At 45.4% G+C, this 229,506-nt stretch carries 237 protein-coding genes, 18 tRNA genes, 7 rRNA genes, 1 pseudogene and 1 riboswitch (1 of these 264 running past the window's edge); of the genes and pseudogenes, 112 read left to right on the top strand and 151 right to left on the bottom strand.

Features of this window, described 5'->3' with window-relative positions; translation table 11 throughout:
* The 5 genes from mscS to tkt form a co-directional block, all read right to left on the bottom strand.
* Window positions 1-286 carry the beginning of a small-conductance mechanosensitive channel MscS gene (gene mscS, locus OCV20_RS02345; protein WP_048605830.1) on the bottom strand. Its footprint begins 581 nt before the window's first position, so only the first 286 of its 867 coding nucleotides appear in the window; its start codon is at window positions 284-286; its stop codon lies off the left edge, out of view.
* Between the two features lie 377 nt (window positions 287-663).
* A complete protein-coding gene (fbaA, locus tag OCV20_RS02340) occupies window positions 664-1,740 on the bottom strand; it encodes a class II fructose-bisphosphate aldolase (RefSeq protein WP_010435694.1) in 1,077 nt (358 codons plus the stop codon).
* A gap of 155 nt (window positions 1,741-1,895) precedes the next feature.
* Window positions 1,896-3,059, bottom strand: a complete 1,164-nt coding sequence (locus OCV20_RS02335) for a phosphoglycerate kinase (RefSeq protein ID WP_017059064.1) — start codon at window positions 3,057-3,059, stop codon at window positions 1,896-1,898.
* 166 nt (window positions 3,060-3,225) lie between these two features.
* On the bottom strand, window positions 3,226-4,275 hold the full coding sequence (gene epd, locus OCV20_RS02330; protein ID WP_048611458.1) for an erythrose-4-phosphate dehydrogenase: 1,050 nt from the start codon (window positions 4,273-4,275) through the stop codon (window positions 3,226-3,228).
* Between the two features lie 214 nt (window positions 4,276-4,489).
* Entirely contained in the window at window positions 4,490-6,484 is a 1,995-nt protein-coding gene (tkt, locus tag OCV20_RS02325) for a transketolase (protein ID WP_086774743.1), read from the bottom strand.
* Window positions 6,485-6,841: 357 nt separating this feature from the next.
* Between tkt and metK the strand changes: the two genes are divergently transcribed.
* From metK to OCV20_RS02280, 9 genes are all read left to right on the top strand, one after another.
* On the top strand, window positions 6,842-7,996 hold the full coding sequence (gene metK, locus OCV20_RS02320) for a methionine adenosyltransferase (protein ID WP_017062234.1): 1,155 nt from the start codon (window positions 6,842-6,844) through the stop codon (window positions 7,994-7,996).
* A gap of 368 nt (window positions 7,997-8,364) precedes the next feature.
* A complete protein-coding gene (locus OCV20_RS02315) occupies window positions 8,365-9,162 on the top strand; it encodes a DUF2189 domain-containing protein (RefSeq protein WP_017069586.1) in 798 nt (265 codons plus the stop codon).
* A gap of 80 nt (window positions 9,163-9,242) precedes the next feature.
* Window positions 9,243-9,743: a SprT family zinc-dependent metalloprotease gene (locus OCV20_RS02310; RefSeq protein ID WP_086774742.1), complete on the top strand. Its 501-nt coding sequence runs from the start codon at window positions 9,243-9,245 to the stop codon at window positions 9,741-9,743.
* A gap of 96 nt (window positions 9,744-9,839) precedes the next feature.
* Complete coding sequence (locus OCV20_RS02305) at window positions 9,840-10,571, top strand: endonuclease (protein WP_017062237.1); 732 nt, start codon at window positions 9,840-9,842, stop codon at window positions 10,569-10,571.
* A gap of 153 nt (window positions 10,572-10,724) precedes the next feature.
* Window positions 10,725-11,456 (top strand): 16S rRNA (uracil(1498)-N(3))-methyltransferase, encoded by a 732-nt coding sequence (gene rsmE, locus OCV20_RS02300; protein WP_048615674.1) that lies wholly within the window; start codon window positions 10,725-10,727, stop codon window positions 11,454-11,456.
* 9 nt (window positions 11,457-11,465) lie between these two features.
* On the top strand, window positions 11,466-12,416 hold the full coding sequence (gene gshB, locus OCV20_RS02295; RefSeq protein ID WP_019822368.1) for a glutathione synthase: 951 nt from the start codon (window positions 11,466-11,468) through the stop codon (window positions 12,414-12,416).
* A 104-nt stretch (window positions 12,417-12,520) separates the two neighbouring features.
* Window positions 12,521-13,084, top strand: coding sequence for a YqgE/AlgH family protein (locus OCV20_RS02290; RefSeq protein ID WP_048611435.1), 564 nt, complete (start codon window positions 12,521-12,523; stop codon window positions 13,082-13,084).
* Window positions 13,085-13,143: 59 nt separating this feature from the next.
* Entirely contained in the window at window positions 13,144-13,566 is a 423-nt protein-coding gene (gene ruvX / locus OCV20_RS02285; RefSeq protein WP_081230758.1) for a Holliday junction resolvase RuvX, read from the top strand.
* Between the two features lie 100 nt (window positions 13,567-13,666).
* The gene (locus OCV20_RS02280; protein ID WP_202910134.1) at window positions 13,667-13,804 is read left to right on the top strand and encodes a hypothetical protein; all 138 of its coding nucleotides are present in this window, start codon (window positions 13,667-13,669) and stop codon (window positions 13,802-13,804) included.
* 74 nt (window positions 13,805-13,878) lie between these two features.
* Here OCV20_RS02280 and OCV20_RS02275 read toward each other — a convergent pair whose 3' ends face one another.
* Both OCV20_RS02275 and OCV20_RS02270 read right to left on the bottom strand, forming a co-directional pair.
* The gene (locus tag OCV20_RS02275) at window positions 13,879-14,988 is read right to left on the bottom strand and encodes a PilT/PilU family type 4a pilus ATPase (protein WP_017062241.1); all 1,110 of its coding nucleotides are present in this window, start codon (window positions 14,986-14,988) and stop codon (window positions 13,879-13,881) included.
* A gap of 14 nt (window positions 14,989-15,002) precedes the next feature.
* A complete protein-coding gene (locus OCV20_RS02270) occupies window positions 15,003-16,040 on the bottom strand; it encodes a type IV pilus twitching motility protein PilT (protein ID WP_086774741.1) in 1,038 nt (345 codons plus the stop codon).
* A gap of 26 nt (window positions 16,041-16,066) precedes the next feature.
* Here OCV20_RS02270 and OCV20_RS02265 point away from each other — a divergent pair, with 26 nt between their 5' ends.
* From OCV20_RS02265 to yggU, 4 genes are all read left to right on the top strand, one after another.
* Complete coding sequence (locus OCV20_RS02265) at window positions 16,067-16,771, top strand: YggS family pyridoxal phosphate-dependent enzyme (RefSeq protein ID WP_086774740.1); 705 nt, start codon at window positions 16,067-16,069, stop codon at window positions 16,769-16,771.
* A gap of 78 nt (window positions 16,772-16,849) precedes the next feature.
* The gene (gene proC, locus OCV20_RS02260; protein ID WP_086774739.1) at window positions 16,850-17,668 is read left to right on the top strand and encodes a pyrroline-5-carboxylate reductase; all 819 of its coding nucleotides are present in this window, start codon (window positions 16,850-16,852) and stop codon (window positions 17,666-17,668) included.
* Between the two features lie 76 nt (window positions 17,669-17,744).
* Entirely contained in the window at window positions 17,745-18,302 is a 558-nt protein-coding gene (locus tag OCV20_RS02255; RefSeq protein ID WP_017067798.1) for a YggT family protein, read from the top strand.
* A 29-nt stretch (window positions 18,303-18,331) separates the two neighbouring features.
* Window positions 18,332-18,622 carry a DUF167 family protein YggU gene (yggU, locus tag OCV20_RS02250; protein ID WP_009847703.1) on the top strand — a complete coding sequence of 97 codons (291 nt, stop codon included), beginning with the start codon at window positions 18,332-18,334 and terminating at the stop codon, window positions 18,620-18,622.
* Window positions 18,623-19,124: 502 nt separating this feature from the next.
* Here the strand turns inward: yggU and OCV20_RS02245 are convergent.
* The 22 genes from OCV20_RS02245 to OCV20_RS02140 all read right to left on the bottom strand — a co-directional run bounded on the left by OCV20_RS02245 (window position 19,125) and on the right by OCV20_RS02140 (window position 30,472).
* Window positions 19,125-19,832: an SDR family NAD(P)-dependent oxidoreductase gene (locus OCV20_RS02245; RefSeq protein ID WP_086774738.1), complete on the bottom strand. Its 708-nt coding sequence runs from the start codon at window positions 19,830-19,832 to the stop codon at window positions 19,125-19,127.
* 308 nt (window positions 19,833-20,140) lie between these two features.
* Window positions 20,141-20,299, bottom strand: coding sequence for a hypothetical protein (locus OCV20_RS02240; protein WP_261881421.1), 159 nt, complete (start codon window positions 20,297-20,299; stop codon window positions 20,141-20,143).
* 3 nt (window positions 20,300-20,302) lie between these two features.
* Window positions 20,303-20,713 carry a hypothetical protein gene (locus tag OCV20_RS02235; protein ID WP_086774737.1) on the bottom strand — a complete coding sequence of 137 codons (411 nt, stop codon included), beginning with the start codon at window positions 20,711-20,713 and terminating at the stop codon, window positions 20,303-20,305.
* On the bottom strand, window positions 20,710-21,138 hold the full coding sequence (locus OCV20_RS02230; protein ID WP_086774747.1) for a M15 family metallopeptidase: 429 nt from the start codon (window positions 21,136-21,138) through the stop codon (window positions 20,710-20,712). Before OCV20_RS02230 ends, OCV20_RS02235 begins: the two co-directional genes overlap by 4 nt.
* 73 nt (window positions 21,139-21,211) lie before the next feature.
* On the bottom strand, window positions 21,212-21,895 hold the full coding sequence (locus tag OCV20_RS02225; protein WP_086774736.1) for a hypothetical protein: 684 nt from the start codon (window positions 21,893-21,895) through the stop codon (window positions 21,212-21,214).
* Window positions 21,895-22,545, bottom strand: coding sequence for a hypothetical protein (locus OCV20_RS02220; protein ID WP_086774735.1), 651 nt, complete (start codon window positions 22,543-22,545; stop codon window positions 21,895-21,897). The genes OCV20_RS02225 and OCV20_RS02220 overlap by 1 nt, the downstream gene beginning before the upstream one ends.
* Window positions 22,542-23,465: a hypothetical protein gene (locus tag OCV20_RS02215; protein WP_086774734.1), complete on the bottom strand. Its 924-nt coding sequence runs from the start codon at window positions 23,463-23,465 to the stop codon at window positions 22,542-22,544. The genes OCV20_RS02220 and OCV20_RS02215 overlap by 4 nt, the downstream gene beginning before the upstream one ends.
* Window positions 23,446-23,652 carry a hypothetical protein gene (locus tag OCV20_RS02210; protein WP_004735824.1) on the bottom strand — a complete coding sequence of 69 codons (207 nt, stop codon included), beginning with the start codon at window positions 23,650-23,652 and terminating at the stop codon, window positions 23,446-23,448. Before OCV20_RS02210 ends, OCV20_RS02215 begins: the two co-directional genes overlap by 20 nt.
* Window positions 23,652-23,798: a hypothetical protein gene (locus tag OCV20_RS02205; protein WP_170960258.1), complete on the bottom strand. Its 147-nt coding sequence runs from the start codon at window positions 23,796-23,798 to the stop codon at window positions 23,652-23,654. The genes OCV20_RS02210 and OCV20_RS02205 overlap by 1 nt, the downstream gene beginning before the upstream one ends.
* A 2-nt stretch (window positions 23,799-23,800) precedes the next feature.
* Window positions 23,801-24,073 (bottom strand): hypothetical protein, encoded by a 273-nt coding sequence (locus OCV20_RS02200; RefSeq protein ID WP_004735826.1) that lies wholly within the window; start codon window positions 24,071-24,073, stop codon window positions 23,801-23,803.
* A 9-nt stretch (window positions 24,074-24,082) separates the two neighbouring features.
* On the bottom strand, window positions 24,083-24,898 hold the full coding sequence (locus OCV20_RS02195) for a major capsid protein P2 (RefSeq protein ID WP_086774733.1): 816 nt from the start codon (window positions 24,896-24,898) through the stop codon (window positions 24,083-24,085).
* A gap of 12 nt (window positions 24,899-24,910) precedes the next feature.
* A complete protein-coding gene (locus tag OCV20_RS02190; protein ID WP_004735828.1) occupies window positions 24,911-25,039 on the bottom strand; it encodes a hypothetical protein in 129 nt (42 codons plus the stop codon).
* A 307-nt stretch (window positions 25,040-25,346) separates the two neighbouring features.
* Window positions 25,347-26,162: a hypothetical protein gene (locus OCV20_RS02185; protein ID WP_414503111.1), complete on the bottom strand. Its 816-nt coding sequence runs from the start codon at window positions 26,160-26,162 to the stop codon at window positions 25,347-25,349.
* Window positions 26,071-26,538 (bottom strand): hypothetical protein, encoded by a 468-nt coding sequence (locus tag OCV20_RS02180; RefSeq protein ID WP_086774731.1) that lies wholly within the window; start codon window positions 26,536-26,538, stop codon window positions 26,071-26,073. Before OCV20_RS02180 ends, OCV20_RS02185 begins: the two co-directional genes overlap by 92 nt.
* Window positions 26,525-27,064 (bottom strand): hypothetical protein, encoded by a 540-nt coding sequence (locus OCV20_RS02175; RefSeq protein ID WP_086774730.1) that lies wholly within the window; start codon window positions 27,062-27,064, stop codon window positions 26,525-26,527. The genes OCV20_RS02180 and OCV20_RS02175 overlap by 14 nt, the downstream gene beginning before the upstream one ends.
* Window positions 27,057-27,374 (bottom strand): hypothetical protein, encoded by a 318-nt coding sequence (locus OCV20_RS02170; RefSeq protein ID WP_086774729.1) that lies wholly within the window; start codon window positions 27,372-27,374, stop codon window positions 27,057-27,059. Before OCV20_RS02170 ends, OCV20_RS02175 begins: the two co-directional genes overlap by 8 nt.
* Before the next feature lie 65 nt (window positions 27,375-27,439).
* Window positions 27,440-29,326, bottom strand: coding sequence for a replication endonuclease (locus OCV20_RS02165; protein WP_086774728.1), 1,887 nt, complete (start codon window positions 29,324-29,326; stop codon window positions 27,440-27,442).
* 18 nt (window positions 29,327-29,344) lie between these two features.
* Window positions 29,345-29,536, bottom strand: a complete 192-nt coding sequence (locus OCV20_RS02160; protein WP_086774746.1) for an antitoxin MazE-like protein — start codon at window positions 29,534-29,536, stop codon at window positions 29,345-29,347.
* Window positions 29,536-29,805 carry a hypothetical protein gene (locus tag OCV20_RS02155; protein ID WP_086774745.1) on the bottom strand — a complete coding sequence of 90 codons (270 nt, stop codon included), beginning with the start codon at window positions 29,803-29,805 and terminating at the stop codon, window positions 29,536-29,538. Before OCV20_RS02155 ends, OCV20_RS02160 begins: the two co-directional genes overlap by 1 nt.
* A 5-nt stretch (window positions 29,806-29,810) precedes the next feature.
* Window positions 29,811-30,059 (bottom strand): hypothetical protein, encoded by a 249-nt coding sequence (locus tag OCV20_RS02150; protein WP_086774727.1) that lies wholly within the window; start codon window positions 30,057-30,059, stop codon window positions 29,811-29,813.
* A complete protein-coding gene (locus tag OCV20_RS02145; protein WP_157896349.1) occupies window positions 30,059-30,232 on the bottom strand; it encodes a hypothetical protein in 174 nt (57 codons plus the stop codon). The genes OCV20_RS02150 and OCV20_RS02145 overlap by 1 nt, the downstream gene beginning before the upstream one ends.
* Before the next feature lie 9 nt (window positions 30,233-30,241).
* The gene (locus OCV20_RS02140) at window positions 30,242-30,472 is read right to left on the bottom strand and encodes a helix-turn-helix domain-containing protein (protein ID WP_086774726.1); all 231 of its coding nucleotides are present in this window, start codon (window positions 30,470-30,472) and stop codon (window positions 30,242-30,244) included.
* A gap of 159 nt (window positions 30,473-30,631) precedes the next feature.
* Between OCV20_RS02140 and OCV20_RS02135 the strand changes: the two genes are divergently transcribed.
* The 5 genes from OCV20_RS02135 (at window position 30,632) to hemW (ending at window position 34,665) form a co-directional block, all read left to right on the top strand.
* Window positions 30,632-31,291 (top strand): XRE family transcriptional regulator, encoded by a 660-nt coding sequence (locus OCV20_RS02135; protein WP_086774725.1) that lies wholly within the window; start codon window positions 30,632-30,634, stop codon window positions 31,289-31,291.
* Window positions 31,288-32,262 carry a phage integrase gene (locus OCV20_RS02130; RefSeq protein WP_108721726.1) on the top strand — a complete coding sequence of 325 codons (975 nt, stop codon included), beginning with the start codon at window positions 31,288-31,290 and terminating at the stop codon, window positions 32,260-32,262. Before OCV20_RS02135 ends, OCV20_RS02130 begins: the two co-directional genes overlap by 4 nt.
* Window positions 32,263-32,398: 136 nt before the next feature.
* The gene (locus tag OCV20_RS02125; protein WP_048605845.1) at window positions 32,399-32,830 is read left to right on the top strand and encodes a DUF4426 domain-containing protein; all 432 of its coding nucleotides are present in this window, start codon (window positions 32,399-32,401) and stop codon (window positions 32,828-32,830) included.
* Between the two features lie 48 nt (window positions 32,831-32,878).
* Window positions 32,879-33,478 carry an XTP/dITP diphosphatase gene (locus OCV20_RS02120; RefSeq protein WP_050621016.1) on the top strand — a complete coding sequence of 200 codons (600 nt, stop codon included), beginning with the start codon at window positions 32,879-32,881 and terminating at the stop codon, window positions 33,476-33,478.
* The gene (gene hemW / locus OCV20_RS02115) at window positions 33,478-34,665 is read left to right on the top strand and encodes a radical SAM family heme chaperone HemW (RefSeq protein WP_086774724.1); all 1,188 of its coding nucleotides are present in this window, start codon (window positions 33,478-33,480) and stop codon (window positions 34,663-34,665) included. The genes OCV20_RS02120 and hemW overlap by 1 nt, the downstream gene beginning before the upstream one ends.
* Window positions 34,666-34,784: 119 nt before the next feature.
* Here the strand turns inward: hemW and glsB are convergent, their stop codons facing one another.
* Both glsB and trmB read right to left on the bottom strand, forming a co-directional pair.
* Window positions 34,785-35,705: a glutaminase B gene (gene glsB, locus OCV20_RS02110; protein WP_048611451.1), complete on the bottom strand. Its 921-nt coding sequence runs from the start codon at window positions 35,703-35,705 to the stop codon at window positions 34,785-34,787.
* Window positions 35,706-36,054: 349 nt separating this feature from the next.
* Window positions 36,055-36,774, bottom strand: coding sequence for a tRNA (guanosine(46)-N7)-methyltransferase TrmB (gene trmB, locus OCV20_RS02105; RefSeq protein WP_050651842.1), 720 nt, complete (start codon window positions 36,772-36,774; stop codon window positions 36,055-36,057).
* A gap of 165 nt (window positions 36,775-36,939) precedes the next feature.
* Here trmB and mutY point away from each other — a divergent pair, with 165 nt between their 5' ends.
* From mutY to OCV20_RS02025, 16 genes are all read left to right on the top strand, one after another.
* Window positions 36,940-38,001 carry an A/G-specific adenine glycosylase gene (gene mutY, locus OCV20_RS02100; protein ID WP_086774723.1) on the top strand — a complete coding sequence of 354 codons (1,062 nt, stop codon included), beginning with the start codon at window positions 36,940-36,942 and terminating at the stop codon, window positions 37,999-38,001.
* A 28-nt stretch (window positions 38,002-38,029) separates the two neighbouring features.
* The gene (locus OCV20_RS02095; protein ID WP_010435637.1) at window positions 38,030-38,302 is read left to right on the top strand and encodes an oxidative damage protection protein; all 273 of its coding nucleotides are present in this window, start codon (window positions 38,030-38,032) and stop codon (window positions 38,300-38,302) included.
* A 69-nt stretch (window positions 38,303-38,371) separates the two neighbouring features.
* On the top strand, window positions 38,372-39,505 hold the full coding sequence (gene mltC, locus OCV20_RS02090; RefSeq protein WP_086774722.1) for a membrane-bound lytic murein transglycosylase MltC: 1,134 nt from the start codon (window positions 38,372-38,374) through the stop codon (window positions 39,503-39,505).
* 103 nt (window positions 39,506-39,608) lie between these two features.
* Window positions 39,609-39,684: transfer RNA gene (locus tag OCV20_RS02085), tRNA-Phe, on the top strand.
* A gap of 74 nt (window positions 39,685-39,758) precedes the next feature.
* Window positions 39,759-39,834 (top strand) — tRNA-Thr (locus OCV20_RS02080).
* 7 nt (window positions 39,835-39,841) lie between these two features.
* Window positions 39,842-39,917, top strand: a tRNA-Phe gene (locus OCV20_RS02075).
* A gap of 56 nt (window positions 39,918-39,973) precedes the next feature.
* Window positions 39,974-40,049: transfer RNA gene (locus OCV20_RS02070), tRNA-Asn, on the top strand.
* Between the two features lie 71 nt (window positions 40,050-40,120).
* Window positions 40,121-40,196 (top strand) — tRNA-Thr (locus tag OCV20_RS02065).
* Between the two features lie 7 nt (window positions 40,197-40,203).
* Window positions 40,204-40,279: transfer RNA gene (locus tag OCV20_RS02060), tRNA-Phe, on the top strand.
* Between the two features lie 56 nt (window positions 40,280-40,335).
* Window positions 40,336-40,411, top strand: a tRNA-Asn gene (locus OCV20_RS02055).
* 375 nt (window positions 40,412-40,786) lie between these two features.
* Entirely contained in the window at window positions 40,787-42,412 is a 1,626-nt protein-coding gene (locus OCV20_RS02050) for a methyl-accepting chemotaxis protein (protein ID WP_086774721.1), read from the top strand.
* Window positions 42,413-42,646: 234 nt separating this feature from the next.
* A tRNA-Phe gene (locus OCV20_RS02045) sits at window positions 42,647-42,722 on the top strand.
* A gap of 56 nt (window positions 42,723-42,778) precedes the next feature.
* Window positions 42,779-42,854: transfer RNA gene (locus OCV20_RS02040), tRNA-Thr, on the top strand.
* 24 nt (window positions 42,855-42,878) lie between these two features.
* Window positions 42,879-42,954: transfer RNA gene (locus OCV20_RS02035), tRNA-Asn, on the top strand.
* Between the two features lie 36 nt (window positions 42,955-42,990).
* A tRNA-Thr gene (locus OCV20_RS02030) sits at window positions 42,991-43,066 on the top strand.
* A 29-nt stretch (window positions 43,067-43,095) separates the two neighbouring features.
* Window positions 43,096-43,171 (top strand) — tRNA-Asn (locus OCV20_RS02025).
* A gap of 344 nt (window positions 43,172-43,515) precedes the next feature.
* On the opposite strand, the gene OCV20_RS02020 is transcribed toward OCV20_RS02025, so the two are convergent.
* The 16 genes from OCV20_RS02020 to OCV20_RS01945 form a co-directional block, all read right to left on the bottom strand.
* The gene (locus OCV20_RS02020) at window positions 43,516-43,911 is read right to left on the bottom strand and encodes a DUF2391 family protein (protein ID WP_050645433.1); all 396 of its coding nucleotides are present in this window, start codon (window positions 43,909-43,911) and stop codon (window positions 43,516-43,518) included.
* Between the two features lie 1,117 nt (window positions 43,912-45,028).
* Window positions 45,029-45,105, bottom strand: a tRNA-Asp gene (locus OCV20_RS02015).
* Between the two features lie 30 nt (window positions 45,106-45,135).
* A 5S ribosomal RNA gene (gene rrf, locus OCV20_RS02010) occupies window positions 45,136-45,251 on the bottom strand.
* A gap of 42 nt (window positions 45,252-45,293) precedes the next feature.
* Window positions 45,294-45,370, bottom strand: a tRNA-Thr gene (locus OCV20_RS02005).
* A 39-nt stretch (window positions 45,371-45,409) separates the two neighbouring features.
* Window positions 45,410-45,525, bottom strand: a 5S ribosomal RNA gene (rrf, locus tag OCV20_RS02000).
* Between the two features lie 96 nt (window positions 45,526-45,621).
* Window positions 45,622-48,515: ribosomal RNA gene (locus OCV20_RS01995) — 23S ribosomal RNA — on the bottom strand.
* Window positions 48,516-48,815: 300 nt separating this feature from the next.
* Window positions 48,816-48,891 (bottom strand) — tRNA-Ala (locus OCV20_RS01990).
* 14 nt (window positions 48,892-48,905) lie between these two features.
* A tRNA-Ile gene (locus OCV20_RS01985) sits at window positions 48,906-48,982 on the bottom strand.
* 67 nt (window positions 48,983-49,049) lie between these two features.
* Window positions 49,050-50,604, bottom strand: a 16S ribosomal RNA gene (locus OCV20_RS01980).
* Window positions 50,605-51,000: 396 nt separating this feature from the next.
* Window positions 51,001-51,116, bottom strand: a 5S ribosomal RNA gene (rrf, locus tag OCV20_RS01975).
* Window positions 51,117-51,253: 137 nt separating this feature from the next.
* Window positions 51,254-54,147, bottom strand: a 23S ribosomal RNA gene (locus OCV20_RS01970).
* A gap of 315 nt (window positions 54,148-54,462) precedes the next feature.
* Window positions 54,463-54,538: transfer RNA gene (locus OCV20_RS01965), tRNA-Glu, on the bottom strand.
* 65 nt (window positions 54,539-54,603) lie between these two features.
* A 16S ribosomal RNA gene (locus OCV20_RS01960) occupies window positions 54,604-56,158 on the bottom strand.
* The 16S, 23S and 5S rRNA genes sit together here with 5 tRNA genes alongside, the layout of an rRNA operon.
* A gap of 604 nt (window positions 56,159-56,762) precedes the next feature.
* Window positions 56,763-58,016 (bottom strand): cyclic di-GMP phosphodiesterase, encoded by a 1,254-nt coding sequence (locus OCV20_RS01955; protein ID WP_086775217.1) that lies wholly within the window; start codon window positions 58,014-58,016, stop codon window positions 56,763-56,765.
* Window positions 58,017-58,099: 83 nt separating this feature from the next.
* Window positions 58,100-58,507 (bottom strand): VOC family protein, encoded by a 408-nt coding sequence (locus OCV20_RS01950; protein WP_048612616.1) that lies wholly within the window; start codon window positions 58,505-58,507, stop codon window positions 58,100-58,102.
* A gap of 249 nt (window positions 58,508-58,756) precedes the next feature.
* Window positions 58,757-58,841: transfer RNA gene (locus OCV20_RS01945), tRNA-Leu, on the bottom strand.
* 194 nt (window positions 58,842-59,035) lie between these two features.
* Here OCV20_RS01945 and OCV20_RS01940 point away from each other — a divergent pair.
* Window positions 59,036-59,512 carry an RDD family protein gene (locus tag OCV20_RS01940; RefSeq protein ID WP_086775218.1) on the top strand — a complete coding sequence of 159 codons (477 nt, stop codon included), beginning with the start codon at window positions 59,036-59,038 and terminating at the stop codon, window positions 59,510-59,512.
* 64 nt (window positions 59,513-59,576) lie between these two features.
* Here OCV20_RS01940 and lptG read toward each other — a convergent pair whose 3' ends face one another.
* Window positions 59,577-60,647 (bottom strand): LPS export ABC transporter permease LptG, encoded by a 1,071-nt coding sequence (gene lptG, locus OCV20_RS01935; protein WP_017058938.1) that lies wholly within the window; start codon window positions 60,645-60,647, stop codon window positions 59,577-59,579.
* A 3-nt stretch (window positions 60,648-60,650) separates the two neighbouring features.
* Entirely contained in the window at window positions 60,651-61,751 is a 1,101-nt protein-coding gene (gene lptF / locus OCV20_RS01930) for an LPS export ABC transporter permease LptF (RefSeq protein WP_086775219.1), read from the bottom strand.
* Window positions 61,752-61,943: 192 nt separating this feature from the next.
* Here lptF and pepA point away from each other — a divergent pair, with 192 nt between their 5' ends.
* From pepA to OCV20_RS01905, 5 genes are all read left to right on the top strand, one after another.
* Window positions 61,944-63,464, top strand: coding sequence for a leucyl aminopeptidase (pepA, locus tag OCV20_RS01925; protein WP_017058936.1), 1,521 nt, complete (start codon window positions 61,944-61,946; stop codon window positions 63,462-63,464).
* 99 nt (window positions 63,465-63,563) lie between these two features.
* A complete protein-coding gene (locus tag OCV20_RS01920; RefSeq protein ID WP_017071288.1) occupies window positions 63,564-64,013 on the top strand; it encodes a DNA polymerase III subunit chi in 450 nt (149 codons plus the stop codon).
* Window positions 64,014-64,115: 102 nt separating this feature from the next.
* A complete protein-coding gene (locus OCV20_RS01915; RefSeq protein WP_086775220.1) occupies window positions 64,116-66,989 on the top strand; it encodes a valine--tRNA ligase in 2,874 nt (957 codons plus the stop codon).
* A 219-nt stretch (window positions 66,990-67,208) separates the two neighbouring features.
* Window positions 67,209-67,613 (top strand): DUF2061 domain-containing protein, encoded by a 405-nt coding sequence (locus tag OCV20_RS01910; RefSeq protein ID WP_050652143.1) that lies wholly within the window; start codon window positions 67,209-67,211, stop codon window positions 67,611-67,613.
* A 133-nt stretch (window positions 67,614-67,746) separates the two neighbouring features.
* Window positions 67,747-68,652, top strand: a complete 906-nt coding sequence (locus tag OCV20_RS01905; RefSeq protein WP_086775221.1) for a bifunctional helix-turn-helix transcriptional regulator/GNAT family N-acetyltransferase — start codon at window positions 67,747-67,749, stop codon at window positions 68,650-68,652.
* Between the two features lie 49 nt (window positions 68,653-68,701).
* Here OCV20_RS01905 and OCV20_RS01900 read toward each other — a convergent pair whose 3' ends face one another.
* Both OCV20_RS01900 and rraB read right to left on the bottom strand, forming a co-directional pair.
* On the bottom strand, window positions 68,702-69,496 hold the full coding sequence (locus tag OCV20_RS01900; RefSeq protein WP_086775222.1) for a glycosyl hydrolase 2 galactose-binding domain-containing protein: 795 nt from the start codon (window positions 69,494-69,496) through the stop codon (window positions 68,702-68,704).
* A 125-nt stretch (window positions 69,497-69,621) separates the two neighbouring features.
* Entirely contained in the window at window positions 69,622-70,038 is a 417-nt protein-coding gene (rraB, locus tag OCV20_RS01895; protein ID WP_017058930.1) for a ribonuclease E inhibitor RraB, read from the bottom strand.
* A gap of 576 nt (window positions 70,039-70,614) precedes the next feature.
* Between rraB and arcA the strand changes: the two genes are divergently transcribed.
* From arcA to OCV20_RS01870, 5 genes are all read left to right on the top strand, one after another.
* A complete protein-coding gene (arcA, locus tag OCV20_RS01890) occupies window positions 70,615-71,835 on the top strand; it encodes an arginine deiminase (protein ID WP_019821481.1) in 1,221 nt (406 codons plus the stop codon).
* 157 nt (window positions 71,836-71,992) lie between these two features.
* On the top strand, window positions 71,993-72,997 hold the full coding sequence (locus tag OCV20_RS01885) for an ornithine carbamoyltransferase (protein ID WP_050647041.1): 1,005 nt from the start codon (window positions 71,993-71,995) through the stop codon (window positions 72,995-72,997).
* Between the two features lie 266 nt (window positions 72,998-73,263).
* Window positions 73,264-74,193: an aspartate carbamoyltransferase gene (gene pyrB, locus OCV20_RS01880; RefSeq protein WP_012604860.1), complete on the top strand. Its 930-nt coding sequence runs from the start codon at window positions 73,264-73,266 to the stop codon at window positions 74,191-74,193.
* Between the two features lie 12 nt (window positions 74,194-74,205).
* A complete protein-coding gene (gene pyrI, locus OCV20_RS01875; RefSeq protein WP_017058927.1) occupies window positions 74,206-74,667 on the top strand; it encodes an aspartate carbamoyltransferase regulatory subunit in 462 nt (153 codons plus the stop codon).
* A gap of 136 nt (window positions 74,668-74,803) precedes the next feature.
* On the top strand, window positions 74,804-75,193 hold the full coding sequence (locus OCV20_RS01870) for a RidA family protein (RefSeq protein ID WP_004735319.1): 390 nt from the start codon (window positions 74,804-74,806) through the stop codon (window positions 75,191-75,193).
* A gap of 124 nt (window positions 75,194-75,317) precedes the next feature.
* Here OCV20_RS01870 and OCV20_RS01865 read toward each other — a convergent pair whose 3' ends face one another.
* From OCV20_RS01865 to mlaF, 8 genes are all read right to left on the bottom strand, one after another.
* The gene (locus OCV20_RS01865) at window positions 75,318-76,043 is read right to left on the bottom strand and encodes a 1-acylglycerol-3-phosphate O-acyltransferase (protein WP_017058926.1); all 726 of its coding nucleotides are present in this window, start codon (window positions 76,041-76,043) and stop codon (window positions 75,318-75,320) included.
* A 152-nt stretch (window positions 76,044-76,195) separates the two neighbouring features.
* Window positions 76,196-77,461, bottom strand: coding sequence for a UDP-N-acetylglucosamine 1-carboxyvinyltransferase (gene murA, locus OCV20_RS01860; protein WP_048605883.1), 1,266 nt, complete (start codon window positions 77,459-77,461; stop codon window positions 76,196-76,198).
* 8 nt (window positions 77,462-77,469) lie between these two features.
* On the bottom strand, window positions 77,470-77,724 hold the full coding sequence (gene ibaG / locus OCV20_RS01855) for a BolA family iron metabolism protein IbaG (protein WP_017058924.1): 255 nt from the start codon (window positions 77,722-77,724) through the stop codon (window positions 77,470-77,472).
* Window positions 77,725-77,737: 13 nt separating this feature from the next.
* The gene (locus OCV20_RS01850; RefSeq protein WP_019821470.1) at window positions 77,738-78,046 is read right to left on the bottom strand and encodes an STAS domain-containing protein; all 309 of its coding nucleotides are present in this window, start codon (window positions 78,044-78,046) and stop codon (window positions 77,738-77,740) included.
* Window positions 78,046-78,675, bottom strand: coding sequence for an MlaC/ttg2D family ABC transporter substrate-binding protein (locus OCV20_RS01845; protein WP_108721731.1), 630 nt, complete (start codon window positions 78,673-78,675; stop codon window positions 78,046-78,048). The genes OCV20_RS01850 and OCV20_RS01845 overlap by 1 nt, the downstream gene beginning before the upstream one ends.
* Before the next feature lie 53 nt (window positions 78,676-78,728).
* A complete protein-coding gene (gene mlaD, locus OCV20_RS01840; RefSeq protein ID WP_017058921.1) occupies window positions 78,729-79,220 on the bottom strand; it encodes an outer membrane lipid asymmetry maintenance protein MlaD in 492 nt (163 codons plus the stop codon).
* 2 nt (window positions 79,221-79,222) lie between these two features.
* The gene (mlaE, locus tag OCV20_RS01835; RefSeq protein WP_046224440.1) at window positions 79,223-80,002 is read right to left on the bottom strand and encodes a lipid asymmetry maintenance ABC transporter permease subunit MlaE; all 780 of its coding nucleotides are present in this window, start codon (window positions 80,000-80,002) and stop codon (window positions 79,223-79,225) included.
* Window position 80,003: 1 nt separating this feature from the next.
* Complete coding sequence (mlaF, locus tag OCV20_RS01830; protein ID WP_086775223.1) at window positions 80,004-80,798, bottom strand: phospholipid ABC transporter ATP-binding protein MlaF; 795 nt, start codon at window positions 80,796-80,798, stop codon at window positions 80,004-80,006.
* 266 nt (window positions 80,799-81,064) lie between these two features.
* Between mlaF and OCV20_RS01825 the strand changes: the two genes are divergently transcribed.
* The 12 genes from OCV20_RS01825 to mgtE all read left to right on the top strand — a co-directional run bounded on the left by OCV20_RS01825 (window position 81,065) and on the right by mgtE (window position 90,337).
* The gene (locus OCV20_RS01825; RefSeq protein ID WP_050622165.1) at window positions 81,065-82,030 is read left to right on the top strand and encodes a calcium/sodium antiporter; all 966 of its coding nucleotides are present in this window, start codon (window positions 81,065-81,067) and stop codon (window positions 82,028-82,030) included.
* Window positions 82,031-82,064: 34 nt separating this feature from the next.
* Window positions 82,065-83,036 (top strand): arabinose-5-phosphate isomerase KdsD, encoded by a 972-nt coding sequence (kdsD, locus tag OCV20_RS01820; protein ID WP_017632284.1) that lies wholly within the window; start codon window positions 82,065-82,067, stop codon window positions 83,034-83,036.
* Window positions 83,036-83,593, top strand: a complete 558-nt coding sequence (gene kdsC, locus OCV20_RS01815; protein ID WP_086775224.1) for a 3-deoxy-manno-octulosonate-8-phosphatase KdsC — start codon at window positions 83,036-83,038, stop codon at window positions 83,591-83,593. Before kdsD ends, kdsC begins: the two co-directional genes overlap by 1 nt.
* Window positions 83,590-84,153 carry an LPS export ABC transporter periplasmic protein LptC gene (gene lptC / locus OCV20_RS01810; protein ID WP_019821456.1) on the top strand — a complete coding sequence of 188 codons (564 nt, stop codon included), beginning with the start codon at window positions 83,590-83,592 and terminating at the stop codon, window positions 84,151-84,153. The genes kdsC and lptC overlap by 4 nt, the downstream gene beginning before the upstream one ends.
* On the top strand, window positions 84,134-84,628 hold the full coding sequence (lptA, locus tag OCV20_RS01805) for a lipopolysaccharide transport periplasmic protein LptA (RefSeq protein ID WP_048605896.1): 495 nt from the start codon (window positions 84,134-84,136) through the stop codon (window positions 84,626-84,628). Before lptC ends, lptA begins: the two co-directional genes overlap by 20 nt.
* 2 nt (window positions 84,629-84,630) lie before the next feature.
* Window positions 84,631-85,356, top strand: coding sequence for an LPS export ABC transporter ATP-binding protein (gene lptB, locus OCV20_RS01800; protein ID WP_004735304.1), 726 nt, complete (start codon window positions 84,631-84,633; stop codon window positions 85,354-85,356).
* 54 nt (window positions 85,357-85,410) lie between these two features.
* On the top strand, window positions 85,411-86,871 hold the full coding sequence (locus OCV20_RS01795; RefSeq protein ID WP_086775225.1) for an RNA polymerase factor sigma-54: 1,461 nt from the start codon (window positions 85,411-85,413) through the stop codon (window positions 86,869-86,871).
* A 62-nt stretch (window positions 86,872-86,933) separates the two neighbouring features.
* Window positions 86,934-87,221, top strand: coding sequence for a ribosome hibernation promoting factor (gene hpf, locus OCV20_RS01790; protein WP_009847742.1), 288 nt, complete (start codon window positions 86,934-86,936; stop codon window positions 87,219-87,221).
* A 1-nt stretch (window position 87,222) separates the two neighbouring features.
* Window positions 87,223-87,681 (top strand): PTS IIA-like nitrogen regulatory protein PtsN, encoded by a 459-nt coding sequence (ptsN, locus tag OCV20_RS01785; RefSeq protein ID WP_048605899.1) that lies wholly within the window; start codon window positions 87,223-87,225, stop codon window positions 87,679-87,681.
* A gap of 4 nt (window positions 87,682-87,685) precedes the next feature.
* Entirely contained in the window at window positions 87,686-88,555 is an 870-nt protein-coding gene (gene rapZ / locus OCV20_RS01780) for an RNase adapter RapZ (RefSeq protein WP_048612605.1), read from the top strand.
* Window positions 88,556-88,557: 2 nt separating this feature from the next.
* On the top strand, window positions 88,558-88,833 hold the full coding sequence (locus OCV20_RS01775; protein WP_017066670.1) for an HPr family phosphocarrier protein: 276 nt from the start codon (window positions 88,558-88,560) through the stop codon (window positions 88,831-88,833).
* 148 nt (window positions 88,834-88,981) lie between these two features.
* The gene (mgtE, locus tag OCV20_RS01770) at window positions 88,982-90,337 is read left to right on the top strand and encodes a magnesium transporter (protein WP_048605905.1); all 1,356 of its coding nucleotides are present in this window, start codon (window positions 88,982-88,984) and stop codon (window positions 90,335-90,337) included.
* Between the two features lie 78 nt (window positions 90,338-90,415).
* On the opposite strand, the gene pmbA is transcribed toward mgtE, so the two are convergent.
* Entirely contained in the window at window positions 90,416-91,759 is a 1,344-nt protein-coding gene (gene pmbA / locus OCV20_RS01765; RefSeq protein WP_017058910.1) for a metalloprotease PmbA, read from the bottom strand.
* Between the two features lie 118 nt (window positions 91,760-91,877).
* On the opposite strand from pmbA, the gene yjgA reads away from it, so the two are divergent.
* Complete coding sequence (yjgA, locus tag OCV20_RS01760) at window positions 91,878-92,402, top strand: ribosome biogenesis factor YjgA (RefSeq protein WP_017058909.1); 525 nt, start codon at window positions 91,878-91,880, stop codon at window positions 92,400-92,402.
* A 108-nt stretch (window positions 92,403-92,510) separates the two neighbouring features.
* Here the strand turns inward: yjgA and thiQ are convergent, their stop codons facing one another.
* From thiQ to mpl, 5 genes are all read right to left on the bottom strand, one after another.
* Window positions 92,511-93,215 carry a thiamine ABC transporter ATP-binding protein gene (thiQ, locus tag OCV20_RS01755; protein WP_048618652.1) on the bottom strand — a complete coding sequence of 235 codons (705 nt, stop codon included), beginning with the start codon at window positions 93,213-93,215 and terminating at the stop codon, window positions 92,511-92,513.
* The gene (gene thiP, locus OCV20_RS01750; RefSeq protein WP_162290818.1) at window positions 93,215-94,828 is read right to left on the bottom strand and encodes a thiamine/thiamine pyrophosphate ABC transporter permease ThiP; all 1,614 of its coding nucleotides are present in this window, start codon (window positions 94,826-94,828) and stop codon (window positions 93,215-93,217) included. Before thiP ends, thiQ begins: the two co-directional genes overlap by 1 nt.
* 92 nt (window positions 94,829-94,920) lie before the next feature.
* Window positions 94,921-95,913, bottom strand: coding sequence for a thiamine ABC transporter substrate binding subunit (gene thiB, locus OCV20_RS01745; RefSeq protein WP_086775226.1), 993 nt, complete (start codon window positions 95,911-95,913; stop codon window positions 94,921-94,923).
* Between the two features lie 53 nt (window positions 95,914-95,966).
* A riboswitch (TPP riboswitch) is annotated at window positions 95,967-96,086 on the bottom strand.
* A gap of 43 nt (window positions 96,087-96,129) precedes the next feature.
* Complete coding sequence (locus tag OCV20_RS01740) at window positions 96,130-96,753, bottom strand: flavin prenyltransferase UbiX (protein ID WP_016787846.1); 624 nt, start codon at window positions 96,751-96,753, stop codon at window positions 96,130-96,132.
* A gap of 38 nt (window positions 96,754-96,791) precedes the next feature.
* Window positions 96,792-98,150, bottom strand: coding sequence for a UDP-N-acetylmuramate:L-alanyl-gamma-D-glutamyl-meso-diaminopimelate ligase (mpl, locus tag OCV20_RS01735; RefSeq protein ID WP_048618646.1), 1,359 nt, complete (start codon window positions 98,148-98,150; stop codon window positions 96,792-96,794).
* Between the two features lie 270 nt (window positions 98,151-98,420).
* On the opposite strand from mpl, the gene fbp reads away from it, so the two are divergent.
* The 3 genes from fbp (at window position 98,421) to OCV20_RS01720 (ending at window position 100,873) form a co-directional block, all read left to right on the top strand.
* On the top strand, window positions 98,421-99,431 hold the full coding sequence (gene fbp / locus OCV20_RS01730; protein ID WP_017097551.1) for a class 1 fructose-bisphosphatase: 1,011 nt from the start codon (window positions 98,421-98,423) through the stop codon (window positions 99,429-99,431).
* A 93-nt stretch (window positions 99,432-99,524) separates the two neighbouring features.
* The gene (locus OCV20_RS01725; protein ID WP_086774936.1) at window positions 99,525-100,034 is read left to right on the top strand and encodes a helix-turn-helix domain-containing protein; all 510 of its coding nucleotides are present in this window, start codon (window positions 99,525-99,527) and stop codon (window positions 100,032-100,034) included.
* Window positions 100,031-100,873, top strand: coding sequence for an IS3 family transposase (locus tag OCV20_RS01720; protein WP_108721729.1), 843 nt, complete (start codon window positions 100,031-100,033; stop codon window positions 100,871-100,873). Before OCV20_RS01725 ends, OCV20_RS01720 begins: the two co-directional genes overlap by 4 nt.
* A 76-nt stretch (window positions 100,874-100,949) precedes the next feature.
* On the opposite strand, the gene OCV20_RS01715 is transcribed toward OCV20_RS01720, so the two are convergent.
* The 3 genes from OCV20_RS01715 to tamA all read right to left on the bottom strand — a co-directional run bounded on the left by OCV20_RS01715 (window position 100,950) and on the right by tamA (window position 106,844).
* Window positions 100,950-101,303 carry a gamma-glutamylcyclotransferase family protein gene (locus tag OCV20_RS01715; RefSeq protein ID WP_086775419.1) on the bottom strand — a complete coding sequence of 118 codons (354 nt, stop codon included), beginning with the start codon at window positions 101,301-101,303 and terminating at the stop codon, window positions 100,950-100,952.
* Window positions 101,304-101,376: 73 nt separating this feature from the next.
* Complete coding sequence (gene tamB / locus OCV20_RS01710; protein ID WP_048618641.1) at window positions 101,377-105,135, bottom strand: autotransporter assembly complex protein TamB; 3,759 nt, start codon at window positions 105,133-105,135, stop codon at window positions 101,377-101,379.
* On the bottom strand, window positions 105,132-106,844 hold the full coding sequence (gene tamA / locus OCV20_RS01705; RefSeq protein ID WP_048618639.1) for an autotransporter assembly complex protein TamA: 1,713 nt from the start codon (window positions 106,842-106,844) through the stop codon (window positions 105,132-105,134). Before tamA ends, tamB begins: the two co-directional genes overlap by 4 nt.
* A gap of 195 nt (window positions 106,845-107,039) precedes the next feature.
* Here tamA and msrA point away from each other — a divergent pair, with 195 nt between their 5' ends.
* On the top strand, window positions 107,040-107,669 hold the full coding sequence (gene msrA, locus OCV20_RS01700; protein WP_019821425.1) for a peptide-methionine (S)-S-oxide reductase MsrA: 630 nt from the start codon (window positions 107,040-107,042) through the stop codon (window positions 107,667-107,669).
* A 110-nt stretch (window positions 107,670-107,779) separates the two neighbouring features.
* Here the strand turns inward: msrA and OCV20_RS01695 are convergent, their stop codons facing one another.
* Complete coding sequence (locus OCV20_RS01695; RefSeq protein ID WP_086775418.1) at window positions 107,780-107,980, bottom strand: DUF1107 family protein; 201 nt, start codon at window positions 107,978-107,980, stop codon at window positions 107,780-107,782.
* 253 nt (window positions 107,981-108,233) lie between these two features.
* Between OCV20_RS01695 and OCV20_RS01690 the strand changes: the two genes are divergently transcribed.
* The 7 genes from OCV20_RS01690 (at window position 108,234) to OCV20_RS01660 (ending at window position 114,011) form a co-directional block, all read left to right on the top strand.
* Window positions 108,234-108,785: a YtfJ family protein gene (locus tag OCV20_RS01690; protein ID WP_086775417.1), complete on the top strand. Its 552-nt coding sequence runs from the start codon at window positions 108,234-108,236 to the stop codon at window positions 108,783-108,785.
* 90 nt (window positions 108,786-108,875) lie between these two features.
* Complete coding sequence (locus OCV20_RS01685) at window positions 108,876-109,166, top strand: DUF2607 family protein (protein ID WP_017063722.1); 291 nt, start codon at window positions 108,876-108,878, stop codon at window positions 109,164-109,166.
* Window positions 109,167-109,207: 41 nt separating this feature from the next.
* Window positions 109,208-109,945: a zinc uptake protein ZrgA gene (zrgA, locus tag OCV20_RS01680; RefSeq protein ID WP_086775416.1), complete on the top strand. Its 738-nt coding sequence runs from the start codon at window positions 109,208-109,210 to the stop codon at window positions 109,943-109,945.
* A gap of 140 nt (window positions 109,946-110,085) precedes the next feature.
* Window positions 110,086-110,802 carry an ABC transporter ATP-binding protein gene (locus tag OCV20_RS01675; protein ID WP_086775415.1) on the top strand — a complete coding sequence of 239 codons (717 nt, stop codon included), beginning with the start codon at window positions 110,086-110,088 and terminating at the stop codon, window positions 110,800-110,802.
* Window positions 110,799-112,058 (top strand): ABC transporter permease, encoded by a 1,260-nt coding sequence (locus OCV20_RS01670; protein WP_048605937.1) that lies wholly within the window; start codon window positions 110,799-110,801, stop codon window positions 112,056-112,058. The genes OCV20_RS01675 and OCV20_RS01670 overlap by 4 nt, the downstream gene beginning before the upstream one ends.
* 14 nt (window positions 112,059-112,072) lie before the next feature.
* Entirely contained in the window at window positions 112,073-112,588 is a 516-nt protein-coding gene (locus tag OCV20_RS01665; protein WP_086775414.1) for a DUF3299 domain-containing protein, read from the top strand.
* Between the two features lie 514 nt (window positions 112,589-113,102).
* Window positions 113,103-114,011, top strand: coding sequence for a TIGR03899 family protein (locus OCV20_RS01660; RefSeq protein ID WP_086775413.1), 909 nt, complete (start codon window positions 113,103-113,105; stop codon window positions 114,009-114,011).
* Window positions 114,012-114,165: 154 nt separating this feature from the next.
* On the opposite strand, the gene cysC is transcribed toward OCV20_RS01660, so the two are convergent.
* The 4 genes from cysC to cysD form a co-directional block, all read right to left on the bottom strand.
* The gene (gene cysC / locus OCV20_RS01655) at window positions 114,166-114,786 is read right to left on the bottom strand and encodes an adenylyl-sulfate kinase (protein WP_017067555.1); all 621 of its coding nucleotides are present in this window, start codon (window positions 114,784-114,786) and stop codon (window positions 114,166-114,168) included.
* Between the two features lie 24 nt (window positions 114,787-114,810).
* A complete protein-coding gene (locus OCV20_RS01650) occupies window positions 114,811-116,535 on the bottom strand; it encodes an SLC13 family permease (RefSeq protein WP_086775412.1) in 1,725 nt (574 codons plus the stop codon).
* Between the two features lie 65 nt (window positions 116,536-116,600).
* Window positions 116,601-118,031, bottom strand: a complete 1,431-nt coding sequence (gene cysN, locus OCV20_RS01645) for a sulfate adenylyltransferase subunit CysN (protein ID WP_086775411.1) — start codon at window positions 118,029-118,031, stop codon at window positions 116,601-116,603.
* 18 nt (window positions 118,032-118,049) lie between these two features.
* Window positions 118,050-118,958, bottom strand: a complete 909-nt coding sequence (cysD, locus tag OCV20_RS01640) for a sulfate adenylyltransferase subunit CysD (protein ID WP_012604891.1) — start codon at window positions 118,956-118,958, stop codon at window positions 118,050-118,052.
* Window positions 118,959-119,408: 450 nt separating this feature from the next.
* On the opposite strand from cysD, the gene OCV20_RS01635 reads away from it, so the two are divergent.
* The 11 genes from OCV20_RS01635 to OCV20_RS01585 all read left to right on the top strand — a co-directional run bounded on the left by OCV20_RS01635 (window position 119,409) and on the right by OCV20_RS01585 (window position 129,368).
* Window positions 119,409-121,385, top strand: a complete 1,977-nt coding sequence (locus OCV20_RS01635) for a bifunctional 2',3'-cyclic-nucleotide 2'-phosphodiesterase/3'-nucleotidase (protein WP_048618628.1) — start codon at window positions 119,409-119,411, stop codon at window positions 121,383-121,385.
* A 284-nt stretch (window positions 121,386-121,669) separates the two neighbouring features.
* Window positions 121,670-122,257: a DedA family protein gene (locus OCV20_RS01630; protein ID WP_086775410.1), complete on the top strand. Its 588-nt coding sequence runs from the start codon at window positions 121,670-121,672 to the stop codon at window positions 122,255-122,257.
* Complete coding sequence (locus OCV20_RS01625) at window positions 122,254-123,387, top strand: ATP-grasp domain-containing protein (protein ID WP_086775409.1); 1,134 nt, start codon at window positions 122,254-122,256, stop codon at window positions 123,385-123,387. The genes OCV20_RS01630 and OCV20_RS01625 overlap by 4 nt, the downstream gene beginning before the upstream one ends.
* Before the next feature lie 19 nt (window positions 123,388-123,406).
* The gene (locus OCV20_RS01620) at window positions 123,407-123,949 is read left to right on the top strand and encodes a DinB family protein (protein ID WP_050647059.1); all 543 of its coding nucleotides are present in this window, start codon (window positions 123,407-123,409) and stop codon (window positions 123,947-123,949) included.
* Window positions 123,950-123,951: 2 nt separating this feature from the next.
* Window positions 123,952-124,701 carry an NRDE family protein gene (locus OCV20_RS01615; RefSeq protein WP_050647060.1) on the top strand — a complete coding sequence of 250 codons (750 nt, stop codon included), beginning with the start codon at window positions 123,952-123,954 and terminating at the stop codon, window positions 124,699-124,701.
* 12 nt (window positions 124,702-124,713) lie between these two features.
* Window positions 124,714-125,151: a YHS domain-containing (seleno)protein gene (locus tag OCV20_RS01610; protein WP_050622148.1), complete on the top strand. Its 438-nt coding sequence runs from the start codon at window positions 124,714-124,716 to the stop codon at window positions 125,149-125,151.
* A 10-nt stretch (window positions 125,152-125,161) separates the two neighbouring features.
* Window positions 125,162-125,605 (top strand): hypothetical protein, encoded by a 444-nt coding sequence (locus tag OCV20_RS01605; RefSeq protein ID WP_050647061.1) that lies wholly within the window; start codon window positions 125,162-125,164, stop codon window positions 125,603-125,605.
* Between the two features lie 12 nt (window positions 125,606-125,617).
* Complete coding sequence (locus OCV20_RS01600) at window positions 125,618-127,372, top strand: lysophospholipid acyltransferase family protein (protein ID WP_086775408.1); 1,755 nt, start codon at window positions 125,618-125,620, stop codon at window positions 127,370-127,372.
* A 71-nt stretch (window positions 127,373-127,443) separates the two neighbouring features.
* Entirely contained in the window at window positions 127,444-128,010 is a 567-nt protein-coding gene (locus OCV20_RS01595; RefSeq protein WP_004735262.1) for a Crp/Fnr family transcriptional regulator, read from the top strand.
* 57 nt (window positions 128,011-128,067) lie between these two features.
* Window positions 128,068-128,520 carry a GNAT family N-acetyltransferase gene (locus OCV20_RS01590; protein WP_086775407.1) on the top strand — a complete coding sequence of 151 codons (453 nt, stop codon included), beginning with the start codon at window positions 128,068-128,070 and terminating at the stop codon, window positions 128,518-128,520.
* Window positions 128,520-129,368: a DMT family transporter gene (locus OCV20_RS01585; protein WP_086775406.1), complete on the top strand. Its 849-nt coding sequence runs from the start codon at window positions 128,520-128,522 to the stop codon at window positions 129,366-129,368. Before OCV20_RS01590 ends, OCV20_RS01585 begins: the two co-directional genes overlap by 1 nt.
* A 59-nt stretch (window positions 129,369-129,427) precedes the next feature.
* Here the strand turns inward: OCV20_RS01585 and OCV20_RS01580 are convergent, their stop codons facing one another.
* A complete protein-coding gene (locus tag OCV20_RS01580; RefSeq protein WP_086775405.1) occupies window positions 129,428-130,012 on the bottom strand; it encodes a LysM-like peptidoglycan-binding domain-containing protein in 585 nt (194 codons plus the stop codon).
* Between the two features lie 213 nt (window positions 130,013-130,225).
* Here OCV20_RS01580 and OCV20_RS01575 point away from each other — a divergent pair, with 213 nt between their 5' ends.
* Entirely contained in the window at window positions 130,226-130,846 is a 621-nt protein-coding gene (locus OCV20_RS01575) for a BamJ family beta-barrel-assembly machinery protein (protein WP_008220519.1), read from the top strand.
* Window positions 130,847-130,980: 134 nt separating this feature from the next.
* On the top strand, window positions 130,981-131,475 hold the full coding sequence (locus tag OCV20_RS01570) for a DUF2780 domain-containing protein (protein WP_086775404.1): 495 nt from the start codon (window positions 130,981-130,983) through the stop codon (window positions 131,473-131,475).
* Window positions 131,476-131,887: 412 nt separating this feature from the next.
* On the opposite strand, the gene rplQ is transcribed toward OCV20_RS01570, so the two are convergent.
* The 39 genes from rplQ to fkpA form a co-directional block, all read right to left on the bottom strand.
* Window positions 131,888-132,268 carry a 50S ribosomal protein L17 gene (rplQ, locus tag OCV20_RS01565; RefSeq protein WP_004729812.1) on the bottom strand — a complete coding sequence of 127 codons (381 nt, stop codon included), beginning with the start codon at window positions 132,266-132,268 and terminating at the stop codon, window positions 131,888-131,890.
* 24 nt (window positions 132,269-132,292) lie between these two features.
* A complete protein-coding gene (locus OCV20_RS01560; protein ID WP_004729813.1) occupies window positions 132,293-133,285 on the bottom strand; it encodes a DNA-directed RNA polymerase subunit alpha in 993 nt (330 codons plus the stop codon).
* 22 nt (window positions 133,286-133,307) lie between these two features.
* Window positions 133,308-133,928, bottom strand: coding sequence for a 30S ribosomal protein S4 (rpsD, locus tag OCV20_RS01555; RefSeq protein WP_004738777.1), 621 nt, complete (start codon window positions 133,926-133,928; stop codon window positions 133,308-133,310).
* Between the two features lie 31 nt (window positions 133,929-133,959).
* Window positions 133,960-134,349, bottom strand: coding sequence for a 30S ribosomal protein S11 (gene rpsK, locus OCV20_RS01550; protein WP_004738778.1), 390 nt, complete (start codon window positions 134,347-134,349; stop codon window positions 133,960-133,962).
* A gap of 19 nt (window positions 134,350-134,368) precedes the next feature.
* Window positions 134,369-134,725 (bottom strand): 30S ribosomal protein S13, encoded by a 357-nt coding sequence (gene rpsM / locus OCV20_RS01545; RefSeq protein WP_004738779.1) that lies wholly within the window; start codon window positions 134,723-134,725, stop codon window positions 134,369-134,371.
* Between the two features lie 148 nt (window positions 134,726-134,873).
* The gene (gene rpmJ / locus OCV20_RS01540) at window positions 134,874-134,987 is read right to left on the bottom strand and encodes a 50S ribosomal protein L36 (RefSeq protein ID WP_000868186.1); all 114 of its coding nucleotides are present in this window, start codon (window positions 134,985-134,987) and stop codon (window positions 134,874-134,876) included.
* A 41-nt stretch (window positions 134,988-135,028) separates the two neighbouring features.
* On the bottom strand, window positions 135,029-136,363 hold the full coding sequence (secY, locus tag OCV20_RS01535) for a preprotein translocase subunit SecY (protein ID WP_004738781.1): 1,335 nt from the start codon (window positions 136,361-136,363) through the stop codon (window positions 135,029-135,031).
* A 20-nt stretch (window positions 136,364-136,383) separates the two neighbouring features.
* The gene (gene rplO, locus OCV20_RS01530; protein ID WP_004736758.1) at window positions 136,384-136,818 is read right to left on the bottom strand and encodes a 50S ribosomal protein L15; all 435 of its coding nucleotides are present in this window, start codon (window positions 136,816-136,818) and stop codon (window positions 136,384-136,386) included.
* Window positions 136,819-136,823: 5 nt separating this feature from the next.
* Window positions 136,824-137,000, bottom strand: a complete 177-nt coding sequence (rpmD, locus tag OCV20_RS01525; RefSeq protein ID WP_004736756.1) for a 50S ribosomal protein L30 — start codon at window positions 136,998-137,000, stop codon at window positions 136,824-136,826.
* A gap of 7 nt (window positions 137,001-137,007) precedes the next feature.
* Window positions 137,008-137,508 carry a 30S ribosomal protein S5 gene (gene rpsE, locus OCV20_RS01520; protein WP_004736754.1) on the bottom strand — a complete coding sequence of 167 codons (501 nt, stop codon included), beginning with the start codon at window positions 137,506-137,508 and terminating at the stop codon, window positions 137,008-137,010.
* 14 nt (window positions 137,509-137,522) lie between these two features.
* Window positions 137,523-137,876, bottom strand: a complete 354-nt coding sequence (rplR, locus tag OCV20_RS01515) for a 50S ribosomal protein L18 (RefSeq protein WP_048605977.1) — start codon at window positions 137,874-137,876, stop codon at window positions 137,523-137,525.
* Window positions 137,877-137,885: 9 nt separating this feature from the next.
* Window positions 137,886-138,419 carry a 50S ribosomal protein L6 gene (rplF, locus tag OCV20_RS01510; RefSeq protein WP_017063712.1) on the bottom strand — a complete coding sequence of 178 codons (534 nt, stop codon included), beginning with the start codon at window positions 138,417-138,419 and terminating at the stop codon, window positions 137,886-137,888.
* A gap of 10 nt (window positions 138,420-138,429) precedes the next feature.
* Entirely contained in the window at window positions 138,430-138,822 is a 393-nt protein-coding gene (rpsH, locus tag OCV20_RS01505) for a 30S ribosomal protein S8 (RefSeq protein WP_017061309.1), read from the bottom strand.
* Window positions 138,823-138,851: 29 nt separating this feature from the next.
* The gene (gene rpsN / locus OCV20_RS01500; RefSeq protein WP_004738789.1) at window positions 138,852-139,157 is read right to left on the bottom strand and encodes a 30S ribosomal protein S14; all 306 of its coding nucleotides are present in this window, start codon (window positions 139,155-139,157) and stop codon (window positions 138,852-138,854) included.
* Window positions 139,158-139,173: 16 nt separating this feature from the next.
* The gene (rplE, locus tag OCV20_RS01495) at window positions 139,174-139,713 is read right to left on the bottom strand and encodes a 50S ribosomal protein L5 (protein ID WP_004738790.1); all 540 of its coding nucleotides are present in this window, start codon (window positions 139,711-139,713) and stop codon (window positions 139,174-139,176) included.
* Window positions 139,714-139,737: 24 nt separating this feature from the next.
* On the bottom strand, window positions 139,738-140,055 hold the full coding sequence (rplX, locus tag OCV20_RS01490; protein ID WP_004738792.1) for a 50S ribosomal protein L24: 318 nt from the start codon (window positions 140,053-140,055) through the stop codon (window positions 139,738-139,740).
* 11 nt (window positions 140,056-140,066) lie between these two features.
* Window positions 140,067-140,438 carry a 50S ribosomal protein L14 gene (gene rplN / locus OCV20_RS01485; protein ID WP_004736740.1) on the bottom strand — a complete coding sequence of 124 codons (372 nt, stop codon included), beginning with the start codon at window positions 140,436-140,438 and terminating at the stop codon, window positions 140,067-140,069.
* A gap of 162 nt (window positions 140,439-140,600) precedes the next feature.
* Window positions 140,601-140,855: a 30S ribosomal protein S17 gene (gene rpsQ / locus OCV20_RS01480; protein WP_004736739.1), complete on the bottom strand. Its 255-nt coding sequence runs from the start codon at window positions 140,853-140,855 to the stop codon at window positions 140,601-140,603.
* Window positions 140,855-141,046 (bottom strand): 50S ribosomal protein L29, encoded by a 192-nt coding sequence (rpmC, locus tag OCV20_RS01475; RefSeq protein ID WP_004736737.1) that lies wholly within the window; start codon window positions 141,044-141,046, stop codon window positions 140,855-140,857. Before rpmC ends, rpsQ begins: the two co-directional genes overlap by 1 nt.
* Window positions 141,046-141,456, bottom strand: coding sequence for a 50S ribosomal protein L16 (rplP, locus tag OCV20_RS01470; RefSeq protein WP_004736736.1), 411 nt, complete (start codon window positions 141,454-141,456; stop codon window positions 141,046-141,048). Before rplP ends, rpmC begins: the two co-directional genes overlap by 1 nt.
* Window positions 141,457-141,467: 11 nt before the next feature.
* The gene (gene rpsC / locus OCV20_RS01465; RefSeq protein WP_004736734.1) at window positions 141,468-142,166 is read right to left on the bottom strand and encodes a 30S ribosomal protein S3; all 699 of its coding nucleotides are present in this window, start codon (window positions 142,164-142,166) and stop codon (window positions 141,468-141,470) included.
* A gap of 18 nt (window positions 142,167-142,184) precedes the next feature.
* The gene (gene rplV / locus OCV20_RS01460) at window positions 142,185-142,517 is read right to left on the bottom strand and encodes a 50S ribosomal protein L22 (protein ID WP_004736732.1); all 333 of its coding nucleotides are present in this window, start codon (window positions 142,515-142,517) and stop codon (window positions 142,185-142,187) included.
* Window positions 142,518-142,527: 10 nt separating this feature from the next.
* Window positions 142,528-142,806, bottom strand: coding sequence for a 30S ribosomal protein S19 (gene rpsS, locus OCV20_RS01455; RefSeq protein WP_004736729.1), 279 nt, complete (start codon window positions 142,804-142,806; stop codon window positions 142,528-142,530).
* Between the two features lie 19 nt (window positions 142,807-142,825).
* The gene (gene rplB, locus OCV20_RS01450) at window positions 142,826-143,650 is read right to left on the bottom strand and encodes a 50S ribosomal protein L2 (protein WP_017076297.1); all 825 of its coding nucleotides are present in this window, start codon (window positions 143,648-143,650) and stop codon (window positions 142,826-142,828) included.
* Window positions 143,651-143,664: 14 nt separating this feature from the next.
* A complete protein-coding gene (gene rplW, locus OCV20_RS01445; RefSeq protein ID WP_004736765.1) occupies window positions 143,665-143,967 on the bottom strand; it encodes a 50S ribosomal protein L23 in 303 nt (100 codons plus the stop codon).
* Window positions 143,964-144,566: a 50S ribosomal protein L4 gene (gene rplD / locus OCV20_RS01440; protein WP_004738803.1), complete on the bottom strand. Its 603-nt coding sequence runs from the start codon at window positions 144,564-144,566 to the stop codon at window positions 143,964-143,966. Before rplD ends, rplW begins: the two co-directional genes overlap by 4 nt.
* Before the next feature lie 16 nt (window positions 144,567-144,582).
* Window positions 144,583-145,212: a 50S ribosomal protein L3 gene (gene rplC, locus OCV20_RS01435; RefSeq protein ID WP_004736763.1), complete on the bottom strand. Its 630-nt coding sequence runs from the start codon at window positions 145,210-145,212 to the stop codon at window positions 144,583-144,585.
* Between the two features lie 14 nt (window positions 145,213-145,226).
* Window positions 145,227-145,538, bottom strand: a complete 312-nt coding sequence (rpsJ, locus tag OCV20_RS01430; RefSeq protein WP_004736761.1) for a 30S ribosomal protein S10 — start codon at window positions 145,536-145,538, stop codon at window positions 145,227-145,229.
* A 425-nt stretch (window positions 145,539-145,963) separates the two neighbouring features.
* Window positions 145,964-146,446, bottom strand: coding sequence for a bacterioferritin (gene bfr / locus OCV20_RS01425; RefSeq protein ID WP_048605981.1), 483 nt, complete (start codon window positions 146,444-146,446; stop codon window positions 145,964-145,966).
* An 81-nt stretch (window positions 146,447-146,527) separates the two neighbouring features.
* On the bottom strand, window positions 146,528-146,716 hold the full coding sequence (locus OCV20_RS01420) for a (2Fe-2S)-binding protein (RefSeq protein WP_017629804.1): 189 nt from the start codon (window positions 146,714-146,716) through the stop codon (window positions 146,528-146,530).
* A gap of 314 nt (window positions 146,717-147,030) precedes the next feature.
* Complete coding sequence (tuf, locus tag OCV20_RS01415; protein WP_010435158.1) at window positions 147,031-148,215, bottom strand: elongation factor Tu; 1,185 nt, start codon at window positions 148,213-148,215, stop codon at window positions 147,031-147,033.
* A gap of 147 nt (window positions 148,216-148,362) precedes the next feature.
* Window positions 148,363-150,459 (bottom strand): elongation factor G, encoded by a 2,097-nt coding sequence (fusA, locus tag OCV20_RS01410; protein ID WP_017061101.1) that lies wholly within the window; start codon window positions 150,457-150,459, stop codon window positions 148,363-148,365.
* A gap of 166 nt (window positions 150,460-150,625) precedes the next feature.
* Window positions 150,626-151,096 carry a 30S ribosomal protein S7 gene (rpsG, locus tag OCV20_RS01405; protein WP_010435163.1) on the bottom strand — a complete coding sequence of 157 codons (471 nt, stop codon included), beginning with the start codon at window positions 151,094-151,096 and terminating at the stop codon, window positions 150,626-150,628.
* A gap of 107 nt (window positions 151,097-151,203) precedes the next feature.
* A complete protein-coding gene (gene rpsL / locus OCV20_RS01400; protein WP_004737194.1) occupies window positions 151,204-151,578 on the bottom strand; it encodes a 30S ribosomal protein S12 in 375 nt (124 codons plus the stop codon).
* A gap of 182 nt (window positions 151,579-151,760) precedes the next feature.
* Entirely contained in the window at window positions 151,761-152,036 is a 276-nt protein-coding gene (gene tusB, locus OCV20_RS01395; protein WP_086774517.1) for a sulfurtransferase complex subunit TusB, read from the bottom strand.
* A gap of 8 nt (window positions 152,037-152,044) precedes the next feature.
* The gene (tusC, locus tag OCV20_RS01390) at window positions 152,045-152,401 is read right to left on the bottom strand and encodes a sulfurtransferase complex subunit TusC (protein WP_017063710.1); all 357 of its coding nucleotides are present in this window, start codon (window positions 152,399-152,401) and stop codon (window positions 152,045-152,047) included.
* Window positions 152,398-152,787: a sulfurtransferase complex subunit TusD gene (gene tusD, locus OCV20_RS01385; protein WP_017063709.1), complete on the bottom strand. Its 390-nt coding sequence runs from the start codon at window positions 152,785-152,787 to the stop codon at window positions 152,398-152,400. Before tusD ends, tusC begins: the two co-directional genes overlap by 4 nt.
* Window positions 152,781-153,506, bottom strand: a complete 726-nt coding sequence (locus OCV20_RS01380) for a helix-turn-helix transcriptional regulator (protein ID WP_004729851.1) — start codon at window positions 153,504-153,506, stop codon at window positions 152,781-152,783. Before OCV20_RS01380 ends, tusD begins: the two co-directional genes overlap by 7 nt.
* A gap of 205 nt (window positions 153,507-153,711) precedes the next feature.
* Entirely contained in the window at window positions 153,712-154,488 is a 777-nt protein-coding gene (gene fkpA, locus OCV20_RS01375) for an FKBP-type peptidyl-prolyl cis-trans isomerase (protein ID WP_017061105.1), read from the bottom strand.
* 131 nt (window positions 154,489-154,619) lie between these two features.
* On the opposite strand from fkpA, the gene OCV20_RS01370 reads away from it, so the two are divergent.
* Entirely contained in the window at window positions 154,620-155,597 is a 978-nt protein-coding gene (locus OCV20_RS01370; protein WP_017063707.1) for a WD40 repeat domain-containing protein, read from the top strand.
* Window positions 155,598-155,602: 5 nt separating this feature from the next.
* Window positions 155,603-155,830: a SlyX family protein gene (locus OCV20_RS01365; protein WP_009848930.1), complete on the top strand. Its 228-nt coding sequence runs from the start codon at window positions 155,603-155,605 to the stop codon at window positions 155,828-155,830.
* A 180-nt stretch (window positions 155,831-156,010) separates the two neighbouring features.
* Here the strand turns inward: OCV20_RS01365 and OCV20_RS01360 are convergent, their stop codons facing one another.
* The 5 genes from OCV20_RS01360 to kefG all read right to left on the bottom strand — a co-directional run bounded on the left by OCV20_RS01360 (window position 156,011) and on the right by kefG (window position 160,603).
* Window positions 156,011-156,976, bottom strand: a complete 966-nt coding sequence (locus tag OCV20_RS01360; RefSeq protein ID WP_050052680.1) for an isoaspartyl peptidase/L-asparaginase family protein — start codon at window positions 156,974-156,976, stop codon at window positions 156,011-156,013.
* A 217-nt stretch (window positions 156,977-157,193) separates the two neighbouring features.
* Window positions 157,194-157,784, bottom strand: coding sequence for a peptidylprolyl isomerase (gene slyD / locus OCV20_RS01355; protein ID WP_017061108.1), 591 nt, complete (start codon window positions 157,782-157,784; stop codon window positions 157,194-157,196).
* Window positions 157,785-157,878: 94 nt separating this feature from the next.
* Window positions 157,879-158,079: a YheV family putative zinc ribbon protein gene (locus tag OCV20_RS01350; RefSeq protein ID WP_004737184.1), complete on the bottom strand. Its 201-nt coding sequence runs from the start codon at window positions 158,077-158,079 to the stop codon at window positions 157,879-157,881.
* Between the two features lie 156 nt (window positions 158,080-158,235).
* A complete protein-coding gene (kefB, locus tag OCV20_RS01345) occupies window positions 158,236-160,032 on the bottom strand; it encodes a glutathione-regulated potassium-efflux system protein KefB (protein WP_048605367.1) in 1,797 nt (598 codons plus the stop codon).
* A complete protein-coding gene (gene kefG, locus OCV20_RS01340; protein WP_017061111.1) occupies window positions 160,019-160,603 on the bottom strand; it encodes a glutathione-regulated potassium-efflux system ancillary protein KefG in 585 nt (194 codons plus the stop codon). The genes kefB and kefG overlap by 14 nt, the downstream gene beginning before the upstream one ends.
* Before the next feature lie 174 nt (window positions 160,604-160,777).
* On the opposite strand from kefG, the gene OCV20_RS01335 reads away from it, so the two are divergent.
* The 6 genes from OCV20_RS01335 (at window position 160,778) to crp (ending at window position 166,493) form a co-directional block, all read left to right on the top strand.
* The gene (locus OCV20_RS01335; RefSeq protein ID WP_017061112.1) at window positions 160,778-162,700 is read left to right on the top strand and encodes an ABC transporter ATP-binding protein; all 1,923 of its coding nucleotides are present in this window, start codon (window positions 160,778-160,780) and stop codon (window positions 162,698-162,700) included.
* Window positions 162,697-163,167 carry a TIGR02444 family protein gene (locus OCV20_RS01330; protein WP_048605369.1) on the top strand — a complete coding sequence of 157 codons (471 nt, stop codon included), beginning with the start codon at window positions 162,697-162,699 and terminating at the stop codon, window positions 163,165-163,167. The genes OCV20_RS01335 and OCV20_RS01330 overlap by 4 nt, the downstream gene beginning before the upstream one ends.
* 206 nt (window positions 163,168-163,373) lie before the next feature.
* Entirely contained in the window at window positions 163,374-164,366 is a 993-nt protein-coding gene (locus OCV20_RS01325; RefSeq protein WP_086774518.1) for a hydrolase, read from the top strand.
* Window positions 164,367-164,461: 95 nt separating this feature from the next.
* Window positions 164,462-164,674, top strand: coding sequence for a YheU family protein (locus OCV20_RS01320; RefSeq protein ID WP_010435208.1), 213 nt, complete (start codon window positions 164,462-164,464; stop codon window positions 164,672-164,674).
* Window positions 164,675-164,751: 77 nt separating this feature from the next.
* Complete coding sequence (locus OCV20_RS01315) at window positions 164,752-165,621, top strand: phosphoribulokinase (RefSeq protein WP_010435210.1); 870 nt, start codon at window positions 164,752-164,754, stop codon at window positions 165,619-165,621.
* Between the two features lie 239 nt (window positions 165,622-165,860).
* Window positions 165,861-166,493, top strand: coding sequence for a cAMP-activated global transcriptional regulator CRP (gene crp, locus OCV20_RS01310; protein ID WP_004729651.1), 633 nt, complete (start codon window positions 165,861-165,863; stop codon window positions 166,491-166,493).
* 176 nt (window positions 166,494-166,669) lie between these two features.
* On the opposite strand, the gene OCV20_RS01305 is transcribed toward crp, so the two are convergent.
* The 18 genes from OCV20_RS01305 to pilM form a co-directional block, all read right to left on the bottom strand.
* A complete protein-coding gene (locus OCV20_RS01305) occupies window positions 166,670-167,461 on the bottom strand; it encodes a DUF1338 domain-containing protein (RefSeq protein WP_086774519.1) in 792 nt (263 codons plus the stop codon).
* A gap of 213 nt (window positions 167,462-167,674) precedes the next feature.
* Window positions 167,675-169,132, bottom strand: a complete 1,458-nt coding sequence (gene astD, locus OCV20_RS01300; protein WP_050619816.1) for a succinylglutamate-semialdehyde dehydrogenase — start codon at window positions 169,130-169,132, stop codon at window positions 167,675-167,677.
* Window positions 169,133-169,171: 39 nt separating this feature from the next.
* The gene (astA, locus tag OCV20_RS01295; RefSeq protein WP_048612355.1) at window positions 169,172-170,191 is read right to left on the bottom strand and encodes an arginine N-succinyltransferase; all 1,020 of its coding nucleotides are present in this window, start codon (window positions 170,189-170,191) and stop codon (window positions 169,172-169,174) included.
* 107 nt (window positions 170,192-170,298) lie between these two features.
* On the bottom strand, window positions 170,299-171,510 hold the full coding sequence (locus OCV20_RS01290) for an aspartate aminotransferase family protein (protein WP_048612356.1): 1,212 nt from the start codon (window positions 171,508-171,510) through the stop codon (window positions 170,299-170,301).
* Window positions 171,511-171,974: 464 nt separating this feature from the next.
* On the bottom strand, window positions 171,975-172,553 hold the full coding sequence (locus OCV20_RS01285) for an aminodeoxychorismate/anthranilate synthase component II (protein WP_076675415.1): 579 nt from the start codon (window positions 172,551-172,553) through the stop codon (window positions 171,975-171,977).
* Between the two features lie 185 nt (window positions 172,554-172,738).
* Complete coding sequence (locus tag OCV20_RS01280; protein ID WP_086774520.1) at window positions 172,739-175,333, bottom strand: ExeM/NucH family extracellular endonuclease; 2,595 nt, start codon at window positions 175,331-175,333, stop codon at window positions 172,739-172,741.
* 385 nt (window positions 175,334-175,718) lie between these two features.
* Complete coding sequence (trpS, locus tag OCV20_RS01275; RefSeq protein WP_016796005.1) at window positions 175,719-176,735, bottom strand: tryptophan--tRNA ligase; 1,017 nt, start codon at window positions 176,733-176,735, stop codon at window positions 175,719-175,721.
* A gap of 150 nt (window positions 176,736-176,885) precedes the next feature.
* Window positions 176,886-177,572, bottom strand: a complete 687-nt coding sequence (locus tag OCV20_RS01270) for a phosphoglycolate phosphatase (RefSeq protein WP_017061120.1) — start codon at window positions 177,570-177,572, stop codon at window positions 176,886-176,888.
* Between the two features lie 102 nt (window positions 177,573-177,674).
* Window positions 177,675-178,349 (bottom strand): ribulose-phosphate 3-epimerase, encoded by a 675-nt coding sequence (rpe, locus tag OCV20_RS01265; protein ID WP_010435263.1) that lies wholly within the window; start codon window positions 178,347-178,349, stop codon window positions 177,675-177,677.
* A 201-nt stretch (window positions 178,350-178,550) separates the two neighbouring features.
* Window positions 178,551-179,399 carry a Dam family site-specific DNA-(adenine-N6)-methyltransferase gene (locus tag OCV20_RS01260; protein ID WP_048605377.1) on the bottom strand — a complete coding sequence of 283 codons (849 nt, stop codon included), beginning with the start codon at window positions 179,397-179,399 and terminating at the stop codon, window positions 178,551-178,553.
* 69 nt (window positions 179,400-179,468) lie between these two features.
* Window positions 179,469-180,986 carry an SPOR domain-containing protein gene (locus tag OCV20_RS01255; RefSeq protein ID WP_086774521.1) on the bottom strand — a complete coding sequence of 506 codons (1,518 nt, stop codon included), beginning with the start codon at window positions 180,984-180,986 and terminating at the stop codon, window positions 179,469-179,471.
* A 79-nt stretch (window positions 180,987-181,065) separates the two neighbouring features.
* Window positions 181,066-182,154, bottom strand: a complete 1,089-nt coding sequence (aroB, locus tag OCV20_RS01250; RefSeq protein WP_017061124.1) for a 3-dehydroquinate synthase — start codon at window positions 182,152-182,154, stop codon at window positions 181,066-181,068.
* Between the two features lie 25 nt (window positions 182,155-182,179).
* On the bottom strand, window positions 182,180-182,698 hold the full coding sequence (gene aroK, locus OCV20_RS01245; protein ID WP_017061125.1) for a shikimate kinase AroK: 519 nt from the start codon (window positions 182,696-182,698) through the stop codon (window positions 182,180-182,182).
* Between the two features lie 176 nt (window positions 182,699-182,874).
* A complete protein-coding gene (locus OCV20_RS01240) occupies window positions 182,875-184,593 on the bottom strand; it encodes a type IV pilus secretin PilQ (protein ID WP_086774522.1) in 1,719 nt (572 codons plus the stop codon).
* A gap of 35 nt (window positions 184,594-184,628) precedes the next feature.
* Complete coding sequence (locus OCV20_RS01235; RefSeq protein WP_086774523.1) at window positions 184,629-185,147, bottom strand: pilus assembly protein PilP; 519 nt, start codon at window positions 185,145-185,147, stop codon at window positions 184,629-184,631.
* Window positions 185,134-185,745 (bottom strand): type IV pilus inner membrane component PilO, encoded by a 612-nt coding sequence (locus OCV20_RS01230; RefSeq protein ID WP_086774524.1) that lies wholly within the window; start codon window positions 185,743-185,745, stop codon window positions 185,134-185,136. The genes OCV20_RS01235 and OCV20_RS01230 overlap by 14 nt, the downstream gene beginning before the upstream one ends.
* Entirely contained in the window at window positions 185,738-186,337 is a 600-nt protein-coding gene (locus tag OCV20_RS01225) for a PilN domain-containing protein (RefSeq protein WP_086774525.1), read from the bottom strand. Before OCV20_RS01225 ends, OCV20_RS01230 begins: the two co-directional genes overlap by 8 nt.
* Entirely contained in the window at window positions 186,321-187,346 is a 1,026-nt protein-coding gene (pilM, locus tag OCV20_RS01220; RefSeq protein ID WP_086774526.1) for a type IV pilus assembly protein PilM, read from the bottom strand. Before pilM ends, OCV20_RS01225 begins: the two co-directional genes overlap by 17 nt.
* 151 nt (window positions 187,347-187,497) lie before the next feature.
* On the opposite strand from pilM, the gene OCV20_RS01215 reads away from it, so the two are divergent.
* Window positions 187,498-190,059: a penicillin-binding protein 1A gene (locus tag OCV20_RS01215; protein WP_202910129.1), complete on the top strand. Its 2,562-nt coding sequence runs from the start codon at window positions 187,498-187,500 to the stop codon at window positions 190,057-190,059.
* A gap of 111 nt (window positions 190,060-190,170) precedes the next feature.
* Here OCV20_RS01215 and oxyR read toward each other — a convergent pair whose 3' ends face one another.
* Window positions 190,171-191,064 carry a DNA-binding transcriptional regulator OxyR gene (gene oxyR / locus OCV20_RS01210; protein WP_017061132.1) on the bottom strand — a complete coding sequence of 298 codons (894 nt, stop codon included), beginning with the start codon at window positions 191,062-191,064 and terminating at the stop codon, window positions 190,171-190,173.
* Between oxyR and OCV20_RS25865 the strand changes: the two are divergent.
* The 3 genes and pseudogenes from OCV20_RS25865 (at window position 191,063) to OCV20_RS01200 (ending at window position 193,761) form a co-directional block, all read left to right on the top strand.
* A pseudogene (locus OCV20_RS25865) lies at window positions 191,063-191,258 on the top strand (hypothetical protein). The gene oxyR and the pseudogene OCV20_RS25865 sit on opposite strands and share 2 nt — an antisense overlap.
* A 34-nt stretch (window positions 191,259-191,292) precedes the next feature.
* On the top strand, window positions 191,293-192,021 hold the full coding sequence (locus tag OCV20_RS01205) for a glutathione peroxidase (protein ID WP_017061133.1): 729 nt from the start codon (window positions 191,293-191,295) through the stop codon (window positions 192,019-192,021).
* Between the two features lie 273 nt (window positions 192,022-192,294).
* Entirely contained in the window at window positions 192,295-193,761 is a 1,467-nt protein-coding gene (locus OCV20_RS01200; protein WP_048612368.1) for a dihydrolipoyl dehydrogenase, read from the top strand.
* A 436-nt stretch (window positions 193,762-194,197) separates the two neighbouring features.
* Here the strand turns inward: OCV20_RS01200 and OCV20_RS01195 are convergent, their stop codons facing one another.
* On the bottom strand, window positions 194,198-194,545 hold the full coding sequence (locus tag OCV20_RS01195) for a RidA family protein (protein ID WP_004729674.1): 348 nt from the start codon (window positions 194,543-194,545) through the stop codon (window positions 194,198-194,200).
* An 87-nt stretch (window positions 194,546-194,632) separates the two neighbouring features.
* Here OCV20_RS01195 and OCV20_RS01190 point away from each other — a divergent pair, with 87 nt between their 5' ends.
* Complete coding sequence (locus OCV20_RS01190; protein WP_052880317.1) at window positions 194,633-194,881, top strand: DUF3624 domain-containing protein; 249 nt, start codon at window positions 194,633-194,635, stop codon at window positions 194,879-194,881.
* Window positions 194,882-195,175: 294 nt separating this feature from the next.
* Window positions 195,176-196,380, top strand: a protein-coding gene (locus tag OCV20_RS01185; RefSeq protein ID WP_157372747.1) for an IS3 family transposase whose coding sequence is annotated in 2 segments (ribosomal slippage) — window positions 195,176-195,563 and window positions 195,563-196,380 — 1,206 coding nt in all. Because the reading frame shifts where the segments join, the coding sequence is not laid out codon by codon here.
* 51 nt (window positions 196,381-196,431) lie between these two features.
* Here OCV20_RS01185 and argH read toward each other — a convergent pair.
* The 4 genes from argH to argC all read right to left on the bottom strand — a co-directional run bounded on the left by argH (window position 196,432) and on the right by argC (window position 201,784).
* Entirely contained in the window at window positions 196,432-198,306 is a 1,875-nt protein-coding gene (gene argH / locus OCV20_RS01180) for an argininosuccinate lyase (protein WP_017061136.1), read from the bottom strand.
* A 347-nt stretch (window positions 198,307-198,653) separates the two neighbouring features.
* The gene (locus OCV20_RS01175; RefSeq protein WP_017061137.1) at window positions 198,654-199,865 is read right to left on the bottom strand and encodes an argininosuccinate synthase; all 1,212 of its coding nucleotides are present in this window, start codon (window positions 199,863-199,865) and stop codon (window positions 198,654-198,656) included.
* Between the two features lie 113 nt (window positions 199,866-199,978).
* The gene (gene argB / locus OCV20_RS01170; RefSeq protein ID WP_017063686.1) at window positions 199,979-200,767 is read right to left on the bottom strand and encodes an acetylglutamate kinase; all 789 of its coding nucleotides are present in this window, start codon (window positions 200,765-200,767) and stop codon (window positions 199,979-199,981) included.
* Window positions 200,768-200,779: 12 nt separating this feature from the next.
* Entirely contained in the window at window positions 200,780-201,784 is a 1,005-nt protein-coding gene (gene argC / locus OCV20_RS01165; protein ID WP_017063685.1) for an N-acetyl-gamma-glutamyl-phosphate reductase, read from the bottom strand.
* Window positions 201,785-201,937: 153 nt separating this feature from the next.
* Here argC and argE point away from each other — a divergent pair, with 153 nt between their 5' ends.
* The 3 genes from argE to OCV20_RS01150 all read left to right on the top strand — a co-directional run bounded on the left by argE (window position 201,938) and on the right by OCV20_RS01150 (window position 206,852).
* Complete coding sequence (argE, locus tag OCV20_RS01160; protein ID WP_004729680.1) at window positions 201,938-203,074, top strand: acetylornithine deacetylase; 1,137 nt, start codon at window positions 201,938-201,940, stop codon at window positions 203,072-203,074.
* Between the two features lie 252 nt (window positions 203,075-203,326).
* Entirely contained in the window at window positions 203,327-205,963 is a 2,637-nt protein-coding gene (ppc, locus tag OCV20_RS01155) for a phosphoenolpyruvate carboxylase (protein ID WP_017063683.1), read from the top strand.
* 349 nt (window positions 205,964-206,312) lie between these two features.
* On the top strand, window positions 206,313-206,852 hold the full coding sequence (locus OCV20_RS01150) for a PadR family transcriptional regulator (RefSeq protein ID WP_010435321.1): 540 nt from the start codon (window positions 206,313-206,315) through the stop codon (window positions 206,850-206,852).
* 208 nt (window positions 206,853-207,060) lie between these two features.
* On the opposite strand, the gene metF is transcribed toward OCV20_RS01150, so the two are convergent.
* The 3 genes from metF to OCV20_RS01135 form a co-directional block, all read right to left on the bottom strand.
* Window positions 207,061-207,960, bottom strand: a complete 900-nt coding sequence (gene metF / locus OCV20_RS01145; RefSeq protein ID WP_004729683.1) for a methylenetetrahydrofolate reductase — start codon at window positions 207,958-207,960, stop codon at window positions 207,061-207,063.
* Between the two features lie 296 nt (window positions 207,961-208,256).
* Window positions 208,257-210,668, bottom strand: coding sequence for a bifunctional aspartate kinase/homoserine dehydrogenase II (locus OCV20_RS01140; protein WP_086775575.1), 2,412 nt, complete (start codon window positions 210,666-210,668; stop codon window positions 208,257-208,259).
* A gap of 2 nt (window positions 210,669-210,670) precedes the next feature.
* A complete protein-coding gene (locus tag OCV20_RS01135; protein ID WP_017061143.1) occupies window positions 210,671-211,852 on the bottom strand; it encodes an O-succinylhomoserine (thiol)-lyase in 1,182 nt (393 codons plus the stop codon).
* Window positions 211,853-212,060: 208 nt separating this feature from the next.
* Here OCV20_RS01135 and metJ point away from each other — a divergent pair, with 208 nt between their 5' ends.
* Window positions 212,061-212,381, top strand: coding sequence for a met regulon transcriptional regulator MetJ (metJ, locus tag OCV20_RS01130; RefSeq protein ID WP_004415993.1), 321 nt, complete (start codon window positions 212,061-212,063; stop codon window positions 212,379-212,381).
* Window positions 212,382-212,546: 165 nt separating this feature from the next.
* Here the strand turns inward: metJ and OCV20_RS01125 are convergent, their stop codons facing one another.
* Window positions 212,547-213,836 carry a malic enzyme-like NAD(P)-binding protein gene (locus OCV20_RS01125; protein WP_017061144.1) on the bottom strand — a complete coding sequence of 430 codons (1,290 nt, stop codon included), beginning with the start codon at window positions 213,834-213,836 and terminating at the stop codon, window positions 212,547-212,549.
* A gap of 333 nt (window positions 213,837-214,169) precedes the next feature.
* A complete protein-coding gene (rpmE, locus tag OCV20_RS01120; RefSeq protein WP_004737142.1) occupies window positions 214,170-214,388 on the bottom strand; it encodes a 50S ribosomal protein L31 in 219 nt (72 codons plus the stop codon).
* 332 nt (window positions 214,389-214,720) lie between these two features.
* Here rpmE and priA point away from each other — a divergent pair, with 332 nt between their 5' ends.
* The 7 genes from priA (at window position 214,721) to rraA (ending at window position 222,667) form a co-directional block, all read left to right on the top strand.
* Window positions 214,721-216,922 (top strand): primosomal protein N', encoded by a 2,202-nt coding sequence (gene priA, locus OCV20_RS01115; protein WP_086775576.1) that lies wholly within the window; start codon window positions 214,721-214,723, stop codon window positions 216,920-216,922.
* A 240-nt stretch (window positions 216,923-217,162) separates the two neighbouring features.
* Window positions 217,163-218,167 (top strand): DNA-binding transcriptional regulator CytR, encoded by a 1,005-nt coding sequence (gene cytR / locus OCV20_RS01110; RefSeq protein ID WP_017103629.1) that lies wholly within the window; start codon window positions 217,163-217,165, stop codon window positions 218,165-218,167.
* Between the two features lie 122 nt (window positions 218,168-218,289).
* The gene (locus OCV20_RS01105) at window positions 218,290-218,829 is read left to right on the top strand and encodes an SPOR domain-containing protein (protein ID WP_086775577.1); all 540 of its coding nucleotides are present in this window, start codon (window positions 218,290-218,292) and stop codon (window positions 218,827-218,829) included.
* A gap of 225 nt (window positions 218,830-219,054) precedes the next feature.
* On the top strand, window positions 219,055-219,603 hold the full coding sequence (gene hslV / locus OCV20_RS01100; protein WP_004729692.1) for an ATP-dependent protease subunit HslV: 549 nt from the start codon (window positions 219,055-219,057) through the stop codon (window positions 219,601-219,603).
* A gap of 58 nt (window positions 219,604-219,661) precedes the next feature.
* Complete coding sequence (gene hslU, locus OCV20_RS01095; RefSeq protein WP_086775578.1) at window positions 219,662-221,002, top strand: HslU--HslV peptidase ATPase subunit; 1,341 nt, start codon at window positions 219,662-219,664, stop codon at window positions 221,000-221,002.
* Between the two features lie 155 nt (window positions 221,003-221,157).
* Window positions 221,158-222,075, top strand: a complete 918-nt coding sequence (locus OCV20_RS01090; protein ID WP_050619834.1) for a 1,4-dihydroxy-2-naphthoate polyprenyltransferase — start codon at window positions 221,158-221,160, stop codon at window positions 222,073-222,075.
* 73 nt (window positions 222,076-222,148) lie between these two features.
* A complete protein-coding gene (rraA, locus tag OCV20_RS01085) occupies window positions 222,149-222,667 on the top strand; it encodes a ribonuclease E activity regulator RraA (RefSeq protein WP_017071322.1) in 519 nt (172 codons plus the stop codon).
* A gap of 110 nt (window positions 222,668-222,777) precedes the next feature.
* Here rraA and zapB read toward each other — a convergent pair whose 3' ends face one another.
* Complete coding sequence (gene zapB, locus OCV20_RS01080; protein ID WP_008219652.1) at window positions 222,778-223,020, bottom strand: cell division protein ZapB; 243 nt, start codon at window positions 223,018-223,020, stop codon at window positions 222,778-222,780.
* A 324-nt stretch (window positions 223,021-223,344) separates the two neighbouring features.
* Here zapB and glpX point away from each other — a divergent pair, with 324 nt between their 5' ends.
* From glpX to OCV20_RS01065, 3 genes are all read left to right on the top strand, one after another.
* Entirely contained in the window at window positions 223,345-224,352 is a 1,008-nt protein-coding gene (glpX, locus tag OCV20_RS01075; protein ID WP_048605418.1) for a class II fructose-bisphosphatase, read from the top strand.
* A gap of 198 nt (window positions 224,353-224,550) precedes the next feature.
* Window positions 224,551-225,171, top strand: coding sequence for a helix-turn-helix transcriptional regulator (locus OCV20_RS01070; protein WP_048614957.1), 621 nt, complete (start codon window positions 224,551-224,553; stop codon window positions 225,169-225,171).
* Window positions 225,172-225,293: 122 nt separating this feature from the next.
* Complete coding sequence (locus OCV20_RS01065; RefSeq protein ID WP_048614960.1) at window positions 225,294-225,641, top strand: DUF3135 domain-containing protein; 348 nt, start codon at window positions 225,294-225,296, stop codon at window positions 225,639-225,641.
* Window positions 225,642-225,702: 61 nt separating this feature from the next.
* Here the strand turns inward: OCV20_RS01065 and OCV20_RS01060 are convergent, their stop codons facing one another.
* On the bottom strand, window positions 225,703-226,131 hold the full coding sequence (locus tag OCV20_RS01060) for a DUF805 domain-containing protein (RefSeq protein WP_086775579.1): 429 nt from the start codon (window positions 226,129-226,131) through the stop codon (window positions 225,703-225,705).
* Window positions 226,132-226,176: 45 nt separating this feature from the next.
* Complete coding sequence (locus OCV20_RS01055) at window positions 226,177-226,524, bottom strand: 5-carboxymethyl-2-hydroxymuconate Delta-isomerase (protein WP_050632402.1); 348 nt, start codon at window positions 226,522-226,524, stop codon at window positions 226,177-226,179.
* 249 nt (window positions 226,525-226,773) lie between these two features.
* Between OCV20_RS01055 and tpiA the strand changes: the two genes are divergently transcribed.
* Both tpiA and OCV20_RS01045 read left to right on the top strand, forming a co-directional pair.
* A complete protein-coding gene (gene tpiA, locus OCV20_RS01050; RefSeq protein ID WP_017061158.1) occupies window positions 226,774-227,544 on the top strand; it encodes a triose-phosphate isomerase in 771 nt (256 codons plus the stop codon).
* Between the two features lie 142 nt (window positions 227,545-227,686).
* Complete coding sequence (locus OCV20_RS01045; RefSeq protein ID WP_086775580.1) at window positions 227,687-228,040, top strand: endonuclease domain-containing protein; 354 nt, start codon at window positions 227,687-227,689, stop codon at window positions 228,038-228,040.
* Between the two features lie 370 nt (window positions 228,041-228,410).
* Here the strand turns inward: OCV20_RS01045 and pfkA are convergent, their stop codons facing one another.
* Window positions 228,411-229,373 carry a 6-phosphofructokinase gene (gene pfkA / locus OCV20_RS01040; protein ID WP_017061160.1) on the bottom strand — a complete coding sequence of 321 codons (963 nt, stop codon included), beginning with the start codon at window positions 229,371-229,373 and terminating at the stop codon, window positions 228,411-228,413.
* Window positions 229,374-229,506 lie beyond the last annotated feature (133 nt).

Genomic DNA, 229,506 nt, shown 5'->3' with positions numbered 1-229,506 from the left:
CTAAACGACCAAGTGCAGCAATTAAAACAATAACAAACAATAGGTAGCGAACTAAGCCGTGAATAAATTCCACAACAGCTCGGTCCATTTTCTTCTTCTGAAGAACCTTAGACACGCTATTCGCTACTGCTTTAACAATAAGGTTACCAATAAATAGAATTATCAGTGCTGAAATGATATTTACGCCATATTGGATAAATAAATCTGAATTATTTGTTAACCACTGCTCTGCTTGAGACAAACCATCCACAAGTGGAGTCTCAATCGCTGTCGAACTATCAGCCATAATGTGCATCCTCTATATAATATGCTATGGGCTAAACTGCCTTAAGCCTAATTTACTCTGCAATATAATAAACAGTTTAATTACCGTTAAGTCATTGTGTTAAAAGTAAATTAAAGCCAAGTCCTTTTTATAAACTGAACCAAGTTCAGTTTTTCGGCACGATATCCTATCTTTGACAGATTGCAAAGTCATATTTATGTAAGCTTTTGAATTATTAAAACTTACCGATAAACACAAATACCGATAACTAAAAGACTACGAAATTTATTCACCGTAGGCTAGGTTTTTCACATATTTAATACAAGTTTTTATCAGACATAAAAAAACCCGCTCGATGAGCGGGTTTTTAAAACTTAAAGAGTACTTAATTCAAAGAATTATAGTACGTCTACAGCGTTAAGGTCAGCAAATGCTTTCTCTAGACGAGCAACCATTGAAGCTTGACCAGCACGTAGCCATACGCGTGGATCGTAGTACTTCTTGTTTGGAGCAGCTTCGCCAGTTGGGTTGCCGATTTGACCTTGTAGGAAATCGAAGTTGTCAGCAGAGTACTGACGGATACCGTCCCAAGTTGCCCACTGTGTATCAGTATCGATGTTCATTTTGATAACACCGTAGCCGATAGACTCTTGGATTTCTGCTTCAGAAGAACCAGAACCACCGTGGAATACGAAGTTTAGAGCGTTAGGTGCGATACCGAACTTCTCTGCACAGTATGCTTGAGAATCACGCAGGATAGTTGGAGTAAGTACAACGTTACCAGCTTGGTAAACACCGTGTACGTTACCGAAAGATGCAGCGATAGTGAAACGTGGGCTAACAGCCATTAGTTTCTCGTAAGCGTATGCTACGTCTTCTGGAGAAGTGTAAAGCTCAGATGCGTCCATATCAGAGTTATCAACGCCGTCTTCTTCACCACCAGTACAACCAAGTTCGATCTCGATTGTCATGTTCATTTTAGCCATGCGCTCTAGGTACTTAGCACATGTTTCGATGTTCTCTTCTAGAGACTCTTCAGAAAGGTCTAGCATGTGAGAAGAGAATAGAGGCTTACCAGTTTGTGCGAAGAACTCTTCACCAGCGTCTAGTAGACCGTCGATCCATGGAAGAAGTTTCTTAGCAGCGTGGTCAGTGTGCAGGATAACTGGAACACCGTAAGCTTCAGCTACAGCGTGTACGTATTTTGCACCAGCTACAGCGCCAAGAACTTGTGCGCCTTGACCTTCAAGTTTAACGCCTTTACCTGCGAAGAATGCAGCGCCGCCGTTAGAGAACTGAACAACTACTGGAGCTTTAACTTTAGCAGCTGCTTCTAGTACTGCGTTTACAGAGTCAGTACCAACAACGTTTACAGCAGGAAGAGCAAATTTGTTTTCTTTTGCTACTTCAAATACTTTCTGTACGTCATCGCCAGAAATCACACCAGGTTTTACAAAATCGAAGATCTTAGACATGGAAATAGTCCTATTTATTCTATCGTTTTAAGATTAAAAAACTTAAGTTTAAAAACTTGCAATCGTTTGCTCACAACTTATGCCATTCTAGCAAAAAAGTGTGATATGCAGCAAACGTTAAAAGGCGAGATTCACATCTCGCCTTTCTAAATCAATTATGCTTTAGCACGCTCTTCAAGCATTGCTACTGCAGGAAGTACTTTACCTTCAACGAATTCAAGGAAAGCGCCACCGCCAGTAGAGATGTAAGAAACGTCAGCTTTGATACCGAACTTGTCGATAGCTGCTAGCGTGTCACCACCACCTGCTACAGAGAAACCTGCAGACTCAGCGATTGCTTTAGAGATACCCGCTGTACCCGCTTCGAAGTTCTTGAATTCGAATACGCCTACAGGGCCGTTCCAAAGGATTGTTTTAGCGTTGCCGATGATTTCAGCTAGTGCCGCAGTTGAATCTGGACCAAGGTCGAAGATCATGTCGTCGTCTTGAACTTCAGAAACGTGCTTGATTTCAGCTTCTGCGTTTTCGTCGAATGCTTTAGCACATGCAACGTCAGTTGCTACTGGGATAGCACACTCTTTCATTAGCTTTTGAGCCGTTTCAACTAGGTCAGCTTCGTATAGAGACTTACCTACGTTGTGGCCTTCAGCAGCGATGAATGTGTTCGCGATACCACCACCAACAACAAGCTGGTCAGCAATTTTAGAAAGAGATTCTAGAACGGTTAGTTTAGTAGAAACTTTAGAACCACCAACGATAGCCACTAGTGGGCGAGCTGGGTTGTCCATTGCTTTACCAAGCGCTTCAAGCTCAGCAGCTAGAAGAGGGCCAGCACATGCTACAGGAGCGTAAGTACCAACGCCGTGTGTAGAAGCTTGAGCACGGTGAGCTGTACCGAATGCATCCATTACGAAGATGTCACATAGTGCAGCGTATTGCTTAGAAAGTGCTTCTTCGTTCTTCTTCTCGCCTTTGTTAAAGCGAACGTTTTCAAGAACAACTAGTTCACCAGCGTTTAGCTCTAGGCCGTTTACGTAATCTTTAGCTAGTTTAACTTCGCAGTCTAGTGCGTCGTTTAGGTAGTTAACTACAGGAGCTAGAGAGAACTCTTCGTTGTATTCGCCTTCAGTAGGACGACCAAGGTGAGAAGTAACCATTACCTTTGCGCCAGCTTCTAGGCAAAGTTTGATAGTTGGTAGAGATGCAAGGATACGTGCATCTGAAGTTACTTTACCGTCTTTTACTGGTACGTTTAGGTCAGCACGGATAAATACGCGTTTACCTGCAAGTTCCAGGTCAGTCATCTTGATCACAGACATGATTTGTCCTCTCAAATTTAAATAAATATAAAGTTTTGGAAACTCAGCAACCCTGCTAAGCCTATAAATTATTCAACTGGTAATTCTTTCACTACTAATAATATGTGGACTCTTAGTATTTATTTCAAGCTAAAAAATAAATAATCCGCACATTTGCTTCTAGGTCTTACTTCTTGCCTTCAGAAGCTTGCATTGCAAGAACCGTATCCAGCATTCGGTTCGCAAAGCCCCATTCATTATCACACCACACTAGCATTTTAACTAAGTGGCCGTTGCTCACTCGCGTTTGTGAACCATCAACGATTGCGCTATGGGGATCGTGATTAAAGTCGATGGAAACGAGCGGCGCTTCAGTATAGTCAACTATATTGTGTAATGTACACTGGGATGCATTAACAATGGTTTGATTTACGTCATTAACTTTCACATTTGCATTAATTGTGACACTTAAATCCATAGCTGTTACGTTTACCGTCGGCACACGCACAGATATAGCTTCAAATTTGTTGGAAAATTTCGGGAAGATTCTTTCAATACCTTTATGCAACTTGGTATCGACAGGAATGATCGATTGGCTTGCTGCTCGAGTACGACGTAAATCGCTGTGATACGCATCGATAACTTGTTGATCATTCATTGAAGAGTGAATAGTCGTAATCGTACCGGATTCAATGCCAAAGGCGTCATCAAGAACCTTAATGATAGGGACAATACAGTTGGTGGTGCATGAACCATTGGAAACGATTCGGTGGTCCGCTTCGATGGTATCGTGATTCACACCATAGATAATGGTGTTATCGAGGTCATTGGCACCTGGGTGAGAAAACAGTACCTTTTTTGCCCCTGCAGCGATGTGCGCGAGGCCGTCATCTCGGCAACCATAAACACCGGTACAGTCGAGAACAATATCCACCTCAAGGTCACGCCAAGGCAACAGATCAATATCAGCAAGATGTAAGATACGAATGGTATCAAACTCGCCCTTGTCTTCAGCACCAATGCCATGATGGACATAGATGTGCTCTTGATCGTTAGAGATTTTCTTACCGAAGCGGCCGTGACTGGTGTCGTACTGCAATAGGTGAGCCATAGCGTCAGGCTGAGCAAGCTCATTGACCGCTACTACTTTGATTTGTTGGCTTTTGCCACTTTCATAGACAGCGCGCAATACATTGCGCCCTATTCGTCCAAATCCATTTATCGCGACTTTTAGCATAGTTCCGTACATCTAACCAAAATTTCGTGCAACAGATGATAACTGAATCCTACCCAAAAGGCATTACTTGAATAACTCAGCTTGTTCATGACAGATTGATCTGTTGCTTATAGAGATGAGTCTAGGAGAAAACAAATCCCAGAGACAAAAAACCGAGCTCAGCGCTCGGTTTTTTTATTCATTTCATTGTTAGCACTAAGCTAGCAATCAATGATTAAGCAAGAAGCTCTTTCGCGGTGTTTACTACGTTTTCAGTAGTGAAACCGAACATCTTGAATAGCTCGCCTGCTGGTGCAGATTCGCCGAACGTTGTCATACCAATGATTTTGCCACCAAAACCAACGTACTTGTACCAGAAGTCAGCGATGCCAGCTTCTACTGCGATACGAGCAGTAACGTCAGATGGAAGTACAGACTCACGGTACTGCGCATCTTGCTTGTCGAACGCGTCAGTTGCAGGCATAGATACTACGCGTACTGCTTTGCCTTCAGCGGTTAGTTGTGCAGCTGCTTCAACAGCAAGCTCAACTTCAGAACCTGTTGCAATGATGATTAGTTCTGGCTTACCAGCACAATCTTTCAGGATGTAACCACCCTTAGCGATATTAGCTACTTGCTCAGCGTTACGATCTTGTTGTGCAAGGTTTTGACGAGAGAAGATTAAAGATGAAGGACCATCTTTACGCTCAATAGCCAGTTTCCAAGCAACTGCTGATTCAACTTGGTCACATGGACGCCATGTGCTCATGTTTGGAGTCAGACGTAGAGATGCGATCTGCTCAACCGGTTGGTGAGTAGGACCATCTTCGCCTAAGCCGATAGAGTCGTGCGTGTAAACTTGGATGTTCTGAACTTTCATCAGAGCAGCCATACGCATTGCGTTACGAGCGTATTCCATGAACATTAGGAACGTTGCGCCGTATGGTACGAAACCACCGTGCAGAGCGATACCGTTCATGATAGCCGTCATACCGAATTCACGTACACCGTAGTGGATGTAGTTACCAGAGAAGTCAGTTGCTTCAAGAGACTTAGAACCAGACCACATAGTTAGGTTAGAAGGCGCAAGGTCAGCAGAGCCACCCATGAATTCTGGAAGCATTTGACCAAACGCTTCTAGTGCGTTTTGAGATGCTTTACGTGAAGCGATGTTTGCTGGGTTAGCTTGAAGATCAGCAATGATTGCGTTTGCTTTCTCTTCCCACTCAGCTGGAAGTTCGCCGTTAGTACGACGTTTGAATTCTGCTGCTAGCTCAGGGTAAGCCGCTGCGTATGCGTCAAACTTTGCATTCCACGCTGCTTCTTTCGCTGCGCCTGCTTCTTTTGCATTCCACTCAGCTGCAATATCCGCTGGGATTTCGAAAGGACCGTGTTCCCAACCCAGTGCCGCTTTAGTTGCTGTGATTTCATCAGCGCCTAGTGGAGCACCGTGACAGTCGTGCGTACCTGCTTTGTTTGGAGAACCAAAACCGATGATAGTTTTAGTACAGATAAGTGTAGGGCGAGGGTCCGCTTTAGCCGCTTCAATTGCTGCGTTTATAGCGTCAGAGTCGTGACCATCCACCGCTGGGATTACATGCCAGCCGTAAGCTTCAAAACGCTTAGGTGTATCGTCAGAGAACCAACCTTCAACTTCACCATCGATAGAGATACCGTTGTCATCCCAGAAAGCAACCAGCTTACCAAGACCAAGCGTACCTGCTAGCGAACATGCTTCGTGAGAGATACCTTCCATCAGACAGCCATCACCCATGAATGCATAAGTGTAGTGGTCTACAATGTCGTGGCCTTCTTTGTTGAACTGAGCAGCAAGCGCTTTCTCTGCCATTGCCATACCAACAGCGTTCGTGATGCCTTGACCTAGAGGACCAGTCGTTGTCTCGATACCAGGAGCGTAACCGTACTCTGGGTGACCTGGAGTCTTAGAGTGCAGTTGACGGAAGTTTTTCAGGTCTTCAATTGAAAGCTCGTAACCTGCAAGGTGAAGCAGAGAGTAAATCAACATTGAACCATGGCCGTTAGACAAGATAAAACGGTCGCGGTCAGCCCACTCTGGGTTTGCTGGGTTGTGGTTCAAGTGGCCACGCCAAAGAACTTCAGCGATGTCAGCCATACCCATAGGTGCGCCTGGGTGGCCTGAATTTGCTTGTTGAACACCGTCCATGCTAAGTGCGCGGATTGCATTGGCTAGATCTTTACGAGAAGGCATGTCTGCTCCTGAGTACATAAGCGATTTAAAAAAGAGATAATTGCTAAAATTTTCATTTTTATTAGCGCGGGTATTCTCTCAAACGACTATTGCGACTGCAAACGTTTTACTGGCATTTTAACGGTCATTTTTCGCAATTTTCGAACATTTACATCACTTGGCCGTGGCTTATATCAATAGATACGCAAACGATTAGTTATGACATATCATAAAAAAGAGCTTGTAATTCGACCGCTGGAATTTAGAATAGCCGTCTAGATGTAGAAACACCTACAAAATATACTGTATTTAATGGCGGCGCTTCCTAGCTTGCGACGCCATAAACTATTTACACCAAAAACTAAAAGTGGAGCTCTCATGGCTAAGCACCTATTCACTTCTGAATCTGTTTCAGAAGGCCATCCAGATAAAATTGCAGACCAAATCTCTGATGCTGTTCTTGATGCCATCTTGGAACAAGATCCAAAAGCACGTGTTGCTTGTGAGACTTACGTTAAAACCGGCATGGTTATGGTTGGCGGTGAAGTAACAACGTCTGCATGGGTTGATATCGAAGAAATCACTCGTGAAACAGTACGTGAAATTGGTTACGTTCATTCTGATATGGGCTTTGACGCTGACTCTTGTGCTGTTCTAAACACAATTGGTAAGCAGTCTCCAGACATCAACCAAGGTGTTGATAAAGAAGACCCTAAAGAGCAAGGCGCAGGCGACCAAGGCATCATGTTTGGTTACGCGACTAACGAAACTCCTATCCTAATGCCAGCTCCAATTACTTACTCTCACCTTCTTGTTAAGAAGCAAGCTGAAGTACGTAAGAGCGGTAAACTTGACTTCCTTCGCCCAGATGCGAAATCTCAAGTTACGTTCCAATACGACCAAGGTAAGATCGTTGGTATCGACGCTGTTGTTCTTTCGACTCAACACTGCGATTCAGTAACAACACCTGACCTACGTGAAGCAGTAATGGAAGAGATCATCAAGCCAGTACTTCCTGCTGAGTGGATCAACAAAGACACTAACTTCTTCATCAACCCAACAGGCCGTTTCGTAATCGGTGGCCCAATGGGTGACTGTGGTCTAACAGGTCGTAAGATCATCGTTGATACCTACGGCGGCGCAGCTCGTCACGGTGGCGGCGCATTCTCAGGTAAAGATCCATCAAAAGTTGACCGTTCTGCAGCTTACGCGGCTCGTTACGTTGCGAAAAACATCGTTGCTGCTGGCATGGCTGACCGTTGTGAGATTCAACTGTCTTACGCTATCGGTGTTGCTGATCCAACATCTATCATGGTTGAAACGTTTGGTACTGAAAAAGTAGCTCACGAAATCATCATCGAAGCAGTTCGTCAAAACTTCGACCTACGTCCATACGGTCTTCAAGAGATGCTGAACCTTCTTCAGCCAATCTACAAGCAGACTGCTGCATACGGCCACTTCGGTCGTGAAGAGTTCCCTTGGGAAGCTACTGACAAAGCAGCAATCCTTGCGGACTTCGCTGGCCTAAAATAATTTAGCCACTGCGATTTGTTTCTTTAAAGCCCTTACTTCTTAGTAAGGGCTTTATTTTTATGTACTTACCGAACTTTCACTCGCCATTCTCTTATCTAACGCCCTTCTTTACCGTTAACCACTTAGTATAAAAAAACGCTGATAATTTGTGTTTTCTAACACTACTGACAATAGTTAAGGTAACTCCTAAGCGATCAAGCTCACATTTAACTTAAATTAATTCAGTCTGATAACGCTCGTTAAATGCACGCTAGAACAAAAACTGGGATGACAAAGAGCAATTTAGCTCAACACCATAACTCTCACACAAGCCACATCGATGAGCCTTATGGAATTATAACTAGGACGTTATTTAACTAGGGGGATCTATGCCTCGTACCGCGCACCCATCCGAACTGAACGATAAAAAACACAAGGTCAGCGATAAGGATTACGCTCGCACCATTCCTTGCAACCAAATCAGTATTTCCGCACCCTTTCATTGGTTATCGCTTGCTCTGCATGACTTAGTAAGAATGCCATTAATCAGCGCATTCTACGGTTTGTGCTTTATGGGAGCGGCAATCGCCATTGTTCAACTTGTCCAATGGCAAGGAACACACTTGGTCGTAATGCCTAGCCTGATCGTGTACATGCTGATAGGGCCGTTTCTTGCTCTGGGTTTGTATGACGCAGCTTGGGAAAGAGAAAAAGGCCACAACGCCAGCCTACTGCACTCGATGAAAGCCATTACTCGCAACTCCACCCACCAATGGGCCTTTGCGATTGTATTGATGGTTGCGATGATATTCTGGATGCGTATCGCTGCGTTATTGCACGCGCTCTACCCTTCAGTGCAAGGCGCACCGTTAGCTGAGTTCGCTCCCTTCTTAATCACAGGCTCTGTGATTGGTTTTGTTATCGCAAGCCTCATATTTAGCATCTCAGCATTTTCAATTCCACTGATGATGGAGAGACGCGTTGATGTGATGAGTGCGATTTTCACTAGCTTTAATGCCGTGAAATCGAACATCCCTGCGATGGTGGTATGGGCGAGTATTATTTGTGCTGGTATTCTGGTGGGGTTTGCTACCTACGGCATCGGAATGATCGTCACTATGCCGCTACTTGGTTATGGTACATGGCATGCTTATCACGAGATCATCAAGAAGAATCACCATCTATAAATAATCGCCATATTAACGAGCAATGTTATGATGAGGCCTTAGCTTAAACGCTGAGGCCTTTTATTTGGAGTTAACAACGTTTGTCTTACACCCCGCAACAACATCGAGCAAATAAGAAATTGGCCGAGTGCCTAGCTATCGCAAATCAACATTTCTCTCGTGAATTCCCTCACCCAATTATCACCTTCAAGTTAAGAGGCAAAGCGGCGGGAAAGGCCTACCTTCAGCTCAACGAAATTAAGCTCAATCACGTACTATTCGCTGAAAATGAAGACGCCTTCATCAACGAGGTTGTGCCGCATGAACTCGCGCACCTGATCACGCATCAGGTTTTCGGACGTGTTAGGCCTCACGGAAACGAGTGGAAATACGTGATGGAAAAAGTATTCAACGTGCCAGCCAGAACAACTCACGGCTTTGAAATCGCTTCAGTTCAAGGGAAAACCTTTGAATATCGATGTGAGTGCACCACCTACCCATTATCAATCAGACGACACAACAAAGTACTTCGAAATCAATCGACCTACCGCTGCCAATTGTGCCAGCAAACCTTAGCTTTTACGGGAACTCAGCTAAGCTAGTGACAGGTTGATTTACTCGATAGAATAAATCTAATAGAGAGATCTAACATTTGAGTGCTAGACTGATGTTTATCATACTTTTATCAGTCTTTTTCTATGCAAAAACTCACCTTCAAAGCATTTGGCCTACCTGTGTCTTTTTACTTAACAATAGTATTTGGCCTACTGGTAACCCAAAGCGTTCTCGCCGCACCACCGAGCTCATTTTCCAAAGCAAAAAGAGAAGCGGTGAAGATTTATCTCGACCATCCGACTTCATTTTATTGCGGCTGTGACATTACATGGAAGGACAAAAAGAAAGGCATTCCCGACCTTGATGGCTGTGGTTATCAAGTCCGAAAACAACAAAAGCGAGCGAGTCGAATTGAGTGGGAACATGTGGTTCCAGCTTGGCAATTTGGCCACCAGCGTCAGTGCTGGCAAGATGGTGGGCGCAAGAACTGCACTCGCAATGACAAAGTGTTCAAATCCATGGAAGCCGATCTTCATAACCTAACTCCGGCCATTGGCGAGGTTAACGGTGATCGCTCCAACTACAATTTCAGTCAATGGAATGGCATGGATGGTGTGAGCTATGGTCAGTGTGAAATGCAGGTCAACTTCAAGCAGCGTAAAGTTATGCCGCCAGACAGAGCAAAAGGCTCTATCGCGCGTACTTACCTTTACATGAGCCAAGAGTATGGTTTCAAGCTATCTAAGCAACAAACCAACCTGATGATGGCATGGAACAAGCAATTTCCTGTCGACAAGTGGGAATGTACTCGTGATGAGCGAATCTATGCCATCCAAGGTAATCACAACCCATTTGTTTACCCTGCTTGTAAATAACGTCGCTCGTACAATCAACATTCCTAACTATCTCAAACAAGAGTTTCAGAATTGCCCCTGAAACTCTTGCTCTACCCTTGTTTTTTCAACTAAAAGCATCCATGTTAGGCAGAGACAAAATACCCAAATGAACATATTTATAGGTTTACCAGCATGAGAATCCCTCGTATCCATCACCCAGAACGCATTCATCAGTTAGGTTCACTCGCTTTAGGCGAAGATGCCGCGGGTCATGTTGGTCGTGTCCTTCGCATGAAAGAAGGCCAAGATGTCCTTCTATTTGATGGCAGTGGCGCTGAATTCCCTGCGACGATAGCTGAAGTCTCAAAGAAAAATGTCACCGTTAATGTTTCTGAACGCATCGAGCGCAGCAGCGAATCTCCGTTAGACTTACATTTAGGCCAAGTGATTTCACGTGGCGACAAAATGGAGTTCACGATTCAGAAATCGGTTGAGCTTGGTGTGAACACCATTACCCCTCTGATTTCAGAGCGCTGTGGCGTTAAGCTTGATACAAAACGCTTCGAGAAAAAACTCGCACAGTGGCAAAAGATTGCTATCGCGGCGTGTGAACAGTGTGGCCGCAATACGGTTCCAGTCATTCGCCCAATTATGCAGCTTGAAGAGTGGTGCAGCGAACCAAGCGAAGCACTAAAGCTAAACCTACACCCTCGTGCAAAGTACTCAATTAACACCCTTCCAGAACCTATCAGCAAGGTGCGCCTATTGATTGGTCCTGAAGGTGGCTTGTCAGCTGAAGAAATCGGCATGACAGAACAATACAAATTTGAAGAGACGCTACTCGGCCCACGTGTACTTCGTACTGAGACAGCTGCTCTAACCGCAATTACTGCCTTACAAGTCCGTTTTGGCGATCTAGGCTAGGAGAAAAAAATGATCAAACTTGGCATCGTAATGGATCCAATTTCATCCATTAACATCAAAAAAGACTCTAGCTTTGCCATGATGCTTGAAGCTCAACGTCGTGGTTACGAAATCCATTACATGGAAATGGATGATCTACACTTAGATCAAGGCGTAGCCATTGCTGACACTAAGGTTGTAGAATTAAAAGAAGATCCAAACGGTTGGTACGAATTCAAGTCAGAACAGACAATCGCGCTATCTGATTTAGATGCAGTATTAATGCGTAAAGATCCTCCATTTGATACTGAGTACATTTACGCGACTTACATTCTTGAGCGTGCTGAAGAGAACGGCGCACTGATCGTAAACAAACCACAAAGCCTTCGCGACTGTAACGAGAAGTTGTTCACGGCTTGGTTCCCTGAACTAACCCCGACCACCATCGTGACTCGTAAAGCGGAAAAGATTAAAGAGTTCCGCGAGAAGCACGGTGATGTGATCCTTAAACCACTTGATGGTATGGGTGGTGCATCTATCTTCCGCGTGAAGGAAGGCGATCCAAACGTATCGGTGATCATTGAAACGCTGACTAACCACGGTCAGAACTACGCAATGGCACAGACTTTTGTTCCTGACATCAGCAATGGTGATAAACGTATTCTTGTGGTTGACGGTGAGCCAATGCCTTACTGCCTAGCGCGTATTCCGGCTAAAGGGGAAACACGCGGTAACCTAGCAGCCGGCGGTACGGGTGAAGCTCGTCCGTTAAGTGAAACAGATTGGGCTATCGCGCGAGCAGTGGCTCCTTCACTAAAAGAAAAAGGCTTAATCTTCGTGGGTCTTGACGTTATCGGTGACAAGCTGACAGAAATTAACGTAACTAGCCCTACTTGTATCCGTGAAATTGAAGCTGCTTTTGATATTTCGGTAACAGGTAAATTAATGGACGCAATCGAGCGTCGCGTTAACGCTAAATAGCCTAAACTAAAGAAAGCCTTAGCTACTCGCAAACGGCACAGAATCAATGAGCGGCTTCACGCCGCTCTTTTTCCTTTACTGGGAACACACTGGCAGGAGGCTCTATGAATTTAACGAACCACTTTCTGGTTGCTATGCCCGGAATGAAAGACCCCTACTTTCAAAATTCGGTAATTTACCTTTGTGAGCACAACGACGAAGGCGCGATGGGCTTAATGATCAACGCCCCTATCGATGTCACTGTCGGCAGCATGCTTAAACAAGTTGAGGTTGATTCTGAGCAGCCGAAATCCAACCAAGCAAGTCTTGATAAGCCAGTATTGAACGGTGGACCGGTCGCAGAAGACCGTGGGTTTATTTTGCACAAACCTAAAGGCAGCTATCAATCCAGCATCAACATGACAGATCAAATCTCGGTGACAACCTCAAAAGATATCTTGATGGTGTTGGGCACAGAGGATGAGCCGATGAATTATTTAGTCGCACTTGGATATGCAGGATGGGAACCAGGACAACTGGAGACCGAACTGACCGAGAACTCATGGTTAACCGTTGAAGCCGACCCGAAGGTCATCTTCGATACACCGATTTCTGACCGCTGGAAAGTCGCCGTGCAGATGTTAGGCATTAATGCAGCTCAGCTTTCAGCAGACGCTGGTCACGCCTAGCTCAAATCAGCTAAATAAAATAACAGACACTCTCAAACACAGATAAATTTGGAAACCCCATGTCACGAACAATTATGGCATTTGACTACGGTACAAAAAGTATCGGCAGTGCGATAGGACAAGAAATCACGGGCACCGCAAGCCCTCTAAAAGCTTTTAAAGCCAAAGATGGCATCCCAAATTGGGACGATATCGAAAAGCAAATTAAGGAGTGGCAGCCGAACCTAATTGTAGTCGGCCTTCCTACCGACCTTCATGGTAAAGACTTAGCAACCATCACACCTAGAGCAAAGAAGTTCGCTAACCGTCTTAAAGGACGTTTTGGTGTCGATGTTGAACTACATGATGAAAGACTATCGACCACAGAAGCAAGAGCCGACCTTTTTGAAATGGGTGGCTATAAAGCATTAAGCAAGGGCAATGTCGATAACCAGTCTGCAGTCGTCATTTTAGAGAGCTGGTTTGAAGCGCAATATTGTTAATAAAAAATTAATCACTAAATACTGAAAGTATTTTTTGAACCTATACTAATTATACGACGTAATGTCTAACACATTAATAATTAGATAAGTGAGAATGATTATGAAAATTTTTCTAGTAATCTTCGTAGCTCTAGCAATATCAGCATGTAGTTCGACAAGCTCCAATAATGCAGGTTATATGAATCATACCTCGACTGACGTAGGCGTAATCATTGAGCCTAAGAACAAGAAGCGTTGATAATACAGACGCAGTCGAACGATGAATCTGATGAACGCCTGATTTTAACCTAGAATCATATCAGGCGTTTTTTATCACCCCATATCAATCTTAACGCCAGCCAACGCACCAGTTCCGTAGTCATCATCACCACGTCTAGTTTTGAGCATTAAACGCAAGTCATTAGCAGAATCGGCACTGTGGAACGCGTCCTCTTCGCTGATCTTGCCTGCTATCACTAAATCATACAAAGCTTGGTCAAAAGTCTGCATACCTATCTCTTTCGATTTAGCCATGGTCGCTTTCAGTTCGTGTAGTTCACCACGACGTATCAAGTCAGACACACGAGGGCTATTCAGCAGAATCTCGAATACACCATGACGCCCGCTGCCATTCTTATCGCGAATGAGCTGCTGAGCGACAACACCGCGCAGGTTCATCGACAGATCGAACAGGAACTGCTCTTTCTGTTCTTTCGGCACCAAATGAAGAATACGCTCTAGCGCTTGGTTAGCGTTATTGGCGTGCAAGGTTGCCATACACAAGTGACCCGTTTCAGCAAAAGTCATCGCGTATTCCATGGTTTCACGACTACGAATTTCACCAATCAAAATCATATCTGGAGCTTGGCGTAGCGAGTTCTTAAGCGCGACTTCATAGCTCTCGGTGTCGAGCCCGACCTCACGTTGCGTCACGATGCACTTTTTATGTTCGTGCACAAATTCAATAGGGTCTTCAACCGTCAAGATATGTCCCGAGCGATTGGTGTTGCGATAGCCTGTCATTGCAGCCATTGAGGTCGATTTACCAGAGCCAGTCGCACCAACCACCAGCACAAGTCCGCGCTTAGCAATTGATAGGTCCTGTAGTACATCAGGAAGCTTTAGTTGCTCAAAGGTTGGAATATTAGTCTCGATTCGTCGAATGACCGCTCCAGGTAGCTCTCGCTGAAAGAATGCACTGACACGAAAACGACCAAAGTCTCGCACGATTGCAAAATTAGCCTCACGCGTTTGCTGATATTCATCACGTCGATCTTGTTCCATCATCGCATCAAGTAATTGAGCAACCTGAGCCGCATTCAGCTTCTCTCCTTGGGGGCGTAATTCACCATCCACACGAAACAGGATTGGCGCATCGACCGTGATATAAAGATCCGACGCCTTTTGTGAAAGCATCCCCTCAAGAATTTGATTCAATTCCATTTTGTTCACCTTGGTTAAAACATTGAGGTTTCAATTTCGATCTTTTTCTCGACCTCTTCCGAATCAACCATGCCCTGCGCCATCAGTTGTTTCGCGTTTTGCTCCATGGTCTGCATACCATGCGCTGCGCCCGTTTGAATGATCGAGTACATCTGCGCAACCTTATCTTCACGAATCAAGTTTCTGATCGCAGGTGTTGCCATCATGATTTCATGACACGCCACACGACCACCACCAACACGCTTTAGCAGCTTCTGGGCTATCACCGAGCGCAGTGATTCAGACAACATCGAACGAACCATATCTTTATCGCTACCAGGGAACACATCGATAATACGGTCGATCGTTTTAGCCGCAGAACTAGTATGCAAAGTACCAAACACTAAATGACCGGTCTCTGCTGCGGTTAGCGCTAAACTGATCGTCTCTTGGTCACGAAGCTCACCAACCAGAATCACGTCTGGATCTTCACGTAACGCACTGCGCAACGCCGCTTTAAAGCTATGAGTATCACGGTGAACTTCACGCTGGTTGACTAGGCATTTATTGTTGGTGTGAACGAACTCAATCGGGTCTTCAATCGTCAGAATATGCTTATTGTGGTTGCGATTTACGTAATCAACCATAGCCGCAAGAGTTGTTGATTTACCTGAGCCAGTTGGACCAGTAACGAGCACTAAGCCTTTTTCGTAGTTAGCAATCCTTTCGAAGATCTCAGGTGCACCTAACTGATCTAAAGTCGGGATTTCGACAGGAATAGTTCGAAAGACAGCAGAGCAGCCACGAGCTTGGTTAAACGCATTAACACGGAAGCGACCAACATTGGGTAATTCAAAAGAGAAGTCGACTTCCAATTTTTCTTCAAACTCGCCGCGCTGTGAATCGCTCATGATCTCAAAAACCAAACGATGAACATCAGCATGACTCAAAGCTGGGATTCCAAGCTTCCTTACTTCACCATCTATACGTACCATTGGAGATACACCCGCAGAAAGATGTAGATCTGACGCGTTATGCTTTACACTAAAATCTAGTAACTCAGTGATATCCATTTATTTTCCCTTAAGTAAAGTCAGCTATGAGTAGTATTCAACAAAATATCGAACAAATCACCTCACAGATTCGTAGTGCTGAGCAAAAGTGCGGACGAGCTCCAGAGTCCGTGCAACTTTTAGCCGTCAGCAAAACTAAACCTATTGATGCGATTCTAGAAGCCGCACTCGGAGGCCAAGTTGCCTTTGGTGAAAACTATGTTCAAGAAGGTGTAGATAAAGTAAAACACTTTTCAGAACAACATTCTAACCTAAATTTAGAGTGGCATTTTATTGGTCCAATTCAATCCAATAAAACCCGCCCAATCGCAGAAAGCTTCCAATGGGTGCATTCAGTCGATCGCGATAAGATCGCGCAAAGGCTTAATGACCAACGACCAAGCGAACTTCCACCTTTGCAAGTGTTGATTCAGGTAAACACCAGTGGTGAAGAGTCCAAATCTGGAACCTCAGAAGAGACAGTTTTTGCACTGGCGGAGTTGATTTCATCGCTCCCCAACCTCACCTTAAGAGGATTGATGTCGATTCCTGCAAACGTATCTGACTATCAATCTCAGCTTAATGCATTCTCTCAACTGGCAGAGCTTAAAGACAAGCTAGCCGCGAAGTATTCAGACATTGATACCCTTTCGATGGGGATGAGTGGTGATATGGGTGCAGCAGTTGAGGCTGGTAGCACAATGGTTCGTATTGGAACGGCTATTTTCGGCGCTCGTGATTACGCGAAATAGCCGTAGTAAGTAACGACAAGTACAAGTATTGATACCGCTTCGCCTTATCCGCGCAGCGACACGCTCAGGATTTTATATATGGAACATAAGAACATCGCCTTTATCGGGGCGGGAAACATGGTTCGCTCAATTGTAGCGGGCTTAGTTGCGAGTGGTTACCCAGCGCAAAAGATTACTGCGACAGCACCTTCAGAGACCAGAAGGCTGCCGTTAGAACAAGAATACGGCATCAATACCACCAGCGATAATATTGCAGCAGCAGAGCAAGCAGACGTTGTTGTGTTATCCGTGAAGCCACAAATGATGGCTGATGTATGTAAACCCTTACAAGATATCGACTTCAGCAACAAACTGGTTATCTCAATTGCCGCGGGTATTAATGCGAATCGACTCAATGAGATGTTAAACTGCCAACTGAACCTTGTTCGTGTGATGCCAAATACGCCATCACTGCTTGGTAAAGGGATGAGTGGTCTTTATGCCGATGCAACTGTCAGCCAAGATGATAAAGACTTTGCTTCTCAGCTGATGCAAGCTGTTGGTGAAGTAAGCTGGGTTGAACAAGAGTCTGGAATCAACAACATCATTGCGGCGGCGGGTAGTGCTCCGGCTTACTTCTTCCTGTTTATGGAAGCGATGCAAGCTGAAGCAATCAACCAAGGTTTTGACCAAGAAACCGCTCGTAAGCTAGTGCAGCAGTCTGCATTAGGCGCGGCAGAGATGGTGGTAGCAAACCAAGATACTGAATTATCAACACTGCGTGAACAAGTGACATCAAAAGGCGGCACGACCGCAGAAGCACTACGCACGTTTAACGAACATCATTTATCAGACATCGTAGCAAAAGCCATGCAAGCGGCAGTTGCTCGAGCTGAAGAGATGGAAAAACTGTTTTAGTACCAATCAAGGTAAACAAGCATTTTGCCGCTCAGGTTATATCTAAGCGGCAAGTAAATCCGAAAAAGGAAACAATATGAACTCGATGAGCTTTCTGATCTCGACCGTTTTTGATCTTTACATCATGGTTGTGATCTTGCGTATCTGGCTACAAGCATCACGTGCAGATTTCTACAATCCATTCTCACAATTCATCGTAAAAGCGACACAACCAGTTGTTGCACCGCTACGCCGAGTTATCCCATCAATCGGCAGCCTTGATCTGGCGACGGTTGTTTTTGCTTACGTGCTGTGTGTACTTAAGTTCGTTGCTCTAAACCTGATTATTTCTGGCGGCGCTGCCGTTTTCGATATTAGCTTCCTAATCTTTGGTGCACTGTCTCTGCTCAAAGCGGCTGGTGGTTTGATCTTCTGGGTTCTACTTATCCGTGCAATCCTAAGCTGGGTAAGCCAAGGTCGTAGCCCAATAGAGTACGTGTTCCATCAACTGACTGAACCAATGCTAGTACCTATCCGCCGTATCCTTCCGGACATGGGGGGTTTCGACCTAAGCGTACTGGTTCTGTTCATTGTTCTGCAATTTGCGAACTTCCTAATGGGCGACATGATTGGTCCTATTTGGTATCAGCTATAATTCAAGTACAAACATCAGGTACTTTGACGATGCCAAAAGCGGTTTGGGCCGAGGAAGACGATATTCTTCTCAGGCTCTATATCCAACCCAAAGCAAGCCGAGACAAAATTGTCGGCTTGCACGGTGAGGAACTGAAAATTGCCATTACTGCACCACCGGTTGATGGCAAAGCCAATGCCCATTTAGCGAAATACCTTGCGAAACAGTTTAAGGTCGCAAAAGGGCAAATTAAGATAGAAAAGGGAGAACTCGGTAGGCACAAGCAAGTTCGAATATGCTCGCCAAGCCAAATCCCAACTGAAGTCAAAGCCATCCTATGATGGCTTTTTTACCAACTCAAATCATTGATTTTACTTAACTTTTAACAGAGCCTGACCATAAAAAGACCACAACTTGATAAGTGATGGATTCCAAGTCAGCATGTTGGGAATTCGAATCTCTCCGCCCTTACCATATATCTGCATTTTTTATCTATGTGTTTTACCAAGGCGGTATCTTGGTTTCAAGAAACCACGTAACAATAAAGTTTGAAACCTTTCAGTAGTTGCATATCTCAACCGATTTTTGTTCTGGCGAGTTTTGCCCCTTTATTCGTTAGACCAAATAATCTACACAATTCAGGGGGCGTGGTGTGTTTGCCCGACTAAAAGTTATCCGAACTCAGCAATCCTCCAATTTATGCCACATAGAACAATCTAACCTATTAGCTTTTTCATTAACTTATTGATTTCATAATGAGGCCTCAAAAGAAATACCACATTATCTATCCATGAAATAGGCTAATCACCCGTATAAAAAGCGTTATACCTATCTCTGATAGGTCTACTCTAAGTCTATAATTCGACACCTTATGGATAGTGTGCTTACAGCAGCCCCTGGAGATAGACTTCGAATAAATCTAAGTGCTTTTGCTAGGTCTTGTGTTTCAATTTTAAATTTATTATCAATACGCCCATCATTAGTCATATCGGTATCTACAACGCTAGGGCATAAACAGCAAACCTTTACCCCAAAAGGGAGCAGTTCGTGATAAAGCGATTGGCTATAACTAACAATTGCAGCTTTTGTCGCTGAATATGCTGCAATCTTAGGGACTGGCGCCAAACCAGCAGTAGAGCCAAGGTTATATATTTCCCCGTAGCCTTGCTGTTTCATTTTCTCCGCAACTAAATTACAAGCAGTGATTGTAGATAATAGATTTACGTTTACCAACTCAGAAAGTTTAGCTAAGGAAAGGTTAGTATTGCCTGCTGCCAAAACGCCAGCACTATTAACCATAGTATCAATATTTTCATGCTGTTTAATGATTGATGTAATAGCAGTTTCAACTTCAGATGGGTTATTGAAATCGACTGACATTGTCTCAGCTAGACATGAGGAATAGCATGACTTGAGCTCTGCTTTAGTCCGCTCTAGGTTTTCATTATTTAAGGAAAGTAACACCAAAGTGTATCCTTCCTGAGCAAAGTAATGAGAAATAGCTTTACCAATACCGCGACTAGCGCCTGTGATTATGGCAACTTTAGACATAGTGTATCCCTAAACTGTGTAATAAGTGCGTTGTTAGGTTAATGTACTAAATAGTTTCCAAAATTAGAACTGGTCTTTGCACCGTAAGCACACTAAGGTTTCAAGATATTTTTTCTAACCTGACCGAAACGGTTTATAGCCGTGGCCGCAAATCGTTTTTGTCCAAAAATAAGTTTCAGACGTTAATACACATCGACAGTTAATTACGCTTTTTGCGCTTGGTTGTCGTGTTCTTAGCTTTCACCACTTTCCCACCCCTTGCAAAGCGGTAGCCTTTCTTTAGTGTGCCGTTTGCTTTTAACCCTGCTTTAGCCATTGTCATTCTTCCATTCTAATTTTGATATACGCTTATCGTGCTCTTGCTGTGTTCGTGTCACTTTGAGCAACAAGTAAATTGTCCAAGCGGTTAAGGCTGGATTTATCTCACCTGTTAGACCTGCCAATGCATTTATGATTGCGCCGTCCAATGCTTATTTCCCCTTAAATTTATGCGAGAAAAACTCAAGCAGATAGCGCAACATTGACCGCATTCCTAACGTATCAATCACCACTGCAAAGACGACGTACCAGTAATAATCAGGTATCACTTCGAGTGAACTAAACCCCTGCGCTACGTAACTTGCATAATCAGGGATAAAGGCCAGCATCAACGGGATAAAAACAACCAACAAGATAAACTCATCTTTCCAACCACGCTGTTTAATACTGAGTTCATCAAGGTTAGCGGATTGCTCATCGCCTGATTGCAATCGCTTCACCTTTGCTGTGTGCCTTTCTTGCTCCATCTCATCTTGTCGTTTGAGCTTATTGGCCTTATTGATACCGTGTTGCTTATACGCATCAATACCGCCTGTAATGAGGTTTGCTAGTGCGCTTATCATGCGTACACCCGTTTATCGAGTTCGATATGAGGACCATCTTTAAAGCTGACCCAATCACCGCCCCATACAATCGGAATACCTAACTCATCCGCTGCCTGTTTGAATGCCCAACTCACTTGTTCGTAATAACTAAAGCCCCACGTCACTTTGCCGTTTTCGTCGTACACCACGAAATCAACCGCGCAGCCTGATTGGTGACGGCTTTTTTTGCTGTATCCGTCTAACTGGCTTGCGCCTTGTTTGAATAGAGCGTTCTGTTCCTCTGCGGTGCGCTTACCTGACGTAATGCCAAAATCAAACGGGGTTAGCTCAATAGCGCGGCGAACGACTCGCTTTAAATCACCGCGCACACCCACCATGCGCATCTCACTTTTAGCTGATAAAGCAAAGCCACTCACTATTTTGATTATCTTGTCTTTTTTCATTAGGTACCCCCCAAACAGGATCAGGAAAAGCAGTACTAGCCAATACTTAATATTCATTATCACTAAACCCTTGTTAATCAGGCACCGGATAAACGACTTCCTCAGCAATCCACGCCTTTTTGATATGAATAAGCCCAAACAAGTTTTCTAACGTTGCAGGTGCCTCTTCCAAGTAAACCATCACATCATTAGTCATATCTTCCACATCGAAAGAAATTTGAAGTTCTGATTCTGCAATACTGGCTACATCGCCCGGTTGAACATTAAGAACAACATCAGACGAGCCATCGAATACCAATGACGAATCACTCGAAGAGTACGCAGCCGTCACACTGCAATACGTGCCTCTATATGATGGGGCGGCTTGAGTCTTAATTCCGATTACGCAAGAAATAGGAGTATCTAACGCGCTCACCTTCGCAGCCGTTGACGCATCAAGATTTATCTTCCCTTTGAGCGTGACCGACATCATTAACGATACAGAATCATAAGGCTCCGCTTTCGTTATCAAATCGACTGCTGACTTTAATTGCATTCTCCGACCCCACTCACCATTTATGCTTTCATTTCGATGATACAGAGCCGCGTTATGACCACGCTTAGGATTGTCATAAAGGTTATTTAAGATGGTCACGAAACCGGACGCACTCCCGCCATCTTGAGCACCTACAGGAATACTGGCCAAAGCATTAGCCCCGACTTCCTCAACTGAGCCCGAACTCGAAGAGGCTTGGGGCGGATTTGAAAGTTGAAACATTAGATGAACTCCCCTACTTTGACGCTATCGCCTATAGCACCTTGCAGTGTCACAATGGCATCCGTTTGAATTAATGTATGACCGCCAGCGGTAAGATCAATTAAACCTTGCACCAACACGGGACTGGCATTGTTGGTAGAAGCCTGAATAAAGAGCCCTTTACGTCCAGCTTTCCCATCAATAATTTGCTCATCGCTTGTTAAACCCAACAACCCACTGCCGACCTTTTGCAAGGTGTATAAATCAGCAAGCTTTTCCACCTTGAGGACGTCATTTTGAATGCGTGTTTTTACCTCGGTTTGGACTTCGCCCACCTTTATGGGGGAGAGAACTTTATCAACGGTAATTGGCGTTAAAATCTCGCTAATCGCTACCGAATTACTGATATCAATTTTTTGCGCTTTGGTGATGATTGGAACATCTGCGATTTGATATTCAATCGTCACGGCATCCGCTTTGTGATTAAAAAGTTCAAGCTCGTCAAAACGAGTGATATCAACCGTGTCACCGCGTTCAATCTCTACAGGTCGCAGAGCATCACCGCGCAGCATGACGGTATTACTCGCCTCACGCATGATGAGATACTTACCAGCCTGACCCGCGTTAAATTTGATGGCTTCGCCAGTATTTAAAGTATGCAGTTGCTTCATTGTTTACGCCCCGCGAACATATAAGCCATCGTTAGTACCGAGACGAGAATCCCGACCATAAGAGACACATTTTTCAGTAGCTCGTTATTGCTTTCGTTCTCACCCGTTTGCTCTCGCGCTTTTGCTGCCCCTGCTATGGCAAGAGCTGCTTTGGTCGTTTCCGTTTGTTGGCCTGCCATGGATTTAATGGAATCTATCGCGTGCTCGCTAAGATTTGCATTTGCATCCAATGCGCTCTCACCAAAACTGAACGCTCCGTCTAACGCTTTCTCACCAAAGCCCAAAGAGGCATCAACGGTGTCTGCTGAAAAATCTAATGCGTCAGTTCCGAATTTAAACGCTTCTTCTGCCGTTCGACCTGCAACCGCCATTGCGCCATGGTCAGTCATGCTTAAATTAATGTCAGAGTTTTCTATCCCTGACAGCGCAAAGCCATTGTTATCGCCACCGATACCTTGGCTATTGCTTTTGTTTGTGGTTGTAGTGACGGTTTTCGCATCACTCTTTGAGCTACTTTTCCCGCCCATATCATCAAACCTTATCTGTAATACATGCTCATTCTTGTGAGTTTCAATCTCTCGAACAGGCAATCGTAATTTACGCTGAATATAGCGATGGGCTCCGCGTTTGCTAAAGTGGGCGCGAATGGAGTCAAACCCATTCGCTTTACCGTGATTAATGGCACTGAGCGTACCCGCGGCCATATCACCCGCTAACGCAACAACCACCAACTCCTTGGAGCCTGATTGTGATTGCTCACCGCGCAGTAACATGTAGGTATCTTCCACTCGATAAAGGGACTCTCGCCCCTCTTGAACTTCAATTTCTGCTTGTTTGAGGTAATCACCAAGGGCTTTACATAGCCTCGGCTTGGCATTGCCCCAAGTTTCAGGAATTAAGTTACTTTCGAGTGAGAACATACAGCGCAATCAGAGCAACAAGCGCAATTCCCCACCACGGTATGCCGTTGTTGCTGCCAAAATTCATTGCGCCAGCAGTAAAGCCACTGTTATTTGTGGTGTTAGATGTGTTACCTGATTTTGCTGGACCCGAAGACCCGCCCGTCAAGCCACCGCCACCCGTTAAAGACGTTAATGAACCTAGCATTAGCGAAACACTCCCGATTTGTAGGCAAGGTATAACAAGGCAATCAACGCGGTAGCAGTCAGAGCCTTATTGATGCCCTGACTCACACCAAACCCAAGCGCAGACCCAAGACCAAGACCACCTAAACCAATGAAAAGTAATGGCATAACTATTTACCTTTCAGCATGACAACAAGCAGAACCAGCACTAACAGCGCAGCAATACCACCACCGATGTAAAGCAGGGTGTTATCTTTCGCTACAAGTGAGCCTTGAGGGGTTGTAACAGCGTTGCCGTTATTATCAACAACGGGTGCGTTAGGTTGCTGGGTCGTGTTCGGGTTCGATGAATTGTCATCATCACCAAACAGCCAATCGGCATTTTCACCCACGCTATCGAGCGCACCGCCCCCAAACTCTAAGAGGTCATCAAAAAAGCTCATATAAGCTCCTTAGCTTCGACCCGCGAGCATTTCAGGGCGAACCACTTTCACCGATTCAACCAAAATAGGGATTGAGCCAGCTACGTCACTCGTTGTTACTGAGAACTTCAAGTTAGAGCTGTGCTGTGTTGGAAATAGCTCATCGATAGAGAAACCACGCACAATAGGATCAAAGTGAAAGTAACCCGCTTGAGGTGTACGTTCATTACGCTTGGCGTTCGCTTCATTGATAAACTTGTTGGCTTCGTACTCTTTGACAAAGTCGCGCTCAACTTCGAGTTTAGTGATACCCGTGTGCATGAAGTGCGCACGACGTAAACTAATCAACGGGCTTGATACTAGGCTTGTGAATTCGTTCACCCCTGCCGCGTTTGCTGGCATGGTTTCACGCTTGACCATTGGCACGATGATTCGTGCAGGTTGTGCATTCGTCACCCACGCATGGACTTGAATCGATAGCGGGTCACCACTGGCTTTCGCTTTAAACTGGACATCTAAGTGAATGTTGTCACCCGCTTCCGTCACCAGCCCCGTGTAGCGAACACCATTTTTAGTACGTGCGGAAATATCACTAAATGGGATCACATAGTGGCCTGTTGTATGAGCACGTTGTTTGTAACGCTCAAGCATCAAAATCTCACTGCCCGTTAAGACATAGATTTCTTCTGCATTAAGCGTGATAGACAAACGCTCGATATCGGCGGCTTCGGCATTGGTCTCTAGTACCAGCTCTTGATAAGTAGGACCTACTGGGATAGGTAGCGTACCTTTTTGCCCCCAAGCAGCACCGACCATTGAATTAAGTTTGATTGGTTTTACTGACATGTTTAACTCTCCTTAAAACCAGCCACGCTTGCCGTTAATGAGTTCTTTGACTGCTTCTAGCGTTGATACGTTATTGATGATGGCAATCACCAGTAAGGTCAGTACTACAGCAATCAACATGTTTTTATGTTGAGCTTTCATGAGTTCCCCTGTCTCTCGACGTTGGATTGTGAATAATCAAATTGAGCGTTTATCAAATAGGAGTGAGGATAAAAAAGGAAGGGAAAGTAACCTATAGGTTGAACGGGTAACCTATAGGTTGAAATACGATGCAGGCATTAACGTAGAAAAGTAATAATTAATGCTAATCAACCAAACAAAAAAGGGTGATACCGTCTGATGGGTTCATACAGGCGTATTGGTATATGACGCCTGTTAAAACTTGATACCTACTCCATGCCTTATTTTTAGGCAACTCCCTCAACCAGCCCTGCGAGAGGGAGTTTTTTTACTTATAGTTCAATGCTAACTTGGTGCCCTCTCTACAATTTAAAGCTTTGTGTTCGATATTGCCGATACCATCACCAATCAATAAGTATTCGGCTATCGGTTTACCAATGCGTTCTTTATTGACCTTGGCAGATTTCAGCCCCGCTACGATATTCACATCCAACCCGCGTTTATCCGCTATCCAGTGCGCATCACTCATTGAGTTAACCGCGCCCACCCACCAAACGCTTGATTGTTCAGTCACGGTTTTTGGTACTTCTTGCCCTCGTTGAAACACCGTATGCACCACCAGACCGTATTGACGACCTCCGCGCAAAAGCTCACCCGCACGACCTCGAAGCTTGCCCGAGGTTTCAACACATGACGCCAATTCTTCGATAACGGTGTAAAGCTGACTAGCTCGACCGTTACCCACCGACCACACCACCGACGCAAAGAACTCTAATTCGTCGCCCGTTGCCCCGTTTGCTGGAATATAGGCCAGCTTAAACGAGCCACCACGACGACGCGCCATAATGAGCGTTTTGACAAAGGTTAAACGTGATGAAGTGCCGTGACACATTTGACCTTGGAACTTGCTCCCTGCGTAGTTGGTGTAAGGGTCAAAAAAAACCGCTTGAGCCGTTTTAGGGACTAGCCCCAAATGCTTAACGGCTGAGGTTTTACCCCCTCCTGTTCCCGCCACATAAATGGTGTGCTCGGCATCATGTGACGGGTTCGAGTTAACGGGGTTCGGTAGGGCTAGGGGCTTCGGTTTTTTCACCGTCCACCTCCTTTGATTGTTGCAGCATGACCAATTGCTTTTTAGAGGCATAAATCAAACCAAGAACCGCAAGCAATAAGGTTGCCTCTTCAATATAATCCCCAAACACGCCCATAAGCGTACTACCGTGTTTTGCAAAGACAGGCTCAGCCGCATCCATCACCGCTTGCTTACCTTTACCGTCAAACTCAAATTCAACTCCCGAAATGATGGAGGTCGCTTGCTCGGTTAAGGCAAACAAGATATTCAGTAAGCCCGCCATTGCTTCCGTTTTATCTTCGGTTACCGTCTCGGTTGGCTCGGTTAAGCCAACTAAATCGCTGTCGGTTTTCTCTTGTTCTTCTAGCTGATGAATAACGGAGCCAAAATCCCCCCAATCATCCAGTTCAACTTGTTCACCTGGTAAGGTTTCGTTAGCTTGCTCCATGTTCGCCCCCTTGCGGTTGTTCGGTTGGGGGTTTCGGTAGCAGTTGAGACACCGCCCAAATGACAAAGATAATCGACGCTAACCCCGTGATTACTCGTTTAAAGGGGAATTTACTTGGGGTCTTTTCTGTTTTTTCATCATCGACCGTTTCGGTTATCTCTCGGTTGGAAACCGCGTCTTTACTGACTTCATCCATTTGCACCAATTCAGTTAACTCAATTGCATCGATAGGGTTAGGCTCGGTTATCAAATCCGACTCAATAACCGAACCTTTCTCGGTTAGGTTCGGTTTAAGTTCGGTTAACTCAGCAACGGAATTAGCTTTGATGAACTCCGTAACCTTTTTGCTATTCGAACTGTTACCGCACTCAGGGCAACGGTAATACATCAATCCAATGTTACGGCTGTTTTTTGGTGGCTCACCAGACGCGATCAATTGCCCCTCACCCACTTGGTGAGTGGTGGCGGCAGACTGGCAAACAGGACAAGCAATATACCCACGAACAGGGTTTTCATATTTAGCCATGTTTCACCTCGACGCTTTCCACATCACCAAGTTGCTCTTGGTTGGCCACAACGACAGCGCGGTACTTATTGCGCGCCACTCCATTGAGTTTTTCGAGTTGCTCTAATTGCTCAAATAGATTGACTGGAAGCCCTAACGCCTCCAGTGATAAGTTGCCACCCATCAACATCCCCATGGCTTTTTTCATGAGCTTGCTGGTATCCATTTCTTTAAAGCGGTCAATCTCCACTTTCATGTTGCTGGTTAGTTTGTCAGCCGCGTCCAAAGCAGCTAAATCTCGCTGGCACTCTTCAAGCGATAGTATTTTCATTTCAATCCTCTGTCTCACGACGTTGTTTAGTGTTTAGCCCCTGATTCACATCGTTGGCCATTGGTTTAAGTCACTCTAAGCTGTCTATTTCGAATGCTTAGAGTCGTGAATTTATCAATAGGTATTTTTGCCCCCATGGATAAAGGTTTGAGTAAGCATTGAACCCCTTTAACGCTCCATCCGGTCACGTCCATCAATGCATTCTCTAGCGGTGTAACCTCATCCTTTGGAGGCGGGTTACACTTATTTTCAGTGCTCCAAGACGAAGCTCCGCTTCTTTGGGTTAATTCGCTTCGCTCATCTTTCCACGCATCCACATCGCACTTCGCCACAATAGAAAAACGCTCGCTGCACGTATCGATCACATGACCTAACCACTTAAGGCCAATCACCCGCTTGGTTGTTTCACCGTACTGATTAAATTGCTCTTCATGAGCAAGACGCAAATCCCCAATGTTTTGAGCAAACTCTTTCCAACGTGAACTGTCTGCATGGTCATACAGATTCATTAACTCTTCATCAATGGCCACGTCCGATTTATTGGCACGTCTTAATTGTCGCCATAGACCAACAGCAGGTGCGCCCGATTGTGAAAACTGCTTTAAGCCCCACGCACTCGCCCACGCTCGAACGGATACGGCTATCTCGCTCGCTTCGCCCTCTGGCATGTGCGCCCCGTTAATGTTCTTTGATATGTATTTGATGATGTAACCCGTTGCGCTCCCTTTGTTGGGGTCGCAAGGTTTAGCATGGAAACGCGCTTTACGTTGTTTTTTGGTATGAAGCTCGTCACCGTCTTCACTACGGGCAATCGTGGCGCAAATGCGCATTAGGTCGGCTTTGTGCTCTTTGGCGCAATACACAAACGCATGGAGGTGTGGAGTGCCGTCTTTGTGGGGTTCGGCCACCCGTAGGCCAAACCAAGGTAAATCAATCTTGGCAAAGTGAGCGCGGGCAAGTTTCCACTGCTCCATTAGGTTTTGGTGCGCCTCTTTGACGGTACAACCGTTCCATTTGTACGAATTACGATGATATTTAGACGGGAGTGTCCATGTGATAAATACGCCCTCAAAACCCATATCAATCGCACGCTCTTCATCACCTCGGCTACGAACAACCAGTTCAACGCGTCGGTTCTCTAGGTTGGCGGTCGTACGTGAAGCGACTTCCGCAAGGTTGAACTCCTGCATGGTGTCGTGGCTAATCACCACCATGTTTTGCATGAACTCTTCGGACTCACGCATCTTCTGTTTAAAGTTGGATAGCGTTAGACGTGATACGTAGTGCGTTTGACCTTGCTTCTTACCGACATTGCCTAGGGTTACTTGAGCGTGCTCAATGTATTGCTTGCGTAGGCGTTTAAGTTTGCGCGTTAAATATTTCGGGTCGATACAACGACGAATAGCGCACTCTAAAATGGTTTCAGCGTCTTGAATGGTGAGCTTCTTACCTATATCACTGGTATCAGCGCTAGGCGGCTCAATGAATGCTTTTAACATCACGTCACGGATTTGTTCAAAGCCGTAATGTAATGCCTCGTAGTAATCCAGAGAGCTATCAGGAATACCATCAATGCGTTTTTCAGTTTCGACAATAGCGATATCGTTAATGATATCGGCAAAGGCCACCGTAAGCTTGACGGCAAAGTCTTTGATTAGGTCGTCACTCATGAGAATGTCATGAGTCAGCTCTAAAGGATTAGGCTCATAGCAGACATAACCAAAAGGGAATTTATTTGTGAAGTGATGAGCGACTTCATCAACAAAGTTCACTCGCTCTTTAGCGAATGCGGATAGATTACGGTCAGTAGGATTGTCGCGATTCTTACGTATCCCAATCTTGAGGTCGATATCTTGGCGCAGCATCACGGGTAAGTGTGCTGTAATGTTCGAGACGAACTGACCAACAGACTGGTTTACATTAGGTTGATAAAATCGCTTGTAGGTACTCATGGTGTCACCAGTGACGGGTTATAAACGCTCTAAAGAAATGTACTTACCGGATTGGGTATCTCGCAGAGTATTAAAGGTTAAATGACGAAACTCACAACATGCTTTCGCCAACATGTAAAACTCGCTTTCTCTATCATCTGGAACCCATAGCGTGACCTTTTTAAGTCCTTGCGCTTTCTTAGCTGCCTCATACTTGCTATTGCGGCTCATCATTGACCTTCTTTTTCATTGTTAACCGAACCCCATGACTCAATACACCCATGCTCAGTACAGGTGTAAGTCAGTGGCTTTGGCTCTGATTGAACACGCTTTCTAATACCGTGCTTTTCTTGAAGCCTCGATATTAGGAAACGCGCTCTCTCGGTCTTCTTTGGATCAAAGTTTTCAAGCGCTGCCATATCAGGGCAAGGCTTGTGTATTGGGTCGGTAATAGGCAGATCAACACTTGAAACTGCCTCCTTGTAAATTACGTCGCCCATGATGGTCATTTCGGCAGCTCAGGCCATGGAGAACCTGAGTTCATGATGTTATAGATGGATACTTCATTCTCTTTTTCGTCAAGAGAGTCTGCATAAAAACCCCAATAGCGTTTCACCCTTTCAGCTTTACCATCCAAACCAGTATCAAGGCACTGAACGAAAGCAAATCCACGACCGTGAGTTCGGGCGAAATGGAGTTGGCATTTAGGATGTGAACTATCAAAAAGAAGGTTATTTTTAGTTTTCGCTCTCATTATTCACCTTCCACTTCTTTCAATAGGTTCATGGCTTCAAGTGATTGATTACGGACGTGTAACCAAAAGCTAGAATTGGTTTTACTAGCCTTTCTGGTTGCATAATCAAAAAGCTCTTTAGCTTCTGTGTAGGTGTTAACGTTGATATTGATTGAATGAATTGGTGTTTTCATAAAGCCCCCTTAAAACGTTCTAAAAAAACTATCTTTCGCGTTCTCATCAGCATCAACTTGAGCGTGCTCCCAAAGCACAAGCATGTTGATATAAACCTTTTTCTCTCCACGCTTTTTCTTCTTAGCGGGCAACTTTCCTTCATGGATCATATTGCGAACAGCTTGTGGCGTAATTCCCCACCGACGAGCGAACTCATCAACTGGCAGATAAGGCATATCTAGTTGAACTCGTATGTTCATGTTATATTTCCCTATTACATTCGGATGCACTCAAACACTTTCATCCTTATGAGTTTCAATAAAAACAAAAAATCAACCCAAATGAATAACATCTTAATTCATTTGGATAAAACAATACTTACCCACTCCGGATAACTCAGTCAATAGAGGGTTTATTACATGGATGAGAAGCTAATTAGTTTTTCTAATCAGTTAAAGGAACTTAAAGGCACAAAGTCAGTTAGGGCATTCGCAGAGCTATGCGGAGTTCCTCAACCTTCAATGCAAAATTACATTCATGGCATGCGCGCCCCATCACTAGAAAATTTAATTAAAATTTCTCATGCGAATAATGTAAGTATCGACTGGCTAGCAGGCACATCTAATGTGTCTTTAGAGAATGCCAAGATAGTGACAGAGAGCGATTACACATCTATTCCTATCTATTCGGCTGAAGCCAGTGCAGGGAATGGTTGTTTTACTGACACGGACAAAGTCATAGGTAAGCACTTAGTTTTCACTGATGATTTACAACGTCTAGGCCTTAAAAAAGAAAAAACCTGCGCTATCAAAGCCAGCGGGGACTCTATGGTGCCTACATTGATGAATGGTGATTTATTAGTAATCGACACGCGAAAGCAGGAAGGCGTACTTGATGGTGTGTATGCAATAACCCTTGATGACAGTCTTCTTGTTAAAAGGCTGCGTTACGATTTAGCATCACAGGGCTATCATATTATTAGCGATAACGAAGACCACGATAACTTTCTTTTACCTAAAGGTGAGTTAGAGAGGCTACATGTTAATGGTCGTGTTCGTCAGGTCGTTAAGAACTTATGAGCATCAAAAAACAAGGCTCTCAGTACCTTGTTGATGCTCGCCCACAAGGTCGAGAAGGAAAGCGTTACCGCCGTAAATTTGAAACGAAATACGAAGCGCAGCAATACGAAAAGCATCTGCTCGCAACCGCACATAATAAAGATTGGTTAGAAAAGCCAACCGATAGGCGCAGCTTAAGTGAGCTCATCGATTTGTGGTGGAAGTACGAAGGACAAGCAAAAAAAACGGCTACTACCTATCTACGAATATTAAAGCAAATCGACAGGGAACTAGGTAAGCCTAAAGCCCACCAGCTCACCCACAAATTGCTAGCTGAATACCGAGCTTTCCATTTAGAAAAGAATCTTGCTTTAACTACATTCAACAGAAAAATAATGAGCCTAAGTAACGTTTTCACCGTACTTATCGAAGCTCAAGAGTACCATAGTCAACACCCAACTCATGGTTTTAAGCTCTCTCGTCCAAGAGCAAAAGAAATGCATTTCTTATCTAACGATGAGATAAATATATTACTTCTCAAACTAGATGGTGATGCGCTCAAAGTAGCAAAGGTATGCTTGGCTACAGGAGCAAGATGGAGCGAAGCGGAAAGCCTAAAGGGAAGTAATCTGATTCATGGTCGAGTAACCTTTGTTGATACAAAAAATGGGAAAAACCGAACGGTTCCGATTAGTGAAGAGCTGGAGAAAGAGATCAAACAAGATGGAAATGGCCGCTTGTTTGGCGAATGCTACACTAGCTTTTATCAATGCTTAAAAAACTGCGATTTTGGTTTACCAAAGGGACAAGCCTCCCACGTTCTTCGACACTCATTTGCAAGTCACTTTATGATGAATGGTGGTAACATACTCGCATTACAAAAAATACTTGGTCACGCTACAATTCAGCAGACAATGACGTATGCTCATTTTGCTCCTGATTATTTGTTGGATGCCGTTAGATTTAACCCTTTAACAAGATCCACAAAATGACCACATTAACTATACACACCCCATCATATGTAAATAAAAACAGTATCACTAAGCCTTTATTTTACTGGGATTCGTTAATTTAAAAGAGTTATAGAACCCATCCTATGATGGCTTTTTGCTATTTATTGGAGTCATTATGCGTTTATGGATAACAGCACTACTCACCGCTCTTGTTGCCTTACCGAGCTCTGCAGGGCAATTTAAGAACATTAAGGATGTCGAGGTTCATTACTCGGCTTTTAATTCCACGTTCTTAACTGCGCAAGTCGCTAAACAATACAAACTTAAGCGAAATGGATACTCAGCAATCCTCAACATCAGCGTGTTAGACAAGGCTTCTCTAGGCAAGCCTGCGACAACGGCTAAAATTACGGGAACAGCGAAGAACCTCGTTGGAAACACCCGAACTTTGAAGTTTCGAGAAATCAAAGAAGGCGATGCGATTTATTACCTTGCTGAGTTCCCCGTAACTCACGAAGAAAACATCACCTTCGACATCGATGTTAACGCAGGCCTAAAAGGCACGGGTCCACTGCGTTTCACACAGAAATTTTATATAGAAGAGTAAGCTCAAACCTTACTTTTCATTTATTAACTTATTTAGAGCTACATTCCCATGAGTAAGATTGTTTTAGCAACAGGCAACCAAGGTAAAGTTCGCGAGATGGCAGATATTCTGTCTGAGTTTGGTTTTGACGTTGTCGCACAAAGTGAATTTAACGTTTCAGAAGTCGCTGAAACAGGAACGACTTTCATTGAAAATGCCATCATCAAAGCTCGCCACGCAGCGAAAGAAACAGGGCTGCCAGCCATTGCTGACGACTCAGGTTTAGAGGTTGATTACTTAAATGGTGCTCCGGGCATCTACTCAGCGCGTTACTCAGGTGAAGGGGCAACCGATAAACAGAACATCGAAAAATTGCTAAACGCGATGCAAGGTGTCGAAACTGAAAAGCGTACTGCGCGTTTCCACTGTGTGTTGGTGCTAATGCGTCACGAAAACGATCCAACACCATTGGTGTGTCATGGTAAATGGGAAGGTCGCATCCTTACTGAAGAACATGGCGAGAATGGCTTTGGCTACGATCCTGTATTCTTTGTTCCAGAAGATAACTGTGCATCTGCTGAACTCGAATCTACACGTAAAAAACAGCTTTCACACCGCGGTAAAGCCCTTGCTGCACTATTCGAAGCAATCAAAGAGCAAGCTCTGTAATGCACAATGCAGCACTAGTTCCACCAGCTCTTAGCCTTTATGTACACATCCCATGGTGTGTACAAAAGTGTCCGTATTGTGACTTTAACTCTCACGCTCTGAAAGCTGAGATCCCTGAAAAAGAGTACATCGATGCACTGCTTGAGGATCTCGATACTGATATCGAAAAATATCAGCTCAATGGTATGCCTCGCCCATTGCACTCAATCTTTATTGGTGGTGGCACTCCGAGCCTATTCTCTCCAGAAGGAATTGGCCGATTGCTACAAGGCATTGAACAACGAATCCCGTTCAAACCTGAAATAGAAATCACCATGGAAGCTAACCCGGGAACTATCGAGGCTGAGCGTTTTGCGGGTTACCAAAAGGCAGGGGTGAGTCGAATCTCGGTGGGTGTGCAAAGTTTTGAGCAAGAGAAACTGGAAAGACTTGGGCGTATTCATGGTCAAGATGAAGCGGTCAACGCAGCTCATTTAGCACATAAGATTGGATTGAATAGTTTCAACTTAGACTTAATGCACGGCTTACCCGATCAGAGTATTGAACAAGCGTTGGCTGATTTGGATAAAGCGATCGAACTCGACCCTCCGCACTTATCTTGGTATCAGCTAACAATAGAACCTAACACCATGTTCTATTACAAAACACCAAAGCTGCCTGATGATGATGACCTTTGGGATATCTTCGATCTAGGCCATAAAAAGCTCGCGGACGCAGGGTATGTACAGTACGAAATTTCAGGCTACAGCAAGCCGGGATATCAGTGCCAACATAACCTCAACTACTGGTGCTTTGGTGACTATCTAGGTATTGGCTGTGGCTCTCATGGCAAGCTAAGCTTTACAGATGGACGCATTGTTCGCACCACTAAGGTTAAACACCCTAGAGGCTATTTAGCGGCTTACCAGAACATGGTGAAACCGTACCTATCCGATGAATTTGAAGTGCCGAATGAAGACCGACCTTTTGAGTTCTTTATGAACCGCTTTAGGTTAATGGAAGCATGTCCAAAGCAAGATTTCATTGATACGACAGGGCTTGGTTTTGACTCGATTCAAGAAACGATTGAATGGGCAAAAGAGCTAGGCTACTTGAACGAAACCGACACTCACTGGCAGATCACTGAAAAAGGGAAGCTATTCCTAAATGATTTGCTGGAAGCCTTCATGGCAGAAGAAGACGAATAGATTCGAGAAGCATTGGTGTAAGGGTTGGCTTTAGGGTCAACCCTTTTTGTTTTATAGCCCCCTCTCGGAGCGAAGCGTTCTATAGGACAAAGTCCGTACTCGAATCTCGCATCTTTCTCTTAGAAAATAGAACGACCAATTCGCTCTGAAAGCAACTCTAGAGCTTTAGTACCTGCGAGCGAGTTGCCAGAAGGATCTAACTCTGGGGACCATACAGCGATTGTCATCTCACCCGGAACGATGGCAATAATACCGCCACCAACGCCCGATTTTCCTGGCATACCAACACGGTAGGCAAACTCCCCCGCACCATCGTACAAACCACATGTGGCAAGCAAAGCATTCAACTGCTTGGTTTGAACTGGCGTGATGATCTCCTTCTTGGTTTGAACCGACACGCCTTTGTTTGCCAAGTAGCTAAAGGTTTTTGCCAAATCAACACACGTCATTTTAAGCGCACAGGCATGAAAATAGTTATTCAGAACAGGGATAACATCATTTTCAAAGTTACCAAATGAGCGCATCAAGTACGCGATAGCCGCATTACGATCGCTGTGCATCATTTCTGACGCCGCTACTATCTTGTCATACACGATATGAGTGTCGCCCGACAACTGGCGCACAAACTCTAACAAGCGATGTCTCGGTGCTGACAGGCGGCTTTGTAAGAGGTCTGCTACGACAATAGCACCCGCATTGATAAACGGGTTGCGGGGAATCCCCTGCTCCATCTCAAGCTGAATCATCGAGTTAAAGGCTTGACCAGAAGGCTCTTTGCCTACTCTTTGCCAAATCTCTTCAGGCTTATATAGCACCATAGCTAGCGTCAGGCTCAAGGCCTTAGAAATAGATTGCACAGAAAATGCTTCTTCAGCATCGCCTGCTTTAATCACCTCACCTTCATTGGTGTATACCGCGATCGCCAGTTTCTGGTTCGATACGCGAGCCAGTGCAGGGATATAATCAGCGACCTTTCCCTGTCCAATTAAAGGACGAACTTCGTCTAAGATCTCGGCCAAAATAGCTTGAGTTGGTTTCATGTGCGCTTACTTCTATATTGTTATTTTTGTAGGGGTGTAACATATACCAATCGTAGTAAATAACTGCTCACTCTAGCTTGTTAAAATGCTCGATAACTACGTTAGAATTTTTGATTGTAGAGTAACTGCTTATCGAAAAATGCTGCCTTGTTCTCAAGCCTTTTTCCTACGCTATTTCTGATCACTTACTTACTGTGATTGGTATTACTTTCTGTCGTTAAGCCTTTACTGAAATAAAAGCCTAAGGACAAAAAAGCCAACATTACAATAATGTTGGCTTTAATCAATCCCATAAAGTGTAGGGGTTAAATCCTAAGTCGGATTACCCTTCACTTAATTTGATTCGAAGTTACTTAGTACGTTTGAACTTAATGTCCCAAACACCATGACCTAGACGATGGCCACGAGCTTCAAACTTAGTTAGCGGGCGCTCATCCGGACGAGGGATGTAATCACCATCTTCAGCGATATTTTCGAAGCCTGGAGCTACGTTCATCACTTCAATCATATGTTCTGCGTAGTTTTCCCAGTCTGTTGCCATGTGGAAAATACCAGAATCAAGTTGAAGCTTGCCGCGAACCATCTCTGCAAACTCAGCCTTAACGATACGACGTTTATGGTGACGAGCTTTGTGCCACGGGTCAGGGAAGAACAGTTGCAGAGTATGCAGGCTGCTATCTGGAATCATGTGTTCAAATACTTCTACAGCATCGTGACACATTACACGTAGGTTAGTTACGCCAGCATCGCGAGCTGTACCTAAACACGCACCAACACCCGGGCTATGAACTTCAATACCTAAGAAGTTTTTCTCAGGTGCGTTCTTTGCCATTTCAACCAGTGATGCACCCATACCGAAGCCAATCTCTAGTACAACCGGGTTATCGTTGCCAAATACTTCTTTCCAGTTAAGAAGCTCTGGGTTGTAGTCGATACCCATTGTTGGCCAACATTCATTCATCGCGTTCTCTTGGCCTTTTGTTAAGCGGCCTTCGCGGCGAACAAAACTACGGATCTTACGAACCAGTTTGCCGTCTTCAGTATATTCGTTAGTGGTCACTTCACTCATTGATTTTTGCCTGCACATTGATTAATCAAAGCGGGGATTATCCAAAGAATTGCCTCCGGTGCAAGTCTTTCCGTGGATAAATTCCCACACAATTTGTCTGTTTTACATCCAACGTTAAGTGTGGTGCAATTTCGCTTCTAATAATAGCAAAGCATAGAGCATGTCGTGACTCCTTTCGCAACCGCCATATTAAAGTGGTATGACGCCTACGGGCGTAAAGAATTACCTTGGCAACAAAACAAAACCGCCTACACCGTTTGGCTATCTGAAATCATGCTTCAGCAGACTCAGGTTGCTACGGTGATTCCATACTACCAGCGCTTCTTGGAACGCTTTCCTACGGTTATCGACCTAGCGAACGCCGAACAAGATGAGGTACTCCACTTATGGACAGGGCTTGGTTATTACGCACGAGCTCGTAATCTACACAAAGCAGCCAAGATCGTTGCTGAGCAATATGGTGGTGAATTTCCGCTTTCTATCGAAGAGATGAACGCGCTACCGGGCATCGGTCGCTCGACTGCAGCTGCAGTGCTGTCTTCGGTTCATAAGCTTCCTCATGCGATTCTTGATGGCAATGTAAAACGAACGCTTGCGAGAAGCTTTGCCGTTGAAGGGTGGCCGGGGCAAAAGAAAGTCGAGAATCAGCTTTGGGAACACGCCGAAGCACATACTCCGAACAAAGATGTCGATAAGTACAACCAAGCAATGATGGACATGGGTGCGATGGTTTGTACTCGTAGCAAGCCTAAGTGCACCTTGTGCCCGATTGAAAGCATGTGTGAGGCCAAAAAGCTCGATAGACAGCTCGACTTCCCAGGCAAAAAGCCTAAAAAAGAAAAGCCAGTAAAAGAAACATGGTTTGTGATTCTGTATCACGATAACCAAGTGTGGCTCGAACAGCGCCCTCAATCCGGTATCTGGGGCGGATTGTTTTGTTTCCCTCAAAATGAAAACGCAGAGATCGAACATCAACTAGATCTTCGCTCGATCAAAGACACTCAAACCAATTCAATCAAGACCATGATTGCGTTTAGACATACTTTCAGCCACTACCACTTAGATATCACGCCAGTATTGGTGAAATTAGATAAACAACCAGATTTGATAATGGAAGGGACTAAAGGTCTCTGGTATAACTTATCAAAACCGGAAGAAATTGGCCTAGCCGCTCCTGTAAAGCAGCTTATTGAGAGCCTACCCTTTGAACTGAACGACGACGTTTGAATCAACGAACGCGATAAGAGGAACCACTATGAGCCGCACTGTATTTTGTGCTCGCCTTCAAAAAGATGCTGAAGGCCTAGATTTTCAACTTTACCCAGGTGACTTAGGTAAGCGTATCTTTGACAACGTGTCTAAAGAAGCTTGGGGACAATGGCAAAGCAAGCAAACTATGCTTATCAATGAAAAGAAGCTAAACATGATGGATCCTGAGCATCGTAAACTTCTTGAAACTGAGATGGTTAACTTCCTTTTCGAAGGTAAAGATGTCGTAATTGATGGCTATACTCCACCAAGCGAATAAGACATTTATTTAAGCAAATTTTAATGACATCATGGTTAACGCTGCGATGTCATTTTTGTATGAGGAACTATGAAAAAGCTAAGTTACTTCCTAACAGCCATGTTATTAACGGGCTGCAGCCGTGAATTTGTCGAAAGCATTTATGATGTTAATTACGAACCGACCAACCGATTCGTAAGCAACTTGGCAGAGCTACCTGGTCAGTTTGAAAAAGACACCGGAGCACTAGATGCTTTGATTAATAGCTTTTCTGGCAATATTCAAAAACGCTGGGGCAGTAGGGAAGTAAAAATGGCAGGTAAGAGTAACTATGTGAAATACATAGATAATTACCTGAGCCGTTCAGAAGTAAACTTTAGCGAAGGCCTCATAACGGTAGAAACGGTCTCCTCGACTGAACCTAAAAAACACCTCAAAAACGCAATCATGACAACGCTTTTGACGCCAGATGATCCAGCGCATGTCGACCTATTCTCTTCCAAAAGCATCAAATTAGAAGGCAGGCCTTTCCTCTACAACCAAGTTGTAGACCAAGAAAAAAAGCCTATCCAATGGTCTTGGCGCGCTAACCAGTTCGCTGATTACCTGATCGCTAATAACCTAAAAACCAAAGAAGTCGACTTTAAAAAAGCCTATTACGTTGAGATCCCAATGGTGGCCGATCACGCCAGTCAGCGTAGTTATCAATACGCCGATATCGTTCGACGAGCATCTCAGCGTTACGACATTCCTGAAGACTTGATCTACGCGATTATCAAAACAGAGAGTAGTTTCAACCCCTACGCGGTGAGTTGGGCGAATGCATACGGTCTTATGCAGGTGGTGCCTAAAACCGCAGGTCGAGATGTGTTTAAGCTAGTAAAGAACAAGCCTGGAGAGCCAAGTCCTGAGTATTTATTCAATCCAGAAAACAACATTGATGCTGGCACCGCATACTTTTACATACTCAAAAATCGTTATTTGAAAGATGTAAAACACCCGACAACGCTCGAGTACAGCATGATTTCAGCATACAACGGCGGCACGGGTGGCGTACTCAATACCTTCAGCAAGGACAGAAAACGAGCAATGCGAGACCTAAACTCGCTGCAACCTAGCCAAGCATACTGGGCACTTACTAAAAAGCACCCAAACAAAGAGTCGCGCCGATACTTAGAAAAAGTAACAAAATTCAAGAAAGATTTTAACCAAGGTAAAACGTAAGCCTCACTTTTGAATAAAAAAACAACTAACGAACGTTTTTTTTAATTATTTTCAAAAAAGGTGTTGACGGTTATGAAGAAAATCCGTTTAATAGCGCTCCGTTGCCCGGATAGCTCAGTCGGTAGAGCAGAGGATTGAAAATCCTCGTGTCGGTGGTTCGATTCCGCCTCCGGGCACCACAATTTGATTTGTTGGTGTCAACACTCTTTAACAGGGAGTAGCAACACGAACAAAAGCATAAAGAATTTAGTGTGCCGACTTAGCTCAGTAGGTAGAGCAACTGACTTGTAATCAGTAGGTCACCAGTTCGACTCCGGTAGTCGGCACCATTCTTTTGCCTCGATAGCTCAGTCGGTAGAGCAGCGGATTGAAAATCCGCGTGTCGGTGGTTCGATTCCGCCTCGAGGCACCATTATTTGGTACTTAACAAATAATGGTCTTTATAGACCTGATGTTGAGACAAGTAATTCCCCTTTAGTTCAGTTGGTAGAACGGCGGACTGTTAATCCGTATGTCGCAAGTTCAAGTCTTGCAAGGGGAGCCATTTTTAAAGGACTTCATTTTTTATGAGGTTTTAATTGAAGAGTTTAACTCTTTAAGCAAAGAATTTAGTGTGCCGACTTAGCTCAGTAGGTAGAGCAACTGACTTGTAATCAGTAGGTCACCAGTTCGACTCCGGTAGTCGGCACCATTCTTTTGCCTCGATAGCTCAGTCGGTAGAGCAGCGGATTGAAAATCCGCGTGTCGGTGGTTCGATTCCGCCTCGAGGCACCATTATTTGGTGCTTAACAAATAATGGTCTTTATAGACCTGATGTTGACACAAATAATTCCCCTTTAGTTCAGTTGGTAGAACGGCGGACTGTTAATCCGTATGTCGCAAGTTCAAGTCTTGCAAGGGGAGCCACATTCAAGAAAGCCAAGTCGAAAGACTTGGCTTTTTTTCGTTTGAACAAAAGCAAACTCTATTCAATATACTCATCAGCTCTACTCTTAATCAGTCTCGATAAATTGAGTTATCTCCTTCTAGTACTCTTACTACAGCAGCAGATTCTAAGTTCTATAAAGCATATCCATTCCAACAGAACCAACTCCTTCCAAAGTTCATGACCCGCTAATATTCACATTAAAACAAACAGAATTCAGTTCCGTTACTTTTTTTCTTCGAAAATTTAATCTCTATCATGCTTTGATGTCTTTCTAATATCTGCCTTACACCACTTAGATTAAGATTCGATGAATTATACCTAATACTAATTATTGAATCGCTGCGCGGGGAAATATGAAACTAAAAACGCAAGCTTACTTATTATCGGGCATCATCTTGATCGCCCTGCTAGCACTGACGGCTACTGGTTTATGGACATTGAGAGTCGCTAGCAACATGGACAACAAAGCTCGCGTGACAGAGCTATTTAAGAGTGCATACAGCATCCTTACTGAAGTGGAGAAGATGGCGATTGATGGCACTCTAGAAGAAGATCAAGCTAAGCAACTGGCTACTCGCCTTCTTCGCAACAACATCTATAAAGATAATGAATATGTTTACGTAGCCGATGAGAACATGACGTTTGTCGCGACACCATTAGATCCTCAACTACACGGAACCAGCTTTAACGACTTTAAAGATGGTGACGGCAATAGTGTTGGTCAGCTAATCCAAAGAGTACTTGGTAATCGCACTGGCCAGATCATTGAGTACACCTGGACACAAAAACTGCCAGATGGAACGATTGAAGAAAAACTGTCTATTGCTGAGAAAACACCACATTGGGGCTGGGTTGTCGGTACCGGTATCGGGTTCAATGAAGTTAACGCTCGTTTCTGGTCTACCGCTCAATGGCAGTTATTCCTTTGTGTCGTGATTGCTGGTCTTATTCTATCGAGCCTAATTGTATCCATTAAACGCATGCTAGCGCTTCTTGGCGGCGAACCTAAAGACGTACGAGAAGCAGTACAAGCCGTAGCACAAGGTCGAATTCAAACCTCTTTCGAAACTCAGGCAATTGGCGGCAGTATCTATCACGCAGTGCAACAAATGAGTAAGTCACTGGCTGAGCTAGTATCAAACCTTGATGCTTCAATGCTGGCATTAAGAGGCGAACTGCAGCGCGTTGAAGATCGCGCTGGGTCAATTGCTCAACTGACAGAGACCCAACAGCAATCAACAGAGATGATCGCGACAGCAATGACCGAGATGGCCTCTTCAGCCAACAACGTTGCTGATTCAGCTAGCGATACCGCGCGCAACACCGACGAGGCCGACAAACAGAGCCAGCACACCCAACAACTCATTCACAACACAGTAGATAACATTCAAGGCCTAGCAGGCCAACTAGGCACAGCAAGCGAAGCTGTCGCTAACCTCGATAACGATGTAAACAACATTGCAAAAATATTGGATGTGATTGGTGATATAGCAGAGCAAACTAACCTGTTGGCACTTAACGCAGCCATTGAAGCAGCTCGAGCTGGCGAACAAGGTCGGGGATTTGCTGTTGTAGCAGATGAGGTTCGTAACCTTGCAGGCCGAACACAATCGAGCACCAAAGAAATCCAATTAATGATTAATAACCTTCAAGAAGGATCTCGCAACGCAATTCAAACCATGGAAGTTTGTGCCGCGACTAGTGAAAGCACCGTAACAGAGTCTCAAAACGCCTCTGAAGCACTACAACAGATTGTTGTCGCATTAGAGTCTATTTCATCAATGAGTCATCAAATCGCGACAGCGGCCGCTGAGCAGACTCAGGTGAGCGATGATATATCGAAGCGTATCAATATGATCGAAGAGAGCGGTAACCAACTGAGCAATGTCGTAACAGAAAGTCATAACAGCACCCAAACTCTTGCCTCTCTTTCCAACGAATTAGAAGCTTGGGTTAATAGGTTTGAAGTAAAACACTAAACTCCCTAGAAATTTTTAAATAAAAAAGCACGTTTTCATACGTGCTTTTTTTATTTCGGCGCCCATTCAGTGTAGTTAACCGTAGTTTCACTATCTTTTAGGGCATGCTAGACCTAGGTTTTTCACCCCAAACGAGCAAAAACAACCCACTAAGTATAGAAAAACATCAAACGATACTTTTTTTGCAATTTAATGTTGACCCAGAACGCGAAAACACGTTTAATACACCTCGTCGCCCGGATAGCTCAGTCGGTAGAGCAGAGGATTGAAAATCCTCGTGTCGGTGGTTCGATTCCGCCTCCGGGCACCACAATTTATTTGTTGGTGTCTTAGACAACAACAGTAAAGCACAAAGAAATATTATGTGCCGACTTAGCTCAGTAGGTAGAGCAACTGACTTGTAATCAGTAGGTCACCAGTTCGACTCCGGTAGTCGGCACCATTTCTTTAAAGCTTTAAGAATAATTCCCCTTTAGTTCAGTTGGTAGAACGGCGGACTGTTAATCCGTATGTCGCAAGTTCAAGTCTTGCAAGGGGAGCCAAGTTAATCATCAAGCATAAGCTTTTTGATTCATGATGCCGACTTAGCTCAGTAGGTAGAGCAACTGACTTGTAATCAGTAGGTCACCAGTTCGATTCCGGTAGTCGGCACCATTCTCTTGATTAGAGACTAAACAATCAATTCCCCTTTAGTTCAGTTGGTAGAACGGCGGACTGTTAATCCGTATGTCGCAAGTTCAAGTCTTGCAAGGGGAGCCAATTAAAAAAAGCCGCATCATTGATGCGGCTTTTTTGCATCTAAAGATCCCAACATCTCAATACAACTTCCCTCTCCTCTCTAATTTCTATTCGACTCAGAAACCAACTGTTTTCATCTCCTTCCAAGCCTACAAACCTTCGCTACTTGACGCTCTTCAATATCTCCCAGCAACAAACGCCCCATTCACGTAAGAGTCACTCATAGTAACGTTACTACTCATTTTATTGATGATGAGAGCGGTTAAACAAATCAATGCTAAGTCTGGAAGTGAAAAAGCTAAATAACGAATCAAATAAGCGCTAGAAAAGCTCTGCAAGGCGCTTCAATGCAAATGATACACAAGTCACTCTTTATCAAAACTATCCACTACAATAGCGCCCATAGAGGCAGGCATTGAAATAACAATCACTCTTTTGATCGATACCACTGGATCACTCAATAAAGGTAATTTGTCCAGACAAGTCAGTACCAAAGCAACGACCAATGCCGTCATAACATAAGCAATAACTATTCTAAAAATAAACACTGGCAACCGTGCAACAACGTCTTTTTGAAAGACGCTCTCATACGTATAAAAGCCTAAGAACACCGCAGACAGCAAAAATAGAAGCAATAGATTAGCGGCAGGTAAAGTCTCCCCTAACTTCCAAGCCTCTTCAGAAAAAGAAATCGGCACGGCCAAAGCAAAAGATCCCACAAAGATCTGGCTCGCATCTTCAAAGTTAAAACTCAATTTCATAGTTCGACCCATTAGGTTTAAGGCTTTATCCAGCTCTTAAAATAATCCCCAAACTATCCGCCGATGATTTGGGGAATTTTCTATTCTTACTAAGCAAACAGTAGTGACCTTATAGATTAATCTTAGTCGCAATAACCAAAACATAGCTTGAACTAACCAGCAAGAAATCAATATGCTCAGAGCAAAGCGGTCAACACAACTGATTAATATCGAGTCAACAAACACATCAAAATCGAAGACAGAGTGGTAACCCCTAATATACCAGCACCTAGACCCAAAGAATCTAAATCCGCAGGGTGATAAACGTCACTTCACAAATACGAGGGATGCTCTATTTCTTAGCTTATATATCCCTCAGGCACCACTTGGGAACACACTTAGCGACTCTCACCTTTAAACTGAATCTAGCCTACTTTCACCCTTTGAAATACTTAGAACGAGGCGCTCAATACCATCGAGAGTGGTTTAAGCTAAATGCATAACAAGAGCTATTAAGTTGACTCATTAGGGGCTCTAGCGTTTTTAAGAGAAGCCTCTATGATAGAGCCCTAATTACACATCAGAACTATCCTCTAGATCCACAGACAGGATAGAAGTCAGGTTTTCTAGGCGAATGGCTGTTAGCTGATACTTGAAGGACACTCGCTAAATAGAGAAGCAACCTACAAGTACAGAGCAACAAGATGGGTTGTAGGGCCTGTATTAGTTTCAGGTGTTGAGAAGGGGATATGTTGAGTCAGTTCTGTCTCATAAATCTAACTTACAGCGCGTATGGCTCGAGTATCTGAATGCTAAATTAAAGCTATATACGCTTGAAATCATGCTCGAGTCACCTCACAGCTGGAATCCGAAATGATGTAGCCCTAATCATGAGTTGGTTTGGGGAACACCTAAGCTAAGAGCTGTGGGCTACGGGGAGTCTTTTGTGCAAATTATTCGACTGACATGCGAAAAACTATAATTTAGATGCAAAAAAGCCCCGCTATTTCTAGCGAGGCTTCATATAAGTAGCGGAGTGGCTGGGATCTCAGGCGACCGGGACTCGTTGATCGGAGACCAAATTATCGACACCCAGAAACGACGAAAGCCTAGTCATAAGACTAGGCTTTCTAATAAGTGGCGGAGTGGACGGGACTCGAACCCGCGACCCCCGGCGTGACAGGCCGGTATTCTAACCAACTGAACTACCACTCCGCAGTGTCTATTCAGCTTAAAGCAATTTGAGCCTGACGATGTCCTACTCTCACATGGGGAAGCCCCACACTACCATCGGCGCTATTGTGTTTCACTTCTGAGTTCGGCATGGAATCAGGTGGGTCCACAATGCTATGGTCGTCAAACAAATTCTGTTGTTAACTTGAATAATCAAATCAACTAAATAGTGGTGCTGATACCCAGACTCGAACTGGGGACCTCACCCTTACCAAGGGTGCGCTCTACCGGGCTGAGCTATATCAGCAATTCAAAAACCGTTTAAAAACGATTTTAAAAATTTAAAGCCTGGCGATGTCCTACTCTCACATGGGGAAGCCCCACACTACCATCGGCGCTATTGTGTTTCACTTCTGAGTTCGGCATGGAATCAGGTGGGTCCACAATGCTATGGTCGCCAAGCAAATTTTAAAATTCGGAAAACTGATTTAAAAGTCTCTTTCAAACTCATTCAAGGTCTGGTCTTTCTTTGAGTCCACAAAACCCCTTGGGTGTTGTATGGTTAAGCCTCACGGGCAATTAGTACAGGTTAGCTCAATGCCTCGCAGCACTTACACACCCTGCCTATCAACGTCGTAGTCTACGACAACCCTTTAGGACACTTATAGTGCCAGGGAAAACTCATCTCAAGGCTCGCTTCCCGCTTAGATGCTTTCAGCGGTTATCGATTCCGAACTTAGCTACCGGGCAATGCCATTGGCATGACAACCCGAACACCAGAGGTTCGTCCACTCCGGTCCTCTCGTACTAGGAGCAGCCCCTTTCAATTTTCCAACGCCCACGGCAGATAGGGACCGAACTGTCTCACGACGTTCTAAACCCAGCTCGCGTACCACTTTAAATGGCGAACAGCCATACCCTTGGGACCGACTTCAGCCCCAGGATGTGATGAGCCGACATCGAGGTGCCAAACACCGCCGTCGATATGAACTCTTGGGCGGTATCAGCCTGTTATCCCCGGAGTACCTTTTATCCGTTGAGCGATGGCCCTTCCATTCAGAACCACCGGATCACTATGACCTGCTTTCGCACCTGCTCGAATTGTCATTCTCGCAGTCAAGCGGGCTTATGCCATTGCACTAACCACACGATGTCCAACCGTGTTTAGCCCACCTTCGTGCTCCTCCGTTACTCTTTGGGAGGAGACCGCCCCAGTCAAACTACCCACCAGGCACTGTCCGTAATCCCGATTCAGGGACCAACGTTAGAACATCAAAACTACAAGGGTGGTATTTCAAGGACGACTCCACCACATCTAGCGACGCGGTTTCATAGTCTCCCACCTATCCTACACATGTAGGTTCAATGTTCAGTGCCAAGCTGTAGTAAAGGTTCACGGGGTCTTTCCGTCTAGCCGCGGGTACACTGCATCTTCACAGCGATTTCAATTTCACTGAGTCTCGGGTGGAGACAGCGTGGCCATCATTACGCCATTCGTGCAGGTCGGAACTTACCCGACAAGGAATTTCGCTACCTTAGGACCGTTATAGTTACGGCCGCCGTTTACCGGGGCTTCGATCAAGAGCTTCGACCGAAGTCTAACCCCATCAATTAACCTTCCGGCACCGGGCAGGCGTCACACCGTATACGTCATCTTACGATTTTGCACAGTGCTGTGTTTTTAATAAACAGTTGCAGCCACCTGGTATCTGCGACTCTCGTCTGCTCCATCCGCAAGGGACTTCACTGATAAGAGCGTACCTTCTCCCGAAGTTACGGTACCATTTTGCCTAGTTCCTTCACCCGAGTTCTCTCAAGCGCCTTGGTATTCTCTACCCGACCACCTGTGTCGGTTTGGGGTACGATTCCTTACAATCTGAAGCTTAGAGGCTTTTCCTGGAAGCATGGCATCAATGACTTCACTACCGTAGTAGCTCGACATCGTATCTCAGCGTTAGTAGCGGTCCGGATTTACCTAAACCACCCGCCTACGTACTTGAACCTGGACAACCGTCGCCAGGCCCACCTAGCCTTCTCCGTCCCCCCATCGCAATTGTAAGAAGTACAGGAATATTAACCTGTTTCCCATCGACTACGCCTTTCGGCCTCGCCTTAGGAGTCGACTTACCCTGCCCCGATTAACGTTGGACAGGAACCCTTGGTCTTCCGGCGAGGGAGTTTTTCACTCCCTTTATCGTTACTCATGTCAGCATTCGCACTTCTGATACCTCCAGCAGCCCTTACAGACCACCTTCAACGGCTTACAGAACGCTCCCCTACCCCACATACCCTAAGGTACGTAGCCGCAGCTTCGGTGTATAGCTTAGCCCCGTTACATCTTCCGCGCAGGCCGACTCGACCAGTGAGCTATTACGCTTTCTTTAAATGATGGCTGCTTCTAAGCCAACATCCTGGCTGTCTGAGCCTTCCCACATCGTTTCCCACTTAGCTATACTTTGGGACCTTAGCTGGCGGTCTGGGTTGTTTCCCTCTCCACGACGGACGTTAGCACCCGCCGTGTGTCTCCCGGATAGTACTTACTGGTATTCGGAGTTTGCAAAGGGTTGGTAAGTCGGGATGACCCCCTAGCCTTAACAGTGCTCTACCCCCAGTAGTATTCGTCCGAGGCGCTACCTAAATAGCTTTCGGGGAGAACCAGCTATCTCCAGGTTTGATTGGCCTTTCACCCCTAGCCACAAGTCATCCGCTAATTTTTCAACATTAGTCGGTTCGGTCCTCCAGTTGATGTTACTCAACCTTCAACCTGCCCATGGCTAGATCACCTGGTTTCGGGTCTAATCCTAGCAACTGTACGCCCAGTTAAGACTCGGTTTCCCTACGGCTCCCCTAAACGGTTAACCTTGCTACTAAAATTAAGTCGCTGACCCATTATACAAAAGGTACGCAGTCACACCACGAAGGTGCTCCTACTGCTTGTACGTACACGGTTTCAGGTTCTATTTCACTCCCCTCACAGGGGTTCTTTTCGCCTTTCCCTCACGGTACTGGTTCACTATCGGTCAGTCAGTAGTATTTAGCCTTGGAGGATGGTCCCCCCATATTCAGACAGGATATCACGTGTCCCGCCCTACTCGTTTTCACTGATGATGAGATGTCGATTACGGGGCTATCACCCTTTACTGCGGCACTTTCCAGAGCCTTCATCTGTCTCATTAAAAGCTTAAGGGCTAATCCAATTTCGCTCGCCGCTACTTTCGGAATCTCGGTTGATTTCTCTTCCTCGGGGTACTTAGATGTTTCAGTTCCCCCGGTTTGCCTCCTGTTGCTATGTATTCACAACAGGATACTTGCTTATGCAAGTGGGTTTCCCCATTCAGGAATCCCAGACTCAAAAGGTTATTACTACCTAATCTGGGCTTATCGCAAGTTATTACGCCTTTCATCGCCTCTGACTGCCAAGGCATCCACCGTGTACGCTTAGTCACTTAACCATACAACCCGAAAGGGTCTTAGTGTATGGCAACTAACCAAGGTTTTTGGTTGTCATTAAGAAGGGTTAATTCTCAATGACTGTTTGCCGGACTCAATTGTGATTCAAACAAGTTTGAATCGAATACAAGACACTTGAATGTGTTTGTTGTGTTTATCTAATGAAAGATAAACATTGAGAACTTTTAAATTTGATTGAATTACTCGTAAGTAATCAATCAGTCAGCTTTCCAAATTGTTAAAGAGCTTGATTCAATAAAATGAACCATTTTTAAAGACTCTCTTAAGAGAATACTTAAAGATGGTGGAGCTATGCGGGATCGAACCGCAGACCTCCTGCGTGCAAGGCAGGCGCTCTCCCAGCTGAGCTATAGCCCCATCTAGGTCGATATTGGTGGGTCTGAGTGGACTTGAACCACCGACCTCCCGCTTATCAGGCGAGCGCTCTAACCAGCTGAGCTACAGACCCAATATCGTCTCTTAACTTTTCTAAACCTAATCAATCTGTGTGGGTACTCATCGTGCATATCTTCGTATAAGGAGGTGATCCAGCCCCAGGTTCCCCTAGGGCTACCTTGTTACGACTTCACCCCAGTCATGAACCACAAAGTGGTGAGCGTCCTCCTCGAAAGGTTAAACTACCCACTTCTTTTGCAGCCCACTCCCATGGTGTGACGGGCGGTGTGTACAAGGCCCGGGAACGTATTCACCGTGACATTCTGATTCACGATTACTAGCGATTCCGACTTCATGGAGTCGAGTTGCAGACTCCAATCCGGACTACGACGCACTTTTTGGGATTCGCTCACTATCGCTAGCTTGCTGCCCTCTGTATGCGCCATTGTAGCACGTGTGTAGCCCTACTCGTAAGGGCCATGATGACTTGACGTCGTCCCCACCTTCCTCCGGTTTATCACCGGCAGTCTCCCTGGAGTTCCCGACATTACTCGCTGGCAAACAAGGATAAGGGTTGCGCTCGTTGCGGGACTTAACCCAACATTTCACAACACGAGCTGACGACAGCCATGCAGCACCTGTCTCAGAGCTCCCGAAGGCACACCTGTGTCTCCACTGGCTTCTCTGGATGTCAAGAGTAGGTAAGGTTCTTCGCGTTGCATCGAATTAAACCACATGCTCCACCGCTTGTGCGGGCCCCCGTCAATTCATTTGAGTTTTAATCTTGCGACCGTACTCCCCAGGCGGTCTACTTAACGCGTTAGCTCCGAAAGCCACGGCTCAAGGCCACAACCTCCAAGTAGACATCGTTTACGGCGTGGACTACCAGGGTATCTAATCCTGTTTGCTCCCCACGCTTTCGCATCTGAGTGTCAGTATCTGTCCAGGGGGCCGCCTTCGCCACTGGTATTCCTTCAGATCTCTACGCATTTCACCGCTACACCTGAAATTCTACCCCCCTCTACAGTACTCTAGTTCACCAGTTTCAAATGCAGTTCCGAGGTTGAGCCCCGGGCTTTCACATCTGACTTAATGAACCACCTGCATGCGCTTTACGCCCAGTAATTCCGATTAACGCTCGCACCCTCCGTATTACCGCGGCTGCTGGCACGGAGTTAGCCGGTGCTTCTTCTGTTGCTAACGTCAAGAGATAGCGCTATTAACGCTACCCCCTTCCTCACAACTGAAAGTACTTTACAACCCGAAGGCCTTCTTCATACACGCGGCATGGCTGCATCAGGCTTTCGCCCATTGTGCAATATTCCCCACTGCTGCCTCCCGTAGGAGTCTGGACCGTGTCTCAGTTCCAGTGTGGCTGATCATCCTCTCAGACCAGCTAGGGATCGTCGCCTTGGTGAGCCATTACCTCACCAACTAGCTAATCCCACCTAGGCATATCTTGACGCGAGAGGCCCGAAGGTCCCCCTCTTTGGCCCGTAGGCATTATGCGGTATTAGCCATCGTTTCCAATGGTTATCCCCCACATCAAGGCAATTTCCTAGGCATTACTCACCCGTCCGCCGCTCGACGCCCATTAACGCACCCGAAGGATTGTTAGTGTCGTTTCCGCTCGACTTGCATGTGTTAGGCCTGCCGCCAGCGTTCAATCTGAGCCATGATCAAACTCTTCAATTTAAGATTTTGTGACTCAACGAATACTGACTTCAAAACTAATATTCATGTAAACATGAACATGTAATTCTAAAGCTATTACCATTCCAACAGAATGGTAATGAATTGACTGTGCCGAATAACTACAAGTAGTTAAACGTATTGGTCACTCAGTTCATTGAAATCAATTTTGATTCCGAAGAATCTGTTTTATCTAACGATAAAACGTTTTGATATTCATCAACGAGTGCCCACACAGATTGATAGGTTTAAATTGTTAAAGAGCTTTGCTTTCAGTGCCTTAGCACTTAAGCAGGACGCGTATAATACGCTTTCTACTTTGAAAGTCAACATAAAATACTAAGAAAACTTAGAACTCTATGGTGACTTGTCTATCAAATAGACAAAGTCGAAATTAAAGCCTGGCGATGTCCTACTCTCACATGGGGAAGCCCCACACTACCATCGGCGCTATTGTGTTTCACTTCTGAGTTCGGCATGGAATCAGGTGGGTCCACAATGCTATGGTCGCCAAGCAAATTTTGCTTTTACTTTCAGTTTTTAAAAAACTGAAGGCAAAATAATCTGGAAAACTGTATTTAAAAGTCTATCTCTTCAAACTCATTCAAGCGTTTGGTATTTCTTTGAGTCCACAAAACCCCTTGGGTGTTGTATGGTTAAGCCTCACGGGCAATTAGTACAGGTTAGCTCAATGCCTCGCAGCACTTACACACCCTGCCTATCAACGTCGTAGTCTACGACAACCCTTTAGGACGCTTATAGCGCCAGGGAAAACTCATCTCAAGGCTCGCTTCCCGCTTAGATGCTTTCAGCGGTTATCGATTCCGAACTTAGCTACCGGGCAATGCCATTGGCATGACAACCCGAACACCAGAGGTTCGTCCACTCCGGTCCTCTCGTACTAGGAGCAGCCCCTTTCAATTTTCCAACGCCCACGGCAGATAGGGACCGAACTGTCTCACGACGTTCTAAACCCAGCTCGCGTACCACTTTAAATGGCGAACAGCCATACCCTTGGGACCGACTTCAGCCCCAGGATGTGATGAGCCGACATCGAGGTGCCAAACACCGCCGTCGATATGAACTCTTGGGCGGTATCAGCCTGTTATCCCCGGAGTACCTTTTATCCGTTGAGCGATGGCCCTTCCATTCAGAACCACCGGATCACTATGACCTGCTTTCGCACCTGCTCGAATTGTCATTCTCGCAGTCAAGCGGGCTTATGCCATTGCACTAACCACACGATGTCCAACCGTGTTTAGCCCACCTTCGTGCTCCTCCGTTACTCTTTGGGAGGAGACCGCCCCAGTCAAACTACCCACCAGGCACTGTCCGTAATCCCGATTCAGGGACCAACGTTAGAACATCAAAACTACAAGGGTGGTATTTCAAGGACGACTCCACCACATCTAGCGACGCGGTTTCATAGTCTCCCACCTATCCTACACATGTAGGTTCAATGTTCAGTGCCAAGCTGTAGTAAAGGTTCACGGGGTCTTTCCGTCTAGCCGCGGGTACACTGCATCTTCACAGCGATTTCAATTTCACTGAGTCTCGGGTGGAGACAGCGTGGCCATCATTACGCCATTCGTGCAGGTCGGAACTTACCCGACAAGGAATTTCGCTACCTTAGGACCGTTATAGTTACGGCCGCCGTTTACCGGGGCTTCGATCAAGAGCTTCGACCGAAGTCTAACCCCATCAATTAACCTTCCGGCACCGGGCAGGCGTCACACCGTATACGTCATCTTACGATTTTGCACAGTGCTGTGTTTTTAATAAACAGTTGCAGCCACCTGGTATCTGCGACTCTCGTCTGCTCCATCCGCAAGGGACTTCACTGATAAGAGCGTACCTTCTCCCGAAGTTACGGTACCATTTTGCCTAGTTCCTTCACCCGAGTTCTCTCAAGCGCCTTGGTATTCTCTACCCGACCACCTGTGTCGGTTTGGGGTACGATTCCTTACAATCTGAAGCTTAGAGGCTTTTCCTGGAAGCATGGCATCAATGACTTCACTACCGTAGTAGCTCGACATCGTATCTCAGCGTTAGTAGCGGTCCGGATTTACCTAAACCACCCGCCTACGTACTTGAACCTGGACAACCGTCGCCAGGCCCACCTAGCCTTCTCCGTCCCCCCATCGCAATTGTAAGAAGTACAGGAATATTAACCTGTTTCCCATCGACTACGCCTTTCGGCCTCGCCTTAGGAGTCGACTTACCCTGCCCCGATTAACGTTGGACAGGAACCCTTGGTCTTCCGGCGAGGGAGTTTTTCACTCCCTTTATCGTTACTCATGTCAGCATTCGCACTTCTGATACCTCCAGCAGCCCTTACAGACCACCTTCAACGGCTTACAGAACGCTCCCCTACCCCACATACCCTAAGGTACGTAGCCGCAGCTTCGGTGTATAGCTTAGCCCCGTTACATCTTCCGCGCAGGCCGACTCGACCAGTGAGCTATTACGCTTTCTTTAAATGATGGCTGCTTCTAAGCCAACATCCTGGCTGTCTGAGCCTTCCCACATCGTTTCCCACTTAGCTATACTTTGGGACCTTAGCTGGCGGTCTGGGTTGTTTCCCTCTCCACGACGGACGTTAGCACCCGCCGTGTGTCTCCCGGATAGTACTTACTGGTATTCGGAGTTTGCAAAGGGTTGGTAAGTCGGGATGACCCCCTAGCCTTAACAGTGCTCTACCCCCAGTAGTATTCGTCCGAGGCGCTACCTAAATAGCTTTCGGGGAGAACCAGCTATCTCCAGGTTTGATTGGCCTTTCACCCCTAGCCACAAGTCATCCGCTAATTTTTCAACATTAGTCGGTTCGGTCCTCCAGTTGATGTTACTCAACCTTCAACCTGCCCATGGCTAGATCACCTGGTTTCGGGTCTAATCCTAGCAACTGTACGCCCAGTTAAGACTCGGTTTCCCTACGGCTCCCCTAAACGGTTAACCTTGCTACTAAAATTAAGTCGCTGACCCATTATACAAAAGGTACGCAGTCACACCACGAAGGTGCTCCTACTGCTTGTACGTACACGGTTTCAGGTTCTATTTCACTCCCCTCACAGGGGTTCTTTTCGCCTTTCCCTCACGGTACTGGTTCACTATCGGTCAGTCAGTAGTATTTAGCCTTGGAGGATGGTCCCCCCATATTCAGACAGGATATCACGTGTCCCGCCCTACTCGTTTTCACTGATGATGAGATGTCGATTACGGGGCTATCACCCTTTATTGCGGCACTTTCCAGAGCCTTCATCTGTCTCATTAAAAGCTTAAGGGCTAATCCAATTTCGCTCGCCGCTACTTTCGGAATCTCGGTTGATTTCTCTTCCTCGGGGTACTTAGATGTTTCAGTTCCCCCGGTTTGCCTCCTGTTGCTATGTATTCACAACAGGATACTTACTTATGTAAGTGGGTTTCCCCATTCAGGAATCCCAGACTCAAAAGGTTATTACTACCTAATCTGGGCTTATCGCAAGTTATTACGCCTTTCATCGCCTCTGACTGCCAAGGCATCCACCGTGTACGCTTAGTCACTTAACCATACAACCCGAAAGGGTCTTAGTGTATGGCAACTAACCAAGGTTTTTGGTTGTCATTAAGAATGGGTTAATTCTCAATGACTGTTTGCCGGACTCAATTGTGATTCAAACAAGTTTGAATCGAATACAAGACACTTGAATGTGTTTGTTGTGTTTATACCGTTCTTATTAACTAAGAGCAGATAAACATTGAGAACTTTTAAATTTGATTGAATTACTCGTAAGTAATCAATCAGTCAGCTTTCCAAATTGTTAAAGAGCTTGATTCAATAAAATGAACCATTTTTAAAAACACTTAAATAAATGCGCTTAAAGATGGTATCCCGTAGGGGAGTCGAACCCCTGTTACCGCCGTGAAAGGGCGGTGTCCTAGGCCTCTAGACGAACGGGACATAGGTTACTCTTAACTGTTTAAACATATCAATCTGTGTGGGTACTCATCGTGCATATCTTCGTATAAGGAGGTGATCCAGCCCCAGGTTCCCCTAGGGCTACCTTGTTACGACTTCACCCCAGTCATGAACCACAAAGTGGTGAGCGTCCTCCCCGAAAGGTTAAACTACCCACTTCTTTTGCAGCCCACTCCCATGGTGTGACGGGCGGTGTGTACAAGGCCCGGGAACGTATTCACCGTGACATTCTGATTCACGATTACTAGCGATTCCGACTTCATGGAGTCGAGTTGCAGACTCCAATCCGGACTACGACGCACTTTTTGGGATTCGCTCACTATCGCTAGCTTGCTGCCCTCTGTATGCGCCATTGTAGCACGTGTGTAGCCCTACTCGTAAGGGCCATGATGACTTGACGTCGTCCCCACCTTCCTCCGGTTTATCACCGGCAGTCTCCCTGGAGTTCCCGACATTACTCGCTGGCAAACAAGGATAAGGGTTGCGCTCGTTGCGGGACTTAACCCAACATTTCACAACACGAGCTGACGACAGCCATGCAGCACCTGTCTCAGAGCTCCCGAAGGCACACCTGTGTCTCCACTGGCTTCTCTGGATGTCAAGAGTAGGTAAGGTTCTTCGCGTTGCATCGAATTAAACCACATGCTCCACCGCTTGTGCGGGCCCCCGTCAATTCATTTGAGTTTTAATCTTGCGACCGTACTCCCCAGGCGGTCTACTTAACGCGTTAGCTCCGAAAGCCACGGCTCAAGGCCACAACCTCCAAGTAGACATCGTTTACGGCGTGGACTACCAGGGTATCTAATCCTGTTTGCTCCCCACGCTTTCGCATCTGAGTGTCAGTATCTGTCCAGGGGGCCGCCTTCGCCACTGGTATTCCTTCAGATCTCTACGCATTTCACCGCTACACCTGAAATTCTACCCCCCTCTACAGTACTCTAGTTCACCAGTTTCAAATGCAGTTCCGAGGTTGAGCCCCGGGCTTTCACATCTGACTTAATGAACCACCTGCATGCGCTTTACGCCCAGTAATTCCGATTAACGCTCGCACCCTCCGTATTACCGCGGCTGCTGGCACGGAGTTAGCCGGTGCTTCTTCTGTTGCTAACGTCAAGAGACAGCGCTATTAACGCTACCCCCTTCCTCACAACTGAAAGTACTTTACAACCCGAAGGCCTTCTTCATACACGCGGCATGGCTGCATCAGGCTTTCGCCCATTGTGCAATATTCCCCACTGCTGCCTCCCGTAGGAGTCTGGACCGTGTCTCAGTTCCAGTGTGGCTGATCATCCTCTCAGACCAGCTAGGGATCGTCGCCTTGGTGAGCCATTACCTCACCAACTAGCTAATCCCACCTAGGCATATCTTGACGCGAGAGGCCCGAAGGTCCCCCTCTTTGGCCCGTAGGCATTATGCGGTATTAGCCATCGTTTCCAATGGTTATCCCCCACATCAAGGCAATTTCCTAGGCATTACTCACCCGTCCGCCGCTCGACGCCCATTAACGCACCCGAAGGATTGTTAGTGTCGTTTCCGCTCGACTTGCATGTGTTAGGCCTGCCGCCAGCGTTCAATCTGAGCCATGATCAAACTCTTCAATTTAAGATTTTGTGACTCAACGAATACTGACTTCAAAACTAATATTTACCGCTCTTTCGAAAAAGAACAGAAACATGTAATTCTAAAGCTATTATCTTTCCAACAGAAAGATAATGAATTGACTGTGCCAAGTCCTAAGACTTGATTGGTCACTCAGTTCATTGAAATCAAGTTTGATTCCGAAGAATCTGTTTTATCTAACGATAAAACGTTTTGATATTCATCAACGAGTGCCCACACAGATTGATAGGTTTAAATTGTTAAAGAGCTTCTCTTCGTTGTGACTTGCGTCACTTCGTAAGAGGCGGCCATTCTAGCGACTTAATTCTCAGTGTCAAACACTTATTTAGAATTAATTTCTACTTTCTAAAAGTAGGAGTGAATTATCACTCAAAGCTAGTTGCCTTTACTAACATTCTTCGCTGAAGCCTTGTGGCGTCTGCCGTGTCAGTGAGGCGGCATTATAGAGACGCCGCTCATATTGGCAAGCATTAAATGCATTTTTTATTGAAAAAAGAGGTTAAACGAAGACATTTCAACCAAGGGCTTATTTGTACCACTTTAAGCCCAACTTGCGAACAAATTACTCACAACACCCTGTGGATAACTACTCTCCACTATCAAAAAAGTAAGATAAACGAGCCCTAGGGTTTAGATACTCTCGAACTTGTTCAGGTAATTTGCTTGGATGAACGGCATTTACGATTTTGATCTCTTTAATAAAGAGGTCAATGATCGGGGCTTGGGTTCTTGGCACGCTAGGATCATAGATAAGTACATTTGGATAAAGCATATGTTTAGCGTTAACAGATATCACAATCCCAATCGAGTCATTTGAAAGCTGTACTACGGTTCCTGGTGGGTAGACTCCCATGAACTTAACCAACAGCCCCAAGTTATCTTGGCTATATAGATGCTTGCAGCTCTTATATAAGTGGGACAGTGCCAAATATGGGATCATTTGTTGAGATTGCGTTTTACCATGGCAAAGGTTATCAAACGCATTAGCCACGGCGACTATCTTGGCAAACTCATCAATCTCATGTTCTTTTAAGCCCTCGGGGTAACCAGAACCATCATTCATCTCATGATGTTGAGCGATCACCTTTTTAGCACTTTCAGGAAAGCCATCAATTGCCGATACAATATCCGCACCGTATTTAGTATGAAGCTTCAGGTAGTTCTCTTCTGGCACCGTTAGTGCACTCTGCTTTCTTAATATCGCAGCTGGTATTTTGATCTTGCCTATATCATGGAACATTGCTGCGAAAGAGAGAGCTTTCAATTGCTGCCTATCGTAGCCTTTAGCTTTACCTATCATCAATGCAACAACCGAAACGTTCAGTGTATGAAAATAGAGGTCTTCAAAATCCGCTTTAGCATTCATAAGATGTAAGGTGACGTTATCATCGCTCACTAGGGTTTCGACAATATCATCAACAAGAGCCTTAACCTCCCCCACCGCATCTAAAGGTCTGTTACGGATCTTGGTCATCACAGAGCGCATTCGAGCAAGCGAGCGTTCAAACTCTCTCTCACAATGACTCACCCTGCGGCGGTAAGAGCTAAGGGTTTCGATACGCTCATGCTTATCTTTCCACATTCTTTCCGTTTCAAGGCTTACCTGTGAATCAATATCGATTTCTTGTTCACCTACGTGATTAACAGGTAAAGGTGAGGTATCGCTCTGACTCAGGTTTATATAGACGTGCTTAATACCAAGATGTCGAATTACTTTTACTTGAGCGTCATCTTTGATTTTAAAGCTGTTGAATAAAAATGGGTGTTCATTCCATTTTACGGGGAGTCGTATATGCAGACCGGGCTGAATGCGATCTACGGTAATCTTTATGCTGCCCATTTTTATATATAATATTGATGATTAATCTCTATTTATAATTCTAATAAAACCAAGCAGCAATTTCACTATCCAATTTCACAGGTTCAACTTAAAGAGTCGCAGTGCACCATCCAGCGTATTCCGAATTTATCTTCTACTTTGCCAAATCGAGCCCCCCAAAACGTATCTGCGAGTGGAGTCATTATCCGCCCTCCCTTCTTAAGCTTTTCAAAAATTTGTTCTTGAGTCGCGATATCTTCAGTTACAAGAGAAAGAGCGAGATTGTTGCCTTCGAGTTCTTTTGCCTTAACACCATCAGACATCATCAGCTTCATACCAAACGCTTCGAACTCAGCATGCATAACCCAATCAGGTTGAGCTCCCTCTATTACCTGTGGTGCATCACTAAAAAGTTGCTTAGATAAAACCACACCACCAAAACACTTATGATAAAAATCCAGTGCTTCACTACAACGACCATCAAAAAATAAGTAAGGGGTTACTGTCAGCATATTTCTCTCCTCTGTTAGTCCTTTAAACATAGACAATAGAAGAGAGAATGACAGGTAACATCATGATTTAAGATAATTAATTCATTATCAGATCGAATAGCGAAGGGAAACTATGGGATTTAGGAATGAAACATCATGATCTGTCTGATTAAGAAGCTTTCCTGCCCTGCCGCCACCGCGAAGGCAACGCTTCCTATATCCCAGATACAACAAAGCCCCGACTTTCGTCGAGGCTTTGTCATTTAAATATGGTACCGGTAGGCGGACTTGAACCGCCACGCCCGAAGGCAACGGATTTTGAATCCGTCGTGTATACCAATTTCACCATACCGGCATTATCTTGGGGCATTGCCCTTTCGATGTTTGGCATTATACGTATGCGAACTGATGTGGCAAGTATAAAAACTTGAATTCATGTGTGTTTGCCGATAATTTCGCCACTAAGTCATAAGCTGTGCGTCATGTCTCTTTTCAGGCTAAGCCTTAAACTATATTCTGACGCCTCAATTTTTAAAGAAGTAATAACACATGACATCAACAAACACTCTGCCACCAGCAGGAGTCATGCGCCGATTTGGTGCCTTGTTCTACGACGCTCTGATCGTAATCGCTATTGAAATGTTGGCGGCTGGCGTCATTGTCGCTCTACTGCACGCACTCATGGCTCTCGGCATTTTTAACCACAGCGGATATGCCGATGTTAGTGACTTCTTAACCAACCATCCGGTTTGGAGCCCTGCATATACCTTTTACTTAGTGGCCGTTTGGGTATATTTCTTCGTGTTCTTCTGGACTAGAGCTGGTCAAACTCTCGGTATGAGAGCTTGGAAGCTGCGCGTTCAAAACAAAGATGGCTCGGCTATCACAATAACTCAGGCGCTGATTCGTTTAGGTACTTCAGGTTTTGGACTAGCAAACCTATGTGTTCCATTCGATCCTGAAAAACGTGGCTTTCACGATATCTGGGCAAAGACCGAAGTCGTTGTGTTACCACAAGTACGATAGCGTGATTTAAATTAGCTCCAATCAAGATCAAAAAAGGAAGGCGTTATGCCTTCCTTTTTTCTATTTACAGTTTCCGCCTCAAGAGCATGATGGCAATTCCAAGGAACACCACGCTCGGGGCTATTGCGCCAAAGGCAGGCGGTATTTGATAAACCAAACTCACCGGGCCAAAGAACTCACTGGATATATAGAAGGTAAAGCCAGCAATAACACCTGACAAAATCCTCGCACCCATGGTCACACTACGCAAAGGACCAAAGATAAACGACAGTGCCATCAACATCATAACTGCGATAGAAATTGGCTGGGTTATCTTTCTCCACAGCGCCAATTCATAACGTGATGCATCTTGCTCTGACGCCTTCAGATAAGAAACATAATCATACAACCCACTTAACGACAGCTCTTCTGGTTTAACCGTTACTATCGCCAACTTGTCTGGAGCTAATGAAGTTTCCCAAGAGTAAGTCGGTAGGCTTTCTTTGGTAATTTGAAGCTCATTTTCAAAAGACGTGATCTCTACATCCTTCATCGTCCACACGTTGTCTCCAACGTAATCAACTTCGTCAGAATAAATAGCGGTTTTCAGTGCCTTGTTTTCATCAAAGCGCCACATATTCATGCCATATAGCTTCTGGTCATCGATTTTGACAATAAAAATGAAGTCATTGGCATCACGAGCCCAAACACCACTTTGCGTCGAAATAATATTACCACCAGCAATCGAGATGGTTCTTAAATCACGAGCCATTTTCTGCGCTTGCGGTGCACCCCACTGACCAAGCAATGTCACCACGATCATCAGTGGAATAGCCGTTTTAAGTACCGATAGGCCGATATCCAACTTAGAAAAACCAGCTGCCTGCATAACGACAAGTTCGGAACTTGCAGCAAGCATACCAAGTCCAATCAACGCGCCAAGCAATGCTGCCATTGGAAAGAACATTTCGATATCACGAGGGATACTCAGTAAAACAAAGTACAGCGCTTGTAATAGATCGTATGTACCACGGCCAACTTTTCTCAGCTGCTCTACATATTTAATGATCCCAGAGAGACCAACAAACGTCACCAATACCAGTGACGTCGTTGCGATGATGGTTCTGCCTATATATAAATCGAGAATCTTAAACACGGCTTAAGCCAACCTCTTATTCTTGAGTTTTTCTTTCAAACGCCTTACTGGCACGCTATCCATAAAGTTTGCACCAATCGCGACAAATAACAATAACGCATTGATTGGCCACATGCCGATTACCGCAGGAATGCTCCCCTCTTCGATTGAAGACTTGGTTGCACTGATTGCTAAGAAATAAGTGAGATAAATCAGTATTGCTGGGCCGATTTTCGCAAAACGACCTTGTCGGGGGTTTACCGCAGACAGTGGCACGACAAGCATGGTCAACAATGGAATACAAAGTACCAAAGAAATACGCCACTGCAACTCTGCTTTCGCACTATTGTTTGAGTTACCAATCAGTTCAAGTGTAGGGATCGCTTCCCAGTCTCGACCTTTCTTCTCAACTTCACGCTGACCAATCAGGCCTTCGTATTCTTCAAAGTGCGTCACCCTGTAGTCAAGACGAGTCGGAATGCCTTCATGACGAGTACCATCGTACATTACGATCACTTGGCGACCATCACTGAGCTCTTTTACATCGCCCGACTTGGAAAACATCACACTTGGCAGTACAGAATCACGCGGACGCATTTGAGCAACGAACACATTTTCTAACTTATTACCGTCGATATCATCGATAAACACGACAGAAGAACCATCCGGCGTACCTTCAAACTTACCTTTTGGTAGCAAATCAACGCTGTTCTCTGCGGCTACTTCTTCATACATTTGTTCAACTTTGTCTTGTGACCAAGGAGATAACCAAAATGAGTTAAAGGCTGCAACAGATGCCGTAATCAAAGCGAGGTAAAGCGCAGATTGGATCAGGAATTTATTACCGATACCGGTGGCGTTCATGACCACTATTTCACTTTCAGCGTAAAGGCGGCCAAAAGTAAGCAAAATACCAATATAGATACTGAGTGGAAGCATCAATAGGCCCATCGCTGGCATATTTAAGCCAACAATCGACAATATAAGACTCGCAGGGATATCACCATCAGAGGCGTCCGCTAAAACACTGATGAATTTTTGGCTGAGAAACACGAGAAAGAGAACAAAAAAGATCGCAAATTGGCTCTTGATTGTCTCGCGGATCAAATATCTAACAATAATCACGCTCAAATTACCTATACAAAACTTGTTTTTTTGATTGAATCACTATAATTTCCCGTTGAACCTTTTATTTTTTTAAATTTTTAGCTAAGTGTTAGCGTTCTTCTTTAAGGTTAGTTCCATTATAGGATCCAACAAGTAAGAACCCATTATCTAACATTTAGTTCGATTTGTCTTCAGGATGTAGGAGTACGCATGGAGTTCAGTGTAAAAAGTGGCAGCCCAGAGAAACAGCGCAGCGCATGTATCGTTGTCGGTGTATTCGAACCGCGCCGCCTTTCTCCAGTAGCCGAGCAATTAGATAAGATTAGCGATGGCTACATTAGTTCACTGCTTCGTCGCGGTGATCTAGAGGGTAAACCTGGCCAGATGCTACTACTGCATCAAGTACCTGGTGTACTTTCAGAACGTGTTCTACTGGTAGGCTGTGGTAAAGAACGTGAGCTAGGCGAGCGTCAATACAAAGAAATTATCCAAAAAACCATCAGCACACTAAACGAAACAGGTTCTATGGAAGCAGTGTGTTTCCTTACAGAACTTCACGTTAAAGGTCGCGACACTTATTGGAAAGTTCGCCAAGCAGTAGAAGCGACCAAAGATGGTCTTTACACATTTGACCAATTCAAGAGCAACAAACCAGAGACTCGTCGCCCACTACGTAAATTGGTATTCAACGTACCAACACGTCGCGAATTGAGCCTGGGTGAGAAAGCAATCTCTCATGGCCTTGCTATTGCTTCAGGTGTAAAAGCGTCTAAAGATCTAGGCAACATGCCACCAAACATCGCAAACCCTGCTTACCTTGCTTCTCAAGCTCGTCGTTTAGCCGACGATTACGAGACAGTGAAGACTAAGATCATTGGCGAAGAAGAGATGGAAAAACTGGGTATGACATCATACCTAGCAGTTGGCCGTGGCTCTAAAAATGAATCTATGATGTCTATTATGGAATACAAAGGCGCTCCGGATCCAGATGCGAAGCCGATTGTATTAGTAGGTAAAGGTCTGACTTTCGATTCAGGCGGTATCTCGCTTAAGCCTGGTGAAGGCATGGATGAGATGAAGTACGACATGTGTGGTGCGGCGTCTGTATTCGGTACAATGAAAGCACTGGCTAAGCTGAACCTGCCAATTAACGTGGTTGGTATCCTAGCAGGTTGTGAAAACATGCCAGGCAGCAATGCTTACCGTCCCGGTGATATCCTAACGACAATGTCAGGCCAAACGGTTGAAGTACTCAACACTGATGCTGAAGGTCGCTTGGTTCTATGTGATGCTCTAACTTACGTTGAGCGTTTTGAACCTGACTGTGTTGTCGATGTTGCTACGCTAACTGGCGCATGTGTTATCGCTTTAGGTCATCACATCAGTGGCGTTCTATCGAACCACAACCCACTTTCTCACGAACTTGTTAATGCTTCTGAGCAAGCAAGTGACCGTGCATGGCGTCTACCAATGGCAGACGAGTACCATGAGCAGCTAAACAGCCCATTCGCTGATATGGCGAACATCGGTGGCCGTCCTGGCGGCACAATTACTGCTGGTTGCTTCCTGTCTAAATTCACTAAGAAGTACCACTGGGCACACATCGACAGTGCTGGTACAGCTTGGAAGTCAGGCGCAGCGAAAGGCTCGACAGGTCGTCCTGTCTCAATGCTAGTCCAATTCTTATTGAACCGCAGCGGCCAAGAGACTGAAGAGCAATCTTCAAAATAATAAAAAGGGCCTACGGGCCCTTTTTTAATAAGCGCTATTTGTTAGACCCTGTTAACCAAGTAACATTGATATCCACGATTTTCAGTTCGAGTATTAAGTATGCAGACTGCTACATTTTACATTGTGCCTTCAGACAGCCCGCAAGCCAGCGAAGATGGTTTTGCTCACTATGTGCTGTTTCTTGCTCAGCACTTTGCAAAACAAGGCGCTAAACTTTATCTCAACTGTAATGACAAAGAGCATGCCGAGCGTATTGCTGAAGTTTTCTGGCAAGTCGAACCCAGTGAGTTTATTGCGCACAACTTGGTTGGCGAAGGCCCGAAGTATTCAACCAACATCGAAATTGGCTATCAAGGCGTAAAACATAATTGGAATCGTCAGCTAGTAATTAATCTGGCCGATAATCATACAACCTTTGCGAACGCCTTTGCTCAGGTGATAGACTTCGTCCCTTGCGAAGAAAAAGCTAAGCAACTCGCTCGAGAAAGGTATAAAATTTACCGTCAGGCTGGATATCAGCTACAAACTATCGAGATTCAACATCCATAGTCAAACCTCATAGTTAAAGCTATCTTTGGATTTAGATTCAAGAAGCTTCACTTATGAAGTTTGACCACGATTAACCATTCACAGTATCCGTTTAAGAGCACTATGGAAAAAACATACAACCCAACATCAATCGAACAAGCTCTGTATAAGACTTGGGAAGAGAAAGGCTACTTTAAGCCACACGGTGACACATCAAAAGAAGCTTACAGCATCATGATCCCGCCACCGAACGTCACTGGCAGCCTACACATGGGTCACGCGTTCCAAGATACGATCATGGATACGCTTATCCGTGCTCAACGTATGAAAGGCAAAAACACGCTTTGGCAAGTGGGTACTGACCACGCTGGTATCGCAACTCAAATGGTTGTTGAGCGTAAGATTGCTGCTGAAGAAGGCAAAACAAAACACGACTACGGCCGTGAAGCTTTCATCGACAAGATCTGGGAATGGAAAGGCGAATCAGGTGGCACGATCACTCAACAACTTCGTCGTCTTGGTGCATCTGTAGATTGGGATCGTGAACGATTCACTATGGATGACGGCCTATCGGCTGCGACTCAAGAAGTGTTTGTTCGTCTATACGAAGAAGACCTAATCTACCGTGGTAAGCGTCTAGTAAACTGGGATCCTAAACTGCACACTGCAATCTCGGATCTTGAAGTTGAAAACAAAGACAAAAAAGGTTTCATGTGGCACTTCCGCTACCCGTTAGCGAACGGCGTTAAAACGGCTGATGGTAAAGACTACATCGTTGTTGCGACTACTCGTCCAGAAACCATGCTTGGCGATACTGGTGTTGCTGTTAACCCAGAAGATCCTCGTTACAAAGATCTTATCGGCAAAGAAATCCTACTTCCTGTTGTAAACCGTCTTATCCCTATCGTAGGCGATGAGCACGCAGACATGGAAAAAGGCACGGGTTGTGTGAAGATCACTCCAGCTCATGACTTTAACGATTACGAAGTGGGTAAGCGCAATAACCTACCGATGATCAACATCCTAACGTTCAACGCTGATATCCGTGATGCTGCTGAAGTCTTCACAACGAACGGCGAAGAAAGCGATGTTTACTCAACAGATATCCCTGCTAAGTATCAAGGCATGGAGCGTTTTGCTGCACGTAAAGCTATCGTTGCTGAATTCGATGAACTTGGTCTTCTTGAAGAGATCAAAGATCACGACCTAACTGTCCCTTACGGCGACCGTGGTGGCGTGGTTATCGAACCAATGCTGACTGACCAATGGTACGTGCGTACAGCACCGCTTGCAGAACCTGCAGTTAAAGCCGTTGAAGATGGTCAAATCCAATTCGTACCTAAGCAGTACGAAAACATGTACTTCGCGTGGATGCGTGACGTGCAAGACTGGTGTATCTCTCGTCAACTTTGGTGGGGCCACCGTATCCCAGCATGGTACGACAACGATGGTAAAGTTTACGTAGGTCGCACTGAAGAAGAAGTTCGTGAAAAGAACAACCTAGCGCCTGTTGTTGTGCTTAAGCAAGACGACGACGTACTTGACACTTGGTTCTCTTCTGCACTTTGGACGTTCGGCACACAGGGCTGGCCTGAAGATACTGAAGCACTGAAAACATTCCACCCATCTGAAGTTCTAGTATCTGGTTTTGATATTATCTTCTTCTGGGTTGCTCGTATGATCATGATGACCATGCACTTCGTGAAAGACGAAGATGGCAAGGCTCAAGTACCTTTCAAAACTGTTTACATGACGGGTCTTATCCGTGATGAAAACGGCGACAAGATGTCTAAGTCGAAAGGTAACGTACTTGACCCAATCGACATGATTGACGGCATCGGCCTTGAAGAGCTAGTAGAAAAGCGTTGTGGCAACATGATGCAACCTAAACTGGCTGCTAAGATCGAAAAAGCAACACGTAAGACTTTCGAAAATGGTATCGAACCTTACGGTACTGATGCGCTACGTTTCACTCTTGCTGCTATGGCTTCAACTGGCCGTGACATCAACTGGGACATGAAGCGTCTTGAAGGTTACCGTAACTTCTGTAACAAGCTATGGAACGCAAGCCGTTACGTACTAATGAACACAGAAGAGCACGACTGTGGCATGTCACTGCCTGTAGAAGACCGTGCAAACATGGAATTCTCTCTAGCCGATAAGTGGATTGAGTCTCAGTTTGAAGTTGCAGCGAAAGAGTTTAATGCTCACCTAGACAACTACCGTCTAGACATGGCAGCTAACACGCTTTACGAATTCATCTGGAACCAATTCTGTGACTGGTACTTAGAGCTAACTAAACCTGTTCTTTGGAAAGGTACTGAAGCTCAACAACAAGCGACTCGTTACACGCTTATTACGGTTCTTGAGAAGACTCTGCGTCTTGCTCACCCTGTGCTTCCTTACATCACGGAATCTATCTGGCAGAGCGTAAAGCCGCTAGTAGACGGCGTTGAAGGCGAGACGATCATGACTCAAGCGCTTCCTCAGTTTAATGAAGCTAACTTCAATGCTGAGATCGTTGACGACATCGAATGGGTTAAGACTTTCATCACCGCTATCCGTAACCTACGTGCGGAATACGACATTGCACCAAGCCAAGGCTTAGAAGTAATGATCAAGGTTGCTGATGAGAAAGATGCAGCTCGTATCGAAGCAAACAAGATTGTTCTTACCTCTCTAGCGAAACTGGACGATATTAAAGTTCTAGCGGACGGCGAAGAGACTCCTGCTTGTGCAACTAAACTGGTTGGCAAATCTGAGCTAATGATCCCAATGGCAGGCCTTATCGACAAAGATGCTGAGCTTGCTCGTCTAGATAAAGAAGTCGCTAAGACTCACGGCGAGATTAAGCGTATCGAAGGTAAGCTAGGTAACGAAGGTTTCGTTGCTAAAGCACCAGAAGCAGTTATCGCGAAAGAGCGTGAAAAGCTTGATGGCTACAAGGAAACTCTTGTTAAGCTTGAAGAGCAAAAAGCGACAATCGCTGCGCTTTAAAACCGAGTGAACGAGAAGGCTTCAAACTTCTCGCTCTAAATAGAAAGGTTGGTCTTGGTGGCCAGCCTTTTTTATACCTCTGATTCCAATGCTTCTCACTCTAGCCTCACTGATTGATAGGTTTCATCTATCAAATTAATCTCCACTTCCCATTATACTTAATGATAATAATTCTCAATAATAGACCTATCGAAACAACACAACGATTGAGTAATTATCATGAAAAAGACACTAACCTTTGCTGCATTACATTTTACTATCGCATTTAGTGTCGCTTACGTACTAACAGGCGACATCTTAATTGGTAGCTTAATCGCTATGATTGAGCCCTCTGTGAATACTGTTGCCTTCTATTTTCATGAAAAGGCGTGGGCTCAAGTTCCAGCGCTTAAAGCTCGTCAGTGGATGACCAAATTAAAAACAGCAAGCTTTGCTACCATCCACTTTAGTGTTGCCTTTACCGTTGTCTACTTGTTGACTGGAGATGCTTTCATCGGTGGTGTGATGGCCTTGCTAGAGCCAACTTTAAATACCGTTGCTTACTACTTCCACGAGAAAGTCTGGTTACGAAAAGCGGAAAGCCAAACAGTAAAAGCTCAGTTTTGCTTGCATCAACACGCTTAATCTAAAGCTCACTGAGTGATTGAAGTAACCTGCTTCGAATAACAAAATTCAGCTTACCATTGACAAAGTTGCGTACCGCAATTAAATTAATTGCGGTGCGCAACTTTATTTCTTAATCCAAAGGTAGGTAGTTATGAATTCTCAACAATTAAGAGACTATTCTCGTCAAACGGTTCGTTTACTTGGCATGCTTGATAAGCAGTGTGGCGATGTCGACCTCACTCCAGTCCAGGCTCATACTCTTGGTGAAATCCAGTTGCAGCCAATCACCATCAACCAATTGGCGCAGCAACTCAACGTAGATAAATCGAATGCTAGCCGCACTGTCACGGGGCTGCTCAAGCTTGGCTTAGTTGAAAGCCTAGAGAATCCAGTAGACAAGCGTAGCCAATTAGTCGCCCTAACTGCTCAAGGTATTGATGCGTTATCTCAACTCGACCAGCAGCAAAGCATCTTCTTTGAAAAAGTACTTTCGGCACTCAATGACAACGAACAACAACTGCTTAAGCAAGGACTTGAAAGCTATTTAAAAGGGCTAATGAAAGTATGCCAAGCGGATGAGTTTGTATTACGCCCACTCACAGAGTCAGACAACCAACAATTAGCCGAAGTCATTCGCCAAGTTTCGGCTGAGCATGGGCTCACAGAAGATAAAGGCTATGGCGTGGCCGACCCAACACTCGATGATATGTATTCTGTCTATAGCCAAGCGAATGCAATGTACTGGGTTATCGAACATAACGGAAAGATCGTCGGAGGCGGTGGCTTCGCCCCTCTAGCAGGTAAACCCAATGTGTGTGAGCTACAAAAGATGTACTTCTTACCGCAAACTCGAGGGCATGGCCTAGCCAAGCGAATTGTCGCTTTGAGCTTAAAGCAAGCCAAGCAATTTGGGTATCAACACATGTATTTAGAAACGACGGAATGCTTAGGTGCTGCGGTCAAACTCTATGAGAAGCTTGGGTTTGAGCACCTTGAGTCAGCTTGGGGAGAAACAGGCCACGACGCTTGTGAGGTTGTCATGGCCAAGTCGTTATAAGCAGAATGCGCCGCTATAGCGGAAGAAGATAGCGCTAAAATATACGGAGTTAACGTAGAAAGTTACTGACGCAAGAGGTTGGGTTCAAGGCAACAAAAGAACTCTCTTCTTGCCCATCAAGTACCACTTCTAATGGGTATAGATGCTTAGGGTTAGGATTCTCAATATCAAAAATGATAGGAGCTTCGACCTGGAACACGACGCCAGTATGTTCTGCGCGCACATCGATCGGCATTACGAGAGTCATACCATTAAACTTGATGGATGCCGATACTAACCCCGCCTTTAGCGTTTGATAGATAACATCCACTTTAAACTCACAGCCACCACCATGATGCCAGATCTGTTCTGTGACCACTTGCTCTAGCTTGACGTTTCGAACGAACTGCAGGTATGGCGCTTGCCAAATCCCGATGCGTGAATCAGATTTAGCGATAGCCTGTGAAGAGATAGAGTCATCCATATCCTCTTCAAGCAATAAGCTCTCCTCTTCTTCAAGGAAAAGGATCTCGAAACGGTTTCGGCCGGACTGCATATAAGGACGGATATCTTTACGGTATTCAGCTTGGCTACCATCACAATCAAACACAGCCACACCATTAAGTCGAACTTCAGCAAAGTAATCGACTCCAGCCATCACTAACTCAACAAATGGACACGCCAACATAGCGTCATCCACTTCGATGTCGTGCATCAGGTGCCACTCTTGCTCTGCAATTTCATTTTCACTCAAGCTATCAGGTAGCTTTGAGCTTAACGGAGCCGGAAAAGTGATGTCATCTTGTGGGATAGAGAGATCCGTCAGTGGCGAAATTTGCCAAAGACCATCGAGAAGCAACCGCATATCATTCCTTGAGCTAGATCAATTTTGACCGCATTATAATGAATGAATGCATATAAAGACATTTATTTTTCTGAGGGTAAAAAAATGCCAGCTCGAGGCTGGCATTTTTTAAAATTGGGAAAGAATTACTCTTCGCCTTCATCATCTTCGTCTGGGTAGATAGCATCTTCACCTTCGTAGTAAGTGCCCCAACCGTCGTAGATAATGTCAAACTTCTCTGCAAGGTTTACAAGCTTCTCAACTTGCTCATCAATCGCTTCTGCATTCAGAGTACATTGCATCGTTGCATCACAACAAAGTAGCTTATTGCCATCTTCATCTTCTGTCTCTTCAGCTTCAAGCACTTCAAAGCCCATTTTGAATGCTTCAACAACCGCTTTCTCAAGCACATCGAAATCTTCAGCAAATAGGTGATGCTCGATATCGTATAGAGCTTCAGGATCGCTACCATCTTCAATTAATGCTGTAATGATGTCGCGAGTCTCTTCCTTTTGAAATTCAATTAATTCCGCTACTGATAGATATTCATCTTCGTGAGACATGTGTCTGCTCCAGAGTGTTGACTATGAAAAGATCAAATTTGATTGCCACGAAATATGGCACGGATCGTCCAGAAAAGCCACCCAGATCAGGCCTAGAAAGGTAAGTTTATCGCGAGATCGCAGAGCCAATATCAATTCAAAAGTGAAATCAAAATCACAGAAACAAATTTTCAACATTTTATTAACTGCGCCGTATTTTAGCATTTCGTTTTTGTGGCCACTTTAGAGCTTATTGAATAAAACTTGCGTGATTAGTCACGTTAGGTGCATACGCTAAACCGCTTTTGGGGTGCATAAATCCTCAGCTTGTTATCAAAAAATGCATAATAGTGAATAAAAAATCACGATTAATAAGCAAAATTCAATTCTAACAAGCCATCAATTGAGCATAGATCCTCAAAAACGTTGTTCCGTTCGATAGCCAGTTAGTTGGAGTTTAATCTGTATAAACTTAAAAATAACAGGTTTTATGACCAATTATTAGCCAAATACCTTGTATTAACTCAATCTACAAAACTTGCATATTACGGACAAGCTTGTCATAAATAGACGCTGGATTAATAGTAAGGATGCAAAATGAGTAAGCTGTACGTTGGCTCCGAAGTCGGTCAATTGAGACGAGTTCTCCTAAATAGACCAGAAAGAGCACTCACCCACCTCACCCCTTCAAACTGTCATGATCTTCTATTTGATGATGTACTTGCCGTTGAAGCCGCTGGTGAAGAACATGATGCCTTTGCAGAAACGCTGCGCAGCCAAGACGTAGAAGTGCTATTGCTGCATGACCTGCTAGTAGAAACGCTTGCCGTATCTCAGGCTCGCGAGTGGTTACTGAATACTCAAATCTCAGATTTCCGTTATGGGCCGACTTTCGCCCGTGACCTAAGAAACTACCTTGCTCAAATGGATAATGAGCATCTAGCAACGATCTTACTCGGTGGCTTGGCCTACTCTGAGCTTCCTATCAAATCATCATCGATGCTGCCTAAAATGCATCGACCACTCGATTTCGTTATCGAGCCACTGCCTAACCACTTATTTACGCGAGACACTTCTTGCTGGGTTTACGGCGGTGTATCGCTTAACCCAATGATGAAACCTGCACGTCAACGTGAAACGAATCACCTACGTGCTATCTACCGCTGGCACCCAGTGTTCGCAGGCCAAGATTTCATTAAGTACTTTGGTGATGAAGACCTTCACTACGACAACGCTAACATTGAAGGCGGTGACGTACTGGTTATCGGTAAAGGTGCGGTACTGGTTGGTATTTCAGAGCGTACTAAACCACAAGGTGTCGAAAACCTAGCGGCTAGCTTATTTAGATCAGGCCAAGCTACCGAAGTGATTGCGATCGATCTACCAAAACACCGCTCTTGTATGCACCTTGATACGGTGATGACACACATGGATATCGACACGTTCTCTGTCTATCCAGAGATTGTTCGCAAAGATCTAGATACTTGGCGCCTAACGCCAAAAGAAAATGGTGAAATGCGTGTCGAGAAAGCTGAAAACTACCTGTCAGCGATTGAAGGCGCACTAGGCCTTGATCAACTGAAGATCATCACAACCGGCGGTGATAACTACGAAGCTGAGCGTGAACAGTGGAATGACGCTAACAACGTACTGACGGTGAAACCAGGTACCGTGATTGGTTATGAACGTAATGTTTACACCAATGAGAAATACGACAAAGCGGGTATCGAAGTTCTAACGATTCCTGGCAACGAGCTAGGCCGTGGTCGTGGCGGCGCGCGCTGTATGAGTTGCCCTATCGAAAGAGATGGTATCTAAGTCAAAGAGCTCAGTTAAACAGACTCTATAATCTTATCTAGGCCAGTATTCATTTACTGGCCTTTTTTATTAAATTAATAAAATAAATATTCACAAATATAGCATTTTTATGTTTAACTAAGTTCTTCATTGATTCTATATACGCAAGGAGCGAGAGATGGCCTTTAATCTTCGCAATCGTAACTTTCTAAAACTTCTCGACTTTACTCCTAAAGAGATTCAGTTTTTACTCGATCTGTCTGCTGACCTAAAAAAAGCTAAGTATGCAGGTACGGAACAGAAAAAACTCAACGGTAAAAACATTGCTTTGATCTTCGAGAAAGCATCAACTCGAACACGATGTGCGTTTGAAGTGGCCGCCTTTGATCAAGGTGCTCAGGTCTCTTACCTTGGTCCTTCTGGCTCTCAGATTGGTCAAAAAGAATCAATGAAAGATACGGCGCGTGTATTGGGCCGTATGTACGATGGCATCGAATATCGTGGTTTTGGCCAGAGTATCGTTGAAGACTTAGGCGCTTATGCGGGCGTGCCAGTTTGGAATGGCTTAACCGATGAGTTCCACCCTACTCAGATTTTGGCTGACTTCCTCACTATGCTTGAGCATGGCCGCGGAAAACATCTGCACCAAATCAGCTTTGCTTATCTAGGCGATGCACGCAATAACATGGGTAACTCTCTGTTAGTCGGTGCCGCGAAGATGGGCATGGATATTCGCCTTGTCGCGCCTAAAGCGTTCTGGCCAGAAGAGCAGCTTGTCGAAGAGTGCCAAGCTATCGCGCAAAGCACAGGTGCCAAAATCACTCTAACGGAAGACGTTGCTGAAGGCGTGAAAGACTGTGATTTCCTTTATACTGATGTTTGGGTTTCGATGGGCGAGGCACCAGAAGCTTGGGACGAACGTGTTGCAGTTATGACGCCTTACCAAGTGAACATGGATGTTATTAAGCTCACTGGTAACCCTCAAGTGAAATTCATGCACTGCTTACCTGCTTTCCACAACAATGAAACCGTGATCGGCCAGCAAGTCGCAGATAAGTATGGAATGAACGGTTTAGAGGTAACAGACGAAGTCTTTGAATCGGATTACTCAATTGTGTTTGATGAAGCTGAGAATCGCATGCATACCATCAAAGCAGTAATGGTTGCGACACTGGGTCAATAGCGAATACTGAAAGTAAACAAAAGCTTGATGTAATCGCTTGCGCTCACAAATTGAAAGCGTATAATTCTCGGCAATTTGTCTGAGAGTAGTGAAAATGACGCCAACCAATATTGTGATAACACATAGTAATATTGTGAAAACACCAAATATTGCTCGTAAGCTAAGATGCTTACCAGGCCGTCTATTCTGCTTTTCAGCACTTTTTTAAAGCCTCCCATTATGGGGGGCTTTTTTATGGCCAATACATTATTGTGGGGAAGAAGATCATGGCGAATTCGCTCTATCAAAAGCACATCATCTCAATTCCAGAGCTTTCTCGTGAAGAGCTAGAATTAATTGTTCAAACGGCAGGTCAGCTAAAGGCTGAACCAAATCCAGAACTCATCAAGAACAAAGTTGTTGCCAGCTGCTTCTTCGAACCTTCTACGCGAACTCGTCTCTCTTTTGAAACTGCGATTCAACGCATCGGTGGTGATGTGATTGGTTTCGACAGTGGTGGTAACACTTCTTTGGCAAAGAAAGGTGAAACGCTAGCGGACTCGGTACAGGTTATCTCTTCATACGTTGACGCTTACGTGATGCGTCACCCTCAAGAAGGCGCAGCACGTCTGGCTTCTGAGTTCTCAAACGGTGTACCTGTTATTAACGCAGGTGATGGCGCAAACCAACACCCAACACAAACGTTATTAGACCTATTCTCTATCGCTGAGACACAAGGCCGCCTCGACAACCTAAACGTTGCATTCGTTGGTGACCTTAAGTACGGCCGCACGGTTCACTCGTTAACTCAAGCACTAGCGAAGTTCGACAACATCTGTTTCTACTTCGTTGCTCCAGAAGCTCTAGCGATGCCAGACTACATTTGCGAAGAGCTTGATGAAGCGGGCATCAAGTACCAACTATTGACGGACATGGAAGATGTGATTCCTGAGCTAGATGTCTTGTACATGACTCGAGTTCAAAAAGAACGCTTCGATGAGTCAGAATATGCGCACATCAAATCCGCATATATCCTGACCGCTTCGATGCTGGAAAATGCACGCGATAACTTGAAGGTTCTACACCCTCTTCCTCGCGTTGATGAAATTACTGTCGATGTCGATAAAACACCTTACGCTTACTACTTCCAGCAAGCAGAGAATGGTGTTTACGCTCGTGAAGCATTGCTAGCCCTTGTTCTTAACGAAACGCTGTAGAGGAGAGATATCATGTCTAAAGAGACTCAATTAAAAGTTGAAGCAATCAGAAACGGTACTGTTATCGACCATATCCCAGCCAATATCGGGATCAAGGTGCTAAAACTGTTCGACATGCACAATTCTCATCAGCGCGTGACGATTGGCCTAAACCTGCCGTCTTCTGCACTAGGCGGAAAAGACCTGCTCAAGATTGAGAATGTATTTATCACAGAAGAACAGGCGAGCAAGCTGGCTCTTTACGCTCCTCATGCAACAGTGAACCAAATCGAAGATTACGAAGTGGTTAAGAAGCTACCACTAGAACTTCCTGAGCAAATCAACGATGTGTTCGAGTGTCCAAATACCAACTGTATTACTCATAATGAACCGGTTGAAAGCAGCTTTAAGATCTTTGAAAAGAAAGAAGATATTCGATTGAAGTGTAAGTATTGCGAAAAAGTCTTCTCTCGCGAGATCGTGACAGAAAGATAACGTCATACGGCAAAGAAGACCGAATGTAAAAACTATCAAATACCTCGCCTGTGCGGGGTATTTTGCGCTTTACCTATCCAAAGTTTGAAGGCACACTGAAAATTGATTTTTATCTAATAACTGATGGAATAAACCAATGACTAAAGTACTTCACACAGAATCTGCTCCAGCTGCAATCGGCCCATACGTACAAGGTGTTGACCTTGGCAACATGGTACTGACTTCTGGTCAAATCCCAGTAAACCCAGCAACTGGTGAAGTATCTGCTGATATCGCAGAGCAAGCTCGCCAATCTCTAGACAACGTTCAAGCGGTTGTTGAAGCTTCAGGCCTGACTGTAAAAGACATCGTAAAACTAACGGTATTCGTTAAAGACCTAAACGACTTCGGCACAGTAAACGAAGTTTACGGCAAATTCTTCGATGAGCACGGCGTTGCAAACTACCCTGCACGTTCATGTGTTGAAGTAGCACGTCTGCCAAAAGATGTAGGTATCGAGATCGAAGCTATTGCGGTTCGCAAATAGGTTTTTATCTCTAGAATAAACGGTTTCTAGTAAACGAATTGGCAAAATGCTGGATGTTTATCAGATACAAAAAAGGTTGCCCTGTTGGCAACCTTTTTTATTGTTCATCGTTTCGCTTAGATAATTACTTTTTATTAAGCTCAACCACTTCTTTGTCTAACTCTTCAAGCTTAGCAGCCATCTGCTCACGAGCTAGGTTAGCCAGTTCACGAACATTAGACTTGTCGTAGCCTTCAGTGCTGATTGGTGGCAGCATTTCAACAATCACGTGACCATTGTTCCAACGGTTTAGCTTCACGCCACCGGTTGAGCTACATACGATAGGGATAATAGGTAAGCCAGCACCAATCGCAGCATGGAATGCACCTGTTTTGAATGGTAGCAGACCACGGCCACGAGAACGAGTGCCTTCAGGGAACATCCAAACTGAAACATCACTCTCTTTTAGGCTAGTCACGACCTGATCAATCGTACCGACCGCTTTGCTGCGGTTAGCACGGTCAATTAGGATGTTACCCGTCAACCAGTAAAGCTGACCAAATAACGGCATCCACACTAGGCTTTTCTTACCAACCGTCACCACTTTTGGCGTTACCGCTGATGAAATCGTGAATAGATCCCAGCTATTTTGGTGATTCGCTACATAAACATGTTGGCCGCGAGAGTAGGCATCTTCTGGGATGCGAAGCTCTAACTTCATGCCGAAGATCTTCGACATGCGACCGAAATAACGGCCAAAGGTAAATACGTGTTTCGGGTTGCGTGGACTTAATAGGCAGTAACCACAACCAAATACAAACATAAGAATCGCAAATATCGCCACTGCGAAAATACGTAATATTGCTATCATTTTGTTCCTCACCGACCGCCAAGTTGATCCATCTATTCGTGCAAAAGTGATCAATAGATTTACTTGCGGTAAATACAACTATAAAAAAGCCGAAACCAAGGTTCCGACTTTTATGTTTTTATCTTACTGATTCATGAACTCACTAACCTAGGTTAGCTCGACTCACGAAATCGTGTAATGTTTGCGCCTAAGGCTGACAATTTATCTTCAATCTTATCGTAGCCACGATCGATGTGATAAATACGGTCAACGATAGTTTCGCCTTGAGCAATACAGCCAGCAATAACAAGGCTCGCAGATGCGCGAAGGTCCGTTGCCATTACTTGAGCGCCGCTCAGCTTTTCCGTTTCACCACAGATAGCCGTGTTGCCTTCGATTTCTGCTTTTGCACCCATTCGCTGTAACTCAGGAATGTGCATAAAGCGGTTTTCAAAGATAGTCTCAGTGATAACACCACTGCCCTTCGCCATCATGTTAAGCAGAGTAAACTGTGCTTGCATGTCGGTTGGGAAACCAGGGTGAGGTGCCGTTACGATTTTCACCGCTTTCAGCTCACGACCTGTCATATCAAGGCTGATCCAGTCTTCGCCCGTTTCAACCTTCGCACCCGCTTCTTCAAGCTTCGCTAAGGCAGCTTCAAGAAGATGAGCGTTGGTGTTGCGACAAACCACTTTACCGCCAGAAACAGCAGCAGCAACCAGGAAAGTACCTGTTTCAATACGGTCAGCAACCACAGAGTGTTGGCCACCACCAAGACGTTCAACGCCTTCGATAGTAATCGTATCTGTACCTGCGCCAGAAATTTTAGCACCCAGTTTGTTTAGGAAGTCAGCCGTATCAACAATCTCAGGCTCACGCGCTGAGTTATCAAGTACTGTTGTTCCTTCCGCTAGCGTTGCTGCACACATGATAGTAATGGTGGCACCCACACTTACTTTATCCATCACGATGTGCGCGCCTTTCAGACGGCCATCAACACTTGCTTTCACATAACCATCTTCCAACTTAATGGTCGCACCTAGTTGCTCTAGGCCGTGGATATGCAGATCAACAGGTCGAGCACCAATTGCACAACCGCCTGGAAGTGACACTTGGCCTTCACCAAAACGAGCGACTAGAGGACCTAAAGCCCAAATAGAAGCACGCATTGTTTTCACTAAATCGTAAGGCGCACAAAATTCATTAATTTCGCTGCCATCAACATGAACACTACCATTGCGTGATACTTTTGCGCCTAAACGCTTAAGCAGTTCCATCGTAGTATCGATGTCACGTAGGTGAGGAACGTTACTTACTTCTACTGGCTCTTCAGCAAGAATTGAAGCAAATAAGATAGGTAGCGCTGCATTTTTTGCGCCTGAGATCGTCACTTCACCGCTTAGCGGCTTATCCGATCCAATAACTCGAAACTTTTCCATCATAAACCTTAAAGTGACATCAGTTTCTTATCACGTTCCCACTCTTCCGGCGTGAAAGCCTTAATAGAAAGAGCATGGATGTCATTGCGTTGAATGTATTCCATTAGTGGGCCGTAGATTAGTTGCTGCTTCTTAACTCGATTCATGCCGTCAAAACATGGATCAACCGCAACAACTTCGTAATGACTGCCTTCCCCTTTCACGAAAATTTCCTGAAGGTTCAGTGCTTCTGCTAATAATTCTTGTACTTTTGTGCTGTCCACAAATAGCTCCTGCCTAATTTTTTATGTGTTCTGCCATCATTGGCTGGATATTGCTCAATTGGAACAACGTTCGTAATTGTTCTGGCACGAAACTGAGCATTATATGACAGTTTTGATTTTTTGCATGCTCTAATAAGTGAATTAGCATCACCATTCCTGCTGAATCGACTCGATTTATATGGCTAAGGTCAATTTCAACGCTCGATTCCGTCGTTTGCCACTTTTCCAATATACGCCAGATTGCAGGAACACTGTCTCGGTCTAGATCACCGAGCAGCTGATATTCTTTAGAGCTTAGTGCTTGCCATTGAGAATGGCTCATTATTTGTTACTCTCAAAACGAATCGGTTGTGCGGCTAATTTCTCTAGTTCGTCAGCAACTTGTAAGATGCCTTCTTGACGAATCTTAGTATTCCACTCCGATTGCTTGCTCGACAACAGGCTAATACCTTCGGCAACCATATCAAATGCTTTCCACTCGCCAGATTTCTTGTCTTTGCGAAGCTTAAATTCAAGCTTAATGTTTGGTCGCGGCGTATCGATGATATCAACCTTGATACTGGTAATACGGCTATCCGCTTTGATTTTTGGTTCTGGACCAAATTCAATCGTCTGATCCGTGTATTGAGTCAGCACTTGGGCATAAGAAGAAACCAGGTATTTACGGAATGAATCGATAAACACGCCCACGTCTTTTCTATCTGCGCCTTTCAAGTTTGGTCCAAGTAACTTAAGAGCTGCATATTGTGCATTCACATAAGGCATCAACTCTTCTTCCACGATGACCTTCAATAACTCTGGGTCTTGGTGGATGTTGTCTTGTTCACTCTTCAAACGCTCAAATGCCACTTCGGCAACTTGAGTCATCATCAGGTAAGGCTGAGTACGGTCAATCGATTCTGCAGCAAAGGCTTGGGTAGAAATAAGCAACGCCATTGCCGCCATAAACATTGATTTCAAGTAACCAATAGTTTTTAAATGACTAATAGTTTTCAACATCATCTTTATTCCTTAGCTTCGCTGTCATTAGAACCACCAACGCTATACAGCACTTGGCCAATCAAATCTTCTAGTACTAATGCTGACTTGGTGTCTTCAATTGAATCACCATCGACCAACATCTCTTCATCATCAAAAATGAAGCCTGGAACCAGACTAATGTACTGCTCACCAATTAAGCCAGATGTTAAAATTTGAGCACTAGAGGTATCTGGAAATTGTGAGTATTTCCCGTCAATAGACAGTTCAACGACAGGAAGGTAGCTCTCGGTATCAAGCTCAATGCTTTTAACTCGACCAACAACAACGCCCCCCACCTTCACTGGAGAACGAACTTTTAGGCTGCCAATGTTGTCAAAGGTCGCTTTTAGATTGTAAGTATGGTTCGAGCCTATGCCTTTTACGTCAGCGACTTGAAAGATCATGATTAAGATTGCGCAAATTCCGGCAATAACAAAGGTGCCGACCCATAATTCTAATTTTCGAGTTTGTTGCATGATTAATTCCCAAACATCAATGCGGTAAGAACAAAATCTAGCCCTAGTACCGCTAGAGAAGAGTGCACTACAGTGCGTGTGGTTGCCTGACTAATACCTTCTGAAGTCGGTACTGCGTCATAACCATTGAAAAGTGCGATCCAAGTTACGGTGATAGCGAAGACCATACATTTGATCATGCTGTTACCAATATCTCGGCCAAGCTCTACTGAAGACTGCATCGCAGACCAGAAACTGCCGTGATCAATGCCTTTCCAATCAACACCAACCAGTTGGCCGCCCCAAATGCCTACCGCCATAAAGATCATAGCAAGCAATGGCATTGAGATAAGCCCGGCCCAAAGACGTGGTGCAATAATGCGTTTAAGAGGGTCAACGGCCATCATCTCAAGGCTTGAGATCTGCTCTGTTGCCTTCATTAAACCAATCTCTGCCGTGAGTGCTGAACCGGCTCGACCTGCAAATAATAACGCAGTCACCACTGGCCCCAACTCACGTAAGAGTGAAAGTGCGACCATTTGGCCAAGGTTACCCTCAGCGCCGTAGTCAATTAACACGACATAGCCCTGTAGGCTCAGCACCATGCCGATAAACAGACCCGAAACTAAAATAATAGCCAATGACTGAACGCCAACGCTATAAAGTTGTTTTACTAATAAAGGGAAGTTTTTTAGTCGCGGGATGCCAAACAAAGCCCCAAATAACATCAGGCTTGCTCGACCAAATGACTCACAGATCGCAAGTGTACGCTTACCGACACCCGCAATAGTTTTAACAATCATATTAAAACAAATCCTTTTCTAAGCTCTTTGCTGGGAATCTAAATGGTACTGGGCCATCGGCTTCGCCTTGCAAGAATTGCTGCACTCTCGGATCGCTATTGTTGTACAACTCGTCAGGGGACCCAGCAGCAATGATCTTGCTATCTGCCATGAGGTAAACCCAATCAGCAATACTCATCACCTCTGGCACATCGTGAGAAACAACAATCGAGGTTAAGCCCAAGGCTTGATTGAGATTTCGTATCAATTCAACCAATACGCCCATAGTGATGGGATCTTGGCCAACAAACGGCTCATCGTACATGATAAGTTCTGGATCCAGTGCGATTGCACGAGCCAACGCAGCTCTCCTCGCCATACCGCCAGACAACTCACTCGGCATTAATTGCGCTGCCCCTCGTAATCCTACCGCTTCAAGCTTAAGTAATACGATGGTACGAATGAATTTTTCATTAAGTTCAGTGTGCTCTCGCAGTGGAAACGCCACATTATCAAAGACATTGAGATCCGTAAAAAGCGCACCCGATTGAAATAGCATGCTCATTTTCTTACGTGCTTGATACAGCTTTCGACGTGATAATGCAGGGATGTTGTCGCCATCAAACCAAATTTCGCCTTTATCTGGCGGCAGTTGCCCACCGATCAAACGCAGTAAAGTCGTTTTGCCGATCCCAGACGGCCCCATGATTGCGGTTATCTTGCCTTGAGGCACCTCTAAACTGATGTCATCAAAGATAACGCGATCACCGCGTGAGAAGCTGAGGTTATTAACTTTCACAAGCTCAGTGTTCAACATATTTTTGTTGTTTCCTTGCTTTAAAAAACGCCAATTATGGCTGCAATAATAATGAGTCTACTTTAGAATTAAAAGCACTGTTCAATTAATTCATATTAAACAGGAATCTATGCAGGGATTTGAAAGTATTAGAAAATTATCTATTGAGCTCTCTTTCTTGCCTGCTAACTGGTAATTAATTTGCCGAGTGACTTCCCTTTTATCTAGCAACAGGTCAAAATTAGCGGTTAATTCTCCGTTTTTTATTAATTTTTTTAGGAATCATCATGCTTGAAGCGATTGCGTTTCTTATTATCGGTCTAGGTTTTTTGGTGTGGAGTGCAGATAAGCTGGTTTACGGCGCCGCTGCTCTTGCTCGCAACTTCGGTATCTCACCACTAGTTATCGGTATGACGATCTTAGCAATGGGGTCTTCGGCTCCTGAAATGATGGTTTCTGCGACAGCAGCCCTTGATGGCAAAACAGATACTGCTGTCGGTAACGTATTAGGCTCAAACATCGCCAACATTGCGCTGATTTTAGGTATTACCGCTCTAATCAAGCCGCTATCGATTAGCTCTGGCGTGATTCGCCGTGAACTACCATTAATGATTGGTGTCACTTTATTAGCTGGCGCACTGCTTTGGGATAACCATTTAGGTTTCTATGAAGGCGTGTTGTTGTTTGTTCTTTTCGCCGCTTTCTTATTTGCCATGCTGCAAATCAGCCGCAGTGAGAAGAAGAACGGTGATGCCTTCCTTGACGAGCAAGAATCAGAAATCCCAGAGGGCGTAAGTAACCCTAAAGCTGCAATGTGGGTCGTGATTGGTCTGATCATCCTGCCTTTAGCTGCTGATATGCTGGTTGATAATGCCGTAATCATCGCGAAATACTTCGGCATGAGCGACCTTGTCATTGGCCTAACCATCATAGCCGTAGGCACTAGCTTGCCTGAGCTTGCAGCATCACTAGCCGGCGTTATGAAGGGTGAAGATGATATGGCTGTAGGTAATATCATTGGTTCAAACGTATTCAACATCCTTGCTGTTATGGGTATCCCGGGCATCCTGAACCCTTCGATCTTGAGCGAGTTCGCTATGGGTCGTGACTTCTGGGTAATGCTAGGCGTATCGCTACTACTTGTTGTGATGGCACTAGGAAAATCTCGTAGTGTGAATCGTATTGAAGGCGGCGTGTTAATTGTGACGTTCGTGGCCTACCAAGCTTACCTACTAATGAACATGTCGGCTTAATTGTTGATTTAACTTCCCGTACTTGGAGTATTTGATGTCTCAGCCATTTGATTACCGCAGCGTTGCAAAACAAGTTTTGGAAACCGAAGTTGCAGGTCTCACTCAATTAGACCAATATTTTAATGATGATTTTTGTAAAGCTTGCGACCTTATCCTGAATAACAAAGGCAAAGTCGTTGTGATGGGCATGGGTAAATCAGGCCACATTGGCAACAAAATCGCAGCCACATTGGCAAGTACCGGGACATCGGCTTTCTTTGTACACCCAGGTGAAGCAGCGCATGGCGATCTAGGCATGATCGAACCTGGTGATATTGTGATTGCAATATCCAACTCAGGCGAATCGGGGGAAATCCTCAGCCTATTCCCGGTATTAAAGCGTCTGAACATAAAGATCATCAGCATGACAGGTAAGCCGGCCTCGAACATGGCAACCTTGTCTGATATCCATTTACAAATTTCAGTACCAGAAGAAGCTTGTCCACTGGGCTTAGCACCAACAACCAGTACCACGGCGACTTTGGTCATGGGGGATGCATTAGCCGTTGCACTTTTGCAGGCTCGAGGCTTTACCGCTCAAGACTTTGCATTGTCTCATCCAGGTGGCGCTTTAGGTCGTCAACTGCTGTTGAAACTGGACGACATCATGCACACAGGTGACGCACTGCCTGTTGTGGCACCGGATGCGCTAGTTCGAGACGCTCTATTAGAGATTTCGCAGAAAGGCTTAGGCATGACAGCCATCGTTGGTGAAGATGGCCAAATGGCCGGTATTTTTACCGATGGTGATTTACGCCGTATCTTAGACAAACGCGTTGATATCCATAACACGCAGATCGGTGATGTGATGACGCTAAACCCGACCGTAGCCGAGCCAAACATGCTCGCAGTTGAGGGCTTAAACTTGATGCAAGCGAAGAGCATCAATGGCCTGATGTTATGCCAAGAAGGTAAATTAGTCGGAGCGTTAAACATGCATGACTTACTGAAAGCAGGAGTAATGTAATGACACAGACAGTCGAAACTCTATACGGCACTGTTAACTCAGATGTATTTACAATCGCAAAAGAGATCAAACTGCTAATTTGCGATGTCGATGGTGTCTTCTCTGATGGTCGTATCTACATGGGCAACAACGGTGAAGAGCTGAAAACCTTCCACACTCGAGACGGTTACGGCATAAAATCACTGATGAACGCTGGCATTGAAATCGCGATCATCACGGGTCGCAAATCTCAAATTGTTGAGAATCGTATGACCGCTCTAGGCATTAAGCTAATTTATCAAGGTCAAGACGATAAAGTTAAGGCATACCAAGATATTTGCGATAAGCTTTCTGTAAACCCTGAAAATACAGGTTACATCGGAGACGATCTGATTGACTGGCCTGTAATGGAAAAAGTTGGCTTGAAGGTCTGTGTGGCAGATGGGCACCCGCTACTTGCAAAGCGTGCAAACTACGTGACAACCATTAACGGTGGACATGGCGCGGTACGTGAAGTGTGCGACCTGATTTTACAAGCAAGAAATGAACTCGACGTGCATAAAGGTTTAAGCATATGAGTTTTACTCGTATTATCTATTTAATACTCATATTTATTGCCTCTTGGTCGACCTATTACCTGTACGACAAAGAGCAAACATCAACAATACAAGTGGCTCCCAATTTGGAGCTTCCCGCGTTTAGTGGCAAAAGCCTGAACAACATTAGCTACGACGAAAGCGGTATTCGCAGCTATCAGGTTGAATCGACGTATTTAGAACACTACTCAGTGGTTGGCGATACGCACTTTCAAAACCCGGTTCTTTCGGTATTCCGTGAAGGGCACACGATTGAATGGCAAGTCACCGCTGATCGCGCGATTATGGATAAGAATCAAGTTGTCACTTTTTATGACAACGTTGTGGCAAAGAACCTGTTGCCAGAAGCCAGCTTCGATACAATGACCACTGATAAAATGGTTGTTGAGCTGCCTAGCCGAGATTTTTATTCAGATACTCCGGTCCATATGATCGGTACATTTTTTGAAACTGAGGGACAAGCAATGAAAGGTAACTTCGGTACCAACAATGCGACCCTCTTTAATTCTGTTCAAGGTAGATATGAAACTCTTACACCTTAGTTTATTCGCTTTGACCCTTGCGGCACCTAATGTCTATGCTCTGTCTTCGGATAGCGAGCAACCTGTCTACATTGACTCAGACAGCCAGCAATTGGATATGAAAAGTAACCAAGTGACTTTCCTTGGTGATGTGAACCTTAAACAAGGCAGCATCAATATCAATGCCGATAAGGTTATTGTTACTCGTAACGCCGTAAATGGTGAGATTGAAGAGATTCAAGGCTTCGGTAAGCCAGCAACCTTCTCTCAGCTTACTGACGACGGTAAGACACTCTACGGTGAAGCTGATGACCTACATTACCAGCTTATTGCCGACCGACTGATCATGACCAAAAATGCGATGCTATCTCAAGATGGCAGCATCATTCGCGGCTCTAAGATCACTTACCAGATCGGTTCTCAGAAATTAGTCGCTGACAGTGGTGAAAACAAACGAGTGTCAACGGTTTTACAACCAACGGAAGTGAATAAGTAACGATGGCTGTTCTTAAAGCAAAAAACCTAGCGAAAACCTACAGTAAACGTAAGGTTGTGACCGATGTAAGCTTACAGGTAGAGTCAGGCCAGATCGTCGGTCTGCTTGGACCTAACGGTGCCGGTAAAACCACGTCTTTCTATATGATTGTTGGTCTAGTTGCGCGTGATGAAGGTACCATCAGCATTGATGACCGAGACATCAGTATCTTGCCAATGCACAGCCGTTCTCGTCTTGGTATCGGTTACCTGCCTCAAGAAGCATCGATTTTCCGTAAGTTGTCTGTAGAGAACAACATCATGGCGGTTTTACAAACCCGTGATGAAATGACCAACGAGCAACGCCAAGATAAGCTGGAAGACCTGCTAGAAGAGTTCCACATCCAACATATCCGCACCAGTAATGGTATGGCTCTGTCGGGTGGTGAGCGTCGTCGTGTTGAGATTGCTCGTGCACTCGCAGCAAACCCGCAGTTCATTCTATTGGATGAACCATTCGCCGGTGTTGACCCGATCTCAGTAATCGATATCAAAAAAATCATTGTTCACCTGCGCGATCGCGGCTTGGGCGTTTTGATTACCGACCACAACGTTCGTGAAACATTAGACGTGTGTGAAAAAGCTTACATCGTAAGCCAAGGACACCTGATCGCTGAGGGTACTCCTGAAGATGTTCTCAATAACGAACAAGTTAAACAAGTTTATCTAGGCGAACAATTCCGTCTATGATTATATAGAGAGTATCGAGAGTTCTAAGAATAATAACTAGGTAAGTCACACTGAATGAAACCCTCATTACAACTTAAGCTAGGCCAACAGTTAGCAATGACTCCTCAATTGCAGCAAGCGATTCGTTTGTTGCAATTGTCTACTTTAGATTTGCAACAAGAGATTCAAGAAGCACTTGAATCTAACCCACTACTCGATGTCGAAGAAGGCAATGAAGATACGCCAACATCGGAAGAAAAACCTAGCAGTGACGAAAAAGAAGCAGTTGAAGCCACAGAGCAAGACTTACCTGATAGCTCAGACTTAATCGAAAAATCAGAGATTGGCAACGAACTAGAAATCGACACAACTTGGGAAGACGTCTACAGCGCAAACACCGGTAATACGGGTATTGCGATTGATGACGACATGCCGGTTTATCAAGGCGAAACGACTCAAAGCCTGCACGATTACCTACTTTGGCAACTCGACTTAACACCATTCACTGACACTGACCGAAGCATCGCTTTTGCATTAATAGATGCTATCGATGACCATGGCTACCTCACTGTAACTTGTGAAGACATCCTTGAAAACTTCGACAATGAAGAGATCGAGCTTGATGAAATTGAAGCCGTACGTAAACGAATTCAGCAGTTTGACCCGCTAGGTGTTGGTTCAGTCAATCTGCAAGATTGCTTGTTACTGCAACTGGCAACCTTCCCCCAAGATACGCCTTGGCTCAACGAAGCTAAGTTAGTACTTACTAGCCATATCGACCAACTCGGCAACCGCGATTACAAACTGGTTATCAAAGAGACCAAGTTGAAAGAAGCAGAACTACGTGAAGTTTTGCAGCTTATTCAACAGCTGGACCCTCGCCCTGGCAGTAAGATTACCCCGGATGAAACTGAGTATGTGGTTCCGGATGTATCTGTCTTCAAAGACCTTGGCAAATGGTTAGTGACCATTAACCCTGATAGCGTTCCTAAGTTGAAAGTGAATCAGCAGTACGCTGATCTGGGCAGTAAAGGCAACAGCGCCGACAATCAATACATCCGCTCAAATTTGCAAGAAGCAAAGTGGCTAATTAAAAGCCTAGAGAGCCGAAATGAGACGCTACTCAAAGTTGCGCGATGCATTGTTGAACATCAGCGTGATTTCTTCGAACATGGCGAAGAAGCGATGAAGCCAATGGTTCTTAATGATGTTGCGTTAGCTGTTGATATGCACGAATCCACGATCTCTCGTGTGACGACTCAAAAATTCATGCATACACCACGTGGCATCTTCGAACTCAAATACTTTTTCTCAAGCCATGTCAGCACTGACAATGGCGGTGAATGTTCATCTACAGCAATTCGCGCACTCATTAAGAAGCTTGTCGCAGCGGAAAACACCGCGAAGCCTCTAAGTGATAGTAAGATTGCTGCTTTACTGGCTGACCAAGGAATTCAGGTAGCTAGACGTACCATAGCGAAATACCGTGAGTCTCTGGGCATTGCCCCATCGAGTCAGCGTAAACGCCTGCTATAAGCTCATTTAGTCGCTAGTTACTTAGCAACTATAATCAGGCAACCAACTGAAAAGGAAAGTCTATGCAAATCAATATTCAAGGCCATCACGTTGATCTTACCGATTCAATGCAAGACTATGTTCACACCAAATTCGACAAACTTGAGCGCTTCTTTGATCATATCAATAGCGTTCAGGTTGTTTTAAAAGTTGAGAAAATCAATCAAATCGCAGAAGCTACCCTGCATATAAATCAGGGGGAAATCCATGCTACAGCAACAGATGAAAGCATGTATGCCGCGATTGATTCATTGGTTGATAAACTCGTCCGCCAACTCAACAAGCACAAAGAAAAGCTAAGTAGTCACTAACATGCAATTAAGCGAAGTACTTTCATTGGACTGCACCAAAAGTGCAGTCCAATGCACAAGCAAAAAAAGAGCCCTTGAGCTCATCAGTCAGATCGCAGCAGAAAGCTGTGGTCAAGATTCAACAGAACTGTTTGAGTGCATGTTGAGCCGTGAAAAAATGGGCAGTACAGGTATTGGTAATGGCATTGCTATTCCTCACGCTCGTATGAATGTCAGTGATAAAGCGATTGCTGTATTACTGCAATGCCAAGATCCCATCGAATTTGATGCGATTGATAATCGTCCTGTCGACCTACTATTTGCCCTGCTTGTTCCCAGTGAACAGTGCAAGGAGCATCTAAAAACCCTTTCTTGTATGGCAGAGCGACTCAACGACAAGCAGACTCTTAAACAGCTGCGTAATGCTCAAAGCGATCAAGAGCTTTACGACATCATGATTCAAGTGCCAACTTGCGAGTAATAACATGCGATTAATCGTTGTTAGTGGCCAATCGGGGGCCGGTAAGAGTGTTGCGCTGCGAGTCCTTGAAGACTTGGGGTACTACTGTGTCGATAACCTTCCAGTAAACCTGCTCAACGACTTCGTCGAATCAGTACGTGAGATCAATCAAAACGTCGCCGTTAGCATTGATATCCGTAACCTACCGAAAGAGCCTCAGTTAGTCACAGAGATGCTAGAACAGCTAGACTCTGCCACTAATATCGATGTGAACGTCTTATTCCTAGATGCGAGCAAGCAGACGTTACTCAAGCGCTACAGCGAAACACGCAGAATTCACCCTTTATCGATCGGCCAAGAAAAGCTCTCTCTTGAGCAAGCGATTGATTTAGAAAAGACACTCCTGACACCTCTCGCTGAGCACGCCAGCATTGTGATTGACAGTAGTGACTGCAACCTCTACGAATTGAGTGAAAAGGTTCGTTTTAAAGTTGAAGGCAAAGAGAAGCAAGAGCTGATTATTGTCTTTCAATCTTTCGGTTTTAAGTATGGCCTGCCAAGTGATGCCGACTACGTGTTTGATGTTCGCTTTTTGCCGAACCCTCACTGGGAACCCGCACTACGACCACTAACCGGTCTAGATGCTCCAATTCACTCTTTTCTTGAAGAACACTCAGAAGTTCTAGAGCTCAAGCAACAGATCCAAGGCTTTGTTGAACAGTGGTTACCAATGTTAGAGAAGAACAATCGCAGTTACCTAACGGTCGCGATTGGCTGTACTGGCGGCAAACACCGCTCGGTTTATCTAACTCAGAAAATTGGTGAGTACTTCGAGCAACTTGGCCATCAAGTTCAAATCAGACACGCCTCCCTAGAGAAGCACCAACAGGGCTAACCATGGAATTAACTCGAACTGTACTGATCCAAAACCGCTTGGGTCTTCACGCTAGAGCAGCCGTAAAGTTGGTTGAGCTTGCACAAAGCTTTGATGCAACCATCACGATCCATAGCGAAGAAGATAAAACAGCGACAGCAGACAGCGTAATGGGGTTACTTATGCTGGAATCAGCGCAAGGGCAACATATTACTATTCAAGCAGCAGGCACCGATTCACAGCAAGCACTGGATGCCGTCTGTCATCTCATTGAAGACAAGTTTGATGAGGGTGAGTAGCGAAAACGCTTCACTCGCAACGCCTAAGACTCAAACAACGAACCAACCAATATTAAATCTTAGTTCTAGCTAAGTTTATGATTTAAATAAGTCCCAGAATTAAGTTACTATTCCAACCATTGTTAGAATAATGAGATAGGAGGAAAATATGGCAGAGCAATTAGAATTCGACCAAGCTCACCAAACCCTCCAAGAAGTCAGCGAAGCCCTAGAAAACGGCCGATTTGTTCACGTACGCCGACAACTTCAGGACATGGAGCCTGAAGATATTGCACACCTTTTAGAAGCCTCCCCTCGCAAAAGTCGTGACGTACTCTGGCAACTCACCGATCCTGAAGACTACGGTGAAATTCTTGATGAACTAAACGAAGACGTCAAAGATGCTCTTGTGTCGAAAATGGCACCGGAGACCTTAGCAGAAGCAACTGAAGGTATGGAAACCGATGACGTCGCATACGTACTTCGAAGCCTACCCGACGATGTTTCTCGCGAAGTCCTTTCTCAAATGGACTCCGTCGATCGTGCATTAGTTGAAACTGCCCTGTCGTACCCTGAAGATTCAGCGGGTGCGATAATGAACACCGACGTAATCACAATTCGTGGTGATGTCGATGTTGACGTTGTATTGCGCTACATGCGTATGCGTGGCGAACTGCCTGATGCAACTGACGCTCTGTATGTTATTGATGAAGAAGAACGTCTTATCGGTAACCTATCGCTTACTACACTGGTAACGACTCAGCCTGATGTCGCAGTTTCCGAGGTGATGGAAGATGCAGACGAAGCGATCGCGGTTGAAACCAGCGCTTCCGACATTGCGAGCCTGTTCGAACGTCGTAATTGGGTTTCAGCGCCAGTAGTCGATAGCAATCAACATCTTGTTGGTCGTATCACCATCGATGACGTGGTTGATGTTATCCGTGAAGATGCCGAGCACTCAATGATGAGTATGGCGGGTATGGACGATGACGAAGATACCTTCGCACCAGTCGTAAAATCCGCTCGTCGTCGTAGTGTGTGGCTTGGTGCTAACGTTCTTGCTGCGCTGGCTGCCGCATCGGTATCGAATATGTTTGAAGCAACGCTCGACCAAATGGCAGCGATTGCGGTCCTGATGACTATTGTACCTTCAATGGGTGGTGTTGCCGGTAACCAAACCGTTGCTCTAGTGATTCGTGGTTTGGCACTCGGTCATATCGGTGATAGTAACAAACGCGAACTACTACTCAAAGAGGCGGCCATCGGCTTCCTAAACGGCGTGTTATGGGCTGTTATCATTGGTGGTATTGTGGTTGCTTGGAAAGGTAACTGGATACTGGGAGGTATCATCTCAGCGGCGATGATGACTAACTTGATTGTCGCAGGTATTGCTGGTGTAACTATCCCGGTAATGCTGAAAAAGATGAATATCGATCCAGCACTTGCGGGCGGTATGGCTCTGACCACAGTAACCGATGTTATTGGCCTATCGGTGTTCTTAGGCTTAGCAACCATACTTATCTAGCTTGATTACCGACTCGGTAAATACAAAAAGGGAGCCATTGGCTCCCTTTTTTAATTCATCAGATTCGCTTTAATTGAATTACTCACCCGCGACTTTCATCGACTCAAGCAGGATAGAACCCGTTTGAATTTGCGAACGTGTTTCTACGTCGTTACCCACAGCAACAATCTGAGTAAACATGTCTTTTAGGTTACCTGCGATTGTGACTTCTGAGACTGGGTATTGGATCTCTCCGTTCTCAACCCAGAAACCCGCAGCGCCACGAGAGTAATCACCCGTTACGGTATTAACGCCTTGGCCCATCACTTCAGTCACTAGGAAACCCGTACCCAACTCTTTTAACATCTGCTCAAAGTTTTGGCCGGTCGATTTAACGAACCAGTTATGAATACCACCCGCATGGCCTGTTGGTGTCATGTCCATTTTACGTGCTGCGTAACTCGTCAGTAGATAAGTTGCCAGAACACCATCAGTGATGATTTCGCGATCTTGAGTGAACACGCCTTCGCTATCAAATGGGCTTGAAGCCAAACCACGCAGGATATGTGGTCGCTCAGAAATGTTAAACCAGTCAGGTAAGATTTTCTGACCTAGATGATCCAATAAGAACGATGACTTGCGGTAAAGGTTACCGCCACTGATCGCCATCACAAGGTGACCAATCAAGCCAGTCGCAACATCATTAGCGAACATAATTGGGTATTGGCCTGTTGGTAGCTTTTTCGCATCCAAACGGCTAATGGTCTTTTCTGCTGCTTCTTGACCTACGCGCTCAGGCGTCCATAGCTCATCACGGTGACGTGCAACGGTGTAGCTGTAGTCACGCTCCATCTCACCGTTAGCGCCTTGTCCAATTACACAGCAGCTCGTGCTATGGCGACTAGAAGCATAGCTTGCTAGTAAGCCATGGCTGTTACCATAAACCTTAACGCCATAGTGGCTGTCATAGCTTGCGCCATCACTCTGTTTGATCTTGTCGCTATAAGCTAACGCTTGCTTCTCAGCAGCAATCGCAATCTCAGCGGCATAGTCAGGGTTTGGTTCATCAGGGTGAAAAAGATCCAAGTCTGGAATTTCTTTTACCATGTATTCTTTTGCTGCAGGACCTGCAAAAGGGTCCTCAGACGTGTACTGAGCGATATCAAGCGCAGCCGCGACTGTTTGAGCAATAGCCTTTTCACTCAGATCAGATGTAGATGCGCTGCCTTTTTTCTGGCCGCGATAAACAGTAATACCTAGCGCACCATCGCTGTTAAATTCAACGTTTTCCACTTCACACATACGTGTTGAAACACTTAAACCCGTTGACTTAGTAATAGCGACCTCAGCTGCGTCTGCACTCACTGATGCCATATCCAACGCTTTAGCTACTGCGGCTTCTAGCTCAACTCTTTGCTGGGCGACTTGCTGTTTTACATCCATATCTATTCTAATTTTTTAGGTCAATATTACGTAGGATAACAAGAATTTCGCTTTCTCCCCAAGATTCTTGCTAAAATAGGCAATATATTCGTTTGAGATAGTGACATAGGCAGAAAAGATGGCTCGCAAAAACCAAAAAGCCCCATGGGAACCAGAAGAAGAAATCATCTGGGTAAGTAAGACAGAAATGAAAACGGACATGGATGCCCTGCAAAAGCTGGGAGAAGAGCTTGTTGGTCTAAAGCCTTCTGTATTAGACAAATTTCCGCTGTCTGAAGATTTGGCACAAGCGATTAAAGATGCACAACGCTTTAAAAATGAAGCGAAGCGTCGTCAACTTCAATACATTGGTAAAGTAATGCGTAATGTCGATCCTGAGCCAATTCAAGCGGCTTTGGATAAAGTACGTAACAAACACTCACAAGCAACAGCTGAGCTACATAAGCTTGAACAACTGCGTGATCGTGTTGTTGCTGAAGGTGATGCGGCTATTTCAGAAGTAATGGAAATGTACCCTGAAGCAGACCGTCAGCGTCTTCGTCAGCTAGCTCGCCAAGCTAACAAAGAGAAATCAGCGAACAAGCCTGCAAAGTCTTCTCGTGAGATCTTCCAAATCTTAAAAGAGCTAAAGCTAGAAGACTAATCGTTATCTCGCTTTACTCATAGAGTGAATAAAAGACCTAGCACATGCTAGGTCTTTTTGTTTTCTACGTACTCAATATCAGAGAGATTAACCAGGAGTGATGAATCGTCACTCACCCGCTTTAACAAATGAGCTTAACTCTGCCTGTGGATGATCCGCCGTCAGTGCCTCTATCGAGTCTTCAACCAACACCTTGCCTAGCGCCACAAACACAAACTTATTTGCGATACTGCGTGCGTCACCTAAATGGTGAGTCACCATCAAGACCGTAATATTTCGCTCTGCCGCTAATCGCTTCACTAAGCTAAGCATCTCTTCGCGAAGCAAAGGGTCAAGCGCAGAGAAAGGTTCATCAAGTAACCAAATATCATGAGGCTGAACAAAACAACGCGCTAGTGCGACACGCTGGCGTTGACCACCGGATAAGTGCTCAGGCAATCTATCCAAATACTCAGCAACACCAACTTGTGCTGCGGCTTGCTCCACAGCTTGCTTTTGGGCTGCAGTAAGCTTTAAACCTGGATGCAGACCTAAGCCAATATTTTCTCGCACCGTAAGGTGAGCAAACAGGTTGTGCTCTTGAAACAACATCGCCAATGGGCGCTGATGTGCTTCTTTACCAATAAGCGATTGCCCAGCCACTGAGATCTCACCCGATGTAGGTTCGATGAAACCAGCAACTAGCGCCAACAGTGTAGATTTACCCGCACCACTCGGCCCCATAAGCGCAACAATATCGCCCTGCTCAGCTTGAAAATCAAAGCTAAACAACTCTCTGTGATAGTGGTAATCCACATCTTTCATCACTAACATCATCGGTTCCTTAATTCTTTAGCATCGAGCTTAGATCTTCGAGTAAATAAAAATTCTATTAAGCTAAAACTGCCGACACTCAGTAACAGTAAGCTCACAGAAACTACCGCCGCCGCTTCCATTTGATAGCTGCCTAACAATTGGAATAGGTACAAAGGCAGAGTTCTAAAATCTTGGCTACCAAACAAAGCAATCGCGCTTAAGTCACCCATCGCCAACATAAAGCTGATCGAAAACGCTTGTGCCATCGGCTTACGCAATGCGCGCCACTCCACTAGCCTAAAACGCGTGAAACCTGTCATACCCAAGCTTGCACACACATACTGGTACTGCTGAGATAAGTGCAGCATAGGTTGAGCCAAGGTTTTAATTACGTAAGGCAGCGCCATTAAACTATTGACGGCAATCACGATAAAGAAAGCTAAACTGAATACATCGGTGAATGAACGCAGTAATAAGAAGATACCCGTACTGATCACCAGCCCCGGAGTCACTAAGATAATAGTGCCAATCAGCTCGATTTTATCGGCTCGAAAATTCTTGTTCTGTAAACGCCATGCTCGGCTAGTCAGCAGTATGGCGATACCAATACCAACTGCGATAACACTTGCTAATGACGCGACTTTAACCGAGGTCATTAACGCCGCCCAAAACGGCTCGCTGCTGAGTACGGTTAATGCCTGCGAGTTAATTCCACTGACGATAACCATAGCTAATGGCGGCAATACCAGCATTGAGACTATGATGATCCAAAAGCTATCCCAAGCTTTTGACCACCAGCTGTCCTTAACCAAATATTTCTCTTCCGACAGCTGACTAGCCGTCACTGAAATAGGCTTCGATAGGCGTTGAATGCTCACCGCTAGCACACCACACAGCAGCATTTGCCATATCGCGAGCAAGGCACCAGCTTGAAGGTCAAAGTCGAATTTAATCGCCTGATAAATAGCGAGCTCGATAGTGGTTGATTTAGGTCCACCGCCTAGCGCCATCACGGTAGCAAAGCTGGTAAAACACAACATGAAGACTAAGCCACACACATGTGGTAATTGCTGTCTTAAGCGAGGCCATTCAACCCATCTGAATTTGTTCCAATGACTCATACCCAAGTGAGCACAAAGCTTGTGTTGCTCGGCAGGCACCGTATCTAAGGCTTGTAAAAGTAAGCGACTGGCATAAGGCAAGTTAAAGAAAACGTGCGCCAGCAAAATACCATTCAATCCATATATGGAAAATGGTAATTCAATATCGAAGTTCGCCAAAAACTTAGCTAACCAACCACTATTGCCATAGATCGCAAGTAAGCCAAATACACCGACTAACACCGGCAGGACTAAGGTCGACGCGAACAGCCTTAACAACAAAGCGCGTCCCAAAAATTGTCTACGACACAGCGCATGAGCAATAGGTATAGCAAAGCCAACACTCAGCGCCGTTGAGAGTGTCGCCTGATAAAAACTGAATTTCGTTACATGCCAATAATAGGGATCGGACCATACTTGGCTGATATCAAGAGAAGGGGCATTGCTAAGCAATGCCCCAACCGCTGAAACCACGAAGGCGGTAATGAGTATCGCTACCCAAATCCCAACCTTAGGTGTTTTCTTTATCATAGATTGATTCTTTACCGTAAATGGTTCGCTCAGTTAATCTCGAACAAACCTTTAAATACAGAAAGTTAGAACGCTAATTTTTTAAAAGCAAATTAAAAAGTAAGTGCACTCTGCCATTCACGAATCCAAGGCTTACGCTTCTCGGCGATCTCTTCTGAGCTAAAGCTCAGCGCTTTCTGAGGAACTGTAAGTTGCTCAAACCCTTTTGGTAACTCAACATCCGTCACTGGGTACATCCAGTTACCTGTTGGCATCGCCGATTGGAATTCATCACTTAGGATAAACGCCATAAACTCATCAGCAAGCTTTTCGTTCTTGCTGCCTTTAACCTTAGCGGCCACTTCCACTTGAGTGTAATGCCCTTCTTCGAAGCTTGCTGCTGCGTACTTAGAATCGCTCTCAGCAATAATGTGGTAAGCCGGAGACGTTGTGTAAGACAACACTAAATCCGACTCACCTTCTAGGAACATTGAGTAAGCTTCAGACCAGCCTTTGGTTACAGTCACTGTTTTCTGAGCAAGCTTCTTCCATGCTGCTGTCGCTTCATCACCGTATACTGATTTCATCCAAAGCATCATGCCTTGCCCTGGTGTTGATGTACGTGGGTCTTGGTAGGTAACCTTGAGATCATCACGCTGCTCAACCAACTCTTTAAGGCTCTTCGGTGGGTTTGCCAACTTCTCTTTGTTGTAAACAAAAGCAAAGTAGCCAAAGTCATAGGGTACAAAAGTGCTGTCGTTCCAACCATTAGGCAGTGTTACTGATGAAGTATCAACATTATGCTCAGCCAATAAGCCCGTCGCTTTCGCTTCAGCCATCAGGTTGTTGTCGAGACCGAGCAAGATATCGGCTTTGCTGTTTCCGCCCTCAAGACGTAAACGGTTCAGGATAGACACGCCGTCTTCTAGAGCGACAAAATTCACATCACAACCACACTTCTCTTCGAATGCTTTTTCAACGGCAGGACGAGGGCCCCAATCCGCAGCAAAAGAGTCATAGGTGTATACGGTCAAAGTGTTGTCTGCAGCAAAGGCAGAAAAAGAAATAGCTGTAGTAACAGCAAGAGTAGTTAATGTGAATTTCACTGGACGCTCTCCATGGTCTGAGCGGCACAGGTTTGAGGGAGGAGAACGGTAGAGGTTGTTCCTAACTCAATTCCTACGCCAGCATTATCTGGTTCAGGTTTACGGGTCCCAAGCATCTGCTTGATCTCAGCTAGCATTCATTATTTGAATGGTTCGCTCCCCGATGAGTGTTCAGAATTGTAATTTGATTTTTAACAATAAGCTATCAAGTTTAGATCAATTACGTTGATCGTAGCCCCAACGTGGCACTAAACCTTGTTCGATACCAAGGTGATCGAGAATACGCGCCACCATAAAGTCGACCAGATCTTCAATTGACTTAGGTTGATGATAAAAACCCGGAGCTGCAGGCATGATCGTCACGCCCATGGTCGAAAGTTTGTGCATGTTCTCTAAGTGCAACGTAGAAAATGGCGTCTCACGAACCACCAACAACAATTGGCCTCGCTCTTTCATGACCACATCTGCTGCTCGCTCAATCAGGTTGTCCGACAAGCCATGTGCAATCGAAGCCAAGCTTCCCGCGGAACATGGACAAACGACCATCTGCTTCGGTGCAGCTGAACCAGAGGCAACCGGCGAGAACCAATCATCTTTGCCACACACCACCAGCTTTTCAGGATCGCAGCCAAGATGTTTAACCAAAGCTTGTTTCGCTGCATCTGGCCCAGCAGGTAACTTAAGTTCATGCTCGGTCGCCAATACCACTCGCGCTGCCGATGAAATCAGCAAGTAGACCTGATAATCGGCTGCCAAAAGGCATTCAAGTAAACGCAGGCCATAAGGCGCACCGGATGCGCCAGTGAAAGCGAGGGTTATAGCTTTATCGTGTTTTGTCATGTTCTCAATTACTTCAAAATATAAGGTCGTGGATGCCGTTAGCCTTTGAGTGCCAACGCATCCAACAATTTCTGGTGAATACCACCAAAGCCACCATTACTCATTACTAAGATTTGGTCGCCCGCTTGTGCCTCTGAGACAATTCTAGCAACGAATGCATCCATGTCATCACTCACGTGTGCAGGTTGGTGACAAGCGTCTGCAACATCTTGAACTGACCAATCAATGTTATCCGGTTGGAATAAGTAGGTAGAATCCGCCTGCTTCAACGAATCAGCCAAGGTTTCTTTATGCACACCACGCTTCATGGTGGCAGAACGAGGCTCTAAAACAGCAATGATTTTTTTCGTATCGACCTTATTACGTAAGCCACCCAGAGTAAGTTCAATCGCTGTAGGATGATGAGCAAAATCGTCATAGACAGAAACACCTGCCACTTCGCCTTTAAACTCCAAACGACGCTTGGTATTAATGAAAGTCGCCAGTGATTCACATCCTAAGTCGGGTGTCACACCAACATGTCTTGCCGCCGCAATCGCCATCAAGGCATTACTTACGTTATGATCGCCAACCAAATCCCAGTCTACGGTTCCAACACATTCGTCTTGGAAATAGACCTCAAATTTGGAGCCATCTTTAACCAGTTTCTTAGCATCCCAATCGCCAAGTTCGCCGCTCGATTCAGTTTCGCTCCAGCAACCGCGAGCTAAAACATCTTGAATAGCGGTATCCTGCTTAGGTGAGAAAATGCGACCATTGCTTGGCACAGTACGCACCAAATGATGGAATTGTCGCTTAATCGCTTCAAGATCGTCAAAGATGTCCGCATGATCGAACTCTAGGTTATTCATCACCAAGGTTCTTGGGTGGTAATGAACGAACTTAGATCGTTTATCGAAAAAAGCACTGTCGTATTCGTCGGCTTCTACCACGAAGAACATACTTTCACCAAGGCGAGCAGAGATACCAAAGTTACCCAACACTCCGCCAACTAAGAAGCCCGGTGCATAGCCACAGTCTTCCAAGATCCAAGCCAACATGCTTGATGTCGTGGTCTTACCGTGCGTTCCCGATACCGCTAACACCCAACGGTCATGCAGCAGGAACTCTTGCAACCACTGGGGACCAGAGGTGTATCTAAGGTTGTTATCCAACACATACTCAACACACGGATTACCGCGGCTCATTGCGTTACCGATAACCACGAGATCTGGCCTTGGTTCTAATTGGCTAGGGTCGAACCCTTCAATAATTTCAATCCCTTGTGATTCCAACAAGGTGCTCATTGGTGGGTAAACATTCGCGTCACTACCCGTAACCTTGTGACCTAATTGACGAGCCAATACCGCAGCACCACCCATGAAGGTGCCACAAATTCCTAAGATATGAATATGCATAAATTGCTTCCAAACGCTTGGCTAAATAAACGATGCCTAATTAAAACGGCTTGCACTCATTATCATTAAATGGCGATTAAAAGCGAGCGGCAATGCAAAACAAATTGAGTCGACATAGTAAGTGAGATCTGTGTCGCTTAGTTCATTACCATTAAAAAGATCTAACCTTTAGAATTTAGGTAAGCGTCTAGATGAATAAAGCCCACTCAAGAGGCCGAATCTACAGTGCTCAAATCCCCCCTAATATTGAGAGAAGTTTAAGGAAATAACATGTCTGAGATGCGCACCCTTGGTGAGTTCATTGTTGAGAAACAGAGTGACTTCCCCCATGCAAGCGGTGATCTATCATCCCTTTTGTCGTCTATTCGACTTGCTGCAAAAATTGTTAACCGTGAGATCAACAAGGCTGGCCTAGTCGACATCACTGGCGCTGTTGGTACAGACAACGTGCAAGGTGAAGAGCAACAAAAGCTAGACCTTTACGCGAACGACAAATTTAAAGCGGCTCTAGAAGCTCGTGACCAAGTTTGTGGTGTTGCAAGTGAAGAAGAAGACGAAGCTGTCGCCTTCAATAAAGAGCTCAACAAAAACGCAAAATACGTTGTACTGATGGATCCACTTGATGGCTCTTCAAACATCGACGTGAATGTATCGGTTGGTACAATTTTCTCTATCTACCGTCGAGTATCACCGATCGGTACTCCACCAACACAAGAAGATTTCCTACAGCCAGGACACAAGCAAGTAGCCGCGGGTTACGTGATTTACGGTTCTTCAACCATGCTTGTATACACAACAGGTGCTGGCGTAAATGGCTTCACCTACGACCCATCACTGGGTACCTTCTGCCTATCTCATGAAAACATGATGATTCCAGACGAAGGTAAGATTTACTCAATCAACGAAGGTAACTACATCCGCTTCCCTACGGGTGTTAAGAAGTACATCAAGTACTGCCAAGAGAATGAGCCAAGCGACAACCGCCCTTACACATCACGTTACATCGGTTCTCTAGTTTCAGATTTCCACCGTAACCTGCTGAAAGGCGGCATCTACTTGTACCCAAGCACGCAAAGTCACCCTCAAGGTAAACTGCGCCTGCTTTACGAGTGCAACCCAATTGCTTTCCTTATGGAGCAAGCGGGCGGCATCGCTTCAGACGGTGCTCAACGTATCATGGATATCAAACCAACTGAACTGCACCAACGTGTACCTTTCTTTGTTGGTTCAACAGACATGGTTCGCAAAGTAGAAGAGTTTCTTGAGCTGAACCGAGACTAAACCTCTCGTTCATTTATCAAAATAGCGTCATTAAAAAAGCCAGCATTTGAACTGACCCCCAATAGTTGGACACCAATTATTGGGGGTCTTTTTATGTCCAAATATAGCCGAGAGCTAAAATGTATCATTGCTAAGCAATACTTAGATGGCACGTCATCTCTCTACTTAGCAAAACAATATTCAATTTCTTCAAGGCAGATACGGTATTGGGCTCAAGTCTTTGCCATCCATGGTACTGATTCATTTTTACCAACTAATCATGCCGCGACTGCTCAAACAAAACGAAAAGCATTGAATTTAATGTGGACGAATGAATGGTCTCTCACGCACACTAGCGCTGTATTAAACCTCTCATCCCCTGGAATACTCTCTGTCTGGCTTAAACGATTTAATGAGCTCGGTATCAAGGGGCTCGAAATGCGCCAGAAAGGAAGACCCTCAATGAAACAGCAACCTCAACGTACCACTAAGCCTGATAATGAAATGACACTTGAGGAGCTAAAAGAGGAGTTGGTCTACTTACGAACCGAGAATGCCGTTCTAAAAAAGTTGGAAGAGTTGGAGCAGAAAAAAAACCGTCGAACAAAGAAAAAGCGGTCATAGCTCTAACTCTTAAAGGCAAGTACCCATTAAAGCACTTACTGCACACTCTACAGTTGGCAAAAAGTGTCTTTTATTATCAGGCTCAAACGAGCAAGCGCCAAAATAGCTACGAACGTGAGCTGCGGTTGATAAAGTCAATTTATCATGAACATAAGGGGCGATACGGCTACCGCCGTATTCACTTGGAACTAAAGAATCAGGGGTTCGTGCTTAATCACAAAACGGTTCAAAGGCTTATGGCTCAGCTCAACCTTAAATCGACGGTCAGGATTAAAAAGTATCGTTCATACCGAGGAGAGTCAGGAAAAGCTGCTCCCAACGTTCTTGAAAGAGATTTTAGTGCGACTCAACCCGATGAAAAGTGGGTAACTGATGTCACGGAGTTCAAAGTCAAAGAGCAGAAAGTATACTTATCTCCCGTTGTCGACTTGTTTACTCAGGAGGTGGTTGCTTATAGAGTGGCCAAAAATGCCTGCTTGCCGCTTGTCACAGATATGCTGACGGAAGCTATATCAACGCTTAAACCCAACTCAAAGCCAATTATACATAGCGATCAAGGTTGGCAATATCGCCATCGACAGTATCAGAAAAAGGTAGCGGAGAGTGGGTTAACGCAAAGCATGTCGAGAAAAGGTAACTGCTTGGATAATGCTGTTGCTGAAAACTTTTTTGCTTTACTCAAAACCGAGATGTATCACAACCAAAGCTTTGAAGATGCAGATGCTCTGATAGAGCAGATTAAAGAATACATCGAGTACTACAATACCAAACGTATAAAAGTGAAACTAAAAGGCCTGACTCCGATAGAATATCGAACTCAGGCCTTGAAAGCCGCTTAACAGAAATGTCCAACTTTACGGGGTCACTTCAATTCACATGCTGGCTTTTTGTTTGATAACTCAGAATATATAGCGACTAAGCGTTGCTCCGCTTACACCAGTTACCCGAAAGTATTTCTTTATTAGCTGTTAGATCAAGCTGATACAAATATACCCATGCTAATCCAAATATAGTCTCTATTTGCTCGCGACGATACTCAACAGGAACATCTTCTAGCCGATCGAGCGACTCTAAAATTTCGTCGTTAATGATATAGACCTCACCAGCGACACTTTTCTTTCCAAAAATCATCGCTGGATAGGCACCTAAATCAAAAAGTGCGTATTCCTCAGGGGTGTCAAACCGTCCTAAACACTCACACTGTTTTAAATAGTGGTGATTGGACTGACCTTGTCTCAAGGTTCCATAAACAAAAACAAGATGCTGCATACGCCCTCCATGAGCCATTCTATTTGCATTCCAACCAATGGATAAAATCAGAGCGACTACAATTCAAACTGCTTTACTCGAATTCAAATTGATAGAGAAGGTCTACAGCACTGTCTAGGCCCGATACGGCTTCAACATAAAGATCCTGCATCAGTCGATAACGAACGGTAAACTCACCTAAAGAGTTGAAGATACCCACACCATACTTCACCTGTAAACCAGGCAGGATGTAACCACTTACCGTCACTTGAGAATCATCGCCAGAGCCTGCGGTATCCAGTTGCAAGTCCTGTACACCAAAGGCTTCACCGATTTCGCCAACAACCTTACCACTCTTCGCCAAACTCAAACCGATTAAGGTCGTTGTCATCGAACCGCTCGACTCACCGTCGATATCTTGGCCACGCAAAATATAAGACAGCGCGTTCGCTTGTGGCATCGCGGGGTCAGAATAAATCTCGATGGTCGGCTCTGTCGCAGGGCCTGTCACTCGAATACCTGCAGTCACATCATCCTGAGTATTATCAGGATTACGAATCGCGTTGATGGCTACATACGGCTGATCCGGTGGACCATTCATTAGAATCTTACCCTCTTCGATTAAGAGGTCTTGGCCGAATGATTGGTAAGTACCATCGACGATGTTCACTTCACCTGTAATAAATGGACCTTGGTCTTTTTGAGCCACGTTGAGCTTACCGACCAAATCACCTTCAAGACCGAAGGCAGACAATTTAAAATCATCACCAATGGAGATATTAATGTTGGTCATCACATTGAATGGGATCGTATCTTCGTTTTCTGGCTCTAGATCTTTATTCAAGATAACCTGATCAGAAGAGACACCAACCGCTGATGGTGGTAAGTCTTCAACAACAATGCGTCCCCATGGTAAGGCAATATCACCGGTAATTTTCGCCAGTTCTGGTGTGACATCAATAGTCATATCAGGCACGACTTTCACCTTAACCATAGGTGGGATATCAACCATCAACTCATCAGCGAAAACTCTAACGTTAGAGTGCCATGCTGTAAGATCTTGCCAATCTCCGGTTCCCTCAATATCAAGGTGACCATCAGGCGTTTCGACATTCGCATCCAGTTTTGCACTATAACCATCAAAGTCGAGGTCAATGCGGCCATCTTTCACATCAACAGGCGTAACATCGCCTTTCACTTGAATACCATCAACCGAGAACTGACCAAAGACTTGAGGGTGCATCAAAGAGCCTTTAACTTGAAGATCACTCTCCAGGTCGGCTTTCAATAGGCTGTATTCACCTAGAATGGGTTGTAAGAAATCAAGATGGAACGTGGTCAACTTAATTGCTGCATCGACCATTTTGTCTTCGGCAAGAATATTCGGTAACGACACCGTGCCAGACAGGTCACCATTGTCGGAAACATCCAACTTAAAGTCGGCATCCAGTTTGTTGTCTTTCAGTTGGGCATTCAATGCAACGCTTTCCCAACCCAGTGTAATTGGCTCACCCACTTGTTGAACAACCTGACCTTTCGGCATATCAACGCTTACCGTAACCTCAGGCTCACCTTGTTCAGACCACTTAGCATGAGCGGTCGCATTGACTAAGCCCTGTAATTGCGTCTCTTTAGGCACAAAGGCTTTAATCTGATCGAAATCGAATTGATTGATGGCTACCTTGGCCTCACCCGATTTTCCGACACGAACGTCTTCATCCAAACACACGCTCGAACCCGATTGTTTCCAACAGTGCGCTTGAACATCGGCAAACTGTTTATCAACATCCGCCTTTATCGCGACAGGTTGGTCTAATACCCAAGGGCCTTGCTGAGTGGTGATTTTGACTCTATCTAACGACCCATCCCAAATAAGAGAAGGCTTTTGAATCAACTCTCCGGAAATAGCTAAGCTTGTAGACACGATGTCGGATATCACATCAAGTGTCACTGTGTGTTTCTTCTCACCACCACTCACCGTGAGATCAATGCTTTCTACGCTCTGATCTTGATAGGTTAGGTTGTTAGCTTTTAATTCAAGATCAGCTTGAGCTTCAGGCAATGGCAGAGGAACCACAGAACCATTAAGCGACAAGGATTCTAGTGTTGCTTCGTTATTCCAATCTACCTTATCCACATTTAGAGCGAGATCGACTTCAGGCTCTTTCGTTGGACCACTGAGCTGGATGTTACCAATCACTTTACCTTTCAAATCAGGGACGCTTTTTACAAGCTCAGGGAAATTAATCTCAACGCCCATATCCCATTTCTTATCAAGCTCACCCTGAGCCTTAATCGAGTTAACACCGTGAGCTAAGCTCAAACCACTGGTTTTCAGTTTTGGTTCACCGCTCGCGCTGCGATCCGACGCTGACAACTGACCTTCGATATCCAGAGGGTATTCTCGCAAGATCCCTTCAATATCCAATTTAGGCAGTTCAATCGCCCAGCCGCCCGCTTCCGTCAACTCACCAGAGGTGACGATGCTTCCACTAATGTTACCCTCGGCTTCTGGCCATTGCAGGCCCGGCTGAATGTCTTTGAGTGTCACGTCAGCTTGCCAGTTAACGAGACTCTTCCAATTCGCTTTAACGACGCCGTTAAGCTCACCGCCTAGCGTGTTGAGATTTAGACGCTCGAGCTCAATTTGTTCCGTCGTGCCTTTACCCTGTAGATCGATGGCTAATTCAGGGATTTCCTTACCATCGGCTTCACCTTTAAGAAGAACATTGAAACCATCTAGTGAGCCATCAGCTTTGAATTGCTCAATTGTCGCTTGGTAATCGCTTTTTCCGGTAAGGGGCCATTGCGCTTGCCCGCCCTCTAAAAGAAGGTCAAATGGTAAAGTCGGCTCTAAGGGTTCGATATCCCCAGACAACTTTGCCTCAATCAGCTCAGAAAATTGGGAATCTAGGTTTAGCTTAGCCACGCTGCCTTGTGCTTTCAGAGACAACTTCTGACCAGCAAGGTCGGTTTCTTTCACTAACGCATCCAAAGAAAGTTCTAACGGATAACCGCTCTTGAGCTCAACCTTAGTCGTTAGGTTTGCACTGGCTTGTGGCATATCGAGTTCGAGAGTTGAAACATCAACCGTGTGTTTGCCCGCGCGAGCTTCTAGCCCAAGGTGGTTCACAACGATTGGTGTTTCTTGTTCTAAGGTGAAACGGTTAAGATCAAAACGCTCCAACACAACCTGTAAAGGAATCCAGACTTCCGGCAATTCAATAGCCGTTTTCTCGGTAGCTTCTGGCTCAACCTTTTCTGCTTGCGGTTCTTCTGTCGACTCCGCGAGTTTAACCTTAAGATCATTGAATAATGTTGGCGATACCGTTAGCTTCTCGCCCTGCATGCTCAAAGCCGTAGAGAACAGGCTCCATTCAATTTCATGCCCTAAGATATTCAACTTGATATCAGATAAAGCGATACGGTTGATTACGATTGGCAGCGGTGTTTTTACCGATGTTACGGGCGGAGTCGGTTCTGTTTCTTCTGTAGAGGCAGGAGGCAGCTCAGTAAATGCGAAGTCCAACCCTTGAATCGCTAAACGATCGACACACAGCTTAGGGTCGAGCAGACAGCGAGGATTAATAGCCAAGTTCAGCTTTTTAACCTTGGTGTCGATATGAAGGCTATCATCTTTGAACTGGACATTATTAAGCGTAAAACTTGGAAAAAGTGCCCCTTTGGTGCTTTCCACTTTAAGTTGTGGCAATGCTTTTTCAGCACCCCACAGCACAGTGTTCAACCCTGGGTTGGTGAACAAAACAAAACCTAGCAGGGCTACCAACAACAGCAAAATAGACGTCAATGAGATCGACGTCCACTTAATGAATTTGCCCATCACTTTGATCATAATTCTGGCCCTAAACTAAAGTGTAACTGGAACTCATCACCTTTTGCTGCATCTAGACCCCAAGCAAAATCTAAACTCACTGGACCAACAGGTGACGCCCAACGAACACCGACACCAGTGCCGTGTTTCCATTCAGGTTTATCATTAAATGCATCACCAATGTCGTAGAATGCCGCTCCCCACCAGTTTCCAACCAAGCGGTATTGGTATTCAAACGAACTGGTTGCCATGAATTTTGCACCCGTTAGTGCACCACTTTCATCTCGAGGAGAGATCGACTCATAACCATAACCACGAATGCTATTGTCACCACCAGCAAAGAATCTTAGGGAGGGAGATAGCTTATCAAACTCGTCAGCAAAGTTGCCGCCAAATTGAAGTCGAGTTAAGCCTCGGTGATTGTCGCCAATGCTTCGAATCCAAGCGGTTTGACCTTGAAAACGGACAACCTTAGTTGCAGATAACAAGGTATCATCAGCAGCTTCAAACATAATGGTTTGTTTGTCGCCCCACATCGGCATCGAACCACCTCGTGTTCGAGTGCGTGAGAAAGCAATACCCGGCAGCACAAATTGCGCCAAGTCATCCTGCAAACCTTGCTCATAGTTTTCGACCAAGTATCGAATGAACACCGTGCGTTGCCAGCCATTATCCAGACGCCAATATCTTTCTAGCGCTAAGTTTGATTCCAAACTCTTGGTATCACGATTATCCAAATTCTTCATACCATACTTAACTTGGTAGTAGTCATTAAGTACGTCATCCAATGGGATTTTATAAGCTGCCGTGATCGTCTGCTCAGGCTTCGAGATCGACAAGCTACTATTAAAGCTATGGCCTCGATCATTAACCCAAGGTTTTTTCCATTTGAGAGTGCCTTTCACACCAAGGTCGGTTGAGACACCGATACCCGTTTCGATTTGGTTACGAGCTTGCGGAGCAAGGCTAACCTTCATCGGGATTTCTCGACCTTCGCCTAACTGGCTTAAATCTGGCTCAACAAATACCGAGGAGAACCAATCCGTATTCGACAAGTTTTGGTTGTACTCGCCGACTTTGGTGATTGAGTAAGGTTCGCCATCTTCAAACGGCTTGAGGGATTGAACTTTGTCATCTTCAATTTGACTGCCCGTCACAGTAGTTGTGCCAAAGTGATAACGGATACCACTGTTGTAATGAAGACGAACATAAGCGCGGTTCAATTCAGGAGCGACTTCTAGCTTACTAAGATCATAAGCCCCATCGAAGTAGCCTTTCGCTAAGCCAAGGTTGCGGATCGACGATTTCAAAGAGTCATAATTACCATGATTCAGAGTCGAACCTTTAGACAGGTTACTCTTCGCTATCAAAGCTAAAAAGTCTGGGTCATCCTTGGCTTCACCCGTCAGAACGATATCTGAAGTATAAATAACAACAGGCTCTCCCGGCTCAACCGTAACGGTCATTTCGGTATCATCTTCGGAGTGAGTAAATGTGATTTTAGGGTGGTAGTAGCCTAACGCATTCAGGGCTTCTTTAATCATAGATTCCAAGCGGGATTGGAATCTTAGTGAAACCGAATACTCTTCTTCAGGGATCGCACTCAGATAAGCATCAACATTATCCTCAAGCGCTCCATCTAGCCCTTTGATTTCAAGGGAAACGTCAGCGAAAGCGAGCGTCGATGACAATAGAGTGCCAATCAGAACTGGTAAAGTTTTTCTTATCATGTTTAATTGGTGAAGAAGTTATCAATACGTTAATAAGTGAAAAGAAATAATACCGCTAAATAGGCATTGAGTCTGTAATAAATCCTGGAATAACACGGTCTAATTTAAAGACTTATTCAATATTGACCAACAGTTAATATGAACCTACGTTAAATAAAAGCCAGCGCGGTAAACGTATGCGAAAAGGAATATAACATGCTAAACAAACAACAACTGGTTTCTGCAGCAACCGCACTACCGGGAAATGCTGACCCAATTCGAATCACTGAGCGCCATTTCGTCAATCAAACCGACCTGCTCGATGCGCCTACGGACTCTCAACAAGAAGTCCTGTTTGGTATGGGATGCTTCTGGGGAGCTGAGCGTTTGTTTTGGCAATTGGATGGCGTTATTTCAACATCCGTTGGTTACGCTGGCGGTTACACGGTTAATCCCACTTATGAACAAGTATGTACTGGGCAAACCGGCCATACTGAAGTCGTTCGTGTCATATTTGATAGTGAACAAACCTCTCTAGCTCGAATACTTGAGACCTTTTGGGAGCGTCATGACCCAACTCAAGGAATGCGCCAAGGCAACGATTTAGGGACTCAGTACCGTTCTGCGATTTACACCTTCAGTGAAGAACAACAATCTATCGCTGAGCACTCTAAACGTGAATATCAACGAGCAATGACTGAATCTTTAGGCAACGAGATCACGACGGAAGTTCTGCCTGCTGGAAAATATTTTTTCGCAGAAACCTACCACCAGCAATACCTAGCTAAAAATCCAAATGGTTATTGCGGGTTGGGTGGAACAGGTGTCTGCTTCCCTCCACAATAAAGTGCCGTTCGACATACCAGCGAGAAAGTACACGCATTAAAAAAGGGCTTCCATTAGGAAGCCCTTTTCATTGTTAATCTATTCGGTGCAAACAAATCGATAAAGCGCAGTTACACCGACAACGCAGCAATCGTGCCGTTAACTTCTTTAAAAATAATGAGCTTTTGTTTGTCTGAAACTTCAGGAAGAAGCACCTTGCCTTGGTCGAAGCGAAACTCTCCAACACCTTCAATAGCAAATTGGCCTTTGAACAGGACTTTAACGAAACGCGCCACCTGATGTGGACGGTAAGTAGAAAATTTTCTTAACATAATACAACCTCAATTCCATTTGAGTACTACAGTCACATACCTGAACAGCGTCGTTGTTCAAAGCACATTTAATCGCTAATTCCTTTAGCAAACAGCAAGATAATCTATTGTTCATCTCGATATTGATGCATTATACCTTTTGGTAACAAGCCTGCAACTTATTTCTACGTCGTACGATAAAAAAGTTAAAGAGGCATTTTTCAAATTTCATATTATACTTCCAGTGCAAACCAATAAGCGGAACAAAAATATAATGAAAAACAAAACTCTACTGGCTTTTTTAGCCGCAGCCTCTCCATTCTTCGCCAATGCTCACAACCTATCAGTAGGCGCTACCCTGCCTGCCGTCGATGTGAGTAACTATGGTGAGATTGTTCTAAACGACGGAAATACTGGATATCAAGCTTGGGCAACCAATGATCTTCTAGGTAAAGTTCGCGTCGTTCAAGCTATCGCTGGCCGCAGCAGCTCTAAAGAGCTCAACGCACCATTGATGGCAGCCATTACCGCATCGAAGTTCTCAGAAGACAGTTACCAAACCACCACCATCATCAACCAAGATGATGCGATTTGGGGGACTGGGTCTTTTGTTAAGTCGTCTGCCGAAAGCAGCAAAGAAGAATTCCCATGGTCTTCTATGGTCCTAGATGAAGACGGCGCCGTTGCGTCATCATGGGCTCTAAAAGAAGAAAGCTCAGCGATTATCGTTCAAGACAAGCAAGGTAAAATCTTGTTTGTAAAAGAAGGTGCATTAAACGAATCAGAAGTCACTCAAGTCATTGAGTTGATTAAAGCGAGTCTTTAATAAGATATTCGCGTCTTTTTCGAGACCTAACCAAAGGATATTGTTATATTATAACAATATCCTTTTTTAATTCTGTGGTTAATCATCCTGATGTGGCAAAACACACCCAACAATGTGAAACGTAAAACAGGCTTCTTGCTTGGGCTTATGCTCATGTTAAGCGTGTTAGCCGCAACACACATCGTGGATATCGCACCAGAGCACCACACCTCACACCATTGTGAGCTGTTTTCGCTTAATCAGTTCATCACAGCGCACTCACTACCACAGATTCCAGAGTTCCATTCGGAATTTACTGTCGCTATCACAGAGTCAGTAACTTCACTACAACGGCTATATTTCGCTTATTTGGCACGCTCACCTCCTGTAAATATCGCTTAATTACCACTACTTTTTAATTAACCTTTATTCAGGAAAAAAACATGAAACCTACTATTTTAGCCGTTGTTATCGGCATGACTGTCTCTACAAATGTTCTAGCTAACGAAGAATTCCGCTCTCATGATGCACACGTACATGGTCAAGTTGAAGTAAACATCGCGCAAGATGGGCAAGAACTGCTTGTTGAAGTAACAGCTCCAGGCGCGGATGTGGTTGGGTTTGAACATGCTCCAGAAACTGTAGAACAGAAGAAAGTGTTTGAGCAGGCTATCGCACAATTAAACAAGCCAGAAGAGCTGTTTAGTTTTAACAATGCGAGTTGTACTCTGAAGTTCAAGTCAGTGGCAAACACCTTAGAAGGCGGTCATGACGACCATGAAGGCCATGACCATGCGGAACACGGTCATGACGACCACGCAGGCCATGACCACGCTGAACACGATCATGACGACCACAAAGGCCATGACCATGCTGAGCACGATCATGACGACCACAAAGACCATGACCATGCTGAGCACGATCATGACGACCACAAAGGCCATGACCACGCTGAACACGATCATGATGACCACGAAGGTCATGACCACTCTGAAGGTGGCCACGGCGAATTCACCGTTGAGTACCATTACCAATGTTCAGACGTTGCTAAGCTAGACACAGTTAGCACTCAATGGTTCTCTAAGTTCGGTAATACAGAAAAAATGACTGTGAACTTACTAACAGACACAGCTCAAGTACAAGAAGTGCTTAACGCAGAGCGTATTAGTTTCCGATTCTAATCACTCCTAGATCGGATTAAACGTAAAATAAACAGTCAGGTAAGTCATCGCTTACTTGGCTGTTCAAATCGGTGTGTCTGGGGAATTTATGCTTCAAATTACTGTCCAGTAGATACACCGCTTTAATTATTGGAGCTAGCATGTCTTCTGACAGTTCATCATTTGTGGTCAAACTCGAAAATATCAGCTTTCGTTGGAAGCCTGAATTACCACCAACGCTAGAGATCCCCTCTCTGTACATCCAAGCCCAAGAGCACCTTTTTATTAAAGGGCCAAGTGGTTGTGGAAAATCAACTTTGTTAGGGCTACTAACCGGAATCAACCAAGCTGAGCAAGGAGAAGTCTCAATCCTTGAACAAGACCTCACTCAGCTTACACCTCGTCAAAGAGATAAATTCAGAGCCGATCATATTGGTTATATTTTCCAACAATTTAACCTGCTTCCTTATCTATCAGTTATCGATAACGTGACGCTTCCTTGCCAGTTTTCACAGATTCGTAAACAGCAAGTCACAGAAAGCCAGAAAAGCTTACAAGAGACGGCTCGAGAGTTGTTACTCCGATTAAAGCTACCTCAAGCTTTAATGGACAAGCCCGTTACCGAGTTAAGCATAGGTCAACAACAACGTGTTGCTGCCGCTCGTGCTTTGATTGGCCAACCCAAAATCATTATTGCCGACGAGCCAACCTCAGCTTTGGATCATGACAACCGAGAAGCTTTTATCGAACTGTTGCTAGAACAAGCCAACCAGGCAGGGTCTACTCTTATCTTTGTTAGCCATGATCCAACACTAGAAAAGTTGTTCACTCGAACCATAGATTTAAAAACCGTTAACCAAGCTAAGGTTGTCGTATGAAAGTAATTACTCACTTAGCCTTAAAAAGCGTACTCAACCGTAAAGCCACGGCTATTCTCACTATTCTCACGGTGGCGGTATCCGTCATTCTCTTGCTCGGCGTAGAACGCGTTAGAACCGAAGCAAAAAGCAGCTTCGCCAATACGATTTCAGGTACTGACCTTATCGTTGGTGGCCGTTCTGGTCAGGTAAACCTGCTGCTTTACTCAGTATTCAGAATCGGTAATGCGACCAACAACATCGACTGGAAAAGCTATGAAGAATTTAGCCAGCACAACGCAGTAAAGTGGGCGATACCAATCTCATTGGGCGATTCACACAAAGGCTTCCGTGTGATGGGTACAAATCATAGTTACTTTGAAAACTATCGCTATGGAAGTAAGCAACCACTTACTTTTCAGCAAGGTAAAGAGTTTAATCAACTATTTGACGTAGTGATTGGTGCCGATGTTGCGAAGAAGCTAGATTACAAAATCGGTGATCAAATCATTCTTGCGCACGGTATCAGTGATGTTGCGTTTAGCCGTCACGATAATCTGCCCTTCAAAATTGTCGGAATACTGGCACCAACCGGGACACCAGTAGATAAAACCGTGCATGTTTCGTTAGAGGCTATTGAAGCGATTCATGTTGGCTGGGAGTCAGGTGCCAACCTAGGACACACACCGGATGCCGAAACCTTAAAGACTTTTGATTTCCAACCGAAGCAGATTACCGCGATGATGCTCGGGCTGAATTCGAAGATTCAAACCTTCGCACTGCAACGAGAAATCAATAACTACCGCCAAGAACCTTTAAGCGCCATTATGCCGGGCATTGCGCTTCACGAATTGTGGGGAATGATGGCTGTAGCAGAACAAGCACTACTGATTGTTTCAGGGTTTGTTGTCGTCGCCGGTTTATTGGGCATGCTCAGTAGCCTACTCACTAGCTTGCAAGAAAGGCGCCGAGAGATGGCCATCCTACGTGCGATGGGCGCAAGACCTCGTCATGTGTTTGGTTTACTGATCAGTGAAGCCAGTGCGCTAACCTTCCTTGGTATTACATTAGGTGTTGCAGTGTTGTTTGCGCTGATCGCAGTGGTTGCTCCTATTGTGCAACAAAGTTATGGTATCAACATATCGATATCCGCAATCACACCGCACGAGTGGAAACTGCTTATGCTGGTACAAGTTGCCGGAATCATTATCGGCTTTATTCCCGCTTTCAGGGCTTACCGCCAGTCATTGTCTGATGGCATGACGATTCGAATCTAAAATAGGAACCTACGATGCAACGCAAATTCCTACTGATACTTGGGCTACTTCTGTTCCCATTTATCAGTGCAGCTCACGCTGAAACCACTCAAAATGACGAATCGGTATTAACACTTGAATGGATTGATTTGATTCCGGAATCAGAGCGCGCTCAGCTAGATTCATTTGGTATGCCGATGGTTGACCACAATAGTATGGATAAACCTCAACAATCGACACTTGGTGCTGTTCGCCCAGAGCTGAATGGCAGCACAGTAAAGATTCCTGGCTTTGTGATTCCATTGGAAGGTGATGAGAATATGATCACTGAGTTTCTGCTGGTACCGTACTTTGGCGCATGTATCCACGTGCCACCGCCGCCACCGAACCAAATCATCTACGTGAAGTTCCCGAAAGGTGCACCAATACAGCAGTTATGGGATGTGATCTATTTGGTCGGAACGCTGAAAACTGAGTCAATCAGCCATGACTTAGCGCAAACCGGTTATCTTATTGAAGGTACTGCGATTGAAGAATATGACGACATGTAGTCATTAGAAGGGTGGCTCAAGGATGAGCTGCCGTCACTGAACGAGTGTGATCATTCAATAACAGTTTAATAACGATAATTTTCTTCTGAATTACGCGATGTAATTAGATAAGTAAGCTAGAACAGCGACATAAGTCGCGAGTAATAACCCTATACTAAGCTGTTTCTTCAGCTTGTTATCATTGACTTGATTCATAACTCCTCCTTGAGAATTACAACAAATTTAACATTTTATTATCATTAGCAAAAGTAAAATTTTGTTGAAACCTTCAACTCTGCACGCAAAATATAGCCACCAATAAAATAAAGAGGTACATTTTAGACAGTTATACCAACCACAATAAGTAAGTGTTCAGAAATAGCGTAGGAAAAAGGCTTGAGAACAAGGCGGAGCTTTTTGATAAGTAGTTATTCTACAATCAAAAATTCTAACGCAGTTATCGAGCGTTTTAACAAGCTAGAGCGAGCAATTATTTACTACGCTTGGTATTGAATCGTCTCCTAACGGTACTCTTATGTCAGAAACCAAACAGCCAGTGATCATTGAGCATGCTAGCGACACACAGCATAAGCATGAGAAAAAGCCTCATATTGCCGACAGTGCCAGCAGAATGCTGCACATCGCACAAAGCTTCGGCCTCGATTCCTTAATTAGTCATAGTGCAAAACCAAACGATAAAGCTGAGAGTACGCTTATCGAACGGGCACTATTACGAGAGAAAAAGCGTAGAGAGCTTCGCCAAAAGAACCTAGAACAGATTCTAAAGTTGGCGCACTCTTCATGTAAGGATGAAGCGGCTGGAGACCCGGATCAGGACTGGCTATATCGTTTCTTCGACATGGCACAAGAGATCCACAATACATCGATGCAAAGGCTATGGGCTCAAGTACTGAAACGAGAAGTCACCAATCCAGGCTCGACATCGATGAAGGCACTGCAGATCTTAAAAGACATGACACCAAAAGAAGCGTTAACTCTACAAAGAGCGGCATCACTGGGTTGTAGCTTTGGTAGCGATAGCAGCAGAAAGCTCTTACTCGGTTTTAAATCTCATGCAGGGCTATTCAGCTTTGGCAAAAGGGATACCACCAACACCATCAACCTTGGTGGGCACAACCTGCCCTACTCTAGCCTGCTCCACTTGATAGAGCTCGGGATTATTCTGGGTACAGAATTGGAATCCGGAGAGATTGATTTCGATCCAGCCCTGCACCTAACCTATCAAGGTAAGAGCATGTCACTGGCACCGTTATCAAAAGGCGTGAAGCTGGTTTACTATCGATTCAGCCCTACAGGCAATGAGCTTTGTACCTTGCTTGGCAACAAGCCAAACACGCAGTATTACGACCAACTGATTGCACTATTGAGCCAGAAATTCACGGTTCAGACAGAAGTGAAAAGCAGTGTGAATTACACCGTCTAGACACTCGACGGTGTAAAGAATAGACGGTGTAAAAAGTGAGGTGAATTGAGAGGAATAAAGAGAATCTAGAGGATAGGTTTCTTGTCTCGGTAAACCAAGGCTGCACTACTTATCAGTCATGAATAAGTGGACAGTCTTAGTCATACCAACGATCTCAATTGGCTAAAATATTACGCTTCTCCAACGCATCAATACACAGTTCGACCAATTCATCGAGTGTCTTCTCACCTGCGGGTAGATCAATCTCAGGGTTCTGAGGCGCTTCGTACACTGAACTAATACCTGTGAAGTTCGGGATCTCTCCGGCACGTGCTTTCTTATACAGACCTTTAGGATCACGCTGTTCGCAAACCTCTAATGGCGTATTGACGAACACCTCAAGAAACTCACCTTCCGGCAATAAATCTCTCACGAGTTGCCTTTCAGCTTGGTGCGGAGAAATAAAGGCTGACAGCACGATCAAGCCTGCATCTGCCATCAATTTAGCAAGCTCACCAATACGACGGATGTTCTCTCTACGATCTTGCTCAGAGAAGCCAAGGTCACTACATAATCCATGACGCACATTGTCGCCATCCAATAAGTAAGTATGGTAACCAAGCTGTGCCAAGCGATTTTCTAATGCGCCAGCGACTGTCGATTTACCAGAACCAGACAATCCCGTGAACCAGAGCACGGCTGGCTTTTGTGATTTCAGATCCGCGCGAAATGTTTTATCAATCGAGTGTTGATGCCACACAACATTCTCATCTTTGGGTTTGAGTACTGCGGTCATAATTAGTCCTTTAAATAAACAGCATTAAAATGGGAAGAAATAAGGAATTAGGGTCAATACCAAACCCGAATAAACAATCGAGATTGGAATGCCAATACGTAGATAATCCGTTAAATGGTAATTACCTACGCTATAAACAAGTAAGTTGGTTTGATAACCGTATGGAGAGATAAAACTGGCACTGGCACCAAACAGTACCGCCATGATGAACGGCATAGGGTCAACGCCATAACCTACTGCCATACTGTAGCCAATCGGAAATGAGAGTGCTGCGGCCGCATTATTGGTCACCAACTCCGTCAGAACCAAGGTCATAAAGTAGGTAGCAACTAACGCGCCGAACACGCCCCAACCATTAAACGCCTCCATGAACATCAGCCCCATCCGCTCAGACAAACCCGATGAAATCATCAATTGAGCAATAGACAGAGCTGAGCCCACGATCACCACAATATCAACCGGAAAACGGCGACGGAGCTCACCAAGCTGCACCACGCCAAATGCCACCAGCAACAGTAGAAAACCTGCTAAGCCTTTGATAATTGGTACTGCATCGATAAGAGCGAGACCAATCACGCTAGCAAAGCCGAGCAACACGAACGTCGATTTATCTGCATCAAGCTTGGCACTCGAATCTAAGTCATTCATCAACACAAACTCTTTGTTGTGTTGTTGGCGCTGTTCTTCAAAGCGCTTGCCGGGAACCAAAATCAAAGTATCACCAGCGGTCAATGTGATATTACCAAGACCACCTTCAAGGCGCTCATGGCCACGACGAATAGCAACCACAACCGCATCGAAACGGTCTCTAAACTGGCTGGTTTTCAGGGTTTTGTTACAAAAGCTTGCTGATGAACTCACCACCACTTCAACGAAGCTCTGGCCGTTCAAGTGGTGCTGACCAAACAGAGTCAGTCCTTGGATTTCTTGCAGTGTCGCCACGCTCTCGACATCGCCACAAAACAGCAATCGGTCACGAGCTTGAAGTATGAAGTCAGGGTCTATCGATGCGGTGGTTTTACCGTCGCGAATCACTTCGGCTAAGAACAGTTTTCTCAAAGCTCTTAGGTTGTTCTCGCTAACACTACGACCAACTAACGGTGAACCGGGCTCCACTCTGGCTTCTAAAAAGTAAGGCAGATCATCTTGAGAACCATCATCGTAACTGGGTAGAAAATAGCTAAGAGGGATAAGGATCAATACGCCACCGACCAAAACCGCTAAACCGATCAAGGTAGGTGTGAAAAAGTTTAAGCTCGGTAAACCTGCATCTTCAACAAAGCTATTGATGATCAAATTGGTAGAGGTGCCGATCAATGTCAGGGTGCCACCTAAGATGGCAGCGTATGACAATGGGATAAGTAACTTAGACGGCGCGTGCTGTTGATTACGTTTGATCGCCGCGATCAAAGAAACAACCACCGCGGTGTTATTAGTAAAAGAAGAAAGTAACGCTGTGGAAATACCCAACTTCGCAACCACGGTACCTAGCCTACCTTCAGAGATATTGCGGCTAACCCAGCTGATTAAGCGAGTTTTCTCCAACGCACTTGATGCGAGGATCAGAAGAATTAAAGTCAGTAACGAGGAGTTAGTGAAATTATTGGCTAGGCTCGACAAGTCGATCATGCCAGCCATGAAAGCAATAAACGCCGCGCCAGCAAAGATAAAGCTTGGCTTAATACGGGTAACGAGCAGGCAAGTAATGATGCCGAGCAAAATCGCTAATACAAATCCTTGTTGCCACATATACCCGTCCTTTATGGCGGAAACGATCGGTTTCCGCCTGATTCAATAAGCTGTTACTTGGTCGTTTATGACTTCAGTAGTTGGCTTAGATCTTTGGCATCCCAATGAGGGAAATGTTTGCGAACCAATGCGTTGAATTCAAGTTCAAATGCAGAGAAGTTACCGACTTGCTGTTCAACAGAGTCCAAACGGTCTCGAATCAAACCCGCGCCAACCGTCACGTTGGTTAGTCGGTCGATCACGATGAAGCCACCGGTATCCGCACTCTCACAGTATTTATCCAGCGCGACAGTCTCGTTTAGTGACCATTCACACAAGCCAATGCCATTCAGTGGCAACTCATCGACAGCGTGAGTCGATAGGTTGTTGATGTCGTATTGGTGACGAACTGTTTCAACCTGACCAACGGTTTTCTTGCCTGCGATCTTGATGTCGTAAGCTTTGCCCGGTTGCAATGGTTGCTCTGTCATCCACACGATGTCAGCCAATACGTGGTTAGTGGATTCAATCTGCGCGTTTTCTAGCACAATCAAATCACCACGGCTGATATCAATCTCATCTTCAAGGGTCAGCGTTACCGCCAAGCCCGCTTGTGCAGATTCCAAGTCACCATCAAAAGTCACAATGCGTGCAACTTTAGAGGTTTTACCCGACGGCAGCGCCTTGATTTCATCACCCACACTGACACGGCCAGAGGCAACGGTGCCTGCAAAACCACGGAAGTCTAAGTTGGGACGGTTTACGTACTGAACAGGGAATCGGAATTCACCCGCAGAACGTTTTTGATCGATGTCGACATTCTCTAACACTTCAAGTAGAGATGGGCCGTCGAACCATGCAAGCTCTTTACTTGGTGCAGCAACGTTGATGCCTTCAAGCGCCGATACTGGCAAGATCTGAATATTGGTTTCGCCTTCTAGGTTTTCTGCAAACTCTAGGTATTCATCGCGAATTTCTTCAAAACGATCTTGCGCATAATCCACGAGATCCATCTTGTTTACAGCGACGATGAAATGCTTCAAACCAAGCAGGTTAGAAATAAACGAGTGACGACGGGTTTGATCCAGAACACCCTTACGAGCATCAATCAAGATCACCGCTAGATCACACGTTGAAGCGCCTGTTGCCATGTTGCGCGTGTACTGCTCATGCCCTGGGGTATCAGCAATAATGAATTTACGTTTTTGAGTCGAGAAGTAGCGGTAAGCCACATCGATGGTGATGCCTTGCTCACGCTCAGCCTGCAGACCATCAACAAGCAGTGCCAAGTCAGGCTTCTCACCTGTGGTACCCACTCGTTGGCTATCCGAGTGAACCGCCGCTAGCTGATCTTCATAAATCTGTTTTGTATCATGGAGCAAGCGACCGATTAGCGTACTTTTACCATCATCTACCGAGCCACAAGTTAAAAATCTAAGCATAGATTTATGCTGATGCTGACTTAGATAACCTTCAATCCCTAGTTCAGCCAATTCGGCTTCTACTGCACTATTCATTTTTCTTTCCTTAGATTCTTAGAAATAACCTTGGCGCTTTTTCAGCTCCATAGAGCCCGACTGATCGTGGTCAATCGCTCGACCTTGACGCTCACTAGACGTCGCCACCAGCATCTCTTCAATAATGCCCGTGAGCGTATTCGCCTCAGATTCAACCGCTCCGGTTAGTGGGTAACAGCCTAAAGTACGAAAACGAACGCTTTTCTCTTCAATCACTTCACCTTCTTGCAGCTCCATTCGGTCATCATCAACCATGATCAGCATGCCATCACGCTCAACAACTGGGCGTTTATCAGAAAGATAAAGCGGAACAATATCGATGCTCTCTAGATAGATGTATTGCCAAATATCCAGTTCAGTCCAGTTTGATAATGGGAATACACGAATGCTTTCGCCCTTATTCACCTGACCGTTGTAGGTGTGCCACAACTCTGGACGTTGGTTTTTTGGATCCCATGTGTGGTTCTTATCGCGGAAAGAGTAAACACGCTCTTTCGCTCGAGATTTCTCTTCATCACGACGCGCGCCACCGAAAGCCGCATCGAACCCATACTTGTTTAACGCCTGCTTAAGGCCCTGAGTTTTCATGATGTCTGTGTGTTTCGAAGAACCATGTACGAATGGGCTACAACCCATCTCGATACCTTCAGGGTTCTTATGTACCAAAAGGTCAAAACCGTACTTTTCTGCTGTGCGGTCACGAAACTCAATCATCTCGCGGAATTTCCAATCCGTATCAACGTGTAATAGTGGGAATGGAATCTTGCCTGGGTAAAACGCTTTGCGAGCTAAATGAAGCATCACAGAAGAATCTTTACCGATGGAGTACATCATCACTGGGTTATCAAACTCAGCCGCCACTTCACGGATAATATGAATACTTTCCGCTTCGAGCTGTTTTAGGTGGGTTAAACGTTCTTGGTCCATTTCAGTGCTTCCTTTAAGGCTCGCGTTACGAGCAATTCATTACTTGGTCTTGCCAAGCATGGGATTTAACTCATCCACTTGAGTGAATGGGAGTATTGGCACTAGAAGAAAACAGAAGCTTCGTGTTGAGCTATCCTTGCTATTCGTCTGCCTGATACGTCCTTGATATAGGCATTATGACGAGCCTCTCATATTACTGGAAATTCTAAAATTTCATTTTTTATTCGAAAAGCTGATAAGGGATTTAATTTATCGATAAGCAGGTGAAATGAATGGACTAATCTTATCGATATCAATTGTTCATTGATTGAGCAGGTTTGGGAGGCGTCTTGCAGAACACCATAAAGTAATCGATCTAAGTCACGAATTCACATTCGTTGTAATCATTGTTTCATTGCATTTTGTTACATTACGCAACGAATTTTCTACTATCCACTTTGGAGCTACAAAATGAAAGTTGCAATGAAACCTTTGTCATTGGCTGTACTTGCGGGTCTTGGTTTGACTCTAGCAGGCTGTACAACAACACCAGATACCGATGAAGTGATTAAACTACGTGTCGTAGAGACAACGGACATCCATACCAACCTAATGGATTACGATTACTACAAAGACAAGCCATCGAAAAAAATCGGCTTAGCACGTACTGCAACTCTAGTAAAAGAAGCTCAAAACGAAGTAACCAACAGCGTATTAGTCGATAACGGTGACTTGCTGCAAGGTAGCCCAATGGGTGACTACATGGCAGACAAAGGCATCGAAGCGGGTGAAGTTCACCCTGCATACAAAGCTATGAACCAGCTAAGCTACGACGCTGCAAACCTAGGTAACCACGAATTCAACTACGGTCTTGAGTTCCTAGAAGAGTCGATCAACGACGCTGATTTCCCGTACATCAGTGCTAACGTTTACGACGCAAAAACCAAAGAACACTACTTCACGCCTTACATCATCAAGACGCACACGTTTGAAGATACTGCTGGCGTAGAGCATGAAGTAAAAGTCGGCTACATCGGTTTCGTTCCACCACAAATCATGACGTGGGATAAGAAGAACCTTGAAGGTAAAGTAATCGCTCGCGATATCATTGAAACAGCTAACGAATTAGTGCCCCAAATGAAAGCGGAAGGCGCTGAAGTTATCGTTGCTATCCCTCACTCAGGCGTATCAACTGACCCATACAAAAATGGCGAAGAGAACTCAACGTTCTACCTATCTGAAGTAGACGGCATTGATGCAATCGCGTTCGGCCACTCTCACGCCGTATTCCCAGGTAAAGGTTTTGATGACATTCAAGGCATCGATAACGAAACGGGTACAATGAACGGCGTTGCAGCAGTAATGCCAGGTCGTTGGGGTAGCCACGTTGGTGTTATGGACCTAACACTTGCTCAAAAAGACGGTAAGTGGGAAGTCGTAAAAGGCCAATCAGAAGCACGCCCTATCTACGACAAGATCGAGAAGAAATCGCTTGCAGCTGCTGATGAAGGCATCGTAACAGCACTAGAAAAAGACCACGCTGGTACTCGTGAGTTTGTTAACCAACCGATTGGTAAAGCAGACGACGTGATGTACAGCTTCCTGTCTCTAGTACAAGACGATCCAACAGTACAGATTGTTAACCTTGCACAGAAAGATTACGTTGAACAGTTCATCCAAGGTGACCCAGACCTAGACGGTACACCTGTACTTTCTGCTGCTGCGCCATTCAAAGCGGGCGGCCGTAAGAATGACCCAGCGAACTTCACTGAGGTTGAATCTGGCCAACTGACATTCCGTAACGCGGCTGACTTATACCTTTACCCGAACACGCTAGTTGCAATGAAGGTAACAGGTCACGAAGTAAAAGAGTGGCTTGAGTGTTCTGCAGGTCAGTTCAACCAAGTGGATGTTAACTCAACGGCACCACAACAGTTGATCGAGTGGGATAACTTCCGTACTTACAACTTCGATGTTATCGACGGTGTTGATTACCAAATCGACGTAACTCAACCTGCGAAATACGATGCAAACTGTAAAGTCGTTAACCCTGATTCACAGCGTATTGTTGGCCTAACTTACCAAGGTAAGCCAATCGACATGAAGCAAGACTTCCTGATCGCAACCAACAACTACCGTGCATACAGTGCTAAATTCCCAGGCACAGGTGAAGACTTCATCGCATTTGATGCACCAGATGAGAACCGCACTGTTCTTGCAAACTACATCTCTCGCGTAAGCAAAGAGCAAGGTCAAGTAAGCCCAACGGCTGACAACAACTGGTCATTTGCGCCAATCAAAACAGATAACAAACTAGATATCCGCTTTGAAACGTCGCCAAGCGAGAAAGCAGCAGAGTTCATCAAAGAGAAGGGTCAATACCCGATGAAACGTGTTGCGACTGACGATGTTGGTTTCGCTGTTTACCAGATTGACCTAACTAAATAGATTACTTCAGTAATCCATAGTTAACCTTCTAAAAGGCTGAGTTCAACGACTCAGCCTTTTTCTTTTCTTCTCAATATTCACTCCAAAACCTTAGGTTTCTAACCCTTTATCATCCTTTGATTCTGCACCGAAACCGCATACCTCAAACCACTCATTGCATCCAATCAACACAAAAAAGCGCTAACTGTCTGTAAGTTTTTCTCTGCTCCTCGTGTCTATTTAATTTACTACACTCAATGAATGGTCATTAAGCCATTCATCTATAGGATAGAAAAGGACATTTGATGAGCACGGTCGAGAGCATTCAAGCATGGTTACATTCAGGGGAGGAGTCGCTGCTATGGCTGATGCTTGGCATTATCGCGCTTTCTTACCTGCTTGAAGATCTTGCGATTGTTACCGCTGCCGGTTTAGCCACTCAAGGGCTCATTCCTCCTCAATATGCGCTGCTTGCCATTTTCATCGGTATTGCCACGGGTGACTTGGGCCTCTACTACCTAGGAAAATCAGGACGTTACTTCCGAGGCGTTCGATATAAAGCCCTCACCAATAAGTACTTTCGTTCTCTTCGTACCAAATTACGCCAAAACGCATTCAGTAGCCTTTTTGTTATCCGCTTTATTCCTGGGCTACGCACCGTTGGTTTTACTCTGAGTGGCTTTTTCGCCATCCCACTGCCTACTTTCTTATTTGCCGTCATCAGCGCAACTGCGCTCTGGACTGGCATTGTCTTCTCTGCCATCTACTATTTAGGGACATCAGCCTGGCTGCAAGCCTCTGAATATCAATGGATCATCATCCCGAGTGCCATCGTTTTGCTGTTTATCGGCAATCGATTAATGAATAAAACCTACTCTAGAGGGCTATCATGAGTTCACCGCAAGATATTCGCATCATTCCCGCACATCAAATTAATGCAGGCATGCCTCTGCTTGAAAAAGATACCGTGCGTAGTGTCTCTCCTTATGAGTTTCTTCCGACTTGGTTTTTCTACACGCCAGTGGTCATTCAAAGCCTGATGCAAGGGTTACGGCACTTTGACTGGGCGCTGCCGCTCATCGCCAATCCGAGCATCAAACTCAGTGGCATGGTCGGCGAATCAAAACACGAGATATTAAGCCTTGCCGGATCTTCAAGTCAGCGTTGGATCTCACCGTTTATAATCCTAACCAAAACGGATCTCAGCAGTAAAAAACAAGCCGAAGACGCACGCAGCGCACTCATACAATCAGATCTTGATTTCCCAATCGTGGCGAAGCCGGATCTTGGCTGTCGAGGTGTTGGAGTAAAACTGATCAACAACCAAGATCAACTTGAGCAATATGTCGAATCTTTCCCAAATAATGCTCGCTTTCTACTGCAGAAAAAGGCGTCTTATCAAGCCGAAGCGGGTGTTTTCTACGTTCGTTACCCAAACAAAAAGCAAGGTGAGATCATCTCGATCACACTCAAATATGCGCCAATGGTGATGGGTGATGGCAAGTCGACACTCAAGCAGTTAATTGAAAATAGCCCGCGCGCTGGGCAGCTCAGCCATCTGTATCTGCCAAGGCATGAAGATAAATTGGATCAAGTGCTCGCAGAGGGCGAAGAGTTCCAACTCGCGTTTGCTGGCAGCCATAGCCGTGGCTGTATCTTCCGAGACGGTAATCAATACATCACTCAGGCTCTAACAGAACGCTTAGACGAGATATTCGACGACTTCGATGGCTTTCACTTTGGTCGACTCGACGTCAAGTTTAAGGACATCCACAGCCTAATGAACGGTGAGGATTTCACGATTCTTGAGGTCAATGGCGCAAGCAGTGAGGCGGGACATATCTGGGATCGCAACACCCCATTACGAGAGATATTTTCTACGCTACTCCTGCAATACCGCATTCTTTTTGATATTGGCGCTCAGCAAAAACAACGAGGCCACCAATCCCCTTCTTTTAAGAGCTTATTTGCGGCGTGGCAAGAAGAGCGACGTCTTGTTCAACAATATCCGACTACCGACTAACTTTGCACGAGGATCATGAATGAACCCCATAGCCCAACCGAGCGCCCTTACTTCTTTCTCTCCTAGCATCAAGGGAGCGGTAGAGATATTGAATCAGGGTCTAGAGTTTTTGTTAGCGATTTCTGACAGCGATTACCTGACACGAGCAAAGCCACACGTTACAAGCTCTATCGGTGAACATACTCGTCACACACTGGATCTTTTTCACGCCTTGATTTTAAAAGAGGATGAGACCGTTGATTACAACACTCGTCGTCGTGGTCATCCCGTCGAATACGACCGCTCTATTGCAGTCAAAGAGATCCACTATGTGATCAACTGGCTTGAACGATTAGACCGTCGAGATCTCGAAGCGCCTATCATGATCCAAACTGAGGTTTCGATGGATGCTCAAGTGTTCGCAAGCCTGCCTTCAACGCTCGAAAGAGAGGTCACCTTTGCCGCGCTGCATGCCAATCATCATTACGCGATGATCAAGGTGATCACCACCTTCCTAGACGTCGAGACCTGCAACAGCTTTGGTTATGCCCCAACCACCAACAGCTATCTGAGGGAGCAATAATCATGTGTTCAGTATCTTGGCTGCTTGAAGAGAATGGCTATCAGGTCTTTTTTAATCGTGATGAACAAAAGACGCGAGCACTGGCAATGCCACCCAGACAATATCGAGTCAACGGTGTCGATATCATCATGCCACTCGACCCAACTGGCGGGGGTAGCTGGATAAGTATTAATGAGTTCGGGCTTTCGCTATGCCTACTCAATAACTATCAAGGCACAGTGCCCGTTGGGCCGTTAGTCAGCCGCGGTTTGCTACTTAAAAATCTATCATCGAGTCGTAATATCAGTCAGCTCTCTGAAGCATTTCACAAGCTAGACCTACACTCTTTTGCCCCATTTACCTTGCTGGCTTTCGCGCCCAATCTAACCCAACACAATGGTCTGGTTATCGCCTATATGTGGGATGGTATTCAACAGCAAATAGTCGACACAGATTCTCCACTGTTCTCATCCGGTGTTGATTTAGAGCGAGTGCAAGCTTACCGACAAGCAAAATACGATCAGCTTATGGCTGCAAGTAAGAATCAACAGAACTTACTGATGTTCCACTCTCACCATCACAGTGAACAACCTCATTTAGCGACCTGTATGCATCGCGAAGACGCACATACCGTGAGCTTTACACACTTACGTAATCTGCATGGCCAAGCCTCTATGTTTTATGCACCCGGCTCACCATGCGAACCCATTAAACCATGCCAGATAAATCAGCAGCGCTTTACCTTTGATTTATCACCCGCAATCAATCTATAGATGGAGTCCATCATGAGAAAACTATTAACCATGGTTCTGCTACTTGTTAGCCCGTACGTATTTGCCGCCGATGAAATCTACACTGGTTTCTTTAGCAGTAAGGCGCTCGATGGCTACGATACCGTCGCGTATTTCACTTCCGGTAAGCCCATTGAAGGCAGTAAAAAATTCAGCACTGAGTACAAAGGCGCGGATTGGTATTTCTCTTCTGAAAAGAATCTGACTTTATTTGTTAATAATCCTGAAAAATATGCCCCTCAATATGGTGGCTATTGCGCTTGGGCAGTATCAGCGAAGAGTGACTTTGCACCGGGTGACCCACATCAATGGACGATTGTTGATAACAAGCTTTACCTCAACTACGACCAAGAGATTAAGCAGCGTTGGGAACAAGACCAAGCACAGCATATTCAACAAGCCGATAAAGTTTGGCCGCAACTGATTAAGTAAGGGAATAACGATGACATTCACTCCAGCCAAACATATCCCTGCGGCATTTATCGCGTTTGTGTTTATTCAGTCGCTGTTCTTTAAGTTCACTGGCTCATACGAGACTGAACATATCTTTGGCACACTCTCGACATGGTCAGGGCTCAGTTGGTTCGGCTCGTTTGGCGGCTACTTGATTGGATTCGCTGAACTAATTGCGGCCATTTTGCTGTTCACGCGTTGGCATGGCCTGGGTGCCATTATGAGCGTGGGGATCATGAGCGGTGCGATATTTTTCCACCTGTTTACGCCGCTCGGTATTCAGATGCCTGAGTTCAATGCAGCGGGTGAAATTGTCGGTTACGACGGCGGATTATTGTTTGGCATGGCATGCCTAGTCTGGTTATGCGGTGCGTTTTTAAGTGTGAAAGATTTCAAGAATCAAGACGGTTTCCTAAACAACTTTAGTCAATAAGGTAGCTTCATTATGATTGATAGTCCTTTTCGTTTACCACGTTACACGCCTTTTGGTTTAGGTGAGTCTGTTGTCGAGTGGGCAACTGGGCTATCTAAGCTAGACCGACTCTATCAAGATCGACCAAACGAGTTATCTAGCTTTGAATTCATGCATCACACCCTGTCGGCGCTCAATATCGACTACTCGGTTTCATCTGGCACCACAGAGAATATCCCGAAAGAAGGGCCAGTGGTGATTGTGGCTAACCATCCACTTGGTGCTATTGAAGGTGTGATCCTTGCCGATCTCGTAGGATCCGTAAGGAAGGATGTGAAGGTGCTGGCCAATGAACTACTTAAACGCCTGCCTGAACTGGATGATCTTTTCATCGGTGTCGATGTCTTTAATAGTAAAGAATCAAAACGCACCAATGCCAAAGCCATTCGAGACGCCAATCGTCATTTGGCTGATGGCGGACTGTTGATTGTATTCCCTGCGGGTGAAGTATCGAGCTACCGTAAAGGGGCAAAAACACTGACAGATATCGAGTGGAGCAAGTCGGTCGCCAAATTCGTCAAACGTCATCAAGCCACCACAGTGCCTATCTTTATCAATGGTAAAAACAGCGAGCTTTTCTACCAAGCAGGAAGAGTTCATCCGCTATTAAGAACCGCTCTACTCGGCCGTGAACTTCTTAATAAACAGGCGACGACTATCTCTATCTCGATTGGCTCATCGATTCCGTATTCAGAGATAAAATCGTTTGAAAAAGAGATGGATATCGTCAACTACCTACGACTCAATACCTACCTAATGAGTCAACAAGATAGCCCAAGCACGCCCATCCACGCGCCCTCTTTCGATACCCAAGTGATAGCGCCTATTCCGCCAGAAGTCTTATCAATAGAGATAGACTCACTCCCTGAAGAGATGAAACTGCTCGAGCAAGGGGATTTCGAGGTCTACTGCACGCCAAGCCAATCTATTCCTAACTTAATGCGCGAGATTGGTCGAGTAAGAGAAGAGAGCTTTAGAGAAGTCGGAGAAGGCAGTGGGCTTGCCTGTGATTTAGATGAATACGACCTTTACTACCATCAACTGTTTGTATGGAATAAAACCAAGGCAGAACTGGTTGGCGCGTATCGACTCGGTATGGTCGACAAACTCATCGCAGAGCACGGGCTTGATCAGCTCTACTCTCGTAGCCTGTTTAACTACAACCAAGAATTCATTGATACGTTAGAAAACAGCATTGAGCTTGGGCGATCAGTGGTAAGTAAGCCTTACCAAAAGAGCCTGAACTCACTGTTACTATTGTGGAAAGGCATCGCGACCTTTGTTTCTCGTCACCCTCAATACACCCATCTGTTCGGCCCTGTCAGTATCAGTAATGATTACAGCCACAATGCGCGTCTGTTGATCGCGACCACCTTATCAATCCATCACTACGACGAGGAAAAGGCGAATTTGGTTTCACCTTCATCACCACTCAATACCAGCAGTCATGTGTTCTGGCAGAATCACCTGCTCTCTTCACTGGCGAGTGTACCTCTGCTCTCTAAAGTGTTAGCACGCATGGAGCAAGGTAAAGGCCTGCCAGTACTGCTGCGCCAATATCTAGGGATGAACGGTAAACTGGTGTGTTTTAATGTCGACCCATCATTTAATGATGCCTTGGATGGCTTGATTGTGGTGAACCTTAAAAAGGTACCACTGAAAACTCTGGGTAAATACATGGGCAGAGAGCTTGCTCAAGACTACCTAGAGCAACACGCACGACGCTGATTTATCCCGCTCTGTACCTCTCTCCAAATAAGTGCGATGATTTCGGCACTTATTTGGGATAGGTTATTTTCATGCACACCTCTTTTATCGAACAACTGCAAAGCTTCGACTTCTCTGAAAGCCAGATTGAATCTCTACTCGCTGTTGCCAAGCCACTTGAGCTGCCAACCAGACACATCTTGATCAATCAAGGTGAGATGGCGAGTTCAATCTACTTTGTGCTTGAGGGCTTGTGCCACGCCTGCTACCTCACCAATGACGGTAAGCAATACAGCAAAGAGTTCTATTGGGAACAAGATTGGATCATCGGCTTTGAGAGTCTGATAAAGAACCAAGCCTCTCCTTACCTATTAGAAACGCTGACACCCATCACCATGTTAGAGCTGCCAATGAATGCGGTTATCGAGTGGCGAGCATCAAATAATCCTTTGTATTTAAAGCTGTTAGAAACACAGCTGATGCATAAGGAAAATAAAGAACGCTTCATGCTGCTCTATACACCAGAGCAACGCTATCAGCTGTTCTGCGAGCACTATCCCGACCTTGAGCAGCGCTTGAACGACAATCAAATTGCAGCCTACCTAGGAATAACTGCAATCAGCCTGAGCAGAATTAAAGGTCGAATTAACAATAGTTAATGCCAACAATCATCGCGCATAGTACATTCAGAGCATCGATAATCTCTGGATGTAAACATGATCACTTGGCACTCAATTCCGTTTTCTGAACTCTCAACACAACAGCTTTATCAACTACTTAAATTAAGAGTCGATGTATTTGTGGTGGAGCAAACTTGTCCTTATCCAGAGCTCGACGGTAAAGATACACTCGCAGGTGTTGAGCATCTGCTTGGCTATTCTGATGAAGAGTTGGTAGCGTGTGCACGTTTATTACCACCAGGTACCTCTTACGACAATACCAGCATCGGCCGAGTCGCAACCAAGCAATCAGCAAGAGGTGATGGCTTGGGGCATCAATTAATCAAAGAAGCATTAACACGCTGTGAGGCTCTTTGGCCAAATACGGCCATTGATATTGGCGCGCAGCAACACCTAGAAAGCTTCTATGCGAGCCATGGCTTCAAAACCATCTCGGATATGTACCTCGAAGATGACATTCCTCATATAGACATGAGATTAGAAAAATAATGACGAATATCACTGCCGGTATTCTATTGCTGGTTGCGGGCAACTTGTTTGCCTCGCTTTCCGACGTAGCGGTAAAGCTGTTAAATGGCGAAGTACCGCCCTTGCAGTATATTTTTTTCCGACAGTTGATATCTCTGCTCATCATCACCCCTTTGTGGCTTCAGCAGAAAAAAGAACAACGACGCTTACAGCAGGCTAAGGTAACCTTCATTCGAGGTCAGTTAATTCTGATTGGCAGTGGATGTATGGTGGTCGCGATCACTCACTTGTCTTTAGCAACCGCCAACGCAGTATTTTATGTCGCGCCTTTACTGATGTTGCCGCTCTCAATGTTGCTATTGAAAGAGAAACCGGCACTCGGCAAGGTTATCGCCACAACCATAGGTTTTATTGGCGCATTGATTGTCTTGAGACCATCGCAATTTCATTGGGCAGCATTGTTTGCTTTGGGGACAGCACTCACTCTCGCGCTATTTAATGTACTCGTAAGAAGGCTTCCTAGTGAACAAACCGTCTTCACAACGCTGTGGTGGACAACCTTATTCTCCATTCCAGCATCATTGGTATTGTGCTTCTTATACTGGCAGCTGGTGTCTTTGGGTCACTTGGGATACATAGCCCTGAGTGCAACACTCATATTGAGCTACAACGGCCTTGCGGTTGCTGCCTACCAAAAGGCACACTCTAGCCAAATTGCCTTGGCTGAGTATTCAGGATTGGTGTTTGTCGCGCTAATAGGTGCAATATGGTTCGATGAGATTCCGGATACATTAACCTTTATCGGAATCATGCTTATCATCTTGCCACTCGCCCCTTTCAAGCGACCAAAAAAAAGAGCTAATGCTTAGCTCTTTTCTATCGTTTATCTGTGTATGGTGAAGCGCTTTAACTCAGGCTCACTATTCATCTACTTACTGCGACCAAAGCCACCATCGGATAAGCGGAAGAACATCACCGAAGTGTCGCCTTTCTCTAGCTGAAGAATGTCCAACTGCCCAGTTTCAGCAAGTTTGAAACGAACCAGCTGGCCTTTACGAATCTGACTGAGTGGCTTATCTGCACCTTCAATACGCACTAACGCATTCAAGTCAGACAATGGCAAATCGTTGTTTCGAAAAACCTGCGCTAACGTATCCCCTTGCTTAACAAGGTACTCCTGCCAATTTTTGTTACTCGGTTCTGATGAACTGCTCTTGGCATTTTGCTGTTCGCTTAAGCCGACGGTGTTTATTTCAAGCTCAACACGCGATGTTGTTGGAGCTGTGTCTACTTTAGGTTCTGGTAGCGGCACAAAAAGTAATATCAGTACGATCGGAGAAATCACCATCAACAGTCTTTGGTGTAACTTCGGCAATGAGCCCCAAGTTTTCGCTGTTGAGGTTTTCATTTTCTTCACATCGATCGAACTCAATTTCTCTTTGACCTGATTCAGTCGATCCTTGAATTCTGCTAAGTGGTCAACTTTCTGTTTTTTCTTTTGACGACGATTCATACCACTGCGTCCTATACATTGAATAACTACAGTATAAAAACCAAAGTACCAACAGTATAGATCTTTCCGTCACAACAAGGCCCAAAGCGAGAAAATTGACATGGCTGTGATTTGGGCACGGTAAAGCGCAAGTGATCAGGGACTAGCCGTTTCTTCACGCTGCTAATACTGGTATTCTTACCCTTTTCGTACTGACAAAAAGAGTGACTTTTCATGTCTGAAGTAAAATTTGAAACTGTAGAGCAAAAAGCTAGCTACGGTATCGGTCTACAAATGGGCCAACAACTTGCAGGTTCTGGTCTTGAAGGCCTAAACGTTGACGCAATCGCTGCTGGTATCGCAACAGCTCTAGTTGGCGACATGCCAGCTATCGAAGTTGACGAAATCAACAACGCACTACAAGAGCTACACACTCGTGGTGAAGCTGCACGTCAAGAACTAGCTAAAGCTGCTGCTGCTGACGGCGAAGCTTTCCTAGCTGACAACGCTCTTCGTTCAGAAGTAACGGTTCTTGAGTCTGGTCTTCAGTACGAAGTACTAACTGAAGGTACTGGCGAAATCCCAACTGCAGACAAGCAAGTACGTGTTCACTACCACGGCGAACTAACTGACGGTACTGTTTTCGACAGCTCTGTATCTCGCGGTCAACCTGCTGAATTCCCAGTAACTGGCGTAATTCAAGGTTGGGTACAAGCTCTACAAATGATGCCTGTTGGCTCTAAGTGGAAGCTATACATCCCTCAAGATCTAGCATACGGTGAGCGTGGTGCAGGTGCTGCAATCCCACCATTTGCTGCTCTAGTATTTGAAGTAGAACTTCTAGCAATTCTTTAATTTTTATAAAAACCTTTAGTAAAACAAAATACTATAGGCAAATAAAATTGAAATAATCCAACGGCGATGTGACTACATCGCCGTTTTTCGTTTATAGTGAAAGAGTAAATTACTTTATTACTTAAGGACGAATAATGAAGAAAGTACTCATCACAGTTTTAAGCAGCCTTGCTGTTGTCTCTTGCGCTAGCACGAGCGACTCTGAACAAACCAGTTCATCATCAGATACCAACTATTCCCAACTATCACAAACTGCACTAATGGCAGCAGTGAATATGTGGTCTCAGCAGAACGAAACAACGCCACTAGTGGATACGGTAGCTGACCAAGCTTCTGTTACCAGCGACCAAGCAGTTGGCGGTATTGGTTCAATGTTGGCCCTTGCACAAAACTCACTTGGCACAGCCGACAACAAAGAACTCGCGACACTAATTCCGGGTATGTCGAGCCTTGAGTCTACGGGTCTATCATCGCTACTAAGCTCACAAGGTGCCGTTGAAAGTGCATTTTCTGGATTAGGTATGGATCCATCAATGGTTACAACATTTTCGCCAATTATTCTTCAAGCACTGCAGTCACAAGGTGCAACGAGCGGCCTGATGGATTCACTTTCAGCTATATGGCAATAAGCGTTAGTTATTAATAGCTAGCTTAAAATTTGATAAGGGCACTTCGGTGCTCTTTTTTGTGCGCGGAACAAAAGATATTTGAGATACGAGATACGAGATACGAGATACGAGATACGAGATACGAGATACGAGATACGAGATACGAGATACGAGATACGAGATACGAGATACGAGATACGAGATACGAGATACGAGATACGAGATACGAGATACGAGATACGAGATACGAGATACGAGATACGAGATACGAGATACGAGATACGAGATACGAGATATTTTTGAAAAATGGCGCAGACAAGACAAGCAAAAAATGCCAAACATCATGGTGCAATTTCTATTATCTTTTCCTTGTTCTACAGACACAAAAAAGCCGAGCTAATGCTCGGCTTTTGTATTAAGAATCTAGTATAGATTACTCAGCAGCTTCTTCAGCAGCTGGGCGGTCTACAAGCTCAATGTAAGCCATTGGAGCTTTATCACCAGTACGGAAACCACATTTAAGAATGCGAGTGTAACCACCTTGGCGAGCCGCGAAACGCGGGCCTAGTTCATTAAATAGTTTTGCCACAACTTCGTTATCACGAGTGCGAGCAAATGCAAGACGACGGTTAGCAACACTGTCTGTCTTAGCTAGGGTAATCAATGGCTCAATTACGCGACGTAGTTCTTTTGCTTTAGGCACGGTAGTTTTAATAACTTCGTGACGAACAAGAGAGCTAGCCATGTTGCTGAACATCGCTTTGCGATGACTGCTGTTGCGGTTGAGTTGACGACCACTTTTACGATGGCGCATGACCTAATCCTTCTAACTTTTCGATTAATCTTCAGCGATTGACGCTGGTGGCCAGTTTTCTAGACGCATGCCTAGAGAAAGACCACGTGAAGCAAGCACATCTTTAATCTCTGTAAGAGATTTCTTACCAAGGTTTGGCGTTTTAAGTAGCTCAACCTCAGTGCGCTGTACAAGATCACCGATGTAGTGAATCGCTTCTGCTTTCAAACAGTTAGCAGAGCGAACTGTTAGTTCAAGATCGTCTACAGGACGTAGTAGGATAGGATCGAATTCTGGCTTCTCTTCCTTCTCCTCAGGTACACGTACATCACGAAGATCTACGAACGCATCCAGTTGTTCAGCTAAAATTGTAGCTGCACGACGGATTGCTTCCTCAGGTTCTAGAGTACCGTTCGTTTCCATATCGATAACAAGCTTGTCTAAATCAGTACGTTGTTCTACACGTGCCGCTTCTACAGCGTAAGCGATTTTATCAACCGGGCTGTAAGTAGCGTCAACTAGTAGACGACCGATAGGACGCTCATCTTCTTCAGTATGGATACGAGCTGAAGCTGGAACGTAACCACGACCACGTTCTACTTTGATACGCATAGCGATCTCAGCGTTGTCATCCGTTAGGTGACAAATTACGTGCTCAGGGTTAGCGATCTCTACATCACCATCGTGGGTGATGTCACCTGCAACAACAGGGCCTGAGCCTGATTTGTTCAGTGTAATAAACACTTCATCTTTGCCTTCAGCAACGCGTACAGCCAAACCTTTAAGGTTTAGAAGGATTTCCAGGATATCTTCCTGAACGCCTTCTTTAGTGCTGTATTCGTGTAGCACACCTTCAATTTCAACTTCTGTTACGGCACAACCCGGCATAGAAGATAGAAGAATGCGGCGAAGAGCATTACCTAGAGTGTGGCCGAAACCGCGCTCTAATGGCTCAAGAGTTACTTTCGCGTGTGTCGTATTGATCTGTTCAATGTCAACAAGACGCGGCTTAAGAAATTCTGTTACAGAACCCTGCATTGTGTCCTCTCTTTTTTTAACCTTACTTAGAGTAAAGTTCGACGATCAAGTGTTCATTGATGTCAGCTGATAGGTCAGAACGCTCAGGCATACGCTTGAATGTACCTTCCATTTTGCCAGCATCTACTTCAATCCAAGTTGGCTTTTCACGTTGTTCAGCAACTTCTAGAGCCGCTTTAATACGAGATTGCTGTTTAGCTTTCTCGCGGATAGAAACAACGTCGTTTGCCGCTACTTTGAAAGAAGGAACGTTTACAACTTTACCGTTAACTAGAATAGACTTGTGGCTAACTAGTTGACGAGATTCAGCACGAGTAGCGCCAAAGCCCATACGGTAAACTACGTTATCAAGACGACCTTCAAGAAGCTGAAGCAGGTTTGCACCTGTGTTGCCTTTAAGACGTGCAGCTTCTTTGTAGTAGTTGCGGAATTGTTTTTCTAGAACGCCGTAGATACGACGAACTTTTTGCTTCTCACGAAGCTGAACGCCATACTCAGATAGACGACCGCGACGAGCGCCGTGTACACCTGGTGCGTTATCAATTTTACACTTGGTATCGATCGCACGGACACCAGACTTAAGGAATAAGTCAGTACCTTCGCGACGGCTAAGCTTCAGCTTAGGACCCAAATATCTTGCCATGATCTTTCTCCAATATTCCTAGAAACGAAACTTAAACGCGACGTTTCTTAGGTGGACGACAACCGTTATGAGGGATTGGTGTCGCATCAACAATGTTAGTGATACGGAAACCAGCAGCGTTCAGTGCACGAACAGTAGATTCGCGACCTGGACCTGGACCCTTAACCATAACTTCCAAGTTCTTTAGGCCATATTCTTTAGCCATTTCACCACAACGCTCAGCTGCAACTTGTGCTGCGAACGGAGTAGATTTACGAGAACCACGGAAACCTGAACCACCTGCTGTAGCCCATGCAAGAGCGTTGCCTTGACGGTCAGTGATAGTTACGATTGTGTTGTTGAAAGAAGCATGAATGTGCGCTACGCCATCAGCTACTTGCTTGCGTACGCGCTTACGCGCGCGAGTTGGTTGTTTTGCCATTGTACTCTACCTTATCCGACTATTTCTTGATCGGCTTGCGCGGACCCTTACGGGTGCGAGCGTTGGTTTTAGTACGCTGTCCACGTAGTGGTAGACTGCGACGATGACGAAGACCGCGGTAACAGCCAAGGTCCATAAGACGCTTGATGTTCATCGATACTTCACGACGTAGATCACCTTCTACAGTGTACTTAGCTACACCATCACGCAGTTGATCGATCTGCTCTTCAGTTAGTTCACTGATCTTAGCATCTTCAGCAATACCCACTTCAGCTAGAATAGCTTGAGAGCGAGTTTTACCGATACCGTAGATTGCAGTAAGTGCAATTACAGAATGCTTATGATCAGGAATGTTAATGCCGGCTATACGGGCCATTATTCACTCCTAAGGGGTTCATAAAAGAATTATCCGCAGCAAAGCCCGTTATGGATACGCTGCGGCATACTACTTCTTTTGCACGCAAAAGGTAGGCCGAGGAATATACTCGACTCTACCTTGTATTTCAAGTAAAAATTTCTGCTAATTAGCCTTGGCGTTGCTTATGCTTTGGCTCACTGCAAATCACGCGAACGACACCGTTACGCTTGATAACTTTACAGTTACGGCAGATTTTTTTAACGGAAGCACGAACTTTCATTGCTAAACTCCGTAAATGGAATCGAAATTGTTACCACCGAATTAACGGCCGTAACCCTTCAGATTCGCTTTCTTTAACACAGAATCATACTGTTGTGACATCAGATGAGTCTGTACCTGTGCCATGAAATCCATGATAACTACCACTACGATTAGTAGTGATGTGCCGCCAAAGTAGAAACGAACGTTCCACGCGACCATCATGAACTCAGGAATCAGACATATAAAAGTAATGTATAGAGCGCCCGCAAGGGTTAGTCTAGTCATCACTTTATCGATATATTTCGCTGTCTGCTCACCTGGGCGGATACCGGGTACGAATGCACCAGACTTCTTCAAGTTATCAGCTGTTTCACGTGGGTTAAACACCAACGCTGTATAGAAGAAACAGAAGAAGATTATAGCTGCTGCATAAAGCATTACATACAAAGGTTGACCTGGGCTAAGAGCTAATGACACGTCAGTTAACCAACCGAACGCGCTGCTTTCACCATTTTGACCAAACCACTGCGCTAATGTTCCTGGGAACAAAATAATACTTGATGCGAAAATCGCTGGAATAACACCTGCCATATTAATCTTAAGAGGCAAGTGAGAGCTTTGTGCTGCAAAAACTTTACGACCTTGTTGACGTTTCGCATAGTTAACGACGATACGACGTTGACCACGTTCCATGAAAACTACGAAGTAAATAACAGCAAAAGACAATACAGCAATCAACAGCAGAAGAAGCACATGCAATTCACCTTGACGCGCTTGCTCGATTGTTTGACCGATTGCAGAAGGCAATCCAGCAACAATACCTGCAAAAATCAGAATGGAAATACCATTACCGATTCCTCGCTCAGTGATTTGTTCACCTAACCACATTAAGAACATGGTACCAGTTACTAAACTCACGGTAGCAATAAGCGTAAACATGGTTTGGTTGATAACAACCAGATTGTCGACCATGTTTGGTAAGCCTGTTGCGATACCAATAGCTTGGAATGTTGCAAGTACAAGCGTGCCGTAGCGTGTATATTGGCTTATCTTACGACGGCCTGCTTCACCCTCTTTCTTGAGTTCCGCTAACGCTGGATGAACTACAGTTAGCAATTGGACTACGATCGATGCCGAAATGTACGGCATGATACCCAATGCTAATATAGATGCACGCTCAAGAGCACCACCGGAGAACATGTTAAACATTTCTACGATGGTACCTTTTTGCTGATCGAACAAATCGGCAAGTACAGCTGCGTCAATACCAGGGATCGGCACAAAAGAGCCGGCTCGGAATACTAAAAGTGCACCAATTACGAATAATAAGCGCGACTTTAGTTCACTTAAGCCGCTCTGAGCACTACGAAAATCTTGTCCTGGTTTCTTAGCCATCTGTACCTCGTTCCTCGAGATTATTCCTCGATTTTACCGCCTGCAGCTTCGATTGCAGCTTTAGCGCCTTTAGTCACGCGTAGACCTTTAACAGTCACAGCTTTGCTTAGGTCACCAGAAAGAACGATCTTAACAAACTCGATGTTCTTAGTGATAACGTTAGCAGCTTTAAGGCTGTTAAGATCAACTACGTCACCTGTTACTTTCGCTAGCTCAGCTAGACGAACTTCAGCAGACACTAGGCTCTTACGAGAAGTGAAACCGAATTTAGGTAGACGTTGTTTTAGAGGCATTTGACCGCCTTCAAAACCTGGACGAACAGAGCCGCCAGAACGTGACTTTTGACCTTTGTGACCGCGGCCACCTGTTTTACCAAGGCCAGAACCGATACCACGACCTACACGCTTCTTAGAAGGTTTAGAGCCAGCAGCCGGTGATAGAGTATTCAAACGCATTCTGATTACTCCTCAATCTTAACCATGTAGTAAACCTTGTTGATCATACCGCGTACGCACGGTGTATCTTCAAGTTCTACTGTATGGTTGATGCGACGAAGACCTAGACCTTTAAGACACGCTTTGTGCTTAGGTAGGCGACCAATTGAGCTTTTAGTTTGAGTTACTTTAATAGTTGCCATCGTGTGCTTACTCCGAAATAGATTCAACAGTTAGACCACGTTTAGCAGCAACCATTTCTGGTGACTTAACGTCTACTAGAGCACCAATCGTTGCGCGAACAACGTTGATAGGGTTCGTTGAACCGTATGCTTTAGAAAGTACGTTATGTACGCCTGCAACTTCAAGTACGGCACGCATTGCACCACCGGCAATAACACCTGTACCTTCAGCAGCTGGCTGCATGTAAACTTTAGAGCCCGAATGACGACCTTTCACCGGGTGGTGAAGAGTGCCTTCGTTAAGCGCAACAGTAACCATGTTACGACGCGCTTTTTCCATTGCTTTTTGAATCGCAGCAGGTACTTCACGAGCTTTGCCGTAACCGAAACCTACACGACCATTACCGTCACCAACTACTGTTAGTGCAGTGAAGCTCATGATTCGACCACCTTTAACCGTCTTAGATACACGGTTAACTGCGATCAGCTTTTCTTGCAAATCATTAGCTTGTTGTTGTTCTTTAGCCATCTTCCAACCCTACCTTAGAATTTCAGACCAGCTTCGCGAGCAGAATCTGCTAGCGCCGCTACTCGACCGTGGTATTGGAAACCAGAACGATCGAATGCAACTGAAGCTACGCCTTTTTCAAGAGCGCGCTCAGCAACAGCTTTACCAACTGCTTTAGCTGCATCAACGTTACCAGTGTTCTTAACTTGCTCACGGATCGCTTTTTCTACAGTAGAAGCAGCTGCGATAACCTCAGAGCCGTTTGCCGCGATAACTTGTGCGTAAACATGGCGAGGAGTACGGTGTACTACCAGGCGAGTTGCACCAAGTTCTGCAATCTTACGACGTGCACGTGTAGCACGACGGATGCGAGATGCTTTCTTATCCATAGTGATACCTTACTTCTTCTTAGCTTCTTTAGTACGCACATTTTCATCTGCGTAACGAACACCTTTGCCTTTGTAAGGCTCAGGAGCACGGTAAGAACGAATGTCAGCCGCAACTTGACCTACTACTTGCTTATCGCAACCAGTAATGATGATCTCAGTTTGGCTAGGGCACTCAGCTTTAATACCTTCAGGTAGAGCGTGCTCTACTGGGTGAGAAAAACCAAGTGTTAGAGCTACAGAGTTGCCTTTCATAGCAGCACGGTAACCAACACCCTTAAGAGTTAGCTTCTTAGTGAAGCCCTCAGTAACACCCACAACCATGTTATTAACTAGAGCGCGAGCTGTACCAGCTTGTGCCCATGCGTTAGTAACACCTTCTTTCGGACCGAAAGTTAGGTTGGTTTCTTCCTGTGCAATAACTACGGCGCTGTTAAGAACGCGAGTAAGCTCACCTTTGCTACCTTTTACAGTAACTTCTTGGCCGTTTAGTTTCACCTCTACGCCAGCTGGAATAGCGACAGGTGCTTTAGCAACACGAGACATAATCTACTCCTTAAGCTACGTAACAGATGATTTCACCGCCAAGACCTGCTTTACGAGCAGCACGGTCAGACATCAGACCCTTGGAAGTAGAAACAACTGCAATACCAAGACCACCCATCACTGTAGGTAAAGAGTCTTTATTTTTATAAACTCTTAGACCAGGACGTGATACACGCTTGATTTGCTCGATTACAGGTTTAGCTTGGAAGTACTTAAGAGTAACTTCTAGCTCAGGTTTTGCTTCGCTGTTAACAGCGAAGTCTACGATGTAACCTTCAGCTTTAAGTAATGCAGCAATTGCAACTTTAAGCTTTGAAGAAGGCATTTTTACAGCAACTTTGTTTGCTGCCTGACCGTTACGAACTCGGGTCAGCATATCCGAAATCGGATCTTGCATGCTCATAAGATTTACTCCAAATGATTAAGTGGCAATTACCAGCTAGCCTTACGAAGACCCGGAATCTCGCCTTTCATGCAAGCTTCACGAACCTTAATGCGGCTTAGACCGAATTTACGTAGGTAACCGTGTGGACGACCAGTTTGGTTGCAACGGTTGCGCTGACGTGATGCACTTGAATCACGTGGAAGAGATTGCAGTTTAAGAACCGCATTCCAACGATCTTCTTCAGATGCGTTTACATCGCTAATGATAACTTTTAGCGCAGAACGCTTTTCAGCGAACTTAGCTACTAGTTTTGCACGTTTAGCTTCACGTGCTTTCATTGATTGTTTAGCCATAACAGTAACCCTACCCTTACTTACGGAATGGGAAGTTAAAGGCAGCCAGCAGAGCTCGGCCTTCCTCATCGGAACCCGCAGAAGTCGTGATAGTAATATCAAGACCGCGGACGCGATCGACTTTATCGTAGTCGATTTCCGGAAAGATGATTTGCTCGCGAACGCCCATGCTGTAGTTACCGCGACCGTCAAAAGACTTAGCGCTAACACCACGGAAATCACGTACACGTGGAAGTGCGATAGAGATTAAACGCTCTAAAAATTCCCACATGCGCTCACCACGCAAGGTTACTTTACAACCAATTGGGTAGCCTTCACGAATTTTGAAACCAGCTACAGATTTACGCGCTTTAGTGATAAGTGGCTTTTGACCAGAGATCGTTGCCATATCAGCTGCTGCGTTTTCTAGCAGTTTCTTATCGTTGATTGCTTCACCAACGCCCATGTTTAGGGTGATTTTCTCAATCCTAGGGACTTGCATGACGCTTGTGTAGCTGAACTCTTTGGTAAGCTCAGCGACTACAGACGACTTGTAGTAATCATGCAGTTTCGCCATAGTAGAACTCCAAATTACTTCTAATTAGTTAGAAACAGTTTCGCCGTTAGATTTGAAGAAACGAACTTTCTTGCCATCTTCGATACGGAAACCGATACGGTCTGCTTTACCAGTAGCCGCGTTAAAAACAGCAACGTTAGAAGCATCAATAGCTGCTTCTTGTTCAACGATGCCACCTTGTTGACCTAGAGCCGGAACCGGCTTTTGGTGTTTCTTAACAAGGTTGATGCCTTCAACGATAACTTTACCAGTTGTCAGAACCTTAGTTACTTTACCTTTCTTGCCTTTATCTTTACCAGCAAGAATGATTACTTCGTCATTACGACGGATTTTAGCTGCCATATTGCCGCTCCTTACAGAACTTCAGGTGCTAGTGATACAATCTTCATGAATTTCGCGTTACGAAGTTCACGAGTCACAGGACCAAAGATACGTGTGCCGACTGGTTGCTCAGTAGTGTCATTTAACAATACACAAGCATTACTGTCGAAGCGAATGACAGAACCGTCTGGGCGACGAACGCCTTTACGGGTGCGCACTACTACCGCCTTCAGAACATCACCTTTCTTTACTTTACCGCGAGGAATCGCTTCCTTCACTGTAACCTTGATGACGTCACCGATATGTGCATAACGGCGGTGAGAGCCACCCAGAACCTTAATACACATTACCTTGCGCGCGCCAGAGTTATCTGCTGCGTCAAGTGTACTTTGCATCTGGATCATTGTTAGTGCTCCGCTAAATATTAAAACTAGACCCTCTCGGGTCGGGCTGCCTCTTTAAAAGGGACGCGAATTGTACCACCCTTTTTTTAAATTGGGTAGACAAAAAACAAGCGGCTCCAAAAAATTATTTGGAGCCGCTTATAAGTTATAGAATTACAAAGATTAAATCTTCGCTTTTTCTAGAACTTTAACCAATGTCCAAGACTTAGTCTTAGACAGAGGACGACACTCAGCGATTTCAACTTTGTCGCCTAGGCCACAAGTGTTGTCTTCGTCGTGTGCGTGTACTTTAGTCGTGCGTTTGATGAACTTACCGTAAATTGGGTGTTTTACAGTGCGCTCAATAGCAACAACGATAGACTTGTCCATCTTGTCACTTACTACACGGCCTTGCTGGATGCGGTTAGTTTCGCTCATTATGCGCCTGCCTTTTCAGTCAAAACAGTTTTCACACGTGCGATGTCACGGCGTACAGCTTTTAGAGTATGAGTTTGCTGTAGTTGACCAGTTGCAGCTTGCATGCGCAAGTTGAACTGTTCACGTAGCAAATTCAATAGCTCAGCGTTAAGCTCTTCAACGTTCTTTTCGCGTAGATCTTGTGCTTTCATCACATCACCTGCTTAGTTACAAAAGTAGTTTTAACAGGCAGTTTACGTGCCGCTAGGCGGAACGCTTCACGTGCCAACTCTTCAGGTACGCCATTCATCTCGTACATAACTTTGCCTGGTTGGATTTGAGCAACCCAGTACGCAACTGAACCTTTACCTTTACCTTGACGAACTTCAAGAGGCTTTTCAGTAATCGGCTTGTCTGGGAATACACGGATCCAGATTTGACCTTGACGCTTAATGTGACGTGTCATAGCACGACGTGCCGCTTCGATTTGACGTGCAGTCAGACGACCACGGCCAACAGCTTTAAGACCGAATTCGCCGAAGCTTACTTCAGTACCTTTAGCTAGACCACGGTTACGACCAGTCATAACCTTGCGGAACTTAGTACGTTTTGGTTGTAGCATCGTTCGACTCCTTACTTACGGCCTTTACGCTGCTTCTTAGGCTTATCGCCTTTTGGCTCTACTGCGTTAGCAGCTGGCATACCGCCTAGAATCTCACCTTTGAAGATCCAAACTTTAATGCCGATCACACCGTATTGAGTGTGAGCCGAAGAAGTTGCGTAATCAATGTCTGCACGTAGAGTGTGTAGAGGCACACGGCCTTCACGGTACCACTCAGAACGTGCGATTTCAGCACCGCCAAGACGGCCGCCTACTTGTACTTTGATGCCTTTAGCGCCTAGACGCATAGCATTTTGTACCGCACGCTTCATTGCACGACGGAACATAACACGACGCTCTAGTTGAGACGCGATGCTATCAGCTACAAGCTGACCATCTAGCTCAGGCTTACGTACTTCAGCGATGTTAATTTGCGCTGGTACACCTGCGATTTTAGCTACAGCTGCGCGTAGCTTCTCTACGTCTTCACCTTTCTTACCGATAACAACGCCAGGACGAGCAGTGTGAATAGTCACACGGATGCTCTTAGCTGGACGCTCGATAACGATACGAGATAATGATGCTTTTTGTAGTTCCTTTGTAAGGAACTGACGTACCTTGAAGTCGCCGTCTAGGTTGTCAGCGAATTCGTTGGTATTAGCAAACCATGTAGCATTCCAAGGCTTAACGATGCCAAGACGAATACCATTAGGATGTACTTTCTGACCCATTGCTTACTCTCCTAGTCTTTAGCGATCTGCTACAACAATAGTGATGTGGCTTGAACGCTTCAAGATACGATCCGCACGACCTTTAGCACGAGGCATAATACGCTTCATGATAGGGCCCTCATCTACGAAGATTTTAGCGACATTTAGATCGTCGATATCTGCACCTTCGTTATGTTCCGCGTTAGCGATAGCTGACTCAAGAACCTTCTTAACTAATACAGCAGCTTTTTTGTTGCTGAAAGTTAGAATTTCTAGAGCTTGGTCTACCGACTTACCGCGAATTTGGTCTGCAACTAAGCGAGCTTTCTGTGGAGAAATACGAGCAAAGTTATGTTTAGCTAAAGCTTCCATCATCTACTCCTTATTTCTTCTTAGCTTTCTTATCTGCAGCATGACCGCGATAAGTACGAGTTGGTGCAAATTCGCCCAGTTTGTGACCGATCATTTCTTCGGTAACGAAAACTGGAACGTGCTGACGACCATTATGGACAGCGATGGTCAAACCAATCATTGTTGGGATGATCATTGAGCGACGGGACCAAGTCTTAATAGGCTTTTTGTCTCCGCTTTCCACCGCTTTCTCTACCTTCTTCAGCAAGTGTAGGTCAATAAAAGGACCTTTCTTGAGAGAACGTGGCATGGCGATTCCTCTTTATAAATTATTTAGTGCGACGACGTACGATGTACTTGTCAGTGCGCTTGTTCTTACGAGTCTTGAAGCCCTTAGTAGGAACGCCCCAAGGAGAAACTGGGTGACGACCACCAGATGTGCGGCCTTCACCACCACCATGTGGGTGATCCACCGGGTTCATTACTACACCACGTACGGTTGGACGTACGCCGCGCCAGCGTGAAGCACCAGCTTTACCAAGTTCACGTAGCATATGCTCAGAGTTACCAACTTCACCGATCGTTGCACGACCTTCAGAAAGAACTTTGCGCATCTCACCAGAACGTAGACGGATAGTTACGTATGCACCATCGCGAGCGATGATTTGAGCATAAGCACCAGCCGAACGAGCTAGTTGAGCACCTTTACCAGGCTTAAGTTCAACACAGTGTACAGTAGAACCTACTGGGATGTTGCGCATCGGCAGAGTGTTACCTGCTTTGATTGCAGCATCTACGCCAGATTGAATCTGGTCGCCTGCGTTAACACCTTTAGGTGCAATGATGTAACGACGCTCACCGTCTGCGTACAGAACTAGAGCGATGTTAGCACTACGGTTTGGATCGTATTCTAGACGCTCAACTTTCGCTGGGATGCCATCTTTAGTACGTTTGAAGTCAATCAGGCGGTAATGGTGCTTATGACCACCACCGATGTGACGTACTGTAATACGACCGTTGTTGTTACGACCACCGTTCTTAGAGTTTTTCTCTAGAAGTGGTGCGTATGGCTTACCCTTGTGTAGGTCAGCGTTAACAACTTTAACGACGTGACGACGACCAGGGGAAGTCGGCTTACATTTAACAATAGCCATTTTTACTACTCCTGTTATTCCGCGCCGCCAACGAAGTCAAGATCTTGACCTTCTTTCAAAGTAACGTAGGCTTTCTTAACGTCTGAACGACGGCCTTCACGCATACCTTGACGTTTGGTCTTACCCTTTAATACAAGAGTATTTACAGACTTAACTTCAACTTCAAATAGCTTTTCTACAGCTGCTTTGATCTCTTTCTTAGTTGCATCTTTAGCTACTTTGAAAACGATAGTGTTCGCTTTCTCAGCTGCCATAGTTGCTTTTTCAGAGATGTGCGGAGCACGTAGAACTTTTAAGATACGCTCTTCAGTGATCATGCTAGCATCTCCTCAACTTGCTTAACTGCGTCAGCAGTCATTAGAACCTTGTCGAAAGCGATTAGTGATACTGGATCAACACCAGCAACATCACGTGCATCTACTTTGTATAGGTTACGAGCAGCTAAGAATAGATTTTCATCTACTTCGCCAGTCACAATCAGAACGTCGCTTAGCTCAAGCTCTTTAAGCTTAGCTACAAGTTCTTTTGTTTTTGGTGCTTCTACAGAGAAGTTATCAACAACGATTAAACGCTCTTGACGAACTAGCTCAGAAAGAATGCTCTTCATAGCACCGCGGTACATTTTTTTGTTTACTTTTTGGCTGTGATCTTGTGGTTTCGCAGCAAAAGTAACACCACCTGTACGCCAGATTGGGCTACGAATTGTACCAGCACGTGCGCGGCCAGTACCTTTTTGACGCCATGGCTTAGCGCCACCGCCAGATACTTCAGAACGAGTCTTTTGAGCACGAGTACCTTGACGAGCACCTGCTGCATATGCAACAACTACTTGGTGTACAAGAGCTTCGTTGAAGTCACGTCCGAAAGTAGTCTCGGAAACAGTTAGTGCATCAGCACCTTTAACCATCAATTCCATTACTTACTCCTAGACGTTATGCTTTAACAGCAGGTTTTACGATCACGTTTCCGCCTGTTGAGCCCGGTACTGCACCTTTAATAAGGAGTAGATTGCGCTCAGCGTCAACACGTACGATCTCTAGGTTTTGAGTCGTTACACGCTCAGCACCCATGTGACCTGCCATTTTCTTGCCTTTAAACACGCGGCCTGGAGTTTGACATTGGCCAATTGAACCCGGTGCGCGGTGAGACAAAGAGTTACCGTGAGTCATATCTTGAGTAGAGAAGTTCCAACGCTTGATAGCGCCTTGGAAGCCTTTACCTTTAGATGTACCAGTAACGTCTACTTTTTTAATTTCGTTGAAAAGTTCTACGTTTAGCTCAGCGCCAACTTCAAACTCTTCGCCGTTTTCTAAACGGAATTCCCAAAGACCGCGACCTGCTTCTACACCCGCTTTCGCGAAGTGACCAGCTTCAGGTTTAGTTACACGGTTAGCTTTCTTAGCACCAGTAGTTACTTGGATTGCTGCGTAGCCATCAGTCTCAAGAGTTTTAACTTGAGAAATACGGTTCGCTTCAACCTCAACAACAGTTACTGGGATAGAAACGCCTTCTTCAGTAAATACGCGGGTCATACCCACTTTACGTCCGACTAGACCAATCATTATTCTTATCTCCCTTAACCTAGGCTGATTTGAACATCAACGCCAGCTGCAAGATCAAGACGCATTAGAGCATCAACAGTTTTATCTGTTGGCTCAACGATGTCGATCAAACGCTTGTGAGTACGAATTTCGTACTGGTCACGTGCATCTTTGTTGACGTGTGGAGAGGTAAGAACAGTGAAACGCTCTTTACGAGTAGGTAGTGGAATAGGACCACGAACCTGTGCGCCAGTACGTTTTGCTGTTTCAACGATTTCCGCAGTTGAAGCATCGATTAGCTTGTAATCAAACGCTTTAAGGCGGATACGAATACGTTGGTTCTGCATGAGACAGAGCTCCAATTATTAAAAATTACACAAACAATATCGCCACTCAAACCCGATAAAACGAGAGAATGCCGATTGATTTATGTGAAACCGTAGCATCCAAAATTAGGACGCATTGTCAGTTAACTTTTGAAGCAAACAAGAAGTTTACTATTTTTATTAACCGCGAACATAAGCTGAGTATACATTACTAGGTAAGACCTACTCCTCAGTGCTCATTGGTTCACAACCAGCGTTAGCCAGTGCGTTGCATTATACAGATCACACTTTAAGTTGCAAGCTGTGTTTGAAAAATAAACGCAGAATCTATTTACGGGGATAACTGGGGAGTTTGTATTGTACGGTAGTGCCCTACCGCTGGAAATTGAAAGCAAGGTAACAGCTCGGTTTAAGCCTCAGCTGTTACCTCTTTTATTTATGGTATTTTAACCGTCGTCTTCATCCACATATTGAGCTTGTAGATAATTTTGGATCCCAGTCATTTTGATTAAACCAAGTTGAGTTTCTAACCAATCGACGTGATCTTCCTCGTCTTCTAAGATGTCTTGAAATAGATCTCGCGATACATAGTCGTGAATATCTTCTGCATACGCGATGGCATTTTTCAAATCAGGTATAGCTTCCATCTCAAGAGATAAATCACACTGAAGCATCTCTTCAGTATCTTCACCAATTTTCAACTTACCCAAATCTTGAAGGTTTGGGAGGCCTTCTAAAAATAGTATGCGTTCAATTAAATGGTCAGCATGTTTCATTTCGTCGATAGATTCGTGGTATTCCTTATCGGCCAGGTGCTTTAAACCCCAATCTTTGTACATGCGAGCATGCAAGAAGTATTGGTTTATCGCGACGAGTTCGTTACCAAGAATTTTATTGAGATGTTGAATGATGATTGGATCGCCTTTCATGACATAGCCCTCCTCTTTGGCTCTTCTAACTGTAGAACCAAATCGAGAAGTGTCAAAAAAGCTAATGCCCTTTGGGCAAAACTAGCTTGCCTGTTTGAACAGGTCTTTCGCAGTATCGTTAATGACTTCTTTTGCTGAACGTACACACTTGCCGCATTGACTGCCAAGTGCTGTGCATTTTTTAATTCCCTTGATGTCGGTAATGCCCTCTTCTATCACGAGCTTGCGGATTTTTTTATCCGAAACCCCATGGCATAAACAAATGTACATACTAAAACCTAAACCTTTAACTTAGGCTTGAATATAAAAAGGAATCATTCTTATTACCAGTCATATTTACTGTTTGGTTATATCGATTGGTTATAGTGTTTTGCAAGTAATTGTAAAAATTGGCTGTGAAGATTGTATAACGGAAGTGCGTGATCAAAGTGGGTCAGTAAATAACTGTATTTAAATTGGAATATAGTTAACTGTTATAAAGTGCGATGAATTTCCCTTATAACCAAAATAAAAAAGGGAAGCCGAAGCTCCCCTTTTCAGATGCGTGCTCTTCTAATGAAGAGTGAGCAAAAATCTAAATGCTATTAAGCGAAGATTTTAGCTACAACACCAGCACCAACTGTACGGCCACCTTCGCGGATTGCGAAACGTAGACCTTCGTCCATTGCGATTGGAGCGATTAGCTCAACAGTCATTTGAACGTTGTCACCTGGCATTACCATTTCTACGCCTTCAGGTAGAGTGATGTCGCCTGTTACGTCAGTTGTACGGAAGTAGAACTGTGGACGGTAACCTTTGAAGAAAGGAGTGTGACGGCCGCCTTCGTCTTTAGAAAGTACGTATACTTCAGACTCAAACTTAGTGTGTGGGTTGATAGAACCTTTCGCAGAAAGTACTTGACCACGTTCAACGTCATCACGCTTAGTACCACGTAGAAGTGCACCAACGTTCTCACCTGCACGACCTTCGTCAAGCAGTTTACGGAACATTTCAACACCAGTACAAGTAGTAAGAGTAGTCTCTTTGATACCAACGATTTCTACTTCGTCACCTACACGTAGGATACCGCGCTCGATACGACCAGTTACAACAGTACCACGACCTTGGATTGAGAATACATCTTCAATTGGTAGTAGGAACGGTTGGTCAACTGCACGCTCAGGCTCAGGGATGTAAGAATCTAGTGCTTCTGCAAGCTCAACGATCTTATCTTCCCACTGCTTCTCGCCGTTTAGTGCGCCAAGTGCAGAACCTTGGATAACTGGTAGGTCATCACCTGGGAAGTCGTATTCAGAAAGAAGTTCACGAACTTCCATCTCAACTAGCTCAAGTAGCTCTTCGTCATCTACCATGTCACATTTGTTCATGAATACGATGATGTAAGGGATACCAACTTGACGACCAAGTAGGATGTGCTCACGAGTTTGAGGCATAGGGCCGTCAGTCGCAGCAACAACTAGGATACCGCCGTCCATTTGTGCAGCACCAGTGATCATGTTTTTAACATAATCCGCGTGTCCTGGACAGTCTACGTGTGCGTAGTGACGTGCTGGAGTGTCGTACTCAACGTGAGAAGTTGCGATTGTGATACCGCGCTCACGCTCTTCTGGAGCGTTATCGATAGATGCGAAATCTTTAGCAACACCGCCGTATACTTTTGCAAGAGTAGTACAGATAGCAGCAGTTAGAGTTGTTTTACCGTGGTCAACGTGGCCGATAGTACCAACGTTTACGTGCGGTTTCGTACGTTCAAATTTTTCTTTAGACACAATCGTGTTCCTTCCTAGTTATGATTCGCCACGTTCATTATTGAGCGAGACGCGCCAGAAATTGCTATTTTATGCGCCAACTCTCGTTAGCGCAATATTTGGACGCATTGTTCTTTCAAAAAATGAAAAAAAATGCCTTCCTTTTGTTTAACCACGCTCTGCAATGATTGCTTTTGCAACATTGTTAGGCACTTCAGCGTACTCACTAAACTCCATAGAGTAAGAAGCACGACCTTGTGTCGCAGAACGTAAATCAGTTGCGTAACCGAACATGACAGACAACGGAACTTGTGCACGAATTATCTTCAGGCCAGCTGTCCCCTCGTCCATACCTTCGATGATGCCGCGACGACGGTTAATATCGCCAACAACGTCACCCATCCAGTCTTCTGGAGTAGTTACTTCAACTTTCATCATAGGCTCAAGCAGAACCGGTTGCGCTTCAAGTGCACCCGTTCTGAAAGCCATAGAGGCAGCGATTGTAAACGCCATCTCACTTGAATCTGTTTCATGGTAAGAACCATCATATAGTGTAGCTTTGATATCCAAAACTGGATAGCCAGCAAGCACACCATTGTTCATCTGTTCTTCAACGCCTTTAGCAACTGAAGCGATAAACTCTTTAGGTACGATACCATTGGCAATTTCATCCACAAAGACAAAGCCTTCGCCAGCTTCTGATGGTTCCAGTTTCAGCCATACGTGACCGTACTGACCTTTACCACCATGCTCACGGATAAATTTACCTTCCGCTTTCGCTGTACCACGAATAGTCTCACGGTAAGCCACTTGTGGGTTACCAACGTTGCAGTTCACGCTAAATTCGCGCTTCATACGGTCAACGATGATATCTAAGTGTAGTTCACCCATACCAGAAATCAGAGTCTGGCCAGTTTCCGCATCCATATCAACGCGGAACGATGGGTCTTCCGCTGCTAGTTTACCTAGAGCGATAGTCATTTTGTCTTGATCAGCTTGAGAGCTTGGCTCTACAACGATCTGAATAACTGGGTCTGGGAACTCCATGCGCTCAAGAACAATCTTATGGTTCTGGTCACAAAGGGTTTCACCAGTAGTCACATCTTTCAGGCCAATAATGGCTGCGATGTCACCTGCTCGTACTTCTTTTACTTCTTCACGCTTGTTTGAGTGCATTTGAACAATGCGACCTAAGCGTTCACGTTGTTTCTTCACAGAGTTGTAAGCTGTTTTACCGCTTTCAACAACACCAGAGTAAACACGGATGAAGGTAAGAGTACCAACAAATGGGTCTGTTGCGATCTTAAATGCTAGCGCTGAGAACGGTTCTTTGTCGTCCGCGTGACGCTCTGCTTCGTTCTCGTCTTCATCGATACCTTTAATTGCAGGTACATCGACTGGAGAAGGAAGGAAATCAACAACTGCATCTAGAACAGCTTGTACACCTTTGTTTTTGAATGCACTACCACAAGTAGCAAGTACGATTTCATTATTAAGGGTACGAGTACGAAGACCTTGTTTGATTTCAGCTTCTGTTAGTTCACCTTCTTCAAGGTACTTATCCATCAGCTCTTCATTTGCTTCTGCAGCAGCTTCAACAAGTTCTGTACGATATTCTTCAGCCATTTCTTGCATGTCTGCAGGAATATCTTCGTACGTGAATGTCATGCCTTGGTCAGCTTCGTTCCAGTTAATTGCCTTCATCTTGATAAGATCGACAACGCCTTGGAAGTTTTCTTCAGCACCAATATTCAGTTGAATTGGAACAGGAGTCGCGCCTAGGCGATCCTTGATCTGTTCAACTACGCGCAAGAAGTCTGCGCCGGTACGGTCCATTTTATTAACGAAAACCATACGTGGAACTTGGTACTTATCAGCTTGACGCCATACTGTCTCTGACTGAGGTTCAACACCAGATGAGCCACAGAACACAACAACTGCACCATCAAGTACACGCAGAGAACGTTCTACTTCGATAGTGAAGTCAACGTGTCCAGGAGTGTCGATGATGTTGATACGGTGGTCCGAGAACTGAGCTTCCATACCACGCCAAAACGTAGTGGTTGCTGCTGAAGTGATCGTAATACCGCGCTCTTGCTCTTGCTCCATCCAGTCCATGGTTGCTGCACCATCGTGAACTTCGCCGATTTTGTGAGAAAGACCGGTATAGAACAGAATACGTTCACTTGTGGTTGTTTTACCTGCATCTACGTGAGCAACGATACCGATATTACGGTATTGCTCTATAGGAGTTTTACGAGCCACGGTTGAATCCTCTTATTAGAGACTTAGGGACTATTGCTATGTCTAGATTATGCGTTAAAAGCGATGCTTCGCTAAAAATTGCTTGCCCTAGAAATAGCAATAGTTCCTAGCATAAGCATAGGAACTAAAGAAGTGCTGCAAGGAACCTTGCAGCACTAAAAAGGTATTACCAACGGTAATGTGCGAACGCTTTGTTTGCGTCAGCCATGCGGTGAACGTCTTCACGTTTCTTAACCGCAGTACCTTTGTTCTCAGACGCGTCTAGCATTTCAGCAGCTAGGCGTTGAGCCATAGATTTTTCACCACGCTTACGCGCAGCTTCAACTACCCAACGCATAGCAAGAGCGTTACGGCGAACCGGACGAACTTCTACAGGTACTTGGTAAGTTGAACCACCTACACGGCGAGATTTAACTTCTACCGCTGGGCGAACATTTTCAAGAGCTTCTTCAAATACAGCTAAGTGGTCTTTACCAGACTTCTCAGCCATTGAATCTAGTGCAGTGTAAACGATTTTTTCTGCAGTAGATTTCTTTCCGTCAACCATAAGGATGTTAACGAATTTTGCCAGCAATTCAGATTTGAACTTAGGATCTGGAAGGATCTTACGCTGACCTATTACGCGACGACGTGGCATGGATATTCTCCGTTGTCTTCTTCAGGTTTTTTCCAAAACTTTTCAGAATAATAAATAAAATAGTGTTTGGCCTTACTTAACGATTTCTTTTTAAAAAAGAGAATCAATTAAGACTTAGGACGTTTCACACCGTACTTAGAACGACCTTGTTTACGGTCGTTAACGCCAGCACAGTCAAGTGCGCCGCGAACAGTGTGGTAACGAACACCCGGAAGGTCTTTTACACGACCGCCACGGATTAGTACAACACTGTGCTCTTGTAGGTTATGGCCTTCACCGCCGATGTACGAAGTTACTTCGAAACCGTTAGTTAGACGTACACGACATACTTTACGTAGTGCCGAGTTAGGTTTTTTAGGTGTAGTAGTGTATACACGAGTACATACACCACGTTTTTGTGGGCACGCTTCTAGTGCAGGCACGTTGCTTTTAACAACTTGCTTTACACGAGGTTTGCGAACCAACTGGTTAATAGTTGCCATTAACTAGCTCCTGAAATTTACTTGAAAGTAAGCTTTGTGAAAAATCTATCCCTAATCACAAGTCGTAATTAGGGACGCAAAATTCTATTCAGCAGTGGGAGGTGTGTCAAGAAATATACAGATCTTTTTTAGCCGTCTAGAGCTCAGGATGGTCTAATTTTAACCAAACTGATAGAACACGCTTACCAAGTCACTGATTTGTCGTTCAAAACCGTCAGTTTAACGAAGCCATCGAAGTCAACTTGATCAATGGTACTTGAGACAAGTAGTTGTAAACCTCGGCTATCGAGATCTGGTTTTAACACCGACACCTGCTCTACTGAGCAGATTTGAGTGAATAACTCATGATTTGGAAGGCAAACATACACCGCATCTTCCACCAAAAGGAACTGATCCTGTGGCTGAGAATAGGTCAATGCGAGTTTCAGTTTGTCGACTGATTTTACGATATGAAACATAGCGTCCCCTAGAAAGTCAGTATCTGTTGGCACTGAGCTAACTTCTGCGTTAACTCGTCGGCTTCAACGGTGGTCACATCGATCAGTAGGTTGTCTGCTGAAAGACCAAACTGACTCAGACTACGCTGACACACATACACCTGTTCGATGTCGTACAGGTCCATAAGCTTGAATGCAGAGATGTAGTCACGCGATAGTGTTTCGTCGGGCTGCTGCGCTTTGAGAAGCTGTGTCACGCCATCGCCAACAAAGAACACGGCGATGTCTTCACTGTATGCGGACGCAGCAAGCAGGGCGTCTAATCCCTCTCTACCCGCAGCAGTTGTATGAGGAAAACTGTTAAATATAAAGGCTAATTTTCTCAAAACTGCACAACCCTATCTTGCGTTAGTAGCGCTTCCGATAAGCTCCCTAATCCGGCCTGAGTAAATCCAGTGGCTAGGTTAGAGGCACTTAGTTGATGTTGCTCTGCTTCTTCAGAGCTAATCACTCCGCGTCTTAGCGCAGCTGCCACACAGGTTTCAAGGCTAACATCGTGTTCATCAGCCAGCTTTTGCCAAGCTGAAGCTAAATCAAATTCATCGTTTGCAGGTACGGTAAGGTCTGAGCCGTTACTGACGCCATCTTGATAGAAGAACACACTGTGAAGTTTGTGGCCCTGTTTAATCAGAGCCACGGCAAACTGGTAGGCACTTCTTGCTGACTGTGAGCCATAGACAGGCCCATTCACTAGGAGTGTATAGCTTAGCAACCCTCTTCATCCTCTGTTTTACGTTGGCGGATGTATAGGTACACGGTGTGCTTAGAGATGTTCAGTCGCTCAGCAACGCGGTTGATCGCGTCTTTAATATCGAAAATACCTTTGTCGTACAGCTCCATCACGATCTGACGGTTCTTAGTATTGTTCGATACCGATTTGTCAGCGTTAATTTCTTCAATGGTGCGTTCAACCGTTTGGTCGACAAGTTCTTCAACGTCACTAGCGAAGTTAACCGATGATGCAGCTTCGTCTGCGTCTTGCGTAGGCATGAACGATTGCAATACTTGTGAGAATGGCGCGTCTAGGTTGACGTTAATACACAGCAGGCCAATCACTCGGTCTTCACCGTTGCGGATAGCAACCGTGATCGACTTCATCAACACTCCGCCTTTAGCGCGAGTGAAGTATGAACGTGAGAAGTTACGTTTAGAACCTTCAATATCTTTTAGCATCTTCAATGCAAGATCGGTGATCGGCGAGCCAACCTGACGACCTGTATTTTCGCCGTTAGCAATTTTAATCGCAGAAGTATTGAGGTCTTCTAAAGAGTGCAAAACGATTTCACAAAACGGACCAATAAGACTCGCAATACCGTCAACAACGGCCTCATAAGATCTTAGAATGATTTTATCGTGTTCACTGAATGGCATGACGTGGACTGATTCCATTTCAAGTAACACATCTGCATTGACTGTTTCTGTAGTAGTCACTTATTCCTTACCTTCGTGTGAAAAATCAACAAATTTATGTAAGTTTATCAGAAAATTTTAATTGCACACCTAGCTAACATTGCAACTAGTGATTTAGAACAAGTTTAAAAATCAAATACTCATCTTCAAATCATAAAAAAAGCCTAACTCAAAGTTAGGCTTTTTATTCAATCAACGTATTTTAGTACGAGGCTTTTAACCGATATTACTGTGCAGGAGCTGCTTCAGCGTTATCGATGTTTAGCAGTTCAACTTCGAATACTAGCGTTGAGTTAGCAGGGATAGTCGGTGTGTCTTGCTCACCGTATGCTAGCTCTGGCGGGATAACGAACTTGTACTTAGAACCAACTTGCATCAGTTGTACGCCTTCAGTCCAGCCTGGGATTACGCGGTTTAGTGGGAATGTTGCTGGTTCGCCACGATCGTAAGAGCTATCGAACTGAGTACCGTCTGTTAGCGTACCTTTGTAGTGTACTTGAACCGTATCAGTGTCTTTTGGAGAAGCACCTTCACCAGCAGTCATTACTTGGTAAAGTAGACCAGATTCAGTTTGCTTAACGCCTTCAGTTTTAGCGAACTCAGCGCGGAAATCATCACCGGCTTTCTTCACTTCTGCAGATTTTTCTGCCGCTTGTGCTTGCATCGTTTCAGCAACACGCTTGTCTAGAGCTTCAAGAGCTGCGCGAGTTTCTTCTTCGTTAAGTGCTGTTTTCTCTGCAAATACGTCTTCGATACCTTGAAGAACCATATCTTTGTCTAGGTTGATACCTAACTCGCTTGGCTTATCAATGCTTGTGCTTAGGTAGTTAGCGAAAGATACACCGATTGCGTAAGCCGCTTTGTCATCTTCTGTTTTAAAGTTTACTGCTTCAACTTTAACTTCTTCTACCTGTGGAGCTTCTGCCTTTGGTTCTTCTTTCTGACAACCAACTGCTAGCATAACCGTTGCGGCAAGCAGTGATACTTTTAAAACTGATTTCATTGAATTCTCCAATTAATGGCCAAGCCATTGGTTATTGTGCACAAATCTAATGATTAGATTGGTGTGAATACGTTAGTTATAACAATATACTAGTCATATGTCTTTCGACACAAACCGGATTATTAGATGTGATGCGAATATTTTTCCACTCATTGCTATGTACAATTGTCATCACCTTGTTAAATGGTTGCTTTTTCTTCCAAGATGATGAGCAGCGTTGGGAAATTGAACCCAATGGTGCCACCAGCTTTGCACTCAGCAGAGATGGACGCTTCGCCCTGCTCTACTCTCAGCAAAAGCAACTGCTCCTTTGGGACCTCGCCGAAGACCAAGAGTTAGCTCAGCTTGGCCCACAAGACCAGTTAGAAAACCAAGTATCGCGTATCCGTATCTCGGACAATGGCCGTTTTGCCATTACCGCGAGCCAAATGAACTTCGCCGTTTGGGACTTATCTTGGACTCAAGCACAAGGGCTATGGTCTATCTCCGATGGCTTGATTCGTGATGTCGATATCTCTAGCAATGGAGAAAAAGTACTGCTTGGCCTTTCTAATGGCAAAGCCATCTATGTGGACTTAGTCACCGGACGCCGTCTGGAGTTCCTCGCTCACCGAGAAAAAGTGAATTCCGTGTCCCTTTCATCCAATGGACGCTACGCCTTATCCGGTGGTAACGACTACAAAGCCTACCTTTGGGATACCGAGTCGGGCTTGGTATTGCGCACCTTTGAGCATGAACAAAGAGTAGTACGAGTCGCGCTACAACGCGATGGTGAACTGGCTTTTACCTCTGATGGCGGCAATCAAGCGATGATTTGGGATCTTGAAACGGGCGAACCTCAAGCGCAATTGCAAAGCTGGTCTCGACAGTTGATTTTCTCGAGTGCGCGTTTTTCTGATGACGGCAGCATGCTGGTGACGGGCACGCCATCCAGCCAAGTGAGTGTGTGGAATACTCAGGATGGCAAGCGAATTTCTCGCCACGATGCTGAGCCATTAAAAGATGCTCGCCCTCCTCGTGCGGTAGTGTATGATGCAGCCTTTGATGATAAGAACCGTGTGATATCGGGCACCTCTGCGGGCATTGCCCAAGCTTGGAATGTGGATTAAGAACGATGACAGAAAAGCGAGTTGAACAACTAGAAAGCCGCGTAAATGACCTAGAGTGTCAGCTAGCTTTCCAAGAACAGACCATTGAAGAACTCAATGAAGCGCTTAGCCAACAACAAATGTTAATCACGAGAATGCAAGATCAGATGAAGTTCGTGGTTGGCAAAGTGAAAAATATGGATGGCTCTAATCTAGCTGACGCATCAGAAGAGACGCCACCTCCACACTATTAAGTGCGGTTCAAAATAACCAATTAAATCTAACGACGCATATCGTTAGTTTCTCGTCCTCAATGTGTAAACACATTTCAGGACGGGACATAGAAAACTAAAAGGGCGACAGATACTTATCTGTCGCCCTTTTATTTATTTCATCTCAGTGAATAAGCTAAAGCCAATTAAGCCGATAGAAGCTTAATCATCCGCATAAATCTTCACTTCAACACGACCTTGAGTATCAACACTTGCACGATACATTCCTGAGCTGTTCATACCAAAATGAATATCGCCTTGGCCATCGATAGCGATCAAGCCGCCTTCTCCACCCATGGTTTTCAATTCACCTTGAATGATCGTTTCACAAGCGGTGTGCACATCTTCTTTCAGATAACGCATTCGTGCTGCGACATCACTGGCGACCATTTTACGTAGGAAGAACTCACCCATCCCGGTTGTTGAGACGGCAACGTTGCCATTTTCAGCGATGGTTCCTGCACCAATGATCGGAGAGTCACCCACACGACCGTATTTCTTATTGGTCACGCCACCGGTACTGGTTGCTGCTGCTAAGTTACCCGCTTGGTCTAATGCGACTGCACCGACCGTGCCGTACTTTTTGTCATCTGGGTATTTCTCAGCTTGCTGTTCATCATATTTCGCTTCAGACAGAGCAAAGATGCCTTTCTCTTTCATCGACTGAAGTTGATCATAGCGGCGCTCAGTAAAAAAGTAGTCTTGCTCGGTAAAGGTGTACTCATGCTCAAACGCAAACTTCTCGGCACCTTCACCAATCAACAACACATGGTCGCTTTTCAGCATCACATCACGCGCAAGCTCAATTGGGTTTTTGATATGGCGAACGCCTGCAATAGCACCTGCATCCATTTCGCGGCCATGCATCACAGAAGCGTCCATCTCAACAAATTCATCATGCGTTAAAACAGAGCCCTTACCGGCATTAAAGTGCGGGCTGTCTTCCATCACCTTGACTGACGCAACCACCGCGTCCAGAGCATCACCACCCGATTGCAATATTTGATAACCAGCCAAAACCGATTTTTCCAAAGCCTCGGTAATACCCGCTTTTAATTCATCGCTCATTTGCTCGCGCAAGATGGTTCCTGCACCACCATGAATGGCAATTGAAAAAGGCTGTGACATACAAACTCTCCACTGACGTCGTCTTATAATGTTGTGCTATCAATACCACATCCATGGTTCGATGTCTGATAACGAAAACCAAACTTTTACGAATGCTTAGATTTGCGGACACTTAGTTTGGTAGAGAAAAGCGAGGTCAAAAAGCTAAACTCCTAAACGCAAAAAGCCTCCACAAGGGAGGCTTTCAAGATTCTTAAACTAAACCGTTAATTCGGTATTAGTGAGAACCACAGCTACCGCCGCCGCAGCAGCCGTCTTTTTTCTCTTCACCGTGGTCATGGCCTTCGCCACCACAGCAACCGCCTTCGTGGTCATGATCGTGGTCGTGACCGCCACAGCCGCCTTCTTGGTGTACGTGACCGTGTTGAACTTCTTCTTCAGTCGCTTCACGAACCGCTACAACTTCAACGTCAAACGTTAGAGTTTGGCCAGCTAGCATGTGGTTACCATCAACAACAACTTCGTCTCCATCTACTTCAGTAACTTCTACTGGGATTGGACCTTGGTCAGTATCCGCTAGGAAACGCATGCCAACTTCGATTTGCTCAACACCTTGGAATACGTCAGCAGGAACACGTTGAACTAGTGCGTCGTTGTGTTCGCCGTATGCGTCTTCTGGAGTAACAGTTGCAGAGAACTTGTCGCCAGCTACTTTGCCTTCAAGCTCTTTTTCAAGACCTGTAATTAGGTTGTTGTGACCGTGAAGGTAATCTAGTGGAGCTTCTGCAGTTGATTGGTCAACTACTACGCCATCTTCAAGTTTCACTTGATATGCAACACTAACTACTACGTTCTTTTCAATTTTCATGAGAGCTCCAAGGAGGTTTGGACTAAGCTCGAACAGTTGAGCTTAGGAAAAATTCTGTACCGGGATATTATGGGGATCAATTAACGAAACTCAATCATTCTGGCTTAAAAATACCGATCATTTCTTGATTCGCGTGTTCAGATTTCTCTACAGTTTTCGGTTTACGCTGTTCTGAGAAGTCACAATCGACACATTCCACCAGCTCGATATTGTTTTCAATCCACCAACGGAGTGTGTCTTGAGTGTTGCAACTTGGGCAGCTTGCCCCTGCGATAAAGCGTTTTTTCTGTTTCACGTTCATATCCTTTACTACTCTGGATTCGCGGTTCTTCCCACTCACTTTATTGAGAAGTTAAGCAGAGACCGCGTTTATTATTAGATTGGTTCTTTAGTCTGTTATTTCTATACCCAAGCTCTTTTTCTAAGCTCAAGCATGAGTTATCACTTCAAGCTACTGCCAATAGTTTCGAGATTGGTGATCGTTTTCCATCTCGTGTCCAAAGATCTCCTCAAGCTCTTTACGAGCCTCTTTCGCTCTTTGGGCTAACTCAGCATCTTCGTTATGCTGAGGCAGCAACTCTTTCAGCATACCATTATCCAACTTTCTAAAGTGTGCTTCTGCTCGCTTCGCTTTATATGGATGCATGCCAAGTTCAGTCAATGTTTGACGACCTAAATCCAGTGCCCCAAGGAAGGTTTCACGAGAGTAGTTACTCACACCGTGGTTAAGTAATTGATACGCTTCAACACGGCTTCGAGCACGCGCTAAGATCTTTAAGCGTGGGAAGTGCTGCTTACATAAATCGACAGTTTTCATGATTTCATCGGGAGAGTCAGTACACAGCACAATCGCTTCTGCTTTATCAGCACCGGCTGCGCGTAACAGCTCGAGGTGAGTCGAGTCTCCGTAAAATACCTTGTAGCCAAACTTTCTAAGGATATGGATTTGGCTGGCATCACTCTCCAGAACGGTGATACGAATCTTATTCGCGTACATCAAGCGGCCAATGATCTGACCGAAGCGACCAAAGCCAGCAATGATCACTCGAGGGCTGCGATCGACTACATCCGAAGACATCGCACTTTCGCTGATTTGGTTCAGCTGACGAGCAAAGAATCGGTCTTGCAGCTTAAGCATCAATGGCGTAGTCACCATAGACAGGCTCACTACTACCAGTAAGAACGATACTTGCTCGCCACTTAAGATGCCTTGAGCACTCGCCGCAGTAAAAATAACGAAAGCGAACTCACCACCTTGGCTGAGAATCATCGCCATACGGCTACGTGCTTTTGCCTGAGTGCCAAAAATACGAGCCAGCGCGTACAGCACTAAGCCTTTCAACACCACAAGAGCCAATACAGCAATCAGTATCGCGAATGGGCTTTCTGCCAATAAACCTAGGTTTACCGCCATACCAACCGAGATAAAGAACAGACCAAGCAATAACCCTTTGAATGGGTCAATCGCAATTTCAAGCTCGTGTCGATATTCACTTTCAGCCAGAAGTACGCCCGCAAGGAAGGTACCTAATGCCATCGATAAGCCAATCTGTTGCATGATCACAGCAATACCAATCACAAGTAACAGCGCCGCGACGGTGAACAACTCGCGTACGCCACTCATCACTACGTATCGGAACAGTGGTCTCAACAAGAAGTGGCCACCGACCAGCAGACCAATCACGCCACCCAACATCCATAACATGTCAGCCCAACTACCGCCGGTATTACCCGCAAGTAGAGGCAACATTGCTAGCATTGGAATAACAGCGATATCTTGGAAAAGCAGTACTGCAAAGCCCGACTGCCCTGCTTCTTTGCCGCCGAGCTCTCGCTCTTCAATAACACGCAAGGCAATCGCAGTCGAAGACAGCGCCAAACCCATACCTATCACGAGACTGGTTTGCCAGGTTAATCCAAATAGACAGGCGATGGCGGTAATAATTAGAGTGGTGATCAGCACTTGCGCGCCGCCCAATCCGAGAATGGGGGCTCGCATCTGCCACAATTTTTTCGGGTTAAGTTCGAGACCAATCAGGAAGAGCAGTAGTACCACCCCGAATTCGGAGAAGTGCAGAATCGCCTCTACATCACTGATTAGGCCAAGCCCCCATGGGCCAATTGCCACACCCGCTAATAAATAACCGAGTACCGAGCCCAAACCGGCGCGCTGTGCGATAGGAACCGCAACCACAGCAGCCGCTAAAAATATAACGCTACTTTGTAGAAAATCATTAGTCAGAGCCATCATCTGCTCCTATATCTTGTAGCGGGTCTCGCAACCAATTTCGATACGCTTCGGCGTGTTGGTAACGCGTCATATCGGTGACATTTCGTGCCCAGTGTAAAACCAAAGGGGATATCCAGTTCATCTGACACAAAGCAGCGGTGAGCTCGAATGGCTGCAAGATCTCTTGTAATGGATATTTATTATAGCCTGCGGCACCAAACGCCTCTTCTTTACCACCGGTAGTAATCACACTGCGCCAGTGTTTGCCTTTAAGCGCGCTCTGCTCACCAAACGCAAAACCTTTGCCTAACACGCGATCAAACCACTCTTTTAACAATGAAGGGCAGGAATACATAAACAGAGGATGCTGAAACACGATCACATCGTACTGAAGGAGCAATTCATGCTCATAAGGCACATCGATAAAGAAGTCAGGGTAGATGGCGTAGAGATCATGAACTTTGACATGACCGAGCGACTCTACCTTCTTAACCATCATCTGATTAGCAATAGAGGTTTGCGGCTCTGGGTGCGCGTAGATGATCAACACCTTTGGCACGACTTTGTCTGTCGAGGGAGTATTACTCATTCCTTTGAAACATTCCTTTGAGGGCTAAACGGTGGCAAGGCCACAAGAATTTAAGCAAAAGTTATTAATATGTTATTGGCATCATAACGCAAATTGCATTGTGATCGACTTTTATCTGGTTTCAGCCTACTATGCAGGCGTCTGTTCACCTCTAATTTCTATGCTATTTCAATTATGATTACTTTCTCTGATATTCAATTGCTACGCGGCGGTAAGCCACTCCTCGACCAAGCATCTGCGACTTTTCACCCTGGCGACAAGATCGGTTTGGTTGGTAAAAACGGCTGTGGTAAATCTACGCTATTCGCCTTAATTAAGGACGAACTGTCGATTGATGCTGGCTCATTCAGCAAACCTGCCCATTGGGAAATGGCTTGGGTTGCTCAAGAAACACCTGCATTAGAAAGAACAGCAATTGAATACGTGATTGATGGCGACCGTGAATATCGCGGCCTTGAAGATCAACTAGAGAAAGCTGAACAAGCCGACAACGGCACATTGGTAGCAGAGATCCACGGCAAGATTGAAACCATTGGTGGTTACAGCATCAAGGCACGTGCTGCCGAGTTACTGGACGGCCTAGGCTTTAGCCAAGAACAAATGACATGGAACCTGACTCAATTCTCAGGTGGTTGGCGTATGCGTTTGAACCTAGCGCAAGCTCTACTGTGTCGCAGTGACCTATTGCTACTCGATGAACCTACCAACCACTTGGATTTAGACGCAGTAATGTGGCTAGAACGTTGGTTACAAAGCTACCCTGGCACACTAGTACTTATCTCGCACGATAGAGACTTCTTAGACCCTATCGTCAACCGTATCGTGCACGTTGAAAATCAACAGCTCAATGAGTACACGGGTAACTACTCATCGTTCGAAACCCAACGAGCGCAAAAACTGATTCTGCAACAAGCGATGTACCAAAAGCAGCAGAAACAGATGTCTCACATGCAGAGCTACATTGACCGTTTCCGTTACAAAGCGTCAAAGGCTCGCCAAGCGCAAAGCCGTATTAAAGCGTTAGAGAAAATGGAACAAGTGCTACCTGCTCAGTTTGATAACCCATTCAGCTTTGAATTTAGAGAACCAGACGCGCTACCAAATCCAATCATGATGATGGACGAAGTATCAGCGGGCTATGATGACAATCTGATTCTAGAGAAGATTCGCTTGAATCTAGTACCGGGTAGCCGTATTGGTCTACTTGGTCGAAATGGTGCTGGTAAATCAACACTGATTAAACTGCTTTCTGGCGAACTGAAACAGCAAGGCGGTGAACTGAGTTATTCGCAAGGCGTTAAGATTGGTTACTTTGCACAGCACCAATTAGAGACTCTGCACCCTGAAGAAACACCGCTGCAACATATGATGCAGATCGCCCCTAAACACACCGAGCAACAACTGCGTGATTACCTAGGTAGCTTCGGTTTCCAAGGTGAAAAAGCGCTCGATAAAGTGGCACCCTTCTCTGGTGGTGAAAAAGCGCGTTTAGTATTAGCACTACTGGTATGGCAAAAACCAAACCTGTTGCTACTCGATGAACCAACCAACCACTTGGATCTTGACATGCGTCAGGCGCTGACTTTTGCCCTGCAGACGTTTGAAGGCGCAATGGTTATCGTATCGCACGACCGTTACCTACTGCGTGCGACTACCGATGATTTATACCTTGTACACGACCGCCAAGTAGCACCGTTTGATGGTGACTTAAGCGATTACTACAAGTGGCTAACCGAACAGCAGAAAGTTGAGCGCAAAGAAGCACAAGCATTGGCACCAGCCAAAGACGGCGCTAACAGTGCAGCAGCAAAAAAAGAGCAGAAACGCAAAGAAGCCGAGTTCCGTAAACTGACGGCACCACTTCGTAAAAAGCTCACTCAATTTGAAAAGCAGATGGATAAATTAACGCAGGCTCTTGAAGAAGCCGAGCAAGAATTATCCGACACATCACTGTATGAAGCTGAAAATAAGGCTAAACTGAATAAAGTACTCGCTCTCCAAGCGAGCAGTAAGTCACAGCTAGAAGAAGTTGAAATGGATTGGATGTCCACTCAAGAAGAGCTTGAGCAGATGGAACAGGATATGGATAGCTTATGAGCCCAGAGCACGCCCCAATATCACTAACACTGGAACGACTATGGCAATTTAGCCTTCAGTATTACAGTGTGCGCGGTGTAAAGGATGCGTGCCTAGCTTTGCAAAACCAGTTTCACGGCAACGTCAATCTACTGCTGCTTCTCAAATGGCTTGATGAGCAGCAATTGTCTTTTGCTGAAGAAGAGTGGCACAAGGTTCAACAGTGCTTGAGCCGCTCTGAAACCCTGCTTCATAGTTATAGAGAGCTGCGTAAACATCTCAAAGCGCACGTTGTCGACTCACTATACCGTGAAGCCTTGCAGTTTGAGTTACAGCTTGAGAAGCAACAACAATCCGATCTTGTCGACTGTATTAACTCCCTACAACTGTACGCTAATCAGCAATCACCGCTCGCTTTTCAGTACTGTCGTTTATTAGGGGCAGAAAACCTCTACGACGCTTTTTCTGAACCAGCACCACAGCCCTAGCTCGTTCTCTTTCCTTTTTATTCCATCAAGATCCAAGCTTAACTTTGATATTATTCAACCGGTTACCCATAGCCTGTTTTTGTATCTCGTATAAGTGAAAGCCTTGCGCTTATGCCGAGAATCAACCAAGCTCAAATAAAAACGTGGGCGTTCTGTTACAAATACGACATTTACCAAAGCCCATAAAAGAAGCATGGATCGTTTTTATGACAATATTTACCGCAGCCGCTGGTCTCTCTAATCCGCACTTACAAACCTTAGTGCCACGGTTTATTAGAAAGCAGGCGCTGTTTCATCCTCACTGGCAAACCTTAGAAACACCCGATGGTGACTTTCTTGATCTTGCTTGGAGCGAATCACCAGACGGTGACACCTCAAATAATAATGATCGCAGTAGCAAGCCGATATTCGTTCTATTCCACGGTCTAGAAGGCAGCTTTGAGAGCCCTTACGCCAATGGATTAATGAATGCGTTTGCTAAAGATGGTTGGCTCTCAGTGATGATGCACTTCAGAGGCTGCAGCGGAAAACCCAATCGCCTGGCTCGCGCTTACCATTCAGGGGAAGTCGAAGATGCACGCTTTTTCCTAAGACACCTGCACGCCCAGTTTCCGAATAACCCTAAGGTTGCGGTTGGCATCTCTTTAGGTGGAAACATGCTGGCGAACTATTTGGCTGAGTACGCAGACGACCCATTGCTGTCGGCGGCGACCATCGTATCAGCTCCTTTTGACTTAGCGTGTTGCTCTAGTCGCATTGAGCGCGGTTTCTCCAAACTCTATAAGAAGTACCTGCTCAACTCTCTAAAATCGAATGCGCTAAAAAAGGTTAACCTGCTACAGGAAAAACTTGGCATCACCGCTGAAGCCATCAAGAACATCACCAAACTGTATGAGTTTGATGAACGAATCACTGCGCCTCTGCACGGCTTCAAAAATGCCCAAGATTATTATGCGCAATGTTCTGCGCTGCCTAAGCTCAATAAGATCAAACTACCGACTCAGATCATTCATGCCAAAGACGACCCTTTCATGACCGATGATGTGATCCCAAAGTTCGTTCTGCCCGATAACATCGACTATCGACTGTTTCAAAAAGGCGGCCATGTGGGGTTTATTACTGGCAACACACTCAAGCCAAGGTTTTGGTTAGAAGAAGCCTTGCCTGCCTACTATGAAAGTATCCAAGATTCGGCATAATGACCGAGCCTTAGTAAATAGAAGCAAAACATTACTAAGCACACGTATTTCTACATCAATAAACCTATTTATGAACATAAAAGAGAGAAGTATTTATGATCATCCCATGGCAAGACATTGCACCAGAGACACTGGAAAACCTCATCAAAGAGTTCGTGCTGCGTGAAGGCACAGACTACGGCGACGTAGAGGTTTCACTGCAAAACAAGATTGACCAAGTGAAACATCAATTAGCTTCAGGAGAAGTCAGCATTGTGTTTTCTGAGCTCCATGAAACCGTTGATATTCAGGTCACAAAACGCTTCTAAGCTGCGCTCATAAAGGAGCCGTGTTATAGTGGTAAACGATTGCTAACAAGTAAGTTACTCAAAAGACAAGGGTTGTCATGTCCGCTAAACATCCAATTATTGCGGTGACGGGTTCATCTGGAGCCGGCACCACCACCACCTCAGAAGCCTTCCGTAAAATGTTCAATATGATGGACGTGAAGGCTGCTTGGGTTGAAGGGGATAGTTTCCATCGTTTCACTCGCCCAGAGATGGATGTCGAGATCCGTAAAGCGCGCGAGCAAGGTAAGCACATCAGCTACTTTGGTCCACAAGCCAACGATTTTGGTGCGCTAGAAGAGTTCTTCCGTAAATATGGTAACGAAGGCACAGGTAAAGTACGAAGCTACCTGCACACCTTCGATGAAGCCGTGCCTTACAATCAAATGCCGGGCACCTTCACGCCATGGCAAGAGATCCCTGAAAATTCCGATGTGATGTTTTACGAAGGCCTGCACGGCGGTGTGGTTGATGGCGACATTAACGTTTCTCAACACGTCGATTTGCTGATCGGCATGGTACCTATCGTAAACCTAGAGTGGATTCAAAAATTCGTTCGTGACACCCGCGATCGTGGCCACTCACGCGAAGCCGTAATGGACTCCATTGTTCGTTCAATGGATGATTATCTTAACTACATTACCCCGCAATTTTCGCGCACTCACATCAACTTTCAGCGTGTTCCAACCGTAGATACATCGAACCCACTCAACGCCAAAGGGATTCCAAGTTTAGACGAAAGCTTCGTAGTTATACGTTTGCGTGGCATCAAAAACGTCGATTTCCCCTACCTTCTGGCTATGATTGATGGCTCGTTTATGTCTCGTCATAACACGCTAGTGGTGCCAGGCGGCAAGATGAGTTTTGCTATGGAGCTCATTGTGAGGCCAATCCTGCAACAACTCATCGAAACCGGAAAAATAGGTTAACAAAACGACATTCTGGTTGATTACTTTTCATACCGTGATCATGTGCACAATTTTGCGTAAAAAATCGTAGCTTGGTCACGATTAAAATCAAGAAATAGTACCTGAAAAAGGATACTATTCTTAAACGAAACACAAGATAGCTTGCAGCACTCAACGAGTGCTCTTATCCTACAAGTCAATCCAGGCTTAGCTAAAATACGGAAAGCGGCAAGCATACCCTGCAGAGGAAGTGAGATATTATGGTTCTAGGTAAACCTCAAACCGATCCAACATTAGAGTGGTTCCTTTCACACTGTCATATTCATAAGTACCCTTCAAAAAGTACTTTGATTCATGCTGGTGAAAAGGCAGAAACCTTGTACTACATCGTTAAAGGTTCTGTGGCAGTTCTTATCAAAGACGAAGAAGGTAAGGAAATGATTCTTTCTTACCTAAACCAAGGCGACTTCATCGGTGAGCTTGGCTTGTTCGAAGAAGACCAAGAGCGTACAGCTTGGGTTCGTGCTAAATCTCCTTGTGAAGTAGCTGAGATTTCTTTCAAGAAATTCCGTCAACTTATCCAAGTGAACCCAGATATCCTAATGCGCCTTTCAGCGCAAATGGCAAACCGTCTACAAGTAACTAGCCAAAAGGTTGGTGACTTAGCGTTCCTTGACGTAACAGGTCGTATCGCTCAAACGCTACTAAACCTAGCGAAACAGCCAGATGCAATGACTCACCCTGACGGCATGCAAATCAAGATCACTCGTCAAGAGATTGGCCAGATTGTTGGTTGTTCTCGTGAGACAGTAGGTCGTATCTTGAAGATGCTAGAAGAGCAGAACCTAATTTCTGCACACGGTAAAACTATCGTGGTATACGGCACTCGTTAATCTCGATTAACTGAGCCAAAAATTTGAAAGCCACCAAATGCGAATTTGGTGGCTTTTTTGTTTTCTGAAGATCTATAGAGCAGATGCGAGAAGAACTCACAAAATCCTATTTGTAAACTTCTTCGAAGCGAAGCGTACTCGAATCTCTAGGGTAAAGTCCGTTCTGGTATCTTTCTTTAACCGTTGGTGCTCTCAAAGATTTTATCAGCTGATGCTGCAACAAAACCAGTGTAAAGCTCACCGTTGGCCATCGCATAACGCTTAGCGAACTCATAGAAGCCGCCAGGAATCATCTCATTGCCTTCAACAAATGAAACTGGGACTTTGTCTGCCATTGTTGATGATTGCTCTAATAAGACCTCTGGAGAGCCTTTAACCTGACCGCCAGATGCATTGATCGTGAAGCCCGACTCGCTCAAGTAGTCATTCACGGCCTGCACTTCATCGAAGTTATTTAGCTGATTCACACTCACCGTAAAGTGGTTAGCACCATATCCATGAGCCGCGAGCCAAGACGCGTATTCGCTCTCTTTTGCGAGCACTTGGAAATCAGCGAAGCTCAAACCCCAAAGACGACCGCCAAACAAGAATTCATGACCTTGAAGCTTACTTGCGTCCACTTGCTCAACCAACTTAGCAACGATCTGTTGCAAGTCACTTGAACACTCTTCTACCTTCAACTCACTAATGAACACTTTTGGTTGTTTTGGATCTGGGTGCTCGTAATGTTTAGCCACTAACTTCTTGCTCTCAAACAAGTAGTCGCCACACGCCTTGTAGCCTAATTCAAGGAAAGGCTTCGCTAGTGTTTCAATACCCAAAGGAGCAACATTGAAAGTTCGCAGTGCAATGTGATCATTAATCAGCGCTTCGTCTTCTTTCAGCAAGTGATGCACTTTCTCAGCCGATGGACAAAGCCTGTGAATGTAATCGTCCCAAAGTGATTTAAAGAGTAGATCGGGCGTCATGGTGACTCCTTGTCAGAGGTTCTAGCAAGCTAGTAATTTGGATTAGAAAGGGAGAGGCTGAGACACAGAGTCAGCAGCCATCAGCCTGTGACATACTTTTTCTATTATTATCTACCGTCCAATCTAGGTGTCGGACGTGATGGAAAAGGGAAGCGATAACACCACTTCCCTATTTCAAGCTTAACGCATGAGACTAATGCTCATTAGCCTAATTTAAAGCTCAATACCTGGGCTAAACGTTGCTGGAAGTTGAGTTTCGCCACCTTCCATTGAAGCCATAGGGTAAGCACAGTAGTCCGCCGCATAGTAAGCACTTGGGCGTAGGTTGCCCGAAGCACCTGGACCACCAAATGGTGCATCACCACTTGCGCCTGTTAGCTGACGGTTACGGTTAACAATACCCGCACGGATATGGTCAACGAAGTATTCCCATTCTGAATCGTCTGTTGATACAAGACCCGCAGACAAACCAAAACGCGTGTCGTTAGCTAGTTCAACTGCTTGCTCTAGTGACTGGTAACGAACCACTTGTAGCAATGGACCGAAGTACTCTTCATCCGGCAGCTCAGCAATGTTGGTTGCGTCGATAATACCCGGAGAAACAAACGCCGCTTGACCCGCTTTTGCTTCTACTAGGCTGACTCCACCTAACGATTGCAGATTCGCTTGCGCGTCCAGAATGAACTTAGCCGCAGCTTCAGAGATCTGAGGACCCATGAAGGGTGCTGGTTCAGCGAATGGCTGATCAACACGAATCTTTTGTGTGGCTGCGACCAGTTTATCTAGAAGCAGATCGCCCTTCTCTCCAACAGGCACATACAGGCGACGTGCACATGTACAACGTTGACCCGCACTGATGAAAGCCGATTGAATAATGGTATAAACCGTCGCGTCAGCATCACCAAATTGGTCACTGATCACCATAGGGTTATTACCACCCATCTCTAGCGCTAGCATCTTACCCGGTTGGCCCGCGAATTGACGGTGAAGGATATGACCGGTATTTGCACTACCTGTGAACAGCACGCCATCAAGACCTTTAGCATCGGCTAGTGCGATACCTGTCTCTTTAGCGCCTTGTACTAGGTTGATTACGCCAGCAGGAAGACCCGCTTCTTGCCATAGCTTCATCGCAAACTCACCCGTCCAAGGTGTCTGCTCTGAAGGCTTAAATACCACGGTATTACCCGATAGCAGCGCAGGAACAATATGACCGTTTGGTAGGTGACCTGGGAAGTTATAAGGGCCAAATACTGCCATCACGCCTAATGGACGGTGACGCAGTACAATCTGGTTGCCTGCCGCTTCACGAGAAGCTTCACCGGTACGCTCATGATAAGCGCGGATTGAGATAGCAATCTTGCCTGCCATTGCGCCCGCTTCAGTGCGAGTTTCCCAAATCGGTTTACCCGTCTCTTTCGCGATAATTTGTGCGATTTCTTCGCTGTTCTCTTTAACTTTCTCAGCAAAGTTCAACACGATCGCTTCACGCTCTGCAAAGCTCAGTTTTTTCCAAACCAAGAAGGCTTCACGAGCTGCTGCTACTGCAGATTCAACCTGTGCTGGTGTTGCGCTATCACCCTGCCACACTACTTCATTGTTGTATGGGCTTACTGATGTCATGGCGTCACCTTGACCTGCCACCCACTGTCCTGCTATCCACTGAGTCATACTTCTATCCTTAAAATCTTCGACAGATAATCGCCGCTCTTACTGAGCCAACATGCGAACGAATTCGCCTTCTTTTACTTCAAGAGCGCTTGCTACTTCAGATGATAAAATCACTGTGTCGCTTGCTTGGTCATACGCGCCTTTCGCGGCTACTGCGCGGAAGTTCTCAAATGAGGTATTCCCAATTAGGAAGTCTTTAGAGCTTGAGTGCTCTGCAATTTGAACCTGCGCTCGAATTGAGTAACGCACAGATTCGATGTTTCTTAGATCACACTCAACCGTTGGGCCTGCATCAAAAATGTCGACATAACCACGGTTGGTGAAGCCTTCACGTTCCAGCAACTTAAGTGCAGGGCGCGTATTGTCATGTACCTCTCCGATCACCGCTTGAGCTTCTTTGCTCAGTAGGTTCACGTAGATAGGCAGCTTAGGCATTAGGTCTGCAATGAAGCCTTTCTTACCAATACCGGTTAGGTAATCGGCAAGCGTAAAATCAATCGAGAAGAAGTGCTCTTGCAGCCATTGCCAAAAAGGAGAGTTACCTTCTGCATCTGATACGCCACGCATCTCAGCAAAAATCGTTTTCGAGAAACGCTCTGGGTGCTCAGACATGATCAAGAAGCGACACTTAGACATCAAACGACCATTCAATCCACCACGGAATGCCGGGCGCAAGAACAGTGTGCAGATCTCACTGCATCCGGTGTAGTTATTACCGAAAGTCAGCAGCTTAACGACGTTATTTACGCCAAGCTTCTGCGATGAATGAACCACTTTACTGATGTGGTACGAGTAGAACGGGACATCCCAGCCGATTGAAGCTTCGATGCCTGTCGTACCGGCTACTTCACCGGTTTCGGTATCAAAGCCAACCATTAGGTAGCCTTCATCACCGGGTTCAGTCACGTCTTGTTTGGCAAAGCTGTATTCAGAGTGAGTAATACGGTTAGTTAACAGTTCTTCGTTAACCGGAAGAGATGTGAATCCGTGACCAGATTCAACGGCGCAGGTATGCAGCGCATCGTAATCAGATAATTTTATTGGGCGAACAACTAGCATCAATATTCCCTCCAGATGCAAAATAGGCCCAAAACCAGAAGCTTGGGCCTTTAGCAGAACGTCATGGGATCGCTCTATTGGCGATCATTCCTATGACGCCGCTCAGGCTAAACTAGCGTAGCGATTGCTTTGTCTAGTTTTGATAAGCCTTCTTCAATTTCTTGTGTAGTAATAACCAGTGATGGCGTGAAACGAACCACGTTTGCACCCGCAACCAGTACCATCAAGCCTTGTTCGCCTGCTGCTACTAAAACGTCACGTGCACGGCCTTGCCACTCTTCGTTAAGCGCAGCACCTAGTAGTAGGCCTTTACCACGAACTTCACTGAAGATTTGGTACTTATCGTTAATCTTAGTAAGACCATCACGGAACAATGCTTCACGCTCTTTCACGCCAGCTAATGTTTCAGGTTGGCTAACCACATCAACAACCGCTTCTGCAACAGCACACGCCAGTGGGTTACCACCGTAAGTAGAGCCGTGTGTGCCAACTTTTAGATGTGTAGCCAGTTCAGAGGTTGTTAGCATTGCGCCGATAGGGAAACCACCACCCAGTGATTTTGCTGTGCTCAAGATGTCTGGTGTTACACCTAGACCTTGGTAAGCGTAAAAGTTACCAGTACGGCCATTACCCGTTTGCACTTCATCAAAAATAAGCAGTGCATTGTGTTTATCACACAGTTCACGAACTGTGTTCACGAATTCAGAGGTTGGCGAGATGATACCGCCCTCGCCTTGCAGAGGTTCCATCATGATTGCACAAGTGCGATCAGAGATGTGCGCTTCTAATGCTGCAATATCGTTGTAAGGCAGGTGAGTAACATCGCCCGGTTTAGGACCGAAACCATCAGAGTAAGCTTCTTGACCACCTACAGTTACGGTAAAGAAAGTACGACCGTGGAAACCTTGTTTGAATGCAATGATTTCAGATTTCTCAGGACCGTGAACGTCCGCCGCCCAACGACGAGCTAGCTTCAAAGCTGCTTCATTCGCTTCTGCGCCAGAGTTGGCAAAGAATACTTTTTCTGCAAAACATACGTCGGTTAGCTTCTTCGCTAGACGCAGTGCAGGTTCGTTGGTCATCACGTTACTTAGATGCCAAATCTTGTTTGCTTGCTCGGTAACAGCATTAACCATTGCTGGGTGACAGTGACCCAAACAGCTCACAGCGATACCACCAGCAAAGTCGATATACTCTCGGCCTTGTTGGTCCCAAACGCGTGCGCCTTCCCCTTTTACTGGGATCATTTCCATTGGGTTATAACAAGGCACCATCACCTCATTAAACAGACTACGTTCTACTTTATTTTCCACTGTCATCGTACATTCCTTCTCGATACCGCAAGCTTCGCAAATAAGCGTAATGGTTCATAAGTGAGACAAAGATATTTTGTCTCGCCATAATCCCGCTGCAGCATTATATTTACATTTAATTAACCTTTTCAATAGTAGATTATTCTTTAGCCATCCCTTACAACCAGCTAAACGTCACTACCTATGACTATTTATGCATCAATTAATCTGTTTTATGAAGCTTTTTTTACCTAAACGTATAACCAGCAACAGCAAAGCCTTACTGGCATTGCGGTATATTGGGTTCGAGACGAAATAACGCGAATAATTTTGCATAGGCTAAAAACTTAGCCTGACGAGGGAGAAATGTTATAAAAAGTGATCGGCGTCAGAGGGATGAAGACGCGTAACGCCCGAATTTAAACGCTTAACGGGTAATGGAATACGTTTAACTGGCTTATTTAGACGGAAAAAGGGTCAAATTTAAACACTCAACGTGCTAGGAAGTTAGCGAGAAGCTGGTGTCCTTGCTCTGTTTTAATCGATTCAGGGTGAAATTGGACGGCATCAATCGGCAAGATTTTATGTTGATAACCCATGATCTCATCCATGCTGCCATCTTCAAATTCTGTCCAAGAGGTCAGCTCAAAACAGTCTGGTAATGTGCCGTTTTTCACCACTAAAGAGTGGTAACGAGTCACAGTCAGAGGGTTATTGAGACCTTGAAAAACACTCTTACCGTTATGGCGGATCGGCGAGGTTTTACCGTGCATCACTTGTCTGGCTCTCACCACTTCACCACCAAAGACTTGAGCAATGGCTTGATGGCCAAGACACACACCTAAGATCGGCAGCTTACCAACGAAGTGTTCAATCACCTGTAGCGAAATTCCCGCATCATCGGGCGTACATGGGCCCGGCGAGATAACAAGATGGCTAGGATTTAGCGCTTCGATGCCCGCTATATCAATCTCATCGTTGCGAACAACTTTTACAGTGACCCCTAACTCACAGAAATACTGATACAAGTTATAGGTAAAAGAGTCGTAGTTATCGATGATAAGTAACATGGGTCGAAATCGTTTGCTAAATACTAAAGGATTGGGAGATATAGGGGCGGTATTGTGCAATACCCATAGCGAAAGGCAAGTGGAAACTGCATTTCGCCAATAATTAAGGCCAACCTAAGTTGACCTTAATTGTTTACAGATAGCGTTAAGTTATCTGAATTGGCTTGCTTGTGTGGCAAGCCAATCTATTTGCGACGGCGCCACATTGCTAAGCCAAATAGTGACATCAGAGCACCGAAGCCAAATGAACCGCCCACTCTTAGCTCAAGAACGGCAGGATCATGATCCGATGAACGGAAGTGATCTTGGTACTTAGGCAGATCACCTTTGTACTCTTCGTTGTAATCAAACAACGTCGACTCACCACCATTGATGTGCCAATCGGTAGCATCGACAACCCTATCTTTCAGGCTGTCGCTGATCAGCAGGTGATCCAGTGCGCCCACTTCGTCATTGTATGAGTAGCTCCAACTGTCTGGGTGCTTTTGAGCCACGGCATTAACGTAGCCGTAGTTCTTCGTAATCACCGCACCACTATCACCAAACTGCTCAACACCATCAAGGAAGGTATTACGAGCTGCTTTTATTTGCTTACCGTATTTCTCTTCCGAGTAATCCGTTAGCACCAGCATTGGATCTTCCATGCCGTACGAGTTCATGTCACCCAGAATCACTTTGTGGCCTTTGATGCCGTCTAGCGCTTCACCTAATGCAACTGCCGCAGCAACACGGAAGTTCTCACATGAACCTTGCTTATCGGCATCAACGCCACCTTGGCCGCCCTGCTCAACCGGTGCTGCATCTTCCCAACACTTAGAACCTTTCGATTTAAAGTGGTTAATCGCTACGGTGAGTTTCTCTTTGGTACCTTTAACTTTAAAGGTTGGCGCCAATGAGTCACGTTGGTAGTTCTTACCATCTTCAATCACCTTACCTGAATCATCTAACACCTCTGGGGCTTGTTGGCTTGGCATCGCGATAACACGGCTGTCTTTAAGCTTCACTACCTTCTTACGGTAAATAACACCGGTTGTGATTACATCGGTACCAATCGAGTCCATCTCGTCGGTTACGCCATCTTCATTAGAATCAACAGCCACAAAGGTATAACGGTCTTTCTTACGCTCAATACGATCATTCAGTTGGTTAACAAGCTGTTGAATCGCTGAACCTTCACCAAAGCCGTTGTTCTCAATTTCCATCAAACCAATGATGTCAGCGTCTAGACGAAGAATCGCGTTCACAATCTTCTCTTGCTGCATTTCAAACTCAGTGATGGTGTTCGCGCCACGGTTATTACCGTGCTGATTCGCGTCGCCACCAAATGGAGAGTTAAAGTAGTTCAATACGTTGAAGGTCGCGATACGTAAATCACCTTCATCCATGTCTGGTTTGTCGGTGCGCGGATCGTTACGCACAAAGTTTTCAGCAGAAATCTGGTTAGTCGCAATTAAACGGTACTCACCGTAGCTGTAGGTCAGAACACCTTCTAGACCAACAATGGTGTCATCAATGCGGATGTAGTCTTCGGTCGAGCCATCTTGGTCGATATCAGTGCGGCCAAAATCTGGATAAAAAGGGACTTGTCCATCAGCTGCTTTTTGATCGGTTTCAACGAAAAGACGACGATCAGCGTTGTCTTCAGTTTGCTGCTTCGCTTCGTCAGATCCCGCGGCGAAAAGCTGGTTTGGCTGCATGTTAATACGCTCATGCGCCAGTACCATGTTGTTACGACGACCGGCGTAGTCATAACCAAAGGTACGTGTCACACGCATGTCTAGTGCTTCGGTTGTTTTCACCAACATGCCTTCGTAACGTTCTAGCGTTGCAGCGAAGTTCTCATCACTGTCTAGCGCTTCTATCGCCGTTGCTTCAGGTGCCTGCTGCTCGCCCTGTTTTAGCCATTGGTTGTTTTCAACTTTTAGCTGAGTGTGGCTGTAGTATTCTTGAACCTTGCCTTTCACACACACAACGTCGCCCGCAGCCAGTTCTGAGCTCGACTGGTTGGTATGAATAAATAGGCCTTCAGAAGTGCTTGAGTTGAAATCATCCTCAAGTGCTTGCAAGTAGAAGCCTTTGGTTAGGCCTGTTGTTACCGCACTTACCACACCTTTGACGAAGTACTCATCGTCGGTGATGTACGGGTAGCCATCGATGAATGGCGATGTTGCGCCTTCACCTTGGATTTCTTGAATGGTGGTGAATACTGGGTCAGAGCCATCTTGTGTACAAGTGAACGCTTCTGGCAGTTCAACACTGTCTAGTGAACCTAGGCCTTCAATGCTGTCTTTGGGTAGCGATACCCATTGTGAAGCATCAAACGTCGCGGAAGGTGTTTGTGTCGCACGAACCAAAGTAACATCTTTGCCCCAGTCCACATCGCCCATCAAACCAACAACATCATGTACCGAGCCGTCTGAATTCAAGATAGCCAGCGGGTCGTCACCGTTATGATTGGCGATAGAGGCATTAATAATGTCAGCTTGAGCTTTAATCTCATCACTCGCACTAGAATGTGCGACCACGAGTACTTCACCGGGTGCTAAAACGTGGCCATCTAAAGGTAAAGTGGCACCCCATGATCCGTTGCCATTGGCAGATTTCGCCAATGAGTAACCATCTAAACTAATGCTGCTATCGCCACTATTGGCAATCTCAACCGCTTTGTTATAGCTGCCGCCTTCCACATATTGTGAAATAAACAAATCAGCGTGTGCGCTTGTAGTTAACAAGCTACCAATTGCCACTGCTAGCAATGAAGGTTTGTGTAAAAGAGCCATCCGTTTCACCTGAGTTCATCGAGTTATAGTCACTGCCATCTATGGGCAGTCATGTATTTTGTGGTAACTATCAGGTTTATTTATGAAAGGAATAAGTCAGTTGGCAAGAAAATGAGGAACTTATCACTTTGGAATCATCAATTGTTTGGCACGTTATATATTTCCAACATATATAGAAACGAGTGTGATTTTATAAAGCTTGAGGGTGCCAAATAAGATCATCTGCACAGCATTAAAGACACGGGTGTGCTAGCTAAATACTGCGTAAATTATCAATTCAAACAAGGAGTTTTCGGGGAAGGCAAATGAAATAGGCATGAAAAAGCCCAAAGTAAACAGCAGCTACTTTGGGCTCAAATTCTCAAGCGAGTTGTGTTAGTTCACCCTATGGGCGAGTAACAAAACCTACTGCTTCGTATGCTTTTTTCAGTGTCACTGCAGCACGCTCAGAGGCTTTTTCAGCACCGGCTTTCATTACTGCGTCCATGTAAGCACGGTCAGCACGGATACGGTGATATTCAGCTTGAATCGGCTCAAGCATCTCAACCAATGCTGCGCCTACGTCTTTCTTGAACGGGCCGTACATTTCAACGCCTTGGTACTGCGCTTCGATCTCTTCGAACGTTTTACCCGTCGCTGCAGAGTACAGACCCATTAGGTTAGAGATACCCGCTTTGTTTTCCCAATCATGAGCAATACGTGGTGGTGTTTCTGCATCGGTTTGCGCTTTGTTGATCTTCTTGATGATCGACTTAGGCTCTTCTAGCAGAGTAATCACGTTCTTACGGTTGTCATCCGACTTAGACATCTTCTTCGTCGCGTCTTGCAGGCTCATTACACGTGCATTCACTGTTGGAATGTAAGGTTCTGGTACTTGGAAGATTGGCGTTTCAGGACCGTAGATGTTGTTAAAGCGAGTTGCGATATCACGCGCTAGCTCTAGGTGTTGTTTCTGGTCGCTACCTACAGGTACTTGGTGAGCACCGTAAAGCAGGATGTCTGCAGCCATCAACACTGGGTAGTCGTATAGGCCTACGTTTACGTCGTTTGAGTGACGTGCAGACTTATCTTTAAACTGAGTCATACGGCTCAGTTCACCCATTTGCGTGTAACAGTTAAGAAGCCAACCAAGTTGAGCATGCTCTGGTACGTGTGACTGAACAAATAGCGTGCTCTTCTTTGGATCAACACCGACAGCAAGACAGATTGCTAGTGCGTCTAGAGTCGCTTCATGCAGTGCTTTCGGGTCTTGGCGAACCGTAATTGCGTGAAGGTCTACAACACAGTATTGGCAATCGTAATCATCTTGCATCTGTTGCCATTGACGTAGAGCACCCAAGTAGTTACCGATACTTAGTTCACCAGATGGTTGAACACCACTCAATACGATGGGCTTGCTCATGGTTTTAATTCCTTTGCTTATTCGCTAAGTTTATTGAACGCTTAGCTTCTTAACTTAAATATAGAAAAGCCGCACAGCTCTTCTGTACGGCTCATCCAGTGTACTCATTGATAAGTATTTTGCTAGTAGGTTAGCTAACTTTTGTCCGCTTTATGCTGAAACTAGAACGACATCTAGTAATTGCGCGACGTTATCCGCGACATAGTCAGGGTTTGATGCTGAAATCGGCTCGCCATGGTTATAACCGTAAGTCAGACCAAACGAGTGACAGCCTGCATTCTTAGCCGCTTTAATGTCGTTGCTTGAATCGCCAACCATCAGCATCTCTTCCGCTTTAACATTGTGCTTTTCTAGCAACCAGTTCAACGCGACTGGGTTCGGTTTTTTCTCTGGGAAAGAATCGCCACCCAACACATCAACAAAGTACTTATCAATACCGTGTTGTGCCAGAACGTCTGGTACAAACTTCGAAGGCTTGTTGGTAACCAGCGCCATGGTGAAACCCGCCTTATCCAGCTCAGCCAACGTCTCTTTAACCGATGGGTAAAGGTGACTTAGCTTGTGACCGCCCTGCTCGTAGAAATCATCAAACAGGATGCGTGCTTTTTTCAGTAGCTCTGGCTCTAGGCTTGGGTCAACCGTCAGGTTACGGCTGAGTGAGCGTCCGATAAGAACATCAGCACCATTACCTACGTAGTCACGAACTTGCTCTTCGCTCACTGAAGGGAAGCCCAACTCCTGACAAGCTTGGTCAGCAGCAACGGCCAAATCAGGCACGCTGTCTAACAAGGTTCCGTCCAAATCAAAGGCGATCAGTTTTATTGAGCTTAATGACATCTTACTTTCCTATTTATTATGTTCGTCTTATGAGTTGAGCTATAAGACGTAAAAAAGGGGCAAATTAGCCCCTTAATATTCAATCTATCTGTAGTTTTACGATCATGCGTTTACTTTTGCAAGCTCTGCACGCATCTCATCAATCACTTCTTTGTAATCTGGTTGATTGAAGATAGCGGAACCCGCGACGAACATATCTGCGCCCGCTTCTGCGATTTCACGGATGTTATCAACCTTCACGCCGCCATCAATCTCAAGGCGAATGTCACGGCCTGACTCATCAATCAGCTTACGAACAGCACGCAGTTTATCTAGCGTATGAGGAATGAAAGATTGACCGCCGAAGCCTGGGTTCACAGACATCAGTAGAATCATGTCTACTTTGTCTAGGATATAATCTAGGCAAGAAAGCGGCGTTGCAGGATTCAGTACTACACCCGCTTTACAGCCGTGCTCTTTGATTAGCTGTAGAGTGCGATCGATGTGCTCTGACGCTTCAACGTGGAAGGTAATCATTGATGCGCCGGCTTTAGCAAACTCAGGCACGATGCTGTCTACTGGCTTAACCATCAGGTGAACATCGATAGGAGCCGTAATACCGTAGTCGCGCAGCGCTTTACAAATAGGCGCGCCAAAAGTCAGGTTAGGTACGTAGTGGTTGTCCATCACATCGAAGTGCACAACATCAGCACCAGCTGCGAGTACTTTTTCTACGTCTTCACCAAGACGAGCAAAATCTGCAGACAAAATCGATGGAGCGATTAGAAAATCTTTCATACCAAACCTCTTAAGAGTGAGTAAATTGCGAATATCACCGCCTTGGTGACATCTCATACACAAATACAAGACTCAATCCCAAGACTATTTGGTGTGCAATTCTACCTAAGCACCTAAGCAGATCCTAGCAGTTCGAAAGATTAGTTTAAGAAAGTATCCGTTGGTCACTCAATTTAATGAGTTTGGCGGATATTCTGACCATTACTGTTCCGCTGATGCGTGCTGCTGGTTTTTCTCTTTATGGAAAAGCGCCAAAAGCTCATCAACTTTATTACGGCCAGCGCCATTGCGGCTGATGGTGCGTTTCACCTTAACCACGTTCAACTCCGCACCATGATATAAGCGACGAGTTAATGTCGTATCGTGGTTTGAAATCAAAACAGGAATACCGCGTTCCATCGCTGCTTTTTCAGCAACATCCGCCAGTGCAGCTTGGTCATCTAAGCTAAAGCCATTACCTGCGTAAGAGGTAAAGTTAGCCGTGTTCGACAGTGGTGCGTATGGAGGATCGCAGTAAACCACACAACCTTTACGCGCGCGGCTAAAGGTTTCATGGTATCCCTCACAGACGAAGGTGGCCTTTTTCGCTTTCTCGGCAAAAAACTCCAGCTCAGCTTCTGGGAAGTAAGGTTTTTTATAAGAACCAAATGGAACGTTAAAACCGCCCTTCTTGTTGTAACGACACAGGCCATTGAAACCAAATCGGTTCATATACAAGAAAGCCAACGAACGATACATGACGTTATCTGTACCATTGAACTCAGCACGAATATCTAAGAAGGCTTCTTTGCGGTTGTTCTCAGGACAGAACCAGCGCTTCGCTTCCGTGATATAAGTTTCAGGATCGGTTTTAAGTAGGTTGTACAGGTTGATAAGATCGGGATTGATGTCTGCAAGCAGGTACTGTTCAAAGTCAGTATTCAGAAATACTGAGCCGGCACCGACAAACGGTTCTACCAATTTACGAGCAGGTGGCAGGTGACGTTGGATGTCTTCAACTAGGCCATATTTACCACCAGCCCATTTTAGAAAGGCACGCTGCTTTTTCATTTACTGCTCTATCTATCAACTCAAAAATAAGGCTGCGGAATGTAACATATTTTGAGGCTAAGCTCAGGGTTATTTCGCACGTTCTATCTCTCGATGTACTTGATTCATCGATTTTGCCCAAGGTTCCAACTGTTGAAGGGGTTTTGATAACGCACTTACCGCGTCTCTCGCCACTTGAATCGTTGGGTAATCTTGATAAGTGATAATAAACCACTTGGTGTCGTTACGAAGTGTTGGGTAAATACGAACCTTGTTCTCAAGGTCATACTCTTCAATGAAAGATTGTACGTCTTCCAATGAAGTCATCGCACTCAACTGTAGGGTATAAGCTCGCGGCGAGATAGCTTGTAACTCTTCGCGAGAAAATGAGAAGGTGATTTTCTTAGTCGGTGGCGTGGACTGGGTTAGGTCTGCTGCTTCATCGGCTGAAGGTTGTGACTCCACTTTGTCTGCATCTGACTGCGAACTCACCGCGGCACCTGTGTTTTCTTCAACAGCAGCATCAATCGCACTGGTATCGGCACTTTCAGGTTTATCATCAAGCAAGGCATCAACCACATCAGAGGTGATTACGACACGCTGCTGATCTTGTGTTGCCTCACCAACACTGGCTGTCTCTTCAACCACAACCGGTGGCAAAGAAGAGCTGTCGTCATCAGCACCTTGATAACTCCTGTCAGCTTCGGCTTCAGAATCGTCCATTCCGTCGATTCCAACTTGCTCGGTACCACTTTCCACTTCAAAAGTCGGGATAGCTGTCTGTTCAATCGGAGCGATAAGAGATTGCGCTTTATCGTCAGGGGTTGGTTGACTGAACATCCACCAATAACCACCACCAATTAAAATCAACAACAAGGCCACCACAATCGCGATATTGATGGGTGAGCCAATAATTGAGCGAATAATAATCCTTTTTTCCACTTTCAATTCTCCTAAAGCCATTAACTCACCGGGCAGAGGTTGCGCTTTATTAAACGCACGTCGCACGCGAGTTTCAGACTCATCATCAACATATCGAATCACCAGTGATTCAAAGAAATGTTCAGCTTCTGGTTGCGAAAGGTCATCGATCTCAAGATCGATAGGCTTGTGTTGTTGACCGTAACTCAAACGCGTTAATAACGTATCTAAGTGGCCAGGTTCCGAGAAGAGAACGATATTGATCGTCCATTGAGGGTTTGATTGAGCTTCTAGTACCAACATCCATAATTCAGATACCAATAGCTCAGAAAGTCGTTGGGCATCATCAACGACGATAACCACATTACACGGCTCTCCATCCAGTAACCTTGTCAGGCTATCAGATAAAGAATCATGTTGATTAAACAGGGGATCAGAAACAATTTGGCTAAGAATAAGCGCGCGGCGTTGTTGATCGTCTTGGCTTGGATGACAAAGCAGTAAACACTGATTTTTTTCTGTCGACCATGCTTCAAGATAACGCTGAGCTAACCAAGATCGGCCAGAGCCAGCTTTGCCAGCCACCGTCACAAGGTTTGAACCAAAGTTAGTCAAAAGCTGTAAGCGCTCTAGCAGCTCAACTTGAGATTCTAACTCTAATACTCTTAATTCATGAGCCAAACTCATTGGGGATCCCTACTGATAAGATCGATCAGTAAAACGCTTCAGTTGCCTAGAGTTTAGCTAGGCAACCTCACAACCAAATTTAAAGAGTACGGCAGAAATCGATCGCTTGTTTAATGATGTCTTGAGGCACATCAGCAACCACTTCAGCAGTACCAATACTTGTTGGTAATACCAAACGCAACTGACCAGACAGCACTTTTTTATCGCGCATCATGTGCTTCATAAAGTCTTCAAAAGACATGCTTTCTGGCGTATGGATTGGTAGTTTCGCATTCTTGAGTATAGAAATAATTCGCTCAAGTTGCTGCTGAGAGATCAGTCCCTGTAATTGAGCTGTTTTAGCTGCCATTACAGTGCCTGACGACACAGCTTCACCATGTAGCCAATTACCATAGCCTAGTTCTGCTTCAATCGCATGACCAAATGTATGACCTAGGTTCAATAACGCTCTGATTCCTGACTCTTTTTCATCTAGAGCCACCACTTCAGCCTTAATTGCACAACAACGAGCAATCGCGGTAATCAGTGCTTCTTCATCAAGTTGATAAAGTTTCTCTAGATTCTGCTCCAACCAATCAAAGAAGGCTTCATCGTAAATGATGCCGTATTTGATCACCTCAGCAATACCCGCTGCAAACTCACGCTCTGGAAGCGTTGATAAACAGTTGGTATCGATGATCACAGATTTCGGTTGGTAAAAAGCGCCGATCATATTCTTGCCAAGAGGATGGTTTACCGCGGTTTTTCCACCAACAGAAGAGTCCACTTGAGAAAGAAGGGTCGTCGGGATTTGAATGAAATCAATACCGCGCTGGTAACAAGAGGCAGCAAAACCGACCAAGTCACCGATAACACCACCACCTAAAGCAATCACCACCACATCGCGGCTGTAATTTCCTTCAAGCATGTAGCTCATCACTGAATTGAACGTTTCAAGGGTTTTGTACTGTTCACCGTCTGGCAGCTCGAGAAGAGATGTCTGACAGCCGACTTGATCCAATAGCGATAAAATTTTATCAGCATAAAGAGGCGCTACTGTCACATTACTGATAACAACAACTTTCTGCTTACCTGATAAAAAAGAAAGGTACGCCGGGTCTTCAAATAACCCGGCGCCAATAGAGATAGGGTAGCTACGCTCAGCTAGATTGACCGTAATCCGTTCCATGGGTTTGCTCTCCGAAAAAATGAACTTAACGTTCTTCTAGCATTTTTACGATCTGGTTGGCTACCACTTTTGCACTTTGGTCGTCAGTACGAACTGTGTAGTCCGCCACTTCTTCGTATAGTGCGTTGCGAGATACAGCTAGATCTTCTAGCACATCACGCGGGTTGTCTGTTTGAAGTAGAGGGCGTTTCTTGTCGCGGTTAGTGCGAGCAAGTTGCTTTTCAATTGTTGTCTCTAGGTATACAACAATGCCTCGTGCAGATAGACGGTTACGGTTTTCTTTGCTCAACACTGAACCACCACCTGTCGCAAGAACAATACCTTGTTCTTCTGTCAGATCATTGATTACAGATTCTTCGCGCTTACGGAAACCTTCTTCGCCCTCAACATCAAAAACCCATGCGATGTCTGCGCCAGTGCGCTCTTCGATCACAGTGTCAGAGTCTAGAAACTCCATATGAAGTTGGGAAGCTAGGTGTCTACCAATTGTACTTTTGCCGGCGCCCATTGGGCCAACAAGAAAAATATTGCGTTTCTCAGCCATGTTTTTAGCAGTAATTTACAACGTTAATTCAATGACATCGCCACAAGGTAGGTCAGTACAAGTACTGAAATTAAAAGGCCCGTGGCACCGATTCCTCACAGATAATTCGTGATAAGACCCGAAATTATCAAGGTTAGGTGCCACTAATGCAACTTTATTTTTAATCTAATTGTTCATTACTGAATCACAACTTTGGGTGTGACAAAAATAAGTAGTTCACTTTTACCCACATTTTCATAGCTGCGACGGAACAATGCACCCAAAACTGGCAGGTCTCCCAACAGAGGAACTTTATCCACTGTACTGCTCACGCTGTGCTGAAATATCCCGCCAAGCACGACAGTTTCACCATTATTAACAAGCACTTGCGTACCTATTCTTTGCGTATCAATGGCGACTGCTTCACCAGTTCCGGTTTTTACCACTTGCCCTGGCCTATCTTGAGTCACGCTCAAATCCAAGACCAAGCGATTGTCGGGTGTGATCTGCGGTGTCACCTTAAGACTCAATACCGCTTTCTTAAATGCGACCGACGTAGCGCCACTTGAAGATGACTCTAAGTAAGGAATTTCAGTACCTTGCTCAATATAAGCCGGCTTTTTATTGGTGGTGATTAAGCGTGGGCTGGAAATGATTTCAGCTTTTGACTCTTGTTGCAGTGCTGACAGTTCAAGATCGAGTAAGGTATCTGAGCCCAGCTTAGCCACCTGAAACGCAATACTCGAGGCGTTCGGCGATGTTGCCCCTAAATTGACGTTGAGATAGTCATCAATCACGCTGCTGCCGCTATCGTCGTCATACGGCGTAATAGCTGATGGGTGGTTGCCTTCGATTGAACCACCAACGGTGAAGCTTCCGTTGGTTGATGAAACGCCCCAGCGCACGCCAAGCTCATCTAGGTTACCCTCGGTAACAGTGACAATACGTGCCTCTATCTGTACCTGCTTCACGGGAATGTCTAACGATTCAATGATGCCTCTGATCACGGCAATGTTTTCTTCCAATTCACGAATAAGCAGTGAGTTGGTGCGCTCATCAATGGTAATTGAACCACGATCGGACAACATGCTGACCGCACCTTCACCGCCAATCATGTCAGCAATGTCGGTGGCCTTAGCAAAGTTAATCTTGATGATTTCCGATTTAAGCTCCCCTAACTCTTCTTCTAAGCGCGATTTCTCTAACGCTTGTTGCTCTCGAAGGTCGAGCTCCGCTTTCGGTGCGACCAAGATAACATTGCCATCAACACGCTTATCCAAGCCTTTAACTTGCAAGATAATGTCGAGAACTTGCTGCCAAGGTACGCCATCTAAGCGTAACGTCAGGTTTCCGGCTACCGAATCAGACACCACGAGATTGAAGTCGTTGTAGTCGGCAATCAACTGCAGGACATTTCGTACTGGGATATCCTGGAAGTTAATCGATATCAGCTTGCCCTCTTTCTCTAGAACGCTTTTTTCTTTGGTCGCTTCATCGATCACCGGTTTGCTGATCACCACCTCAATAAAGCGCCCCTTTAGGTTGTACTCATACTGATAGTCATTGCTAATCGTCGCTAGAAGCCGAGTGCTTGGTGTCTCTTTGTAGACTTCAATGCCTTCAACCAAGGTAGCGAAATCCTTAACATCCAGCAGGTAGAGCTTGTCATCATCAACCTGAGTATTGATTAGCTCGATACTTAACCCTTCCTGAGCACGTTGAACATCCACCACTGCGGTGCTGGTCGCCAGCTCAATAATGATGACGGCGTCTTTATCCTTGTTCACCCTAAAATCAATATTCTCTAATTTGTTCGGTAAGCTCTCGGCATGGCTGAGCACGCTAACAACCAACATCACAGACACAGCAAAACCTTGTAGAGCCTTGCTCACTAATCCACTTATTCCTTTAATCATATTTACATCTCATATCCACATCATGTGACATTGGTTTACTTCAGAGCCAGCCTAACGTTGCGCTTATGCCAACAACCTAAGCCATCTGGAAGAGTTTCATTAATCTGAACGTACTGGCTCGTCACCTTAGTAACTCGGCCATTGTTTAAGCCGATAAACTGGCCTTTCTTGACGTTTACCACGTTGCCTTTGGGTGTTTGCACTAAGCCGAACACGCTTGATCCACTGCCCATCACGCCTCTTAAACGAAGCTTACTCAGCGGGTACTTCTCTAACTTGCCATTACGAGAACGGGCGCTGGGTTGCCAACAGTCTTTCTTAACCAAGGGCTGGTTTTGCACGATGGCTTCTTTAGGCAGTTCAAAGGGAGGACGAAAGGCACGGCGCTGATAAGTCGCCGCCGTGAATTCAGTTGCTGGGACAAGTTGCTCGACGTCTTTTCTCGCCTTGGCTTCAACCTTCGCCACAAAGTCTTGCAGTGAGTCTTGATTAGCTTTGCAGCCTGACAACGCAAGCAGCAACACGATTGAGTAAAACGCGCTATTGGGTTTCATCATTGACCTCCGATTTAAACTGGTAGGTATAAGCTCGAACCCTAAAGTGCAGCGTGCTACTTTCTTGGCTGACTCGCTGCCAATTCACATCATCAAAGCTGATAATGCGCGGCAGCTTGGCGATGGCAGCAGAGAAGTCCCCAATCTCGTGATAGTCACCTGTCAGCTCAATATTGAGAGGTAATCGATAAAGGAACTCCTTGTTCTGCTTTTGCCCCCAATCAATTCGCGTAAACGTCAGCGCGTTATCCAAGCCGAGCTCATTCACTGAGGCCAACATACTCGCCAACTCCTTTTGAACAGGTAGCTGCTCTAACAAGTAATCGTAACGGCTGGTTAACTCATCTAATTGGTTCTGAAGTTTAGGCAAGGCTGCAACCTTATTAGCCTTTATTCTCAAGGTCGTTTTTAAGGTCTGCTCCTGTTGCTTCATCTGTTTCAGCTCCTCATCGAGCGGCAGCACATAAAGCCAAGTGCCAACACCTTGGATTAACACTATCAACACCAGAATCACGAGAAGCTGAGGCAATAATGGCCATTCGGTGATCTCATCAACATCGAGATCTTGCAAGCTCATCCTATTTTGAAGGTTAGCCATGATGCGCCCCCTTATCTTTTCTGCTCGCGGTTGTGTTGTCTAAAGACACAGGGCTAAACACAAAAGAGACCTTGAAGGTCTGAAATTCTTTATTGAAGCGCTTGCGGTTATGAACGATAGAGTGCATCTCGACCCCTTTCAGAGAATCTGAACGCTCGAGGTTGTCCAACATGGTGGCGAGACGAGCAGTACTGTCGCTAATGCCCGACATTTCAATCTCCTGACCATTCATCTTTATCTTGTCGACATACACCCCCTCTGGAATCAGCTCCGGCATTAAGTTCATAAAGTCGGTGGTCTTATTGCGGCCAAGCTGCAGCGACTCAACCACATCAAGTCGAGTAAGAATGGCTTTGTGTTCTTGCTCTGCGACTTTTAACGACTGAATTTGTCGGTCGAGCTCAGCAATGTACTGATTGAGGTAATTGAGGCGAGCTTGCTGCTTGGCTTGTTGGTCGTGAAAATAGTGACCAACCGCCCATTGCCCTATAAGCGCAATGATGACGCCAAGAATGACCAGATGGATAAAACGCTTCTTGTGCTGAGCACGAATCTCATCACGCCACGGCAGCAGGTTAATTTGATGCAACATGCTTCTCTCCCTGCCACTTGAGTCCACTCATCGCCATACCTGCCGCGATACCAAAGTGTTGCCAGTCCATCGGCAGTCGGCGTCTCTTGGCGACCTTATTCTCAAACAGAGACAAAGGATTCAATGACTCACAGCTCAGCTGAAAATGACGTTCTAGCTCTTCGGTTACCATAGGAATGCTGACGCCCTCGCCCATCAGCCAGATCCCCGAGATAGGTTGCTGCGCATTTCCCGAGGAGTAGAGCTGCAATTGACGCTTGAGCTTCTCAATCAGGTTAACGATGAATTGATGTGTCTCTTCAATAGTACCGAACACGCTCTCGATATCACTCGGGTCATCTGAGCTGCGAAGATCTTGAGTCCCAAAGGCGATGTCTTTATAGAAAGGCGCCGAATTCTGCGGGATAACCCCTAGCGAGGTTTGGTCGATTCCAACATCCACCAGCAACCAGTTTTTCTTATCGGGATACAGACGCGAGGCCAATTGCCAGATATTAAGTAACCCATGCGCCTGTGTATCCACCACCACAGGTTTAAAGCCAGCCTTAGTTAATGCATCCGCTCGGCTATCCACCACTTCCTTACGAGTGGCGTATACCTGATAACTGCTTGTCGAACCTTTACCAAATCGTTTGTCTTCCAGCTTTACAAAATCTAAACTCAGCTCCTCGATAGGAAAGGGAGATTGATGGGCGAAGGTTTGATAGATAGAAAACTCTTTTTCTCTGTCTTCTAACTCACTCTCTATTTGCAGTACTTTGCTGATCACTGTGTTATCAGGTACCGAAATGGCAACGTTGCGACAGCCAAAAGGCAGTCCTTTCCTAAGTTCTTTAAGTTTCTTAACAGTTTTCTGATACTCCAAAGTATGGTTAGCTGTAAAAATGTCGTCCGAAATCGGCAGCTCTTTGTATCCCACTAGGGCATACAACTCCCCCACGGGTTTTAGGACCACAGCTTTGATGCTGTGATGATTTATATCTATACCTGTAATTAATGATGAACCCATGTGACCTAGCTCCTGAAGTGCCAAGCATTTCGTTGATTATCTAGGGGTTGTGATTATTAGTTAAATAAGCGTTAATAAACGAAAGCTAAGTTTTTAGCCTAGAGTACAAGGGTTTGCTGCTTATCAGCCTTAACTAATCAGGGATTATCCGGTGAAGTTCATAAAGCGATTATTCATATTTACATTGATTTGCATGATTCTTGGAGTCAGTACAATTTTCGGGTTTTATTATTACGTAAAACCAGAGTTGCCTGATGTTGCCACTTTGCGTGACGTAGAACTCCAAACGCCGATGCAAGTCTTCAGTCAAGACGGTAAGCTGATCTCTCAATTTGGTGAAAAGCGTCGTAATCCAGTCACTTATGACGAGATTCCTCGCCACTTAGTTGAGGCTCTGATTGCCACCGAAGATAGCCGTTTCTATGAACACCCAGGTATTGACCCAATCGGTATCACACGTGCAGCACTCGTAGTTGCCATGTCGGGTTCAGCCAAACAAGGTGCGAGTACTATTACTCAGCAGCTTGCGCGTAACTTCTTCTTATCTAATGAGAAAAAGATCATGCGTAAGATCAAAGAGATCTTCATTGCGATCCACATTGAGCAGCTTTTGAGTAAAGAAGAGATCATGGAGCTTTACGTCAACAAGATCTTCCTTGGTCACCGTTCGTATGGTTTTGGCGCGGCAGCACGTGTTTACTTCGGGAAGGATCTTCCTGATCTAACGCTAAGTGAAATTGCGACGCTTGCGGGTATGCCAAAAGCACCTTCGACAATGAACCCTATTTACTCTGTTGAGCGCGCGACTAACCGTCGTAACGTTGTATTGCGTCGTATGTTAGACGAGAAATACATCACTCAAGCAGAGTTCGATGACGCTCGTAGCGAAGAAATTATCTCGAAATACCACGGTGCAGAGATCGAACTAAGCGCGCCCTATGTTGCTGAAGTTGCACGTGCTTGGATGGTGGAACGCTACGGTGAAGAAGCTTATACATCAGGCATGAAGGTCTACACGACCGTGGATTCGAAACTGCAAAAAGCAGCGAACCAAGCCGCGATTAAGAACCTACTTGGCTACGATGAGCGTCACGGCTACCGTGGTGCTGAAAAAGTATTGTGGCAGACTGCGCAATCAGCGTGGGATCAAGAACAAATCGTTAAACACCTTAAGTCTCAACCAACCTATGGTGACTTAGTCCCTGCTGTTGTTACCGCGGTTGATTCGAAAAGTGCTCAAATTTGGGTTAAGAACCAAGGTGAAGGCACTATCGAATGGCAAGGCATGAACTGGGCGCGTAAATTCCTAACAGATAACCGCCAAGGACCAGCGCCTTCTCAAGCGAAAGAGATTCTGGCGGTTGGTGAGCAAATCTGGGTTCGCCATGAAGCCGTTACCGGTGATGAAGTCTCTGAAGAGCCGACAGAAGAGTCAGTGACTGCAGAATCAGAAACACCGATTGTATGGCGACTAAGCCAAGTACCGAATGCGAACACCGCATTTGTTGCAATGAACCCGAACAACGGCGCGGTATTGTCGATGGTGGGTGGCTTTAACTTTGTTCACAACAAGTTCAACCGTGCAACGCAATCTATTCGTCAAGTGGGTTCTGGTATCAAACCATTTATCTACTCAGCGGCGATTGAGAAAGGCTTAACACTAGCCTCACTGATCAACGATGCACCAATTAACCAATGGGATAAGAGCCAAGGTACCGCATGGCGACCGAAGAACTCACCACCGACTTACGTGGGTCCAACTCGTTTACGTATTGGCTTAGCTCAGTCTAAAAACGTAATGGCGGTACGTGTACTGCGCGAAGTAGGCCTAGATGATACTCGTAACTACCTAACTCGATTTGGTTTTGATATTGACGAAGTACCGCGCTCTGAAACCATTGCTCTGGGTGCGGGTAGCTTAACGCCAATGAAGGTAGCTCAAGGTTACTCAGTATTCGCTAATGGCGGCTACTACGTTGAACCTTTCTACATCAGCCGCATTGAGACACCATTTGGTGAGACTGAATTTGAAGCGACACCGAAAGTGGTGTGCAAAGACGATTGCCAGCAGCAAATGACCTCAGATCCAATGGCGGATGAGTTTGCAGAGCAAGATGTGGATGCCAAAGTACAATACGCACCTCAAGTTATCTCTGAACAGAACGCATTCCTTGTTCGTGAAATGATGTACAGCAACATCTGGGGTGGCGGTGATTGGAGCGCAGGTACGGGTTGGAACGGTACAGGTTGGCGTGCACAGCCATTGAAGCGTCGTGACATTGGCGGAAAAACCGGTACCACCAACGATTCGAAAGATACTTGGTACAGCGGCTACGGCCCAGGCATGGTTGCAACGGTATGGGTTGGTTTTGATAACCACAACCGCAACCTAGGCAGAACCAAAGCGAACTCGAACCTTGGTAAGAACCAAATTACGGGTGCAGAAGCTGGCGCGAAAACAGCAGAACCTGCATGGGTTGATTTCATGGGTACGGCGTTAGCGGGCGTTCCTGCTGAGCGTAAAGAGATTCCAGAAAACATCGTTCGTGTTCGTATCGACCGTGAGACAGGCTTACTGACTAACAAGTTCGATAGCTCATCGATGTTCGAGTACTTCGAGAAAGGCACAGAGCCAACCGAGTACATCACTGAACGTTTCAATGATGACATCTACTCAACCTCATCAGGTGAAGCAGTAGAAGAACTGTTCTAACTAAGGTTTGTTGAACCTAGTAACATGAACCAATAAAAAGGGTTGATATGCATTCATATCAACCCTTTTTTTATATCTATATCTGACCAGACTAGGCTCTAAACTCAAGCGCTAAGCCGTCTTCTCCAGTTGAGTTCGAATCGTCTCAGCCAATTGCTCGAAACGTCCCTTCAATGGAGAGCCCGGACGGTAAGCCACGACAATTCGACGTGAAGGTGTTGGATTCACCGCAGGTACGTAACACACTCCATCTTTCTGCTTTTCCTTTGGTACCGATAACTGAGGTAGCAAGGTAATCCCCGCCCCCGCCGCGACCATGTTACGCAGCGTTTCTAAGCTGGTTGCCTTAAAACGTTCGTCATCTTTGGCACCCGCAGCAAAACAGAAGCCCAAGGCTTGGTCTCTTAAACAATGACCGTCACCTAGCGCCAGTACGGTTTGCCCATTTAGCTGCAGCATATCGACAGTGTCTTGCTGAGCCCACTCGTGATCACATGGAACAGCAACACTTAACGGCTCGTCATACACATCAATCTCTTTAAACACCGCCGTTTCATCAACCGCAGCCAGTACCAAGCAATCAAGCTTGCCATCTTCAAGTTGGCTCACTAACTGATGGGTCTGGGCTTCATGCAGGTAAAGCTCAAGATCTGGGAAGCTCTCTTTAAGATGAGGAACAATCTTAGGCAAGATGTAAGGACCCACGGTTGGAATAAAACCAATGTGCATTGGCCCCGTCATCGCTTCACCGTGCCCACTCGCCATATCTTTAAAAGTTTTCACTTCATTGAGAATACGCTTGGCTTGTTCAACAAGTTGTAACCCTGATTCTGTAAATATTACCTTCCTTGGACTACGCTCGGTTAACTGAAGTCCAATTTCATCTTCGAGTTTGCGTATTTGACCGCTTAGTGTCGGCTGACTGACAAAGCACGCTTCTGCCGCTTTTCGGAAGTGTTTATGCTCTGCGAGCGCCACCAAGTATTCAAAGTCACGAATGTTCATGATCAGTCTCTTACCTCAGGTTTTAATAAGAACAAGGTTTCTAATAGAAACATTTAAAAGAAAAAATGCTCTTGATAGAATTTACCTATCAAAACCATAACATCAAACGATTAGAGCTATCAAAGGATTTATCTAATAATGGGCTCAACGAAACGAAACGAAACAGAGCGAAGAAAAACGTTAAGCTCTGGTAGAACAAAATTAAAAATACTATTTAAGGAAATCAATATGTTTGCATCTAAAGAAGGTCAATCAATCCCTCAAGTAACATTCCCAACTCGCCAAGGTGATGCATGGGTTAACGTAACGACTGAAGAGCTATTCAAAGACAAGACAGTTATCGTATTCAGCCTACCAGGTGCGTTTACGCCAACATGTTCGTCAAGCCACCTACCTCGTTACAACGAGCTACACTCTGTATTCAAAGAAAACGGTGTTGATGACATTCTGTGTGTTTCAGTAAACGACACATTCGTAATGAACGCTTGGAAAGCAGACCAAGAAGCGGAAAACATCACATTCATCCCAGATGGTAACGGTGATTTCACAGACGGCATGGGTATGCTAGTTGAGAAGAACGACATCGGTTTCGGCAAACGTTCATGGCGCTACAGCATGCTGGTTAAAAACGGCGTGGTAGAAAAAATGTTCATCGAAGAAGACGTACCAGGCGACCCGTTCAAGGTTTCTGATGCTGATACTATGCTTAACTACCTTGCTCCTGAGCACAAAGAGCAAGAGTCAATCACAGTATTCACTAAGCCAGGCTGTCCTTTCTGTATGAAAGCAAAACAGAACCTAATCGACAAAGGTTTAAACTACGAAGAAGTGGTTCTAGGTAAAGATGCAACAACAGTAAGCCTACGTGCAATCTCTGGTCGCACTACCGTTCCTCAAGTATTCATCGGTGGCAAACACATCGGTGGTAGCGAAGAACTAGAAACTTTCCTAGGCTAATCGCTTCATCGCCGATATAGGCTTAGAAGTATCCGCTAACCCACCCTCTTGTGGGTTAGCCATTCCAAACGCTCTTATCTGAGTTTTGGAAAAAGAATATAGCTGGTGACTCGCCCGTCTTTAACTAACCTATAGTTAGCAATAAAAGCAGAGTCACAAGCTAAACCTAATAAAACAGAATCACAAAACTGACCCACTATCCTGACTCTCAAGAAATCACCAGAGTTGGAGGGGTTCGTTCAAACCAAATTTAGCCATTACGAGAAAATTATTATGAAACAAGTCAATGTAGATGTAGCAGTTATCGGGGGCGGTACGGCAGGTTTAGGTTCTTACCGCGCTGCAAAAGCACACACTGACAGTGTCGTGATGATTGAAGGCGGCCCTTACGGTACAACCTGTGCTCGTGTTGGTTGTATGCCATCTAAACTGCTTATTGCAGCTGCGGAAAGCGTACACCAAATCGAGAAAGCTCCGGCTTTTGGCGTTCACCCACAAGGTGATATCGTGATTAACGGCCGTGAAGTGATGGACCGAGTGAAGTTTGAGCGTGACCGTTTTGTTGGTTTTGTTTTAGAAGGTGTTGATGAAATTCCAGAGCAAGACAAGATCTCTGGCTACGCAAAATTTTTAGACGACAACACACTACAAATTGATGACCACACGGTTGTCACCGCTAAACGTATTGTTATCGCGACCGGTTCTCGCCCTGCTTACCCTGCCGTTTGGAATGAGCTTGGTGACCGTCTGATCATTAACGACGACGTGTTCAGCTGGGATGATTTACCAGAATCGGTTGCGGTATTTGGCCCTGGTGTTATTGGTCTTGAGCTTGGCCAGTCACTGCACCGCTTAGGTGTAAAAACCAAACTGTTCGGTTTAGGTGGTCAAGTGGGCCCAGTTACCGACCCAGAGATCATGGCTTACGCAGATAAAGCCTTCAATGAAGAGTTCTATCTAGATGCCGACGTGAAAATCGAAAGCATGAAGCGCATTACCACTGAATCGGGTGAGGCTCGCGTCGAAATCCAGTTCATCAATAAACAAGGTGAGCTAGAAACTAACATCGTTGAATACGTACTGGCAGCAACGGGGCGTCGTCCTAATACAGATAAACTTGGCCTAGAGAATACATCTCTTGAGCTTGATGAGCGTGGTGTTCCAATCGCAGATCACTACACGCTACAAACATCATTGCCATCAGTATTCATTGCGGGTGATGCAAGCAACCAACTGCCTCTGCTACATGAAGCAGCAGACCAAGCACGCATTGCAGGTGACAACGCAGGTCGCTTCCCTGAGATTCGTGCAGGCCTACGCCGCTCTAAAATCTCAGCAGTATTCTCTGACCCGCAAATCGCGATGGTTGGTGAAACCTACAAAGAGATCACTACCCGCTTAGGCACATGTGGCTGTTTCGCAACGGGTGAAGTGTCTTTCGAAAACCAAGGTCGTTCACGAGTGATGCTACGCAACAAAGGTATCCTACACGTTTACGGCGAGCAAGGTACAGGCCGCTTCCTTGGTGCTGAAATGATGGGACCAAACGCAGAACACTTGGCTCACCTATTAGCTTGGGCACACCAGAACAAGATGACGGTTTCTGAAATGCTAGACATGCCGTTCTACCACCCGGTAATTGAAGAAGGTGTACGAACTGCACTACGTGACCTGAATGCGAAACTGCACCTAGGTCCAGAGATGGTGAAACACTGTCTGGATTGTGGCCCAGGTTGCTAATATCAGAATATTGTTAGGCAGTAAGCAAACGCTAGATACTAAAAAGGAAAGCCATTGGCTTTCCTTTTTGTTTTGGCTTCGAGCAAATAACAGATTCCCGACCACGCTCCTTCGTCGCTACCGGGAATGACGCTGCTTTTAATACTGAGCAAATCCGAAGCCCAATAAGAACAACGCATAAACTAATCCAAGCTTTAACTCGTCATTCCAGAACCGAGGGACGAGGTATCTGGAATCTCTTACCACACAAACAGAGATTCCCGATTACGCTCCTTCGTCGCTTTCGGGAATGACGCTACTTTGAATACAGAGCAAATCCGAAGCCCAATAAGAACAACGCATAAACTAATCCAAGCTTTAACTCGTCATTCCAGAACCGAGGGACGAGGTATCTGGAATCTCTTGAAGCAATTACCGGTCGCTAAAGATTTAGCTATTACTTCTCAGCAGCAATCACAGAGATCTCAACAAGTAGCGCTTCACGAGCCATGTCGCCAGTCACACATGCGCGAGCTGGAGCGTGACCTTCAGGAACCCATGCATCCCAAACTGCGTTCATTTCTTGGAAGTCTTTCATGTCTTTCAAGTAAATCGTTGCTGACAGCATGTGCTCTTTGTCGCTGCCTGCTTGCTCAAGTAGAGCTTCCACTTTATCCAGCATCGTCTGTGTTTGCTCAGTGATGTCTTTGGTTGCATCAGCACACACTTGGCCACATAGGTAGATAGTGCCGTTGTGTTTCACAATACGGCTCATGCGTTGTTTGGTTTCTTGGCGCTCAATCATCGACTTTCTCTCTCTGTGTCACCGTGATCCAATATCTTGTGACGTGTTATTATCAGGGCAACAAGCATAACGCGAATCAAACCCAAGATGACATGCATTCATTGCAATAAAAGTGAAAAAATCCGTAACAAGCTCGGTCGTTGCCAGCGTTGCATGAATCAGCTGATGGTGTTGTCGATTTTGAGTTGGGGAGTATGGTGGCTATTTTTCAGAGAAGACCCAAAAACCATCAATGCCATCGCTTTGATGATGGCCGCTTTCGCATTCAGTGGCTTGCTGTCGCTGCATTGGATAATGAAGTTTGTGGTGCTTCCGTTAAAGGGCAAAAAACGTTAGCTGGAAGTCTTTATTGGATAAAGAGTAGTGATTAGAGACAGGGCTAAAAAATCCGATAATTCATCATAATTTTCGAGCTATTGTCATTTCCCAAACAGCAGATAGAAAAAAGCCCCAGAACCAATCGATTCTAGGGCTTTCTTAGAAAATTCTAAGAAAAAGCAGTGGTACTTTAATAGACCGGGCTTTTCTTAGTTTGTTCCCAAAAAAGATCATATTTTTGATCTTTTTTTTAGGGACTTGTACCGTCCTAAATATGGTTGACACATTTCCAACATGAAATTGGAGAGTGTCATGAAAACAACAAGTAGACGTACTCAACGAGATTATTCTCTTGCCTTTAAATTGGCAGTCGTAAGCCAAGTTGAAAAAGGCGAAATGACTTATAAGCAAGCTCAAGAACGTTATGGGATCCAAGGTCGCTCTACCGTTTTAGTTTGGCTTCGCAAACATGGTCAACTAGATTGGTCTAAAGGAATAGAACAATCGAGAGCGTTAGGAGCGACTATGTCAAACTCTTCCTCAACTCAAACCCCAGAGCAACGAATCAAAGAACTCGAGCAGCAATTAGAAGAAACTCAGCTCAAAGCTGAGTTCTTTGAAGCGGTTGTAAAAGTCATGGATCGAGATTTCGGAGTCCGAATCTCAAAGAAGCGCAAGGCCGAGTTATTAAGGAAAAAACGGTCAGAAGATTGACCGTCACTAAAGCTTGCCACTTCATAGGTATTACACGACAAGCTTTCTACAAGCGCTGTGTTGCAGAAATTCATCAGACAAAGAAAGATGAATCCGTACTCGGTTTTGTGAAGGAGCAAAGGATGATGCACCCTCGTATAGGGACTCGTAAGATCAAGTATTTACTTGCTCAGAACGATATTGAAATCGGGCGAGACCGCTTATTCTCTCTGCTGAGAATGAATCGATTATTAGTACAGAATCGAAGGGCTTATCATCGAACTACAAACAGTAATCATCGCTTTTACTGCCATCCAAATCGAATTAAGGAAGGCTTAATCCCGGAAAGACCAGAGCAATTATGGGTTGCCGATATTACTTATCTAGCAACGCGGCGTGGTAGTACTTATCTCAGTTTAGTGACGGACGCTTACTCAAGAAAAATCGTGGGCTATCACATAAGTGATGATATGAAAGCTCGCACGGTCAAGCAGGCCTTTTTAAACGCGTTGAAAGGGCGGAAGAATACAGGTGAGCTTGTCCATCACTCAGATAGAGGTGTTCAGTACTGCTCTGTTGAATACCAAGAGTTGCATCGACAGTATGGTGTATCTTGCTCAATGACTGATGGCTATGACTGTTATCAGAATGCGTTGGCAGAGAGGATCAACGGAATACTGAAGATGGAGTATCTGTTGAATAAGCCTAATGATTTAGATGAAGCAAAGAAAATGGTCGCTGAATCAGTAAAAATCTATAATGAATATAGGCCTCACACAGCTCTAAAATACAAAACGCCCGATGAAGTACATCGAGCGTTTTAGTCAATCAAGTGTCAACCCATATCAGGACGGGTCAACTATAAAATCAATGCCTTATGCAACATTAACCTTAGCGATGATCTGCTCTACCAAGTTCACTTCCAAAGCCACTTCATCACATGCATGTTGACGAGGACACTGGTCACAGTCTTTCAGTACCTTCTCTGGCAGTAGAGATTTCGATGTTGGTAAGAAATCATGCTTCATGAAGAACTCTGGAGTACGAGTCAGCACAAACACCTTCTTAATGGCCATTTGTCGCGCTTTCTCAACCAAATGCTGCACAATCGCGGTCCCCTGCCCTTGACCTTGCCAGCCAGCCTCAACTCCGAGCGAGCGAATTTCCGCTAAGCCAGAATCATACACATAGAGTGATGCACAACCTGTCACCTCACCATGATGCTCTGCGACCGCAAACGAGCCAATATCACGCACCAGTTCATTACGAGAACGAGGTAGGTTTTCACCCATATTCGCCCAGTAAGCGACCATGCCTTCTAACGCTTCGATGTCAGTCAGACGAGCAGGACGAACCTTGACGATGGAAGTGTCACGCTGTGATAAACGTTTCTCAGCTTGGTCAACCGCGTAAGCCACTTGCTGTGGAGATACACCGCCTAGCGCGCTACGTTTTTCAAGACACGATTCAATAGTCAGGATGTCATACACATCCTCTTCAATCACCTCAGAGAACTCTTTCATCTCTGCGATGGTTAATTCTTCTAATGCACAGCCTTTGGCAATCGCCGCTACTACTGTTACACCAACAATATGGTGAGCTTCACGGAAAGGAATCCCTTTCGCTACTAGGTAATCAGCCAGCTCTGTTGAGTTTGCGTAGCCTTGTTTCGCGGCTTCAAGTGTACGTTCGCCGTTCACTTTAATGCCGTCAAAACAGAGTGCTGCCATTTCCATACAATCATTCCAAGTATCTAAAGCGTCGAACAGACCTTCTTTATCTTCTTGCATGTCTTTGTTGTACGCCAAAGGCAGAGCTTTTACTGTCATCATCATTGCCGCTAATGAACCGTAAACACGGCCAGTTTTGCCACGGATAAGCTCTAGCGCATCTGGGTTTTTCTTTTGTGGCATCAGAGATGAACCTGACGTCACGGTATCCGCTAACTCGATGAAGTTTGATTCACCTGAGTTGTAGAAAATCATATCTTCTGCAAGACGTGAAAGGTGAAGCATAGAGATAGAAGCAATCGACATTAGCTCCATCACATGGTCACGGTCAGAAACTGAATCTAGAGAGTTGCGCGTTGCACGACGGAAACCTAAGTTGTGAGCTAACTCTTCACGGTCCATCGGGTAAGCTGTTCCAGCAAGGGCACCAGAACCCAGCGGACATGTATCTAGACGCTTAATCGCATCATTCAAACGTGAATAGTCACGCTCAAGCATTTCAACGTAAGCCAAGCACCAGTGAGCAAAAGTTACCGGCTGAGCACGTTGTAAGTGAGTGTAGCCAGGCAGCACGGTTTCTTGATGCTGAGAAGCAACGTTCACCATTTGGCTTTGTAGGCGATCCAGTGCCAGTAGCAGTTGGTTACCTTGCTGACGACACCATAGTTTCAGGTCGGTCGCCACTTGGTCGTTACGAGAACGGCCAGTGTGAAGTTTTTTGCCCAAGTCACCGACTTTGCCGATAAGTTGTTGCTCAACCCAGCTGTGAATATCTTCTGCATCAGAACGTAGAATCTGTTCAGGATCTTCCATCACCTCAAGTTTCAGCTCATTCAGCGCTAACTCAAGCTTCTGTTGCTCTTCTTCTGTTAATACGTTGACCGACAGTAGAGCTTTAGACCAGGCAATTGAGCCCACAATGTCTTGCTCAGCCAATCGGTAATCAAAACGAAGAGAATCGTTAAAATCTTTGAACCGGGTGTCTGCTGCTTGGGTAAATCTACCGCCCCATAATGCCATTGTGTATCTCCTAATTGCACAGTGCTCACTGTTTTTGCAAATGATAATTCTGATTAAGATTCAGTATTTTTCTGATGGTTTAAACTTACGGCAATTCAAAATGAAAATAAAGTATTAATTCATTATTTTCACATATTTATTCACCAGCAGTTCAATCCATTGATTATTTTAAGCGTGGAGCGCGAATTATATGCCATCCGATAGCAAAAACCGAAGCTGATTTATTAGGCAAATAGAAAGTAAAAAGCCCACTCACTAATCAATAGTGAATGGGCTTTGCATAACAATGTCTGTTTACTAACCTTCAATCTTTCATCAAAGGCTAGCTCACTAACTCATTGTTAGGATTACTTTTGGCTATTCAGAGCACGGATACGGCTTGATAGCGAGTAAAGGCGGATGAAGCCTTCAGCATGACTTTGGTCGTAAACTTCATCTTCACCAAAGGTTGCAAACTCTTCTGAGTACAGGCTGTTGTCAGAACGCTTCTGAGTCACCGTTGCATGGCCTTTGTAAAGCTTGATAACCACTTCACCATTCACGTCTTGTGCTAGCTCTTCTGTCGCGGCAAGGATTGACTTACATAGTGGAGTGAACCAACGACCATCGTATACAAGGTGAGAAGCCTTAACACCTAGCTCTTCACGGAATTCGAATGCCGCTTTATCAAGAACCAGTTGCTCTACTGCACGCAGTGCTTCCATCATGATTGTGCCACCCGGAGTTTCGTAACAACCACGAGACTTCATGCCAACAAGACGGTTTTCTACGATATCGATACGACCAACACCGTGCTTAGCACCCTTCTCGTTTAGGTAAACCAGTGCGTTGTATGGCGTCATTGTTTCGCCATCAACCGCAACCACTTCGCCTTTTTCAACTTTAAGTGTCACTGTTTCAGATTCGTTTGGCGCTTGCTCAGGGTCTACAGTCCAAGCCCAGCAATCTTCGTTAGGTGCATTCCATGTGTTTTCTAGAACGCCGCCTTCTGTTGAGATGTGCCATGCGTTTGCATCACGCGAGTAAATCTTAGTCAAAGAAGCGGTACAAGGGATGTTACGCTCCGCTAGGTAATCTAGACACTCTTCACGGCTCACCAGATCCCATTCACGCCATGGTGCAATTACGTGTAGGTCTGGTGCTAGTGCAGCAAATGCGCCTTCAAAACGAACTTGGTCGTTACCTTTACCTGTACAACCGTGACACAGTGCGTCTGCACCTACTTTACGTGCGACTTCAACCTGTGCTTTCGCGATGATTGGACGCGCCATTGACGTACCTAGTAGGTATTTGCCTTCATAGTAAGCGCCCGTTTTTAGCGTTGGGTAGATGTAGTCAGCAACCATCTCTTCTTTAAGGTCTGCGATGTAACACTCAGATGCACCAGAAGCTTTTGCTTTCTCTTCGATACCAATCAACTCTTCGTCGCCTTGACCAACATCCGCAACAAATGCAACCACTTCACAGTCATAGTTCTCTTTCAACCATGGAATGATTACTGATGTGTCTAGACCGCCAGAGTAGGCTACTACAACTTTCTTTACGTTAACTTTGCTCATTTTCTTTCTCCTAGTTTCCATACTGCACATGGCGGTCAGCGTTGGAAATGACTTCATAATTATATGTTTATTTAATTTGTCTAAATTCTTTAAGTAGTGACTCGTTGTGAGACCTACTGAGGTAAAAACTGTGTTCCTATGCTTTTACCTGAAAACAGTTGTGTTAGCTTTTCTGGGTATCGCCAAGTGGCAACTTCGATTGGTCGTCCAAGGTCGTTAGCGGCTTCTAGTGCAGCTTGAACCTTAACGATCATGCCGTCGGTAATCACTTTGCCGGCAATAAGGTCATCAGCTTGTTGTTGATTAAGGCTTGGAATCAGGTGGCCTTTACCATCCAACACACCACTTACATCAGAAAGCAGTACCAGTTCAGCATCAAGCGCGCCTGCAACGGCAACCGCAGCTTGGTCGGCATTGACGTTCATCAGTTGGCCTTGCTCAGTCAGACCAATCGAGCTAATGATAGGCAGTGCGCCCGCATTAAGAATCGCTTGCAGAACGGTTGAGTCGCCCGGCTCCGCTTTTCCTACCGCGCCCAATTCAGGGTTCAGTTCGCTCACTTTGCATAAACCACCGTCAGCAAGGCTCAAACCAACGGCATTGATTCCGTCTTTAATTGCCTGACCTTGAAGTAATTTATTTGCCGTGCCCGCTAATGCACCAGCGATCACTGGGATCTGATCATAAGGAGTAACACGTAGCCCTTCTTTCTTAACGGTTTCGAGGTTCAACTTATTCATCAAATCATCAACAAGGTAACCGCCACCGTGAACAATCACGATTGGTCGTTGTGCCTGTTGTTGGTAAGCAGAGATAGCACCAAATAACTTGCTAAGTGTTTCACCACAAGATAGCGCAGCGCCACCTAACTTTATGATTAATGGTTGATTATTAAGGCTCATATCTAGATTTCCTTACACTAACGCAGTTAATGGCGCAAAACCATAACGTAAATTTAAACACTGCATCGCTTGGCTAGATGCACCCTTTAATAAGTTATCAATCGCTGAAACAACGATGATGTGCTGACCTTGAACCTTCCAACCTAAGTCGCAGAAAGGCGTCTGTTCTACATCTTGAATTCTTGGCAATGTCTCTTCGAGTAGTCTCACTGCAGGTTTACCTTGGTAAGCTTGCTCAAAGGCATCTTGTATCTGCTGTTCTGTCACGCCTTCAGCCAATTTCATGGTGATGGTCGCTAAAATACCGCGCTTAAAGTTGCCGAGGTGCGGAGTGAAAATCACATCACATCCTAAATGTGCAGCCATTTCAGGTTGATGACGGTGATTGAATACGCCATAAGCTTGCAGGCTCACTTCGCAGAAGCTGTTAACCATCGTCGCCTTGCGGCCCGCACCAGTAACACCGCTGGTTGCGTTAATCACTGGCCATTGGTTTTCATCCAGTAACTTGGCTTCAACCAAAGGCTTAATTGCCAGTTGTGATGCGGTTGGGTAACAACCCGCTACCGCAACAAGCTGAGCTTCTTTAATTTCTTGTTCGTTCCATTCCGCTAAACCGTAAGCCGCTTTGTCTAGCCATTGTTCGTGTTGATGTTCAAAACCGTAAAACTCTTGATAGAAGTTTTCGCCTTTAACTCTGAATGCACCCGATAGGTCGAAGACTTGGCAATCGTTCTCTAGAAAGATTGGCGCTAGGTCGTGACTGACTTCGTGTGCAGTGGCTAAGAAAATCACATCAGACTGTTTAGCTACTTCTTCAGGATTTGTTAAAGGTTGTACTGGCATATCAATCAGGCCAGCTAACTTACCGTGCAGTGCCGCAATAGGTTTACCTGCGTCTACACTATTGGCTGAGACATATAAACCTGATAGCGTGAGCTCAGGGTGTCTGTTTATCATTAGAGCCAGTTCTGCTCCTGTGTAGCCGCTTGCGCCAATGATCGTGGTTTTCAACATCTCAACACATCCATTTCTGAGGTAAGTTACATTTCAAATTTGACTATTCATACTTAATTTTTAGCTTTATTTGATTTCTTATGCATTAAATATGATTTAATATGTGTTTTACCGACTTATGGTTTTCCTGTCAATAGTAGAAGTGAAGTTATTATGCAATTACCGAGTTTTCTTGAGGTCTACAAAGGCCTAATTTCCACAGACTCTATTAGCTCGACCGATCCAAGCTGGGATCATGGCAACGAGAAAGTGATCGAAAAAATGGCTCAATGGTTTAAAGACGTAGGCTTTAGCGTTGAAGTCGTGGAGGTCGAACCCGGCAAGCATAATATGGTCGCTAAGATGGGATCGGGCGAAGGTGGCTTGCTACTCGCAGGACACAGCGACACAGTGCCATTCGATGAAGGACGTTGGAACTTCGACCCTCACGCACTAACAGAACACAACAATCGCTTCTATGGATTAGGCACAGCCGATATGAAAGGCTTTTTCGCTTTCGTTTATGAAGCGGCAAAGAAGATGGATTGGAGCAAACAGACCAAGCCTCTTTATGTATTGGCAACCTGTGACGAAGAGACCACCATGCTGGGTGCGCGTCATTTCACTGAGAATGCACCGTTTAAACCGGATTACTGCATTATTGGTGAGCCAACCAGCCTTGTGCCGATTCGTGGTCATAAAGGCCATGTTGCTAACGCTGTGCGAGTAACGGGTAAATCAGGTCACTCTTCTGATCCTGCATTAGGTGTCAACGCCATCGAGATCATGCATGAAGTGTTGTTCGCTTTAATGCAACTGCGTGACAAGCTAGTCAAAGAGTATCACCACCCGGGTTTCGCAATTCCAAGCCCAACGCTAAACCTTGGCCATATTCACGGTGGCGACAGTGCCAACCGTATCTGTGGTTGCTGTGAGCTGCACTATGATGTGCGTCCTTTGCCAGGTATCAGCCTAGATGGCTTGGATAACATGCTGCGCAGCGCACTTAAGGAAGTGGAAGCAAAATGGCCGGGCAGAATCGAGATTACACCTCTGCATGAACCTATCCCTGGTTACGAGTGCCAACACGACCATCCATTTATCGGTGGCATGGAATCAGTTTGTGAGATTGAATCACAAACCGTGAACTACTGTACTGAGGCACCTTTCCTTCAAGAACTTTGCCCAACCTTAGTTCTGGGTCCGGGCTCAATCGACCAAGCTCACCAACCAGATGAGTTCCTAAGCTTCGATTTTATCGATCCAACGATTGATGTTCTGAGTAAATCGATCCGTAAATATTGTTTCTAGTTATTACTTTTCTTCCAATATTTTCGTATAAAAGCCACCCAAAAAGGTGGCTTTTATACTGTTATCCCTGACACAGCCTGTTCTTGTAATTAAATTTCACTTTAATTCCGAACTATTGGAAAATTTACTTCTCCCGCATTTCGAAAACTAATAATTGCAAACTTAGAATGCTTTATTTGACTAGATACAGCACTTTTCGCTAGATTGTGTACTTAACAAGGAACAATGGATGTAATTTTTTTACGAGGCAGGATGACAATGAACGAGAAATACGCCGCTCTCAAGAGTAACGTAAGCATGCTGGGACGCTTGCTAGGTAACACAATCCAAGATGCACATGGTGACGTTATCTTAGAAAAAGTGGAGACTATCCGTAAACTTTCCAAATCCGCCCGCGCAGGCAACAAAGCTGACCGTGACAGCCTAGTTGAAGAAATCAAAAACCTGCCGAACGAACAACTCACTCCTGTTGCTCGTGCATTTAACCAATTTCTCAACCTCACCAACATGGCAGAGCAGTACCACACCATCTCTCGCCACTGTGAGGAGCATGTTTGCGAACCAGACGTGCTGCAATCTCTATTTTCCAAATTAAACCAGAATGACATCAGCAAGCTAGATGCGGCTCAAGCCGTTCGCGACCTGAACATTGAACTCGTTCTGACTGCACACCCAACAGAAATCACTCGTCGCACCATGATCAACAAGCTAGTTAAGATCAACGAGTGTCTGTCTAAATTAGAATTAAGCGACCTATCACACAAAGAGCGCGTGAAAACAGAACGTCGCCTAGAGCAACTTATCGCTCAAGGTTGGCACTCAGATGTGATTCGTCAGCAACGCCCTACGCCACTTGATGAAGCAAAATGGGGCTTTGCGGTTGTTGAAAACTCACTTTGGGAAGCTGTACCAGATTTCCTACGTGAAATGGATGGCCGACTAAAAGGCTACCTTGGTGAAGGTCTACCAATTGATGCGCGCCCGGTACACTTCTCATCTTGGATGGGCGGTGATCGCGATGGTAACCCATTCGTAACACACACCATCACCAAAGAAGTACTGCGCCTATCTCGCTGGAAAGCCGCTGACCTTTACCTAGGTGACGTAAACGAGCTGATTACCGAACTGTCGATGACTAAGTGTAATGATGCCGTTCGTGAACTAGCGGGTGATGAGCATGAAGCTTACCGTGCAATCCTAAAGAGCCTACGTACTCTGCTGAACAACACGTTAGAAGTGCTTGATGCAAAACTGCATGACGCTGAAGTACCGAAGAAAGAAACACTACAGAACATCGACCAACTTTGGACACCGCTGTACGCGTGTTACCAATCGCTGCACGAATGTGGCATGGGCGTAATCGCAGACGGTTCTCTACTTGATACCTTGCGCCGCCTAAAAGCATTCGGTGTACACCTAGTGCGTCTCGATGTTCGTCAAGAAAGTACACGTCACTCAGATGTGCTGTCTGAACTGACTCGCTACCTAGGCATTGGCGACTACGACCAGTGGAGCGAGCAAGACAAGATTGCTTTCTTAACCAATGAATTAAGCTCAAAACGCCCACTACTTCCTCGTGATTGGGAGCCATCTGAACAGGTTAAAGAGGTTTTAGACACCTGTAAGGTCATTGCTGCTCAACCTCGTGAAGCCTTCGGTGCTTACGTAATTTCTATGGCTCGTACTGCATCGGATGTACTGGCTGTTCACTTGCTGCTGCAAGAGTGTGGTTGCCCGTACCGCATGGACGTATGTCCGCTGTTCGAAACGCTAGACGACTTGAACAACTCAGAAGCGGTAATGAAGCAGCTAATGAGCATCGACTTGTACCGTGGCTTTATCCAAAACCATCAAATGGTAATGATCGGATACTCTGACTCAGCAAAAGATGCCGGCGTAATGTCTGCAGGTTGGGCTCAATACGATGCGATGGACAAGCTGGTTAAGGTTTGCGACGAAGAAGGCATTGAACTGACTCTATTCCACGGTCGTGGCGGTACAGTTGGTCGTGGTGGTGCTCCGGCGCACGCAGCTCTTCTTTCTCAGCCACCGAAGAGCTTGAAAGGCGGCTTACGTGTAACGGAGCAAGGCGAAATGATCCGCTTTAAGCTTGGCTTACCAGATGTTGCTGTAAACAGCTTTAACCTATACGCAAGTGCGATTCTAGAAGCGAACCTTCTACCACCACCTGAGCCTAAACAAGAGTGGCGCGACCTAATGGAAGTGCTATCTCAAGTCTCTTGTGAGGCTTACCGTAACGTGGTTCGTGGCGAAGAGAAATTTGTACCTTACTTCCGTCAAGCGACGCCTGAACTGGAGCTAGGTAAACTGCCTCTTGGTTCTCGCCCTGCGAAACGTAACCCGAATGGCGGCGTAGAAAGCCTACGTGCAATTCCATGGATCTTCTCTTGGAGCCAAAACCGCTTGGTACTTCCTGCATGGTTAGGTGCTGGTGAAGCGATTCAATACTCAGTTGACCAAGGCCATCAAGCGCTACTTGAAGAGATGTGTCGTGAATGGCCATTCTTCTCAACTCGTCTGGGTATGTTGGAAATGGTGTACTCGAAGTGCAACATGGAAATTGCCAAGTACTACGACCAGCGTCTTGTTGATGAAGAGCTATTACCTCTGGGTGAGTTACTGCGTGAACAGCTACAAAAAGACATCAAAGCGGTACTGAATGTAGAAAATAACGAAAACTTGATGCAAAGCGACCCTTGGGGGCTTGAGTCAATTCGCCTACGTAACATCTACGTTGAGCCACTAAACATGCTTCAAGCAGAACTGCTTTACCGTACTCGTAAGTGTGAAACACCACCAGCAGAGCTAGAAGAAGCGCTAATGGTGACGATTGCAGGCATTGCAGCAGGTATGCGAAACACTGGTTAATTAGTGATTCCTACTATAAAAAGAACAAAAGGTCGCCACGCGCGACCTTTTTATTTTGCAAAATAACCACTAGTGAGTATTTTGTCAGTTTTTTGGGTTATTTTGTCCATGTATTCTACTTTATGCTTATTATTTAGATATACTACTGCTCCGCTGCGGAAACACTCCAAAAAAATAATCTGCAGCAATTTGACCAATAAACTGGTCAACCTAGGTGATAAACGGCTTTGTAAGGTGACATAACCAACCGATGAGTTGGTGCTACTTAGACATAACCAATATAACGTGCCATTAGAAGCACACTTGTTGTTTAAGTATTTGTTTACTGTTTACCATTTGGATTTCAGACATGTCATTACCACACGTAATTCTAACCGTTTTAAGTACACGCGATGCTACTGGTTACGATATCACAAAAGAATTCTCCGCAAGCATTGGTTACTTCTGGAAAGCTAGCCATCAACAAGTTTACCGCGAGCTAAATAAAATGGCTCAGAACGACCAGGTAACTTGCGTGCTTGAGCCTCAAGAAGGCAAACCTGATCGTAAAGTTTACTCTATCACTGATGCTGGCCGTGGCGCGCTAGGTGAATGGTTTGAACAACCAACTGCACACCCAACCGTTCGTGACGAGTTCTCAGCCAAGCTAATGGCTTGTGCTGTACAACCTTCTGACGCTTACCGTGTACAACTTGCTGAGCTAGTAGAAGAGTCTCGCAAACTGGTTTCTCACTACAAAGAAATCGAAGCAGCTTACTACGCAACGCCATCGACACTAGACAAGCAAGCACGCCTTGAGCGTCTAACACTTCGTCGTAACCTACTTATCCGTGAAGCATGGATTGTATGGGCTGAAGAAGTACTGCTTGAACTTGGCGCTCTAGCTTAAGTTAAGCTAGAAGCTAGAAGCTAGAAGCTAGAAGCTAGAAGCTAGAAGCTAGAAGCTAGAAGCTAGAAGCTAGAAGCTAGAAGCTAGAAGCTAGAAAAGCAAAAGGCTTGAACTCTATGAGTCCAAGCCTTTTTTGTATCTATAGGATTTGAAATGTTACTGCCAGAGGCTTTTTACAAGTGCTCAGGCTTTACTTCTTAGACTTTGCTTAAAGCGCAGCGACTTGCGGACGAACGCCTAGCGTATGGCAAAGTGCGTAAGTCATTTCTGCACGATTTAGCGTGTAGAAGTGGAAATCTTTCACACCTTCACGGCTCAGCGTACGAACCATATCGATCGCTTGGCTAGCACCTACTAGCTGACGAGTGGTTGGATCATCATCCAAACCTTCGAACTGCTTCGCCATCCAGCCAGGTACTTTTACGTTGTTCATCGCTGCAAAGCGCGACGCTTGCTTGAAGTTAGAAACCGGTAAGATGCCCGGTACAATCTCAACATCCACACCTGCCGCTACACAACGGTCACGAAAACGTAGGTAGCTTTCTACATCAAAGAAGAACTGAGTGATTGCACGGTTAGCACCCGCATCCACTTTACGCTTTAGGTTAATAAGATCAGATTGAGCGCTTTTTGCTTCAGGGTGAACCTCAGGGAATGCTGCAACTGAGATATCAAAATCGTGGCGAGATTTAAGTAGCTCAACTAGGTCAGATGCGTACATCTCTGGCGCGCCGCCGCCTGCTGGAATGTCACCACGTAGCGCAACAATACTCTCGATACCATTTGCCCAGTAATCGTCGGCAATTTGAATCAGCTCTTCGCGACTCGCATCAATACACGTTAGGTGCGGTGCAGCCACTAGGCCAGTTTGGTTCTTAATTTCTTTAATGATTGAGTGGGTACGGTCACGTTCGCCCGAGTTTGCGCCGTAAGTTACCGATACAAATTTTGGTTGAAGTGTTTTAAGACGGTGAACAGAGTTCCATAGGGTCTCTTCCATCTTCTCACTGCTTGGTGGAAAAAACTCAAATGACACATTGATGTTGTCAGAAAGCTCAGCGATATTCTGATTTAAAGCGTCGATATGACTAGCGTGTGTGTATCCCATCTTACTCTCCCTGTGGCAAAAGCAACCACTAAAAACTCAAATCCTTAAACGACGTTTAGACGTCTATATGTCTGTAGAATGTATTGAATACGATTTAATGTCAACAGATCCATTATGAATTTTTCTCAAGTAGATCGTGAGTAAAACTCAAGTCGTTAGATGGGTCGCAAAGCAGAAATAATGTAGAAAAAGGCTGAAAAACACATCGTGCTTTCAGCCTTATTTATCTTAGTGAATAGTATGCCATTTACGCGCTAAACCAATTGATCTGAGCATTAAACCAATCGTTCTGAAAATCAAAACAGGCTCGACATTCTGTTTAAGTCAGATTGAATTGCGCCAGCTGTGACTTCACGTCCTGCACCTGGGCCTCGGATCACCAATGGATTATCTTTGTACCATTTGCTCTCAATCGCAAAGATGTTGTCGCAAGGCAACAAGTTCGCCAGAGCATGTTCTTTAGACAGTGCTTCAACGCCTACGGTTGCCTTACCGTTCTTCTCCAAACGCGCTACGTAACGTAAGACTTTCTGTTGAGAGTGCGCTTTCTCTAAACGCTCAGCCAACTCTTCGCTCAGTACAGAAGCTTTGTCGAAGAAGTCATCCACAGATAGTTCTTGCAGCTCTGCAGGTACGAGCGATTCCACTTTTACGTTTTCAGGTTCGATATCCAAACCGGATTCACGCGCCAGAATCACCAGCTTACGCATGACATCTGAGCCATCTAGGTCAGCACGCGGGTCCGGTTCAGTCAGGCCTTGTTGCCACGCTAAGTCAACCAACTCGCTGAATGGTACCGTGCCATCAAACTGTTGGAACAACCAAGACAGAGTGCCAGAGAAAATACCTGACAACGCAATAATGTCATCGCCGCTTTCTCGAAGGTCTCGTACTGTATGGTTAATCGGTAAGCCTGCACCTACTGTCGCGTTGTACAACCAATGACGGCTGATCTTAGCGAAAGCATCTTGTACTTGATGGTAATACTCGCTCGATGCAGAACCAGCCACCTTGTTAGCCGAGATCAGATGGATACCTTGTTGTGCAATTTGCAGGTACTTTGCTGCAAGCACAGGGCTTGCGGTGACATCGAGTACCACAGCTTCATCGTAACCCTGAATAGAACCCAAACGCTCTAACCAGTCGTTCCCATTGTTGGCAATCGCTTCATCGTCAAAGCGCTTGCTCACTGAGGTCGCATCAATACCTTGGTCATCGAACCAATAGGTTTGGCTATCAACCACGGCAACCAATTCAAAGTTCATTCCACGACGCTTTTCAAGTTCCGCTTTTTGTTCAGCAAACAGACTTAACCAACTTGAACCAATGTTGCCCTTACCACACAAGGCAATCGCAACACGCTTCTGCGCTTGGAACAGTTGAGAGTGAATACCTTTCACTAGGCTTGATGTTTCACTCTTACGAATCACAGCCACCAAGCTTAAGCCTGAGTTCGCTTCTGAGATGAACTCAACCGGTGAGCTCTTAAGCTGCTGGTAGAAGCCGTAGCAATGGTTCGGGTTCTTAGTCACACCCGCACCCACTGCAGCAATCAGAGAGAAACCTTCTTTTAGCTTAATTTCCGCTTCAATCGCATGGTCTTGGAGATATTCTAATGCACCACCAGCGATCTCTTCCGTATAGGCAAGACGCAAGCAGTGTTGATCCGGTTCAAGCTCATAAGCAAGCGGCTCCAGTTGAGCGCGCTTAAGCCCTTCAAGCACTTCACTCTCTAGACGGTCGAAATCATGGCCGTGACCAAAGGTCAGCTGCACGATAAGCACTTCATCCAGAGAGGTAATGATTTTTGCGCCACGACCCGATGCCAGTACACGCTCTATCTGTGTAGAGCCCGCCTCCGGCTGGTAGCTGCAGCGTAAGCTGAGATCCATAGCACTTTGAGCCACAGGCTGTAGCGTTCGGCTATGAAGCACTGGAGCGGCAAGACGAGCCAATTCACTGGCTTCATCAAGGCGAAGTAGAGGCAGTAGACACGCATCCGAAACCAAACGAGGGTCAGCGCTGTAAACGCCCGCCACATCACTCCAAATCGTCACGCGTTCAACTTCAGCCAAAGCACCAATCACGGTCGCTGAGTAATCCGAACCGTTACGGCCAAGCAATACCGTTTCACCCTCGCAGTTCTGAGCCATAAAGCCAGTAATCACCACGCGGCAATGTGCATGCTGCGCCAGAGCTTCTTTAATCAGAGGGTAAGAACGTGCGCGGTCGACTTCAGGCTGAGCGCCCACTTCTGCACGTAAAAAGGCACGCGCATCTTGAGCAACGGCTTGTAAATCATGCTGACACAACAAAGCAGCGAGTAGACGTGAAGACCAAACCTCACCATGTCCAAGCACTTTTGCTTTTTGTGCTTCGCTCAAGGGAGCCGTTAGCTCACCCAAAGCGGTAAATTCTTGTTGAATGGTGCCCGTTAGTTGCGCTGCAGACTCACCCTCAAGCAGTGCTTCAATCAGATCAAGCTGGAACTGACGAAGTGCTTGTAGGCATTCATGGGCAATACGACCATCTTTGTCGAGCGCTTCAACGAACTCAATTAAGCGGTTGGTTGTTTTGCCTGCTGCCGATACCACCACCAAATCAGATGCTGATGAGTATTCTCTAAGAATGTTGACCACGCGTTGGTAACATTCAGGGTTTGCTAAACTGCTGCCACCAAATTTATGTAGCTGGCGAAAGGTTGCCATTATTAACCCTCCCCTTCAGCGATAAAGCGCTGTGTTCTTTCAAACGCTTGCTTGAGGTCATCGATTAGGTCTTCTGCATCTTCAAGGCCAACAGATAGACGCAGTAGTTGCTGAGAAACACCCGCTTCTGCTAATGCTTCTTCACCCATCGCACGGTGAGTCATCGACGCAGGGTGACAAATCAGGCTTTCAACACCGCCCAATGATTCTGCCAAGGAGAATAGCTCTAACTTATCAACAAAGTATTTAAGCGCCTCGAATGAGCCCGCAAACTCAAAGCTGAGCATTGAGCCAAAGCCCGATTGCTGTTTCTTCGCGATATCATGACCCGGATGTTCAGGAAGGCTTGGGTGATAAATAGTGCCAACGAGATCTTGTTGCTGCAGAGACGCTAGAATCTCACGCGAGCTTTCTTCGTGAACTCGCATACGCGCACCTAGCGTACGAATACCACGTAAAGTCATGTAGCTATCAAATGGTGTGCCGGTCGCACCAATACAGTTGCCCCACCATGCTAGCTCTTCAGCGTGCTCTTCTGTCTTAGTAACCACAACGCCACCAATCACATCTGAGTGTCCGTTGATGTACTTGGTTGTAGAGTGGATAACAAAATCAGCACCCAGCTCTAAAGGCTTTTGGAACACAGGCGTCAAAAACGTGTTGTCGACAGCAACCAGAGCACCAACCTCTTTCGCTTTGCGGCAAGTTTCTGCAATATCAACCACACGAACCAGTGGATTCGATGGGGTTTCAATTAAGATCAATTTTGGCTTAAGCGCGATCGCTGCATCCAGTGCCGCTTGATCCGATTGATCAACGAACAGAACTTTGAAGTCACCTTTTAGCGAGCGAGTGTTAAACAGACGGTAAGTACCGCCGTAGCAGTCGTGCGGTGCAATAATAAGATCATCGCCGCCTAAGAAAGCCGAAACCCATAAGTTAAGCGCCGAAGTACCGCAGTTAGTCACAACCGCGCCTTTGCCTGATTCAAGCTCAAACAGTGCCGTTTCTAATAAACCACGATTTGGGTTACCAGAACGGGTGTAATCGTACTTTGGCACTTCACCAAAAGCGGGAAACCCATAGTTAGTCGAAAGATAAATGGGTGGGACAACGGCATGGTGTTGCGTGTCTGACTCGATACCAGTACGTACTGCGATTGTTGCTGGCTTCCGGCTGCTCATAGGTGCTTCCTTACAAGTTTTGCGTCTGAGAATCACAGCGGCTTGTCGGCATTTTGCGGCTGTGTTAGATATATGTTATTCACTTTACTTTCATAAACGTGAGACGTCAACACTTCTAGACGTCTATATGTCTTTGCTTATGGCAGTAAATCCCGCTAAAATCACCACTATTAATTTATTCTAACAACTAAAGTGATGAAGGTACGCAATGGCCGACTGGAATGGTGAATACATAAGCCCATATGCTGAGCATGGAAAGAAAAGCGAACAAGTAAAGAAAATTACAGTTTCTATCCCTCTAAAAGTGTTAAAGGTTCTTACTGACGAGCGTACTCGCCGCCAGATTAATAACCTACGCCATGCAACAAACAGTGAGCTACTGTGCGAAGCCTTTCTACATGCGTACACAGGCCAACCACTACCAACGGATGAAGACCTTCGTAAAGATCGTCCTGACGATATCCCTGCTGAAGTGAAAAAACTGATGACAGAAATGGGTATCGAGTTCGAAGCGTTTGACGAAGAATAAAAACAATTCAGTCACTGCCTTCATTATTGATTCGTTATAGCTGACCCTGTTTATCACATCACGCATTGCGTTTTTATGACTACGCTGTGAATGATAGACATAAAAAAACCGACTCCTATGAGTCGGTTTTTTATTATTCTTTTTCGCTCAATAGAGCAACAGCTATTAAGCCATATAGTTAGCAGGCATCTCGATACGAGCTACGCCAGATTCAACAGCCGCTTCCGCAACTGCTCGTGCTACGCGTGGAAGTAGACGTGGATCCATTGGCTTAGGAATGATGTAACCCTTACCGAACTCCAGTGCAGTCTCGCCCGCAGCTGCTAGTACTTCAGCTGGAACTTCTTCTTTCGCTAGTTCACGAATCGCTTTAACCGCCGCCAGCTTCATTTCGTCATTGATTTCGCTCGCACGCACGTCTAGTGCACCACGGAAAATGAATGGGAAACAAAGTACGTTGTTTACTTGGTTAGGGTAATCACTGCGGCCTGTACCCATGATTAGGTCAGAACGAACTTCGTGTGCAAGCTCAGGCTTGATCTCTGGATCTGGGTTTGAACATGCAAACACAACTGGCTTATCAGCCATCAGCGTTAGTGCTTCAGCAGGCAGTAGGTTAGGACCCGATACACCCAAGAACAGGTCAGCGCCTTCGATAACATCTTCAAGCGTGCGCTTGTCAGTGTTATTTGCGAACAGCTCTTTGTATTCGTTTAGGTCATCACGACGAGTGTGGATCACACCTTTACGGTCAAGCATGTAGATTTTTTCACGCTGAGCGCCACACTTAATCAGTAGCTCCATACAAGCAACCGCTGCTGCGCCAGCACCTAAACAAACGATCTTACACTCTTCAAGTTTCTTACCTTGAAGTTCGATCGCATTCAGCATACCCGCTGCCGTTACAATCGCTGTACCGTGTTGGTCATCGTGGAATACCGGAACATCACAACGTTCAATCAGGCGACGTTCAATCTCAAAACAGTCTGGTGCTTTGATGTCTTCTAGGTTAATACCGCCGAATGTATCTGCGATATTCGCAACCGTATCAACGAACTCATCGATTGTGCGGTGTTTTACTTCAATATCGATAGAATCTAAACCAGCAAAACGCTTAAACAGGAGCGCTTTACCTTCCATAACAGGTTTAGAAGCAATAGGGCCAAGATTACCTAGGCCAAGAATCGCTGTACCGTTAGAGATAACTGCAACCATGTTGCCTTTACCTGTGTACTTATAAACGTTATCAACGTTCTGTGCGATCTCGCGAACAGGCTCAGCCACGCCTGGGCTGTATGCAAGTGCTAGGTCTTCTGCAGAGTTTGCAGGCTTCGTCAGTTCTACGGCAATTTTGCCTGGAATTGGGAACTCATGGTAATCAAGAGCTTGCTGACGGAATTGTTCTTGAGGTGATAATTCTTGAGAGGATTGAGCTTGGCTGCTGTCTTCAGACATAGGTGTAGGTTCCTAGGATATTATTATTTGGGGGATCTTGTTCATGTTAATGGATGTACTTCAAAGTTCCTAGGTGGTTGGAGCCTCTGTCTCATTAAAAAACGAGATTTCACTACTAATAAGACCAGTGAGCAGTTGAAATTACTATCGCTTGTTGAACTTTCGAGCTGAATTTTGGTGCAGAGAGATACGCAAGGAATTGCCCTGCAATAGAAAGGTAGGCAACTTATCGTGAGGCGGGATTGAAGCTTGAATGAAAGTCAGTGCTTTCTCAAATTGCAGGCAACAAAAAAGGACACCGAAGTGTCCTTTTTCATGTCTAAATAGCGAGAATTACTTCTTGCTAGAAAGAGCACCGAAACGCTTGTTGAAGCGATCAACACGGCCGCCAGTATCTACGATACGTTGCTTACCAGTGTAGAACGGGTGACATTTGTCACATACGTCTAGGTGGATTGATTCTTTTGCTAGCGTTGAGTTGAACTCAAATGTGTTGCCGCAAGAACAAGTTGCAGTAACTGCTTTGTATTCTGGGTGGATTCCAGCTTTCATGGGATAACCTCAAGTAGGCCGTGTCGCTATACGATTCTAAGCCGCACACCACACGTAGTTTAAAAAAAGAAATAAAGACACCGCATCGACACAAAAGAGTGATGAAGCCATACCTTTAAGGCGCAGTATAGTAATGAATCTATAAGGCAGGATCAACCGATTTGATACATTTTTCACCAATTCTCTCTTTATTTCCTTTATCGGCCTGAGATTTCGGGCTGTCGTTGTCGGTATACGCTAACTCGCCGCCTTCATCCAAACTGCTTCTCGAATTTAACCGCCTTATCCTTTAGACTGTTCGCTCTCGTCAACTCAGATAAAGCCGTCCCTTTATGCGTCCAATGATTGCCCGCGTGGCACTGCCTGTTCCACTCGACAAGCAGTTCGATTACAAGATTCCAAGCCACCTATTTCCGATTATTGGTGGACGAGTCTCTGTGCCTTTTGGACGACAAACCTTAACCGGTATTGTCACGGCTCTGGTTAACGAATCTGAATTCGAGCTAGACAAGCTCAAACCGATTAAAGCCTTGTTAGATAATCAACCTGTTTGGCCGGAATCTGTCTATTCACTGTTAATGTGGTGCAGTCAGTTTTATCAGTACCCGCTTGGCGAAACCTTTGCTAACGCCCTTCCGAGCGCCCTAAGAAAAGGCAAAGCCGCCGACTTCGCGACGCTGGTTGAGTGGCAGTTAACACCATCAGGCAAAGACCAACTGATGCAAGGTTTTGGTCGCGCGGTCAAGCAAGCAAAAGTGATGCACATGCTTGAGCACGGCCCGGTTCCTCATCAAGAGTTCATTGATGAAGATGTAGGCAGTGCCGTACTCAAGACGCTTGAAGAGAAAGGCTGGATTGAATCGTTAGAGAAAAAGCCGAAACGCCAACCGTGGCCGGTTGAACTTGAGAACGACCAAGACAAACCTAAGCTCAATGCAGAACAAGCCATCGCGATTGCGACCGTAAATAGCCAAACCGACTTTGGTTGTTTCCTGTTAGAGGGGGTCACTGGCTCAGGTAAGACCGAGGTTTACCTGAATATGATTAAGCCGATTCTCGACCAAGGTAAACAAGCGTTAGTGCTTGTGCCCGAGATTGGCCTCACCCCTCAAACGATTAACCGCTTTAAGCGACGCTTTAATGTGCCTGTTGAGGTTATCCACTCAGGTTTAAACGATTCTGAGCGACTGAATGCTTGGTTATCGGCGCGCGATAAAATAGCGGGCATCGTGATTGGTACCCGTTCGGCTCTGTTCACGCCATTTGCTGACCTAGGCATTATCATTGTCGATGAAGAGCACGACGCGTCTTATAAACAACAAGATAGCCTGCGCTACCACGCTCGTGATGTGGCGATCATGCGTGCTCATAAAGCGCAGATTCCAGTAGTGTTAGGCTCGGCGACTCCGGCCTTTGAAACACTGCACAACGCTCAGATCGGTAAATACAGTTATCTCACCCTCACTTCACGTGCGGGTGTCGCACTGCCGACCACCAATAAGGTGTTGGATGTTAAAGGTGAATATCTAGAAAGTGGTTTGTCTGCGTCGTTAATTGCAGAGATGCAAAGACACCTCAAAGCAGGCAACCAAGTGATGCTGTTCCTCAATCGCCGAGGGTTTTCTCCCGCATTGATGTGTCACGATTGTGGTTGGACTGCCGAGTGTAAACGTTGTGATGCTTACTATACTTATCACCAATACAGTAATGAGATGCGCTGCCACCACTGTGGTTCTCAGCAGCATATCGTGCACAATTGCCAAGGTTGTGGGTCTGCGAACTTAGTGACAGTAGGTGTCGGTACCGAGCAGTTAGAAGCTCAGCTTGGCCAACTATTCCCTGAATACAAAACCATTCGTATTGACCGCGACAGCACCCGCCGTAAAGGCAGCTTAGAAAGCGCACTAGAGTCGATTCGTAAAGGTGAATACCAAATTCTTATCGGCACGCAGATGCTTGCTAAGGGTCACCATTTCCCTGACGTGACACTTGTGGCGTTATTGGATGTGGATGGCTCTTTATATAGCAGTGACTTCCGAGCGTCTGAACGTCTTGCCCAGCTATTCATCCAAGTAGCGGGGCGCGCAGGACGAGCAAGCAAGCCCGGTGAGGTGATCTTACAGACTCACCATCCAGAACATGGGTTACTGCAAGCCTTGCTACACAAAGACTACAACCACTTTGCTCAGACGGCACTGGCAGAGCGTAAGCAGGCAATGTTACCGCCCTATACCTTTATGACGCTGTTTAGAGCAGAAGCCAATGACACTCGCTTGGTGGAAGAGTTCTTGCGTCAGGTTCGCCACACATTGGAATCACATCCACTGTTTGACCAATATTGCATGGTGTTAGGGCCAACCCCGGCTCCGTTAGCAAAACGAGCGGGCAAATCGCGCTGGCAGTTAATCTTACAAACTCAGACGCGCTCGTTAATGCAGAAGCTATTAATGAGTGCCAAGCCGGCCATCAATATGTTACCTGCTGCGAAAAAAGTTCGCTGGTCACTCGATATTGAACCGCAAGATTTGAGCTAAACCCACTTGGGTTAAAACTAATGATAAGTTTGTTCACAAATATTTCATATTTCTCGTGAGCAACTTCACACTAGTCATGTGATTTTTGTTAATCTAGCCGTAACTTTACACGGATTAAACGAATAAAATATTGCAATAAAAAAAGTGTTAGCAACACTTTCATAATATCTATTCGATTACATTTATTATTCACGCCTTAGATACTTAGGCGACAAAGGAACTTAAAAGAGGGTTTAATTTATGGCGACAATGAAGGATGTTGCCCAGCTAGCAGGCGTCTCAACAGCCACGGTATCACGTGCATTGATGAACCCTGAGAAAGTCTCAGTTTCAACTCGCAAACGAGTGGAAACAGCAGTACTTGAAGCTGGATACTCACCCAATACATTAGCTAGAAACTTACGTCGCAACGAATCAAAAACCATCATCACTATTGTTCCTGATATCTGTGACCCTTATTTCGCCGAGATCATTCGTGGTATCGAAGATGCCGCAGTAGAAAATGATTACCTTGTTCTACTGGGTGATAGCGGCCAGCAAAAGAAGCGCGAGTCTTCATTTGTTAACTTAGTTTTCACCAAACAAGCTGACGGCATGTTGCTACTGGGCACGGACCATCCGTTTGATGTCAGCAAACCTGAACAAAAGAATTTACCGCCGATGGTGATGGCGTGTGAGTTTGCCCCTGAACTTGAACTGCCTACGGTACACATCGATAACCTGACCTCTGCCTTTGAAGCGGTTAACTACCTAGCTCAGTTAGGTCATAAACGCATCGCTCAAATCTCAGGCCCAGTATCTGCAACGCTGTGTAAGTTCCGTCAACAAGGCTACCAACAAGCGCTGCGCCGCGCTGGAGTCTCTATGAATCCAGCTTACAGTACGGTAGGTGACTTCACCTTTGAAGCGGGCGCTCAAGCAGTTCGTCAATTACTGGCACTGCCTGAACAACCAACGGCTATCTTCTGTCACAACGATGCGATGGCAATTGGCGCGATTCAAGAAGCGAAGAAGCTGGGCTTGCGCGTTCCTCAAGATCTATCGATTGTCGGCTTCGATGACATCCAATTCGCACAATACTGCGATCCACCGCTAACCACTATTTCTCAGCCTCGTTATGAGATTGGACGCCAAGCGATGTTGATGATGCTTGATCTATTGAAGGGCAACGATGTGCAAGCAGGTTCGCGTCTGCTTGAAGCTAAATTAGTGGTTCGAGGCAGTACAGCGCCACCTCGAATGTAACCCTCAGAAATACCCTTACAAATCTGCGGCACATTTTGATGTGCCGCTTCCATTTCTGCACTATTATCCTCGCGCAATCTGGATTACCATGAGGGCAGAATCAGCAACTATTGAATTGTCTTGTGGCTAATAGAGATTATGTAAAGCGTGGTCGTGGCACGAAAAAACCAACCAAAAAACAAACCCCTCGCCGTAAACCTTGGCGCAGTGGTCTTTTGGCGATCCTCCTTGCCGGTGGTTTTGGTTACGGACTTTACCTATTGAGTAATGATCCTGAGCCGCCAGCACCAACGCCTGTGGCAACCAAACCAAAACCTAAGCCAAAACCAGCGAAAGTGATTCCGCCGCCTCCTGAAGAGAAGTGGGACTACGTTGAAACGCTGCCAAGCCGCGAGATTGAAGTAAAAGCCAAAGAGCAACAGATCTCTAAGATCCCTTACATCATGCAGTGTGGCGCTTACAAAACCTCGTCGCAGGCAGAAGCACGTAAGTTGGATATTGCCTTCCAAGGTATCTCGAGTGAGATCCGCAAGAAAGATGGCAGTAGCTGGTACCGTGTGGTTCTAGGGCCATACAAGCTGAAGCGTGACGCAGAACGCGACCGCCATAAGCTGCAACGAGCGAAAATTGAACCTTGTGCTATTTGGAAAGACACCGAGTAGTTTTAGATTCCGCGGCAGTCTTTGTCTTAATAAAAGCCGAAAATCAAACAGCGAAAGCCTCCCATTGTGGAGGTTTTCTTTTATCCCCCTCCCCTTTAACCAAATTTCCTTACAACTTCCGCCGATAAGTTTGCACGACATCACTCACCCTTCCTTGAATTATCCGAGCACCATCCTCATATACTTTTTATACCCAAAGATAAGAAATATTAAGAGGCCCTACTCGTGACTACCATTGTATCTGTACGTCGTAATAATAAAGTCGTCATCGCGGGTGATGGACAAGTATCTCTAGGCAATACTGTAATGAAGGGCAATGCCCGTAAAGTACGTCGCCTATACAACAACAAAGTACTGGCAGGTTTTGCTGGCGGTACTGCTGATGCTTTCACGCTATTCGAAAAATTTGAAAGCAAGCTGCAAATGCACCAAGGCCACCTGACCAAAGCTGCCGTTGAGCTAGCGAAGGATTGGCGTAGCGACCGTGCTCTACGTAAGTTAGAAGCACTGTTAGCAGTAGCGGATGAGACCGCTTCACTGATCATCACAGGTAACGGTGACGTAGTTCAACCAGAGAACGACCTGATTGCGATCGGCTCGGGCGGTAACTTCGCTCAAGCAGCAGCTACTGCACTATTAGAAAATACTGATTTAGATGCGCGTGAAATCGCAGAAAAGTCGCTGAACATTGCAGGCGATATCTGTGTATTCACCAACCATCACCACACTATTGAAGAACTAGAAAGCACCGTTGAGCTGCCAAAGCCAGAGTAACGACCGCTTCCATCAATAACGTTGTATTCAACAGTGATTAAAGAATTAAGGAAAAACCATGTCTGAGATGACTCCTCGCGAAATTGTTCACGAACTCAATCGCCACATTATCGGCCAAGACAACGCTAAGCGTTCAGTGGCTATCGCTCTGCGTAACCGCTGGCGTCGTATGCAGCTTGAAGAAAGCCTGCGTGTTGAAGTATCGCCAAAGAACATCCTAATGATTGGCCCAACGGGTGTCGGTAAAACTGAGATTGCTCGCCGTCTAGCGAAACTAGCAAACGCGCCTTTCATTAAGGTAGAAGCGACTAAGTTCACCGAAGTTGGCTACGTTGGTAAAGAAGTTGAGACCATCATCCGTGATCTAACGGACGTTGCCATCAAGATGACACACCAACAAGCGATGGAAAAAGTACAATACCGCGCAGAAGAACAAGCTGAAGAACGTATTCTTGATGCCCTTCTACCACCAGCACGTGATGCTTGGGGCCAGAACGAGCAATCCACTGAAGACACCACCTCTTCAAACACTCGTCAGATTTTCCGCAAGAAACTGCGTGAAGGTAAGCTAGACGACAAAGAGATCGAAGTTGATGTCGCTGCGCCGCAAATGGGCGTTGAAATCATGTCACCTCCAGGCATGGAAGAGATGACGAACCAGCTGCAAGGCATGTTCCAAAACCTAGCAGGCGACACCAAGAAAAAGCGTAAGATGAAAATCAAAGACGCATTCAAAGCACTGACGGAAGAAGAAGCTTCGAAGCTTGTGAACCAAGAAGAGCTAAAAGAGAACGCGATCTTCAACGCTGAAAACAACGGCATCGTATTCATCGATGAGATCGACAAAATCTGTAAGCGTGGCGACAGCTCAGGCCCAGACGTATCTCGCGAAGGTGTTCAGCGTGACCTACTGCCTCTTATCGAAGGCAGCACAGTATCAACCAAGCACGGCATGGTGAAAACTGACCACATCTTGTTTATCACATCAGGCGCATTCCAAGTGGCTAAGCCATCTGACCTGATCCCTGAGCTACAAGGTCGTCTGCCAATCCGCGTAGAACTTGAAGCGCTTTCAGCACATGACTTCAAACGCATCCTGACTGAACCAAAAGCATCGCTAACAGAGCAATACATTGCCCTAATGAAAACAGAAGATGTCAGCATTGAGTTCACTGAAGATGGCATCAACCAGATTGCGGACGCAGCATGGCGCGTAAACGAAACCACTGAGAACATCGGTGCGCGTCGTCTACACACGGTAATGGAGCGCCTAATGGATGAGATTTCATTCGAAGCAACAGACAAAGCTGGCAGCAAGCTAGTGATTGATGAAGCTTACGTAACATCGAAACTTTGCGAATTCGTTGAAGACGAAGACCTAAGCCGCTTCATCCTGTAGCACACGAAACTCCAACTTATTGCTCTATCTCAAAGAAATAGCAGCTAATAAGCGAATTCAAGGCCCACTTTCGAGTGGGCTTTTTATTACCCGAAAAATGGGCGTATACTCAAATCACAGTATGAAACGAAGACTTACAAAGAATTAGACCTACGATGAAACAATCTCTACTGATCTGGCTTGATGCCGCACGACCAAAAACTCTGCCTCTCGCACTTGTCTCTATTCTTACAGGAAGTAGTTTAGCGTTCGCCGGTGGTCAGTTTTCTTTATCGATAGCCCTACTGGCATTTTTAACCGCTACCCTATTACAGATTTTATCGAACCTAGCCAATGACTATGGCGACGCCGTAAAAGGCACAGACAATGAAAATCGTCTGGGGCCAACACGTGCGATGCAATCTGGTGCGGTGACGGCGAAAACCATGAAGCAAGCGATCATCCTCAACATCGTGTTTACCATGGTCGCTGGACTGATTCTTATTTTTCATGCCTTAACCTCGATTGAAAGTATCTTATCTTTCATTGCGTTAGGCGTATTAGCCATTATTGCTGCCATCGCTTACACCGTCGGTAATAAGCCTTATGGCTATATCGGCCTTGGCGACTTATCGGTGTTTATCTTCTTTGGTTTGTTAGGTGTTTCAGGGACTTACTTCTTACACACTGGTCACGTTGAACCAAGCCTATTCCTTCCGGCATTGGGCTGTGGCTTGATGGCGGTTGCTGTACTCAATATCAACAACATGCGTGATATCGAAAATGACAGCGAATGCGGTAAGCGCACCATGGCGGTTCGCCTAGGGCAACGCAAAGCCAAACACTACCATTTTGCTCTGCTTGGCCTCGCCCTTGCGTCTTTCGCTATCTACCTGCTTATTCAAGAAAAGCCGGTCTGGATCAGCCTGCCGTTTTTGCTGAGCATTATCATTGTTTACAAACATGGCAAAGCTGTTTGGGAAACCGAAAAGCCAGCGCAAATTGCACCAATGATGCCCGTGATTGTGAAATGCTCACTGGTCACTAACCTATTGTTTGCAGGGGTTGTCGTAGCTCAAACTCTATTGAGTTAAATGAGACTAATCATTGCAAAGGGATCAAGCGCCGATATACTCAAAGTAAGCTCATTGTTCAAAAGGTATACTAATGGAATACAACACTTCAGCACTGTGCGACATATATTTGGATCAAGTTGATGTCGTGGAGCCAATGTTCAGCAACTTCGGTGGACGTGCATCTTTCGCAGGACAGATCACGACATTAAAGTGTTTTGAAGACAACGCTTTGATTCGCTCTGTACTAGAGCAAGACGGTCTGGGGCGTGTGTTGTTAATCGATGGTGGCGGCTCACTACGTAAAGCGCTGATCGATGCTGAGATTGCCCTACTTGCCGAAGACAATGAGTGGGAAGGAATTGTGGTTTACGGCTGCGTTCGTGAAGTCGATGAGCTTGAAGACATGAACCTAGGCATCCAAGCCTTGGCTTCTATCCCTGTTGGTGCGAGCCAAGAAGGTGTTGGTGAACTAGACGTTCCAGTGAACTTTGGCAGCGTGACCTTTTTACCCGAAGATTACCTCTACGCAGACAACACCGGCATCATTCTTTCTGCCGAGCCTTTAGATGTAGAACTTGATCTGGATGTTGAAGAAGAAGAGGTCGAGTAACTCACTCGGCTTTGAATACTAAAACAAAGCTTAAGAATACGAAGTATTAGAACACAAACAAAAACGCCCGCTACTGAGTAGCGGGCGTTTTTTTAAATCTGAAGAGTCGATTACTCTACTTCATCCATTTTACCAAGAAGGTTACGGATGCGATCTTGCCATGCTGAATGCTCTTCCTGCATTTGCTGAGTTTTTTGCTCTAGCTCGTGACGGCTTGCTTTAAGCTCACCAGCTTCTGTTGCTAGTGCTTGTTTCTCTTCTTTAAGCTCTTCCACTTCCATTTGAAGAAGTGCAATTGTATCTACTGCTGTTTGAATTTTTGCTTCTAGCTGCTCTAGTACTTCAAAAGACATTCTGGCCTACCTTTAAGTTATCCGTTTGATGGTGAAGGTTCACTCCACTTATTTCCCCATTCTACTCAGCAGAGCAAGGATAAACACTCAATATATTCGATATTTTGCGCCATTCGATGAAAAAAACAGCGCTTTTTACCGAATATTGACGTGAACGATTACCACCACAACGGCAAACCGATTATTTTGATGAATAATAACTGTTTTCCACTGCGAATTGATCGAGAGCAATCTCCAAAAAACAAAAAGGCAAACGTTTCCTTTTGGATATGGTAAAATTCGCCGCGAAATTTCTATTCCCCCTTTGAAAATTTTGGAGTCCGCATGAAACGCGATTTAGCAATGTCATTCTCTCGTGTCACAGAAGGTGCAGCACTGGCTGGTTACAAGTGGCTTGGCCGTGGCGACAAAAACGCTGCAGATGGCGCTGCTGTAGAAGTAATGCGTAGCCTATTAAACAAAACCGAAATTAGCGGTGAGATTGTTATCGGCGAAGGTGAAATCGATGATGCACCTATGCTGTACATCGGCGAAAACGTAGGTGTGGGCGGCGACGCTGTCGACATCGCAGTTGACCCAATTGAAGGAACACGCATGACAGCAATGGGCCAATCAAATGCATTGGCTGTATTGGCGGCAGGCGAAAAAGGCAGCTTCCTTAAAGCGCCTGATATGTACATGGAAAAGTTGGTTGTTGGCCCTGGCGCTAAAGGCGTGATTGACCTAGAACTGCCACTAACAGAAAACCTAGAAAACATCGCTAAAGCACTAGGTAAAACACTTGATACTCTAGTCGTAACCACGCTTGCTAAGCCTCGTCATGATCAAATCATCGCCGATATGCAAGCAATGGGGGTTCGTGTATTTGCTGTGCCAGACGGTGATGTTGCGGCTTCTATCCTAACGTGTATGCCAGACAGCGAAGTAGACGTCATGTACTGCATCGGCGGCGCACCTGAAGGTGTGGTTTCGGCTGCGGTAATTCGCGCACTCGACGGCGACATGCACGGTCGTCTTCTACCTCGTCATGAAGTTAAAGGTGACACAGAAGAAAACCGCAAGCACGGTGAACTTGAACTTGAGCGCTGCGCAGAAATGGGCGTAACGGCGGGTATCGTGTTGAAGATGGAAGACATGGCACGCAGCGACAACGTTGTATTCTCAGCAACAGGCATCACTAAGGGTGACCTGCTAGAAGGTATTTCTCGTCAAGGTAATATCGCAACCACAGAAACTCTGCTTATCCGTGGCCGTTGCCGTACGATTCGCCGCATCAAATCTATCCACTACCTAGAGCGTAAAGACCCAGAAGTAGTAGGTCATATCCTGTAAGCCAAAACTCGGTTAAACAGAATATTCGAAGGCTGATACCAAGTATCAGCCTTTTGTTTTATTAGCGCAGCAGAATCTCACCATGGCAGCCAATAGAGTATAACGCTATCTATCGAGTAAATTACTATCAATATAGTAAATGGTTTGCTTTATAAACACCTTGCCTCATAATAGTAGGGTTCATGAGGTAGGGATAGTATGAAAACAAGCGACAAAATCTTACAGACCATTAAGCGTCAAGGCGCGGTAACCGCGAAACAACTGTCAGAAGAATTTGGCATGACGACAATGGGTGCAAGGCAACATCTGCAAAGCCTGGAAGATGACGGTATTCTTGCGTTTCATGATGTGAAAGTGAAAGTGGGTCGCCCGACTCGCCACTGGTCCCTAACTCAACAAGGTCATAGCCAATTTTCAGACCGACATGGTGAACTCACGATTCAAGTGATTGATGCTGTGGAGAATCTATTTGGTAAAGAAGGACTGGCTAAGGTTGCTGCCGAGCGTGAACAACACACACTTAAGCAGTATCAAACTGCATTGTCTGACTGTGATTCACTCATCAGCAAGCTTAAAAAACTCACCCAACTTCGTGAAGACGAAGGCTACATGGCTGAGCTTCAAGAGCATGATGATCACTACATCTTGATTGAGAACCACTGCCCTATCTGTAAGGCTGCAACTCGCTGCCCTAGTCTGTGCCAATCTGAGCTCAATGTGTTTACTGAGTTACTAAAAGATGAGTGCCACGTGAGCCGTACAGAACACATCATTGCTGGCGAACGACGCTGTACTTATACCTTAACACCCGCACTTTGATTGTAACGGTAAGCGATTAATACCGTCTCAATATTGAGAAAACACAAATAGATTGAAATTTGTACAGATTTCTTTCTTAAGCTTAGAGCATATGAAACACGCTTAATGCTAAGGAAGGAATGATGGCGCATCCACAACCCTCTCAAAAACTACCACCCTTTGATGAACTTGTCCAACTCGCGAAAAGCGATCCGAAAGCATTCAATCAATTCAAACACGAGATGTGCGAACAGATGATCTGCTCGGCTTCAGACGTGATGCAAGACCGACTTCGCGCACAACAAAGTCACATCGACTTAGTGGTTAGCCGTTGTAAAAACCCACACCATGCTAATGTCGTACTCATGCAAGAGCTACGCTGCCAGGTCTGTAAGTTCCAAGATGCACTCGAAGGGCGCTGCGGCTTTGAAGAATCTCTGCCTGAAAATGTCGTGCCTTTTAAGCCAAATACCGAACCTAAAATGTACTGAAAGTAGTAAGTACTAAAAAGAAAAAAGGGAGCGTAATGCTCCCTTCTTATTGATTCGCTGTTCAATATTTACATGGGTCTTCGCCGTAGTCATTACGGCCTTCTGTGCCTTTCAACAAGCCACACTCAATTAGAATCCACAAACCACACACTAATGCCGCGACGGTTGCCGCCATATGAATTGGCGATACCGACTCTGTCGTCGTTGCAGCCATTGGCGAAGCTAAACGACCCAATACTAATGGCACATTCAATAGTAGCCAGTAATTAGACTTATTGCGGTCGTGCCAGCGCTTAGCGGTTACCGCCAGATCTGGAATCACAAGCATCAATAGGAAGATTGGTAGCAGGATATAAGAGTAAGCAGGGAACAACACAGAGATACCAGAAGCAAAACCGGTAATCGCTATGTAGTAGAAAATATTCCAAATCCAGTAAGTCTTACGACCAATTCTCCCCTTGAAAGAGAGCAGTAATTCTTTCATCGACATCTTAAATACTCAAATTTATACGCCGCTAAAAGTCAGCAGCAATGGTTAGTTTATTACTTTTTGAAAGCAACTTTTATCCATATCACGAATATTCACCGTTAAGCTTCTTACATGACTCGCTTGTTCTTGCAGGACCTGCATTAACGATCGTGACAATTCTCGCTTTTGCTCTTCCGTTCGTCCCGAAAGTAACTCAAAGCTGATATGAATAAAGTCTACACTATCTTCCTCATCACCGACCAACCAATTGTGGCAGCGCAATGAACGAGACTTCACTGACGGCACATCAAACAAGCCACATGTGAGAGCGACTTGGTGAAGATCTTCCAGTAAGCCTTGGATATTTACTCGCTCATCCACTGAATTGGAGTACTCTAGAACTAGATTCGGCATTGTTACTTCCTGTTGTTAACGCAATCGTTTGTCCCTTAATAACAACTAACGATGAAAAATCCGAGAAGTTAGCTATTATTCTGTCTGCCGGATCACTGATATATGCTCAAAATCTACTCTGACCATTGAGTAAGATCCAAGAAAGTCATGACCACAGTCATGATCTGTTGATATTAATCTGTTATATTATTTCGTAATAAAGTTTACTTTTTTACATTCGATTTATTTAAATACTTTGGAGATATTCCTATGCGTCATCCTGTAGTTATGGGTAACTGGAAACTAAACGGCAGCAAAGAAATGGTTGTTGATCTACTAAACGGTCTTAACGCTGAACTTGAAGGCGTAACAGGCGTAGACGTAGCAGTTGCTCCACCAGCACTTTTCGTTGATCTAGCAGAGCGTACGCTTACTGAAGCGGGCAGCGCGATCATCCTAGGTGCTCAAAACTCTGACCTAAACAACAGCGGTGCATTCACTGGCGACATGTCTCCAGCAATGCTTAAAGAGTTCGGCGCATCTCACATCATCATCGGTCACTCTGAGCGTCGTGAATACCACAACGAATCCGATGAGTTCGTAGCTAAGAAATTCGCATTCCTAAAAGAGAACGGCCTAACTCCAGTTCTTTGTATCGGTGAATCTGAAGCACAAAACGAAGCAGGCGAAACTGTTGCAGTATGTGCTCGTCAACTTGACGCTGTTATCAACACTCAAGGTGTTGAAGCTCTTGAAGGCGCTATCATCGCTTACGAACCAATCTGGGCTATCGGTACTGGTAAAGCAGCTACAGCTGAAGATGCACAACGCATCCACGCTCAAATCCGTGCACACATCGCAGAGAAATCTGAAGAAGTTGCTAAGAAAGTTGTTATCCAATACGGCGGTTCTGTTAAGCCAGAAAACGCAGCAGCTTACTTCGCACAACCAGACATCGACGGTGCTCTAGTTGGCGGCGCAGCTCTAGACGCGAAAAGCTTCGCAGCTATCGCTAAAGCAGCAGCTGAAGCAAAAGCTTAATTTAAACGTCACTGTTTAGATTAGATGAAAGGTCAACCTGGGTTGGCCTTTTTTGATCTCGCTCGAAAACCACCACCAACAACCTCTTTTTTGTACTGAGCTCTTTGTAACTTAATAACATTCCGGTTTATTGGACTGCGTTATGAAGATTTATACACAAGCTCATCTAAACACATTTCGAAAACAGCTCCGAAACAACATGCCTCAACCAGAACGCAAGCTATGGTTTTATATACGGAAAAAACAGCTTGGTATTAAGTTTCGCAGACAACATAGCACCGGAAAGTACGTCGTAGATTTCTTCTGCTGTGAACTAAAACTGGCCATTGAAATAGATGGTAATAGCCACTTTTCAGAACAAGCTCAGGCTTACGATCATCAGCGCACACGAGACTTAAACAAGCTTGGAATCAAGGTGCTTCGCTTTACCAATAATGAGATTAATCAGAACCTTGAGGAAGTTTTGGTGAAGATCATGAGTTCAATCCCCAAATAAACTTCTGTGTACACATCCCCCTCTAACTCCCCCTTATTTCAAAATTTTCGATTACCCTGCCGATCTAAGATAAAGGGGGAGAACTTTCTTTGTTCACTTAATTTCCTAGGCTGACTGACACCACACAATGTTCCATGAATCGCTAATTGGAAAGCTCACGTTAATAGCTAAGATTTGTTGTAGCCGGTATATGCTCCAACAAGTACGGAACGGTTCCTCCCCTTTCCAAAGAAAGCTAAAGGGATCTGGAAACCTGACATAAGGGGAGGCTAGGAGGGGATTTTGCAATGAATCAAAAGAACGGTAAGTACAAAAAAACCGCTGAACAATCAGCGGTTTTTAAATTCTTTAAGCGAACGCTAAGCGTGGCTTAGAACAACTCTTCTGCAACGCGGAACAGCTCAGAACGGTCTGGGTTCTGCATGTTCTCGATACAATCGATGATGTCGTGGTGAACAAGTTCTTCTTTCTCGATACCAACACAACGACCACCGTGACCTTCTTGAAGAAGGTGAACAGCGTAGTTACCCATGCGAGAAGCAAGTACACGGTCAAATGCAGTAGGACGACCACCACGTTGGATGTGACCAAGAACTGTTGCACGAGTTTCACGACCAGTTGAAGATTCGATCTCTTTAGCAAGTTCGTTAGCATCCATCATTAGCTCAGTTAGAGCGATGATTGCGTGCTTCTTACCTTTCGCAATGCCGTCTTGGATGTTGCTGATAAGCTGTTCTTTATCTAAGCCAGTCTCTGGAGTAATGATGTACTCACAACCACCCGCGATTGCTGACATAAGCGTAAGGTCACCACAGTGACGGCCCATGATTTCAACAATAGAAATACGTTGATGAGAAGAAGACGTGTCACGTAGACGGTCGATTGAATCAATAACAGTGTTAAGCGCTGTTAGGTAACCGATTGTGTAGTCAGTACCCGCGATATCGTTATCGATTGTGCCTGGAAGACCGATACATGGGTAACCCATTTCAGTCAACTTCTTAGCACCCATGTAAGAACCGTCACCACCGATAACAACAAGTGCTTCGATACCGTGCTTCTTAAGGTTCTCAATGCCTTTCTCACGAACAGCAACGTCTTTAAATTCAGGGAAACGTGCAGAACCTAAGAAAGTACCACCACGGTTGATCACGTCAGATACGCTTGAACGGTCAAGCTTTTCGATACGGTCTTCAACAAGGCCTTGGTAGCCATCGTAAATACCGTAAACTTCAATGCCAACTGATAACGCAGTACGAACAACGCCGCGAACTGCTGCGTTCATACCTGGAGCGTCACCACCACTGGTCAAAACACCGATCTTCTTAATCATGCTCACCCTCGATTTTTGGGAATCTATTATTCAATTCTTGTTCTTGCTGATTGTATATCAACAAGATTTTAAATCTATATTTGTGCGTTATGTTACATTTCCTCAACAGGAATAGCACTCAAATCGCGTAAAA

This window comes from Vibrio coralliirubri, assembly GCF_024347375.1.
Lineage (GTDB): Bacteria > Pseudomonadota > Gammaproteobacteria > Enterobacterales > Vibrionaceae > Vibrio > Vibrio coralliirubri.
The sequence above is the reverse complement of the archived record's forward strand: the minus strand, read 5'-3'. Positions and strand labels throughout refer to the sequence as shown.

Coding starts and splice junctions, on each gene's coding strand:
- OCV20_RS02125 (WP_048605845.1), top strand. CDS start 32,399: ATGCGTTTATGGATAACAGCACTACTCACCGCTCTTGTTGCCTTACCG.
- OCV20_RS02195 (WP_086774733.1), bottom strand. CDS start 24,898: ATGTCAGTAAAACCAATCAAACTTAATTCAATGGTCGGTGCTGCTTGG.
- rplW (WP_004736765.1), bottom strand. CDS start 143,967: ATGATCACTGAAGAGCGTATCTTAAAAGTTCTACGTGCTCCGCACATC.
- glsB (WP_048611451.1), bottom strand. CDS start 35,705: ATGAAACCAACTCAAGCTATTTTGGCCGAGATCTTAGACGAAGTTCGT.
- rpmD (WP_004736756.1), bottom strand. CDS start 137,000: ATGGCAACTATTAAAGTAACTCAAACTAAAAGCTCAATTGGTCGCCTA.
- OCV20_RS01675 (WP_086775415.1), top strand. CDS start 110,086: ATGTCTTCTGACAGTTCATCATTTGTGGTCAAACTCGAAAATATCAGC.
- OCV20_RS02170 (WP_086774729.1), bottom strand. CDS start 27,374: ATGAAAATACTATCGCTTGAAGAGTGCCAGCGAGATTTAGCTGCTTTG.
- OCV20_RS01305 (WP_086774519.1), bottom strand. CDS start 167,461: ATGACGCCCGATCTACTCTTTAAATCACTTTGGGACGATTACATTCAC.
- rpsQ (WP_004736739.1), bottom strand. CDS start 140,855: ATGAGCGAAACTAACCGCATCCAGCAAGGCCGTGTAGTAAGTGACAAG.
- rsmE (WP_048615674.1), top strand. CDS start 10,725: ATGAGAATCCCTCGTATCCATCACCCAGAACGCATTCATCAGTTAGGT.
- rplE (WP_004738790.1), bottom strand. CDS start 139,713: ATGGCGAAACTGCATGATTACTACAAGTCGTCTGTAGTCGCTGAGCTT.
- rpsL (WP_004737194.1), bottom strand. CDS start 151,578: ATGGCAACTATTAACCAGTTGGTTCGCAAACCTCGTGTAAAGCAAGTT.
- ppc (WP_017063683.1), top strand. CDS start 203,327: ATGACAATGAACGAGAAATACGCCGCTCTCAAGAGTAACGTAAGCATG.
- rpsM (WP_004738779.1), bottom strand. CDS start 134,725: ATGGCCCGTATAGCCGGCATTAACATTCCTGATCATAAGCATTCTGTA.
- kefB (WP_048605367.1), bottom strand. CDS start 160,032: ATGGCTCTGACTAATGATTTTCTACAAAGTAGCGTTATATTTTTAGCG.
- aroB (WP_017061124.1), bottom strand. CDS start 182,154: ATGGAACGGATTACGGTCAATCTAGCTGAGCGTAGCTACCCTATCTCT.
- OCV20_RS01590 (WP_086775407.1), top strand. CDS start 128,068: ATGATCACTTGGCACTCAATTCCGTTTTCTGAACTCTCAACACAACAG.
- proC (WP_086774739.1), top strand. CDS start 16,850: ATGGAACATAAGAACATCGCCTTTATCGGGGCGGGAAACATGGTTCGC.
- rplR (WP_048605977.1), bottom strand. CDS start 137,876: ATGGATAAGAAAGCATCTCGCATCCGTCGTGCTACACGTGCACGTCGT.
- OCV20_RS02270 (WP_086774741.1), bottom strand. CDS start 16,040: ATGGATATCACTGAGTTACTAGATTTTAGTGTAAAGCATAACGCGTCA.
- metF (WP_004729683.1), bottom strand. CDS start 207,960: ATGGGATACACACACGCTAGTCATATCGACGCTTTAAATCAGAATATC.
- rpsN (WP_004738789.1), bottom strand. CDS start 139,157: ATGGCTAAACAATCAATGAAAGCACGTGAAGCTAAACGTGCAAAACTA.
- OCV20_RS01910 (WP_050652143.1), top strand. CDS start 67,209: ATGAAAAAGACACTAACCTTTGCTGCATTACATTTTACTATCGCATTT.
- OCV20_RS01175 (WP_017061137.1), bottom strand. CDS start 199,865: ATGAGCAAAGTTAACGTAAAGAAAGTTGTAGTAGCCTACTCTGGCGGT.
- gshB (WP_019822368.1), top strand. CDS start 11,466: ATGATCAAACTTGGCATCGTAATGGATCCAATTTCATCCATTAACATC.
- OCV20_RS01060 (WP_086775579.1), bottom strand. CDS start 226,131: ATGTCGATGAAAGAATTACTGCTCTCTTTCAAGGGGAGAATTGGTCGT.
- priA (WP_086775576.1), top strand. CDS start 214,721: ATGCGTCCAATGATTGCCCGCGTGGCACTGCCTGTTCCACTCGACAAG.
- rpmJ (WP_000868186.1), bottom strand. CDS start 134,987: ATGAAAGTTCGTGCTTCCGTTAAAAAAATCTGCCGTAACTGTAAAGTT.
- secY (WP_004738781.1), bottom strand. CDS start 136,363: ATGGCTAAGAAACCAGGACAAGATTTTCGTAGTGCTCAGAGCGGCTTA.
- OCV20_RS01775 (WP_017066670.1), top strand. CDS start 88,558: ATGGAATTAACTCGAACTGTACTGATCCAAAACCGCTTGGGTCTTCAC.
- OCV20_RS01625 (WP_086775409.1), top strand. CDS start 122,254: ATGAGTTCACCGCAAGATATTCGCATCATTCCCGCACATCAAATTAAT.
- rpsK (WP_004738778.1), bottom strand. CDS start 134,349: ATGGCAAAACAACCAACTCGCGCGCGTAAGCGCGTACGCAAGCAAGTA.
- OCV20_RS01225 (WP_086774525.1), bottom strand. CDS start 186,337: ATGTTGCATCAAATTAACCTGCTGCCGTGGCGTGATGAGATTCGTGCT.
- epd (WP_048611458.1), bottom strand. CDS start 4,275: ATGCTAAAAGTCGCGATAAATGGATTTGGACGAATAGGGCGCAATGTA.
- OCV20_RS02185 (WP_414503111.1), bottom strand. CDS start 26,162: ATGCCTCTAAAAAGCAATTGGTCATGCTGCAACAATCAAAGGAGGTGG.
- rapZ (WP_048612605.1), top strand. CDS start 87,686: ATGCGATTAATCGTTGTTAGTGGCCAATCGGGGGCCGGTAAGAGTGTT.
- OCV20_RS01595 (WP_004735262.1), top strand. CDS start 127,444: ATGCACACCTCTTTTATCGAACAACTGCAAAGCTTCGACTTCTCTGAA.
- OCV20_RS01660 (WP_086775413.1), top strand. CDS start 113,103: ATGTCAGAAACCAAACAGCCAGTGATCATTGAGCATGCTAGCGACACA.
- kdsD (WP_017632284.1), top strand. CDS start 82,065: ATGTCTCAGCCATTTGATTACCGCAGCGTTGCAAAACAAGTTTTGGAA.
- rplQ (WP_004729812.1), bottom strand. CDS start 132,268: ATGCGCCATCGTAAAAGTGGTCGTCAACTCAACCGCAACAGCAGTCAT.
- OCV20_RS01205 (WP_017061133.1), top strand. CDS start 191,293: ATGTTTGCATCTAAAGAAGGTCAATCAATCCCTCAAGTAACATTCCCA.
- trmB (WP_050651842.1), bottom strand. CDS start 36,774: ATGAGTGAAGTGACCACTAACGAATATACTGAAGACGGCAAACTGGTT.
- OCV20_RS01685 (WP_017063722.1), top strand. CDS start 108,876: ATGTGGCAAAACACACCCAACAATGTGAAACGTAAAACAGGCTTCTTG.
- OCV20_RS01070 (WP_048614957.1), top strand. CDS start 224,551: ATGAAAACAAGCGACAAAATCTTACAGACCATTAAGCGTCAAGGCGCG.
- thiQ (WP_048618652.1), bottom strand. CDS start 93,215: ATGTTAGTGATGAAAGATGTGGATTACCACTATCACAGAGAGTTGTTT.
- arcA (WP_019821481.1), top strand. CDS start 70,615: ATGAGTAAGCTGTACGTTGGCTCCGAAGTCGGTCAATTGAGACGAGTT.
- tpiA (WP_017061158.1), top strand. CDS start 226,774: ATGCGTCATCCTGTAGTTATGGGTAACTGGAAACTAAACGGCAGCAAA.
- OCV20_RS01200 (WP_048612368.1), top strand. CDS start 192,295: ATGAAACAAGTCAATGTAGATGTAGCAGTTATCGGGGGCGGTACGGCA.
- OCV20_RS02155 (WP_086774745.1), bottom strand. CDS start 29,805: ATGGGCGACGTAATTTACAAGGAGGCAGTTTCAAGTGTTGATCTGCCT.
- OCV20_RS01900 (WP_086775222.1), bottom strand. CDS start 69,496: ATGCGGTTGCTTCTCGATGGTCTTTGGCAAATTTCGCCACTGACGGAT.
- OCV20_RS02145 (WP_157896349.1), bottom strand. CDS start 30,232: ATGAAAACACCAATTCATTCAATCAATATCAACGTTAACACCTACACA.
- OCV20_RS02275 (WP_017062241.1), bottom strand. CDS start 14,988: ATGGAATTGAATCAAATTCTTGAGGGGATGCTTTCACAAAAGGCGTCG.
- rpsD (WP_004738777.1), bottom strand. CDS start 133,928: ATGGCAAGATATTTGGGTCCTAAGCTGAAGCTTAGCCGTCGCGAAGGT.
- OCV20_RS01580 (WP_086775405.1), bottom strand. CDS start 130,012: ATGAATCGTCGTCAAAAGAAAAAACAGAAAGTTGACCACTTAGCAGAA.
- oxyR (WP_017061132.1), bottom strand. CDS start 191,064: ATGAACATTCGTGACTTTGAATACTTGGTGGCGCTCGCAGAGCATAAA.
- rplF (WP_017063712.1), bottom strand. CDS start 138,419: ATGTCTCGTGTTGCTAAAGCACCTGTCGCTATTCCAGCTGGCGTAGAG.
- OCV20_RS01570 (WP_086775404.1), top strand. CDS start 130,981: ATGAAGAAAGTACTCATCACAGTTTTAAGCAGCCTTGCTGTTGTCTCT.
- OCV20_RS01150 (WP_010435321.1), top strand. CDS start 206,313: ATGTCATTACCACACGTAATTCTAACCGTTTTAAGTACACGCGATGCT.
- argH (WP_017061136.1), bottom strand. CDS start 198,306: ATGGCATTATGGGGCGGTAGATTTACCCAAGCAGCAGACACCCGGTTC.
- OCV20_RS02315 (WP_017069586.1), top strand. CDS start 8,365: ATGCCTCGTACCGCGCACCCATCCGAACTGAACGATAAAAAACACAAG.
- OCV20_RS01940 (WP_086775218.1), top strand. CDS start 59,036: ATGACATCAACAAACACTCTGCCACCAGCAGGAGTCATGCGCCGATTT.
- rplX (WP_004738792.1), bottom strand. CDS start 140,055: ATGGCAGCTAAAATCCGTCGTAATGACGAAGTAATCATTCTTGCTGGT.
- msrA (WP_019821425.1), top strand. CDS start 107,040: ATGCTAAACAAACAACAACTGGTTTCTGCAGCAACCGCACTACCGGGA.
- OCV20_RS01905 (WP_086775221.1), top strand. CDS start 67,747: ATGAATTCTCAACAATTAAGAGACTATTCTCGTCAAACGGTTCGTTTA.
- cytR (WP_017103629.1), top strand. CDS start 217,163: ATGGCGACAATGAAGGATGTTGCCCAGCTAGCAGGCGTCTCAACAGCC.
- OCV20_RS02095 (WP_010435637.1), top strand. CDS start 38,030: ATGAGCCGCACTGTATTTTGTGCTCGCCTTCAAAAAGATGCTGAAGGC.
- OCV20_RS01665 (WP_086775414.1), top strand. CDS start 112,073: ATGCAACGCAAATTCCTACTGATACTTGGGCTACTTCTGTTCCCATTT.
- hpf (WP_009847742.1), top strand. CDS start 86,934: ATGCAAATCAATATTCAAGGCCATCACGTTGATCTTACCGATTCAATG.
- OCV20_RS01325 (WP_086774518.1), top strand. CDS start 163,374: ATGACAATATTTACCGCAGCCGCTGGTCTCTCTAATCCGCACTTACAA.
- lptB (WP_004735304.1), top strand. CDS start 84,631: ATGGCTGTTCTTAAAGCAAAAAACCTAGCGAAAACCTACAGTAAACGT.
- rpsJ (WP_004736761.1), bottom strand. CDS start 145,538: ATGCAGAACCAACGTATTCGTATCCGCCTTAAAGCGTTTGATTACAAG.
- OCV20_RS01055 (WP_050632402.1), bottom strand. CDS start 226,524: ATGCCGAATCTAGTTCTAGAGTACTCCAATTCAGTGGATGAGCGAGTA.
- OCV20_RS01230 (WP_086774524.1), bottom strand. CDS start 185,745: ATGGCTAACCTTCAAAATAGGATGAGCTTGCAAGATCTCGATGTTGAT.
- OCV20_RS01290 (WP_048612356.1), bottom strand. CDS start 171,510: ATGACAGTGGAAAATAAAGTAGAACGTAGTCTGTTTAATGAGGTGATG.
- OCV20_RS01195 (WP_004729674.1), bottom strand. CDS start 194,545: ATGATTGAGCGCCAAGAAACCAAACAACGCATGAGCCGTATTGTGAAA.
- OCV20_RS02165 (WP_086774728.1), bottom strand. CDS start 29,326: ATGAGTACCTACAAGCGATTTTATCAACCTAATGTAAACCAGTCTGTT.
- yjgA (WP_017058909.1), top strand. CDS start 91,878: ATGGCTCGCAAAAACCAAAAAGCCCCATGGGAACCAGAAGAAGAAATC.
- OCV20_RS02335 (WP_017059064.1), bottom strand. CDS start 3,059: ATGTCTGTGATCAAGATGACTGACCTGGAACTTGCAGGTAAACGCGTA.
- rpsH (WP_017061309.1), bottom strand. CDS start 138,822: ATGAGCATGCAAGATCCGATTTCGGATATGCTGACCCGAGTTCGTAAC.
- rpmC (WP_004736737.1), bottom strand. CDS start 141,046: ATGAAAGCACAAGATCTACGCGAAAAGAACGTTGAAGAGCTTAACGCT.
- OCV20_RS01190 (WP_052880317.1), top strand. CDS start 194,633: ATGACATGCATTCATTGCAATAAAAGTGAAAAAATCCGTAACAAGCTC.
- OCV20_RS01365 (WP_009848930.1), top strand. CDS start 155,603: ATGACAGAAAAGCGAGTTGAACAACTAGAAAGCCGCGTAAATGACCTA.
- pfkA (WP_017061160.1), bottom strand. CDS start 229,373: ATGATTAAGAAGATCGGTGTTTTGACCAGTGGTGGTGACGCTCCAGGT.
- OCV20_RS02020 (WP_050645433.1), bottom strand. CDS start 43,911: ATGAAATTGAGTTTTAACTTTGAAGATGCGAGCCAGATCTTTGTGGGA.
- OCV20_RS02210 (WP_004735824.1), bottom strand. CDS start 23,652: ATGCTAGGTTCATTAACGTCTTTAACGGGTGGCGGTGGCTTGACGGGC.
- mgtE (WP_048605905.1), top strand. CDS start 88,982: ATGGCAGAGCAATTAGAATTCGACCAAGCTCACCAAACCCTCCAAGAA.
- rplN (WP_004736740.1), bottom strand. CDS start 140,438: ATGATCCAGATGCAAAGTACACTTGACGCAGCAGATAACTCTGGCGCG.
- OCV20_RS01270 (WP_017061120.1), bottom strand. CDS start 177,572: ATGTCATTAAGCTCAATAAAACTGATCGCCTTTGATTTGGACGGAACC.
- kdsC (WP_086775224.1), top strand. CDS start 83,036: ATGACACAGACAGTCGAAACTCTATACGGCACTGTTAACTCAGATGTA.
- OCV20_RS01125 (WP_017061144.1), bottom strand. CDS start 213,836: ATGTCTGAAGACAGCAGCCAAGCTCAATCCTCTCAAGAATTATCACCT.
- OCV20_RS02160 (WP_086774746.1), bottom strand. CDS start 29,536: ATGAGCCGCAATAGCAAGTATGAGGCAGCTAAGAAAGCGCAAGGACTT.
- metJ (WP_004415993.1), top strand. CDS start 212,061: ATGGCCGACTGGAATGGTGAATACATAAGCCCATATGCTGAGCATGGA.
- OCV20_RS02130 (WP_108721726.1), top strand. CDS start 31,288: ATGAGCATCAAAAAACAAGGCTCTCAGTACCTTGTTGATGCTCGCCCA.
- OCV20_RS01285 (WP_076675415.1), bottom strand. CDS start 172,553: ATGTTACTTATCATCGATAACTACGACTCTTTTACCTATAACTTGTAT.
- rraA (WP_017071322.1), top strand. CDS start 222,149: ATGGAATACAACACTTCAGCACTGTGCGACATATATTTGGATCAAGTT.
- pilM (WP_086774526.1), bottom strand. CDS start 187,346: ATGGGTTCATCATTAATTACAGGTATAGATATAAATCATCACAGCATC.
- rplP (WP_004736736.1), bottom strand. CDS start 141,456: ATGCTACAACCAAAACGTACTAAGTTCCGCAAGGTTATGACTGGTCGT.
- OCV20_RS02175 (WP_086774730.1), bottom strand. CDS start 27,064: ATGGCTAAATATGAAAACCCTGTTCGTGGGTATATTGCTTGTCCTGTT.
- tusB (WP_086774517.1), bottom strand. CDS start 152,036: ATGTTTCATATCGTAAAATCAGTCGACAAACTGAAACTCGCATTGACC.
- OCV20_RS02050 (WP_086774721.1), top strand. CDS start 40,787: ATGAAACTAAAAACGCAAGCTTACTTATTATCGGGCATCATCTTGATC.
- fkpA (WP_017061105.1), bottom strand. CDS start 154,488: ATGAAATCAGTTTTAAAAGTATCACTGCTTGCCGCAACGGTTATGCTA.
- rplV (WP_004736732.1), bottom strand. CDS start 142,517: ATGGAAGCTTTAGCTAAACATAACTTTGCTCGTATTTCTCCACAGAAA.
- OCV20_RS01360 (WP_050052680.1), bottom strand. CDS start 156,976: ATGTCACAGCCTTTTTCAATTGCCATTCATGGTGGTGCAGGAACCATC.
- thiP (WP_162290818.1), bottom strand. CDS start 94,828: ATGATAAAGAAAACACCTAAGGTTGGGATTTGGGTAGCGATACTCATT.
- OCV20_RS01915 (WP_086775220.1), top strand. CDS start 64,116: ATGGAAAAAACATACAACCCAACATCAATCGAACAAGCTCTGTATAAG.
- OCV20_RS02290 (WP_048611435.1), top strand. CDS start 12,521: ATGAATTTAACGAACCACTTTCTGGTTGCTATGCCCGGAATGAAAGAC.
- rplO (WP_004736758.1), bottom strand. CDS start 136,818: ATGCGTTTGAATACTCTATCACCGGCTGCTGGCTCTAAACCTTCTAAG.
- OCV20_RS02135 (WP_086774725.1), top strand. CDS start 30,632: ATGGATGAGAAGCTAATTAGTTTTTCTAATCAGTTAAAGGAACTTAAA.
- astA (WP_048612355.1), bottom strand. CDS start 170,191: ATGCTAGTTGTTCGCCCAATAAAATTATCTGATTACGATGCGCTGCAT.
- glpX (WP_048605418.1), top strand. CDS start 223,345: ATGAAACGCGATTTAGCAATGTCATTCTCTCGTGTCACAGAAGGTGCA.
- murA (WP_048605883.1), bottom strand. CDS start 77,461: ATGGAAAAGTTTCGAGTTATTGGATCGGATAAGCCGCTAAGCGGTGAA.
- OCV20_RS02205 (WP_170960258.1), bottom strand. CDS start 23,798: ATGCCATTACTTTTCATTGGTTTAGGTGGTCTTGGTCTTGGGTCTGCG.
- OCV20_RS01335 (WP_017061112.1), top strand. CDS start 160,778: ATGATTACTTTCTCTGATATTCAATTGCTACGCGGCGGTAAGCCACTC.
- pepA (WP_017058936.1), top strand. CDS start 61,944: ATGGAGTTCAGTGTAAAAAGTGGCAGCCCAGAGAAACAGCGCAGCGCA.
- fbp (WP_017097551.1), top strand. CDS start 98,421: ATGTCTGAGATGCGCACCCTTGGTGAGTTCATTGTTGAGAAACAGAGT.
- OCV20_RS01690 (WP_086775417.1), top strand. CDS start 108,234: ATGAAAAACAAAACTCTACTGGCTTTTTTAGCCGCAGCCTCTCCATTC.
- bfr (WP_048605981.1), bottom strand. CDS start 146,446: ATGAAAGGCGATCCAATCATCATTCAACATCTCAATAAAATTCTTGGT.
- cysD (WP_012604891.1), bottom strand. CDS start 118,958: ATGGACCAAGAACGTTTAACCCACCTAAAACAGCTCGAAGCGGAAAGT.
- crp (WP_004729651.1), top strand. CDS start 165,861: ATGGTTCTAGGTAAACCTCAAACCGATCCAACATTAGAGTGGTTCCTT.
- OCV20_RS02235 (WP_086774737.1), bottom strand. CDS start 20,713: ATGATAAGCGCACTAGCAAACCTCATTACAGGCGGTATTGATGCGTAT.
- OCV20_RS02245 (WP_086774738.1), bottom strand. CDS start 19,832: ATGTCTAAAGTTGCCATAATCACAGGCGCTAGTCGCGGTATTGGTAAA.
- OCV20_RS02280 (WP_202910134.1), top strand. CDS start 13,667: ATGAAAATTTTTCTAGTAATCTTCGTAGCTCTAGCAATATCAGCATGT.
- mlaF (WP_086775223.1), bottom strand. CDS start 80,798: ATGTTGAACACTGAGCTTGTGAAAGTTAATAACCTCAGCTTCTCACGC.
- rraB (WP_017058930.1), bottom strand. CDS start 70,038: ATGTCTCACGAAGATGAATATCTATCAGTAGCGGAATTAATTGAATTT.
- OCV20_RS01955 (WP_086775217.1), bottom strand. CDS start 58,016: ATGGGCAGCATAAAGATTACCGTAGATCGCATTCAGCCCGGTCTGCAT.
- OCV20_RS01740 (WP_016787846.1), bottom strand. CDS start 96,753: ATGACAAAACACGATAAAGCTATAACCCTCGCTTTCACTGGCGCATCC.
- trpS (WP_016796005.1), bottom strand. CDS start 176,735: ATGAGCAAGCCCATCGTATTGAGTGGTGTTCAACCATCTGGTGAACTA.
- OCV20_RS01065 (WP_048614960.1), top strand. CDS start 225,294: ATGGCGCATCCACAACCCTCTCAAAAACTACCACCCTTTGATGAACTT.
- slyD (WP_017061108.1), bottom strand. CDS start 157,784: ATGAAAATTGAAAAGAACGTAGTAGTTAGTGTTGCATATCAAGTGAAA.
- OCV20_RS01600 (WP_086775408.1), top strand. CDS start 125,618: ATGATTGATAGTCCTTTTCGTTTACCACGTTACACGCCTTTTGGTTTA.
- rpsC (WP_004736734.1), bottom strand. CDS start 142,166: ATGGGTCAGAAAGTACATCCTAATGGTATTCGTCTTGGCATCGTTAAG.
- OCV20_RS01950 (WP_048612616.1), bottom strand. CDS start 58,507: ATGCTGACAGTAACCCCTTACTTATTTTTTGATGGTCGTTGTAGTGAA.
- OCV20_RS01560 (WP_004729813.1), bottom strand. CDS start 133,285: ATGCAGGGTTCTGTAACAGAATTTCTTAAGCCGCGTCTTGTTGACATT.
- OCV20_RS02305 (WP_017062237.1), top strand. CDS start 9,840: ATGCAAAAACTCACCTTCAAAGCATTTGGCCTACCTGTGTCTTTTTAC.
- zapB (WP_008219652.1), bottom strand. CDS start 223,020: ATGTCTTTTGAAGTACTAGAGCAGCTAGAAGCAAAAATTCAAACAGCA.
- OCV20_RS01330 (WP_048605369.1), top strand. CDS start 162,697: ATGAGCCCAGAGCACGCCCCAATATCACTAACACTGGAACGACTATGG.
- hemW (WP_086774724.1), top strand. CDS start 33,478: ATGCACAATGCAGCACTAGTTCCACCAGCTCTTAGCCTTTATGTACAC.
- lptA (WP_048605896.1), top strand. CDS start 84,134: ATGAAACTCTTACACCTTAGTTTATTCGCTTTGACCCTTGCGGCACCT.
- aroK (WP_017061125.1), bottom strand. CDS start 182,698: ATGGCTGAGAAACGCAATATTTTTCTTGTTGGCCCAATGGGCGCCGGC.
- OCV20_RS02225 (WP_086774736.1), bottom strand. CDS start 21,895: ATGTTTCAACTTTCAAATCCGCCCCAAGCCTCTTCGAGTTCGGGCTCA.
- OCV20_RS02265 (WP_086774740.1), top strand. CDS start 16,067: ATGAGTAGTATTCAACAAAATATCGAACAAATCACCTCACAGATTCGT.
- OCV20_RS01630 (WP_086775410.1), top strand. CDS start 121,670: ATGAGCACGGTCGAGAGCATTCAAGCATGGTTACATTCAGGGGAGGAG.
- astD (WP_050619816.1), bottom strand. CDS start 169,132: ATGACTCAGTGGATAGCAGGACAGTGGGTGGCAGGTCAAGGTGACGCC.
- OCV20_RS01420 (WP_017629804.1), bottom strand. CDS start 146,716: ATGTACATTTGTTTATGCCATGGGGTTTCGGATAAAAAAATCCGCAAG.
- rpsG (WP_010435163.1), bottom strand. CDS start 151,096: ATGCCACGTCGTCGCGTAATAGGTCAGCGTAAGATCCTTCCAGATCCT.
- OCV20_RS02180 (WP_086774731.1), bottom strand. CDS start 26,538: ATGGAGCAAGCTAACGAAACCTTACCAGGTGAACAAGTTGAACTGGAT.
- OCV20_RS01870 (WP_004735319.1), top strand. CDS start 74,804: ATGACTAAAGTACTTCACACAGAATCTGCTCCAGCTGCAATCGGCCCA.
- OCV20_RS01695 (WP_086775418.1), bottom strand. CDS start 107,980: ATGTTAAGAAAATTTTCTACTTACCGTCCACATCAGGTGGCGCGTTTC.
- OCV20_RS01585 (WP_086775406.1), top strand. CDS start 128,520: ATGACGAATATCACTGCCGGTATTCTATTGCTGGTTGCGGGCAACTTG.
- OCV20_RS01715 (WP_086775419.1), bottom strand. CDS start 101,303: ATGCAGCATCTTGTTTTTGTTTATGGAACCTTGAGACAAGGTCAGTCC.
- zrgA (WP_086775416.1), top strand. CDS start 109,208: ATGAAACCTACTATTTTAGCCGTTGTTATCGGCATGACTGTCTCTACA.
- mlaD (WP_017058921.1), bottom strand. CDS start 79,220: ATGCAACAAACTCGAAAATTAGAATTATGGGTCGGCACCTTTGTTATT.
- OCV20_RS02230 (WP_086774747.1), bottom strand. CDS start 21,138: ATGAAAAAAGACAAGATAATCAAAATAGTGAGTGGCTTTGCTTTATCA.
- OCV20_RS01620 (WP_050647059.1), top strand. CDS start 123,407: ATGAACCCCATAGCCCAACCGAGCGCCCTTACTTCTTTCTCTCCTAGC.
- OCV20_RS01090 (WP_050619834.1), top strand. CDS start 221,158: ATGAAACAATCTCTACTGATCTGGCTTGATGCCGCACGACCAAAAACT.
- OCV20_RS01850 (WP_019821470.1), bottom strand. CDS start 78,046: ATGAGCCATTCTCAATGGCAAGCACTAAGCTCTAAAGAATATCAGCTG.
- OCV20_RS01635 (WP_048618628.1), top strand. CDS start 119,409: ATGAAAGTTGCAATGAAACCTTTGTCATTGGCTGTACTTGCGGGTCTT.
- ptsN (WP_048605899.1), top strand. CDS start 87,223: ATGCAATTAAGCGAAGTACTTTCATTGGACTGCACCAAAAGTGCAGTC.
- OCV20_RS01615 (WP_050647060.1), top strand. CDS start 123,952: ATGTGTTCAGTATCTTGGCTGCTTGAAGAGAATGGCTATCAGGTCTTT.
- OCV20_RS01260 (WP_048605377.1), bottom strand. CDS start 179,399: ATGAAAAAGCAGCGTGCCTTTCTAAAATGGGCTGGTGGTAAATATGGC.
- OCV20_RS02140 (WP_086774726.1), bottom strand. CDS start 30,472: ATGAACATACGAGTTCAACTAGATATGCCTTATCTGCCAGTTGATGAG.
- pyrB (WP_012604860.1), top strand. CDS start 73,264: ATGGCGAATTCGCTCTATCAAAAGCACATCATCTCAATTCCAGAGCTT.
- OCV20_RS01235 (WP_086774523.1), bottom strand. CDS start 185,147: ATGAAACCCAATAGCGCGTTTTACTCAATCGTGTTGCTGCTTGCGTTG.
- OCV20_RS02215 (WP_086774734.1), bottom strand. CDS start 23,465: ATGTTCTCACTCGAAAGTAACTTAATTCCTGAAACTTGGGGCAATGCC.
- pmbA (WP_017058910.1), bottom strand. CDS start 91,759: ATGGATGTAAAACAGCAAGTCGCCCAGCAAAGAGTTGAGCTAGAAGCC.
- OCV20_RS01140 (WP_086775575.1), bottom strand. CDS start 210,668: ATGGCAACCTTTCGCCAGCTACATAAATTTGGTGGCAGCAGTTTAGCA.
- metK (WP_017062234.1), top strand. CDS start 6,842: ATGGCTAAGCACCTATTCACTTCTGAATCTGTTTCAGAAGGCCATCCA.
- tamA (WP_048618639.1), bottom strand. CDS start 106,844: ATGATAAGAAAAACTTTACCAGTTCTGATTGGCACTCTATTGTCATCG.
- OCV20_RS01845 (WP_108721731.1), bottom strand. CDS start 78,675: ATGTTTATGGCGGCAATGGCGTTGCTTATTTCTACCCAAGCCTTTGCT.
- OCV20_RS01920 (WP_017071288.1), top strand. CDS start 63,564: ATGCAGACTGCTACATTTTACATTGTGCCTTCAGACAGCCCGCAAGCC.
- OCV20_RS01865 (WP_017058926.1), bottom strand. CDS start 76,043: ATGATAGCAATATTACGTATTTTCGCAGTGGCGATATTTGCGATTCTT.
- OCV20_RS01255 (WP_086774521.1), bottom strand. CDS start 180,986: ATGAGTTTGGCTCATGAATTAAGAGTATTAGAGTTAGAATCTCAAGTT.
- rplD (WP_004738803.1), bottom strand. CDS start 144,566: ATGGAATTGATGGTTAAAGGTGCTGATGCACTAACTGTTTCCGAGACT.
- cysC (WP_017067555.1), bottom strand. CDS start 114,786: ATGACCGCAGTACTCAAACCCAAAGATGAGAATGTTGTGTGGCATCAA.
- ruvX (WP_081230758.1), top strand. CDS start 13,144: ATGTCACGAACAATTATGGCATTTGACTACGGTACAAAAAGTATCGGC.
- OCV20_RS01885 (WP_050647041.1), top strand. CDS start 71,993: ATGGCCTTTAATCTTCGCAATCGTAACTTTCTAAAACTTCTCGACTTT.
- mltC (WP_086774722.1), top strand. CDS start 38,372: ATGAAAAAGCTAAGTTACTTCCTAACAGCCATGTTATTAACGGGCTGC.
- rpsE (WP_004736754.1), bottom strand. CDS start 137,508: ATGGCTAAAGAACAACAACAAGCTAATGATTTGCAAGAAAAGCTGATC.
- kefG (WP_017061111.1), bottom strand. CDS start 160,603: ATGAGTAATACTCCCTCGACAGACAAAGTCGTGCCAAAGGTGTTGATC.
- OCV20_RS01670 (WP_048605937.1), top strand. CDS start 110,799: ATGAAAGTAATTACTCACTTAGCCTTAAAAAGCGTACTCAACCGTAAA.
- OCV20_RS02150 (WP_086774727.1), bottom strand. CDS start 30,059: ATGAGAGCGAAAACTAAAAATAACCTTCTTTTTGATAGTTCACATCCT.
- pyrI (WP_017058927.1), top strand. CDS start 74,206: ATGTCTAAAGAGACTCAATTAAAAGTTGAAGCAATCAGAAACGGTACT.
- argC (WP_017063685.1), bottom strand. CDS start 201,784: ATGTTGAAAACCACGATCATTGGCGCAAGCGGCTACACAGGAGCAGAA.
- rpsS (WP_004736729.1), bottom strand. CDS start 142,806: ATGCCACGTTCTCTCAAGAAAGGTCCTTTTATTGACCTACACTTGCTG.
- OCV20_RS01825 (WP_050622165.1), top strand. CDS start 81,065: ATGCTTGAAGCGATTGCGTTTCTTATTATCGGTCTAGGTTTTTTGGTG.
- OCV20_RS02190 (WP_004735828.1), bottom strand. CDS start 25,039: ATGAAAGCTCAACATAAAAACATGTTGATTGCTGTAGTACTGACCTTA.
- argB (WP_017063686.1), bottom strand. CDS start 200,767: ATGAGCCTTAATAATCAACCATTAATCATAAAGTTAGGTGGCGCTGCG.
- hslU (WP_086775578.1), top strand. CDS start 219,662: ATGTCTGAGATGACTCCTCGCGAAATTGTTCACGAACTCAATCGCCAC.
- OCV20_RS01575 (WP_008220519.1), top strand. CDS start 130,226: ATGTCTGAAGTAAAATTTGAAACTGTAGAGCAAAAAGCTAGCTACGGT.
- OCV20_RS01605 (WP_050647061.1), top strand. CDS start 125,162: ATGACATTCACTCCAGCCAAACATATCCCTGCGGCATTTATCGCGTTT.
- mpl (WP_048618646.1), bottom strand. CDS start 98,150: ATGCATATTCATATCTTAGGAATTTGTGGCACCTTCATGGGTGGTGCT.
- yggU (WP_009847703.1), top strand. CDS start 18,332: ATGCCAAAAGCGGTTTGGGCCGAGGAAGACGATATTCTTCTCAGGCTC.
- OCV20_RS01370 (WP_017063707.1), top strand. CDS start 154,620: ATGCGAATATTTTTCCACTCATTGCTATGTACAATTGTCATCACCTTG.
- rplB (WP_017076297.1), bottom strand. CDS start 143,650: ATGGCTATTGTTAAATGTAAGCCGACTTCCCCTGGTCGTCGTCACGTC.
- OCV20_RS01795 (WP_086775225.1), top strand. CDS start 85,411: ATGAAACCCTCATTACAACTTAAGCTAGGCCAACAGTTAGCAATGACT.
- OCV20_RS02220 (WP_086774735.1), bottom strand. CDS start 22,545: ATGAAGCAACTGCATACTTTAAATACTGGCGAAGCCATCAAATTTAAC.
- OCV20_RS02120 (WP_050621016.1), top strand. CDS start 32,879: ATGAGTAAGATTGTTTTAGCAACAGGCAACCAAGGTAAAGTTCGCGAG.
- mlaE (WP_046224440.1), bottom strand. CDS start 80,002: ATGATTGTTAAAACTATTGCGGGTGTCGGTAAGCGTACACTTGCGATC.
- tamB (WP_048618641.1), bottom strand. CDS start 105,135: ATGATCAAAGTGATGGGCAAATTCATTAAGTGGACGTCGATCTCATTG.
- cysN (WP_086775411.1), bottom strand. CDS start 118,031: ATGAATAGTGCAGTAGAAGCCGAATTGGCTGAACTAGGGATTGAAGGT.
- OCV20_RS01045 (WP_086775580.1), top strand. CDS start 227,687: ATGAAGATTTATACACAAGCTCATCTAAACACATTTCGAAAACAGCTC.
- OCV20_RS01280 (WP_086774520.1), bottom strand. CDS start 175,333: ATGGCTCTTTTACACAAACCTTCATTGCTAGCAGTGGCAATTGGTAGC.
- OCV20_RS02255 (WP_017067798.1), top strand. CDS start 17,745: ATGAACTCGATGAGCTTTCTGATCTCGACCGTTTTTGATCTTTACATC.
- OCV20_RS01135 (WP_017061143.1), bottom strand. CDS start 211,852: ATGAGCAGCCGGAAGCCAGCAACAATCGCAGTACGTACTGGTATCGAG.
- rplC (WP_004736763.1), bottom strand. CDS start 145,212: ATGATTGGTCTAGTCGGACGTAAAGTGGGTATGACCCGCGTATTTACT.
- OCV20_RS01650 (WP_086775412.1), bottom strand. CDS start 116,535: ATGTGGCAACAAGGATTTGTATTAGCGATTTTGCTCGGCATCATTACT.
- lptC (WP_019821456.1), top strand. CDS start 83,590: ATGAGTTTTACTCGTATTATCTATTTAATACTCATATTTATTGCCTCT.
- OCV20_RS01725 (WP_086774936.1), top strand. CDS start 99,525: ATGTCCAAATATAGCCGAGAGCTAAAATGTATCATTGCTAAGCAATAC.
- OCV20_RS01320 (WP_010435208.1), top strand. CDS start 164,462: ATGATCATCCCATGGCAAGACATTGCACCAGAGACACTGGAAAACCTC.
- rpmE (WP_004737142.1), bottom strand. CDS start 214,388: ATGAAAGCTGGAATCCACCCAGAATACAAAGCAGTTACTGCAACTTGT.
- tkt (WP_086774743.1), bottom strand. CDS start 6,484: ATGCCTTCTCGTAAAGATCTAGCCAATGCAATCCGCGCACTTAGCATG.
- OCV20_RS01240 (WP_086774522.1), bottom strand. CDS start 184,593: ATGATTAAAGGAATAAGTGGATTAGTGAGCAAGGCTCTACAAGGTTTT.
- OCV20_RS01315 (WP_010435210.1), top strand. CDS start 164,752: ATGTCCGCTAAACATCCAATTATTGCGGTGACGGGTTCATCTGGAGCC.
- OCV20_RS02200 (WP_004735826.1), bottom strand. CDS start 24,073: ATGAGCTTTTTTGATGACCTCTTAGAGTTTGGGGGCGGTGCGCTCGAT.
- OCV20_RS01610 (WP_050622148.1), top strand. CDS start 124,714: ATGAGAAAACTATTAACCATGGTTCTGCTACTTGTTAGCCCGTACGTA.
- argE (WP_004729680.1), top strand. CDS start 201,938: ATGCAATTACCGAGTTTTCTTGAGGTCTACAAAGGCCTAATTTCCACA.
- rpe (WP_010435263.1), bottom strand. CDS start 178,349: ATGAAAGATTTTCTAATCGCTCCATCGATTTTGTCTGCAGATTTTGCT.
- fbaA (WP_010435694.1), bottom strand. CDS start 1,740: ATGTCTAAGATCTTCGATTTTGTAAAACCTGGTGTGATTTCTGGCGAT.